This window comes from Pseudomonas sp. C9 (assembly GCF_002000165.1).
Lineage (GTDB): Bacteria > Pseudomonadota > Gammaproteobacteria > Pseudomonadales > Pseudomonadaceae > Aquipseudomonas.
The window spans coordinates 3,033,155-3,198,832 of record NZ_MPAK01000001.1; the positions used below are offsets into that span (position 1 = coordinate 3,033,155).

The following is a 165,678-nucleotide window of genomic DNA, read 5'->3' on the forward strand; positions in this document are numbered from 1 at the left end:
GCCAGTGGCGGTTCGGGGATTGAGCGTTTATGTGTGCTCTAACTCACCCGCTTGGCCAGTTGGGTATCCATGTATTCGTAAGCGATCTGAAGCGCCTGCCCGGTGTCGAAAGCGTCTCCCGACAACGCGCCGCGCAACCACAACCCGTCAATCAGGGCTGCGAGGCCACGGGCTGCAGTGCGCGCATCATCGAGCGGCAATACGCGGCGGAACTCGCAGCACAGGTTGGAATACAGACGGTGATCGTTGATCCGCTGCAACCTGTGCAAAGACGGCTGGTGCATGCTGGTAGCCCAGAAGGCCAACCAGGTTTTCATTGCCGGGCCATTGACCTGGCTGGCGTCGAAGTTGCCTTCGATGATCACCTGCAGATGCGCCCGTGGGCTGTCATCTGCCAGCGCCTGACGGCGCAAGGTGACGCTCTCGCTGAGGGCGGTCATCAGATACCGCATCGTGGCGGCAATCAGGCCATTCTTGTCCTGAAAATAGTGACTGATGATGCCATTCGAGACACCGGCCAAACGGGCGATCAGCGCAATGCTGGCGTCCCCCATGCCGACTTGATCGACGGCCTGCAACGTGGCTTCGATCAATTGCTGGCGGCGGATGGGTTGCATACCGACCTTGGGCATCTTGCACATCTCCTTAGGCCTTCCGGTGGACGTCAAACGGCTACCGGATTGAGGGCCAGTCTATTTTGTTTTGATTGAACGTTCAATCAACAAAGAATAAGATCTGCGACAAATCGTCGCTGCCTGCGTTTTTTCCTACGTGTAGCTGGCGAAAAAACGACATTCGAAAATGCTCGAAACCTACGCGCTCTGGCGCTCTTGGGGTTTCGGGCTTTTTTCGGGGTGTCTTTATATCACCCACTGGTCGGCTGCCAACTAACCGATTGGTCGGGTATCGCGTTGCCTTGTGTTCTTCTCTCGCACTTGCTGGAGCATCTGTGCCATGAGTTCTGCCTCTCTTATAAAGACCCCACCCGATAAGGTGACGGTCAACGGTTGGGTGTTCTACACCTCTACCGCGTTGATCCTGTTGTTGACCGCCATTCTGATCATCGCCCCGCAAGAGGCCGGCAGATTGCTCGGTATTGCTCAGGCCTGGTTGTCCCGCAGCTTCGGCTGGTACTACATGGTGGTGATCGCCGCTTACCTCGTGTTCGTGGTGGGCCTGGCGTTTTCGTCGTACGGCAAGCTCAAACTGGGCAGCAAGGACGACACCCCGGACTTCAGCTACGGTGCCTGGGCGGGGATGCTGTTCTCGTCGGGTATCGGCATCTCGCTGTTGTACTTCGGTGCGTCCGAGCCGCTGGACCACTACTTCAACCCGCCCGAAGGCGTGGCCGCCAGCAACATGGCCGCGCGTCAGGCTGTTCAACTGACGTTCCTGCACTGGGGCCTGCATGGCTGGGCGATCTACGCACTGGTCGGTCTGGCCGTTGCTTACTTTGCTTACCGTCACAACCAGCCGCTGGCGTTGCGTTCGGCGTTGTATCCGCTGGTGGGCGAGCGTTGGGTCAAAGGCGCGGCCGGTCATGCGGTGGACGGCTTTGGCATGTTCGTGACCCTGCTGGGGCTGGTGACGAACCTGGGGATTGGTTCGTTGCAAGTGTCGTCGGGCCTGGAAAACCTGTTCGGCATGGAGCACAGCAACACCAACCTGCTGATCGTGATCATCGTGATGAGCACCGTGGCGACCATCGCTGCCGTGTCGGGCGTGGAAAACGGCATCCGCCGTCTGTCTAACCTGAACATCGTGCTGTTCAGCGGCCTGCTGATTTTCGTGCTGCTGTTCGGCCCGACATTGCACCTGCTCAACGGTTTTGTGCAGAACGTCGGTGACTACCTGAACGGCGTAGTGCTGAAGACCTTCGACCTCTACGTGTACGAAGGCGACAGTGAAAAGTCCGACCGCTGGCTGGGTCTGTGGACCCTGTTCTACTGGGCGTGGTGGATTTCCTGGGCCCCATTCGTCGGCATGTTCATCGCACGTATTTCCCGTGGTCGCACCGTGCGCGAGCTGGTGGCCGGCGTGCTGCTGATTCCACTGGGTTTCACTCTGGCATGGCTGTCGATCTTCGGTAACTCGGCCCTGGACCTGGTGATGAACCATGGGGCGGTGGAGCTCGGGAAGACGGCGCTCGAACAGCCGTCCATGGCAATCTACCAGTTGCTTGAGCATTACCCGGCGTCGAAAGTGGTGATCGGCGTGTCGATCTTTGTCGGTTTCGTGCTGTTCCTGACCCCGGCGGATTCCGGCGCGGTGATGATGGCCAACCTTTCCTGCAAGGGCGGCAATGTCGACGAAGATGCGCCGCACTGGTTGCGGATCTTCTGGTCGGCGGTGATCACGCTGGTGACCATCGGCTTGCTGTTTGCCGGTAACTTCGAAGCCATGCAAACCATGGTGGTGCTGGCCGGTCTGCCATTCTCGGTGGTGCTGGTGTTCTTCATGTTCGGCTTGCACAAGGCCATGCGCCAGGACGTGCAGATCGAACAGGAGCAAGCGGAGCTGGCTGCACGCGGTCGTCGTGGTTTCACCGAGCGTTTGACTCAGTTGGACCTGCAACCTAGCCAGTCGATCGTTCAGCGCTTCATGGACAAGCACGTCAGCCCGGCATTGGAAGATGCGACGGCGCAACTGCGTACGCAAGGTCTGCAAGTGCAAACCATGCTCGGTAAATCCAAGCGTTGCATGGGCGTTCGGGTCGAGATGGAGGAGGGCAATCCGTTTGTCTACGAAATCAGCCTGGATGGCTATCTGGCTACGCCAACCGAGTCGGCCCAGTCCGATGAGACACGCCAGCGCTACTACCGCGCCGAGGTGTACCTGCACAACGGCAGCCAGGACTATGACTTGATGGGTTTCACTCAGGATCAGATCACCCGCGACGTGCTCGATCAGTTTGAAAGCCATCGGCAACTCCTTGGCCGGGTTTATAGCTAAGGTGTGAGTGATGCGGTGTTTCAGTCTGAAGCACCGCATGTCCTTCATCGCGGGCAAGCCCGCTCCCACAAGGTATGCACCGCCCATGTGGGAGCGGGCTTGCCCGCGATGGGGCCATCAGACCTGATACGGCATCACCCGATATCCCATAAACAAAAACGCCGCGATCCTCTCGCGGCGTTTTTGTGTCTGCTGACTTATCCCAGGTTCTTGCCGAGCAACGCGTGATACAGCTCGCTGTCACCCAGAATCCCGACCACTTTGTTGTTGTCATGCAGCACCAGCTTGTTGCCGGTCTGGTAGCGAATCTGCAGCGCATCGCGCATGCCGATGTTCGAGTCCACCAGCGTCGGCCGACGCCCCAAGCCTTCTACCGCTTGCCCTGGAATCCAGTTTTGCAGGTCAAGGTTCGCGCCGTTCTGGCGAGCGCCCTTGATGGTGTTGCCTTCAGCCAGGTCCAGCCACGAATCGCCACCCGGATCCAGGCACACCGAACCGTTGATGCGCTTGCAGTTGTCCAGCGTGCGCATCAGGCTGCGACCGCACAACACGTTGAGCGGATTGGTGTGAGCCACGAACGTGCGCACGTAATCGTCCGCCGGGTTCAACACGATCTCTTCGGGCTTGCTGTACTGGATGATCCGGCCGTCTTTCATGATTGCAATACGGCTGCCGAGCTTGAGCGCTTCATCGAGGTCGTGACTCACGAACACGATGGTCTTGTGCAACTTGCGTTGCAGTTCCAGCAGTTCGTCTTGCAGTCCCTGGCGGATCAGCGGGTCGAGTGCCGAGAACGGTTCGTCCATCAACAGAATGTCAGCGTCCATCGCCAAGGCGCGGGCCAGGCCAACACGTTGCTGCATACCGCCGGAGAGCTCGTCGGGTTTCTTGTTGCGCCACTGGGTCAGGCCCACCAGCTCCAGCTTGTCGTCTACCAGTTTGCGGCGTTCTTTCTCCGGGCGACCCTGCATTTCCAGACCGAAACTGATGTTCTCGCGCACTGTCAGCCAAGGCATCAGGGCGAATTTCTGGAACACCATCGCAATGCGCTTGGTGCGCATCATTTTCAGTTCTGCCGGGGTGCAGGAAGCAATGTCGATCTGCTTGCCTTCGTGCTCGACGAACAACTTGCCACGGCTGACGGTGTTGAGGCCGTTGATGCAACGCAGCAGGCTGGATTTGCCGGACCCGGACAGGCCCATCAGCACGCAGATTTCGCCTTTCTCGATGTCCAGGCTGGCTTTTTCAACGCCGACGATCTGCCCGGTTTTTTTCAGGATCTGGTCGCGGGTCATGCCTTGGTCGAGAAGCTTGAGCGCCTCGCGCGGGTCTTTGGAGAAGATTACGTCGACGTCTTCAAAGCGAATAATGCTCATGCGTCACCCCCTACTTTAGCGTCGGGTTGTTTGCAGATACGGTCGAGCATGATCGCCAGCAATACGATCGCCAGGCCCGCTTCAAAGCCCAGGGCGATATCGGCAGTGTTCAGTGCGTTGACCACGGGTTTGCCCAGGCCATCGGCGCCCACCAGTGCCGCAATCACCACCATCGACAGCGACAGCATGATGCACTGGGTGATACCGGCCGCGATGCTTGGCATGGCGTGGGGCAGTTCGATCCGTGAGAGCAATTGACGGCGCGAGCAGCCGAAGGCTTTGCCGGCGTCCATCAGTTCTTGCGGGACATCGCGGATGCCCAGGTAGGTCAGGCGGATCGGCGCGGCAATCGCAAACACCACCGTGGAGATCAGGCCTGGCACCACACCCAGCCCGAAGAGGGTCAGGGTAGGAATGAGGTAAACGAAGGTCGGTACGGTCTGCATCAGATCGAGTACCGGACGCATTAAAGTGTAGAACATTGGTTTGTGCGCGGCGACGATGCCCAGCGGCACGCCGATGACCACGCAGACCAGGGTGGCAAACAACACCTGGGCGAGGGTTTCCATGGTTTCCTGCCAGTACCCCAGGTTGAGGATCAGCAGGAAGGAGGCGATGACGAAAACCGTCAGCCCCCACTTGCGTTGAATGAAGTGGGCCAGTAGCGCGATGAGGCCGATCAATGCCAGCGGGTTGAACCAGGTCAGCGCAAACGTCACGCCGTGGATCATTGTTTCCAGTGTCAGGGCGATTGCGTCGAAGGTGCTGGCGCCGTGTTGCGTCAACCATTCGACGAAGCCTGCGATGTACTGGCCTAAAGGTATTTTCTGATCAATCAGCATGGTAGTGAACGTCCGCATGCAAGGAAATAAACAGCCCGGACGGCGTACGCCGCCCGGCATAAACGGTGCTCCCTAATTCAAGGCGTCAGTTTGGCTTTCACGGCCTCCAGGCCAGGTTTACCGTCAATGGTGGTCACGCCAGCGAGCCAGGTATCGAGCACCTGTGGATTCTTTTTAAGCCAGGCCTTTGCGGCCGCGTCAGGCTTCATCTTGTCGTCCAGGATGTTGCCCATCAGTTCACTTTCCATGTCGACGGTGAACTCCAGGTTTTTCAACAGCGTCCCCACGTTGCCGCATTCCTGGGCATAGCCCTTGCGGGTGTTGGTTGCCACGGTGGCGGCACCGAAGTCGGGGCCGAAGAAGTCGTCACCACCGGTCAGGTATTGAATCTTGAAGCGCTTGTTCATCGGGTGCGGTGCCCAGCCGAGGAAGACCACGGCGGTGTCGCGTTTCTGTGCGCGGTCGACCTGGGACAGCATGCCGGCTTCGCTGGACTCGACGACTTTGAAGCCGGCGGTCTTGAGGCCGAAGGCGTCCTTGTCGATCATGCTCTGGATCAGACGGTTACCGTCGTTGCCAGGCTCGATGCCGTAGATCTTGCCGTCGAGCTCTTTCTTGAATTTGGCGATGTCGGCGAAGTCATGCAGACCCTTGTCATACAGGGCTTGAGGTACGGCGAGGGTGTACTTGGCACCCTTGAGGTTGGTGCGCACAGTTTCCACGGTGCCGGCATCGCGGTAGGCCTTGATGTCGTTTTCCATGGTCGGCATCCAGTTACCGAGGAACACGTCCATGTTCTTGCCGTCGGCCAGGGACTTGTAGGTCACGGGCACGGAAATCATGGTGGTCTTGGTCTTGTAGCCGAGAGCGTTGAGCACGACGCTGGTGGTGGCGGTTGTCGCGGTAATGTCGGTCCAGCCGACATCGGAGAAGTTTACGGTGCTGCACTGAGCGGGTTCAGCAGCTTGAGCCAGTAACGGCAGACTCAGCATGGCGGCCAACAACAACGACGGGGAACCTTTCATGGATGGACTCCTTGGTGTTTTTTTTGGCAGTGTTCCGACTGGACCACCGCACTTATAGGTTGCGGTTGGATGGCGTTTTGGAGACAGCTCTACCCCGGCGCCTTGCAATCGAGTCGATACGATCATGTACCACTGAAAATCTGACGCCTACAGGGTGCGTCGTATCCAGTACAGGGATGGTCGCATCCAGTGTCGGTGACGTCGTTTACAGCTTTTTTCAGCCCTCTTTCCCCCTCTGATCCGCAAAAAAACGGCGAAAACGCGACGTAAAAGACACGCGGCGTTAGTGAGCATGAGTGCGTCGGTGTGAGACGTCGAACAACCTGGCAAAAGCTTGATGATGCGGCCATCTCGGCGGATTGCAGCTTGAGCGTAGCAGCTCCGCCACTGGGCGCTTTTGCGTCTGGAGTCGGCACATCCAGGAGTTCGGCAGTCATGGCTATCAGTGTTTTCGACCTGTTCAAAATCGGCATCGGCCCTTCCAGTTCGCACACCGTGGGGCCGATGCGGGCCGCCGCGCTGTTTGTTGAATCGCTGCGTGACAAGCATTTGCTGGAGCAAGTACGGCGTGTCGAAGTCCAGTTGTACGGTTCGCTGTCAGCTACCGGCATTGGTCACGGCAGCGACAACGCGGTGATCATGGGCCTGATGGGCGAGTGGCCGGACGCAATCGACCCGTCGCAAATCGGCATCCGTATCGAAACCCTGCGCGAAACCCACATGTTGCTACTCGATGGTCGCTTGTCGGTGCCCTTCATCTGGGCCAGGGACATGCGCCTGATCGACGAAAACCTGCCGTTCCACCCCAATGCCATGACCCTGATTGTCGAAGGCGATCACGGCGAGTTGCATCGCGACACCTACTATTCCGTCGGCGGTGGTTTTGTCGTGGATGAAGCCCAGGCATCCAGTGGCGTGGTCGATCTTGACCGCACCGTGTTGCCGTACGATTTCTCCAGCGCCGCCGAGCTGTTGGAACTGTGCAAAAAGCACGATCTGCGGGTGGCTGAACTGATGATGGCCAACGAGAAAGTGTGGCGCAGTGAAGAAGAAATCCGCGCCGGCCTGATGAAGCTGTGGCGCGCCATGCAAGATTGTGTCGACCAGGGCCTCAAGCACGAAGGCATCCTGCCTGGCGGCCTCAATGTGCGTCGTCGCGCTGCCAAGTTGCACCGCAGCTTGCAGGAGTTGGGTAAACCCAACGTGATCGGCTCGACCTTGAGCGCCATGGAGTGGGTCAACCTGTTCGCCCTGGCGGTCAACGAAGAAAACGCCGCCGGCGGCCGCATGGTCACGGCACCGACCAACGGTGCGGCGGGGATCATTCCGGCGGTATTGCATTACTTCATGAAATTCAGCGAGGCGGTGACCGACGCCAATGTCGTCGACTACTTCCTTGGTGCCGCAGCGGTCGGGATCTTGTGCAAAAAGAACGCTTCGATCTCCGGCGCCGAAGTCGGTTGCCAGGGCGAAGTCGGCTCGGCCTGCGCCATGGCGGCGGCCGGGTTGGCGGAGATTCTCGGCGCTACGCCGGAACAGCTGTGCAACGCTGCCGAGATCGGCCTGGAGCATAACCTCGGCCTGACCTGCGATCCGGTGGGCGGGTTGGTGCAAGTGCCGTGCATCGAGCGCAACGCGATTGCCGCGGTGAAAGCGATCAACGCGGCGCAGATGGCCCTGCGTGGTGATGGTCAGCACTTCATTTCGCTGGACCGGGTGATTCGCACCATGCGTGATACCGGCGCCGATATGCATGACAAATATAAAGAGACTTCGCGCGGTGGGTTGGCGGTGAGCGCGGTTGAGTGCTGAGACCGAGTCGCCTTCATCGCGGGCAAGCCCGGCTCCCACAGGTGAATGCGATCAACTGTGGGAGCGGGCTTGCCCGCGATGGCGTCAGACCAGTCAAAACTGCGCGCTAAGTGAACACCCGCACCCAAACACGCCACGTTTTAGAGCGTCGCTTATAGATAAGCGGCGTTGCCAAACCCAGGGATCCAAACCGGCCCTGACCGCCCGTCACCCGTGCTTGCGGTGACACTCTCTCGCAGCACATCGCAGCCCTGTTCCCACAAGTGCTACCGATTTGCTCACGCCCAACAGGGCCGAGCGTTTGCCGTCGATAATGGCACTTGTATCCGCCCTTCGCTGCGCAGCTTATATAGACATGCCGCGACGTCGTTTTCAGGAGTTATTGAACGCACATTCAAAAATAGGCATGGCAATTGCTCTGTCATTACAAAGCCCGTCTCCCACGCGAGAACGATGGCAATAAAAAGAGCCTCCGCCTGAGGCCATCACCCGCTTTGTGTGAGGAGATACCGCGATGACGACGTTCAACTCCGGGGCCCAACCCCAGAACCGTGCGCCTCAATCCATCGGCTTTTTGCTGCTGGACAATTTCACGCTGATTTCTCTGGCCTCTGCCGTAGAACCCCTGCGCATGGCCAACCAATTGTCCGGTCGCGAGCTGTATCGCTGGACCACAATCACCGTTGACGGCGGCCAGGTCTGGGCCAGTGACGGCTTGCAGATCACCCCCGACTGCTCCATGCACAAAGCGCCCGCCCTGGACACCATCATCGTTTGCGGCGGTATCGGTATCCAACGCACTGTCACCCGAGAGCACGTGTCATGGCTGCAAAGCCAGGCGCGTCAGTCGCGTCGTCTTGGCGCCGTCTGCACCGGCAGTTGGGCCCTGGCGTGCGCCGGCCTGCTGGACGGTTTTGATTGCAGCGTGCACTGGGAATGCCTGGCTTCGATGCAGGAAGCGTTCCCGCGTGTGGCCATGAGCACGCGCTTGTTCACCCTGGACCGTAACCGTTTCACCAGCTCCGGCGGCACCGCGCCACTGGACATGATGCTGCACCTGATCAGCCGCGATCACGGGCGTGAACTGTCCGCCGCGATCTCGGAAATGTTTGTCTATGAACGCATCCGCAACGAGCAGGATCACCAGCGCGTGCCGCTCAAGCACATGCTCGGGACCAACCAGCCGAAGTTGCAGGAAATCGTTGCACTGATGGAAGCCAACCTCGAAGAGCCGATCGACCTCGACGAACTGGCGGTGTATGTCGCCGTTTCGCGTCGTCAGCTGGAGCGGTTGTTCCAGAAATACCTGCACTGCTCGCCATCGCGCTACTACCTGAAACTGCGCCTGATCCGTGCCCGGCAGTTGCTCAAGCAAACGCCGATGTCGATCATCGAAGTGGCGTCGGTGTGTGGCTTTGTTTCCACGCCGCACTTCTCCAAGTGCTACCGCGAATACTTCGGCATTCCACCACGTGACGAGCGCGTCGGTTCCAACACCACGCAACAGGTGGCGATGATGCCGCTGCCGCAAGCTCTGGTGTTGTCGCCGTTGTCCGGCCCGTTGTCGGCGCTGAGTCAGGCGCGTAACGAGTCGACGTTTGCCAGTGTGAGGCTCTAAACCGAGGCGCCTTCATCGCGGGCAAGTCGAATCGTCGCACCGCCGGCTCCCACAGGTCATGTGTTGGATCGCCATTTCGTGAACGACACAAACTTTGTGGGAGCTGGGCTTGCCCGCGATGGCGTCCTGTCAGGTTCGATGGTTCTGCTGATACTCCGCCAAGGCTGGCAGCAGTTGCTTGTCGATCGCCTGGCGCACGGCCGGCAGGATGGTCGCGCTGCTGGTGTACATCTGCTTGACCATGGTGCGTAGCGTATTCGCCCGCTCATTGTTCAAACCTCGTACCGCACACTCGCAAGCCTGTTCGGCTGTAGAGCCGCTCGGGACTTGAAAACCCAATGACTTCAGCTGGCCCAACAGATCTTCCTGGTCAATCAAATCGGCGTGCATCATGACGCAATCCTTCTTCAGGGAACGGTGTCTTGGCTCGATTCTCGTAGGGGGATGAAGTGGCGGCAAGGGCGATTTGTCGCAATGGCCGCAATACCTATGAACAGGTCGTTTTCGGCTAACTTGCCCGACTCGGGAGTGGGCACACTGGACCCAGCTCGCTTCACGAAGGTTTGGTCACCCTCGCGCAACGGCTCCTCAACAGTACCCTCCTCAGCTCCGATCTTGTCACGGCTTGATCGGGGTTTTTTTTGCCTGTGAATCAGGGATTTGCGCGGTGTTTGTACTGGCACCATCGCGGGCAAGCCTTGCTCCTGCAAGGGCGGGCTTGAACCCATATCCTGTAGGAGCAAGGCTTGCCCGCGATGAACGATGACGCGGTCTAACGTTGCAACACCAGAATGCGCGACAGCAATTCATCCCGGTCGACATAACAACCCTGGAAATGCCGCGCCCCGGTGGCAGGGTCGAACGCGTTGCGGGCGTGGAGGGTGCGGCGATTGTCAAAACACCACAGCTCACCGGGATTGAGCCTTTGCATCAGCCTGAACCGGGGTTCGCGGGTCATCGCAATAAAGCGGCGATAAGCGCGATACAGCTTGGGCATTTGCTCCACCGACGCATCGAACGGCCCGCGCAAAAAGTTCGCCATGCGGATTTCCGATACGTGCCCGAGCGCATTCAGCGCGATGATCGGCGCCAGGCAGCGATAGTCGCTGTGACGGTCCTTGTTGCGAAATTCCACGGGGATTTCACACAGGCTCTGGAACGCTTCAGGATCCTCCTGGCGCAAGGCCTCGGCGATGGCGAAACCGTCGACGAAAATACTCTCGCCACCGTCGGCGTCATTGACCAGGCAATGCAGAAATTGCAGCCCCGGTTGCAGCTCCCGTGTCGGCAGATCGCTGTGCAATGGCAGGTTGAAAGCGGTGTAGGCGTTGCTGTCGGCATCGGCCTTGGATTGCACATTGAACAACACGCCGAAATTGCTTTCGCGGATGAACGATATGCGCTGGGCAATTGGCTTCAATGAGCCCGGCTCGGTGGGTACGCCACGAACTTGAGTCAAACCGATGTCGCGCACCGCCAGCAGCCATTGCAGCAGGGCGTCGTTGTCGTTCATCAACGCCTGATACTCGAACACCGGTAACTGCAAATCGTGGTGCCAAAGCCTGGCTTTGGGTTTGCCGGCCTGACGCTCGGCGCGGGACTCATCGTCATAGGCGTGGGCGCGCAACCAGCCAGGGTCGAAGCGGCTGACGTGGCCGTCCTGCCAATCGACGCACAGGCAACCTTGGGCGTCGATGTTCGCCCCGCTGGGCATCAGGTTTTCGGCGACATCAACGATCTCCAGCACTTGCTCACGGGTCACGGTGTAGACGCATTGCGGGCACGGGCAGTTGTCCCGCAACCATTGGTGATGAAAGGGGCTGACGCGTTCATCGGCCCACTTCACCAGTACACGATCCGCCACGGCCTGCACGCCAGCCAGCGCGCTGATCAACGGATAAGTACGGAAGTCGGCAAAAGCAGTGGCGGTGTTCAATGGCGATCTCCTTGTTATTTTTTTGGGGGTAATGCGATCACTCGGCCAATGTATTCGGGGGTGGGCAATTCGGCCTGCTCGGCGACGATGGCTTGCAGCTTGCTCAGCGACAGTTCGCTGAACGGTGCGGATCGCGGCCCGGCAAGGTCGACGTGAAGCAGCATCTGCTCGTTACCGGCCAGTTCCTTGTCATCGCCCACGAGATGAAGGCTGTGATAGAGGTGCAGGCGTTTGCTGTCGTGGCCAATGATTTGCGTATGCACCTCGACATCGGCGTCGAGCTTCACTTCGTGCAGGTACTTAAGGTGCAGTTCCAGGGTGAACAGCGAGTGACCGCTGGCGTCGCGGCTGTTGCTGTCGAGCCCCAGGCGGTCCATCAGTGCATCGGTGGCGTAGCTGAAAATCAGCAGGTAGAAGGCATCGCGCAGATGGCCGTTGTAATCGACCCAGTCGGGGATGATGCGGGTTTGGTAGGTGGTCAAGGCAGGCATTGTTTTGGTTCCAACATAAGTGGTGACTGGACTGCCGCCTTCGCGGGCAAGCCCGCTCCCACAGTGATTATTGGTGTGAAGCAGATCTGATTCACCCCGAGATTCCTGTGGGAGCGGGCTTGCCCGCGATGAGGCCGGAACTGCTGGCCTCTTCAGCGGGGGTTACTCGCTGAAGGCCATCCCATGCTTCTCTTTGGTGGTCTTCACCGCCTCAAGCACCGCCAGCAGGCAATCATCACGATAGCGCTCCAGCGCCGAAATGCTGTGTTTGCCCAACTGATCGCTAGTGCCATCGACCACGTCATCGATCAATTTGTCGGTCAGTTCCGGCGCAGGCAGGTACGTCCAAGGCAACTGCAACGCCGGGCCGAATTGCGCCATGAAGTGGCGCATCCCGGCATCGCCGCCGGCCAGGGTATACGTCAGGAAAGTGCCCATGAACGACCAGCGCAGACCCGCGCCAAAACGAATCGCGTCGTCGATCTCACCGGTGGTCGCCACGCCGTCGTTGACCAGGTGCAGCGCCTCGCGCCACAGCGCTTCGAGCAAACGGTCGGCGATGAACCCCGGCACTTCCTTGCGCACATGCAGTGGGCGCATTCCCAGGGATTCATAGACTTTCATCGCCGCTTGCACGGCTTCAGGCGCGGTGTTTTTGCCGCCGACCACTTCCACCAATGGCAGCAGGTAAACCGGGTTGAACGGGTGGCCGACCACGCAGCGTTCCGGGTGTGTTGCACTTTCGTAGAATTCGCTCGGCAACAGGCCCGAGGTGCTGGAGCCGATCAAGGCATTGGGCTTGGCCGCCGCGCTGATTTTGCTGTGCAGTTCCAGTTTCAATTCCAGGCGTTCCGGGGCGCTTTCCTGGATGAAATCCGCATCGCGCACGCACTCTTCAATCGTTGCGACAAAGCGCAGGCGATCCTGAGAAGCGCCGGGCGCCAACCCTTGTTTTTCCAGTGCGCCCCAGGCATTGGCGACGCGTTTGCGCAAGGCCGCTTCGGCGCCCGGTGCCGGGTCCCAGGCCACGACGTCAAGGCCGTGGGCGAGGGCGCGCGATACCCAGCCGCTGCCGATGACACCGCTGCCCAGGGCTGCGAAGGTTTTGATTTCGGTGATGAAGGTCATGGTGACTTCCTGAAAATATTGAGGACTCTGTGGGAGCGGGCTTGCCCGCGATGTCGGTGTTCCATTTTCAGAACATGAGGCGGATGTACCGGCCTCATCGCGGGCAAGCCCGCTCCCACAGGTGATGTATCTAGAGGTGGGTCAGCCGCGCTTGGTCAGGCCCATCTTCTTGCGGCCTTCCGCCGGGGTCAGCACGCGGGCGCCGAGGCGGCTGAGGATTTCGCCAGCGCGTTCGACCAGTTGGCCGTTGGTCGCCAGCACACCCTTGTCCAGCCAGATGTTGTCTTCCAGGCCGACCCGCACGTTGCCACCCAGCAGCACCGCTTGCGCCGCCATCGGCATCTGCATGCGACCGATACCGAAGCCGGCCCACACCGCATTGGCTGGCAGGTTGTCGACCATGGCTTTCATGGTGGTGGTGTCAGCCGGTGCGCCCCACGGGATGCCCAGGCACAGCTGGAACAGCGGGTCGTCGAGCAGGCCTTCCTTGATCAGTTGCTTGGCGAACCACAGGTGACCGGTGTCGAAAATTTCCAGCTCGGCTTTAACGCCCAGCTCTTGAATGCGTTTGGCGCCAGCGCGCAGTTGCGCCGGAGTAGAGACGTAAATGGTGTCGCCGTCGCCGAAATTCAGGGTGCCGCAATCGAGGGTACAAATTTCCGGCAGCAGCTCTTCAACATGCGCCAGGCGGGTCAGCGGGCCGACCAGGTCAGTGTTCGGGCCGAACTCCATCGGGTTCTCGCCAGCGCCGATTTCCAGGTCGCCGCCCATGCCGGCGGTGAGGTTGACGATGATGTCGACATCGGCCTCGCGGATGCGCTCCATCACCTCGCGGTACAGCGCCACGTCGCGGCTGAACTTGCCGGTCTCGGGGTTGCGCACATGGCAGTGAACCACGGTGGCGCCGGCCTTGGCGGCTTCCACGGCGGCTGCGGCGATTTGTTTCGGAGTGACCGGCACGTGTGGGCTTTTGCTGGTCGTGTCGCCAGCACCGGTGAGTGCGCAGGTGATGATGACGTCGTGGTTCATGAGACGGTTCCTTACAGGCAAGATTTCAGACGTGGTGGTCCCGCTCGCAGCCCGGTCGGGCTGCGAATCGGTGGTTTGGATCCAGGGTTTACTTGCTGGTCAGTTGCAGGTTTTCAGCCGCCGGTTTGCCATCGAAGGTAGTTACGCCTTCGAGCCAGCGTTGTTTGTCTTGCGGGTGATCTTTCAGCCATTGCTTGGCCGATTCAAAGGCGTCTTTGTGATCGAGCAGCGGCTGCATCATCCGGCTCTCGTCTTCGGCGGAGTAGGTGAGGTTGCTCAGCAGGCGCCCGATGTTCGGGCATTGTTCGGCGTACTTGGGCGCGGTGACGGTCCAGACCGTGGCCATGCCTTCGTTCGGGCCCAGGGCGTCGTCACTTCCAGTGAGGTAGGTCATCTTCACGTTGACGTTCATCGGGTGCGGCGCCCAGCCGAAGAACACCACGGCCTCGTTGCGGCGCACGGCGCGATCCACCGCCGCGAGCATGCCGGCTTCGCTGGACTCGACCAGCTGGAACTTGCCGAGGCCAAACTGGTTCTTGGCGATCATCGCCTTGATCTGGGTGTTGGCGCCCGAGCCAGGCTCGATGCCGTAGATCTTGCCGCCCAGTTCTTTTTCGAACTTGGCGATGTCGGCGAAGGTTTTCAGGCCCTTGTCGGCGAGGTAGGTCGGTACGGCGAGGGTTGCGCGGGCGTCTTTCAGGCTTGGAGCTTGCAGCACTTTGACCTGGTTGCCATCGACGAACGGGGTGATGGTCTGGGTCATCAGCGGGTTCCAGTAACCGAGGAACAGGTCCAGGCGCTGATCGCGGATCCCGGCGAAGATAATCTGCTGGGACGCGCTGGTTTGTTTGGTGTTGTAGCCGAGGCCATCGAGTAGCACCTGGGTCATGGCGCTGGTGGCAATGACATCAGTCCAGTTCACTACGCCCATGCGCACGTTCTGGCACGAGGCGGGTTCGGCGGCCATGACGCTGGCGCTCAGGAGTGCGGTACCGCTGAGTGCAAGAACACAGCTGCTGATCAGTCGTTTCATCTCAGGTTCCTCGGCAGTTCGTTATTGTGAGTTCCGGTGTCTGATGCGCCGGTGATGCCAAGTTACGCAGCAACACGCCCGTGAAAGCGCACTACGGCGACCAGCTCTTGCACTGCAGCGACCTGTCCTCTTGAATGCCGCCGGCAAGTGGCGTATCAACGTCAACACGCTGCCCGCCCTCTCGCTACATGCCAATCGAGTGCGCTCCATGTCCCAGGATTTCTACTTCTTGTTGATGCCGGGTTTCTCGGCGATTGGATTTATCTCGGCCGTCGAGCCGCTGCGGGTTGCCAATCGCTTCCGTGGCGAGCTGTACCGCTGGCACGTGCTGAGCGCTGACGGCGGTGCGGTTTTGGCCAGCAACGGCATGTCGGTCAACGCCGATGCGGCGTTGGAGCCGCTGAAGAAAGGTGCGACGCTCTTGGTGGTCGCCGGCTTCGAGCCGCTGAAATTCGCCACCCCGGCGCTGGAGCACTGGCTGCGACGCCTGGACATTGAAGGCGTGACCCTTGGCGCCATCGACACCGGCAGCTTCATTCTCGCCGAGGCCGGCCTGCTCGAAGGCCATCGCCTGACCCTACACTGGGAAGCCATCGACGCGTTCAAGGAATCTTATCCACAGCTCAGCGTGACTCAGGAACTGTTCGAGATCGACCGCCGGCGCATCACCTCGGCGGGCGGCACCGCCTCCATCGACCTGATGCTCGACCTCATCGCCCAGGCCCACGGCCCGGAACTGGCGATCCAGGTCAGCGAACAATTCGTGCTCGGCCGCATCCGCCCACGCAAAGACCACCAGCGCATGGAAGTCGCCACGCGCTATGGCATCCGAAACAAGAAGCTTGTTCACGTTATCGGCGAGATGGAGCAGCACAGCGAGCCGCCGCTGAGCACACTGGAACTGGCGGACTCGATCAAAGTGACGCGGCGTCAGCTCGAGCGCTTGTTTCGCCTGCACCTGAACGACACCCCGAGTAATTTTTACTTGCGGCTGCGGCTGGAGAAGGCTCGGCAGTTGCTGCGTCAGACCGACATGAGCGTGTTGGAAGTGAGTATCGCGTGCGGGTTTGAATCGCCGTCGTATTTCACCCGCAGCTATCGGGCGAAGTTTGCGCGGTGCCCACGGGAAGACCGGCGTACCGCCAAGGCATGATCGTTCCCACGCTCTGCGTGGGAACGCCGCCATGGACGCTCTGCGTCCGCTTCGAGATGTGACGCAGAGCGTCACGGGATGCATTACCACGCAGAGCGTGGGAACGATCGGTGGAGGGCGTTACTTCTTCATCAATGCCGAGCAGGCCGCTTTAAACGCTTCATGCTGATACTTGTTCAGCGTGGCCGGCAGTTCGAAGTCGAATTTCTTGTTCTGCGCATTAATCGTCTGTGGCGACAACAACGTCACCTCGCAATTCTCCAGCAGCTGGAAAACGCCCTCGATCTTGAACGTGGTCGGCCCACCGGCGAACTCACCTTTCTTGCTGCGCTTCTTGATCGCGATCCGGTCAATCGAATTCTCGCGCACGAACGAGGCGACCTGTGCCGCAAACACTTTGACGTTGGCGGCTTCGTCGTCATCCTCAAGGGCGATTTTCTTGGTATTGAGGGCAACATGGCTCAGGGTCGAACCGTCGAGGGAGGCCACGGCGATGATCGCTTCGCTGCCTTTGATTTCGATGCCGCAGATGTTCATTTGAATTCCTTGAGTGGCTGATGGCGTGCAGCTTACAGCTCAAGCTGATCGGCGTTGATACCGAAAGCTGCGGCGATTTTTTCGCGGGTAGCCTTGCGGGGTTTGGCGACAGTTTCCTGCTGCGCAAAGGCCGGTTGGGAGATACCCATGCGTTTGGCCACTTCATCCTGAGTAAGGTTCAGATGTTCACGCCATGCGCGAATCGGCGTCGCGCCATCGACGATACGGCTGACCACTTCATGGGGAATCAGATCGGGCTCAATCTTTTGCGCCACATATTGCGCGTAGGGAATGACCACGAAAGCAGGGTTTCCCTCTGCATCATTGATGATTTGAACGTCAGTAGGTGCGTTCATCACGTTTTTTGACCTCTTGAATACTGACCACTTTGATTGCGCCATCCCAGTCGAACATGACTCGATAGTTACCCACTCGAAGTCGATAGGCATAGTCATGACCGACCAGTGCTTTGACATTACCTGTATCAGGCATGCCGGTTAGCACCGTGACGGCATCACGAACCTGGATCTGGTGAGCGGAATGCAATTTCAGAAGCTGCTTAACGGCCTTTCGAGTCCAGTGAATGCTGTTCATGGGAGAATATAAGTCTTTTATAAGATTTGCGAATCTTTACTTATATTTTTCAGGGCGCCAATAAACGAACCATGTCGGCATGTTGCCTGCCTGATGCGTTCGTTTATCAAGCTAAAAGGGTGTTGTAGGTGTGGTGAGCACAGCCTGTAGGAAAGGGCGGTTTGTCAGAACAGTAAGCTGGCGTGAGTGTCAGCTTCCGATAGTCGATCGGCTTTACTCCTGCCCAATCGACTCCAGAAACTCCGACCGCTCGTCACTCATCCGCGCCACGCAATCATTTTGCGCAATGGTGAACGCCTTGCTACCGCTGGTTGCCGGAAACGCCTCAACCGCGCAATCCGCATCTCGGGTCTTCAGCCATTGTTGTTGAGCGGCCTTGAGCTTGGCGTTGATGTCGGACAGTTGTGCCGGGTTCTTGCCGTAGGCCGTTTGCATACGCTCGGTCAGGCCTTGGTAGTTTTCTTTGAGCAGGTCTTCGGCGGTGGTTCTGCTGAAGGCAGAGCATTCCAGGGTCTGGATGTCGTTTTCGACTTTGTCGCAGGGATTGTCGTCGGACTCTTCAGCGGCGTGTACGCCGGTTGCTATCAGTGCCAAAGCCAGGATGATCGATTTCATTGCGCCGCCGCCCCAATCCAGTAGTGCATTCAGTAATGCCGCGAATTCTGGCCCATGCGAAGGCCCTTGAACAGGTGGGCAATCGTGCCGTGCGGCGACCCTTTGTCGCGGATTGACGCTTTCGGCAAACCCTCTGTCGTTTTTGCACCCGGCTACCGAGGCACCGAGGCATATGCTGGCCCCAAAGCGCCGGCACACGATTCGGCGCGTGAATCGCTAATAGGGGACAGCCTGATGAGCCCAGCCGAATTGCACGCCGACAGCATCGTTATCGACGGGCTGATTATTGCCAAGTGGAACCGTGAACTGTTCGAAGACATGCGCAAGGGCGGTCTGACCGCGGCCAACTGCACCGTGTCGGTGTGGGAGGGCTTCCAGGCGACCGTCAACAACATCGCCGCCAGCCAGAAGCTGATTCGCGAGAACAGCGACCTGGTGATCCCGGTCCGCACCACTGCCGACATCCGTAAAGCCAAGGAGCAAGGCAAGACCGGCATCCTGTTCGGCTTCCAGAATGCTCACGCGTTTGAAGACCAGATCGGCTATGTCGAAGTGTTCAAGCAGCTCGGCGTCGGTATTGTGCAGATGTGCTACAACACCCAGAACCTGGTGGGCACCGGCTGCTACGAGCGCGATGGCGGCCTGTCGGGTTTCGGTCGTGAAATCGTCGCCGAGATGAACCGCGTCGGCGTCATGTGCGACCTGTCCCACGTCGGCTCCAAGACGTCGGAAGAAGTCATCCTCGAATCGAAAAAGCCAGTGTGCTACTCGCACTGCCTGCCGTCGGGCCTGAAAATCCACCCGCGCAACAAGTCCGATGAAGAACTGAAGTTCATCGCCGATCACGGCGGTTTCGTTGGCGTGACCATGTTCGCGCCGTTCCTGGCCAAGGGCATCGATTCGACCATCGACGATTACGCCGAAGCCATCGAATACACCATGAACATCGTTGGCGAAGACGCCATCGGCATCGGCACCGATTTCACCCAGGGCCATGGCCAGGAGTTCTTCGAATACCTGACCCATGACAAGGGCTACGCCCGCCGCCTGACCAGCTTCGGCAAGATCATCAACCCGCTGGGCATCCGCACCGTGGGCGAGTTCCCGAACCTGACCGAAACCCTGCTCAAGCGCGGCCACTCCGAGCGCGTGGTGCGCAAGATCATGGGCGAGAACTGGGTGAACGTCCTCAAGGACGTCTGGGGCGAATAACGCCACTTTTTAAACAACGATCTTTGTAGCAGCTGCCGAGGCACGAGGCTGCGTTGCGGTCCGAAGGACCGCCCTCGGGGGCCGCTTCGCAGCCCAACGCAGCCTCGCAGGCTCGACAGCTGCTACGGCTAGCTATCGCCTCAACACATTGAATTCTGGAGCTTTACCCATGGCTAAAATCGCCCCGCAATTGCCAATCGAAGTCGACAGCGAAACCGGTGTCTGGACCTCCGACGCCCTGCCAATGCTGTACGTACCGCGCCATTTCTTCGTCAACAACCACATGGGCATCGAGGAAGTGCTGGGCGCCGAAGCCTACGCCGAAATCCTCTACAAGGCCGGCTACAAGTCCGCCTGGCACTGGTGTGAAAAAGAAGCTGAATGCCACGGCCTGGAAGGCGTCGCGGTGTTCGAACACTACATGAAACGCCTGTCGCAACGCGGCTGGGGCCTGTTCAAGATCCAGGACATCGACCTCGACAAAGGCACCGCCAGCGTCAAGCTCGAACACTCGGCGTTCGTCTACGTCTACGGCAAGGTCGGGCGCAAGGTCGACTACATGTTCACCGGTTGGTTTGCCGGTGCCATGGATCAGATTCTGCAGGCCCGTGGCAGCAAGATTCGCACGGTTGCCGAGCAAGTCTACGGTGGCTCCGAAGAAGGCCACGACGACGGTTTGTTCACCGTCAAGCCGTTGTAAGTCGAGGAACCCGCCATGGCTTTCGAAGCAATGTTTCAGCCGATCCAGATCGGCAAACTGACCATCCGTAACCGCGTGCTCAGCACCGCGCATGCCGAGGTCTATGCCACCGACGGCGGCATGACCACCGACCGGTACGTCAAGTATTACGAAGAGAAAGCCAAGGGCGGGATCGGCCTGGCGATTTGCGGCGGTTCCTCCAGTGTGGCCATCGACAGCCCGCAAGGCTGGTGGAAGTCGGTCAACCTGGCCGACGACCGGATCATCCCGCACTTCCAGAACCTGGCCGATGCCATGCACAAGCATGGCGCCAAGATCATGATCCAGATTACTCACATGGGCCGCCGTTCCCGCTGGGATGGCGAGCATTGGCCAACCCTGCTGTCGCCGTCGGGCATCCGCGAGCCGGTGCACCGTGCGACCTGCAAAACCATCGAACCGGAAGAAATCTGGCGGGTGATCGGCAACTACGCCAGCGCCGCCGCGCGTGCCAAGGCCGGTGGCCTGGACGGCGTCGAGCTGTCCGCCGTGCATCAGCACATGATCGACCAGTTCTGGAGCCCGCGGGTCAACAAACGTACCGACGAATGGGGCGGCAGCTTCGAGAACCGCATGCGTTTCGGTCTGGAAGTGATCAAGGCTGTGCGGGCTGAAGTCGGCCCGGATTTCTGCGTCGGCATCCGTCTGTGCGGTGATGAATTCCACCCGGATGGCTTGTCCCACGAGGACATGAAGCAGATCGCCAAGTACTACGACGACACCGGCATGATCGACTTCATCGGCGTGGTGGGTTCGGGTTGCGACACCCACAACACCCTGGCCAACGTTATCCCCAACATGAGTTATCCACCGGAGCCATTCCTGCACCTGGCGGCCGGGATCAAGGAAGTGGTCAAGGCCCCGGTCCTGCACGCGCAGAACATCAAGGACCCGAACCAGGCGACCCGTATTCTGGAAGGCGGCTACGTTGACATGGTCGGCATGACCCGCGCCCACATTGCGGACCCGCACCTGATCGCCAAGATCAAGATGGGCCAGGTCGACCAGATCAAGCAATGCGTCGGCGCCAACTACTGCATCGACCGTCAGTATCAAGGCCTGGATGTGTTGTGCATCCAGAACGCCGCGACCTCCCGTGAATACATGGGCGTGCCGCACATCATCGAGAAATCGACCGGTGTGAAGCGCAAGGTTGTGGTGGTCGGCGCCGGCCCTGCCGGGATGGAAGCCGCGCGTGTGTCGGCCGAACGTGGCCACGACGTGACCCTGTTCGAGAAGAAAGAATTCATCGGCGGGCAGATCACCACCGCTTCGAAAGCCCCGCAACGGGACCAGATCGCCGGTATCACCCGCTGGTTCCAGCTTGAGTTAGCGAGGTTGAAAGTTGACCTGCGCCTGGGCGTGGCGGCCGATGCGGCAACCATTCTCGACCTGCGTCCGGATGTGGTGGTACTCGCCGTCGGCGGCCATCCATTCCTGGAGCAAAACGAGCACTGGGGCGCGGCTGAAGGTCTGGTGGTCAGCAGTTGGGACATCCTTGACGGCAAGGTTGCACCGGGCAAGAACGTGCTGGTCTACGACACCATTTGCGAGTTCACCGGGATGTCGACGGCCGACTTCCTCGCCGACAAGGGCAGCCAGGTCGAGATCGTCACCGACGATATCAAGCCGGGTGTGGCCATTGGCGGTACGTCGTTCCCGACTTACTACCGCAGCATGTACCCGAAAGAAGTGATCATGACCGGCGACATGATGCTGGAGAAGGTCTACCGCGAAGGCGACAAGCTGGTGGCGGTGCTGGAAAACGAATACACCGGCGCCAAAGAGGAGCGGGTGGTGGACCAGGTTGTTGTCGAAAACGGCGTGCGTCCGGACGAAGAAATCTACTACGCCCTGAAGGAAGGCTCGCGCAACAAAGGCCAGATGGACATCGAAGCCTTGTTCGCGATCAAGCCGCAACCTTCGCTGGGCCAGGCGGGCGACGGCTATTTGCTGTTCCGCATCGGCGACTGCGTGGCCCAGCGCAACACCCACGCGGCGATCTATGACGCGCTGCGGTTGTGCAAGGATTTCTAAGAGCTTGTGGATAACCCTGTAGGAGCAAGGCTTGCCCGCGATAGCGTCGGAGTTTCCGATGCATCTTTGGCGGTAGAAATACCGCCATCGCGAGCAAGCTCTGCTCCTACAGGGAATCGGGCAAGGCATCCAGGTAGTTTGGCCTGCAAGACCCTGCGGTCTTTGGGAGCTCCACCATGTTGAACACCCTTCTTCCAATCCTGTTGTTCGCAGCCCTGGGCCTTGCTGTCCTCGGCGCGTTGCGGCGGGTGGCCATGTGGCGTCGGGGCCGGGCTTCGAAAGTTGACCTGATCGGCGGCCTGTTCGCCATGCCCAAGCGCTACATGGTCGATTTGCACCATGTGGTCGCGCGGGACAAATACATCGCCAACACCCACGTCGCCACGGCCGGTGGTGCAGTGGCGTCCATTGTGCTGGCGATTCTGGTACATGGTTTTGGCCTGCATAACCGCATCCTTGGTTATGCGCTGTTACTGATGACGGCTGTGATGTTCGTCGGTGCGATCTTCGTCTACCTGCGTCGGCGCAACCCTCCGGCCCGTTTGTCCAAAGGCCCGTGGATGCGCCTGCCGAAAAGCCTGTTGGCGTTCTCGGCATCGTTCTTCCTGTTGACCCTGCCGGTCGCCGGCATCCTTCCGGAAAACTTCGGTGGTTGGCTGGTCGCTGCGATCCTTGGCGCCGGCGTGTTGTGGGGCGTTTCGGAACTGTTCTTCGGCATGACCTGGGGCGGGCCGATGAAGCACGCCTTCGCTGGTGCGCTGCACCTGGCCTGGCACCGTCGCGCCGAGCGTTTTAATGGCGGCCGTTCCACCGGTTTGAAACCGCTGGACCTGAACGACCCGACCGCGCCGCTGGGCGTGGAAAAACCCAAGGATTTCACCTGGAACCAACTGCTCGGCTTCGACGCCTGCGTGCAGTGCGGTAAATGCGAAGCCGCGTGCCCGGCTTACGCCGCCGGCCAGCCGCTGAACCCGAAAAAACTGATTCAGGACATGGTGGTCGGTCTGGCCGGTGGCACCGATGCCAAGTTCGCCGGTAGCCCGTATCCAGGCAAAGCCATCGGTGAACACGCAGGCAACCCGCATCAACCGATCGTCAACGGTCTGGTGGACGCTGAAACCCTGTGGTCATGCACCACGTGCCGCGCCTGCGTCGAGGAGTGCCCGATGATGATCGAGCACGTCGATGCCATCGTCGACATGCGCCGCCATCTGACCCTGGAAAAAGGCGCCACGCCAAACAAGGGCGCCGAAGTCCTGGAAAACCTGATCGCCACCGACAACCCGGGCGGCTTCGCGCCGGGCGGGCGGATGAACTGGGCGGCGGACCTGAACCTCACGCTGATGAGCGAGAAGAAATCCGTCGACGTGCTGTTCTGGGTCGGCGACGGTGCCTTCGACATGCGCAACCAGCGCACCTTGCGCGCCTTCGTCAAAGTGCTGAAAGCGGCCAAGGTCGACTTCGCGGTGCTGGGCCTCGAAGAGCGTGACAGCGGTGACGTAGCCCGACGCCTGGGCGACGAAGCGACCTTCCAGCTGTTGGCCAAACGTAACATCCAGACCCTGGCCAAATACAGCTTCAACCGCATCGTCACCTGCGACCCGCACAGCTTCCACGTGCTGAAAAACGAGTACGGCGCCTTCGACGGCAACTACCTCGTGCAGCACCACAGCACCTACATGGCAGAAATCATCGGCGCTGGCGCGTTGAATCTGGGTCAGCACAAAGGCAACAGCGTGACCTATCACGACCCGTGCTACCTCGGTCGCTACAACGGTGAATACGAGGCACCACGTGAAGTACTGCGCGCCCTCGGGATCGAAGTGAAAGAGATGCAACGTTCCGGTTTCCGCTCGCGCTGCTGCGGCGGTGGTGGCGGTGCACCGATCACTGACATTCCGGGCAAGCAACGTATTCCCGACATGCGCATGGAAGACATCCGCGAAACCGGCGCCGAACTGGTGGCCGTGGGTTGTCCACAATGCACTGCGATGCTCGAAGGCGTGGTCGAACCCCGGCCGCTGATCAAGGACATCGCCGAACTGGTGGCGGACGCGTTGCTCGAAGACGCGGCCCCGAGCAAGCCGACCAAACCGGCCCAACGTGAACCTGCGGAGGCCCACTGATGAGCGACATTATCCGCCGCGACCCACGCGCCGAATGGATCGCCCGTAACCGTTTGCACCCGCTGCACGCGGCCATGCAACCGGCGCAACACAGCTGGATGGGGCCGAACGGTGTCATCCGTAAGAATCCTCATGGCATCGGTTTTATCGGTCCCAACGGCATCAAACGCATTGACCGCAGCGGCGCTCAACAGGGCGGGGCGAGCAAACGCTCTGCCGCCGTTGAAGTGCAACTGCCGCTACATCAGGTACCAGCACCTGCGTTCTACATCAGCGTGGTGCCGGACATGGTCGGCGGCCGCTTGAGCAGCCACGACCGCGACTTGCTGGGGCTGGCGCATCAGTTGGCCGGCAAGGACGGCGCGGTACTGGCCGTGGTCTTCGGCGAACACAAAGAGACGACGTTTGCCACCGCGGGCGTCGATCGCTTGCTGGTGCTGGAAGGTGACGAATTCAGCGGTTATGCACCGGAACAACGGGTCCAGGGCTTGCGGGCTGTGGATAACCAGTTCAGCCCGCGTCATTGGCTGTTGCCGGACAGCCGCAGCGGCGGTGGTGAACTGGGTCGACGCTTTGCCGCCGCACTGGGCGAACGCCCGGCCACGCGGGTCTGGCAGGTCAAGGATCAGGAATGCATCGGCCGCGCCGGTGCTGGTTTGCAAGACCTTGCACGCCCGGTTGCGCGGTTGATTCTGGCGGCGGCCGAATGTGCCGAACCGGTCAGTGAAACCCGTCACGAAGCCTTGGCGGTGGAGTTATCCACAGCCGTGGCGCGCAGCCTCTCGCGCATCGAAGATCTGGGCGCGGTGGCGGTGGACCCTGCGGCGATTCCGATGGCCGAAGCCGAGTTCATCTTCTCTGGCGGCAATGGGGTCAAGGACTGGGGACTTTTCCACAGGACGGCCGAGGCGTTGGGCGCTACCGAAGGCGCTTCCCGTGTGGCGGTGGACGATGGCTTCATGGCCCGTGACCGTCAGGTTGGCGCATCCGGCACCTGGGTGACCGCGCGGGTTTACGTGGCTGTGGGGATTTCCGGGGCGATCCAGCACCTGCAAGGCATCGGTGCCTGCGACAAGGTGGTGGCAATCAACCTCGATCCTGGCTGCGACATGATCAAACGGGCCGACCTGTCGGTGATCGGCGAGAGCGCCGAGATTCTTCAAGCCTTGATTGACGCGGTAGCGGCTTACCGCAACGACGCCAAGCGCGATGCGGCTTAAGGGAAGGAAAGGGTTATGAGCACGAAAATCATCAGCCTGGTGTCCATCGGCGCCCACCCGACCTCCGGCCGGCCACGTCGCGCGGAGCAGGATGCGCGGGCGGTGGAGCTGGGCTTGCAACTGGCTGGGGATAACCTGCAAGTGCTGCATGCCGGCGATGTCGCTGAACCTGCACTGCGCGCCTACCTGGGCATGGGGCTGGAACAATTGCATGTGCTTGAGCAGCCTTCAGGTGCCGATGCACTGCCAGCGTTGACCGCCTATTTGCGCGATGCGGGGGCACAAGTCGTGCTGACCGGCAGTCAGGCCGAAACCGGTGAAGGCTCGGGCATGTTGCCGTTTTTGTTGGCGGAAAGCCTCGGCTGGCCATTGGTGGTCGGTTTGGCTCAAGTGGAGTCCATCGATGGCAGTTCTGCGTTGGTGCTTCAGGCTTTGCCCCGTGGCCAGCGCCGTCGATTGAAAGTGCGCCTGCCGTTTCTCGCCACGGTGGATAACGCTGCACCGAAACCTCGGCAGAGTGCCTACGGCCCGGCGCGGCGGGGCGTGTTGCACGCCGATGACGTGGAAGTCGTCGACGATGATTTGCTGGCGGTCGCCACCCTGCAACCGGCCAAGCCACGGCCCAAGCGCTTGAAGGTGATCAAGGCCAAGAGCGGTGCCGATCGCATGAAGGCGGCGACGGCCAAGGCCAGCGGTGGCGGTGGGCAAGTGCTCAAGGGTGTTACGGCGCAAGCGGGGGCTGAAGCCATTCTCAAATTGCTGATTGAAGAAGGTGTGGTCCGCTAGCGGTCCGTTGGGGGAAGTTAATGGCTGTTGAGTTTCGTTTGGCCCGGCGCGGCGATGCGCGGGAGATTGCGCGGTTGTTCCAGATTTCGTCGGAAGGGGCTTCGGATTACATCTGGAGCCAGATAGCAGAGCCCGGCCAGGACCTGCTGGACGTTGGTGCCATCCGCTATGCCCGCGACGATGTGGACTTTTCCTATCAGAATTGCCTGATCGCCGAAGCGAACGGGGAAGTCGTCGGCATGATGCACTGCTATGTGATGCGCCATGATCCGCTGGCGGCTCCGGTGACTGACCCGGTGTTGGCGCCCTACGCCACGATGGAAATCCCTGACACCCTGTACATCTCCAGCCTGGCGCTGCACGAGGGGTGGCGCAACCAGGGCCTGGGCAAGCAGTTCCTCGCTTACGCCTACGACCGGGCCAATCAGTTGGGGCTCAATGGCCTGAGCCTGATCGACTACGCTGCGAACACCGGCGCCCGCCGGTTTTACGAGCGACACGGCTTTCGTATCGTCGACACCTGTCAAATCACGCCCCACCCGATGATTCGGGTCACGGGTGAGGCTTACCTGATGTATCGGCCGTAAGGGCGACCACTCGCCGTACCGCTCGGTGAGCTACAGTTTTGCTGTGCGCTGTCTAAGGGTGCGGCACGGTCTACGGAGCTTTTAGACGTTCAGCGCTTAATCATGAAACCCGTTTTTGAGTGGGTTGACTATGAAGGCGTTGCAGCGTCGTGCGACCTGGTTGCTCTGTGCGGTGATGTGCGTGCCTGCGGGTTTGATGGCGGCGGCCAAGCCCGCGGCTGTCGAGCCACGTCATGCAGCCGATCTGGATTTTTATCAGTGGATGGCGTCGCCGCAAGGGCAAAAAGCGTCCCTGGCACAGATGCGGCAGCAGTGTGCCAAGGTTGTGGATGCCGAGAGCAATCTCAGTTGTTCAGTGTCCGTTTACGCCCGAATGTTCGAGGCCAAAGTCGCCAATCAACTGCCTGATTACTACCTGGCGATCAAGCACCGCCATGCCCGGGCCATCGCGAATGATCCCGAGCTCAACGTTCTTTTTTCCATGTTTGGCCCTCGATCCATCGCGGCCCTGCGCGCGGTCGGCGACTTTTCGGTGACCAGGAGCCGGCGACACGAGGTCGTGACGCTTTATCCACGCCCCAGCGAGGGTTACGTCACGGATGAAGTGCTGCCCTACATCGACGTCAAGGCGGCCAACGGCGTCTCGTCGCGTTTCATAGTGGACACCGGTGCGCCACAAACCCGGGTCAACAGCGAAACCGCGAAGCGCATGGGCATCACCTTGCTGACCGACTCCCAATACGGCTACAGCACCTTTTATGGCGAACATGACCTGTCAGCCAAGCTGGGTATTTTCGAGTCCTTGACGATCGGCGGGAGCGAATTCAGGAATGTCCTGGTGTTTGTCAGCGACCGGGATAACTTGCTGGGGCTGGATCTGATCGGCAAGTTGGGGCGCTTGAAGCTCAGCAGAAAGAACCTGGAGCTTAACGCTGCACCTCCCGCGCGATGCGATGCGCCGGTGACCTATGGGCGCATGGACATCAATCAACGACTGACCATTGCCGCACACCTGGATCGCCGGGCGACACTGGCGATTGTCGATACTGGCAATGTTGATTACCTGACGTCGGCCTGGCCCGGGGAGTCTCCTGTCAACGTCGCCGAAAACTCGCGCCATCAGACCTTCAGGGGCGAATTGGATTTGTCCGGCCACACCAGGGTCATCCAGTACAAATACTACCCAGGCTTCACCATTCCTCCGTCGTTGTTGAACGGGCAGTACGTGCCTTCGATTTTGCTCGGCTGGCGGGCATTCAATGACTACGAGATGGACCTTGACCCCGAATCCGGTCGCTCGTGTCTGAATAAAATCTGATTTACCCACAATCCCTGTTGGCGATTCTGTGGATAACGTGTTCGTCCCTCGCTACACCCCACACAAATCAAGCCCTGCAAGCCTCCGTACAAAAAACAACCAGGCTAAGTGCCGGTTTTTATGGGCTTTTTACGGTGGATAAAGTTATGCGTGCTCCAATACTTGCCCCCAATCTCTGTTGGCGCTTCTGTGGATAAGATGTTCGCTAACCTCTACAGGCCTTATAAACCGGTGCCTGCATACGATTGTTCAAAAAACGAACAATTCATCGATTCTGATCGGTAAACAGCCCGAAAACCGCGATTTATCAAGGTTTTCAGCGGTTTTCCACAGAACGACAGAAGTTGCCCCCAAAGTCTGTTGGCGCTTCTGTGGATAAGGTGTTTGCCATCCTCTGTAAGCCACGTAAAACGTGACCTACAAGCTTTAGATCAAAAAACAACCAGTTGCCGTTCAAAACCCTGCTTCTGGATAAGTCACGGATTTTCTTCAGTTTCTGTGGAGAAAGTTTTCTGTAAAACCACACTTGTCCCCAATAGCTGTGGGTGGAGGTGTGGATAACTTGTTTGCTGAAGGCTGGAAGGCACGCGGGGCATAGTGCTGAACGGAATAGATCATATTTCGTACAGTTCTGAATCGGGGGGATATCGGGGGAGGATGTGTTGTTGGGGAGGGTGCCATCGCGAGCCGGCTCACTCCTACATTCCCCTGTAGGAGTGAGCCGGCTCCGGGCGGCGTTCCGACGATGCTTTTAGCGCTGTCAGCCTTGTACAGGAACGCCTTTGAGGTACGGCGCAGGCTCTGCCCCCAGGTTGTTCAGCAGGCGTTCGCTGTACCAGTCCACAAAGTTCACCACGCCAAACTCATACGTCTTGGAGTAAGGCCCTGGCTGGTAAGCGGTGGAGTTGATGCCGCGCTGGTTCTCTTCGGCCAGGCGACGGTCCTGGTCGTTGGTGGCGTCCCAGACCTGGCGCATGCGCTCCACGTCATAGTCCACGCCTTCAACGGCATCCTTGTGCACGATCCACTTGGTGGTGACCATGGTTTCCTGAGCGCTGATCGGCCACACCGTGAAGACGATGATGTGGTCGCCCATGCAGTGGTTCCACGAGTGCGGCAGGTGCAAGATGCGCATCGAGCCCAGGTCCGGGTTCTTGATACGGCCCATGAGTTTGGCGCAGCCCTGTTTACCGTCCATGGTCATCGACACGGTGCCCTTGAGCAGTGGCATGCGCACGATGCGGTTACGCAGGCCGAAGCTGGCGTGGGCGTAAGGGATCTTCTCGGCTTCCCAGGCAGCGGCGGAGGCCGCGACGTGGTCCTTGAATGCCTGATCGGCACGTGGGTCGGTGACGTCGTCCCATTCCAACAGGGTTTTCAGCAATTCCGGGTGCGACGCGTTGCAGTGGTAGCACTCACGGTTGTTTTCCAGCACCAGTTTCCAGTTGGCCTTTTCCATCAAGGTGGTGGTAATCGCCACCTTGGTGTTCTCCATGTCGTACGGTTCCATGTAATGGTTCAGCGTCGACAGGAAGTCATCGATGGCTGGCGGGTTCTCCGACAGGCTGATGAAGATGTAGCCACCCGCAGTCTTCACGTTCACCGGCTTGAGGCCGTACTGCTTCATGTCGAAGTCGGCGCCCATCTCGGTGCCGGCGAACAGCAGGCGACCGTCGAGCTCGTAGGTCCACTGGTGGTAGTGGCAAACCAGTTTGGCGACCTTGCCTTTTTCGCTGGTGCACAGGCGTGAACCACGGTGGCGGCAGACGTTGTGAAACGCGTGCACAACGCCTTCGGCGCCGCGAATCACGATGATCGGGTTTTTGCCGATTTGCAGGGTCAGGTAGTTGCCCTTGGTCGGGATCTCGCAGGTCATGCCGGCGATCAACCACTCTTTCTGGAAGATTTCCTGCATGTCGATATCAAACAGCCGCTCGTCAGAGTAAAACGGCTGCGGCAGCGAGAAAGTGCGCTCGCGTTCTTGCAGCATCTGCGCGGTGGCCTTGCGTGCGGGTTCCAGTGGATCGCCCAGGCTCAGGGTAGTGGTGACGTCCATCGTTTAATCCTCAAGGCCATTCTGTGTGGCCGGCGAAAGTGGCTAATCAGGTTTGCTACGCAAGGTGTAATGGTTGTGTCTTGGTATGGGGCGAGTGTGGGGCCGGCGCTGGGCAGAACCTTATCCATGGGCGACATGGCCCAATCTGTTCCCGACGCGCAACCCCCGGTAGATGCAGGCTGGTCGCGATAAGTATGTGAATGTCGCAGATAGGTAAATGGGTGATCGGCGCGTTACGCAGAATCGCCAACATAAGGCCGAGCATCGGCGGTGGAGAACAGCATGTCCAACAGCTTCCTGAATCCGGTAACGACCCAGACCTGGGCCAATGGTCGACACATCGTCCGTTGCGTCAAAGTCATCCAGGAAACCTGGGATGTGCGCACTTTCTGCTTCATGGCCGATCAGCCGATCATGTTCTTCTTTAAACCGGGGCAGTTCGTCACCCTGGAGCTGGAAATCGAAGGCGTGCCGATCATGCGCTCCTACACCATTTCCAGCTCGCCATCGGTGCCTTACAGCTTTTCGGTGACGATCAAGCGTGTGCCGGGCGGCAAGGTCTCGAACTGGCTGCACGATACCCTGCATGAAGGTCAGGAGCTGGCAGTGCACGGGCCGGTCGGGCTGTTCAACGCCATGGACTTCACCGCGCCGAAGGTGCTCTACCTCAGCGGTGGCGTCGGCATCACGCCGGTCATGTCCATGGCGCGCTGGTTCTATGACACCAACGGCAACGTCGACATGGTGTTTATCCACAGCGCCCGCTCGCCCAAGGACATCATTTACCACCGTGAGCTGGAACACATGGCATCGCGGATCGACAACTTCAGCCTGCACCTGATCTGCGAGAAGCACGGCATGGGTGAGCCCTGGGCCGGTTATCGCGGTTACCTCAACCACCGAATGCTTGAGTTGATGGCGCCGGACTTCCTTGAGCGCGAAGTGTTCTGCTGCGGCCCGACGCCGTACATGAGTGCGGTCAAGCGCTTGCTGGAAGCCGCTGGCTTCGATATGTCGCGTTATCACGAAGAGTCCTTCGGCGCGACCCCGCCAGAGGCGCGCGCCGATGCAGTGGAACACGCCGAGCAGGCGGCCGACGCACCGGAACTCGACGTGGCGGATCTGTATCAGGTGGAATTCACCGCGTCCGGCAAAAGCATTCGCGTTGCGCCGGGGGAAACCGTTCACGCGGCGGCTGCCAAGTTGGGGCTGTTGATTCCGAAGGCCTGCGGCATGGGCATTTGCGGGACGTGCAAGGTGATGAAACTGGGTGGCGAGGTCGAAATGGACCACAACGGCGGGATCACCGAAGAAGACGAGGCCGAAGGGTTTATTTTGTCGTGCTGCAGCGTGCCGAAGGGCGACGTGCGTATCGAGTTCTGATTCGCACCCTAAATCCCTGTAGGAGCGAGCCTGCTCGCGATAGCGGTGGATTGGCCAACATTGAAGTTGCGCCAGGTTCCGTCATCGCGAGCAGGCTCGCTCCTACAGGTTTTCAGTCGACGAATAGGTCAGTCATCAACTTGTCGCTGCTGTCAGGCTCGAAGCGGTAGTGTTCAAATTCCGTCACGCCGCTTTCCCGCAATATCTCCTCATCAATCAACAACCGCCCGGTCAGGCTGCGATTTGCGCTGCTCAGGATTACATGGGCGGCATCGGCCATGATCGCCGGCGTGCGCGCATGCTTGAATGATTCCCGTGAGCCAAGTTGGAACTCGATGGCGGCGGTGGCGATCATCGTCTGTGGCCACAGCGAATTGACGCTGATGCCGTAGTTCTTGAACTCCTCGCTCATGCCCAGCGTCAGCATGCTCATGCCGTATTTGGTCACGGTGTAGGGGCTGTATTGGGCGAACCATTTGGTCGCCAAATTCAAGGGCGGTGACAGGTTGAGAATGTGCCCGCCGGTTTTTTTCAGATAGGGCAGGGCGGCCTGGCTGCACAGCAACACGGCGCGGGTGTTGATCTGGTGCATCAGGTCGAAGCGCTTGAGTTCGATGTGCTGGACCCCGGTCAACTTGATGGCGCCCGCATTGTTGATCAGCGCATCGATGCTGCCGAAATGTTCGTTGGCCTGGGCCAGTGCTGCGCGTACCGCGTCTTCCTCGCGCACGTCCACCTGCAAGGCCAGCGCCTTGCCCCCGGCCGCTTCGACTTCCTGCGCCACACTGAAAATCGTACCCGGCAATTTGGAGTGCGGCTCGGCGCTTTTGGCCGCAATTACAATATTGGCCCCGTCACGCGCCGCCCGCAGCGCGATCTCACGACCAATCCCGCGGCTGGCGCCGGTGATGAACAGGGTTTTGCCTTGTAGGGACATGCATACGCTCCTGATTATTGTTATGTGAGCGGATCAAAACGGCTCGCAGACAATGTAGACCAAGAGTTGCGCCACGATCACGGGCACTTTTGTATCGGGAGGGGGCGACAGCGCTTTTTATGTAGCAGCTGGCGCAGCCTGCGTTCGGCTGCGCAGCAGTCGTGAATTCAGACAGCATGGTGTGTCATGCACACCGCGCTATAGGGTTTTACGACTGCTGCGCAGCCGAACGCAGGCTTCGCCAGCTGCTACAGGAGTGTGTTGCGGCAGACTGGCGTGGTGATCAGCGGGACATGACTTCGCGAATGTCGGCGGCCAGTTCACGGACGCGTTCTTCTTCGGTGTCCCACGAGCACATGAAGCGTGCGCCGCCGTTGCCGATGAAGGTGTAGAAGCGCCAGCCCTTGGCGGTCAAGGCAGCAATTGCAGGTTCAGACAGTTGCAGGAACACGCCGTTGGCCTGTACCGGGAACATCAGTTCCACGCCAGGTATGTCGCTCACCAGTTCGGCCAGCAACTGCGCGCAGTGGTTGGCGTGGCGGGCGTATTTGAGCCAGGCGTCGTTTTCCAGGATCCCGACCCACGGTGCCGACAAAAAGCGCATTTTCGACGCCAGTTGCCCGGCCTGTTTGCAGCGGTAGTCGAAGTCTTCAGCCAGTTTTTCGTTGAAGAACAGAATCGCCTCACCGACCGCCATGCCGTTTTTGGTGCCGCCAAAGCACAGCACGTCAACGCCGGCCTTCCAGGTCAGGTCTGCCGGAGAGCAGCCAAGGAACGCGCAGGCGTTGGAGAAACGCGCACCGTCCATGTGCAGGTTCAGGCCCAGTTCCTTGCAGGTGGCGCTGATGGCGCGGATTTCGTCCGGGGTGTAGACGCTGCCCACTTCCGTCGCCTGGGTCAGGGTCACGACGCGCGGTTTCGGGTAGTGGATGTCCTGGCGCTTGAGGGCCACTTCGCGGATCGATTCCGGGGTCAGCTTGCCGTTTTCGGTGCGGGCGATGAGCAGCTTGGAACCGTTGGAGAAGAATTCCGGGGCGCCGCATTCGTCGGTTTCGACGTGGGCAGTTTCCGAGCAGATCACGCTGTGGTAACTCTGGCACAGCGACGACAGGGCCAACGAGTTGGCGGCGGTGCCGTTGAAGGCGAAGAATACTTCGCAGTCGGTTTCGAACAGTTTGCGGAAATCGTCGGACGCGCGAGCGGTCCATTCATCGTCGCCGTAAGCACGCTGGTGGCCGTGGTTGGCCTGTTCCATGGCTGCCCAGGCTTCAGGGCAGATACCGGAATAGTTGTCGCTGGCGAATTGTTGGCTCTTATCGGTCATGGCCCTGCTTTCCGTGGTCGAGGCGCTTATGGTGAAGCGTCTCGTGGTCAATGATGGTGCGCACTTTACCGAAGATCATCCGGGGAGCACACGCGATGTGTCTGACAGAAAAATACAAAGACGACGGGCAATTATGCACATGAGTCAACGGGATGGGGCACTGGATCTGCTCAAGTGGCTGGCGCTGCTGAGCATGGTGATCGATCACCTGCGATATGTCGGTTACTCCGTCGATTTGCTGTATGTCCCGGGACGGCTGGCGTTTCCGTGGTTTTGTCTGGCGATGGCCGTGAACCTGTCGCGAACCGACGTGGCGACGACGCAAGGTCAATGGCGATATTTCGGCTGGTTGCTGCTGTTCAGTGCGATCAGCGAAATTCCTTACCGAATGTTCATTCCTGATCCCGACACCTTGAACGTGTTGCCCACGCTGGCCCTGGGCCTGTTGGTGGCGCGTGGCTGGCAGCACCAGACGCTGCAATCGCGACTGTTGGCCGCTGCTGCATTGCTGGTGGCGATGCTGTTCTGGCAACGGTTGATGTTCGGCTTCTTCGGTGTGCTATTGCCGTTGGCGATGCTGCTGGTGATCCGGCGGCCCTGGTATTTTGCGCTGTTGCCGGGACTGGTCTGCCTGGCGGCCAACGAATGGCACACGCTGTATTACGCCGCCCGGCTGGGCAACAGCGCGGCCATCCCCGGTATTGTTGCTTGTCTGATTGCGCCATGGTTGGGGCTGGTCCTGTTGCGACACGCAAAAGGCGTAAAACCACCGCCCATGCGCCGCTGGGCGTATGCGCTATATCCCGTGCATTTTTTCCTGCTGCTACTTGTCCGTCAGATCGCTGCCTGACTCCTGTGGGAGCGGGCTTGCCCGCGATGGCGAAGTCAGGTCCAGCAATGATGCCGACTGACACACTGCTATCGCGGGCAAGCCCGCTCCCACAGGGGATTCTTTCAAGTTTGAAGATTGTGTCCGGTCAGGCATTTCGGCTTATGTCGTAAACGCACCTTTGCGTGGCGTCCGTAGGCATTTGACCTGTCTGCGCCGGTCATACCATCGGCATCAAAGGGCACTGCCGTCATGCCAGTGCCTTACCGAGACGAATGGCGCACAGATGCCGCTGGGAGAGACGCGATGTTCAGCAAGCAAGACCAGATCCAGGGTTACGACGATGCACTGCTGGCGGCGATGAATGCCGAGGAGCAACGTCAGGAAGATCACATCGAGCTGATCGCGTCGGAGAACTACACCAGCAAGCGCGTCATGGAAGCGCAAGGCAGCGGCCTGACCAACAAATACGCCGAAGGTTATCCGGGCAAGCGCTACTACGGTGGCTGCGAGCACGTGGACAAGGTTGAAGCCCTGGCCATCGAGCGCGCCAAGCAGTTGTTCGGCGCTGATTACGCCAACGTGCAGCCGCACTCCGGTTCCTCGGCCAACAGCGCCGTGTACCTGGCCTTGATTCAGGCTGGCGACACCATTCTGGGCATGAGCCTGGCCCATGGCGGTCACCTGACCCACGGCGCCAAAGTGTCGTCCTCGGGCAAGCTGTACAACGCCGTGCAGTACGGCATCGACACCAAAACCGGTCTGATTGACTACGACGAAGTCGAGCGTCTGGCCGTCGAGTGCAAGCCGAAGATGATCGTTGCCGGCTTCTCGGCCTACTCCAAGACCCTCGACTTCCCACGCTTCCGTCAGATCGCCGACAAGGTCGGTGCACTGCTGTTCGTCGACATGGCCCACGTCGCTGGTCTGGTCGCCGCCGGTCTGTACCCGAACCCGCTGCCGTACGCCGACGTGGTCACCACCACTACCCACAAGACCCTGCGCGGTCCACGTGGCGGCCTGATCCTGGCCAAGGCCAACGAAGAAATCGAGAAAAAGCTCAACGCCGCAGTATTCCCGGGTGCCCAGGGCGGCCCGCTGATGCACGTCATCGCCGGTAAAGCGGTGTGCTTCAAGGAAGCGCTGGAACCAGGCTTCAAGGTTTACCAGCAACAAGTGATCGACAACGCCCAGGCCATGGCCGGCGTGTTTATCAAACGCGGCTACGATGTAGTGTCCGGCGGCACCGATAACCACCTGTTCCTGGTCAGCCTGATCCGTCAGGGCCTCACCGGCAAAGAGGCGGACGCAGCACTCGGTCGCGCCCACATCACCGTCAACAAGAATGCTGTCCCGAACGATCCACAGTCGCCGTTCGTCACCTCCGGCCTGCGCATTGGCACCCCGGCGGTGACCACGCGCGGCTTCAAGGTGACCCAGTGCGTCACGCTGGCCGGCTGGATCTGCGACATCCTCGACAACCTCGGCGATGCCGATGTCGAGGCCAATGTTGCCCAGCAAGTGTCGGCACTGTGCGCGGACTTCCCGGTTTATCGCTGAGCGCGGTTTTGGAGTAAATGACTATGCAACGCTACTCGGGCTTCGGCCTCTTCAAACACTCCCTCAGCCATCACGAAAACTGGCAGAAAATGTGGCGCACGCCGACCCCTAAAAAGGTCTATGACGTGGTCATCGTCGGCGGTGGCGGGCATGGTCTGGCGACCGCCTACTACCTGGCCAAGGAACACGGCATCACCAACGTGGCCGTGGTCGAAAAGGGCTGGCTGGGTGGCGGTAACACCGCGCGCAACACCACCATCGTTCGCTCCAACTACCTGTGGGACGAGTCGGCGCACCTGTACGAACACGCAATGAAACTGTGGGAAGGCCTGTCCCAGGACCTGAACTACAACGTGATGTTCTCCCAGCGTGGCGTTTACAACCTGTGCCACACCCTGCAAGACATCCGTGATTCCGAGCGTCGCGTCAGCGCCAACCGCCTCAACGGCGTGGACGGTGAACTGCTCGATGCCAAACAAGTGGCCGACGAGATTCCGTACCTCGACTGCTCGAAAAACACCCGCTACCCGGTGATGGGCGCGACCGTCCAGCGTCGCGGCGGCGTGGCCCGTCACGATGCCGTGGCGTGGGGCTTTGCCCGTGCCGCCGACGCCTTGGGCGTGGACCTGATCCAGCAGACCGAAGTGATCGGTTTCCGCAAGGAAAACGGTGTGTGCATCGGCGTTGAAACCAACAAGGGTTTCATCGGCGCCAAGCGCGTCGGTGTGGTCACCGCCGGTAACTCCGGGCACATGGCCAAACTCGCCGGTTTCCGTCTGCCGATCGAATCCCACCCGCTGCAAGCGCTGGTGTCCGAGCCGATCAAGCCGATTATCGACAGCGTGATCATGTCCAACGCCGTGCACGGTTACATCAGCCAGTCCGACAAGGGCGACCTGGTGATCGGCGCCGGTATCGACGGCTACAACGGCTACGGCCAGCGCGGTTCGTACCCGGTGATCGAACACACGATCCAGGCCATCGTCGAGATGTTCCCGGTCTTGTCCCGCGTACGCATGAACCGTCAGTGGGGCGGCATCGTCGACACCACGCCGGATGCCTGCCCGATCATTTCGAAAACCCCGGTACCGAACATGTTCTTCAACTGCGGTTGGGGCACCGGCGGCTTCAAAGCGACACCTGGCTCGGGCAACGTGTTTGCCGCAAGCCTGGCCAAGGGTGAAATGCACCCATTGGCCGCACCTTTCTCCATCGACCGTTTCCACAACGGTGCGTTGATCGATGAACACGGCGCTGCTGCGGTTGCCCACTAACAAAGGCCCCATGAAAACTACTGCGCTCGGCAATACGGCGTTAAAAACAGGCTCGAAATGCTCACTTAGTAAACTAAGCTCCGCTTTCTCGCCTGTTTTTGCCTTGTCTTGCCTTCGCTCGCTACGTTTTCACGGCGCTTGATAGGAGAAATCCCCATGTTGCATATCTTCTGTCCTCACTGCGGCGAGTTGCGCTCCGAAGAGGAATTTCATGCATCCGGCCAGGCGCACATCCCGCGTCCACTGGACCCGACCACCTGCACCGACGAGGAGTGGGGCGACTACATGTTCTTCCGCGATAACCCTCGCGGTCTGCACCACGAACTGTGGGATCACGTTGCCGGTTGCCGTCAGTACTTCAACGTCACCCGCGACACCGTGACCTACGAGATTCTGGAAACCTACAAGATCGGCACCAAGCCGCAGTTCACCGACAAGACTGAAAGTCCGAAAGCGGCCGCGCAGGCTCTGGGAGCGAAGGTATGAGCCAGATCAATCGCCTGTCCAACGGTGGACGGATCGACCGCAACAAAGTCCTGAGCTTCACCTTCAACGGCCAGAGCTACAAAGGCTTTGAAGGCGACTCGCTGGCCGCAGCCCTGCTGGCCAACGGTGTGGATATCATCGGTCGCAGCTTCAAGTATTCCCGTCCGCGCGGCATCTTCGCTGCCGGCGCCGAAGAGCCGAACGCCGTGCTGCAAATCGGCGCGACCGAAGCTACGCAGATTCCGAACGTGCGCGCCACGCAACAGGCGCTGTACCAGGGCCTGGTCGCCACCAGCACCAACGGTTGGCCGAGCGTGAACAACGACATGATGGGGATTCTCGGCAAGGTCGGCGGCAAGCTGATGCCGCCGGGCTTCTACTACAAAACCTTCATGTACCCGCAATCGTTCTGGATGACTTACGAGAAGTACATTCGTAAGGCCGCCGGTCTTGGCCGCTCGCCGACCGAGAACGATCCGGACACCTACGATTACATGAACCAGCACTGCGACGTGCTGATCGTCGGCGGCGGCCCCGCTGGCCTGGCCGCTGCACTCGCTGCCGCGCGCAGCGGTGCCCGTGTGATCCTCGCTGATGAGCAGGAAGAGTTCGGCGGCAGCCTGCTCGATTCCCGCGAAAGCCTCGACGGCAAGCCTGCTGCCGAATGGATCGCCAGCGTCATCGCCGAGCTCAAGGACACCCCGGACGTGCTGCTGTTGCCGCGCGCCACGGTCAACGGTTACCACGACCATAACTTCCTGACCATTCACGAGCGCCTGACCGATCACCTCGGCGATCGCGCACCGATTGGCCAGGTCCGCCAGCGCATCCACCGGGTTCGCGCCAAGCGTGTCGTTCTCGCGACCGGCGCTCACGAACGTCCACTGGTTTACGGCAACAACGACGTGCCGGGCAACATGCTCGCCGGCGCTGTGTCGACCTACGTACGTCGCTACGGCGTGGCACCGGGCAAAAAACTGGTGCTGTCGACCAACAACGATCACGCCTACCGCGTTGCTCTGGATTGGCTCGACGCCAGCCTGCAAGTGGTGGCCATCGCCGACGCCCGCAGCAACCCGCGTGGCGCACTGGTGGAAGAAGCCCGCGCCAAAGGCATTCGCATCCTCACCGGCAGCGCCGTGATCGAAGCCCGTGGCAGCAAGCACGTGACCGCTGCTCGCGTGGCGGCGATTGATGTGAAAGCTCACGCCGTGACCAGCCCTGGCGAGTGGCTCGATTGCGACATCGTTGCCAGCTCCGGCGGTTACAGCCCGGTGGTTCACCTGGCTTCGCACCTGGGTGGCAAACCGATCTGGCGTGAAGACATTCTCGGTTTCGTACCGGGCGAAGCACCGCAAAAACGCGTGTGCGTCGGTGGCATCAACGGCGTCTACGGCCTTGGCGATTCCCTGGCCGACGGTTTTGAAGGGGGCGCTCGCGCCGCTGCCGAAGCCGGGTTCCAAATGGTCGAAGGCGTACTGCCCAAAGCCCTGAGCCGTCTGGAAGAGCCAACACTGGCGCTGTTCCAGGTGCCGCACGAAAAAACCACCGCACGGGCGCCGAAGCAATTCGTCGACCTGCAAAACGACGTCACCGCTGCCGCCATCGAACTGGCGACCCGCGAAGGTTTCGAGTCGGTTGAACACGTCAAGCGCTACACCGCACTGGGCTTCGGTACGGACCAGGGCAAGCTCGGCAACGTCAACGGCCTGGCCATCGCCGCCCGTTCGCTGAACGTGACCATCCCGCAGATGGGCACCACCATGTTCCGCCCGAACTACACGCCGGTGACTTTTGGCGCCGTGGCCGGTCGTCACTGTGGGCACATCTTCGAACCGGTCCGTCACACCGCGCTGCATCACTGGCACGTGAAAAACGGCGCTGAATTTGAAGATGTCGGTCAGTGGAAACGCCCTTGGTACTTCCCGAAAAACGGTGAAGACATTCACGCCGCCGTGAAACGCGAATGCAAAGCCGTGCGCGACAGCGTCGGCCTGCTGGACGCCTCGACCCTGGGCAAAATCGACATTCAGGGCCCGGATTGCCGTGAGTTCCTCAACCGCATCTACACCAACGCCTGGACCAAGCTCGATGTGGGCAAGGCGCGTTACGGCCTGATGTGCAAAGAGGACGGCATGGTCTTCGACGACGGCGTAACCGCTTGTCTCGCCGACAACCATTTCGTGATGACCACCACCACCGGCGGCGCTGCACGCGTGCTGCAATGGCTGGAAATCTACCACCAGACCGAATGGCCGGAGCTGAAGGTGTACTTCACTTCCGTGACGGATCACTGGGCAACCATGACCCTGTCCGGGCCGAACAGCCGCAAGCTGCTCAGCGACGTCACCGACATCGACCTGAGCAACGAAGCGTTCCCGTTCATGACCTGGAAAGAAGGTCTGGTCGGCGGTGTTCCTGCGCGGGTGTTCCGGATTTCGTTTACCGGTGAGCTGTCCTACGAAGTCAACGTACAAGCCGACTACGCCATGGGCGTGCTCGAGAAAATCGTCGAGGCCGGCAAGCAATACAACCTGACGCCGTACGGCACCGAGACCATGCACATCCTGCGGGCCGAGAAGGGCTTCATCATCGTCGGTCAGGACACTGACGGCTCGATGACCCCGGACGACTTGAACATGGGCTGGTGTGTCGGTCGCACCAAACCGTTCTCGTGGATTGGCCAGCGTGGCATGAACCGCGAAGACTGCGTGCGTGATCAACGCAAACAACTGGTGGGCCTGAAGCCGATCGATCCAGCCAAATGGCTGCCGGAAGGTGCGCAACTGGTGTTCAACACCAAGCAGGCGATCCCGATGACCATGGTCGGTCACGTCACCTCCAGCTACTTGCACAACTCCCTCGGCTATTCGTTTGCCATGGGCGTGGTGAAGGGCGGCTTGAAGCGCATCGGTGAGCGAGTGTTCGCACCGCTGGCCGATGGCAGCGTGATCGAGGCGGAAATCGTTTCTTCGGTGTTCTTCGATCCAAAGGGTGATCGCCAGAACGTGTAACACCACAGTCCCCTGTGGGAGCGGGCTTGCCCGCGATGAACGATAACGCGGTGCCACAGGCAGACCGAGTTGCTCCCATCGCGGGCAAGCCACGCTCCCACAGGAAATTGAATTCAGGAAAGGTGCTTTATGACCGCAGCCAATGTTTACCAACAACGCCCGACCACTGGGGCCAAGGCCGAGTCGTCGCTGCATCACGCAGGCCTGCAAAGCCTGGTGGGCAAGGGTCGTAAAAATGCCGGCGTGACCGTGCGTGAGAAAAAACTCCTCGGCCATCTGACTATTCGTGGTGATGGCCATGACGCCGCGTTTGCCGCTGGCGTACACAAGGCGCTGGGCATCGAACTGCCGGGCGCACTGAGCGTCATCATCAAAGGCGAAACCAGCCTGCAATGGATGGGGCCGGATGAGTGGCTGCTGATCGTCCCGACCGGTGAAGAATTCGCCGCCGAGAAAAAATTGCGTGAAGCGCTGGGTGACCTGCACATCGCAATCACCAACGTCAGCGGCGGCCAGCAGATTCTTGAACTGAGCGGCCCGAACGTACGTCAGGTGCTGATGAAATCCACCAGCTACGACGTGCACCCCAACAGCTTCCCGGTGGGCAAGGCTGTCGGCACCGTGTTCGCCAAGTCGCAACTGGTAATCCGTCATACCGCCGAAGACACCTGGGAACTGCTGATCCGTCGCAGTTTCTCGGATTACTGGTGGTTGTGGTTGCAGGATGCGGCGGCCGAATACGGGCTTAGTGTTCAGGCCTGAAGAACGCTGAACTCCCTGTAGCAGCTGCCGCAGGCTGCGTTCGGCGACGAAGTCGTCGCCATCATTCAGGCACCCTGGTTTCTATTCAGTATCCGGGGTTCAGGTTTTACGACGGCTGCGCCGCCGAACGCAGCCTTCGGCAGCTGCTACACAAGCGGCGTTGCTGCACTTTCGAACAGGAGTCACCGCACTATGAGCCGCGCCCCAGACACATGGATTCTGACCGCCGACTGCCCAAGCATGCTCGGCACCGTGGACGCGGTGACCCGCTTTCTGTTCGAGCAGGGCTGCTACGTCACCGAACACCATTCCTTTGATGACCGGCTCTCGGGCCGTTTTTTCATTCGTGTGGAGTTTCGCCAGCCCGACGGCTTCGATGAACAGTCGTTTCGCGCAGGTCTTGTCGAGCGCGGTGACGCCTTCGGCATGCTCTTCGAGCTGATACCGCCGCACCATCGACCGAAAGTGGTGATCATGGTCTCCAAGGCCGATCACTGCCTCAACGATTTGCTCTATCGCCAACGCATTGGCCAGTTGTCGATGGACGTGGTCGCCGTGGTCTCCAATCACCCGGACCTCAAGCCGCTGGCCGACTGGCACCAGATTCCGTACCACCACTTCCCGCTGGACCCGAACGACAAGCCGTCACAGGAGCGTCAGGTCTGGCAGGTGATCGAAGAGTCCGGCGCCGAACTGGTGATTCTCGCCCGCTACATGCAGGTGTTGTCCCCGGAGCTGTGCCGCAAGCTCGATGGCAAGGCGATCAACATTCATCACTCCCTGCTGCCCGGTTTCAAAGGCGCCAAGCCTTATCACCAGGCCTACAACAAGGGCGTGAAACTGGTCGGCGCGACGGCGCATTACATCAACAACGACCTGGACGAAGGGCCGATCATTGCCCAGGGCGTGGAGGCTGTTGATCACAGTCATTACCCGGAAGATCTGATCGCCAAGGGGCGGGATATCGAAGGGCTGACCCTGGCCCGGGCCGTGGGTTATCACATTGAGCGGCGGGTGTTTTTGAACGCCAATCGCACCGTCGTTCTTTAGATCGCCATCGCGGGCAAGCCCGCTCCCACAGGGTTTGGGTCGTTCACAAACCTTGGGCCCACCCAGATCCACTGTGGGAGCGGGCTTGCCCGCGATGAGGCCAAAACAGACAACGTAAGACAAACAGCAATAACCCGAGCAATCAACGCGCCGCCGACCCATGGCGACGCGACCGCTACATAAAAACAACAGCGAGGTGAAAGCATGTCTGGCAATCGTGGTGTGGTGTATCTCGGCAATGGCAAAGTCGAAATACAGAAAATCGACTATCCAAAAATGCAGGACCCGCGCGGCAGGAAGATTAATCACGCTGTCATCCTGCGTGTGGTGTCCACCAACATCTGTGGTTCCGACCAGCACATGGTGCGCGGCCGTACCACCGCTCAGACCGGTTTGGTGCTGGGCCACGAAATCACTGGCGAAGTCATCGAGAAGGGCAGCGACGTCGAGAACCTGCAAATCGGCGACCTGGTTTCCGTACCGTTCAACGTGGCTTGCGGGCGCTGCCGTTCCTGCAAGGAAATGCACACCGGTGTCTGCCTCAGCGTTAACCCGGCCCGTCCGGGCGGTGCTTATGGTTATGTCGACATGGGCGACTGGACCGGCGGCCAGGCCGAATACGCGATGGTGCCGTATGCCGACTTCAACCTGCTGAAACTCTCGGATCGCGATCGCGCGATGGAAAAAATCCGCGACCTGACTTGCCTCTCAGACATCCTGCCGACCGGTTACCACGGCGCCGTGACGGCCGGTGTCGGCCCAGGCAGCACCGTGTACATCGCCGGTGCCGGCCCGGTCGGCCTGGCCGCGGCGGCTTCTGCTCGCCTGCTGGGTGCTGCGGTGGTAATCATCGGTGACGTCAACACCGTTCGCCTGGCGCATGCCAAGGCTCAAGGTTTTGAAATCGCCGACCTGTCCCTGGACACCCCGCTGCACGAACAAATCGCTGCATTGCTGGGCGAACCGGAAGTGGATTGCGCCGTCGACGCCGTCGGCTTCGAAGCCCGCGGTCATGGCCATGACGGCGTGAAACACGAGGCTCCGGCCACCGTGCTCAACTCGTTGATGGGCGTCGTGCGTGTTGCTGGCAAGATCGGTATTCCGGGCCTGTACGTGACGGAAGATCCGGGCGCTGTCGATGCCGCCGCAAAAATGGGCAGCCTGAGCATCCGCTTCGGTCTGGGCTGGGCCAAATCCCACAGCTTCCACACTGGCCAGACGCCGGTGATGAAGTACAACCGCCAACTGATGCAGGCGATCATGTGGGACCGTATCCACATTGCCGATATCGTCGGTGTTGAAGTCATCAGCCTGGACGACGCGCCACGTGGTTATGGCGAGTTCGATGCGGGCGTGCCGAAGAAATTTGTGATCGATCCGCACAAACTGTTCAGCGCGGCGTAAGCCTCCACGCAAAACAAAACGGCGACCTTCGGGTCGCCGTTTTTTATGGCTGAGATGATCGTTCCCACGCTCTGCGTGGTAACGCCTCCTGTGACGCTCTGCGTCACGCTTTGGGACGCGGAGCGTCCCGGGCTGCATTCCCACGCGGAGCGTGGGAACGATCATTAAAGGGCCGCCAACGCTCCTTGATATAGAACGGGTCCCGTTGGTTGCCCCGTCGGCGAACCACCCTTCGGCTCAAGACTGACCGCCAACGCAATCGGTTTGCCAATCAGCGCCTTCTGCACGTCGCTCAGTTCAACCTTGCCTTTACCGCCCGCCGGAATTACCCCAAGGGAAATCGGCTTGCCATCCGCTGGAATCGCCCACAGCTCCAGACTTCGCCCCGGATCAACCGCTGCCAGCGTCAGCGGCTCAACGTTCAAATAATCCTCATGCGCTTCAACCTTCAGCGCAGGCTGCGCGTCGGCAGTCAGCAGCGTGGCGCTGTAACGCGCACTGTCGCGGTTATAAATCACACCCAACGTCACGGCGATCACCAGCGAGCAAACCGCCGCCGTCACTCGTAACCAGCTCCAGAACTGACGTTTTTCCGGCATGTGCAGCACTTGCGGCTCAATCCGCGCCGTAATTCCCTGCCATACCCGATCTGGCACCGGCTGCTCGGGCAGCGCTTCGGTCAAACTGGCCAGGCTTTCCTGCCACTGCGCTAATTCCGCACGAAGCGCCGCGTCTTCCAGCAACAGCTGTTCGAAACGCCGACGAGCGGCAGAGGGCATCAAGCCAATGGCGTAATCGGCGGCGAGGGCGCGGCGCAGGGTCGGGGTTTGATAGTTCATGATTCAAGGCACCTGCGCAGTCGCTCCATACCGCGGCGGATCCAGGATTTCACCGAGCCCAACGGCGCGGCCAGGTGTTCGGCGAGCTCAGAGCAGGACAACCCCTGAAAGTAAGCCACGGTGATCGATTGACGCTGCATGCCGTCGAGGCTTTCCAGGCAGCGGTTCAAGGCGTTGGCCTCACGGGCACTGCTGAGTTGTTCGTGGGCCGATGGGCTTTCATCCACCAGCGCCTGTTCTTCAAGGTCACTCAACGGCCGGTCGCGGTGTTTGCGCAACTGATCGATCGCCTGATGACGGGTGATGTTGATCATCCAGGTCAGCGGTGCCGACAGATGCGCCTCGTAGCGCGAGGCGTTGTTCCAGATGCGCACGAAGCTTTCCTGCAGCACTTCTTCAGCTAGATCCGGCCGCCCCATGAAACGCAGCGCTACGCCATGCAGCCGTGGGCCGACGCTGCGGTAAAGCGTCTCGAAAGCGCGGCGGTCACCCAGTGAACACTGGGCCAACAACTGCCTGAGCTGATCGGCGTCGGCGGTGGAAATAGCAGTTCTCCAGACAGTCGAGGGTGCGGTGGTGGGCTGCGTGCGGGGCCGGTTGCAGGCAGAGGTTAGTTCACTGCGTGCGGTTGTTCCATTCACGGCCGGACACCTCGAAAAGACCCGCCGACCCCGATGGACGGGGTCGGCGGTATGGCTCAGCTTTTCGGCATCAGCACTTTGTCGATGACCTGAATCACGCCGTTGGACTGGTATACGTCGTAGGTGGTGATGTCGGCGACGTCACCTTTTTCATCCTTGATGGTGATGTTGTGCGGGCCGTTCATCGTCGCCCAGAGCTTGCCGCCGGCAACGGTGGTGAGCTCGGTCTTGCCGCCGCCGGCCTTGATCTTCTCGGCGAGGGTCTTCATGTCGAGCGTGCCGGCGACCACGTGGTAGGTCAGGAGTTTGCTCAACGCGGCTTTGTTTTCAGGTTTGAGCAACGTATCGACTGTCCCTGCGGGCAGGGCCGTGAACGCCGAGTTGACCGGGGCGAACACGGTAAACGGACCTTTGCCTTTGAGGGTCTCCACTAAGCCTGCGGCTTTCACGGCGGCGACCAGGGTGGTGTGGTCGGCGGAGTTCACCGCGTTATCGATGATGTCCTTGCTCTGCATCATGCTTTGGCCGCCGACGATAACAGAGTGGCTCGTGTCTGCCGCTTGCACGGTGTTCAGGACGAGTCCGCCACCAAGGGCCAGGGTCAGCAGGCTGGCAATCAACGGCGTTTTGATCGATGTGTGTTTCATGGTGATGATCCTCGTGAAGGGAATCGGCCAGGATTGTCTGTCCGTGCTTGATATACGCGGGCGGGGCCAGACTGGATGCAGCGCCGGTGCATTCTTTTTCGACTGTTCGTCAGGGGATCGCCAAGGCTTGGAACAATCCCCCGGGATGCCAGTCCAAACCACAGTTTTTCGCCGCCCATTGCCGGGTGGTTTTCATGGCACATGAGGATGTCTGGATGAAGATTTCACGCGGTTTTGCACTGGCTTCGCTGATGTGTCTGGCGGCCAGTCCGGTCTTTGCTCAGTTCAGCCTGTTCGATGCGGCCAATGCCCTCTCCGGCACGCAGGCCGATGACGCCGCCGCGTCCGCGCCGACTGCGACGACCGCGCAGACGGCCGGTCTGCTGAGTGCCCTCAGCCAGTTAAACGTGACGCCAGAACAAGCCATTGGCGGTGCCGGGGCGATGCTCGGTCTGGCGAAGAATCAATTGAGTTCGATCGACTACTCGGAGTTGTCCAAAAGCGTGCCCGGAATCGACTTACTGTCCGGTGGCGGTGAACTGGGTGTCCTCAGCGGCTTGCTTGGCTCGTCCGGTCAAGCGGCAGGTCTGGGCAACGTCTTGGGCAACGTGAATAACACCAACGACCTGAACAGTGCCTTCAGCGCGTTGGGCATGGACACTGGCATGATCGGCCTGTTTGCCCCCGTGCTTCTGCAATTTTTTGGTCAGCAGGGCGTCGGCGGGTCGCTGCTGACAAACCTGGGCGGGATCTGGGGCGCAGGCACCGGTACCTGATTCAGCGGCGTTCGGCGCGCAAGGCGTCGATGCGCTGGTCCTTTTCGATCCAGAGCTGGTTGACCCAGTTCTGGATGGTTTCGCGAAACAGCGGATCGTTTTCGTAATCACCCTGCCACAACGCCGGGTCGAGTTCGCGGGTCTTGATGTCGATGATGACCCTCGGCACGCCACCGCTGATCAAATCCCAGAACCCCGGAATCGTCGGTTGCGGGTACACCACCGTCACATCCAGGATGGCGTCCAGCTGTTCACCCATCGCTGCCAGCACAAACGCCACCCCGCCGGCCTTGGGGCGCAGCAGGTGAGTGACGGGTGATGGCTGCTGGGCACTTTTTGCTGCGGTATAGCGAGTGCCTTCCAGGTAATTGACCACTGTCACCGGCTGACGCTTGTACAACTCGCATGCCGCTTTGGTGATCTCCAGATCCTTGCCGGCCAGTTCCGGATGCTTGGCCAGGAAGGCCTTGGTGTAGCGCTTCATGAACGGATAATCCAGCGCCCACCACGCCAACCCCAGGAACGGCACCCAGATCAGCTCTTTCTTGAGGAAGAATTTGAAGAACGGCGTGCGGCGATTCAGTGTCTGGATCAATGCCGGGATATCGACCCAGGATTGATGATTGCTGATCACCAGGTAAGAGGTGTCGATGCGCAGGTCATTGCCGCCCCGAATGTCCCATTGCGTGGGGATGCACAGGCGAAAGATCAGCTTGTCGATTTCGGCCCAGGTTTCGGCAATCCACATCACCACCCAGGAGGCGTAATCGCGAAAGCGTCCGGACAGGACCAGTTTGAGCAGGGCAAACACCATCATCGGTCCGATCAGGACCAAGGTGTTGAGCAACAGCAGCAGGGTAACGAAACAGCCGGTGAGCAGGCGGCGCATAAGTAACTCTTGGAATCCTTTGGGCGCGCCATGATAAGCAGCTTCGGGCGACAGGCCAAATCGGCGGTGACGAATGTTTCACGATTGGCCCGATATGCTTGAGCGAAATTGGATCTGCCAAGCTGTTGTGCTGATTGATCCGGCCCCATCGCGAGCAAGCTCGGCTCCCACAAGGTTTCGTTGCGTACCCCCAATCCACTGTAGGAGCCGAGCTTGCTCGCGATGCGATCTCAGGAACGAACGAATTGCTCGCTGACGGTCTAAAATGCCGCTGCCCACTCCTCAAGGAAGCCCATTACGTGAAATCCCTTCTTGCACTGCTTTCCCTTGTGGCCCTGCCAGTCCTGGCCGCCGAGCCGACCCTGTACGGGCGTTACGAATACATCGCGCTGCCGGAAATCGGTGGCGAGGTGCTCAAGGCCAAGATGGACACCGGTGCCCTGACCGCGTCGCTGTCGGCCCGGGACATCGAAACCTTTACCCGTGATGGGGAAGAATGGGTGCGTTTCCGCCTCGCCACCAAGGATGCCAGCAACAAGGTCTACGAACACAAGGTCGCGCGGATCAGCAAAATCAAGACGCGCTCCGAGGAAGAGGACGACACTGACGTGGTCGAGCCCTCCAAGCGCCCGGTGGTCGATCTGGAACTGTGCCTGGGTAACGTCAAGCGCACCGTGGAGGTCAACCTGACTGACCGCAGCAGCTTCAACTACCCTTTGTTGATCGGCGCCAAAGCCTTGCGTGAGTTCGGCGCGGCGGTGAACCCGGCACGCCGTTTTACCGCCGACAAACCCGACTGCTGATTTCAGTTGGTCCGATTGACGTGTCGTGAGCCTTGGGGCACCGTTCGCCCACTTCTTTGCCGGGCCAGGACGCCATGCCTCATATCTTGATTGTCGAAGACGAAGCGGCGATTGCCGACACCCTGATTTTCGCGTTGCAGGGTGAGGGCTTCACCACGACCTGGCTGAGCCTTGGCGCGGCAGCGCTGGACCATCAGCGCGCCACGCCGGCCGATTTGATCATTCTCGACATCGGTTTGCCGGACATCAGCGGCTTTGAGACCTGCAAGCAATTGCGCCGTTTCAGCGATGTGCCGGTGATTTTTCTCAGTGCCCGCGATGCCGAAATCGATCGTGTGGTAGGTCTGGAAATCGGTGCCGACGATTACGTGGTTAAACCGTTCAGCCCACGGGAAGTGGCCGCTCGGGTCCGGGCGATTCTAAAACGCATGGCCCCAAGAGCGGTGGCCGAGGTCCCATCGGCGCTGTTCCGCATCGACAGCGAACGGGTGCAAATCAATTACCGTGGCCAAGCGCTGAGCCTGACCCGCCACGAATTCCGCTTGCTGCAATGCCTGCTGGAACAACCCGAGCGGGTGTTCAGCCGCGAGCAATTGCTGGATGCACTGGGCATCGCCGCCGATGCCGGTTACGAGCGCAGTATCGACAGCCACATCAAGAGCGTGCGCGCCAAATTGCGTCTGGTGCGGGCGGACGCCGAGCCGATCCAGACCCATCGCGGCCTCGGCTACAGCTACAGCCCGGGGCACAGCTGATGCCGCTGGGAATCCGGATTTTCCTGGTCTACGTGCTGTTCATCGGCCTGACCGGTTATTTCGTGCTCAACACCGTGATGGAGGAAATCCGCCCCGGTGTGCGCCAGTCCACCGAAGAAACCCTGGTCGACACCGCCAACCTGATGGCCGAAATCCTGCGCGATGACTTCAAGGCCGGCACCCTCAACCAGAATCGCTGGCCGCAGCTGCTCAAGGCGTACGGCGAGCGGCAGCCGAAGGCGAGCATCTGGGGCTTGCCGAAAACTCAGGTCAACCATCGCATCTACGTCACCGATGCCAAGGGCATTGTGGTGCTGGACTCCAGCGGCATGGCGGTGGGGCAGGATTACTCACGCTGGAACGATGTCTACCTGACCCTGCGCGGCGAGTACGGCGCACGCTCCACGCGCAGTGATCCGAACGATGCAACCTCCTCGGTGATGCACGTCGGCGCGCCGATCCGCGACAACGGCCAGATCATCGGCGTAGTCACCGTGGCCAAGCCCAACAGTTCGTTGCAGCCTTATGTCGATCGTACCGAGCGACGATTGCTGGCCTATGGCGCCGGGCTGATCGGTCTCGGCCTGGTGTTTGGTGCGTTGTTGTCGTGGTGGTTGAGCGCAGCGTTGCGACGGTTGACGGCTTATGCACAAGCGGTGAGTGAAGGCCGACGGGTCGAGGTTCCACACTATCGCGGCGGTGAACTGGAGCAACTGGCGACAGCGGTGGAACAGATGCGCACGCAGCTCGAAGGCAAAGCCTATGTCGAGCGTTATGTGCACACCCTGACTCATGAGTTGAAGAGCCCGTTGGCGGCGATTCGCGGTGCGGCGGAATTGCTGCAAGGTGAAATGCCATTGGCCCAGCAGCAGCGGTTCGTCAGCAATATCGACAGTGAAAGTGTGCGGATGCAGCAGTTGATTGAACGGCTGTTGAACCTGGCTCAGGTCGAGCAGCGTCAGGGGCTGGAAGAGCGTGTAGAGGTGTCGCTGGCCGGGTTGGTGGATGAATTGTTGAAGGCCCAGGCGGCGCGGATCGAAGGCAAGCAGTTGCGGGTGGAGCAACGGATTCCGGCTGGTCTTGCTTTGACTGGCGAGCCGTTTTTGTTGCGCCAGGCATTGGCCAATTTGCTGGAGAACGCACTGGATTTCACCCCGGCCAAGGGGCTGCTGCGATTCAGTGCCGAGCCGGTTGGAGAGCAGATCGAGTTCAAACTGTTCAACCAGGCCGAGGCGATTCCCGACTATGCGTTGCCGAGGTTGAGTGAGCGGTTCTACTCATTGCCGCGCCCGGACAGCGGGCGCAAGAGCACCGGGCTCGGTCTCAATTTTGTCGAAGAAGTGGTCAAGTTGCATGGCGGGTCGTTGAGCATCGGCAATGTCGACGGTGGGGTTGAAGTGACGTTGCGCATGGCTTAGGGCCGACCCAGTCTCCACATAATCTCCACATTCCCCTCATAAATCCCCCACACAGCCATCCCAGACTCTCCCCATCCAAACAGGGAGAGTCCCATGAACCGAAGCCTGACCCTAAAACTGGGGGCGATTGCCCTTCTGATTCTGTTGTTACTGATCCCGCTCTTGATGATCAACGGCGTGATTCAGGACCGCCAGCAACTGCGCGACGGTGTGCTCGAAGACATCGCCCGCAGTTCCAGCACCAGCCAACAACTGAGCGGGCCGTTGATGGTGGTGCCCTATCGCAAAGTGGTGCGCACCTGGAAGCTCAACCAGAAAACCAACCAACGTTATCAGGAGGTCGGCCTGGAGCGCGGCCGCCTGTATTTCCTCCCGGAGCGTTTCGAGCTTGATGGCCAGATTCAGACTGAATTGCGCTTGCGGGGTATTTACGAGGCGCGCCTGTTCCATGCGGACAACCACATCAGCGGGCATTTTTCGATTCCGGCGCAATTGGGCATCAAGGAAGACTTTGCTGATTATCAGTTCGACCAGCCGTTTTTGGCGGTGGGCATCAGCGACATTCGCGGCATCGAAAACGCCTTGAAACTGGACCTGAACGGCCAGCCTCTGGACTTCGTACCGGGCAGCCAGGTGGGCTGGCTGGGGGAAGGTGTGCACGTGACGCTGCCGGCGCTGGACACAAAACAAGCCTCTGAACTGGCCTTCGGATTCGACCTGCGTTTGCAGGGCACCGGCCAGTTACAGGTCCTTCCGGTCGGGAAAACCAGCCAGGTGTCTTTGACTGCCAACTGGCCCCATCCAAGTTTTATCGGCAATTTTCTGCCGGCCCAGCGTGAGGTGAACGATCAAGGTTTCACCGCCAACTGGCAGACCTCGTTCTTCTCCACCAACTTGCAGGAAGCGCTGAACAGTTGCGTGTCGGGCGGTGGTTGCGAGGCGTACAACGGGCGCAGCTTCGGCGTGAGTTTCATCGACCCGGTGGATCAGTACCTCAAGAGTGATCGTGCGATCAAATATGCCTTGCTGTTCATCGTGCTGACGTTCGCCGGTTTCTTCCTGTTCGAAGTGTTGAAAAGCCTGGCGGTGCACCCGGTGCAATATGCATTGGTCGGCGTGGCATTGGCCTTCTTCTACCTGTTGCTGCTGTCGCTGTCCGAGCACATCGGTTTTGCGCTGGCGTATCTGTTGTCGTCCGCCTGTTGTGTGTTGTTGATCGGGTTCTATGTTTGCCATGTGCTGCGCAGCGTGCGCCATGGCTTGAGTTTTTCGGCGGGGTTGGCGGCGTTGTACGGCGTGCTCTATGTATTGTTGAGTGCCGAGGACTATGCGCTGCTGATGGGCTCGTTGTTGCTGTTCGGGTTGCTGGGCGTGTTCATGGTGCTGACCCGCAAGCTGGACTGGTACGGGATCGGTCAGAAGACGGCCAAGCCACTGGAGTTTGACTTGGGGGCGGTGCAATGAGCCGGTCGATCGGGTTACGGGAGGATCAGCGGGAAGGGGCGGTGTTGGCGACGCTGATTTTTGAGCTGTTTCCATTAGATCAGGTGTGGTGCCATCGTCGGAACGCCGCCCGGAGCCGGCTCACTCCTACAAGGGATCTTCAGGGAGCAAAGATCAAACTGTAGGAGCGACGGTGCGACGATTCGACCTGCTCGCGATGAGGCCGGACCAGTCAGCGAAGATCTAAACCTTGGGCATCGTCGCGATCATCGAAGGCCGCTGGCTCACTTCGAAATACCACGCCGCCAATTGCGGGTTCGCCTCGCGCCATTCCAGGTCCGGATGGCGCAAGTCGATGTAGCCCAGCGCACAGGCAACGCTGATCGCCGCGACGTCGAAATGGCAGGTCAGCTCGGCAATCGCGTCTTTTTCCAGCAGCGCCAATGCGCGACGAATCTTGTCGCGCTGGGCATCCAGCCACTCGTCCCAGTGTTTCTCCGGGGCGCGCAGGACCAGTTCATAACGCACCATCACCGAGGCGTCCATGATCCCGTCGGCCAGGGAGGCCAGGGTCAGGCGCCGCCAGCGGGCCGAACCTTCGCGCGGGATCAGCGGGTTGCCGACGTGTTGGTGATCGAGGTAATCGAGGATCACCCGGCTGTCATGGATGATGTTGCCGTCGGCCAGGCGCAGGGCCGGGATTTTGCCCAGCGGGTTGTCTTCGTTGAGCGTCAGGTCCGGGTTGACGGGCGTGAGCACGCAATCTTGCAGTGCCACGCGACCGGTCTGACCGGTTTCGTGCAGCAGCACCATGACTTTACGAACGAAGGGCGATAAAGCGTTGTGGTACAGGGTCATGCTGGGGGCGGACATGGCAACGTCTCGGTCTGGGTCAGTGTCGGCCAGCATAGCGCGTTGTTGCGTGAGCTCAAGATGGGAGCGGATTCGCTCCCATAAAAGCTCAGCGGCGTTGCAACAGGCCACGCAGCGCGAGAAAAGCGGGAACGCCCAGGCCGAGCCAGCTCAAGGCGTCCCACACGCCATCGCCCAGCAACGCGGCGAACAGCCCGGCCGCGCTGAGCAGGGCGATGACCGTCGGCGTGCCGAAGACTTTCCAGAAGTTTGATTGCCTGGGCTTCATGCGTTCACCTGCTCGCGTTCGAGAGCGGGTTTTACCGCTTTGCGCCGCACCACCCACAGGTAAACCCCGCTGCCGAGCACGATGATGGTCAGCACATCGAGGGTCGCCCAGAGGATCTTCATCGGCATGCCGCCGTAATCGCCGAAATGCAGGGGTTGTGACATGCCCATGGCGTCCATGTACCACGGCCGTTCCGCCACGGCGGTGACTTGCAGGGTGGTCGCGTCGATCAGCACCGGTGTCAGCAGGTGCGACGTCAGGTGCGTGCTGCCTTTCATGAACACCGCGTAATGGTGTTCGCTGGAAAACCGCGTGCCGGGGAAGGCGATGAAGTCTGGCGCCATGCCCGGTGCAACTTCCTCGGCAATGTCGAGCAGGCGAGTCGCCGGCGCGAGGTGCGTCAGCGGTGGAGCGTCGCGGTACGGGGCGACCATCGCGTTGAGGCTGTCGTTGCGCCAGGCGGCAATCAGCAGGTCGGCACAGGCGCTGATAACGCCCGTCACACCGACGACCAACGCCCAGGTCAGCGTGACCACACCGATCAAATTGTGCAGATCAAGCCAGCGCAGACGAGTGGATTTGTCCTGGCGCACGGTGGCGAACGTCAAGCGACGCATGAACGGCAAATAGAGCACCGTTCCGGAGATGATGGCGACCACAAACATCAGGCCCATGAACGCCAGCAGCAACTTGCCCGGCAGGCCGGCAAACATGTCCACGTGCAGGCGCAGCATCACCATCATGAAGCCGCCGTTGGCCGATGGCGTCTCCAGGGCTTCACCCGTGCGTGCGTCGAGCATGAAGGTGTGCGACGAGTTCGGCTCGGTGCCCGCGGTGGCTGCCATGATGGTCAGCACGGCGTTGGGTTCATCGTCCTCGAAACCGAAATACTGCAACACCTCGCCGGGGCGATGTTTTTCGGCGGCATGAACCAACTGCTGCAGATTCAGGTGCGGGGTGTCCGCCGGCATTTCTTTCAGCTCAGGGGCATCGCCCAGCAAGTGGTCGATCTCGTGGTGGAAGATCAACGGCAAGCCGGTCAGCGCGAGCATCAGCAGGAAGACTGTGCAGATCAGGCTGGTCCAGGTGTGGACAGCCGACCAGCGACGAATTGTTTTACTTTTCATTTCCAGACCTCCAGAAATACCAAAGCCGTCCTGAAGAGGACGGCCTGGCCGTGGGGCATGTCAGGTCAGACGATTACCACTTGTAAGTTGCACTGGCGACGACGCTGCGCTGGTCGCCGTAGTAGCAGTAGAAACTGTCGCACGTGGAGATGTAGTCCTTGTTGAACAGGTTGGTGGCGTTCAGTTGCAGGGACGCGCCTTTGAGGGTGTTGTCCAGGCGGCCGAGGTCGTAATGAACCGCGGCATCGAACACGGTGTAGGCGTCAGCCTTGCCCAGTTCGGTGTTGGCCTGGTCGCCGTAGGTGTTGCCGGTGTAGCGAACACCGCCACCCACGCCGAAACCGTCCAGCACGCCGTTGTGCCAGGTGTAATCAGTCCACAGCGACGCCTGTTGGTTAGGCATCAGTTGCAGGCGATTGCCCTTGAAGTCGCCATCTTGAACTTCAGATTTGGCCAGGGTGTACGCGGCAATCAACTTGAGGTTTTCGGTCACGTCGGAAACCGCTTCCAGCTCCAGGCCTTTGACTTTGACTTCACCGGTCTGGCTGGTGATCGGCGTACCGGCAACCGTGGTGGTGACCGAGACGTTTTTCTGGGTCAGGTCGTAGATCGCAGCGGTCAACAAGGTGTTGCTGCCCGGTGGTTGGTACTTGATGCCCAGTTCCCACTGTTTGCCTTCGGTGGGTTTGAACGATTCGGTGGACGAGGCCGCAGCACCAGTCGTTGGCTGGAAGGATTCGGCGTACGACAGGTAGGGCACGAAGCCCGAGTCGAACACATAGCTGATCGCTGCGTTGCCGCTGAAGTTCTTGTCGCGCTCGGTGTTGGTGGCGTCGCCCTTGTTGAAGAACTTGGTGCCGGTGTGGACCCAGTCCTCACGTCCGCCGAGGGTCAGGCGCCATTGGTCGAGGGCCATTTGATCCTGCACGTAGGCGCCGGTCTGGTAGGTCTTCTGATCGTAATCGTAGAACGCGGTGGAGCGGTCCGGACGCTGGATCGGCAGGCCATGGATCGGGTTGTTGACGTTGATCGGCGGCGCGCTGCCGAAGATCGAGAGGTAGTTGGTGTTGCTGCGCTGGTGATCGAGGCCCAGCAGTACGGTGTGACGCACGTCGCCGGTGGCGAAGTCGGCCTGGAAGTTGTTATCCACGGCGAACTGGCTGATGTCTTCGTCGACACTGGTGGTGGTGCGACCCACATTGCCAGCGTCATCAACCTGGGTGAACGGATACGAGCCAACGGTGACGGCCTGGAACGACAGATCCGTCTTGGTGTAACGCAGGTTCTGCCTGAATTGCCAGACGTCGTTCAAGCGATGCTCGAACGCATAACCCAGCGCGTAGTAGGTGCGGTCGTAATATTCCCAATCCGGATCGCCCAGGTTCTTGTGATGGGAAATGTCGCCGAACGGCATGTCGATTTTAGTGCCTTGCACCGGCAGGAACTGGCTGGTGATGCCGGTATCGTCGCGGGTGAACTGGGTCAGCAAGGTGAACCGGGTGTCGTCGTTGATGTTCCAGGTCAGGCTCGGCGCAATGTTGTAGCGCTTGTTCTCGACGTCGTCGATCTGCGTATCGCTGTCGCGCACCACACCACTGAGGCTGTAGAGAAACTCGCCTTCGTCATCGATCTTGCCGGTGCTGGCAAAGTTGATCTGGCGCTGGTTGTAGTTGCCGTATTGCAACTGGATTTCGTGGCTGTCTTCAGCGGTTGGACGGCGGCTGACCATGTCCAGCAGGCCACCCGGAGGGGTCTGGCCGTAAACCGAGGACGCCGGGCCGCGCAGCAGGGCCAGGCGATCGAGGTTCCAGGTTTCCTGTTTCGGGGTGGCGTACGTGCCTTTAGGCAGTGGCAGGCCATCGAGGAACTGGGTCGGTTCAAAACCACGAACGCGCAGCCAGTCGGCACGGGTGTCGCTGCCGTAGCTGCTGGCGGTGATGCCGGGCAGGTAGCGCACGGCGTCATCGAGATTCTGCACATTGCGATCGTCCATCTGCTCGCGGGTGACGACCGAAATCGAGCGCGGTGCTTCGAGCAGCGAGGTGTCGGTTTTGGTGCCGGCGGCGGTGCGAGTCGCCAGGTAGCCGTCTACCGGGCCCCAGGCGCTTTCGGTGTTTTGCGTGCCGATGACGGCAGTTTCCGGCAAAGCCAATGTGCCCTCGGGCGTGGCGACCAGGCTGTAGGTGCCGGCGCTGCTTTGTTCCAGTTGCAGGCCGGTGCCGCGCAAGGCTTCACGCAAGGCAGCGGGAGCGTCGAACTGGCCCTTCACCGGTGCCGAGGTCTTGCCTGCCGCCAGCGATGGGTTCAACGACAGCGCCAGACCGGCCTGACTGGCGATCTGATTCAGGGTGCTGGCCAATGGCGCGGCCGGCAGGTTGTAGGCGCGAACGCTGGAGGCCTGTTCAGCAGCGATCAGCTGGGAGCTGGCCAAAGGGCTGCAAAGGGCTATGGCGACGGCCAGCAAGCTGGGGCGCAACAGGGTGTCTAGCAAACGGGACATACAGCGGCTCCTGAATGGAAATATTTCTCAATTGCTTAGGTGCCGCACGAGAATCGAAAAGTGATAGGGCTGGATGAAAATAATTTTGATTCAGCAATTGATCGTTCCCATGCTCTGCGTGGGAATGCCTCAATGGACGCTCCGGATGTGACGCAGAGCATCACGGGCTGCGTTCCCACGCGGGAGCGTGGGAACGATCACGCAGGGGGACCTGGGCGTCAGGGTTTGGCGTCAACCTTCGCCACCGTCACCCACCAGGACGTGTGCTGTTCGATTTGCACCGGCAAGGTCGGGAGCAGGGCGCTCAGGGCTTTGTCGGTATCGTGCAGCGGGAAGCTGCCGGTGATCCGCAGGTCGGCAATTTCGGGTGCAACGCCTAAATGCCCGCGTCGATAACGACCGAGTTCGCGCACCAGATCTTCCAGGCGGGCGTTGTCGACCACCAGCATGCCGCGAGTCCAGGCATCGGCGCCGGGGTTGACGGCGACAATTGGCCCCAGGCCATCGCTGCGCATCAGCACTTGCTGACCTTCGCGCAGAATCTGTTCCTCGGGATTCGATTGCGGATGCGCCGCCACCGCGGACTTCAACACGCTCAGACGCGTGCCTTGTTCCTCGCGCTTGACCAGGAACAGCGTCCCGAGTGCCCGCATGCTGCCTTCGCGGGTTTCGACGATAAACGGCCGGGCATCGCCATGACCGGTCTCGACGAGGATTTCGCCTTCCTGAAGGATGATCCGCCGCTGCTTTTCATCGAAACGGATGTCCACGGCGCTGTGGGTGTTGAGGTTGATCAGTGTGCCGTCGGCCAGGCGCAGGGTGCGTTGCTCGCCGGTGGCGGTGCGCTGGTCGGCCAGCCAGTAGTCGAGGGGCAGATAGCGATCACCGGCAAACAGCGCCAACCCGATCACTGCGACAACGCTGGCCAAGCCGCTACCCAGTTTTCGAACGCGACGACGAATGCTTTCACGCGATTGCAGCAACGCCGCGCGGGCCGGGCCGTTGGCGACGCTGAAGCGCTGGTCGAGCATGCCCAGTTGGCGCCAGGCGCGGGCATGTTCTTCGTGGGCGGCGTGCCACTGGCTGAACGCTTCGCGCTCCACCGGGTTACCGGAGTCCAGCGATAATTGCCAGGCAATCGCTGCATCCAGCACCTGGGCCGAAACGGGTTTGGAACTGACCAGGCTCATACTGGCTCACCGTACAACGCGATGTAGCACTGACGAATCCCCTGGGCCAGGTATTGCCGGACACGCGGCACCGAGACGCCCAATCGCTCGGCGATTTCGGCATGACCGAGGCCGTCGAGGCGGTTATAGAGAAACGCTGCCCGGGCCTTGCTCGACAGCTGACCCAACAGGCGGTCGATGGCTTTAAGGTCTTCGAGAATCATCTGCTGCTCTTCGACCGACGGTTGTTCGCCTTCGGGGATCAGCATCAGTTCGGCCAGGTAGGCCTGCTCCAGGGCAGCGCGGCGGAAATAGTCGAACAACAGGCCTTTGGCAATCGCTACCAGAAACGCCCGCGGCTCGCGGGGCTCTTTGAGCTCATCGCGGCCCAGCAACCGCACAAAGGTGTCCTGGCTCAGGTCTTCGGCACGTTGCGGGCACGCCACGTTGCGTCGCAGCCACGCCAATAGCCAACCGCGATGGTCGCGATACAACGCACCAACGAGCTCACTTTGGGGGCTTTGAATTGAAGACACGCAGCATCACCGATTGGGAAGTGTTAACTAACGAGAATAGTTCGCGATTGTGGCAGAGGCGGGGAAGGTAAGCAATTGGCGCTGGTCGGGTGGGTGATGACCGTATCTATTCGGCACAGCCTTCTGTAGCAGCTGCCGAAGGCTGCGTCCGGTTGCGCAGCCGCCGCCATTCTGCCGGCAAGCTTGATCGGATGTACTGGGCATTGATGTGACGACCGCTGCGCAGTCGGACGCAGCCTTCGGCAGCTGCTACAGAGGCGTGTGATGGCCGTTAGAAGGAAGGCGCCTGCTGCCGCCGTTTCCACTGACTCAACCGCTGTTGCAGGTTCAACGGGCTATGGATTTGCTGCTGCCGTGCCCGACTGAACAGGATCAGCGCCAACTCAGCGGTAGCCAGCGCATCGGCACTGGCGTTATGCCGCTCGAAGACCTCCAGCTTGAACCAGTCGATCCACTCATCCAGCCCGGCGTCTCGAATGTGAGCTTGGGGGCAAAGCAGCGGGGCGATGTCGGCCACATCCAGAAACGGATGGGTCAGCTTGTAGCCCAAGTGGTCTTTGAGCGCGCGGCCTAGCATGTGCTGATCGAAGGGCGCATGAAACGCCAGCACCGGGCTGTCACCGACGAACTCCATGAATTCGAGCAAGGCCTGCGCCGGGTCACTGCCGGCGGCAATGGCGCTAGGCCCCAGCCCATGAATCAGCACGCTGGGCGCAAGCTTCAGGTTGGCGCATTGCAGCGTGCGTTCGAATTGCTGGCTGAAGTCGATGGCGCCGTCCTCGATCACCACGGCACCGATGGACAACACCCGGTCCTTGTTCAGGTTCAGCCCGGTGGTTTCCAGGTCGAGGACCACCCAGCGTTGCTCGCGCAAGCTGCATTCGCCCAACTCGGGCGCTGCCGGCAACTGTTTGAGACGTTGTTGCCATTCGCCCGTCAGGAGCGGAGTGGCCGGGCGCAACCATGAAAACAGGCTCATAGCTGATACCGCAGGATCAGGCTGCTTTGCAGGCGTTGCGCCTGGCGCAGGGACTCACGCAGGATTCGGCGGTCCAGATGATTGAGGCTGTCCGGGTCAACCCGGTTGGAGTAGGGCAAGTTCTCCCGCGTTTGCAGCTGATGTTGCTGCATGCGGGTTTGCTGAATGAAGTGATACGCCTCTTCATAGGCCGCACCGTCCAGTGGCTGGATGACTTCTTTGGCCACCAGCTGGCGAAAGCGCTCCAGGGTATTGTTGGTCTCGATCCCGTGAGCCAATGCCAACAACCGTGCGCCGTCGACGAAAGGCGTCAGGCCCTGCACCTTCAGGTCCAGCGTGGCTTTTTCACCGTTCTTGCGCGCCAGGACGAACTCACGGAAACGCCCCACCGGCGGACGATTGCGCAAGGCATTCTCGGCCATCATCCTCTGAAACAGTCGGTTATCGCCGACTTGATCGAGAATTGCGCGGCGTAATTGCTCGCACCCTTGCTCGTCGCCCCAGACCACGCGCAAGTCGAAATAGATGCTCGAACCCAGCAGGTTTTCCGGCGTCGCCTCGCGAATAAAAGCTGCAAAGCGCCGCGCCCATTCGGCTCGCGACAAACACAGCTCCGGGTTGCCCGCCATGATGTTGCCCTTGCACAGCGTGAAACCGCAGAGCGCCAGGCTCTGGTTGATCTGATGGGCAATGGGCAACAGCTTGCCGCGAATCTCTGCCGCGTGCGCAGCGTCCCGAGCCTCGAATAAAATGCCGTTGTCCTGATCGGTGTGCAGTGTCTGCTCGCGACGGCCTTCGCTGCCGAAGCACAACCAGCTGAACGGCACACCGGGGTCGCCTTTTTCGGCCAGGGTCAGTTCGATCACCCGGCACACGGTGTGATCGTTGAGCAACGTGATGATGTGGGTGATTTGCGTCGAAGAGGCGCCATGAGCCAGCATGCGTTCGACCAATTGACCGATCTCACCGCGCAGCAGCACCAGGTTTTCCACGCGCTGGGCACTGCGGATGGTCCGTGCCAGGTGCACCAGGTCCACCCGTTGCAGGGAAAACAGATCGCGTTCCGAAACCACGCCGCACAGGCGATGATCTTTCACCAGGCAGACGTGGGCAATGTGCCGCTCGGTCATGGCGATGGCCGCATCGAAAGCGCTGTGGTCCGGCGTCAGGAAAAACGGCGCCTGGGTCATATGCTGCTCGATGGCTTCATTGAAGTCGTTGGTGCCTTGGGCCACGACATGGCGCAGGTCGCGCAGGGTGAAAATCCCCAGGGGGGCTTTATGCTCGTCGACCACCACGATGCTGCCGACTTGTTGCTCGTGCATCAGCGTCACCGCTTCACGCAGCGGCGTCGCCGGGCCGCAGGTCACCGGGTGGCGCATGGCCAATTCGCCCAGGCGCGTATTCAGCGAGTACTGAGTGCCGAGCGTTTCCACGGCTTTTTGCTGGACCTGCTGGTTGACCTGATCCAGCAAACTGCTGACGCCACGCAGGGCGAAGTCGCGAAAAGTGCTGGAAAGCGCGAACAGTTTGATGAACGCCAGCTTGTTCAGCTGCAGGCAGAAGGTGTCTTCGGCGGCAAGGTGTTCGGTGCGGGTCGCACGCTCACCCAGCAGCGCGGCGAGGGGAAAGCACTCGCCGGTGGTGATTTCGAAGGTGGTTTCGGTGCCACCCTTGGCGGTATGCGGGCGCTCACCGACGACGCGGCCTTGTTTGACGATGTAGAAATGTTCAACCGGGCCATCGGCAGGCTTGATGATGCTGTCGCCGGGGGCATAAAAGCGCAGTTGGCATTGCTCAACCAGGTACGCCAGGTGAGCGTGTTCCATCTGATTGAAGGGCGGGAAACGCTGAAGGAATTGCAACGTGCCCTGGATGTTCTGCAACACCGCGGTTTTCCCTGCCTGTGTGAAGGCGTCCGCTTTACTCATAACCATTACCGCAGTCTTTTTTGAATTGTTGTTGTCGGATGACCCTGCCATGGTCGGCCCCTGCGCGCAGAGTGCCCATTGGACGTAAGTCTAGGTAAACCCTGCCGGCGAAGATTTTTCGGAAGTCCCCTACACAATTCGAGGAAGGACCTATCCTTTCCCCTATTGGAAAAATACCCGACGAAGTGCACATTGAAGGCCTGCTTAGCGATGTCTCACCACTGTGCTAGGGAATTGAAATGAACATCTAGAGAAAACCATGTCCGACCACGATATTTTGAGTGACGCTGAGCGCGAGGCGCTGAGTGCCGTCATGCTGGAACCTGATTTGCCGCCGCAGCGGGTGCTGATCGTCGATGACGACAAGGACGCGCGCGAGTTGCTCTCGGAAATTCTGGCGCTGGATGGCATTCGCTGCCTGACCGCGGCCAGTGGTGAAACGGCACTCAAGATGCTGGAGCAGAAACCATTGATCGGCCTGGTGATTACTGACCTGCGTATGGGCCAGGTTGATGGTTTGGAACTGATTCGCCAGGTGCGCGAGTCTGTACGGGCGGCGATGCCGTTCATCATTGTTTCTGGCGATGCCGATGTGAAGGATGCCATTGCGGCAATGCATTTGAGCGTGGTCGACTTCCTGCTCAAACCCATTGACTCCGCCAAGCTGCTGGAGTTGGTCAAGCATGAGTTGGGGATGGATGTGTAACCTTCGATCTCAAACAAAAAGGCCCTGATCTCTCGATCAGGGCCTTTTTTTGTCCGGTGCCGCTTACTTACAGGCCATTGGCTGCCTTGAACTCGCGACGCCGACGGTGCAGAACCGGCTCGGTGTAGCCGTTCGGCTGCTGGGTGCCTTCGACCACGAGTTCGACCGCCGCCTGGAAGGCGATGTTGCTGTCGAAGTTCGGTGCCAGTGGACGGTACAGCGCGTCATTGGCGTTCTGACGGTCAACCACTGGCGCCATGCGCTTGAGGCTTTCCATCACTTGCTCTTGGGTCACGATACCGTGGCGCAGCCAGTTGGCGATGTGCTGGCTGGAAATACGCAGCGTCGCACGGTCTTCCATCAGGCCGACGTCGTTGATATCCGGCACTTTCGAGCAACCGACACCCTGGTCGATCCAGCGCACTACATAACCGAGAATACCCTGGGAATTGTTGTCCAGTTCGTTCTTGATCTGTTCTGCAGTCCACTGTGGATTGACGGCCAGCGGGATGGTCAGGATGTCGTCCACCGAAGCGCGCGCACGTTTGGCCAGTTCAGCCTGACGGGCGAACACGTCGACCTTGTGGTAGTGCAACGCGTGCAGTGCCGCAGCGGTCGGCGATGGAACCCAGGCGGTGTTGGCGCCGGCCAGCGGGTGAGCGATTTTCTGTTCGAGCATCGCCGCCATCAGGTCGGGCATCGCCCACATGCCTTTGCCGATCTGCGCGCGACCTTGCAGGCCAGTACTCAAACCGATATCGACGTTCCAGTTTTCGTAGGCGCCGATCCACTTCTCGGCCTTCATGTCAGCCTTGCGAACCATCGGCCCGGCTTCCATGGAGGTGTGGATTTCATCGCCCGTGCGGTCGAGGAAACCGGTGTTGATGAACACTACACGCTCGCTCGCCGCCTTGATGCAGGCCTTGAGGTTGACCGTGGTGCGGCGTTCCTCGTCCATGATCCCGACTTTCAACGTGTTGCGCGCCAGACCGAGGACTTCTTCGATACGACCGAACAGCTCGTTGGTGAACGCGGCTTCTTCCGGGCCGTGCATTTTTGGCTTCACGATATAGACCGAGCCAGTCCGGCTGTTCTTGCGCGAGCTGTTGCCGTTGAGGCTGTGAATCGCCGCGAGGCTGGTCACCAGACCGTCGAGAATGCCTTCCGGCACTTCGTTGCCGTCTTTATCGACGATGGCGTCGATGGTCATCAAGTGACCCACGTTACGCACGAACAACAGCGAACGACCGTGCAGGCTCAGTTCCTTGCCATCGACACCGGTGTAGGTGCGGTCGGCGTTCATGGTGCGGTTAAAAGTCTGACCGCCCTTGGCGACTTCTTCCGACAGGTCGCCCTTCATCAGGCCGAGCCAGTTGCGGTAGATCACCACTTTGTCATCGGCATCGACGGCGGCGACGGAGTCTTCGCAGTCCATGATCGTGGTCAGCGCGGCTTCCATCAGGATGTCTTTGACGCCGGCTGCGTCGGTCTGGCCGACCGGGGTGCTGGCATCGACCTGGATTTCGAAGTGCAGACCGTTGTTTTTCAGCAGAATCGCGGTGGGCGCGGCAGCATCGCCGTGGAAACCGATCAGCTGGGCATCGTTACGCAGGCCGGTGTTGCTGCCACCTTTGAGGGCGATCAACAGTTTGCCCTCAACGATCTTGTAACCGGTGGAATCGACATGGGAACCGGCAGCCAATGGCGCGGCGTCGTCGAGGAAGGCGCGGGCGAAGGCAATGACCTTGTCGCCACGAACCTTGTTGTAGCCTTTGCCTTTTTCCGCGCCGTCAGCTTCGCTGATGGCGTCGGTGCCGTAGAGCGCGTCGTACAGCGAACCCCAGCGGGCGTTCGAGGCGTTGAGCGCGAAACGGGCATTCATGACCGGGACCACGAGCTGCGGGCCGGCCATGCGGGCGATTTCGTCATCGACGTTTTGCGTCGTTGCCTGGAAATCGGCCGCTTCTGGCAGCAGATAACCGATGTCTTGCAGGAAGGCTTTATAAGCCACGGCATCGTGCGCCTGACCGGCACGGGATTGGTGCCAGCCATCGATACGAGCCTGGAAATCATCGCGTTTGGCGAGTAGGGCTTTGTTCTTCGGCGCCAGGTCATGAATGACCTTGTCGGCACCGGCCCAGAACTTATCGGCGGTGAGGCCGGTACCGGGAATGGCTTCGTTGTTCACGAAGTCGAACAGGACTTTGGCGACCTGCAGGCCACCGACTTGAACGTGTTCAGTCATTGCTTGCCTCACTCTGCTCAGCTATTTCGCTTTTCAGCTCTTCAATTTAACAATGAAGCCTCTGGCCATTTAAACCACAAACCCTTGCGCCAGTACATGCCCTTGCGGACGGCTGGGTTCGGTCCAATCAACGGCTTTGAGGCCTTGCTGACGGGGCTTTCAGGGTTGCGAGTGTGCCTGTGGCAGACATCGATCCAACGTTATGTAGTGCGCGCTGCGGCATACTACATGATGAATTGCGCTTGTGAAAATTAGACTAATTACGTCGTTCTGCGACCCCATGACGCATTGCAGTCACGGTGTGGTGCTGGATGTTCTCAAAAAACCATAAGATTGTTCCAGTTAAATATAAAAAGTTGTACACGATTTGTGGTTTTCAGTTCATTCAGCGGTGCCTTCAATCGCGGGCAAGCCCGCTCCCACAGGGACTGCGCATGACGCTGTGGGAGCGGGCTTGCCCGCGATAAGGTCAGTCGATACACCATTGATTCTGGATCTGGCCAACCCTTGCCTATACTTGGTTTTCCATAACAAAAGTCATGACAAGAGGGCTGCGCCATGGACCACCTCGTACTCACAGTATTCGCTCCGGACAAGCCTGGGCAGGTCGAGCGCATCGCCCAGTGCATTGCCGAACACGGGGGCAACTGGCTGGAAAGCCGCATGTCGCGCATGGCAGGACAGTTCGCCGGGATTCTTCGAGTGGGCGTGCCGGCCGAGGCCTACGATGAACTGGTGGATGCCTTGCAAGCGTTGTCTGCCCAAGGCATTCGTGTACTGATTGCCGAAAGTGGCATCGAGCAGTCCTGCACCTGGAAACCCATTGCGATGGAATTGGTGGGCAATGATCGTCCGGGCATCGTTCGCGACATCACGCGTCTGTTGAGCGAGCAGGGGGTGAACCTGGAACGGCTAGTGACCGAAGTGAGGCCGGCACCGATGAGCAGCGAGCCGTTGTTTCACGCTGAAGCGATTCTCGCGGTGCCGCTGACATTGTCGCTGGACGTGTTGCAGTCGCGCCTGGAAACCCTGGCGGACGATTTGATGGTTGAACTGGTGCTGCGCAGTGAGCCCTGAGCGGGTTATCCGGGAAGGTTATCCAAGTTAAACGTGCACCCACCTGTGGATAACCTGTAGAGACAGCCCGCTAGCCCACGCCGGCCGGGCTTCTTCAGTATCTGATCAAAAAACCATCAGTTTCAACGAGTTGCACACAAACGGCGGGGATCACGCTGTGGATAACCTTGGGAAGGATCGATGCAGGCCACAAGGGCCGTGGCCTGCAGAGGTTTGTGTGTTTTTTGATCAGCTGCGGCGGCGCAAACTTATCCACGCATCGACGCTATAAACCGCAAGACCTGCCCAGATAAAGATGAACGCGACCAGCGTGCTGGATGACAAGTGTTCGCCAAACAGCAGAACGGCTTGCAACAGCACCAGTGTCGGCGCCAGGTATTGGAGAAATCCTAACGTCGTGTAAGGCAAATGCCGTGCGGCGGCGTTGAAACACACCAGCGGCACGAGCGTGACCGGGCCGGCGGCGACCAGCCACCAGGCTTCAGAGGTGGTCCAGAACTCGGGTTGGGCGCTGGCTGCCGTCGGGTTGAACAGCAACCACGCAACAGCAATCGGCACCAGCATCCAGGTTTCCACCACCAGACCGGGCAATGCCTTGACCGGCGCCTGCTTACGGATCAATCCGTAGAACCCGAACGTCAGCGCCAACACCAGCGACACCCAGGGCAGGCTGCCGACTTGCCACACCTGCTGCGCCACGCCAACCGCCGCCAAACCCACGGCCAGCCACTGCATGCGCCGTAGCCGTTCGCCGAGGATCAACATCCCCAGCAACACGTTCACCAGCGGGTTGATGTAGTAACCGAGGCTGGCCTCGAGCATCCGCCCGTTGTTCACCGACCACACGTAGGTCAGCCAGTTGGCCGCAATCAGCGTGCCACTGAGGGCGAGGATCGCCAGGCGTTTGGGGTTGTCTCGCAGTTCGCGCCACCAGCCGGGATGTTTCCAGACCATCAGCAATAAGGCACCGAACAGCGCGGACCACAGCACGCGATGGATGATGATTTCCACGGCGGGCACGTTGGCAATGGCTTTGAAGTAGAGCGGGAAAAGTCCCCAAATGATGTAGGCACTCAGGCCCAGAATGTACCCGCGACGCGGGTTGGCAGCTTGCATGCAGAATCCTTGCTTAGGCAGCTAACAAAGAGGGATTCTACGAATGTCCTGCCTGAATAGGTTGGGCAATTGTGAACACTCAACCCTGTGGGAGCGAGCTTGCTCGCGATGGCGGCGATTCAATCAGCACATCAGTGACTGATGGATTGCTATCGCGAGCAAGCTCGCACAGGGTTTCTAGGTGGGTCAGAAAAGTTTAAGGGGTTCTTCGTTCAGGGCTGCGAGTTGCTCGCGCAATGCCAGCACCTGGTCGCCCCAATACCGCTCGCTGCCAAACCACGGAAAGCTGTGCGGGAACGCCGGGTCGTCCCAGCGACGGGCGAGCCAGGCGCTGTAGTGCATCAGGCGCAGCGCGCGCAGCGGCTCGATCAACGCCAGTTCCCGAGGATCAAAGTCGTGAAACTCGTTGTAGCCGTCCATCAGTTCCGACAGCTGCCCGAGGCATTCCTGGCGGTCACCGGCCAGCATCATCCAGATGTCTTGCACCGCCGGGCCCATGCGGCAGTCATCGAGGTCGACGATGTGGAACATTTCGTCGCGGCACATCATGTTGCCGGGGTGGCAATCACCGTGCATGCGAATGTTCTGGTGCGGCGTGTTGCTGTAAGCATCTTCCACACGCTTGAGCAGGTCGCGGGCCACCGATTCGTAGGCCGGCAGCAAACTCTTGGGGATGAAATTGCCTTCGAGCAAGGTGGTCAGCGAGTCGTGGCCGAAGTTCTTCACACCCAGCGCTTCACGGTGATCGAACGGTTTGGTTGTGCCGACGGCGTGCAGGCGACCGAGCAACTGACCCAGGCGATAGAGTTGATCGAGATTGCCCGGCTCCGGCGCGCGGCCACCACGGCGCGGGAACAGGGTGAAACGAAAGCCGTTGTGCTCGTGCAGGCTGGCGCCGTTGTGAATCATCGGTGCGACCACCGGTACGTCGCATTCGGCGAGTTCGAAGGTGAACTGGTGCTCTTCGAGAATCGCTTCGTTGGTCCAGCGCTGCGGACGGTAGAACTTGGCGATCAGCGGTTCGCCATCTTCGATGCCGACCTGATAGACACGGTTCTCGTAACTGTTGAGCGCCAGAATGCGCGCGTCACTGAGAAAGCCAATACTTTCGACGGCATCGAGCACGAGGTCTGGGGTGAGGGTTGCAAACGGGTGGGCCATGCTGACTCCTGCGCGCAGCAGGCTGCCGCGTCCGGCCAAGCATGGTAGCGCAGACGGCGGGGCTTTAGTGGTTGGGGTTGAGATGTGTAGCGTCTGGACCGGCGCCTTCGCGGGCAAGCCCGCTCCCACATTGGCCTGTGGTGCTCACACTATTTGTGACACACCCTCGATCAAGTGTGGGAGCGGGCTTGCTCGCGAAGAGGGCGGATCAGGCGCCGACGATCCCGCCATCTTCCCGGGAAATGGCCATCACTGAAGACCGCGGTTTGCCATTGGACAAATGCTCCGGGAATGTCGAACCGCCATTTTCCCCCGGATGCTGAATGCCGACAAACAAGGTCTTTTGATCCGGTGAGAAGCTGATCCCGGTGACTTCGCAGCCAATCGGCCCGACCATGAAGCGGCGAATCTCCCCGGTCACCGGGTCGGCACACAGCATCTGGTTGTTGCCCATGCCGGCAAAGTCACCGGCATTGCTCGAATCGCCGTCGGTGAGAATCCACAAGCGTCCAGCTTTGTCGAACCCCAGGCCATCCGGGCTATTGAACATGTTCTGCGGCGTGATGTTCGACGATCCGCCCTTCGGCGTGCCGGCATGAACACCCGGATTGCCGGCGACCACAAACAGGTCCCAGGCAAAGCTATTGGCGGCATGATCGTCGCGGTCGGTGCGCCAGCGCAGGATCTGCCCGTACACGTTCTTCTCACGCGGGTTCGGTCCGCCCACCGGCTGACCGTCCTCTCCGCGTTTGGCGTTGTTGGTCAGGGTGCAATAGACCTGGCCATCCTTGGGGCTTACGACGATCCATTCCGGGCGGTCCATGCGCGTGGCTTTCACCACACTGGCGGCGAGGCGTGCGTGGATCAGCACCTCGGCCTGGCCGGCGAAGCCGCTGCTGGCGTCGATACCGTTTTTGCCGTGGGTCAGCTCGACCCATTCGCCCTGGCCCTTCGGGTGATCGGCATTGCCGTCGCCGGCGTCGAAGCGCGCGACGTACAGCGTGCCGTGATCCAGCAGGTCGCGGTTGGCCTTGGGGTTTTTGTGGTTGATCTTGTCGCGGCTGACGAACTTGTAGATGAACTCGCCGCGTTCGTCGTCGCCCATGTACACCACGGCGCGGCCGTCATGGGTTTCAGCCAGCGCGGCGTTCTCATGCTTGAAGCGGCCCAAGGCCGTGCGCTTGACCGGCGTCGATTGCGGATCGAACGGGTCAATCTCCACCACCCAGCCGTGACGATTGAGTTCGTTCGGGTTTTTCGCCAGGTCGAAACGCGCGTCGTGCGGGTGCCAGTTGATCTCTTTGCTGGTCGCCACCGCGCCGTAGCGTTTCTGCGCGGCGTCGAATTTTTGCTCGGCATTGCTGCTGCCGAAGCAGTCGGTGAAGTTTTCTTCACAGGTCAGGTACGTGCCCCACGGCGTCTTGCCGTTGGCGCAGTTCTGAAAGGTGCCAAGGACATTTTTGCCCTGTGGGTCGGCGCTGGTTTTCAGCAGTTCATGGCCAGCGGCCGGGCCACTCAGTGTGATCGGTGCGTTACCGTGAATGCGTCGGTTGTAGCGCGAGCCCTGGACGAATTGCCATTGGCCGTTCTTGCGCTGCACTTCGATCACCGACACGCCTTCGCAGGCCAGCGCCTTGCGCACTTCTTCGGCCGATTGTGGCATGCCGCCGTGCGCGTAGAGGTAGCGATAGTTGGTGTATTCGTTGTTGATTGCCATCAGCGCCCGGTCTTTCTCACCGGGAAACTCGAACAGGCTCATGCCGTCATTGTTGTCGCCGAACTGGAGTTCCTGCTGTTCGGCCGTGCCATTGCCACTGGGGTCGAAGGCCGGGCCGTTTTTGTGCAGGGGCTGGCCCCAACTGATCAGCACCGAGGATTTGTAACCCGCGGGAAGGGTGATGGCGTCGCTGGTGGCGGCGGGGATGCTGTCAAAGCCCAACAGTTTGCTGGTGCCTGCGCTGACGCTCGCGGCCAGCACGCTACGGCTCAGCAGGTTGCCACCGAGGAACATCGCCGCACCGCAGAGGGCTCCGGCGCTGATGAAACCACGACGGCTGAGGCCGACCATTTTTTCGAGGTCGGTGGATTGGCTTTCTTCTAATAGGCTCACATCAGGCTCCCTGCGGGTTTTTGCAGTCACCTTAATGAGCCTCCGTGACGTTTTTGTTTCAGAGCGGAGTGCCCAACAGGATATTGGACGGCGAACATTGCACCCGTACCGGTTTGTCGATGGCAAGCCCCAGGGTTCTCAAGTGCAGCGGTTCGGCCAGCGCGCACAGCGTATGGCCATTAGGCAGGCCGATGCGCACTTCGCTGGGGCCGTCTTCGGCGTCGAGAATTTCTTCGATAATGCCGTTCAAGCAGTTGTTGCCGGGTGTTTCCTGCTGGTCGATGCCCAGCAGGTCCAGCCAACCGGCCTTGATCAATGCGACCACCTCGGTGCCGATTTCCAACTCCAGGCGCAGGGTGCTGTCGTGGGTAATCTGCGCATCAATGTTCAAGCCTTCGGCCAATTCAAGACGGATCAGGTCATTGCGCCCCTGAGCTTCGATCTCCACAACCTTGCCATGCAGTTGATTACGCGCGCTGGTCCTGAGCATCAGGCGGCCGAGCAAGTCCAGATCGCTGGCGTCTTCGGCCGCCTCCAGCACTTGGGCCTGCAGGGCTTGCAGCTTTTGGTAAAGGCGCAACACACGCAGGCCTTCGCTGGAGAGTTTGGCGCCCCCGCCGCCTTTGCCACCGACACTGCGCTCCACCAGCGGCTTCTGCGCCAGGTTGTTCAGTTCGTCGATCGCATCCCATGCGGCCTTGTAGCTCAGGCCCGCACTTTTCGCGGCACGGGTGATCGAGCCTTGTTCGGCGATGTGTTGCAGCAACGCAATGCGCTGCGGACGACGGACAATGTGCTGGGACAACAAGGTTGGCAAGGACATGGCAAGGCGCTTTGGGCTGTGACGATTGGAAAGACGTTGGCCGCTTGGGGCGCGGGAGTCAAGTCAGGCCACGTCGCCAGGTTTGGGTGTTCGGGCCAGGCAGTAGACATCAACCCGTGCGGCGCCAGCCTCCATTAACAACCGGGCGAGGGCTTGCGCCGTCGCACCGGTGGTCAGCACGTCGTCCACCAAGGCCAGATGACGGCCCTTGATGTGCGCGCCGGGTGTCAGGGCGAAGGCATGGCGAAGGTTCTTTTTGCGGGCATCGGCATTCAAATCCTGCTGCGCGCTGGTGTCTTGAATCCGCAACAGCAGCGTTTCGTCGCAAGGGATGTCGAGGTTGGCGCCGAGCCAGCGGGCGAGCATCGCGGCTTGATTGAAGCCCCGTTGACGCAAGCGTTTAGTGGCCAGCGGCACGGGGACGAGCGCGTCAGGTCGATTCAGGTCTTCATCGAAGCGATGTTGCAGGAACTGCGCGAGAAGTTCGCCGAGCAGGCGGCCGAATGGCCACTTTGCCGAGTGCTTGAAGCGTGTGATCAACGTGTCCAGCGGAAAGCTGTAAGTCCAGGGTGTGGCCACTCGCTCGAAGGCGGGCGGGTGTTCCTGGCACTGGCGGCAAGTCAGCCCGGCGCCGGTCAAGGGCAGGGCACAGGTTTGGCAGTGATCGCCAAGCCAGGGCAGTTCCGTTTCGCAGGCCATACAGATCGGGATGTGTTCATCGGCCGGTTCAGCGCAGAGCAAACAGCGCTGGTTGTTTTTTAACCAGATGTAAACCGGCCCTTCGTAACGTGGTTGACAGCGCATGAGTCTTCCTTAAATATGCCGAACATCCGTGTCGCGTCTGTGGGTATTCCGTCCCCAGTCGCTTGCCAAGCATAAAACAAAGGAAACGCCCATGAGCGCCAGCACCACTGCAACCCTGCGTCATGACTGGTCTTTGGCCGAAGTCAAAGCACTCTTCGTTCAGCCATTCAATGACCTGTTGTTCCAGGCGCAGACGGTGCACCGCGCGCATTTCGACGCCAACCGCGTCCAGGTTTCCACGCTGCTGTCGATCAAGACCGGCGCCTGCCCTGAAGATTGCAAATATTGCCCGCAATCCGGTCACTACAACACCGGCCTGGAAAAAGAAAAGTTGATGGAAGTGCAGAAGGTCCTCGAAGAGGCCGCTCGCGCCAAGGCCATCGGGTCGACCCGTTTCTGCATGGGCGCGGCGTGGAAGCATCCGTCGGCCAAAGACATGCCTTACGTGCTGAAGATGGTCGAAGGTGTGAAAGCCCTGGGCCTGGAAACCTGCATGACCCTGGGTCGCCTGGATCAGGACCAGACCGAAGCGCTGGCCAAGGCCGGCCTCGACTACTACAACCACAACCTCGACACCTCGCCGGAGTTCTACGGCAGCATCATCACCACCCGCACCTACGGCGAGCGCCTGCAAACCCTGGCCTACGTGCGTGATTCGGGGATGAAGATTTGCTCGGGCGGCATCCTCGGCATGGGTGAGTCCCTTGATGACCGCGCCAACCTGCTGATCCAGCTGGCCAACCTGCCAGAGCATCCGGAATCGGTGCCGATCAACATGCTGGTGAAAGTCGCCGGGACGCCGCTGGAAAATGCGGAAGACGTCGACCCGTTCGATTTCATCCGCATGCTCGCCGTCGCCCGCATCCTGATGCCGCAATCCCACGTGCGTTTGTCCGCTGGCCGCGAAGCGATGAACGAGCAGATGCAGGCCCTGGCGTTCTTCGCTGGCGCCAACTCGATTTTCTACGGCGAAAAACTGCTGACCACTGCCAACCCGCAAGCCGACAAGGACATGCAACTGTTCTCGCGCCTGGGGATTCTGCCGGAAGCGCGCGAAGAACACGCCGACGAGGTGCATCAAGCCGCCATCGAGCAAGCGCTGGTTGAGCAGAAGAGCAGCGAGCAGTTTTACAACGCAGCTGTTTAAGTCCTTTGCCTTGTAGGAGCAAGGCTTGCCCGCGATGAAAACGCCTCGGTCGGCCTGAATGACTGCGGCGCTCTTATCGCGAGCAAGCTTTGCTCCTACAGGGGCTGTACCCCATTCCTACTCGCGAGGCCTGCATGTCTTTCGATCTCGCCGCACGCCTTGCTGCCCGTCGTGCCGAAAACCTCTACCGCCAGCGCCCGCTACTCGAAAGCCCTCAAGGCCCGGAAGTGGTGGTCGATGGTCAACCGTTGCTCGCGTTCTGTAACAACGACTACTTGGGCCTGGCCAATCACCCGCAAGTGATCGAAGCCTGGCGCGCCGGTGCGGCTCGTTGGGGCGTCGGTGGCGGGGCGTCGCACTTGGTGATCGGCCACAGCACGCCGCATCACGCGCTGGAGGAGGCCTTGGCTGACCTGACCGGCCGTCCGCGTGCGTTGTTGTTCACCACCGGTTACATGGCCAATCTCGGTGCAGTCACGGCCTTGGTCGGGGCGGGCGATACGGTGCTGGAGGATCGGCTCAATCACGCCTCGTTGCTGGATGCCGGTTTGCTGTCCGGCGCGCGCTTCAACCGCTATCTGCACAACGACGCTGTCAGTCTGGCCAAGCGGCTGGAGAAGGCCACCGGTAATACGCTGGTGGTCACCGACGGTGTATTCAGCATGGACGGCGACATCGCCAATCTGCCGGCGCTGGCGCTCGAAGCCAAGGCCAAAGGCGCCTGGCTGATGGTCGATGACGCGCACGGGTTCGGGCCGCTAGGCGCCAATGGCGGTGGGATCGTCGAGCATTTTGGCCTGAGTCAGGAAGAGGTACCGGTTCTGGTCGGCACGTTGGGCAAGGCATTCGGCACGGCCGGGGCCTTTGTTGCTGGCAGTGACGAGTTGATCGAAAGCCTGATCCAGTTCGCCCGACCCTACATTTACACCACCAGCCAGCCACCGGCGCTGGCCTGCGCGACGCTGAAAAGCCTCGAACTGCTGCGCACTGAACACTGGCGGCGTGAGCATCTGAAGGTGCTGATTCGTCAGTTCCGCCAGGGTGCCGAGCAGATTGGCCTGGAACTGATGGACAGTTTCACGCCGATCCAGCCGATCATGATCGGCGATGCCGGGCGTGCGGTACGGCTGTCGCAGATGTTGCGCGAGCGCGGTCTGATGGTGACCGCGATCCGTCCGCCGACCGTGCCGGCTGGCAGCGCCCGCTTGCGGGTGACCCTGACCGCCGCTCATAGCGAGGCACAGGTGCAGCGCTTGTTGAATGGACTGGCCGATTGTTTTGCACTTTTGAAATCGGAGCCAAGCCATGCGTGACCGACTGATTCTGCTGCCCGGATGGGGCCTCGGGATTTCGCCGCTGGAACCCTTGGCGGCAGCCTTGCGTGGGCTGGATGAGCATCTGCGGGTCGAGATCGAGCCGTTGCCGGAACTGGAATCGAGTGATCTTGACGAGTGGCTCGATGAGCTGGATTCGACCGTGCCGCAAGACGCCTGGCTCGCAGGCTGGTCCTTGGGTGGCATGCTCGCGGCGGAGCTGGCGGCGCGTCGAGGCGATCGCTGCTGCGGTTTACTGACGCTGGCGAGCAATCCTTCGTTTGTTGCCCATGAGCAATGGCCGAGCGCGATGCCCGCCGAGACGTTCGAGGCGTTTCTGGCCGGCTGCCAGGCAGATCCACGCCTGACGTTGAAACGGTTTACGTTGCTGTGTGCGCAAGGCGCGCAAGACCCTCGCGGTCTTTCCCGGTTACTGCTCGGTGGTGCGCCGCATTCCACTGCTTCGGTTTTGGCGGCCGGTCTGGAAGTCCTTGCACAACTGGATACTCGCCAGGCTTTGCAGGCATATCGCGGTCCACAATTTCATTTGTTCGCCGGCCTCGACGGCCTGGTTCCGGCCGAAGCCGCAGGGGATTTGCTGACGCTGCTGCCGGATGTCGAAATTGGTCTGATTGAACAGGCCAGTCATGCGTTTCTTCTGGAAGACCCCCACGGTGTGGCGGGGGCGATTCAGGCCTTTTTGCACGAGTCCGGTGATGACTGATTTATCCCTTCCCAATCTGCCCGGCGGTTTGCCTGACAAGCGCCAGGTGGCAGCGTCCTTTTCTCGCGCGGCAGCGAGCTATGACAGCGTGGCCGAATTGCAACGCGATGTTGGTAGCCAGTTGTTGAGTCGCTTGCCGGGTGATTTTGTCCCGGGTCGCTGGCTGGACCTGGGCTGCGGCACCGGTTATTTCAGTCGTGCGTTGAGCGAGCGTTTTCCGGCCGGTCAGGGTGTCGCCCTCGACATTGCCGAAGGCATGCTCAATCACGCGCGGCCATTGGGTGGGGCGACCCATTTCATCGCGGGCGATGCCGAGCGCTTGCCGCTCCAGGATTCGACCTGCGATTTGATCTTCTCCAGTCTTGCCGTGCAGTGGTGCGCTGATTTTGAGTCGGTGCTTCGCGAGGCGCACCGGGTGCTGAAACCAGGGGGTATTTTCGCGTTTGCTAGTCTTTGTGTAGGGACGTTGTTTGAACTGCGTGACAGCTGGCGTCAGGTCGATGGCATGGTCCACGTCAATCGCTTCCGCGAGTTGGGTGTTTATCAGCAGTTGTGTGCTGCCAGTGGCTTGAAGACTGTCAGCCTGCAAACGCGTCCTCATGTATTGCATTACCCGGATGTGCGCAGCCTGACCCATGAACTGAAGGCATTGGGTGCGCACAACTTGAACCCAGGGCGGCCGGGTGGTTTGACTGGCCGTGCGCGGATCCTCGGTTTGATCGAGGCGTATGAGCAATTTCGCCAGGCCGAAGGTTTGCCGGCGACTTACCAGGTGGTCTACGCCGTGTTGGAGAAACCTTTATGAGCGCAGCCTATTTCATCACCGGCACTGACACTGACGTTGGCAAGACCACCGTTGCTGCGGGTTTGTTGCATGCCGCGCGATCCGCGGGCCTGAGCACGGCAGCGGGCAAGCCGGTTGCCTCTGGCTGCGACGTGACGCCCAAGGGGTTGCGTAATGCCGATGCGTTGGCGTTGTTGGCCGAGTGTTCGTTGCCGTTGACGTATGCCCAGGTCAATCCACTCGCGTTCGAGCCGGCCATCGCTCCACACCTGGCCGCACGGGAGGCCGGCGTGGCATTGACCGTGCAGTCGCTGTTGACGCCCATGCGCGAGATTCTCGATATGCAGGCGGATTTCACCCTGATCGAAGGGGCGGGCGGCTGGCGCGTGCCGTTGGCGGATCAGGACAATCTGTCTGACCTGGCGATGGCGCTGGGTTTGCCGGTCATTCTGGTGGTCGGTGTGCGGCTGGGTTGCATCAACCATGCGCTGTTGACGGCCGAGGCGATTGCTCAGGATGGGTTGCAGCTGGCGGGTTGGGTGGCCAATATCATCGATCCGAAAACCTCACGGTTGGAGGAAAACCTCGCCACGCTCGCCGAGCGGATTCCCGCGCCCTGCCTGGGGCGAGTACCGAGGCTCAAGTCGATCACGGCTGAATCCGTGGCGGAACATTTGCAACTGGATCTGCTGGACTAGGTTTTACCTATGACAAGGCACTGTGCCATTAGTGTTTTTGTCGGGCCTTTTGCCATCAGGTCTGGTTCAATGGCCACCATTGATCCCTTGCAGGACGAGTTCTCCCATGGAAATCTCAGGTAACACCGCTTTTTATGCTGGTCTGAGCACTATTCAGACAGGGCAGAACCGCGTCGATCAAGCTTCCGGGCAGATCGCCAGCAACACCATTGAGCGTTCGGTTACCAGCCAGTCCTCCGAGGCTCAGGTTGATCGTCTGCGTTCGGTTGATCGCAGCCAGCAATCTGACCTGGCCAGCAACGTAATCGATCTGGCCCAAGGCAAATTTCAGGTTGAAGCGGGCGCCAAAGTCGCCAAGGCTTCGGACGAAATGCTCGGCACGTTGATCGATACATTCGCTTGATTCCCCGCTGAATCCGCTTCATCGACGCCGCGATTTTTCGCGGCGTTTTTCTGCGTAAGTCCTTCTCGCTCAACTAATCTTTTCTACACGCCGCGGTGTTTATTCAGCGCTCGTACGCTGCTGCGTGTCCGGCAGATCGGTGAGGTGATGACGAACGGCCAAAGATCGACGCTTGACAAGAATTAGGCGTAAACGTATGTTTCAAACAACTGTTTGACCGTCACAACAAATCAACACGGTCGTTCATTCCCGGTTACATCAGCAGAGGTTTATCGCTATGCCTGACTACAAGGCCCCCTTGCGTGATATTCGCTTCGTTCGTGACGAATTGCTCGGCTACGAAGCGCACTATCAGAGCCTTCCGGCTTGCGCAGACGCAACTCCGGACATGGTTGACGCCATTCTCGAAGAAGGCGCCAAGTTTTGTGAGCAGGTACTGGCGCCGCTGAACCGCGTGGGCGATACCGAAGGCTGCACCTGGAGCGAGTCCGGCGTTAAAACCCCGACTGGCTTCAAAGAAGCCTACAAACAATTCGTCGAAGGCGGCTGGCCTAGCCTGGCCCACGACGTAGAGCACGGTGGCCAAGGCCTGCCAGAGTCTCTGGGTCTGGCTGTGAGCGAAATGGTTGGCGAAGCCAACTGGTCGTGGGGCATGTACCCAGGCCTGTCGCACGGCGCGATGAACACCATTTCCGAACACGGCACGCCTGAGCAACAAGACGCGTACCTGACCAAACTGGTTTCCGGTGAGTGGACCGGCACTATGTGCCTGACCGAACCGCATTGCGGCACCGACCTGGGCATGTTGCGCACCAAGGCCGAACCTCAGGCCGACGGTTCCTACAAAGTCTCCGGCACCAAGATCTTCATCTCGGCCGGTGAACACGACATGGCCGACAACATCGTCCACATCGTACTGGCCCGCCTGCCGGATGCACCGGCTGGCACCAAAGGTATCTCGCTGTTCATCGTTCCAAAGTTCATGCCGAACGCAGACGGTTCGATCGGCGCACGCAACGCAGTGAGCTGTGGTTCCCTGGAACACAAGATGGGCATCCACGGTAACGCCACTTGCGTGATGAACTTCGACGCGGCCACCGGTTTCCTGATCGGCCCGGCGAACAAAGGCCTGAACTGCATGTTCACCTTCATGAACACCGCACGCCTGGGCACCGCGCTGCAAGGTCTGGCTCACGCCGAAATCGGCTTCCAGGGCGGCTTGAAATACGCTCGCGATCGTCTGCAAATGCGTTCGCTGACTGGCCCGAAAGCGCCGGACAAGGCTGCCGACCCGATCATCGTTCACCCAGATGTACGTCGCATGCTGTTGACCATGAAGGCATTCGCCGAAGGCAACCGCGCGATGGTTTACTTCACCGCCAAGCAAGTCGACATCGTCAAGTACGGCGTGGATGAAGAAGAGAAGAAGAAAGCCGACGCACTGCTGGCCTTCATGACCCCAATCGCCAAAGCGTTCATGACCGAAGTCGGTTTTGAATCCGCTAACCATGGCGTGCAAATCTACGGCGGCCACGGCTTCATCGCCGAGTGGGGCATGGAGCAGAACGTTCGCGACAGCCGCATTTCGATGCTGTACGAAGGCACCACCGGTATCCAGGCACTCGACCTGCTGGGCCGCAAAGTGTTGATGACGCAAGGCGAGGCCCTGAAAGGCTTCACCAAAATCGTCCACAAGTTCTGCCAGACCAACGAAGGCAACGAAGCGGTTCAAGAGTTCGTCGCACCACTGGCTGCACTGAACAAAGAATGGGGCGAGCTGACCATGAAGGTCGGTATGGCGGCCATGAAGGATCGCGAAGAAGTCGGCGCGGCCTCCGTGGACTACCTGATGTACTCCGGTTACGCCTGCCTGGCCTACTTCTGGGCTGACATGGCGCGTCTGGCTGCCGAGAAACTGGCTGCCGGTACTTCCGAAGAGGCGTTCTACACCGCCAAGCTGCAGACTGCGCGCTTCTACTTCCAGCGCATCCTGCCGCGTACCCGCACTCACGTTGTCACCATGCTGTCGGGCGCTAACAACCTGATGGACATGAAAGAAGAGAACTTCGATCTGGGCTACTAAGGCCTAAACGCAGTCCTTAAAAAAACCGCCGCTCCGAAAGGGGCGGCGGTTTTTTTTGCGTTGAGGTCAGGCCTTGATCACCATGGTGTCGGATCCAGGGGGCCGACGCCAGTCGGGGTGCTCACGCCTTCGCCGTTACGTATGAACGGCAGATGCCAGAAGTCGTTAGGCACCACAGGATCGCCAGGCTTGACGCCTTCCGGAAAGATGAACTCAAACACCGGCGCCACATACTGTCCGGCAATCAGTCCATTGGCGACGGTCAGCCTGCCCGCATTCTGGATGCAACTGTCCACGGCGGTCTGGGATAAGCTCTGCTGTGGAACGCAAAGTGACCGCGCAACGACGCGCAAGGTACGTGTTGGCTGGCTAAGTAGCCCTGCGGGCGATTTGGTCGCACGTAATCTGGCGCGTTGTGGCTGAGGACCCGTGTTCTGTGTGGTAATACCACCCGAGGCTCCCAGGCAACTGGCCGCAAGGCCCAGCGCAGGGTTGCATTCACCCGTCATCTCATAGGGTGTAACCCAGCGATTGGTTTGCACACCTGTCGATGGATTGACATCTATCAGATAGATGTCGACCGGGGTCTTGATATCGGTGGTCGAGGCTTCAAGGAAAATCCGGTCCTGCGTCTCCTGGGCTACTCCGCTGATGGCTGTTGCAGCCGGGTCGGCCGTACCGATGCCAAACTCCCCGATAGCCATGTAGCTGGGCTGCGAACCAGGCTGAGTGTAGATCCCGACATTCGCCTCGATCGTGTGTGCAGAGACGAAGTCCGGGGCTCCCGTTGTGGCTGACTTGAACAAAGTACCGGACCAGCTGATGAAGTCGCCGACTTCGAAGGGGGCCTGTTGAGTCGGATCGGGGTCCGTCGCCGTGCGTGTAGCATCGCTGAATCTCTTCATGACGTACTGGCTGCAATAGACCTGCCCCACCGCTGGCCCTGAGAGTTCCCCACTGGCCGGAGGCGCAACACCGGCCTGGCTGAAATTGCGGCAGTTGTTGGTCGTGGTCGGGGTGACCACTTTTGGCCGGTTTTTCTGTGGGCAGAGCGCATCGTCCCCGGAAATCGTGCGCGGCACGCACATCGGGTAGCCGGTGGCGGCATGGATGGTCGGGTTGGCATCATCGACGGAGAAGCGTGGGTCGGGGCTTTGGGCACGGCCAAAACGTCCGTTCGGGTCGTTGATCTGAATAATCGTGGGTTGCGTCGGGTTCCCGCTGTCAACTTCGAGGTTGCCGTTGGTGTAGTCGATCCGGCTGATGAAACCGTTACCCGCGTTGACTGATTGCTGGGAGACAAAGATCAGCCCGGCAATCTGCTTGTTGGAGACGTTATTGCCTACCACATGGATCTCGAACGAGGGATAGGCCGCCGCTGACTTTCCGAGCGCCAGGGTTCCACCCCTGACGAAGTCGGCCCAGGTCAAGGTGTTGGCCGGCATCTGCATAACGGTGTTGCAAGGGACAACAATCGTGACGCCGTTCAACTGGACAGTCCCTCCGAAGCGGCCCGGGTCGCTGGTACTGGGGCAATTCGAATTGGTGGTGTCTAGGGTCATGTTTTGGATAAAACCGGTAACGTCAAACCCATTAATCGCAGTCGGGTTTGTAAAAATAGGATCGGGCAGTGTGGGTGTCGTGAACGGCGAGGGCAAACCCGGGGGCTTGGCAGTCCCGCCACCACCGCCACCACCACCGCCACCGCCAGCCCCGTTTTTGGCAAATGCATCTCCGCCACCACCAATGGCCAGTGCGACAGCGACGGCACTGGCGAGCAGAACTTGGCGACTGAAGATGCCGTTGAATCGTTTGTGAGGCAGCGGCGGTATGGCGAGCGTTTTTTCGTACAAAGATAAGCTCATGGCTCACTCCAGTATCTTGCAAGACCCATTGCCGGCCAATCGAGATCGTAGATCTGCTAATGCGCTGAATCCTGCGCAAGAAAAACGCAAAGCCGTGAGTGTCGAATTTGGGCTCGATCCAGCGTGATAAGTGCCTGTGTACGGTCGACACTTGCCGTTCGGATGTTTTCACCTGCGTTGCGTCGGCCGGTTACGGACGCAAACGCGAGAGACATTTCCTTGAGCCTGAGGCGTACAAAGCAGTTGTCGTGCCTGTTTTGAAACAATTAGACACAAACAATCGCCGGCGCACTCGGAATGCGGGCTGCGCGGCCAAGGATGGTACTGCGCACAACACTACCGAATTAATACCCACCAACATAGGGGGGGATATATACCCAAGTTCGGGAGTGTGTGAGGTGAAGTTTAAGTGTTCGCTGCGTGAGTTAGGTCCTAAGTACTGAATGAGAAATGTTGTCTATATCTACTCCGGACGGAATGATATTGCAAGAAAAAACTATTGAAGTATTAGTCGTGAAGTTTTTGTTTTGATATTAAATAAAAGCCATAGCTCACGCAGTGTAACTTGTACACGCGCGGAGTTTATATTTTATGAATGTTTATCCCCCCTGATGACCTAGGTTGTAAGCGGGTCGTAAATGAATTTAGTTCCCGAGAAGTGTGGTGAGCAATTGCTATGCCAGGCTGGTAAGTAATAATCATTGAAAATATTTTCCTTTATATTCATTGGTTTGTGATTGTTTGTGTAAACCGGTGTAGGCATGTATTGGGGGAGTGTACCCAGTAATGGGGGAAGTTCACCATGTTTGAGGTATGTCTGTAGTCTTTGTTGGTGTGTGGTGTCAGGTGTGTTTGCAAGGCATTTCTATTTGTATTGATTTAGATAAAAATATTGATTTTTTTGCTACTGAAATTTTTTGTTACAGCTAGAGTTGGGTTAAGCGCACCCGTCGGTGCGACAGAGCAATGTCTTAATCAAACCTGAGCCAAGAGAGCACTTTGCCAGTTAAGCGTCGCCTGCCCGAGCCATTTCGAGTGGTGTAACTACTCGTGCAAGCAGCAAGATTTGTGGCGATGAGTTCATCTCGCAACAGGATAATCCCGGAGCTTGGCTACTCCGCACTGAATCGAGAATGTCATGATGTTTAAGTACTTGGACCTCTTTCGAATCACCCGTTTAGCCTGTGCGATGGCGGGGGCTCTTTTGACCATCGGTCTACCGGTCGCGAGTGCCTGGGCCGCTGACCCGGTAGCGGTCGATCCGCCCGTACTGGACGTGCCCACTCTGCAATCGCTGCGTGGACTGCTCCCGCCCGACCCGTCGGGAACCGAAGGCGGGCGCAAAGTCGACCTCATGACTGACTACGTGCTCAATCGCTCTGCGGCGGTTCTCTTGGGCAAAGCGCTGTTCTGGGACATGGAGATCGGCAGTGACGGTTCGACGGCTTGTGCCTCCTGCCACTTCCACGCGGGTGTTGATCACCGCACAACCAACCAGATCAACCCCGGCCAGGCGAATACTAACGCGAACGTTTCGTCGATCTTCAACAAGCCGTTCACCGCCTCGGACATTCCAGGCGACGTGCCGAGCTACACCACCAAATCAGGAGGCAAGGGCGGCCCGAATTACCTGCTGAAGAAAGACGACTTTCCGACCCATGTATTGGCTGATCCGATGGATCGCAATTCGGCGATTGTCTATTCGACTGACGATGTGATCGGGTCCCAGGGCGTATTCGACGCCAACTTCGTCAAACCCCATCAGGCACGTTTCGACAAGTGCATTCAGCAACCGGACGGCATCTTCCAGGTAGGTGGCATCAATGTCCGCCGCAGCACCGGGCGCAACGCACCCACGGTGATCAATGCCGCGTTCAACGTGCGTAACTTTTGGGATGGTCGCGCCAATAACGTCTTCAACGGCTTCTCTCCATTTGGCAATCGCGATCCTGACGCCGGGATTTTCGTGACCGGCGATCGCAGTGGCGTGGCGACCAAAGTCAGACTGGCGCTCAAGGATGCTTCCGCCGCTTCGCAAGCGGTAGGGCCTCCCGGCAGTCCGGTGGAAATGTCCTGCGGCGGTCGTACGTTCGCCGACATTGGCCGACGCATGCTCGACACCTTGATGCTCAAACAGCAGCGGATTTCCTCTACCGATTCGGTACTGGGGCCAGTGTCCAGCGCCCGCCGGCCGACCTACCGTGAGCTGATCAAGAACGCGTTCCAGCCGCGCCTGTGGAATGCCACGCAGCAGGTCTCGCTGGGTGGTGCGCCATACACCCAGATGGAGGCGAACTTCCCGCTGTTCTTCGGGCTGGCGATTCAGATGTATGAGTCCACGCTGATCTCGGACCAGGCGCCGTTGGATGCCTATTTGCAGGGCGATCATACGGCCATGAACGACCAGCAGGTCCAGGGCATGAATCTGTTCCTGGGCAAGGGCAAGTGCATCAGTTGCCATGGTGGCGCGGAGTTGACCAACGCCGGTAGCCGGTTGCTGTTCCATCCTCGGGAACGGATCGAGCGCATGGTGATGGCCGACAACCTGACCACGCTGTATGACAACGGCTTCTACAACACCGGGGTGCGTCCAACGTCGGAAGACCTGGCGCTCGGTGGCTCGGATGCCTGGGGCAATCCATTGTCCTTCACTCGCGAGTACAACACCGTACTCCAGGGCGGCCAGATCCCTGACCCGCTGGAGGTCGATGTGTGCACCTTCGAAGCGCTTTTGAGCCCGGCGATCCCTTGTGATGCGACGCTCAAGCCGAATGTCGGTTTTCGCGACGCGGTCGATGGCGCCTTCAAGACGCCGACCCTGCGTAACATTGCGTTGACCGGACCGTATTTCCACAACGGCAGTCGCGCGACGCTGCGTCAGGTCATGGAGTTCTACAACCGTGGCGGCGACCGGCGTGGTGAGGATGCCAGCAACACCAGTGGCTTCGACCACCCAGCGGTCAATCAGCACAACGGCTCAAACCTCGACCCGGACATGACTCGGCTGAACCTCACCCCGGATGAAGTGGATGCGCTGGTCAAATTCATGGAAGTCGGACTGACCGATCCTCGGGTCGCATGGGAACGGGCGCCGTTTGATCATCCGTCGCTGGTGCTGGCACAGGGCGAAAAGGGTGATGAAAACTCCGTCGGGCAAAAGCCGGCGAGTCCGAAGATCACTACCCGACAAGCGCAGGATGCCGAAATCCAGCTCAAACCGGTCGGTGCTGAAGGTCGCCCAAGTCTGGAGGGGCCGCTGCAACCGTTCAACAACGACCTGTAATCATATTTCCCTTTACGTCACTGGCGGCTGATGCTCGCCAGTGACGCTTTTTTGTAAATACCGCAGTATTTCACTCAGCAAATCGGGGTTTCTGCCGTTACAGTTGGTGGGCACAATGCCATCTATTTGTCGTGACGGTCGGAGCTTTACCCTTGCCGCGTTCTTCCGCTGTGCGTTTCAGCCATTTCCTACCGTCGATACTGCTCTTGCTTGCGGGGCTTGCGGCTGCCTATATCAAGGAATTGAACGTTTTTTTCACCTCGCTGTTCAACGTGCTACCGACTCTTGTGCTGTTGCTCGGCGGTGCGTACTGCGCGGTTTATCGACGTCAGCGTGAGCTGTTTCTGATGGTCACGGTGTACATCGCCTACTTTCTGCTCGACACCCAAACCGACTATTACCGCGACAACGGCAAAGTCCGTGATGACGCAGCAGTGGTTTTCCACCTGTGTTGCCTGTTGCTGCCGCTGATGTTTGGCGTATTCGCTGCCTGGCAGGAACGCACACACTTGTTTCAGGACATGGTGGCGCGCTTTGCTGTGTTGCTGGCCGTCGGCAGTGTGGCGTTGGGGCTGGAGCAAAGTTACCCACAAGCCTTGCTGACATGGCTGTCCGAAATCCGCTGGCCGGCGCTGCATGGCGCCTGGATGAGCCTGATCCAGCTGTCCTATCCGGTGTTCATCGCCTCGTTCTTGCTCCTGAGCTGGCAATACTGGCGTAACCCAAGACCTTTGCATGCGGCTCAACTGGTCGGTTTGCTCGGTTTGTTCTGGGCACTGCCGAAAACCTTCATTCTGCCGTTTACCCTCAACATCATGTGCAGCCAGGTGATGTTGATGATTGCGGCGGCGGTCGCCCACGAAGCCTATCAAATGGCCTTCCGTGATGAACTCACCGGCCTGCCGGGTCGTCGTGCCTTGAACGAGCGGATGCAGCGGCTGGGGCGTAATTACGTGCTGGCGATGAGCGACGTCGATCACTTCAAGAAATTCAACGATACCCATGGTCATGATGTGGGTGACCAGGTGCTGCGCCTGGTGGCCAGCAAACTGTCGAAAATTGGCGGAGGCGGTAGGGCGTATCGCTACGGCGGTGAGGAATTTGCGCTGGTGTTTGCAGGCAAGACGCTCGAAGAGTGCATGCCGCACCTGGAAGTCATTCGTGAATCCATCGCCACCTACAGTATTCAGCTGCGCAATCAGGACAACCGCCCTCAGGACGACCAACAGGGACGTCAGCGCCGCTCGGGCCCCGGCGCGTCCAGTGTGTCGGTCACCGTCAGCATCGGCGTCGCCGAACGCGTGGATCAGCGCACCCCCGAAAAGGTCCTCAAGTCCGCGGACGAAGCGCTCTACAGCGCCAAGGGCGCCGGGCGAAACTGTGTGGTGGCATTCGGTCAGACGCGTCGTGGCGCCGTGCGAATGGACGCCGCTGCGGGTTGAGTGATGATGGCGCATTCAGCGTCTGGACTGTGATTGTTCGGCGTGGTGGGCGGCAGTAGGTTTGAAGCATCTGCTGACGGAGAAACGACCATGCCTGAGTACAAAGCTCCCCTGCGCGACATGCGCTTTCTGATCGACCACGTCTTCGACTTTCACGCCAATTACGCCGCGCTGGGTGCCACTGAGGCCAGTCCGGACATGGTCAACGCGATCCTCGAAGAAGGTGCGAGATTCTGCGAGAACGTGCTTGCGCCATTGAATCGCAGCGGCGACGAAGAGGGCTGCCATTTCGACAATGGCGTGGTGACGACGCCTACAGGCTTCAAGCAAGCTTTCGCACAATACGTCGAGGGCGGCTGGCACGGTCTGGCGGCGGACCCCGCGTACGGCGGCCAGGGCTTGCCGAGTTCGCTGGGGCTGGTGATCAGCGAAATGGTCGGTTCCAGCAACACTTCCTGGGGCATGTACCCGGGCCTGACTCACGGCGCGATGTCGGCGATCCACGCCCACGGCACTGAAGAACAGAAAAACACCTACCTGAGCAAACTCACCGCGGGCCAATGGACCGGCACCATGTGCCTGACTGAAGCCCATTGCGGTACTGACCTGGGCATCATCAAGACTCGCGCCGTGCCTTCAGCCGATGGCAGCTACGCGATCTCCGGCAGCAAGATTTTCATCTCGGCCGGCGAGCACGACATGAGCGACAACATCATTCATCTGGTGCTGGCGAAACTGCCGGACGCGCCGGCCGGCACCCGCGGCATCTCGCTGTTTATCGTGCCTAAATTCCTGCCCGATACCGAGGGCGAGGCGGGCGAGCGCAATGGCGTTTCCTGCGGATCGATCGAACACAAAATGGGCATCAAGGCTTCGGCGACGTGCGTCCTGAACTTCGATGGCGCCAAAGGTTTCTTGATCGGGGAGCCGAACAAAGGCCTGAACTGCATGTTCACCATGATGAACCATGCGCGCCTCGGCACCGGGATGCAGGGATTGTGTCTGGGCGAAGCGAGCTTTCAAGGCGCGATCAAATACGCCAACGACCGCCTGCAAATGCGTTCGCTGACGGGCCCGAAAGCGCCAGAGAAAGCCGCTGACCCAATCATCGTCCATCCTGACGTGCGCCGGATGTTGCTCACCATGAAAGCCTTCAACGAAGGCAACCGCGCACTGACTTACTTCACCGCGCAGTTGCTGGACGTGGCGCATCTGAGCCCGGATGAAAGCGCCCGCCAGGACGCTGAAGACCTGCTGGCGTTCCTGACGCCGATCTGCAAAGCCTTCATGACCGATACCGGGCTGGAAGTGACCAACCACGGCATGCAGGTGTTTGGCGGGCACGGGTTCATTCGTGAATGGGGCATGGAGCAGTTGGTCCGCGACTGCCGGATCGCGCCGATCTACGAAGGCACCAACGGTATTCAGGCGCTGGATTTGCTCGGGCGCAAAGTGCTCGGCAGTCAGGGCAAGCTGCTGCGTGGCTTCACCAAAATCGTGCACACATTCTGCGCGGCGAACGCTGGGCATCCGCAGCTCGCCAGCTATGTGGCGCAGCTCAACGAGCTGAATCAGCAGTGGGGCGAACTGACCACCAAGGTCGGCATGGCAGCGATGAAGAATGCAGACGAAGTGGGCGCGGCATCAGTGGATTATTTGATGTACAGCGGTTACATCATCCTTGGCTATCTCTGGCTGCGCATGGCACTGGTGGCTCAGGCGCAACTCGATGCGGGTAGCGGTGATGCCGATTATTGTCAGGGCAAGCTGGCGACCAGCGAGTTTTACTTCAAGCGCTTGTTGCCGCGTACGGCGGCTCATCGCGCGGCGATAGAGGCTGGGAGTGATTGCCTGATGAAGCTGCCGGCAGCGCTGTTCGCACTTTAGTCTTTTAAATCCGCCACATTGGAGCCCGCATCATTGCGGGCTTTTTAATGACCCGATAGTCAGTGACTAAACATTACAAAAGGGTCATGGGCTGACCCTATGTGTCGCAAAAGTTGTTGGGTTACACTCGGACCCAACGAAAGCACCACTCCTACGAATCACCTGTTTAGATCTTGCGAGGTTTGCCATGGCTGACTACAAAGCGCCCCTGCGCGATATGCGCTTCGTTCTCAATGAAGTTTTCGAGGTCGCCAAACTCTGGGCCGAGCTGCCTGCGCTGGCCGAGACCGTCGATGCGGAAACCGTCGAAGCCATTCTCGAAGAAGCCGGCAAGGTCACCAGCAAAAGCATCGCGCCGCTGAGCCGTGCGGCTGACGAAGAAGGTTGCCATTGGGCGGACGGTGCGGTCACCACGCCGGCAGGTTTCCCGCAGGCTTATCAGACTTATGCTGAAGGCGGCTGGGTCGGTGTCGGCGGTGATCCAACTTACGGCGGCATGGGCATGCCCAAGGCTGTTTCGGCTCAGGTCGAAGAGATGGTCAATTCCGCCAGCCTGTCGTTCGGTCTGTACCCGATGCTGACGGCCGGTGCCTGCCTGTCGATCAACGCCCACGCCAGCGACGAGCTGAAAGCTGCGTACCTGCCAAACATGTACTCCGGTGTCTGGGCCGGTTCCATGTGCCTGACCGAGCCGCATGCCGGTACTGACCTGGGGATCATCCGCACCAAGGCCGAGCCTCAGGCCGACGGTTCCTACAAAGTCAGCGGCACCAAGATCTTCATCACCGGCGGTGAGCACGACCTGACCGAGAACATCATCCACCTGGTGCTGGCCAAGCTGCCGGACGCGCCGGCGGGGCCGAAAGGTATTTCGCTGTTCCTGGTGCCGAAGTTCATGGTCAATGCCGATGGCAGCCTGGGTGCGCGCAACCCGGCAAACTGCGGTTCGATCGAACACAAAATGGGCATCCAGGCGTCCGCGACCTGCGTGATGAACTTCGACGAAGCCGTGGGTTACCTGGTCGGCGAGCCGAACAAAGGCCTGGCGGCGATGTTCACCATGATGAACTACGAGCGTCTGGGCGTGGGTATCCAGGGCCTGGCCACCGGCGAGCGTTCTTATCAGAACGCCGTTGAATACGCTCGCGACCGCCTGCAAAGCCGTTCGCCGACCGGCGCGCAAAACAAAGACAAAGTGGCTGACCCGATCATCGTCCACCCGGACGTACGTCGCATGTTGCTGACCATGAAAGCCTCGAACGAAGGTGGCCGTGCGTTCTCGACTTACGTTGCCATGCAACTCGACACCGCCAAGTTCAGCGAAGACGCGACTACCCGCAAACGCGCTGAAGACTTGGTGGCGTTGCTGACGCCAGTGGCCAAGGCATTCCTGACCGACCTGGGTCTGGAAACCACCGTTCACGGCCAACAGGTTTTTGGCGGCCACGGTTACATCCGCGAGTGGGGCCAGGAGCAACTGGTGCGTGACGTTCGTATCACGCAGATCTACGAAGGCACCAACGGCATTCAGGCACTGGACCTGGTCGGACGCAAAATCGTCGGCACCGGCGGCGCGTTCTACAACCTGTTTGCTGACGAGATCCGCCACTTCACCGCAACAGCCAGCGCCGATCTGGCAGAGTTCACCAAGCCGCTGAACGATGCGGTAACGACCCTCGACGAGCTGACCGCGTGGTTGCTGGATCGCGCCAAAAACAACCCGAATGAAATCGGTGCGGCGTCGGTCGAGTACCTGCAAACCTTCGGTTATGTGGCATACGCCTACATGTGGGCACTGATGGCCAAGGCTGCGTTGGGCAAAGAAGCGCAGGACGACTTCTACGCGAGCAAGCTGGGTACGGCACGGTTCTATTTCGCACGTTTGTTGCCACGTATTCACTCGCTGAGCGCGTCGGTGAAAGCCGGTAGCGAGTCCCTGTTCCTGCTGGATGCTGCGCAGTTCTGACAAGGTAACGTCATGTAAGCAATCTCTTACATGACGTGCTGCTGTTTTCCCATAGGCGTAGATTGGATCCACAGTTAATCTACTTCACATGGACGTCGCGCAGGAAGCGCAAAGCAACAACACGGACACGTAGGATTCTGCCAGGACGGCGGAGTGAAATGGATGTCAGGGAAACAGTCTGCAAAGCCCCGCTTCGGCGGGGTTTTCTTTTGCCTGCAGAAAAGTGCTCAGCTCAGTCCGTCTAGGGCGGTCGAGCTGTTCAAGCGCTGCTCCGGACCGTTCATCACTTCTTCCAGCAGCGTGCGTAACAAGGCCAGTGAGGCCTGTTGCCGCTGTACATCGCGACACACCAATCCGACTTTCAGCGGCACGCGTGGTTCGGTCAGCGGTTTCCACAGCAGCTCGTTATTACCGAGTGCCTTTTGTGAACGTCCCGGCAGCACCGTCGCCAGTCGGGTGTGTGGCAGGCTGTCGAGAATTCCCGCCATGTTGTTCAGTTCGGCCTGCACTTGCGGGCGCCTTCCTAGGGCGGCCAGCTGCGTCTGCCAGATCTGTCGCACCTGGAACTCTTCTCCCAGTAGCAGCATCGGCAACTCGGCGGCCTGGCTCATGGAGACTTTCTTGAATTCGCGCAACGGGTGGTCAGCGGGGATGACAAGGGTCAGTTCATCTTCGTACAGCATCACCCCATGCAACCCTGGCTGCCTGGGTGGCAGGTAGCTGATGCCAATGTCCAGTGAACCATTAAGCAGGCGTCGCTCGATTTCCAGCCCGGTCAGTTCGTAGATCTGCACCACCAGATGCGGTTGGGCTTTGCGCACCCGTTCGAGCATTTGCGGCACCAGGCTGGTGTGGACCGTCTGCAACACGCCAATCGCCAGTGTGCGTAATGCCTGTCCCTTGAAATTGCCCAACGCTTCGCGCGCGCGCTGCATGCCGTCGAGCAAGGGCAAGGCGTGGTTGTACAACGTGTGGGCGGCCAGGGTTGGCAGCAGGCGTTTGCTGCTGCGTTCAAACAGGCTCACATCGAGGTTCTGTTCGAGGTGGCGGATTTGCTGGGATAACGCCGGCTGGGAGATTGAAAGCCGCTCGGCGGCCCGGCCGACATGGCCTTCTTCGTAGACCGCGACGAAATAACGCAGTTGCTTGAAATCCATAAGTAACGCTTATTGAAAATGCTGGAAAATCGAAATGGCTCAAGGCCGTGCCTGCGCCTAGTCTAACCGCATTCACAAGGCTTACAGGACCGCAAAGCACCATGAATTCTGTTTGCAGCGAGACTGTTTACATAGGTAAGGCAAAAAACCTCAAGCGAGGTTTTTTCGGATGAATTTGTTCAGTTTGCGGCGTAGTCCGCCCAGTCTTGATGATTTGGCGGTCGACACCTTCCAGCCCACCCACCACCACAACCCTTCCAGCGAGTACATGATGCCCAGCGTCGAGCGGCCGAAACAGATTTTCGTCCGTGGTCAGGGTTCCTGGTTATGGGACAGCGAGGATCGCGCTTACCTGGATTTCACTCAAGGTGGTGGGACCAATAGCCTGGGGCACAGTCCTTCGGTATTGGTTCAGGCGATTTCGCAACAGGCTCAATCACTGATCAACCCCGGTTTTGCGCTGCACAACCGCGGCCGGCTCAACCTTGTGGGGCGTTTGTGCACCGCGACTGGCAGCGATCAGGCGTACCTGCTCAACAGTGGCAGCGAAGCCTGTGACGCGGCAATCACCTTGGCGTGTAAATGGGGCCAGCGTTATCGCGGTGGTGCCTCGCGCATTATCGTTGCCAGCAACAGTTGCCATGGCCGTCATCTGGCAACGATGTCGGCGTCGGACGTGCACCACGTTCCCTTCAATGATCTGGCGGCCATGCACGCGGCGGTCGACGCCCGGACCGTGGCAATCATGCTTGAACCGATCCAGAACGATGCGGGCGTGATCCCGGCCACTGAGCATTACCTCAAGGGTGTGGAACGGCTGTGTCGCGAACTGGGCATTCTGTTGATCCTCGATGAAGTACAAACGGGCATCGGGCGTTGCGGCACTCTGCTCGCCGAACAGTCCTACGGCGTTCGGGCCGATGTCATCGTTCTCGGCAAAGGACTCGGTGGTGGTGTGCCACTGGCGGCGCTGCTGGCACGGGGCAAGGCGTGCTGTGTTGACGTCGGCGACCTGAGCGGCAGCCATCATGGCAATGCCCTGATGACCGCTGCCGGCCTGGCGGTGCTCGACAGTGTGCAGGACAAAGGTTTTCTCGAGCATGTCGCGCAGACCGGCCAGCATCTGCGCGAAGGACTGCGGCTTTTGTCCCATCGCTATGGCCACGGCGAATTGCGCGGGCAAGGGCTGTTCTGGGGGCTGACGTTGTCCGACGATTCGGCTGACGCTGTCGTCAAAGCCGCGTTGTACGAAGGTTTGCTGCTTGACGCCCCACAACCCGATTGTTTGCGCTTCACCCCGGCCCTCACCGTCAGCAACGCCAACATCGACGAAATGCTCCTGCGCCTGACCCGCGCCTTCTCCCGGGTGCGCACTGCACAGTTGCAGTGCCGAAAAGGGATTGCGGTCTGATCAGACGCGTCCCACACAAACTCCAGAACCGTCTCGCGGTAATAACGCATCGCCCCACGTTTGATCCTTTCGCGTGGGGCGTTTTTTTGTCTGCAAAACCTGGCGAAGTGTCGGCGCTCGGTAACCAGTGCACTGAACCCTGACGCACGACACAGGTCGATTAGGTGTATGGCTCGCGTGAGCCCATTCAAATCAGGAGCTACCCCATGGACTTTATTCGAATCATCATCGCCATTCTGTTGCCGCCCTTGGGAGTGTTTCTGCAGGTCGGATTTGGCGGGGCGTTCTGGTTGAACATTCTGCTGACCTTGTGCGGTTATATTCCGGGGATCGTGCACGCGGTGTACATCATCGCCAAGCGCTGAGCCAGGCCTCAAACGCCCTGATCGATTACCCTGCGATAAAACAACCACTCCTGTTCCAGGGCATGGGCCTGATTGCCAGCCTTGCGGAAACCGTGGCGTTCGTCGGCGTAGTAATGCGCTTCCACCAGGATGCCGTTGTCCTGTAGTGCCTCGACCATGTCCCGGGTCTGTTGCGGCACAACCACGGCGTCCAGTTCACCCTGAAAGAAAATCATCGGTACACGGATGTTGCTCGCATGCAGCAACGGCGTTCGTGCGGCGTAGCGTTTGGCATCCTGCACCGGATCACCGATCAGCCAGTCCAGATAATCACCTTCGAATTTATGAGTCGCCCGTCCCAATGCCACGGGATCGCTGACGCCGTACAGACTGGCGCCAGCGCGGAAAACGTTCTTGAACGCCAGGGCACACAGGGTGGTGTAACCGCCAGCGCTGCCACCGCGAATGAACGCGTTGTCGCCGTCGATCAACCCGCGTTCGGCGAGGTGGGCGACGACTGCGCAGGCGTCCTCGACGTCCACCTCGCCCCAACTCAAATGCAGCGCCTGGCGATATTCCCGGCCGTAACCGCTGCTGCCCCGATAGTTGAGGTCGGCCACGGCAAAGCCGCGTTGCGCCCAATACTGGATGCGCGGATCGAGCATCGGGTAGCACGCCGAGGTCGGGCCGCCGTGGATGAACACCACCAGCGGTGGTTTCGCCTCCCCGGTCGTGGCCGGGTAGAAGAACCCGTGCGCTTCGCCCGAACCGCTCGGGTAGCGCAGGGTTTGTGGCACGCTGATCTGCTCGACCGGCATGGGTGTGACACCACCGGCCAGTACCTTGACCCGCCGGGTGCTGCGGTCGATGGCGATCACCGCTGCCGAACTGATCGGTGAGGCGGCGATGCAGTAGATGAATTGCTCATCCAGTGCGAGATGGCGGAAGCGGCTGTAGTCACCGGTGAAATCTTCACGGGTGTCACCGCAAAGGCCCAGTCGGCCAAAACCGCCTTCGGTCCAGCTCGCCAAAAAAGTGTTGTCGCGCAGCGGGAGCCAAGTGCACCCCCCCAATTGCCACGGCGCTGGCCCATGATCGGCCGCGGCGCTCGGCAGCGGATTCAACCCGTCTGAAGACTCGACCCATGGCTGCCAATATCCGCCACGGTCGGTCAGACAAAACAGCCGGCCGCTGGTATCGAATCGCGGCTGTTGCAACGACTCCTGAGCGGCGTCGCCGGCCACGCAATGCGGCAGCGCAAAGCCACCATCGCTCTGACGTTCGGCCACCATCAGACGCGTTGCAGTCCAAGGCTGGTCCGGCCGACTCCACTCGATCCACGCCAACCGCTGAGCGTCGGGACTCAACGTCGGCGCAGCGTAGAAGTCCGCGCCTTCGGCCAGCAAGTGACGGGCGCCATCAGCCACATCGATCGCGACCAGACGATGTTGATCGTGGTGCTCTTCGACGGCCAGAACCTGTCCATTGGCGAATTGCAGGTCGCCATAGCGGCATTTACTCGCGGTCAACGCTTCAGGTATTTCGCCCTGCAGCGATTGCCGATACAGCTGTTGGTCCGCCTCGTTGACGAAAACGATGCCGTCATCGGTCAGACAAAACCCGCCGCCGCCATATTCGTACACTCTACTGCGCACACTAAAACCCGGCGGGGTCAGGCAATGCGCCTGGCCGTCACGCCAATGCCAGATCCGGCAAGCGGCTTCTTCGGGCCGGTATTCGTTCCAGAACAAACCGTGCTGGCCGACCTGCAGTTCGGCAAAGTCGATCGCGGCCGCGACGGCCCTGGAGGCGCTGAAAGGCTCAGCTTTTTGCGATGAGGCGGGAGTTTCGTTCATTGCGAAAGGCCAATTGTTCGATGGTCTGAGTCGCGTGCTCGGCTTCTTCGCGGGCCTTGAGAATCACGCCATGATGTTGAGACTTGCTGCACACTGGGTCGGCGTTGCTCGCGTCACCGGTGAGCATGAACGCCTGGCAACGGCAGCCGCCGAAGTCCTTTTCTTTTTCATCGCAGGAACGGCACGGCTCGGGCATCCAGTTGTAACCGCGAAAGCGGTTGAAGCCGAAGGAGTCGTACCAGATGTGTTGCATGCTGTGGTCGCGCACGTTGGGAAATTGCACCGGCAGCTGTCGGGCGCCGTGACAGGGCAGGGCGGTGCCGTCCGGGGTGACGGTCAGAAAGATGCTGCCCCAGCCATTCATGCAGGCTTTCGGGCGTTCTTCGTAATAGTCCGGCGTGACGAAAATCAGCTTGCACGGATGTCCTTCGGCTTCGAGTTTGGCGCGGTATTCGTTGGTGATGCGCTCGGCGCGGACCAGCTGTTCCCGGGTCGGCAACAACCCGACGCGATTGAGCTGCGCCCAACCGTAAAACTGGCAGGTGGCGAGTTCGACGAAGTCCGCCTCCAGGGCGATGCACAGCTCGATGATCCGGTCGATCTTGTCGATGTTGTGCCGATGGGTCACGAAATTCAGCACCATCGGGTAGCCGTGGGCTTTCACCGCGCGGGCCATTTCCAGCTTCTGCGCAAAGGCTTTTTTCGAGCCGGCCAGCAAGTTGTTCACTTGCTCATCACTGGCCTGGAAGCTGATCTGGATATGGTCCAGGCCGGCCTTCTTGAAATCGCTGATTTTCTGCTCGGTCAGGCCGATGCCGGAGGTGATCAGGTTGGTGTAGAAGCCCAACTTGCGTGCCTCGGCGATCAGCTCGGCGAGGTCCTGGCGCACCAGCGGTTCGCCACCGGAAAAGCCCAACTGCACCGCACCCATCTCCCGCGCTTCGCGAAAGACCTTGATCCACTGCTCGGTGCTCAGCTCCTTGCCTTGTTCGGCGAAGTCCAGCGGGTTGGAGCAGTAGGGGCATTGCAACGGGCAGCGGTAGGTCAGTTCGGCCAGCAGCCACAGCGGCAGGCCGATTTCGGGTGTGGGCGGTACTTGCACCGACGACTCAGGCAAGTTCGATCCAGTGCTGCGCACGGGCAACCTCCATGAATTGCTCGATGTCGTCACCGAGCTCCGGCACGCCGGGGAACTGCAGGTCGAGCTCGGCAATGATTGCCGCAACATCACGCTCGCCATCGATCAAACCGCCAATCAGCGCGGCGCTTTCATTGAGCTTGATCATGCCTTCCGGGTACAGCAGCACATGGCCTTTTTGCGCCGGTTCGTACTGGAAACGGTAGCCGGGACGCCAGGTCGGGGTCTTGCTGCGATCGAAACTCATAAGGTGATTCCTTTATGCCAGACCCGTTGTTCGGTCACGCTGTGATACGGCGGGCGGTTCAGTTCGTAGGCCATGCTCATGGCATCGAGCATGCTCCAAAGGATGTCCAGTTTGAACTGGAGAATTTCCAGCATGCGCTCCTGACCGGCCCGGGTGGTGTAGTGCTGCAAGGTGATCGCCAGACCGTGTTCCACATCGCGGCGGGCCTGGCCCAGGCGAGTGCGGAAATACTCGTACCCGGCCGGGTCGATCCATGGGTAATGCTGTGGCCAGCTGTCCAGGCGCGATTGATGGATCTGCGGCGCGAACAGTTCAGTCAGCGAGCTGCTGGCGGCTTCCTGCCAACTGGCCCGGCGGGCAAAGTTGACGTAGGCGTCGACGGCAAAACGTACGCCGGGCAGCACCAGTTCCTGGGAGCGCAGTTGATCCGGGTCGAGGCCGACAGCCTGGCCCAGGCGCAGCCAGGCTTCGATGCCACCGTCTTCGCCGGGGGCGCCATCGTGGTCGAGCAGGCGCTGAATCCACTCGCGACGGATCTCGCGATCCGGGCAGTTGGCGAGGATCGCGGCGTCTTTCAGGGGAATGTTCACCTGATAGTAAAAGCGGTTGGCAACCCAGCCCTGGATCTGCTCGCGAGTCGCCCGGCCTTCATACATCGCCACGTGATAGGGGTGATAGATGTGGTAATAGGCGCCTTTGGCGCGCAGGGCGGCCTCGAATTCGGCGGGGGGCATTGCGGTGTCAGTCATTGCGGTTCTCCGGGGAGCAGCCGTGAAAGCTTTGGTGTCAGGTCGGACGTCTTCGCGGGCAAGCCCGCTCCCACAGGGATTTTTGTACGCCACAGAACCCGTGTGGGAGCGGGCTTGCCCGCGATGGGGCCATTCGCTACAACACAATACTCATGCCGTCATAAGCCACTTCAACATCCCGCCGAACCAGCTCGGCACGCTCCGGCGAGTCTTCATCAAGAATCGGGTTGGTGTTGTTGATGTGAATAAGCACCTTGCGCTGCTTGGGCAGTTGCTTCAGCACCTCCAGCATGCCGCCGGGGCCGCTCTGCGCCAGGTGGCCCATTTCCCGTCCGGTGCGCGTGCCGACGCCGCGACGCTGCATTTCGTCGTCGTCCCACATCGTGCCGTCTACCAACAAGCAGTCGCTGCTGGCCATGATCTTCAGCAGCGGCGCGTCGACCTTGCCCAGCCCCGGCGCATAGAACAGCTTGCCGCCGGTGTTCAGGTCTTCGACGATCAGACCGATGTTGTCGCCGGGGTGCGGGTCGAAGCGGTGCGGCGAATACGGCGGCGCGGCGCTGCGTAGCGGCAACGGGGTGAATCGCAGGTTTGGGCAGGCCGCGATGGTGAAGCTGCGGTCCAGTTCGATCGGGTTCCAGTCCAGTCCGCCATTCCAGTGGGTCAGCATGGTGAACAGCGGGAATCCGCTGCTCAAATCTTCATGGACCATGTCAGTACACCAGACCTGATGCGGGCAACCTTCGCGCAGGCTGAGCAGGCCGGTGGTGTGGTCGATCTGGCTGTCCATCAGGATGATGGCGCTGATGCCGGTATCACGCAGGGCGCGGCCCGGTTGCAACGGGGCGAAGCTTTGAAGCTGGGCGCGGATGTCCGGTGACGCGTTGCACAACACCCAGTTCACGCCATCATCGGAAATTGCGATAGACGACTGGGTTCGCGCCTTGGCGTTCAGGCTGCCATTGCGAAAACCGGCGCAGTTCACGCAATTGCAATTCCACTGGGGAAAACCACCCCCCGCGGCGGAACCTAGAATCTGGACAAACATGGCCGCTCCATCATTCGAAAACTGAAAATAAAAACGCCTCGGCGAGCCGAGGCGTTGCACTGCGCTACAAAAAGATTAGCGGCTTGCGAAGTACATGGTGACTTCAAAGCCGATACGCAGGTCGGTGTAAGCAGGTTTGGACCAGGACATGGGAGCATTCCTTCAGGTGATGGGACAGTTCAGATCTATACATATAGTCCACCTCCAGTCGGAGATGTTCAGATAGTTAGGTAGCTATGTTACTTAAAATTTCAAAGTAATTGGCTGCCAATGTGTGAGAAAGCTAATTGCAGCCTTGGTAATGATCATTTTGTCGCTTGCCAAAGCGGGTTCGGGCAAGGCGCGCTGGCCAGGGCGCGCCAGCCACCCTGCGCCTGATTCAGCCGCTGTGCCGCAGCCAGCAATGAACGGTGGTCAATCGTCAAAATGGCCTGGGCCAGTTGCTTCAGATAATCCGACGAATGGCCGGCTAATTTACTCTGCCAGAGTAGTTCCGCTGCCTGGACGGTGGGCAGTGCGGCGCTATCAAACTGATCGGCCAAGGCCTGGCGCTGAGCGATGAAAGTGGCGTCGTCGAGGCTTTGAATCATCGAAGTGAAGCCGTTCAGAAACGCCTGGATATGTTCCAGCACGTCCACTGGCGCAACGCTGGGCGATTGCACGCCGAACAGGATCCCGGTTTGCCCATGAATCTGTCGCAGGGCGCTGAACACCGCATAGCCGAGTTGCAACTCCACCCGCAGGCGCTGGTAGAACGGTGTCTGAGCCAGATGCGCGAGCAAGCGCCAGGCGGCTTCGTCGGCGATGTCCTGAGTCGGTGTCGGACAGAAGAGCAGCAACGCGTGTTCGCTGGCGCCGGTATCGACGGTCGTCCACAGATGCCGGGCGCTGATCGAGGGCGGCGGTGTCAGTTGATTGTCCGCGGTGCCGGGAATACGGCTCAAGGCCAGGCCCATCGCGGCTTGTGTCTGGGTGGACAGGCCAACCGCCAGGCCGTCCCAGCGCGCGCTCGACCAGAGTTGCTGGAGGTCGTCTGAGTCGGCGGTGCGCTCAAGACACTCGTCGGGCAGCGCCTTCAGCAACTGCCGAATCGGTATCAGCGCAGCGCTTGCCGGTTGTTCTTGTGGGGCAACGACCTCAGGTTCGGTCAGCACTTTCAGCGCGTGTTCAAGGACAGTCGGCATCGGCTCCTGGAGTCCGGTCATTTTCAGCAGCCATTCATTGCCCGATGCAGTGAAGGAAAAGTCGACGCCGGCCTGACGCGCATCCTCGCGTAATGGCTGCAGGCGATTTTCCAGGCTCGATTGAAGGCTGGGCAGCGGTTTGAAATCGAGGCGCCAGCGCAGAAATATCGCCCCTTCATCGCTGTTGTCCGCCAAGGCCTGACTGAATTGCATCGGCGAGTTTTCACGACGACTGCGCGAACGGTCCTGGGCAAACGTGCGCAGGCCTCGGTGTTTGCTGGTCTGACCGCGAATCAACCCGGCATTGGCGGTGGGTGCTTCGTCGCGCAAAAACGGATTTGGCGTCGGCAATTGCCAGGCGCCGCTGAAGTTATCCACAGCGCCGATTTTTTTCAGGAGGTCTTTAAGCGCTGCAACCCCCTGCTCGGACAGCCCGGTTTCGAGCTGCTCGCTGTCCCGTTGGGCCAATGGCAAGGCAGCGCCGACTTGCTGCTGGCGTTGCAGCAAGGCGGCGTATTCTTCGCGCAAGCCGGCCCAGTCTTGATGGGCGGCAAAAAAGCCCAGCCAGTCGAGAAGCTTCTGCCGAATTACGCTCGCCGATTGCGCCGTAGCGAGTTCAATGTGCAGCAACGCTTGCCCCGCGAACTGATACAGCGGCGCGGCTTTCAGGCTGTCCGCCAGCCCCTGTTCTTGCAGCGTCGACATCAGACCGCCAGGTTTCGCGGCATTCAGCCAGTGACACAGAAAGGCCAGCGCTTCACGCGATGAGTCGGGCAATGCTTCGAACGCGAACAGAAGATCCAGGCGACGCTCGCCAGCCTGTTGATAAGTGTTCTGCGATGCGTTCATCAGCGCGCCGGGCGTTTGTTGTGCGACCTTGTCCCCGACGGGAATCTCGGCGCCAAAACGCTGAGCTATCTCGCGTAATTCATCGAGACTCTGCGGCCCGGCGAGGCTCAGTGTCAGTTGCCCGGTCTGATAAAACCGTTGATGAAAATCCTTCAAGGCCTGCTGAAACTCAGGGAGCTCCACCGGCAGGCTATCGCGATTTCCGGCATGGAAACCGCGCAAGGGATGGGTCGACGTCAACCCATCGAGCAGCGTCAATTGCCGTTGCGCCGCCGCGTCCTGTGACCAGGCGACAAACTCGGCTTGCAACACTTCGCGCTCGCGCAACTGATCCTCCGGATTCATACGTGGATGGGCGAGCATGTCTGACAGACGCTCCAGCCCGCCGAGAAATGCCTGAGGCGGCAGTTCGAAAAAGAAGTCGGTCGTGCGTTCGCTGGTTCGTGCGTTGACCTGCCCGCCGTGACGTTGCACATAGGCCATCAGCCCTTGGCCCGCAGGAAAGCGCTCAGTCCCCAGAAACAGCAAATGCTCCAGAAAATGCGCCAGGCCGGGCCAGGCCAGCGGCACATCGTGACTGCCCGCCGCAACCCGGAGTGCCGCCGCGCAGCGCTTCAAATTCGGGGCATGACGCAGCGTCACCCGCAAGCCGTTGGCCAGGGTTTCAGTGTGGGGGCGAGGGTGATTCAGCGCAGGCATGAGCACTTCCAGAACAGAGAAGCGCTAATGCTAGCGGATTACAGGGGCTCAGCGCTTGTTAAGGTCGCCGTAAAGCTCGGGACGGCGGTCCAGCAAGTAGCGATTGGCGGCGCGAGAGTCGGTCATCAACTGCCGATCCAGCTCGCCGACGATCAGCGCTTCATCGAGGCCAGCCTGGGCGATGCGGCTGCCATCCGGCGCGGCGATGCTGCTCTGGCCGCAGTAGTGGATGTCGCCTTCATGGCCGCAGTAATTGGCGTAGGCCACATAGCACTGGTTTTCGAAAGCACGGGCGCGGACGGTGACGTCGGCGACGAAGTCGAAGGGAATCATGTTTGCCGTCGGCACCAGGATCAGCTCGGCACCGGCCAGCGCCAGGCGTCGAGCGTTTTCCGGAAACTCCATGTCGTAGCAAATCAGGAAGCCCAGCTTCCAGCCATTGAGCTCAATCACTGGAAAGTCATCTTCGCCAGCACTGAACATCGAGTGATCGAGGTCGCCGAACAAGTGAGTCTTGCGGTAGTTGCACAACCGCTCGCCCTGGGCGTCGATCAACTGCACGGCGTTGTAGATCTGCCCGTCTTCGGTGCGCTCCGGGTAGCCATATAAAATGGCGATCCCGGCAGACTTGGCAATGCGCGCAATGTGTTGCGCCGATTCACCGTTGTGCACCTCCGCGAGGACGCTGACGGCGTCGACGCCGATGTTGTAGCCGGTCAGGAACATCTCCGGCACTACCAGCAAATCGGCGCCTTTCGCTTCCTGGGCCAATTGCTGCAGACGTTGCAGATTGCCGGCGACGTCCAGGGGCAGCGGTGGACATTGGTAAAGGGCTACGCGCATTTCGGATTCCTCTTACTCGGGCAGGGCGATCGGTCCGATCTCGTTGAACACATCACCTGGACCCGGGTTCTCGGCGTGAGTTTCACCGCCGAAGTGTTTCATGATGCCCCACACCGCGTTGAGTGAGGTCTGCACCGCGCCTTCAACCCAGGCCGGCGTCCACGAAACGTCGTCGCCAGCGATGAAAATCCCGCGTTGCTCGGCTGGCATCTCGTCTTGCATGAAATGCGCGTACATGCGCTGGTTATAGCGATAGTGGCCGGGCAGGGCGCCTTTGAAGGCCCCGAGGAAATGCGGGTCGGCTTCCCAGGATACGGTGATCGGATCGCCGATGATGCGCGCGGCGATGTCGACTTTCGGGTAGATCTTTTTCAACGCGTCCAGCGCCAGCTTCACGCGTTTTTCCACCGGCTGCGGCAACATTTTCAGTGCGTCGCTCATCCACGAGTACGACAGGCAAATCACCCCCGGCTTATCGTCGCCGTTATCGAACAGGTAGGTGCCACGGGTCAGGCGATCGGTGAGCGTCATGCTCATCAAGTCGCGGCCGGTTTCCGGGTCCTTGTCCTTCCAGAACGGGCGGTCGACCATCACGAACGTCTTCGACGATTGCATGTAGCGCGTGCGATCCAGCGCCATCCACATTTTTTGCGAGAACAGGCTTTCGTCGCATTCGATCTGGGTGGTCAGCAGCCAGCTCTGGCAAGTGGTCAGCACTGCGGCGTATTCGCGGGTATCACCCCAGTTGTCGGTGACGGCGAAACGGCCACCCGGTGCATGGGCAATCTTCTTCACGCCGGTACGCGGTGCTCCGTTGTGCAGGGAGCTGAGGCTGGTGCCTTCAGGCCAGTGCACGCAACGTTCCGGCACATGGCGCCAGATACCCTGTGGCACCTGTTCCACACCACCGACCACCAAGTGCTGATGATCGTCGCAGTTGGTCATCACCACGCGGAAGATTTCCAGCATCGAGTTGGGGAAATCCGAGTCCCAGCCGCCGGTGCCGAAACCGACCTGGCCGAACACTTCGCGGTGATGGAACGACAGCTTGGCGAACGCTTTGGAGGTGGCGACGAAGTCGTAGAAAGTGCGGTCGTCCCACAGCGGGACGAGGGTGTTCCACAGTTCCTTGAGGCGTGGCACGTCGCGGTCGCGGATCGCTTGCTGGATATCGGAGAACTGCGAGCCGGCTTCCAGGGCGTCGGCCCAGGCGTCAGCTACTTCCTGGAACAGTGCAGGAAGATCTGCCAGTTTTTGTGCGTAATGGGTTTTGCCTTCCAGATCGATCACGGTGCTGCCCGACGCGGGTGTCAGCGGGTTCGGGAAGGGTTTGGTCTCAAGACCGAGCTTGTCGACGTAGTGATAGAACGCGGTGGACGAGACCGGAAAACGCATGCCACCGAGCTCGGCGATGATGCCTTCAGCGCCATTGAACGCTTGGGAACGCAGGCGCCCGCCCATTTTCGAGGCTTCGTAGACGACGGGTTTGAGGCCCAGTTTCATCAATTCGTAAGCCGCCACCAAGCCGGCGATACCAGCACCGACAATCGCTACTTCGGCACCGTGGTTGTGCGCAGGAATGCTGCCCAGACCCGCCGGGTGTTCGATCCAGTCGTCGAAGGCGAAAGGAAAGTCCGGGCCGAAAATGGTGACTGGTTTTTTACCGTCTGCAGGATGGCGATTGTTCTTGTTCATGGCTGACCTTGCTGGCGACCCGACGCGGGATGCGCGTCTGAGTATAGGAAAAGATGGCAGCCATTCTAGTGAGCGTAGAACACGTTAATAAGACGCAATATGTCGTCGATTTGCCATTTTAATGGTCAATATGACGTGACGTTGAATCAAAGTGACAATTCGATCCCCTGTAGGCGCGAGCGTGCTCGCGATGGCGTCAGCTCAGGCACCTACGAAACCTGAATTGGAATGTCAAACCGGCTGCCCCCGATCAATCTTGCTGCTCAGAATGATCGAAGTCGTCGTCTTCTCCACCCCATCCACACTGCCGATCTGATCCAGCAACTGATCCAGCTGCTCTGGCGAGTCGGTACGCAACCACGCCACATAATCAAATTCGCCACTTACCGCACACAACTGCTGAACCTGAGCCATCGCACTGAGCCGGCGCAGCACTTCCTTGCCAGAGCGCGGTTGCACGGTAATCCCGACATACGCCTGCAATCCGCCATCGACCACGCGCTGACCGAGGCGCACGCCATAACCGGTGATGACTTTGGCCTTTTCCAGGCGCGCCAGTCGCGACGTGACGGTCGTGCGCGCGATGCCCAATTGCCGGGCCAGCATGGCCACGCTCTCGCGGGCGTTGATCTGCAAGGCTGCGATCAATTGGCGGTCGATTTCATCAAGCACGGGCGGGCGGATGTCAGGCAAGGGGTGGCTCCAGTGGCACGGTTCAATGGCTGAGCATGTTACAGACTCGTTCGGCGGGGCGCTTGTGGTCGATATTCGAACTGGGGCTATGTGATTGCTAGACATTGCCCAAGTGACGGCTGAATCACGGGCGTGAAAAAGCCGCGCATTAGCGCGGCTTTTCTGTTTGGCCGCTCAGCAGCCAGGAGTCGGCAGTTCGGAGCCGATGGTAATCGCGGTAACCTGCACAGCCTGGAAGCTTTGCTGCGCCTGCGCGTCGAAATCTCTCTCACAGTTAAAACGAGTATCGGTGACAAAATCTTCGCCCTTGACCTTGGTCATGCTGGCCTGCCACTGGTTAGAGGCTTTCAGCGCTTGATCGCTGACCAGCACAACTTCCAGCAACACCTGACGGAAGTCCACAGCTCGCGGGCCGTCCCATAGCGCAAAAACCGACGGATCGGCAGCGTTGCCGCACATGGTCAGGCAGTCCGCGTAGAAATTCAGGTCCCCAGCCGCTTGTTGAAAGTTTCCGAAGGTCAGGGGCTTGTTGGCGGCCGGTGCGAACGATTCACCGATGAAGGATTTCAAGTCGGCTTGGCAGGTCGGCGAAAGCTCCATGCGCAGTTCACTTATTGTGCCGCCACCGGCAGTCGCCGTAATTTGGCAACCTTGAACCTCATAAGAGTGATGATCGCCCGAACTCTCACGTGCGACGCCGGCAACCGATTCGAAGTGACGCAGATTAGTGCCCAACATTTTTCCATTAAAAACATCGGCAACGCTGGCTTTCGCTTGGGCAATCGCAGGGCTGCCTGCAACAATCAGTGCTGTGAACAGGCTGGTAAAAATGGCTTTCTTCATCCGCAAATTCCTTTTGTCTCGATTGAGTCGAACGTGCCCTTCGACGATGAGGCGCGAACATACACAACGTTGATAGTGATTGGCCAGTAGTGAGTGCCAGGTCGCGTATCGGCGAATGCGTCACGACACTCGTGACGATGAGCTGAAGGTCTCGAATACTCGGGGCATAATCCTGTTGAGTGCTGTTACTCGGATTCCGTCGCGGTCCGCGCAGGTCGCGGTGTCAGCACTTTCACCACATCATCAATCAACGCCTTGCTCATCGCCGTCAGATAATGCGCGGCCCAAGCGTGGTGGTCGGTGTCCTTTGTGTAGGCGGCATCCTCGGCAAATGCCTTGGCGAGGAACAGCAGATTGGAGGCCTGTGCCAATGCTTCGACGATGGGGACACCGGGCCTGACGTTGAATAACGCCTGATCCGAGCAGTATATGAACGGAGTGAAGCCAATGGTTTTTAGTTCTGATTGGTTGTTCATGGTCAACTTCCTTGATTTGAGGAGATGCCAATTTCGTTTCCAAGCGAATGGGTGGCAGCTGTGCGCAGGTTGGAAAACCGGGAATCAAGGAACCGGCACGCCCTAAGACGTCCCGCGCACAGCCGCCATAACTCAGGTTGCAGATAAGCTGCTGCAATCGTAATCAGGGGCGCTGTTACGTTTTGATTCGACGGGTTTCCAAGCCCGATCACTGCATTGGCAGTGACGTCCGGAGAGTATCCCGTCGAACAAAAGCGCAACAAGGCAGCAAAGTGCCCATCACAAGATAATCAGATGTTGCCTACAACCTTGGCGGGCGTCATCTGATAGCTGCGACATACAACTTAAAGAAAACCAGCTCGTCGCATACGAAAAAGCCGCGCATTAGCGCGGCTTTTTTGTTTGGTGGGCCCACACGGACTTGAACCGTGGACCAAAGGATTATGAGTCCTCTGCTCTAACCAACTGAGCTATAGGCCCTCAGTAGGTCGCGGATTATAGCGACGGTTTCTCGGCTGTGCTATCCGAAAAATCGGATACGGCTATACGAAGAAACGTCGCGGCAAATTCGTCGGGGGGCAGCGGCAGGCTGACGATGTAGCCCTGGATCTGTTCACAGCCTTCGGCAGTGAGGAATTCCTGTTGGGCCACGGTCTCGACGCCTTCGGCAATGACGGTAAATTGCATGCTGCGGCCCAGCGCGATGATCGCGCGAACGATCGCCGCATCGTGCGGATCGTCAGGCAGGCCGCGGACGAACGACTGATCGATCTTGAGAATATCCAGCGGCAAGCGCTTGAGGTAGCTCAGCGACGAATAGCCCGTACCGAAGTCATCGATGGCCAACTGAACACCCAGTTGTTTGAGTTGGTGCAGCACCGCCAGCGCTTCTTCGGCCTGGCTCATGATGAAGTTTTCGGTAATCTCCAGTTGCAGAAAACCCGGCGCGAGATGGCTGTCCTTGAGCAGTTGTTCGATCCGCCCCAACAGGTTCGGTTGGCGCAGTTGGGCGCCTGCGAGGTTGACCGAGAGCGGGCCGAGGCATTCATACACCTGATTCCACTCTTGCATCTGCCGGCAAGCCGTCTCGAGTACCCAGTCGCCGATTTGCAGAATCATGCCGTTTTCTTCGGCCAGGGGAATGAAGTGTTCCGGCGGCACGGTGCCGAAGGTCGGGTGATGCCAGCGAATCAGCGCTTCGGCGCCGACCAGTCGATGGTCGGCGAGGCTGATTTTCGGTTGGTAATGCAGGAACAGTTCGTTGCGCTCGATGGCGCGCCGCAGCTCATGTTCCAGCGCCACGCGTTCGCTGGCCTGTGCGGTGAGGTCGCGGGTGTAGCTTTCAACCCGGTTACGCCCCTTGGCCTTGGAGCGGTACATCGCCGCGTCGGCGTTTTTGACCAGCGTGGCGACGTCCCAGCCGTCGTTGGGGTACAGGCTGGTGCCAATACTGGCGCTGATGAAAAACTCATGCTCCCCGGCCTGGAAGGGCGCGGAGAAACAGTTGAGCAGCTTGGTCGCAATATTGTCGGCATCGCTGGATTGCTGAAGGCCCGGTAGCAGAATGATGAATTCGTCACCGCCAAGGCGCGCAACGGTATCGATATCGCGCAACTGCTCTTTGAGGCGCACGGCGATGCCTTTGAGCAGCAGGTCGCCGACGGGGTGGCCGAGGCTGTCGTTGATGTGCTTGAAGCGGTCCAGGTCGAGGAACAGCACTGCGCCCTGGCCGCCGTTTTCCTTCTGCGAGTTGAGTGCGGTTTGTAGTCGGCTTTCGAACAGCGTGCGGTTTGGCAGGCCGGTCAATGGGTCGTGATGCGCCTGGTAGTCGAGTTTGGCCTGGGCGTGTTTGAGGCTGGAAATATCGGCAAATACCGCCACAAAGTGGGTGATGAATTTTTCCCGGTTGCGCACAGCGCTGATGGTCAGCCAGCTCGGATAGAGTTCGCCGTTCTTGCGGCGGTTGGAAATCTCGCCTTGCCAATGACCTTCGGCTGTCAACTGATGCCACATCGCGGCATAGAATGCGCTGTCGTGGAGGCCCGAAGCGAGCAGGCGAGGGGTGTGGCCCAGTGCTTCGCTCTCGCTGTAGCCGGTAATCTCGGTAAAGGCACGGTTGACCGCGCTGATGTGCTGTTGGGTGTCGGTGATCAACACACCTTCGGCTGTGCTTTCGAATACGGTGGCGGCCTGTTGCAGCTTTTCCTGCATGAGGTGCCGCTCGGTAATATCCCGGGCAATGGTCAGCATGCAATCTTCATCGCCGATCGGCAGCGGACGGCTCGATACCTCGCAGAGGCGGATCTGCCCGTCGCTGCGGCGGATGTGGCAGCTGAAGTCGCGGACGAAGCCATCGCGGTGCAGCAGGTCGAGCATTTGCTTGCGTTCGTTGAGGTTGACCCATATCCCCAGGTCCAGGGCCGACCGGTCCACGGACATTGCGCTGTTGAAACCGGTAATGCGGCTGAATCCTTCATTGACCTCCAGCAGTAACCCGTCGCTCTGGCGCGACAGCAACAAACCGTCTGGGGAAGCATGAAAGGCCTTGGCGAATTTCTCTTCGGAGGTTTGCAGTTGTTGCTGGGTTTCTTTTAGCTGGCTGATGTCACGCACCACCACTACGAGGGCGGGAGTGGTATCGAGATCAAAGGGTTCGGCGGAAATCAGGCCGGTAAACACGTGGCCATTACTGCGACGAAAGGGCATTTCCAGGTTGCGGATACTGCCGGCCTGCAGACGTTGCAGCAGGCCGGGACCCACACCGGGTATGCCCCAGATGTTCAGGTCGGTGGCGGTCTGGCCTATGACCTCTTCGGCCTTGAGACCAATCTGTTCTTCGAACGCTTTGTTGACCTCTAGCAGACAACCGTCACTAAGCCGCGCGATCACCAGGATGTCCGGGCACTGCTGGAATACCGAGGCGAATTTTTGCTCGGAAAGGCTTAGCGCCTCTTCAGTGCGCTTGGCATCACTGATGTCGATCATCAACCCGCGCAACACCGGCTCATGGCCGTGCTCGATCAGGCTGACGATGTCGCGCACCCACAGGCAGCGGCCATCGGCGGTGATGACCCGGTAATCAACGCTGTGATCGCGCCCGGCCAGCACTTCGTGATCGCAGTAGGTTTGAGCCCGTGTCAGGTCCGCAGGGTGGATGATATTGCGCCAGAACCCCGGAATCAGCCAATGGGACAGGGGATATCCCAGCAGGTCTTCAGCGTGTGGCGACACGTAGCTGTAGGTGTAATCGCTGATCCGTGCTTCCCAGGCGATGGCCGACAGACTCTCGACCAGCCCGCGATAGTGGTACTCGCTGCTGCGCAGTTCCTGTTCGAGGTCGACCCGGCGTGCAATTTCAGAGCTCAGTCGACGGTTGATCCGAATGACCACGGCCAGCATGACCATCAGAAACAGCAGCCCCGGCAGGCCGTAAGCCAACAGATCCGACCAAAAGCTTCGGTGATCCAGGACATTGCCCACCCAGCGTTCCTGAATGGCGCTGATTTCACTCGGGCTCATGTCCGCCAGCACTTTATCCAGAATGCCGACCAGCACCTTGTTGTTGGGGGGCACGGCCATTGCCAGTTGATAGCGATACGGGGTTTCGCCGCTGACATATAACCCTTCGAGCTTGAGCTGACGAAGGCTCCAGACACTGGAAGCGAGGTCGCCCACCACGGCGTCTACTTCATCGGTGGCCAGCGCCTGCAAGGCCGAACTCACATTGGACATCGGCACCAGATTCAGGTCTGGGTGGTGGGTGCGCAGCAGTTCATGCGGCGCATAGTTTTCTACTACGGCAATCTTTAGCCCGTACAGGTCTTCGAGCTTGTGCGGTTGGGCACCGCCGACATGGGCCAGGATGACAATCGGAAAATCGAGGTAGGGGCGCGTAAACGACAGGTATGACTGGCGTTCCGGGGTCGACATGATGCCCGGTAACACATCTAGCTTGCCTTGCTTGGCCTGTTCCAGCACGACCGTCCAACTGACCGGCTCGATGGGCGTGAGCTTGATGGCCAGCCGTTGGCGGATCACGTTGATGTAGTCCGCCGCCAGGCCTTGATAGCGGCCCTGTTCGTCGCGGAACTCAAACGGTGGCCATGAAGCGTCCACACCCAGGCGTAAATCCGGGTGTGCGGCCAGCCAGCTACGTTCGTCGTCGGTCAGAGTCAGCGCGCCAGCCGTTGCGGTCCAGGTCATCAGCGACAGCAAAAAAAGCACGGTCGGCAGTCTGGGCATAACGGTCTCGTTATGGCTCGGGGGAATGTTTCGAGTGTAGACGGGCTAAGCGGTGGGGGGGATGTGCGGGGGATTTAATCTGCATAAAGCAAAACCCCCGGCCTGGGCCGGGGGTTCTGTTGTTACTCGTCGAGGAAGGAGCGCAAATGCTCGCTTCTCGTCGGGTGGCGCAGCTTGCGCAGTGCCTTGGCTTCGATCTGACGAATCCGTTCACGGGTCACGTCGAACTGCTTACCAACTTCCTCAAGGGTGTGGTCGGTATTCATGTCGATACCGAAGCGCATGCGTAGAACCTTGGCTTCACGTGCAGTGAGGCCGGACAGCACTTCGCGAGTCGCTTCTTTAAGGCTCTCAACAGTGGCGACATCGATTGGCGACTGCATGGTCGAGTCTTCGATGAAGTCACCCAGATGGGAGTCTTCGTCATCACCGATCGGGGTTTCCATGGAGATCGGCTCTTTAGCGATCTTCAATACCTTGCGGATCTTGTCCTCAGGCATTTCCATGCGTTCGCCCAGCTCTTCCGGAGTCGGTTCGCGACCCATTTCCTGCAACATCTGACGGGAAATACGGTTGAGCTTGTTGATCGTCTCGATCATGTGCACCGGAATACGGATGGTGCGGGCCTGGTCGGCGATCGAGCGAGTGATCGCCTGACGGATCCACCAGGTGGCATAAGTCGAGAATTTGTAGCCGCGGCGGTATTCGAACTTGTCTACCGCTTTCATCAAGCCGATGTTGCCTTCCTGGATCAGATCGAGGAATTGCAGGCCACGGTTGGTGTACTTCTTGGCGATGGAGATCACCAGACGCAAGTTCGCTTCGACCATCTCTTTCTTCGCGCGGCGGGCCTTGGCCTCACCGATCGACATGCGACGGTTGATGTCCTTGATCTCGGCGATCGTCAAACCGGTTTCGGTTTCCAGCGCGGTCAGCTTCTGCTGGCAACGAATGATGTCCGGTTGCAGGCGACCAATGGCTTCAGCGTATTTGCTCTTGCCTTTGGCCAGTGCATCGGTCCAGCTTTCGTCAACTTCATTGCCCGGGAACTGGCGCAGGAAGTCGGCACGCGGCATGCGGGCATCACGAACGCAAAGTTGCATGATCGCGCGCTCTTGCTGACGCAGACGATCCAGGGCACTGCGAACACGCTCGACCAGGCCTTCGAATTGCTTCGGAACCAGTTTGATCGGCATGAACAGCTCAGCCAGGGCCAACAGCTCGGCGATTGCCAGCTTATTGCCACGACCGTGCTTTTTCAGCGCCTTGCGGGTGATTTCCATCTGATCGGAGACAGCGCCAAAACGCTGTGCAGCGATGATCGGATCCGGGCCGCTTTCGGCTTCTTCTTCGTCATCCGTTGCTTCGGCGTCATCGTCGTCGGTGTCGTCGGCAGCGGGAGCGGCTTTCGGATCGATCGGCGGTGGCACTTCTGCAGCAGGCGGTGCGATGCCGTCGTCCGGGTCGATATAACCGCTCAGGACGTCGGACAGGCGGCCACCTTCGGTGGTGACGCGAGTGTATTCGGAGAGAATATGGTCAACCGTGCCAGGGAAGTGCGCAATTGCGCCCATCACTTCGCGGATGCCCTCTTCAATACGTTTGGCGATTTCGATTTCGCCTTCACGTGTGAGGAGCTCTACCGTACCCATTTCACGCATGTACATGCGCACTGGGTCGGTGGTGCGACCAATGTCGGTCTCGACCGCTGCCAACGCTGCTGCTGCCTCTTCGGCCGCGGCTTCGTCGGTATCGGCGTCGGCCAGCATAAGGGAATCCTTATCTGGCGCAACCTCGAATACGTTGATCCCCATGTCATTGATCATGCGGATGATGTCTTCCACCTGTTCCGGATCTGAAATATCCTCCGGCAGGTGGTCGTTGACCTCCGCGTAAGTCAGGTAACCCTGCTCACGACCAAGTGTGATCAACTCTTTGATACGAGACTGCTGTTGCGCTTTTCCGGACATAACACCCTATCCACTGAAGGTCTTGGCGGGCAAAAAACAAGCCGAGGATTATACCTGAGCTATGACCTCACGCGCCAGTTGAGGTCGGGTTTGATACAGCCATATTGCGTTTTAATAGGTCGCGCATCTGATTTGCTATCTGATTTGCTTCCTCCGCGGTCAATCCTGGCTGCCTTGCTTTCCTGATTAGTACTTCCAGGCTATCCGTGTGTTGAGCGGCTGATAGCCTAGTAATGGTGTCTAAAAACTGTTGTTCAAGGTTGTCACCTGCAATCAGCCATTCCTTTTCCGCCAATGCCTTGAGCAAACGCCCCTGCTCAGTCCCGTGCCAGCGGGCCATAAGCTGAATTGAGTTTAGCTTAGGATTTTTTTGCACCGCTTCGATCAGTGCGACCAGCAGCTGTGCGTAGGTATTGCTCTCATTGGCGAAATGGTCGGCGGTTTCTACCCGGCCGGCCAAGTCTGGATGATGAATGAGGGTTCGAAGTGCGATCAGCGTTGGGGCTTCCACGGCAATTGGAGTGCGCGGGGCGCTCGGTTGATCACGATCGCCACCGCGTTTGCCATTTTTGTCCCAGGGTTTCTTGTCCCACTTCTTGCCGCCAGCGCCGGGTTTTTTCGGCGTCCACTCCTGCTGCGGCACGTACATCTCTTGTGACTGCGGCTGATGGTAGTCGCTGTAATCGGGCATGGCGTCGTAATCGATGCCTGGATCGTATGCCGGTGGCGCTTCCTGCGGGGCGCTTTGCGCCAGTTGGCTGACGGCTTCACCGCTAAGCCCGGTGATTTCGCTCAGACGCTGGCGCATCAGGATGCGCAGGTTGGCACCCGGTACCTTGTCGATCAGCGGCGCGGCGAGGGTGGCCATGTGGGCCTTTCCTTCCAGCGAGCGCGGGTCCGACTCCTCGGTCAACTGCTGGAAGAAATAATCCGCCAGTGGCTGGGCGTGCTGGTTGATTCGCGCACGGAAGGCATCCGTACCTTCGGAGCGAACCAATGTATCCGGGTCTTCGCCTTCCGGCAGGAACAGAAAGCGTGCGCGCCGCCCGTCTTGCAGGCAGGGCAGTGTCGCTTCCAGTGCTCGCCAGGCGGCATTACGGCCAGCCTGATCGCCGTCGAAACAGAACAGCACGTTGGGCACGACGCGAAACAGACGCTTCAAGTGCTCTTCGCTGGTGGCAGTGCCCAGGGTCGCGACGGCATTGCGCAGGCCTTGCTGGGCGAGGGCGATGACGTCCATATAGCCTTCGACGACGATGATTTCGTCGAGGTTGCGGTTGTTTTTGCGTGCTTCATAAAGACCGTAGAGTTCCTGGCCTTTATGGAAGACCGGTGTTTCCGGTGAGTTCAGGTATTTCGGTTTGTCGTCGCCCAGTACCCTGCCGCCGAAAGCGATGATGCGCCCACGGCTGTCGCGAATCGGGAACATCACGCGATCGCGGAAGCGGTCATAGCGTTTGCCGGTTTCGGCGTTCTCGATCAGCAGTCCGGCGTCGACCATGGCTTTTTGTTGCAGGGTATCGCTGCTCAAGTGCTTGAACAGGTTGTCCCAGCCCGGCGGGGCAAAGCCGAGGCCGAAGTCGCGGGCAATCTCGCCGGTCAGTCCGCGGCCCTTCAAGTAATCCACCGCGGCTTTGCGTGACGGATGGCTTTTCAGCGCCTGACGGTAAAAGTCGGCGGCAGCGGTGAGCAGCGGATACAGCGGCGAATCGGTTGGTTGCCGCGGTTTGTGCGCCCGACCGCTTTCTTCACGGGGGATTTCCATGCCGGCGGCTTTGGCCAGTTCTTCGACGGCCTGGACGAAATCCAGGTTGTCGTGGTCCATGATGAAGCCGAGGGCGTTACCGCCAGCACCGCAGCCGAAGCAGTAATAGAACTGTTTGTCGGGGCTGACGCTGAAAGACGGGGTTTTCTCTTTGTGGAACGGGCAGCAAGCAGTGTGGTTCTTGCCGGCCTTTTTCAATTGCAGGCGCGAGCTGACCACATCGACGATGTCGGTGCGGTTCAGAAGGTCGTCAATGAAGCTCTGGGGAATTAGCCCGGCCATGGCGTTCTCGTCATCTGCGCTGAAATGGACCCATAACGAAGGGCGGCCGAACGCGGGTCGTTGTTTGAGGCGCGCAAAAAGTGCGGCTCGACCGGTGTCGTCTGCGTAATCGCTATCGGGGAGTGTATCTGCCGAAAATCCACTGACGTTAATACCAATCAGTAATCGACTGTTTGAAAGTGTTGCGCTGAATCCGCTGCGGCCTGTCGATGGCCTCGGATAGCTCAATAAGCGGGCACGCAAGCAGGTGCCTTGGGCTGATCGTCGTGAGAGGAATCAGTGGGTGTGCTCGTCAGTAGCCTTGGAAGGCTCGTCAGAAAAGACGTGCACCGCTGGCAAAAGAGCCAGGTCTGACGCTGTAAAGCAGGTTTGTCTTGGTCGCGTCTGCGGCTTCGACAGTGAAGCATCAAGCGTTTTACGCAAATGCCATTAGCCCGGCTGAGAGCCGGGCTTGGCAGAAGCTTGCTACGATCGTCTGTGTATTAGTACAGACGAACGGCGCGGCGCTGTTCGCGCTGAACTTTCTTCGCGTGACGCTTAACAGCGGCTGCTGCTTTGCGCTTACGCTCGGAAGTTGGCTTCTCGTAAAATTCGCGGCTACGAACTTCAGCCAGTACACCGGCTTTTTCGCAGGAGCGCTTGAAACGACGCAGAGCTACGTCGAAGGGTTCGTTCTCTTTTACTTTGACGGCTGGCATCCAGAGCTACCTTCATTCATTACCGGGGTCAACATCCTCGCGGCAAAAGAGCACTTGAAGACGTCGGTTTTTAAGGGTTGCGGATGTTAACTCCTCATCGCTCGGAATGCAAAGCCTCTGATCGAAAACCGCTGGTCGGGGCATCACGCGGCGACTATTATGCGCGCCTTCGAATTCAGCCTAAACAAGGCGCAAACCCATGCTAGTACTGGGATTAGAAACCTCCTGCGACGAAACCGGCGTCGCATTATATGACAGTGAACGCGGGCTGTTGGCCGACGCACTGTTCAGTCAGATCGACTTGCACCGCGCCTATGGTGGTGTGGTGCCGGAGCTGGCCTCGCGCGATCACGTGAAACGGATGCTGCCCTTGATTCGTCAGGTGTTGGCCGAAGCTGACTGTGTGCCGACCGAGATCGACGCGATCGCTTACACCGCGGGTCCTGGCCTGGTTGGGGCCTTGTTGGTGGGGGCTTCCTGCGCTCAGGCGCTGGCTTTTGCCTGGGGTATTCCGGCCTTGGGTGTGCACCACATGGAAGGCCACTTGCTGGCGCCTATGCTGGAGACGCAACCGCCCGAATTCCCGTTCGTCGCTTTGTTGGTGTCCGGTGGTCATACGCAGTTGGTTCAGGTCGACGGGATCGGTCAGTACACGCTTTTGGGCGAGACGCTGGATGATGCCGCCGGTGAGGCTTTTGACAAGACCGCGAAGATGATGGGGCTCAATTATCCGGGCGGCCCGGAAATCGCGCGCCTGGCCGAGCAAGGCGTTGCGGGGCGATTCACGTTTCCGCGTCCGATGTGCGACCGCCCGGGCCTGGCATTCAGTTTCAGTGGCTTGAAAACCTTCGCCCTGAACACCTGGCAGCAAAGCGTCAGCGCCGGGGACGACAGCGAGCAAGCCCGTTGCGACATCTCTCTGGCGTTCCAGCAGGCCGTGGTGGAGACTTTGACCATCAAGTGCAAGCGAGCCCTGAAGCAAGCGGGCATGAAGCGCCTGGTGATTGCCGGGGGCGTCAGCGCCAACAAGGCCCTGCGCACCTCGCTGGAGAAAATGCTCGGCGACATGAAGGGTGATGTGTTTTATGCCCGCCCGGAGTTCTGCACCGACAATGGCGCGATGATCGCGTTTGCCGGTTGCCAGCGCTTGCAGGCCGGCCAGCATGAATCTTTGGCGATCAGCGTGCAGGCGCGTTGGCCGATGGAGCAATTGTCGGCGCTTTGATGAGCCGCGCTCACGTCCGGTATTTAAAAATGCCGTTCGCGCCCGGCAAACAGGTCGCGTAGATTGCCGCGATGACGCCAGACAATCAGCCCGGTGAGCACGCTCATGGGCAGCAACGCCGCCGGTTCTTGCCAGGCAAGCAGCGGCAGCGTCAGGGGTGTGGCGATCAGGGCGGCGAGTGAGCTGGTGCGGGTCAGGTAGAATGTCAGCAGCCAGGCGCAGACCGCCAGCAACGCGGCGGGCGGGTATAGCCCCAGTAACATGCCGGCCGCGGTGGCGACACCTTTGCCACCGCGAAAGCGAAAGTACACTGGAAACAGATGGCCGATGACGGCGCAGATGCCGATCCAGGCTTGTTCTTGCAGCGAAAGACCGGCAAGAGCGGCGATCAGCACGGGCAGCAAGCCTTTGCAGAGGTCGCCGAGCAGGGTCAGGACGGCGAGTTTCTTGCCGGCCAGGCGCAACATGTTGGTGGCGCCGGCATTGCCTGAGCCACTCATTCGCGGATCGGGACTCCCGGTCAGGCGGCTGAGCAAAATGGCGAAGGACAGCGAGCCGAGCAGGTAGGCGAGGATCGCCAATAACCAAAACATGCTAACTATTCCGGGCGAGGACGCCCTGATTCTAACGGCGCATTGCGCCCTTGTCGTGCAGCGGAGAAAAGTGCTTGGACAGAGTGTTTATCGAGGGCCTGGAAGTCGACACCGTGATCGGTGCCTACGACTGGGAGCGAGGCATCCGACAGTGCCTGCGTCTTGATCTGAGCTTCGCCTGGGACAATCGCCCGGCCGCCGCCGGTGACGACCTGACCCTGGCGCTCGATTACGCCAGTGTGTCGTCGCGCATCCAGGCGTTTGCCGAGCAGGCGCAATACCAACTGGTCGAGACTTTTGCCGAGCGTCTGGTTGAAGTGCTGATGAACGAATTCAAGATCACCTGGATGCGCCTCAAGCTGACCAAGCCTGGCGCTGTCCCGGCGGCCACCGGTGGTGTGGGCGTGGAGATCGAGCGCGGATGTCGCTGACTCAGGTGTACCTCGGGCTCGGTAGCAATATCGAGCGTGAAACCCATTTGCAGGCAGGTCTGGATGCCCTTGCGGAGTTTCTGGTGGATATCCGCTGTTCGGCGGTGTTCGAAAGTCAGCCAGTGGGCATCAAGAGCGGGCCGTTCTTCAATTTCGTGGTGTCGGCTTACACCGATCTGCCGCTGATGGAGCTCGACCGTCGATTGAAATTCATCGAGGCGGACAACGGTCGCTACGCACCGGACCGCAAGGGATTGCCGCTGGATATCGACGTCCTGCTGTTCGGTGATCTGGTGGGTAATTTTGATGGTTTGATCCTGCCGCGAGCCGAAATTTTGAAGAACGCTTTCGTGCTGTGGCCGTTATCGCTGATTGCGCCTGATCGCGTGCATCCGGGTGTAGGAAAGAGCTTTGCGACCTTGTGGGGCGAGGCGCAGATTGATCAAGTGTTGGCGCCGGTTGCGTTTGAGTGGCGTGGCGAGCAGCTAACACCTTCGAATTTGCTGTGATTTGACTGACATCATCGCGGGCAAGCCCGCTCCCACAAGGGTTGCATCGTACCTGTGGGAGCGGGCTTGCCCGCGATAGCTTTCAGACAGACGCCGCTTCTTTGTAGGCCTTCAGCGCCTTCAGTCGTTCACGCTTGATCGCTTCACCCAACTCAGGCCCTTTGAAGCCCTTCTCCAGCAGCGGCTGGACCGCCACGCTTCTGGCTGCCGTCGCCGCACCGCGCAAATAATCCGCCTGTGGATAAGTTCTCTGTTCCAGACCTTTGCGTCCGCGTGCATCCATCTCGCACGCGTGGATAAATTCTTCGAACCGCTGAGGTCGTCGGTAGACGTCAAAACTCTGTAGCAAATCCAGCAGCGTCGAAGGCTTCAGCTCCAGGGCGCGATGACCATGGGTATGATATTCGCCCACCAGCAGTGCCAGTTCCTGGCAATCTCTCGGTGCCTTGAACCGTTCGTTGACCGCTTTGATCAGCTTCAAACCCCTGTGTTCATGGGCAATGTGCCGGGGCCAGTCTTCTTCGGGTGTCAGTCCTTTGCCCAGGTCATGCAGCAGGCAGGCCCAGCGCACGGTCAGCGGTTGTTTGTGATGCGCCGCTTGCTCGAGCACGCTCAGCGTATGCACCCCGGTGTCGATTTCCGGGTGATGAGCCTCGGGCTGGGGGACGCCAAACAACGCGTCAACTTCAGGCATCAGCACCTTGAGAGCGCCGCACCCGCGCAGCACTTCGATGAACACTTGCGGCTGATCTTCCATCAATGCGCGGGAAATTTCTTTCCAGCTGCGTTCGGCGGTCAGCGCTTCCAGTTCGCCCGATTCGCTGAGCTGGCGCATCAACTCCATGGTCTCGGGCGCGACGTTGAAACCTAGCGGCGCATAGCGTGCTGCAAAGCGGGCGACGCGCAGGACACGGAGCGGATCTTCGGCGAACGCGGGGGAAACGTGACGAAGAAGGCGGGCTTCCAGATCGCGCTGGCCATGGTAGGGGTCGGTCAGGTTTTGCTGATCGTCCTCGGCCATGGCGTTAATCGTCAGGTCGCGACGGATCAGGTCTTCTTCGAGGGTGACTTCGGGACTGGCGTGAAAGGTGAAACCGCCATATCCGCGTCCACTCTTGCGTTCGGTACGGGCAAGGGCATATTCCTCACCGCTTTTAGGGTGAAGAAATACCGGGAAATCCGCCCCGACCGGGCGAAATCCCTTGGCGAGCATCTCTTCAGTGGTGGCGCCCACCACGACCCAGTCGATATCGGTGACAGGTTTGCCGAGCAGGCGATCACGTACGGCACCGCCGACTTTATAAATCTGCATAAAAAACCTCCGTTAGCTCGACAGAATAACCGTTGCGTCGAACTTTCGGAGGCTCAAACCCGCTCAAAGATGAATGACGGCCAAGTCCAGCCGGCCGTAATCCCCTTCGCTATGCTCGTTTCTGGGTGGAACGTGATGGGTTTTCATCACCTGATCGCCTTGCAAGGTTTCCAGGTGGATATCAAAACCCCACAGGCGGTGCAGGTGCTTGAGCACTTCCTCGGTGGACTCGCCCAGCGGTTTGCGGTCGTGTTGCTGGTGACGCAGGGTCAGGGAGCGGTCGCCGCGCCGGTCAATGCTGTAAATCTGCACGTTGGGTTCGCGATTGCCCAGGTTGTACTGCGCCGCCAGGGTTTCACGGATGATGCGGTAGCCTTCTTCATCGTGAATCGCTGGTACGAGCAGGTCGTCCTTTTGATCGTCATCGAGAATGCTGAACAGTTTCAGGTCGCGGATCACTTTCGGTGACAGGTACTGAAGGATAAAACTCTCATCCTTGAAGCTGCTCATGGCGAACTTGATGGTTGACAGCCAGTCGGTGCCGGCAATTTCCGGGAACCAGTGGCGATCTTCATCGGTGGGTTCCTCGCACATCCGCCGGATGTCCCGGTACATGGCAAACCCGAGGGTGTAAGGGTTGATTCCGCTGTAGTAAGGGCTGTCAAAGCCGGGTTGAAACACAACGCTGGTGTGGGATGTCAGGAACTCCATCATGAAGCCGTCGGTGACCAGGCCTTCGTCGTACAGGTCGTTCATCAACGTGTAGTGCCAGAACGTGGCCCAGCCTTCGTTCATCACCTGGGTCTGGCGCTGAGGGTAAAAATACTGAGCGATCTTGCGCACGATCCGCACGATTTCCCGCTGCCAAGGCTCCAGTAGCGGTGCGTGTTTTTCGATGAAGTACAGGATATTTTCCTGAGGTTCGGCGGGGAAGCGTGCATTGTCCTTGTCGCTGTACTTGTCTGCGCCTTTTGGAATCGTGCGCCACAAATCATTGATCTGTTTCTGCAAATGCTCTTCCCGATCCTTTTGCCGGCGCCGTTCTTCTTCAGCGGAAATCGGGTAGGGGCGTTTGTAGCGGTCGACACCGTAGTTCATCAGTGCGTGGCAGGAGTCCAGCAAGTCCTCCACCGCGTCGATGCCGTGGCGCTCCTCGCACTGCATGATGTACTGCTTGGCAAACACCAGGTAATCAATGATCGAGCTGGCGTCGGTCCAGGTGCGGAAAAGGTAATTGCCTTTGAAAAAGCTGTTATGCCCATAGCAGGCATGTGCCACGACGAGCGCCTGCATGCAGATGGTGTTTTCTTCCATCAGGTAAGCGATGCAAGGGTCTGAGTTGATCACGATCTCGTAGGCCAGTCCCATCTGCCCGCGACTGTAGGACTTTTCCGTGCTGAGGAAGTGTTTGCCGTAGGACCAATGGTGATACCCCAGTGGCATACCGACAGAGGCGTAGGCGTCCATCATCTGCTCGGCGGTGATGACTTCGATCTGGTTGGGGTACGTATCGAGTGCATAGCGAGCTGCCAGGCGACTGATTTCGCGGTCGTAGGCCTGGATCAGCTCGAACGTCCATTCGGAGCCGGTGGAAATGGGTTGGCGCTTCTGCTCTTTGGCGGTCATGTCACTAACCTGCGCTGGAAGAGTTCACGGAAGACCGGGTAGATATCCCCGGCCGAGACCAGTTGCTGCTGGGCGAAAGTGTCAGAAAAGGCTTCGGCTATGCGCTCGTACTCGAACCACAGGGCCTGATGTTCGCGCGGGGTGATCTCAACGTAAGTGTAGTACTGCACGAACGGCATTATCTGGTTGATCAGAATGTCACGGCAGATCGGCGAATCGTCATTCCAGTTGTCGCCGTCCGAAGCCTGGGCGGCATAAATGTTCCACTCGTTGCTCGGATAACGCTCGGCCATGATCTCCTGCATCAGTTTCAAGGCACTGGACACGATGGTGCCGCCGGTTTCGCGCGAGTAGAAGAACTCTTCTTCATCCACTTCGCGGGCACTGGTGTGGTGGCGGATGAACACGACGTCGATCTTGTCGTAGTTACGCTTGAGAAACAGGTACAGCAGGATAAAGAAGCGCTTGGCGATGTCCTTGGTCGCCTGCGTCATGGAGCCGGAGACGTCCATCAGGCAGAACATCACCGCTTTGGAGCTGGGATTGGGCTGCTTGATGAGCAGGTTGTACTTGAGGTCGAACGTATCGAGGAACGGGATGCGATGAATGCGCGCACTGAGTTTTTCGATTTCTTCTTCGATTTTCTGGATATCGCCGAAGTTGTCCGGTTCTTCCAGCTTCAGGCGCAGAAGTTCTTCTTTGGCTTCACGCAGTTTCGCCCGGCTGCTGCCGGACAGGGCAATGCGCCGTGCGTGGGCCGAACGCAGGGTGCGGATGATGTTGATGCGCGACGGGTTGCCTTCGTTGCTGATGCCTGCACGCACCGTTTTGAACGTGTCGGTGCCGGTCAGGTTGCGTTTGACCAGATTCGGCAATTCGAGGTCTTCGAACATGAACTCGAGGAATTCTTCCTGGGTGATCTGGAAGACGAATTCGTCCATCCCTTCACCCGAGTTGCCAGCCTTGCCGGGGCCTCTGCCGCCGCCACCTCCGGGTGGGCGGGCGATGTGCTCGCCGCTGGTGAACTCCTTGTTGCCTGGATGTACGACGGTTTGTTTGCCGCCGCGACCGTGATGAAGCACCGGTTCGTCGATGTCCCGACCGGGAATGCTGATCTGTTCGCCGTGTTCCATGTCGGTAATGGACCGCCGGCTGACCGCCTCTTCGACAGCCTTTTTGATGTGGTCACGGTAACGCCGCAGAAACCGCTGACGGTTCACCGTGCTCTTGTTCTTGCCATTGAGACGTCGGTCGATCACATAGCTCATGACTGCTCCTTAGAAGCTGTCCTGAAAGGGGCGAGCGGTGGTGCAGCATCGAACCGAGGGCCAAGGGATATGCGACGCTCCCCCAAGCGCTGTGGATGCTGCTTGAACTCGCTACCGACTTTCGAACACCTTCCAGAGGCTTGTGTAACAGAAAATGCATGCACAGGCCTCTGGCTGACGACAACCGGTCTGACCGGCAGCGGGTTATTGTGATTTTCTGACCCGCAGGTACCACTCGGACAGCAGTCGGACCTGTTTGTCGGTGTAACCGCGCTCGACCATCCGTGTGACGAAGTCGTTGTGCTTCTGCTGGTCCTCTTTGCTGGCCTTGGCGTTGAAGCTGATGACCGGCAGGAGGTCCTCGGTGTTGGAGAACATTTTCTTCTCGATGACCACCCGCAGTTTTTCGTAGCTGAGCCAGGTCGGGTTCTTGCCGTTGTTGTTGGCCCGGGCGCGCAGCACGAAGTTGACGATTTCGTTGCGGAAATCCTTCGGATTGCTGATGCCGGCCGGTTTCTCGATTTTCTCCAACTCTTCGTTCAGGGCGACACGATTGAGGATTTCGCCGGTTTCCGGGTCGCGGTATTCCTGGTCCTGGATCCAGAAGTCGGCGTACAGCACGTAGCGATCGAAGATGTTCTGGCCGTACTCGCTGTACGATTCGAGGTAAGCGGTCTGGATTTCCTTGCCGATGAACTCGATGTAACGCGGTGCCAGGTACTCCTTGAGGAAGCGCAGGTAGCGCTCGCGGGTTTCAGCCTGGAACTGTTCCTGTTCGATCTGTTGTTCCAGCACGTACAGCAAATGCACCGGGTTGGCGGCGATTTCGTGCGGATCGAAGTTGAAGACCTTCGACAGGATCTTGAACGCGAAGCGGGTCGAAAGGCCGTTCATGCCTTCGTCGACACCGGCGTTGTCGCGGTATTCCTGGATCGACTTGGCCTTCGGATCGGTGTCCTTGAGGTTTTCACCGTCGTACACGCGCATCTTGGAGTAGATGTTCGAGTTTTCCGGCTCCTTGAGGCGCGAGAGCACGGTGAACTGGGCAAGCATCTTCAAGGTGTCGGGCGCGCAATGGGCCTTGGCCAGCGAACTATTGAACAGCAGCTTGTCGTAGATCTTCACTTCGTCGCTGACCCGCAGGCAGTACGGCACTTTGACGATGTAGATCCGGTCGATAAACGCTTCGTTGTTCTTGTTGTTGCGGAAGGTGTGCCATTCCGATTCGTTGGAGTGGGCCAGCAGGATCCCGGTAAACGGGATCGCGCCGAGGCCTTCGGTACTGTTGTAGTTACCTTCCTGGGTGGCGGTCAGCAATGGGTGCAGCACCTTGATCGGCGCCTTGAACATTTCGACGAATTCCATCAGCCCCTGGTTGGCGCGGCACAGGGCGCCCGAGTAGCTGTAAGCATCGGCGTCGTTCTGTGGGTATTCTTCCAGTTTGCGGATATCGACCTTGCCCACCAGGGCCGAGATGTCCTGGTTGTTCTCGTCACCCGGCTCGGTCTTGGCCACGGCGATCTGATTGAGGATCGACGGATAGAGTTTCACCACCCGGAACTGGCTGATGTCGCCGCCGAATTCGGCCAGGCGCTTGGTGGCCCATGGCGACATGATGGTGTTGAGGTAGCGCCGCGGGATGCCGAAGTCTTCTTCGAGGATCGCGCCATCTTCGGTGGCGTTGAACAGACCCAGTGGCGACTCGAATACCGGTGAGCCCTTGATTGCGTAGAAGGGCACTTTTTCGATCAGTTGTTTCAGCTTCTCGGCCAGGGATGACTTACCGCCACCGACGGGGCCAAGCAAGTAGAGGATCTGTTTCTTTTCTTCCAGGCCCTGAGCGGCATGACGGAAATACGACACGATCTGGTCGATGCATTCTTCCATCCCGTGGAAGTCTTCAAAGGCCGGATAGCGACGGATCACTTTGTTGGAAAAGATTCGCGACAGTCTCGAGTTGGTCGAGGTGTCGAGCAGCTCCGGTTCTCCGATGGCCAGCAGCAGACGCTCGGCGGCGGAAACGTAGGCGCTGCGGTCCTTTTTGCACAGCTCAAGATACTCTTGCAGTGAGAGTTCTTCCTGGCGTGTGGACTCGAAGCGTTGTTGGAAGTGGCTAAAGATACTCATGACGTCACCTCGCTCGATACGTGGAGCCGACGCCGGATCACTCAGTCGATGCTGGCAGCAGCCGAACAGGCGGTTGCTGTTTACCCCCCAGAACTCTTTCGGTGCTGACTACGCCGAAAGCTACTCCCGATGACCCGCGCGCCGGTGTACCGGCTCTCCCCTGTTTTGGATGGCCTGCGCTTAAGGATAGTTGGGAATTCGGGAGGTAAAGGCGAGATACGTAATAAGTTATGCCAGACCGTTCGTCTGCCATCGCGCGAGCCCGCGGGGGACGGGGGCTCGCACGTTACAAAAAAATTATTCCGAGGTGCCTTGCGCTGTTTCTGCAGGATAGGTTGTGCGCCACAGCTCAAAACCGCCATCCATGCTGTAGACGTCCGAGAATCCCTGGCTAATCAGGTAGGCCGCGGCGCCCTGGCTGGAATTGCCGTGGTAGCAGACCACGACGGTGGGGGCGTCCAGGTCTGCGCCCTGGATAAAGGCATGCAGGGAATGGTTGTCCAGATGCTTCGAACCGCTGATATGCAGCGCGGCGAAGGTAGCAGGGTCGCGAACATCGACCACCACCGCGCCTTGTTCACGCAGGGCCTGAGCCTGCTCTGGGGGGATACGTTTGAATTCGCTCATGGCGGGCTCCTGTGGCTCGTCGGTAACGCAGTCTGGCGCGGGGCGCTGGCTGGCGATTGTTCGGTAGTGATTGGGGCGATTGGTGGAGTGCTATGGCCCTGGTCGTCGCATTTGCATTGCAGGCGCTCGCCGGTGTCGACATTCATCAGCGTCATGGCGCCACCCCACACACAACCGGTATCGAGGGCAAAGATCCCCGGCTCGTCACACTGGCCTTCGAGTGCAGCCCAATGACCGAAAATGATCTTCAGGTCTTTGGTCTTGCGCTCTTTGTAAGTGAACCAGGGCTTATAGCCCGGTAGTGCAGTGTCGGCGCCTTCCTTGCTCTTGAGGTCGAGTTTGCCCTCGCGAGTGCAGAAACGCATGCGGGTGAAATAGTTGGTGATGACACGCAGGCGGGCTACACCCTTGAGGTCGTTGTCCCATTTCACCGGTTCGTTGCCGTACATGCCGTCGAGGTACGGCGCGATACGGTTGTCGTCGTGCAGCGCCTCTTCAACTTCGGCGGCGTATTTCAGGGCTTTGCGCAACGACCACTGGGGCGGGATGCCGGCATGAACCAGTGCGATGTCGCGCAGTTCGTCGTAGTGCATGAGCTTTTGCTGGCGCAGCCATTCCAGCAGTTCCGCGCGATCAGGCGCTTCGAGTATCTCGCGCAGGGTATCGTTTTTCTTCAGGCGTTCGATGTTGCGCCCGGCGGCCAGCAGGTGCAGGTCATGGTTGCCCAGTACGCACACCAGCGATTCACGAATGCCATAGAGAAAGCGCAAGGTTGCCAACGACTGCGGACCGCGGTTGACCAGGTCGCCCACCAGCCAGAGGCGATCCTTGGCCGGATCGAAAGCCACTCGCTCAAGCAGGCATTGCAGGGGCTCGAGGCAGCCTTGCAAGTCACCCACGGCGTACGTTGCCATTAGTGCAAGGCTCCGGGCACCGCCAGGCGGAATGGAGCGATGATGGCGTCGAAATGCTTACCGTCGTCGGCAATCATCTGATAGGTGCCTTGCATGGTGCCGACTTTGGTCGTCATGACCGTGCCGCTGCTGTAGGTGTGGTTTTCGCCGACCTGGATCAGCGGTTGCAAGCCTACGACACCCGCACCCTTGACCTCTTCGACATGCCCGTCACCATCGGTGATCACCCAATGCCGCGACAGCAGTTTGGCCGGTAACTCGCCGTTGTTGTGCACGGTAATGGTGTACGCAAAGGCAAAGCGGCTTTGCTCGGGTTGCGATTGTTCTGCCAGATAGCGGGTGACGACGCTGACGTCGACCTGATAACGAGGATCGGACATGCAAGAGGCCTTAAAAACGAAGCGGGACGCGGGGCTTAGCTGATGGAGTTCAGTCTAGGCCAAGTATCGGGTAGTAAACCAGACATCGCGTCTGGCGTCCTACCCGATAACGCTCGTCACCTGTCAGTCGGCGGCGGGTTTGTTCAGGACTTGTTCGCTGAGCTTGTCGGCCAGGCGCACGAAAGCGGCCAGGTCGAGCTGCTCGGGACGCAGGCTGCCATCGACGCCAGCCGCTTCGATCTCGGCATTGCTCAGGAGCAACTTGAGGGTGTTGCGCAGGGTCTTGCGGCGCTGGTTGAACGCTTCGCGAACGACACGTTCCAGCAGTTTGTGGTCTTTGGCCGGATGCGGCAGTACCGCGTGTGGCACCAGGCGCACAATGGCCGAATCAACTTTTGGCGGCGGATTGAATGCGCCCGGTCCGACGTTGAACAGATGCTCAACCCGGCAGTGGTACTGAACCATGATCGACAGGCGGCCCCAGTCACCGCCACCAGGACCCGCCGCCATGCGCTCGACCACTTCTTTTTGTAGCATGAAGTGCATGTCGCGGATCAGGCTGGCGTTGTGCAACAGGTGAAAAATCAGCGGTGTAGAGATGTTGTACGGCAGGTTGCCGACCACGCGCAGACTGCCCGGCGCGGCATTCAGGCTGTTGAAGTCGAACTTCAGGGCGTCGCCCTGGTGCAGGCTGAAGTTGCTCCTGCCGGCGAACTGCTGATTGAGGATCGGGACCAGGTCCTTGTCCAGTTCCACTACGTCCAGCTGGGCGCCGCTGTTGAGCAGGCCCTGAGTCAGCGCACCCTGGCCCGGGCCGATTTCCAATACGCGGTCTTCGGTTTTGGCATGGATGGAGCGCAGGATGCGGTCGATAACACCGGCATCGTGCAGGAAGTTCTGGCCAAAGCGTTTGCGCGCCTTGTGTTGGTAATGCTCGGTCATAAACGGGTCTCGGCCATCTGGTAGGCGGTTTCCAGGGCGACTTGCAGGCTGCCGGTGTCGATTCTGCCACTGCCGGCCAGATCCAGGGCGGTGCCGTGGTCGACTGACGTGCGGATGATCGGCAAGCCGAGGGTCACGTTGACTGCCGCGCCGAAGCCTTTGTATTTCAGCACAGGCAGCCCCTGGTCGTGGTACATCGCCAGCACCGCGTCGCAGTGCTCCAGATATTTGGGGGTAAACAGAGTGTCGGCGGGCAGGGGGCCGCGAAGGTCCATGCCTTCACCGCGCAGGCGCTCTAATGTAGGTTCGATGATGTCGATTTCTTCATGGCCCAGGTGTCCGCCTTCGCCGGCATGCGGGTTAAGCCCGCAGACCAGGATGCGTGGCTGGGCGATGCCGAATTTGTCTTGCAGGTCGGCATGCAGGATTCGTGTGACCCGCTCCAGACGCTCCGGTGTGATTGCATCGGCAATCTCGCGAAGGGGCAGGTGAGTGGTGACCAGTGCCACACGCAATCCGCGGGTGGCAAGCATCATCACCACTTGGGCGGTGTGGGTCAGGTCAGCGAGAAACTCCGTGTGCCCGGAAAAGGCAATGCCGGATTCGTTGATCACGCCCTTGTGCACGGGGGCGGTGATCATGCCGGCGAAATGCCCGTCCAGGCAGCCTTGGCCCGCACGGGTCAGGGTTTCCAGGACGAAAGCGGCATTGGCTTTGTCCAGTTGGCCGGCGGTGACCGGTGCATTGAGCGGTGTATCCCAGACATACAGGCTGTTGGCGGGTGCGGGTACATCCGGCCAACTGTCCGGGGTGACCGGCAATACATCGACAACCACACCCAGCTGCGCGGCCCGCTCAAGGAGCAGGTCGCGGCTGGTAATGGCAATCAGGGGGTGTGGCTGGGCTTGCGAGGCGAGCAGCAGGCACAGGTCAGGGCCTATGCCGGCCGGTTCGCCGGGTGTCAGCGCGAAACGCTTGGGTTTCACTGCGCTGCCTGGTCTGCACCAGGAAGTTTGATCTCTACGTACGCTTCGTCACGGATCTGACGCAGCCAGGTTTGCAGCTCTTCGTCGTATTTGCGGTTACGCAGTACGGTCATCGCCTGTTGCTCACGAGCCTGGGCAGTGCTGTCAGTGGCGCGACGGCCAAGGACTTCCAGAACGTGCCAGCCGTATTGGGTCTGGAATGGCTTGGACAACTGACCTTGCGGGGTCTTGGCCATCACTTCGCGGAATTCCGGTACCAGTGCGTTCGGGTCAACCCAGTTCAGGTCACCGCCGTTGAGGGCGGAACCCGGGTCTTCCGAATAGCTCTTGGCCAGTTCGCTGAAGTCTTCACCTGATTCAATACGAGCGTAGAGCGATTCAACCAAGGCCTTGGTTTTAGCTTCATCGCGGATCGGACTTGGTTTGACCAGGATGTGGCGCACGTGCACTTCGTCGCGTACCTGGGTCTGGCCGCCACGCTTTTCGAGGATCTTCAGGATGATGAAGCCGCCCGGTGTGCGCATCGGTTGTGTGACTTCGCCAACGGACATCGAGCTCAGCATGCGATCGAACGGAGGGGGCAATTGAGCGGCTTTACGCCAGCCCATGTCGCCGCCTTCCAGTGCGGTTTCGCTGGCGGATTTGGCGATTGCCAACTGACTGAAGTCAGCGCCTTGCTTGAGCTGCTGGTAAATCGAATCGGCCTGCTTGGCGGCATTCTGAATCGCATCGGAGTTGGCGCTTTCCGGTGTCGGGATCAGGATGTTGGCCAGGCGGAACTCTTCGGACAGTTGCATCTTGCCGAGGTCGGACGCGAGGAAGTTCTTCACTTCCTGTTCCGACACCTGGATGCGTTCGGCCACACGACGCTGACGCACACGGCTGATGACCATTTCACGGCGAATCTGTTCACGGGCGTCGTCGTAAGACAGGCCGTCATGAGTCAGGGCCGCGCGGAATTGATCCACCGACATGTTATTGCGCTGGGCAATGGTGCCAACCGCCTGGTTCAGTTCTTCATCGGTAATGCGGATACCCGAGCGTTCGCCGATCTGCAGTTGCAGGTTTTCGACGATCAGACGCTCAAGCACCTGCTGCTCCAGCACGCTGGCTGGTGGCACGGCAGTGCCGCGCTTGGCAATGGTTTGCTGAACTTCACGGACGCGTTGGTCCAGTTGGCTCTGCATGACCACGTCGTTGTCGACGATGGCCACCACTTTGTCGATGGACTGTACGGCAGCGTTGGCCGCAGTACCCAGGAACAGCGCGCCCAGCAAGAGCGGGCGCAGACAATCAGAAAGCTTGGTCTTCACGTTCACGATAACCTTGGATGCCTTTGTCGAGGAAACTCTCTACTTTGGAGCCAGTGAGGCCGCCGAGTCCCTTCAGAACAATTTGGAGGAAGACGCCGTGGTCGCCTTTTTCGTTTTGTGGAGCCTGCTGACTGAACTCGTCATAGGAAACCCAGTAACGGTTGATCAGGCGCAGTTTCCAGCAGCAGTTGTCGTACTCGAAACCACCGAAGGCTTCCAGGGTACGGTCACGGTTGTAGTCATACTGCCAGCGGCTGATGGCGTTCCATTGAGGAACGATCGGCCAGATAACCGAAAAGTCGTGCTGCTCGATCTTGTAGTAGTCCTTCACGTAGCCAGGCTGGCCAGGGGTGCCGTAGTCACCACCACCCACGGACCACTTACCGGTGTTCTGGTCATAACGGACCTGGTCATTGCGATAGCGATAGCCGGCGTTGATGACTTTGTTCGGGTTGTCCTCAGGCTGGTAGTGGAACATCGCGCTGCCCGAGCGAGGGCTGCGGCTGTCCGGGTCCCAGTTGTAGTCGGCCGTGGTGCGCCAATCGCGGTTCCAGCGGTATTCGTATTCCAGCGCGTAAGGCGAAACATTGGAATGCGCATCGTCGCGGGTTTTTGCATCGATACCCGGCAACTGGACTTCGCGGTCCTTGAAGTACAAGGCCTGGCCTACGCTGACGCGTTGACGTTCGAAACCGTCATCTTCGATCCAGCGGTTGGTGACGCCCAGCGACAGTTTGTTCTCGTCGCCGACACGGTCGGAACCGGAGAAGCGGTTGTCACGGAACAACGATGCATAGTTGAAGGTGTATTCGCCGGTGTCGAAAACAGGAATGTCTTCCTGGTCCACTTCTGGCACATAGAGGTAGTACAGACGCGGTTCAAGGGTCTGGCGATAGTTCTTGCCGAACCATTGGGTGTTGCGATCGAAGTACAGGCCGCTGTCGATGCTGGCAATCGGCACGCCACGGTTTTGATTGCTGTCGAAGGTACCGTTGAGTTGGTCCTGTTCCGGGGTCTGTGCAGCAATCTGCGATTTGCCGATGCTGTCGAGGTCCAGTTGGTACTGCGTGTACTGGTATTTGAGCTTGGGCGTCAGGAAACCATACGTCGAGCTCATTGGCAGGCTGATGGCGGGTGCCAGGTTCAGGCGGTCGCCAGTGGCACGTGCCAGGCCTTGAACGTTGGTGTCCAGGCGCGGCGACTCGTTCCCGTCTTCGTCGGTGAACGTGCCGTTTTTCAGGTCGCGATCAAATCGCACGACTTCTGTTTCGTAGTCGAAATCAAGCCCGCCTGGATGAGTAGGCAATGAACCATTAAAGGTGATCTGCGGCAAACGATCATACGGCGTGATGTTGGAAACGGTCGCCAGCTCATAGGCCTGGGCGTTGATGCGAGCGATGTAGCTGTCGCCACGGTAGGTGACCGAACCTTGTTGATTCACGTAGTCGGCGCTTTTTACACCGATCTGGTCAGTCTGCAGATCCTGGAAGTAATACGGATCGCTGATCTTGGTGTAATCGACCTGCGTGAGCACTCGCGAGTCGAGACCACCCTTGTGCTGCCAGTTATACATGTAGCGGTCTTTCTGGTAGTCGGTCTGCTTGCTGCGCTCGGTATCTTCGTCGTTGAGGTACGCAGCACCGAACTGACCTTCGCTGGACTTGGTGAGGTAACGGAATTCGCCCTCCATCAACAAGCCATGCTTTTCCATGTAGCGCGGGTACAACGTGGCATCGTAGTTGGGTGCCAGGTTGAAGTAATACGGTGTGACCAGCATGAAGCCGGTATCGCTGCCGGTACCGATGGTCGGCGGCAGGAAGCCCGACTGGCGACGGTCGTCGATCGGGAAGTAGATGTACGGCGTGTACAGGACTGGAATGTCCTTGACCCGCAATGTCACGTTGGTCGCGGTGCCGAAGCCGGTCGCCGGGTTCAGGGTGATGTTGTTACCCTTCAACTGCCAGGCGTTGCTGTTCGGTTCGCAGGTGGTGTACGTACCATCCTTGAGGCGGATGATCGCGTTTTCCGCACGTTTGGCGTACAGCGCGTTACCGCGGATGCGGGATTTGTGCATCACGTATTCGGCGTTGTCGACCTTGGCTTCACCGGTGTCGAGTTGCACATCGGCGTGGTCGCCGACGATCAGCGCGCCGTTGTCGCGAATACGCACGTCGCCATTGAGTTCGGCGCGGCTCTCGGCCTGATACAGGCTGGCCTCGTCGGACTCGACCTGCATGCTGCCCTGACGCAACACGACGTCTCCGGCCAGCGTGCCGACTTGATCTTCGGTGTTGTAGCGTGAGGCTTTGGCACCGATAAAGGTCGGCGCGTCACTTTTATTCGTCTTGTCATTCATGCCAGGACGAATCGGTTCGATATAGGAACCAGAGCAGTAAGGACCGGTTTCGGCCAATTGCGCGGCAGTGAGATTTTCGCGTGGCACCCAGTCGAGGTGGCTGTAATCTTCACTGCGCGACTTCATGCCGCGGCCTTTGGCCTCGGTAACGAGTGCAGGCTTGGCGCCGGTATCTTCGCTGGAGCCGTTCTCGGCTGCGGCTTCGCCAGTGGCGGAAACTGCGCTGCCCTCATGGATGGGACGCGGTGGCAATGCCGCCGTCGGCGATTTTGGCGCACAGTCCCAGGAGCCCGAAGCAGAGACTGAGCAGTCATACTGTTCCGCGGCGACCACGAATGAAGTGGCTAGGGGTTGCAGGGCCAGCAGACTGCCGGTAACCAACAACGGAAATTTTTTACGAAACGCGGGGGATTTCAATGCCATCTTATTAGTCCGGGCTTCCTGCGTGCCATCTGCCCGCGGTGTGGGCCGCACGCCTCTCGATGGTCTGAAAAAGATGCTGGATAATAAAGCATGACCCGCTTGACGGCTAGCGCCGTCGGAGACCCTTGCAATGCCTGACCAAGATGTACGTTTGCAACACCTGAAAGTTTGGCTCGATGAGCAGTTGGCGATTCTCTTTGCAGAACAAGGTTGGGGCGTCGTACCCCCGGCCACACTGACTGCGGCCAGTAGTGACGCGAGTTTTCGGCGCTATTTTCGCTGGGAAGGCGAGGGCAAAAGCTTCATCGTGATGGACGCTCCGCCGCCCCAGGAAAACTGCAAACCCTTCGTGGATATCGCTTTTTTGCTGGCGAAATCCGGAATAAATGTGCCGAAAATTTATGCCGAAGACCTTGAGCGCGGTTTTCTTTTACTCAATGACCTGGGCAACAAGACTTACCTGGACGTGATCGACAGCGAAAACGCCGACGATATGTTCAACGACGCCCTGCAAGCGTTGTTGGCTTTTCAGCAGTTGCCGATGGTGGCGCCGTTGCCGAGTTACGACGTCGCGCTGCTGCGTCGCGAGCTGGAGTTGTTCCCTGACTGGTACGTCAAACACGAACTGGGCATCGAGTTCGATGCTGCGCAGAAAGTGCTGTGGCAGCAGGTCAGCGATCTGCTGATCGACAGCGCTCTGGCACAGCCCAAAGTCCTGGTGCACCGCGACTACATGCCACGCAACCTGATGCTCAGCGAACCGAACCCGGGTGTGCTGGATTTCCAGGACGCGGTGTATGGTCCCGTGACCTACGACGTGACCTGCCTGTTCAAGGACGCCTTCCTCAGCTGGCCTGAAGAGCGTGTGCGCGGCTGGCTTGAAAATTACTGGCAGCAAGCCGCTGCGCTCGACATTCCGGTTCAACCGGACTTCGAGGATTTCCTGCGTGCCAGCGACCTGATGGGCGTGCAACGTCACTTGAAAGTCATCGGCATCTTCGCCCGCATTTGCCATCGTGACGGCAAGCCGCGCTACCTGGCCGACGTGCCGCGCTTCTTTGCTTATATAGAGGCGGTGATCGCCCGCCGTCCTGAACTGGCGGAGCTGGATGTACTGCTCGCCAGTCTGCGCGCCGGAGTCCATGCATGAAGGCAATGATTCTGGCCGCAGGCAAAGGCGAGCGCATGCGCCCGCTGACCCTGACCACTCCCAAGCCGCTGGTTCGCGCTGGCGGCGTGCCGCTGATCGAGTATCACCTGCGCGCCCTGGCGGCAGCCGGTTTTACCGAGATCGTGATCAACCATGCCTGGCTCGGTCAGCAGATCGAAGATTATCTGGGCGACGGTTCGCGCTACGGCGTCAGCATTGCGTACTCGCCCGAAGGTGAGCCGCTGGAAACCGGTGGCGGGATTTTCCGGGCACTGCCGTTGCTGGGTGACGATGCTTTTGTGGTGGTCAACGGTGACATCTGGACCGACTACGATTTCAGCGTGCTGCACCAGCCCATTGCCGGGCTGGCTCACCTGGTATTGGCAAACAACCCGGCCCATCACCCGGTCGGCGATTTCACGTTGGCCGACGGGCACGTGAGCGATGGCCAACCGGGCGCAGCAACCCTGACTTACAGCGGCATCGCAGTGCTGCATCCGCAGTTGTTCGAGGGGTGTTCGGACGGGGCTTTCAAGCTCGCACCACTGTTGCGCAAAGCCATGGCCGAGGGGCAAGTCAGCGGTGACCGGCTCAAAGGCCTGTGGGTGGATGTCGGCACGCACGAACGCCTGGCCGAAGTTGAAACACTGATAGAAGCGAGCCGCTGAGATGTTGTGGCCAGGGACTCTGATCGGAGCCGGAGCTGGTTTTGCCATAGCCAGCATTCCGGGGGCCATGCTCGGTGCCTTGTTGGGGCAGGCGCTGGATCGGCGCTTGCACCTGCAAAGCGTTGGGCATTTGCTGGAAAAGCTCGGCGGTCGTCCGATGCTGCGCAACGATGAACTGCTGTTCGTGTTGTTGGGTCGGTTGGCCAAGAGCGATGGTCGGGTGGTGGAGGGTCACATCCAGCAGGCTCGCCAAGAGATGCGCTCTTTGGACATGTCTGATTCGGCGCAGCGGCGTGCCATTGCCGCGTTCAATCGGGGCAAGTCGGGGAATGACCGGTTACGCGGCTATCTGCGGCGCCTGAGTGCTCAGCCTCATGCGGCAGAAGGTGTCTTGCGCGCCTGTTGGCGGATGGTCTGGGCCGATGGCCGGGCCGGTCACCGCGAGCGCGAGCTGATTGCCCAGTGGGGGAAGTGGCTGGGCTGGACGCCGCACCAGGTTCAGGCGCTGGCGACCGATTATGAGCCGCACAAACGGCCACAGGTCAGCAACGCCATTACCTACCAGGATGCGTTGCGGCTTTTGGGCGTGTCGACCACCGGTGAGCCAGCGCAGATCAAGCGCGCGTATCGGCGCCTGCTCAGTCGTCATCACCCGGACAAGATTGCGGGCAGCGGGGCGACGGCATTGCAGGTTCGCGAGGCAACGGACAAGACGCGTGATCTGCACACGGCTTACACGTTGATTCGTGAGCGGCGGGATTTTCGTTAGCAGGAAAGAGGTCTGTCACCGGTGATGCCGCGATCGCGGGCAAGCCACGCTACCACAATGAACCTGTGTTCGCAGGTTGAAATGTGGGAGTGAGCCTGCCCGCGAATCGGGCGATGCGGTCTGTCAGTCCGCCGCGTTCTGCGGATTCAACCAGCCGCGCACCCGGCGCACCAGTTGCTCTTGCTCCGCCTTGGCATCGCCGGGCAATGCCTTGAGCGAAACCTGGCTGAACGCCGATGCCTTCAAACGCTTGCTGGCCTGCAAACGCTCCAGCGCTGCGTTGCGATCCGCTGCTTTGTCCTTATAGAACAGATCAGCCGTCGGCAGCTTCAACGTCGGCGTCAATTCGGCCAGCTCAGGCTTCGCCGCAACCGGCGTCTGGGCGGCGACCATCACAAATTTTTCCACTTGCGAGGGCTGCTTCTCACTCAAGTAGCGCGCGGCCCAGTAAGCGCCCGTACCATGGCCCAGCACGACAATGCTGCGGGCGCTTTGTTGTTCGGCATAGGCAATGGCGGCGTCGATACGCGCGAAGATTCGTTCGGCGTCGGCCTTGGCTTGCTCCTCGCTGGTTTCGGCGATGGCCTTGTCCGCCACGTCTGCTTCACCGCCAGCAGCCTGCTCGATCGGGGCTGCGGTGGTGGAGTCTTTGCTGACGGCTTCCGGCGCTTTAGGTGCCGGCGCGACTTCGACGATGCGAGGTGCAATGGCGTCGCTTTGCAAGTCGGGCAAGGTGATACTCAGGCTGCTCCATTGGGCGTTGGGCAATTGACGGCGCAATGGGCCGATTGCTTGAGGCCAGTCAACTGTTTCGCCGGCGCCAGGGATGATAATCACTGCGCCCTTGGGCTCGGCGGTATTGGCCGGCTTCCACAAGGCGAGAAAATTGTCGGTGCCGGCTTGCAGTTGTTGCTGTTCCTGAGCAGGGATTTTTCGCTCAAGTGCTGTCGCTTCTTCCTGACTACGCTCAAGTAATGGCTGGCGTTCGACCGGTTTTTCTTCTGCGGGTTTTTCTTCAACGACAGGCGCCGGGTCGGCGGCCTCGACAGAAAAGGCACAAGGCAGGATCAGCGACAGGCACAATGCTGGCAGTGCCAGGCGGTAGACAGGGGGCATCGGATATTCCAGGCCAGAAGTGATTCCGGCAGCCTAATGGGTTAGTCAGTGTTTGTCAGTGTGTGAGACTTCGATGATGCGTTTTCGCTGCCTGTGGGTTATCGGCTGTTTATGGTTTCCCTTGATGGGGTGGGCGGGGTCTGCACCACCGACCCATGTCGCACGGCTATCACCTGTGCAACAGCAATGGCTGGCCACCCATGATGAATTGCGGGTCGGCGTGGTGTTGCAGGCGCCGTATGCTCAATATGATCGGCGCTTGCAACGGCTGTCCGGGGTTAACGTCGAGTTGATGAAGTGGCTGGCCCAGGCCCTCAATGTTGAGCTGCGCTGGCGCAATTTTCCTGATGTCGCACAACTGGAAGACGCCGCGCGCGAGGGGGAAGTCGACATCGCGGTAGGGTTGACTCAAACCCCGGCCGGTTTGCGGCTTTGGCAATTTACCGACCCGTACATGCGGGTGCCGCAACTGGTGGTCAGCGATCAGAAAGGCACCGGTGTCGTGGAGTTGGAGAAGCTCGACAGCCAGACCCGCGTAGCGGTGCGCATGCCCAGCGTGACCGCCGACTATCTGCGCAGCAATTACCCGCATCTGAATCTGCAAGGCGTACCGATCGAGCGCCAGGCGCTGCAATTGTTGCTGAGTCAGCAGGCCGGCTACGCGGTGGTCGATGAAGCACAGCTGGGGCGTTTGATTGCTGAACCCGAATTCGCCGGGCTGGTCGTGGTGGGCGATATCGGCTTGCCGCAATTGCTGCGAGTGGCCACTCGCCGGGATTGGCCTGAGCTGGCCGGCATCGTCGAAAGTGCGCTGCGGGCAATCCCGGCAAAAGACCTGGAGCAACTGCACAACCAATGGCTGCAGCCCAAGTATCCAAGGTTCTCCGAGTCCCCGGGTTTCTGGCAAAACCTCTGTCTGCTGCTCGCCGTGGTGATGCTGAGCAGCATGGCCGCGGTGATCTGGCAGCGGCGCCAACAACACAGTCTGGAGCAGCGCCTGTTGGCCGCGCGCGAAGACATTGCCCTGCGTGAGGCCAGCGAAGAAGCGCTGCGCCTGACGCAGTTTTCCATCGATCAGAGCACCGTCGGTATTCTCTGGGTCAATTGGGACAGCCATGTGCGTTACACCAACCGCGCCGCAGAAACCATGCTCGGCTACCCACCGGGCGGGATCATTGATCGGCCGCTGATCGACTTCGAGCCTGGTTTGCACATGGATCGCTGGCTGAACTTATGGAAGCGCGCACGGGCCAGCGAGGATGGACCGCAAAGTTTCGAAACCCAGTGCGTGCGGGCCGATGGCAGCATTTTACCGACGGATGTTTCGTTGAGCTTTATGCGCTTCCGTGATGGCGAATACCTGGTGGTCTACCTCAATGACGTCACCGAGCGTCGTCGGGCATTGGCCGCGTTGCAGGAAAGCGAGGCACGGTTGCAGGGGATCGCTGCCAACGTTCCCGGGCTGGTCTTTCGCCTGGAGCGCGCGCTGGTGACGGGGCAAATCGACTTTGCCTACATCAGTGAAGGCAGTGAAAGCCTGGTAGGGTACTCGCCGGCTACCCTGGCCCATCGCGACAAAGGCTTGCGCAGCCTGGTGCACCCGGACGACAAGGCGAGCTATCACCAGACTCAGGACCTTGCGCTCGATACTGACAGCGACTGGTCGTGGCAAGGACGGATCCTGACCCGTTCGGGTGAACAGCGTTGGGCCGAAATCAAAGCCATCACCCGTCGGCTCGAAGACGGCACCTATGTCTGGGACGGTATCGTCTGGGACATTAGCGAGAGCAAGCGTATTGAGCTGGAACTCGCCAGCTCCCGCGAGCAGTTGCGCGAGTTGTCCGCCCATCTGGAGAGCGTGCGCGAAGAGGAAAAGGCCCGTATCGCCAGGGAAGTCCACGACGAACTGGGTCAGATGCTGACCGTGCTCAAACTGGAAACGTCCATGTGCGAATTGGCATACGCCCAACTCGACCCGGGTCTGAACGAACGCTTGAACAGCATGAAGCGCTTGATCGCCCAGCTGTTCCAATTGGTGCGCGACGTGGCCACGGCGCTGCGACCACCGATCCTGGATGCCGGGATCGCGTCTGCCATCGAATGGCAGGCCCGGCGTTTCGAGGCGCGCACACAGATCCCTTGTTTGGTGCAGGTGCCGGACAATCTGCCACTGCTCAGCGATGCGAGGGCAATTGGTTTGTTCCGGATCCTTCAGGAGGCCCTGACCAATGTCATGCGTCATGCCCAGGCGCATACTGTCGAACTGTCATTGTCGCTGGACGGCAACGAGTTGTGTCTGACGGTCAGCGATGATGGCGTAGGATTTGTCGCCGCGACCGGCAGGCCGACCTCCTTCGGGATTGTCGGCATGCGTGAGCGGGTGTTGATCATGGGCGGGCAGTTGTCGCTTGAAAGTGAACCGGGTGAAGGCACCACCCTGAGTGTGCGCGTGCCGGTGGATGAAGTTTGAAGAATAGGTGTTGGTTGTATTGACGCCTTCGCGAGCCTGCTCGCGAATGATCTTGAATCTGGAGAAGACTGTGATCCGTGTACTGGTAGCTGAAGACCACACCATCGTTCGCGAAGGCATCAAGCAATTGATTGGCCTGGCCAAGGACTTGCTGGTGGTGGGGGAGGCGAGCAATGGCGAACAGTTGCTCGAGACCTTGCGGCATGTGCCCTGCGAGGTGGTATTGCTGGATATCTCCATGCCGGGCGTCAATGGCCTGGAAGCGATTCCGCGCATTCGTGCACTGAACAATCCGCCCGCCATCCTGGTGCTGTCGATGCACGACGAAGCACAAATGGCCGCCCGGGCGTTGAAGGTCGGCGCTGCGGGGTATGCGACCAAGGACAGCGATCCGGCCCTGCTGCTGACGGCGATCCGCAAAGTGGCGGCGGGCGGGCGCTATATCGATCCGGACCTCGCCGACCGCATGGTGTTCGAAGTCGGCCTGACCGATTCACGGCCATTGCATTCATTGCTTTCAGAGCGCGAGTTTTCGGTGTTCGAACGTCTTGCCCAAGGCGTTAACGTCAATGACATCGCCCAGCAATTGGCACTGAGCAACAAAACCATCAGCACCCACAAGGCGCGGCTGATGCAGAAGCTCAACATCACGTCCCTGGCGGAACTGGTGAAGTACGCGATGGAACACAAACTCCTCTAAACCCCGCCGCGAACCCTTTAGGAGCAAGGCTTGCCCGCGATGGCGTCCTTGAAATCGTCATCGCGAGCAAGCTTTGCTCCTGCAAGACAAACGCGGTGGCATATCCATTTACGACACCCCGCCAACCTGCTTTTGCCAGTCCTTGCGGCTTGTAGCCGACCGCTTGCCGCTGCGTTTGCCAAAACGCGCCATCCTTGTAGGGCAATCCCTACCCCGAGCCTTCCGTCCGGCTGAGGCGATTCTCTCCTGCACCCCGATTTGCGTGGTCGGCAGGGTCCACTAGGCTTAGTCCCACAGCAGTCATCAATAACAAAGGTGTGGGTATGAGCCAGGTCGATTCAAGCGCAGGGGCCAGCGATATTCTGGTCAGCTTTCGTGGAGTGCAAAAAAGCTACGACGGCGAGAACCTGATCGTCAAAGACCTCAACCTGGACATTCGCAAAGGCGAATTCCTCACCTTGCTCGGGCCGTCCGGCTCCGGCAAGACCACCAGCCTGATGATGCTCGCCGGTTTCGAAACCCCGACCGCGGGCGAAATCCTGTTGGCCGGGCGCGCCATCAATAACGTGCCGCCGCACAAGCGCGACATTGGCATGGTGTTCCAGAACTACGCATTGTTCCCGCACATGACGGTCGCCGAGAACCTCGCGTTCCCGTTGACCGTGCGCGGTCTGAACAAGAGCGATGTCAGCGACAAGGTCAAGCGCGTCCTGAGCATGGTGCAACTCGACGCCTTTGCTCAACGTTATCCGGCCCAACTGTCCGGCGGTCAGCAACAGCGTGTGGCGTTGGCCCGTGCGTTGGTGTTCGAGCCGCAACTGGTGCTGATGGACGAACCGCTCGGCGCACTCGATAAGCAACTGCGCGAACACATGCAGATGGAGATCAAGCACCTGCATCAACGCCTCGGTGTGACCGTGGTCTACGTGACTCACGACCAGGGCGAAGCCCTGACGATGTCTGACCGGGTTGCGGTGTTCCATCAAGGTGAAATTCAACAGATCGCACCGCCGCGTACGCTTTACGAAGAACCGAAAAACACCTTCGTCGCCAACTTCATCGGCGAGAACAACCGCCTCAACGGCCGCTTGCATAGCCAGACCGGCGACCGCTGCATCGTTGAACTGGGTCGCGGCGAGAAGGTTGAAGCGCTGGCGGTCAACGTCGGCAAGACCGGCGAACCCGTCACCCTGTCGATTCGCCCCGAGCGTATCAGCCTCAATGGTTCCAGCGAGTCATGCGTCAACCGCTTCTCAGGGAGGGTGGCGGAATTCATCTATCTGGGCGACCACGTCCGGGTTCGCCTGGAAGTCTGCGGCAAGACTGACTTCTTCGTGAAACAACCGATTGCCGAGCTCGATCCCGCGCTGGCTGTCGGCGACGTGGTACCGCTTGGCTGGCAGGTCGAACACGTTCGCGCGCTCGACCCACTTTTAGAGGCGAACTGATCGCCCCGGCTTCAACAACACCAACCCTGCACGTGGAGAGAACAATAAATGTTGAGATCCCTGAAATTCACCGCTCTGGCACTGGGCATGATGGGGGCGGCAAGCGCAATGGCTGCCGGCCCGGACCTGACCGTGGTGTCCTTTGGCGGGGCGAACAAGGCTGCGCAGGTCAAAGCCTTCTACGCACCGTGGGAAGCGGCAGGCAACGGCAAGATCGTGGCGGGCGAGTACAACGGTGAAATGGCCAAGGTCAAAGCCATGGTCGACACCAAGAGCGTGTCCTGGGACCTGGTCGAAGTTGAATCGCCAGAACTGTCCCGTGGTTGCGACGAAGACATGTTCGAGCAGCTGGATCCGAAGTTGTTCGGCAAAACCGAAGACTACGTCAAAGGCGCCATCCAGCCATGCGGCGTAGGCTTCTTCGTGTGGTCGACCGTGCTGGCCTACAACGCCGACAAACTGGCTTCCGCGCCAACCAGCTGGGTGGATTTCTGGGACACCAAGAAATTCCCGGGCAAACGTGGCCTGCGTAAAGGCGCCAAGTACACCCTGGAATTCGCTCTGATGGCCGACGGCGTTGCGCCGAAAGACGTCTACAAAGTGCTGGCCGGCAAAGATGGTCAGGACCGCGCGTTCAAGAAGCTCGATGAACTCAAGCCAAGCATCCAGTGGTGGGAAGCTGGCGCACAACCGCCGCAGTACCTCGCCTCCGGTGACGTGGTCATGAGCTCGGCCTACAACGGCCGGATCGCTGCCGTGCAGAAAGAAAGCAACCTGAAAGTCGTGTGGAATGGCGGCATCTACGACTTCGACGCATGGGCGATTCCAAAAGGTCTGGACAAGGCACGCGCTGAAGCGGCGAAGAAATTCATCGCTTTCTCGGTGATGCCACAGCAGCAGAAGACCTACTCGGAAAACATCGCTTACGGCCCGGCCAACACCCAAGCCGTTCCGTTGCTGTCCAAGGATGTCCTGAAAGACATGCCGACCACCCCGGAAAACATCGCCAACCAGGTGCAAATCGACGTCAGCTTCTGGGCTGACAACGGCGAGCAACTGGAGCAGCGCTTCAACTCCTGGGCTGCGAAGTAAGCACAACCCTGTGGTTTGAACACCGCAATCCTTGTGGGAGCGAGCTTGCTCGCGATAGCAGTGGGGCAGTCAACATCGATGTCGGATGGAATGCCCCCATCGCGAGCAAGCTCGCTCCCACAGGTTGTTTGTATGCCTCTGCAACGATAAAAAAGATTTCCGGAGTACGCCATGGCCACCGCCATTCCCCTGAACGCGGGCACTGACCCCACCTTGAAGCAGCGACTCAAGCACGCCGAGCGGGTCAACCGCTGGAAAGCCCAGGCCTTGATCGCGCCCCTGGTGCTGTTTCTGTTGCTGGTGTTCCTGGTGCCAATCGTGGCGCTGCTCTACAAAAGCGTGGGCAACCCGGAAGTGGTCGGCGGCATGCCGCGCACCGTGTCGGCCATCGCCAGCTGGGACGGCCGAGGCTTGCCCGCTGAACCAGTTTACAAAGCGGCCAGCGAAGACCTCGCCGAAGCCCGCAAGAATCAAACCCTGGGCGATTTGTCCAAGCGCCTGAACATGGAATTGGCCGGCTATCGCAGCCTGCTGACCAAAACGGCTCGCGCCTTGCCGTTCGCCACCGAACCGACCTCCTATAAAGAAGCGCTGGAAGGTCTCGACGAGCGTTGGGGTGATCCAGCCTACTGGCAGGCGGTACGCCGCAACGTCAGCAGCATTACGCCTTACTACTTGCTGGCGGCTGTCGATCATCGCATCGATGACCTCGGCGAAATTGCCCCGGCCACCCCTGACCAGGCGATCTACCTCGACATTTTCGCCCGGACCTTCTGGATGGGGCTGATCATCACGGCCATTTGCCTGGTATTGGCGTACCCACTGGCCTACCTGCTGGCGAACCTGCCTTCGCGTCAAAGCAACCTGTTGATGATTCTGGTGCTGCTGCCGTTCTGGACCTCGATCCTGGTGCGTGTTGCGGCATGGATCGTGTTGTTGCAATCGGGCGGCCTGATTAACAGCGGCCTGATGGCCATGGGCATCATCGATAAACCGCTGGAGCTGGTGTTCAACCGTGTCGGCGTCTACATCTCGATGGTGCACATTCTGCTGCCGTTCATGATTCTGCCGATCTACAGCGTGATGAAAGGCATCTCGCCCACCTACATGCGTGCCGCGATTTCCCTCGGCTGCCATCCGTTTGCAAGCTTCTGGCGGGTGTATTTCCCGCAGACCTATGCCGGTGTCGGCGCCGGTTGCCTGTTGGTGTTCATCCTCGCCATCGGCTACTACATCACCCCGGCATTGCTGGGCAGCCCGAACGATCAGATGGTCAGCTACTTCGTCGCCTTCTACACCAACACCAGCATCAACTGGGGCATGGCGACCGCACTCGGCGGCCTGCTGCTCCTGGCGACGGTGGTGCTTTATCTGATTTACAGCTGGCTGGTGGGCGCCAGCCGCCTGCGCCTGAGCTAAGGGGAGAACGAAATGCTGAGTCCTTATATGTCGCCCGTCGAGCGGGTGTGGTTCTACAGTTTGCGGATTCTCTGCGGCTTGATTCTGTTGTTCCTGATTCTGCCGGTGCTGGTGATCATTCCGCTGTCGTTCAACTCAGGCAGTTTCCTGGTGTACCCGCTGCAAGGCTTTTCGCTGCACTGGTATCAGGACTTCTTCGCCTCGGCCGAATGGATGCGCGCACTGAAGAACAGCATCATTGTTGCCCCGGCGGCGACGGTGCTGGCGATGGTCTTCGGCACACTCGCGGCGATTGGCCTGACCCGCGGCGATTTTCCTGGCAAGGCGCTGGTCATGGCACTGGTGATTTCGCCGATGGTGGTGCCGGTGGTGATCATTGGCGTGGCGAGTTACCTGTTCTTTGCCCCGCTCGGATTGGGCAACAGCTTCTTCTCGCTGATCGTGGTGCACGCGGTGTTGGGTGTGCCGTTTGTGATCATCACCGTGTCGGCGACGTTGCAGGGCTTCAACCATAACCTGGTGCGTGCCGCTGCAAGCCTCGGTGCATCGCCGCTGACCGCGTTTCGCCGGGTGACGTTGCCGCTGATTGCGCCGGGCGTGATCTCCGGTGCGCTGTTTGCCTTCGCAACCTCGTTCGATGAAGTGGTGGTGACGTTGTTCCTCGCCGGTCCCGAGCAAGCCACCCTGCCACGGCAGATGTTCAGCGGGATCCGCGAAAACCTCAGCCCGACCATCGCCGCCGCCGCGACGCTGTTGATCGCCTTCTCGGTGATCCTGCTGCTGACCCTGGAATGGCTGCGTGGGCGTAGCGAGAAACTGCGCACCGCCCAGGTCTAAAGCCCTGCACCATCCCCTGTGGGAGCGAGCTTGCTCGCGATAGCGCCCTGACATTCAACACTAAGGTTGACTGACACGCCGCCATCGCGAGCAAGCTCGCTCCCACAGTTGTTTTGGGGTGTTTTCGGGATCGTTGGTCATTCACGAGCTGAATAGCAGACAAACCCCAATCCCCAGCTACTATTGTGCCCAGCTCCCCTACCTATAAGAGGCTGCGCACGATGAGTCTTTCCTCTTTCAAAATCGCTCACAAACTGATCACCGGCGCAGGTGCCATCGAGCAGCTCGCCGCTGAACTGACGCGTCTTGATGTCGATAACCCGCTGATTGTCACTGATGCGGCGCTGGTCAAGTCCGGCACGGTCGAACTGGCGCTGGCACAGCTGGGGGACCGGACCTACGAGATATTTGATCGGGTGCTGCCAGACCCGGAAATCGCCATCGTCGAAGACTGCATGCGGGTGTATCGCGACGGCGGGCATGACGGCTTGATCGGTCTGGGCGGCGGCAGTGCCATCGACATTGCCAAGAGCGTGGCGGCGTATGCCGGTTACCACGGCGCGCTGGAAGATTTGTTCGGCATCGACCAGGTGCCGCGCAAAGGGCCGCCGCTGATCGCGATCCCGACCACCGCCGGCACCGGCTCTGAAGTCACCAACGTGGCGATCCTTTCCGACAAGGTCGCGCAGCTGAAAAAAGGTATCGTCAGCGACTATCTGTTACCGGACGTGGCGCTGGTCAGCCCGCAAATGACCCTGACTTGCCCGCGCGGTGTCACCGCTGCCAGCGGCGTCGATGCGCTGGTGCATGCCATTGAATCCTACCTGTCCGTCAACGCTTCGCCGATCACCGACGCCCTCGCCATCGGCGCCATCAAGCTGATCGCCAAGGCGCTGCCCAAGGCCTATGCCAATCCGTCCAACCTGCAAGCCCGCGAAGACATGGCCACCGCCAGCCTGATGGCGGGCATGGCGTTCGGCAATGCCGGGGTCGGCGCGGTGCATGCGTTGGCGTATCCGCTGGGCGGACGTTTTAACATCGCCCACGGCGTCAGCAACGCCTTGCTGCTGCCCTATGTCATGACCTGGAACAAGATGGCCTGCGTCGAACGCATGCAGGATATTGCCGAGGCCATGGGGGTGAAGACCGCTCATCTGAGTGCCAACGAAGCGGCAGATAAAGCCGTGGAGGCGATGACCGGGTTGTGCGCTGCGGTGGAAATTCCGCAAGGGCTGCGCAGCTTCGGCGTTCCCGAAGACGCCATCCCGGCGATGGCCGCAGAAGCGGCGGGGATCGAGCGCCTGATGCGCAACAATCCGCGCAAATTGAGCGCCGTCGATATCGAGAAAATCTATCGGGCGGCGTACTAGAGCTCCTCGTGACTTATTGATCGAAGGCAGCCCCAATCATCGCGGTCACAGTGCGCGCGCCAAAGTATGAGGTATACAATGCGCGCCATCGTGATTCTGCTCAAAAAAGGTGCGTCATGCAGCCCTTCGTCATTGCTCCGTCGATTCTCTCCGCCGACTTCGCCCGCCTGGGTGAAGAAGTGGACAACGTCCTGGCCGCCGGCGCCGACTTCGTGCACTTCGATGTCATGGACAACCACTACGTACCGAACCTGACCATTGGCCCGATGGTGTGCGCTGCGTTGCGCAAATACGGCGTGACCGCGCCGATCGACGCGCACCTGATGGTCAGCCCGGTGGACCGTATCGTCGGTGACTTCATCGAAGCCGGCGCGACTTACATCACCTTCCACCCGGAAGCCTCGCAGCACGTCGACCGCTCGCTGCAATTGATCCGCGAGGGCGGCTGCAAGTCGGGCCTGGTGTTCAACCCGGCGACCCCGCTCGACGTGCTCAAGTACGTGATGGACAAGGTCGACATGATCTTGCTGATGAGCGTCAACCCGGGCTTCGGCGGGCAGAAGTTCATTCCCGGCACCCTCGACAAACTGCGTGAAGCACGGGCGTTGATCGATGCCTCCGGGCGTGACATTCGCCTGGAAATCGACGGCGGCGTGAACGTGAACAACATTCGTGAAATCGCGGCGGCGGGGGCTGACACCTTCGTCGCCGGTTCGGCAATTTTCAACGCGCCGAACTATCAGGAAGTGATCGAGAAGATGCGCGCCGAGCTGGCGTTGGCTCGCCCATGAGTGGTTTTGAGCAGCTGTTCCCGGGGCGTCTGCCGCGGCTGGTGATGTTCGATCTGGATGGCACGCTGATCGATTCGGTCCCGGACCTCGCAGCGGCTGTGGATCACATGCTGCTCAAGCTGGGCCGCAAGCCTGCCGGCATCGAGTCGGTCCGTGAATGGGTCGGTAACGGCGCGCCGGTATTGGTGCGTCGTGCATTGGCGGGTGGCATCGAGCATGCGGCCGTCGATGACGTCGAGGCCGAACACGCGCTGGAAATTTTTATGCAGGCTTATGGCGCAAGCCATGAACTGACCGTGGTCTATCCCGGTGTGCGCGACACCTTGAAGTGGCTGCACAAGCAGGGTGTCGAGATGGCGCTGATCACCAACAAGCCGGAGCGTTTCGTCGCGCCGCTGCTGGATCAGATGAAAATCGGCCGCTACTTCAAATGGATCATCGGCGGCGATACCCTGCCGCAGAAGAAACCCGATCCGGCCGCGCTGTTTTTCGTAATGAAAATGGCCAACATTCCGGCTTCGCAATCCTTGTTCGTCGGCGATTCGCGCAGCGATGTGCAGGCGGCAAAAGCGGCGGGGGTCAAGTGTGTGGCGCTCAGTTATGGCTACAACCATGGCCGGCCGATTGCCGAGGAATCGCCAGCGCTGGTCATCGACGATCTGCGCAAGCTAATTCCCGGTTGCCTGGATCCGGCCGCTGAGATAACGTTGCTCGACGCTGTTCAACCCCCTGCTGGAAACGCCATCGTGGTGGTCACTCGCAAACTCTGGATGAAAGTCATCAAGGCCCTGGCCCGCTGGCGTTGGCGCGCCTGACTTGTTCCTGGCCGGCATACCGGCGCGTTTGCATACCTGACTGTTAGACCCTCAAGCCACGAGGCTACCCCATGATCCGCGAAGAATTCCTGCGTTTGGCCGCTGCCGGCTACAACCGCATCCCGCTTGCCTGCGAAACCCTGGCTGACTTCGACACGCCGCTGTCGATCTACCTGAAACTGGCCGACGAGCCGAACTCCTACCTGCTGGAATCGGTTCAGGGCGGGGAGAAGTGGGGCCGTTATTCGATTATCGGCCTGCCATGCCGCACCGTGCTGCGGGTGCATGACCATCATGTCAGTGTGACCGTCGACGGTGTCGAGACCGAAAGCCACGACGTTGAAGACCCGCTGGCGTTCGTCGAAACCTTCAAGGCCCGTTACAACGTGCCGACCATCGCTGGTCTGCCACGTTTCAACGGCGGTCTGGTGGGCTATTTCGGTTATGACTGCGTGCGGTATGTGGAGAAGCGTCTGGGCAAATGCCCGAACCCGGATCCACTGGGCGTGCCGGACATTCTGCTGATGGTCTCCGATGCGGTGGTGGTGTTCGACAACCTCGCCGGCAAGATGCACGCGATTGTGCTCGCCGATCCGTCGCAGGCCGGTGCGTTCGAGCAAGGCCAGGAGCGTCTGGAAGAGCTGCTGGAAAAACTCCGTCAGCCGATCACGCCGCGCCGTGGCCTGGATTTCAGCAAGCAACAGTCGGCTGATCCGGTGTTCCGTTCGAGCTTCACCCAGGACGATTACGAAAAAGCTGTCGACACCATCAAGGAATACATCCTGGCCGGTGACTGCATGCAGGTCGTACCGTCCCAGCGCATGTCGATTGACTTCAAGGCAGCACCTATCGATCTGTACCGGGCGTTGCGCTGCTTCAACCCGACGCCTTACATGTACTTCTTCAACTTCGGCGACTTCCATGTCGTTGGCAGTTCCCCGGAAGTGCTGGTGCGGGTCGAAGACAACCTGATCACCGTGCGCCCGATTGCCGGTACCCGTCCACGCGGGGCCAACGAAGAGGCCGATCTGGCGCTGGAAAAAGACCTGCTGTCGGACGACAAGGAGATCGCCGAGCACCTGATGCTGATCGACTTGGGTCGTAACGACACCGGTCGGGTTTCGGAAGTCGGTTCGGTGAAACTCACCGAGAAGATGGTCATTGAGCGTTATTCCAACGTGATGCACATCGTGTCCAACGTTACCGGGCAGTTGAAGGCCGGGCTGACGGCGATGGACGCGCTGCGGGCGATTCTGCCGGCCGGTACGTTGTCGGGTGCACCGAAGATTCGCGCGATGGAGATCATCGATGAGCTGGAACCGGTGAAGCGCGGTGTCTACGGCGGCGCGGTCGGTTACTTTGCCTGGAACGGCAACATGGACACGGCGATTGCGATCCGTACCGCCGTGATCAAGAACGGCGAACTGCACGTGCAGGCCGGTGGCGGCATCGTCGCCGACTCGGTCCCGGCGCTGGAATGGGAAGAAACCCTGAACAAACGCCGCGCAATGTTCCGTGCCGTAGCTTTGGCAGAACAGACCCCGGACGCCTGAGTTCACGCAATACCCCCTGTAGGAGCGAGCCTGCTCGCGATGACGGACTGACATTCACTATTGATGTCGACTGACACTCCGCTATCGCGAGCCGGCTCGCTCCCACATTGGATTTGCGGGCATAAAAAAACGCGGCGCCTGTGAGGGCGCCGCGTTTTTTATGACCTGCGATTTAGAAGTCCAGCGCAACACCCACGTTGATGCCTTGTTGAGTGAAGTCGTCATCCTTGCGAATGACGTAGCTGGCGCGCAGTGCCAGGTCCTTGGTGAGGTTGTGGCTCGCACCCAGGTTCACACGGTTCAGGTTGGTTTGCGGGGTGTAGCCTTCCAGCGTGAACTGATTGTTCGGCAGGCTGTTGAGGTGAATGGACACGTCCTGGGCGTCGTCGTTGTACTCACGCTCGTGAGCCACTTCGCCAAACACCTGGGTTTGTGGCGTGATCTGGTATTTGCCCTGCAAACCGATACCCAGGCGCCGGGAGATGCTTTCTTGATCGGCAAAGGTCAGCGCTGTGGCATCAGCGCCGTCTTCCGAGTAACCGTCGACCTTCACCTTGGCGAAATCAGCGCTGACAAAGGGCGACAGGTGCCAAGGACTGCTGGCTTGCTGCGCAATGTCATAACCGATGCGAGCGCTGAAGGCTTCGACGTAGCCACTGGTATCGCCTTTTTCACCGCGTTTATTGGCACCCAACTGGAATTTACGCTTGAGGCTGTCGTAATCCAGATGCCCGGCGGTCAACGCTGCGTCAGCCCATACGCGGTTTTCCTGGTACTGGGCGAATGCCGTGCCCATATACGTGTTGAGCTTGTAGTCGGAGTCGCTCGCACCGGCTTCGAGTTTCTGGTCATAGAAACCGGCGGCCACGCCGACGCGCCAGGCATCGTTGAGGCGGTAGCTGCCACCGATGTTCAGGTTGTAACCGTTACCGTCGGCGCTGACGACACTGTCCTGCCCGTCAAAGTCCTGATGCTGGCCACCGCCGGCAACAATGGCGCGCCATTGGCCGACGCCTTGCCAGTTTTCCCAATCGGCCAGCCATTGGTTGCGCAGTTCATCCTGATGCGCACGCAAGGTGCCTTGGGCCATTTGCGGCAATAGCGTCAGTTCCCACGGCGCCGCCAACAGCGAGTACGCGTAATCGGCAATCAGGCGCTGCCCGGTTTCGGTGGGGTGCACCGCGTCGTTGTAGATCAGCTTGGTCGGATCGGGTGTGGCGCTGTTGATGCCGTAACGGGCGTTTTCAGTGCAGCTGTTGCCGCTGAAGCAGGTGGCGCTCAGGTTCTGGTCGGTGGCCAGGCCAAATTGCGCCGGGTTGGCGAACGTCTCTTTGAGCAGTACCGGAATGTTGAGCGGGATGATTTCAGCATTGATGTTCTGCAGTCGGCTGACCAGTTCGGTGTTGAACTGGGCGCTGAGCTGAGACGTGAATGCTTGCAGCGGGGAACCGTTGAATGCAGGGGTGAAGCCGATGTCGGGCAGCAGCCAGACCATGACGTAGCGGGCGCCGGCGCCTTGCAGCGTCTGCACGCTGTCGGCCAGTCGGTCGGCGGCGGCACTGGCTTGGGGCAGGCTGGTAACGCGACCTTGCAGGAAGTCGTTACCGCCACCCGACAGGTAATACAGTGCGTTCGGGTCGGCACGGAAGTTGTTCGACGGCAAGTATCCGGCACGGACACGAGCCCCCGTGTCGGACGTGGTGGTGATCGAATCGAGAATCTGATCGGTGCGATAACCGCCGACGGCCCAGTTATTACCATCGGGCTGGCCGTTGCTGGCGCGGACCGCCGAGTTCGATGAAGCGGTCTGGTCCGCCGAGAACCCGAGTTTTCCACCCAGTATCTGCGTGGAGTTGAGTGAGCGGACTTCGCCGCTGCCATCCAGATAAACCGGCCCCGTCCGGTTGGTAAAGCGTTGTGTCGCCCCGGCAGGTCCGCCGGTGTCGGCAAAGGTCCCGGCGTCGTTGAGGCTGTCGCCGAAGACGACGAAACTGGTGTATGGATTCGGCGCGGCGTACGCCTGGGCGCAGGCCATTGCGAGCAAGCATCCTGCGAGCGGTACAAACAACGTCTGTTTGATCATGAGCAAGTCCGTTTATTTATTGTTTTAGGTGAACGAAACGACAGTACCAAAAACTTCCGGCCTTTTGCCATCCGTCGCGAAGCCTTTGATAGTTTCGCAAGCAGCAGCCCCGGCCATATTGCACGCTCTGCCCAGCTAAGTTACTGTGCCGAGACGTATGAATGAGACCTTCCCCGTGTTGATCATCAGTAAACTCCTGGATCAAGTCATCAAGGCACACGCCCGCTGGCGTTGGCGCGCCTGAATTCTTTTGCCGGCCCCGCCGGACCTGTACCGCTTTGCCTTCTACCCGTTTGAAATGCCGCTTTGCTGGCGCTACTCCAGCACCTGATAAAGCGCAACGCCCTGCGGGTCGATCATTCGAAGGCCATCTTTAAAGTCAGTGAATTCAAGAGGTTCAAAAACGCCATGTTGCTGATGATCGATAACTACGACTCCTTTACTTACAACGTTGTGCAGTACCTCGGTGAGCTTGGCTCCCAGGTCAAGGTTGTGCGCAACGATGAGCTGACCATCGCTGAAATCGAAGCCCTCAACCCCGAGCGCATCGTGGTGTCCCCCGGTCCTTGCACCCCGACTGAAGCCGGTATCTCGATCGAAGCGATCAAGCATTTCGCCGGCAAACTGCCTATCCTGGGCGTCTGCCTCGGCCACCAGTCCATCGGCCAGGCCTTTGGTGGTGATGTGGTCCGCGCCCGTCAAGTCATGCACGGTAAGACTAGCCCGGTATTCCACGAGGACAAGGGCGTATTCGCAGGGCTGAATCGCCCATTGACCGTGACCCGTTATCACTCGCTGATCGTCAAGCGCGAAACCCTGCCCGATTGCCTGGAGTTGACGGCATGGACGCAGCTTGAAGACGGTTCGGTCGACGAGATCATGGGGTTGCGCCACAAGACACTGAACATCGAAGGTGTGCAGTTCCACCCTGAGTCGATCCTCACCGAACAGGGCCACGAATTGTTCGCTAACTTCCTCAAACAAACCGGCGGCACGCGCTAAGGACTTTTCATGAATATCAAGACAGCCCTGGGCCGTATCGTCGATCATCTCGACCTCAGCACCGATGAGATGCGCGATGTGATGCGCGAAATCATGACCGGCCAATGCACCGACGCACAGATTGGCGCGTTCATGATGGCCATGCGCATGAAGAGCGAAAGCATCGACGAAATCGTCGGCGCCGTGTCGGTCATGCGCGAGCTGGCGGACAAGGTCGAACTCAAGACCCTCGACGGTGTGGTTGATGTGGTCGGTACCGGCGGTGACGGTGCGAATATCTTCAACGTGTCGACCGCTTCCTCCTTCGTTGTTGCAGCGGCGGGTTGCACCGTGGCCAAGCACGGTAACCGTGCGGTGTCGGGCAAAAGCGGCAGCGCCGATTTGCTTGAAGCGGCAGGCATCTACCTGAACCTGACCCCGGTTCAAGTCGCTCGCTGCATCGACAACGTCGGCATCGGTTTCATGTTCGCCCAGACTCACCACCGTGCCATGAAGTACGCCGCCGGTCCGCGCAAGGATCTTGGCCTGCGTACCTTGTTCAACATGCTCGGCCCGCTTACGAATCCGGCCGGTGTGAAGCATCAGGTGGTGGGCGTGTTCAACCAGGCGTTGTGCCGGCCATTGGCTGAAGTCCTGCAGCGACTGGGCAGCAAGCATGTGCTGGTGGTGCACTCGAAGGATGGCCTGGACGAATTCAGTCTGGCAGCGCCGACCTTTGTGGCCGAATTGAAGAACGACCAGATCACCGAGTATTGGGTCGAGCCGGAAGACCTCGGCATGAAGAGCCAGAGCCTGCATGGGCTGGCCGTCGATAGCCCGGATGCTTCGCTGGAGCTGATTCGCGATGCCTTGGGCAAACGCAAAACCGAAAGCGGTCAGAAAGCTGCCGAAATGATCATGCTCAATGCCGGTGCCGCGTTGTATGCCGCTGACCATGCAACCAGTTTGAAAGAAGGCGTTGCCCTGGCGCACGATGCGCTGCACACAGGCCTCGCTCGCGAGAAGCTGGAGGAGTTGGGTGCATTTACCGCGGTATTCAAAGTGGAGAATGAAGGATGAGTGTACCGACGGTTCTGGAAAACATTCTGGCGCGCAAGGTCCAGGAAGTCGCCGAGCGCAGCGCTCGTGTGAGCCTGGCCGAGCTGGAAAGTCTGGCCAAGGCGGCCGATGCACCCCGTGGTTTTGCCAAGGCGATGTTGGCGCAAGCCAAGCTCAAGCAGCCAGCGGTGATTGCCGAAATCAAGAAAGCCTCGCCGAGCAAGGGCGTGATCCGCGAGAACTTCGTTCCTGCCGACATCGCCAAAAGCTACGAGAAGGGCGGCGCGACGTGTTTGTCGGTGCTGACCGATATCGATTTTTTCCAAGGCGCCGATGCCTACCTGCAACAGGCCCGGGCCGCGTGCAAACTGCCGGTGATCCGCAAGGACTTCATGATCGATCCTTACCAGATCGTCGAAGCCCGGGCGCTGGGTGCCGACTGCGTGCTGTTGATCGTCTCCGCGCTGGATAACGTGAAGATGGCCGAGTTGGCGGCCGTGGCCAAAAGCGTCAATCTTGATGTGCTGGTGGAAGTTCACGATGGTGACGAGTTGGAGCGGGCCTTGAAAACCCTCGACACCCCACTGGTCGGCATCAACAACCGCAACCTGCACACCTTCGATGTCAGCCTGGAAACCACCCTCGACTTGTTGCCGCGTATCCCTCGTGATCGCTTGGTGATCACCGAGAGCGGCATTCTCAACCGTGCCGATGTCGAACTGATGGAAATCAGCGACGTCTACGCCTTCCTGGTCGGCGAAGCGTTCATGCGCGCCGAAAGCCCGGGGACCGAGCTGCAACGTCTGTTCTTCCCGGAGCGTGGTATCGCGGTGAGTGGTTCTACACTCGACTGATTACACGCAGACCGAGTCGACCCCATCGCGAGCAAGCTCGGCTCCTACAGGAGAACCCATGTAGGAGCCGAGCTTGTCTCCGGGCGGCGTTCCGACGATGGCGGCATAAGTACCACCTCAGCCTTCATGTCCAACGGAATACCTTATGACCTCAATCGTCTCTTTGACTGTCGAAGCCGGCCTGCAAGCCGAGCAGGATCTGTTGGCCTCGGTCTGCGCCGGCGACGCCGAGTTCGGCCTGCTGTTCTGGCAGCCGAGTGATCGGGCGCTGGTCATGCCACGCCGTTTGAATCGCTTGCCCGGTTTCGAGACTGCGTGTGGAGTGTCCGCAGCAGCCGGTTGGCCGGTCCTGCTGCGTGAAACCGGCGGTGAGCCGGTGCCGCAATCGGCGTCCACTATCAACATTGCCCTGGTCTACGCGCCACCCCGCAGTGAAGGTGACCAGAACCGGATTGAAACCGCTTATCGCCGACTCTGCGATCCGATCTGTCAGTTACTGGAAGAGTTGGGCGGCAAGTCGTCCCTTGGCGAAATCGACGGCGCGTTCTGCGATGGCCGTTTCAACGTCAACCTCGACGGTCGCAAAATGGTCGGCACCGCTCAACGCTGGCGCCAGAGCAAGGGCGGTACGCGTCCGGTCGGTCTGGTTCACGGTGCTTTGTTGCTGGAAAACGAGCGCGAATCGATGGTCGCGGCGGTCAACCGCTTCAATGAAGCCTGCGGTCTGGAGCAACGGGTTCGCGCCGAAAGCCATATCGCCTTGCATGAGAAGTTCGCCGCGCCCGATGCACTCGGGCGGCTCGACACGCTGTATCGCCAGTTGCTGGCAGAGATGTTCGAAGGTTAACGCGTGCCGAAGACCACCATGGTCTTGCCTTTGACGTCCACCAGGTTGCGCTCTTCCAGATCCTTGAGCACGCGGCCGACCATTTCTCGCGAACAGCCGACAATCCGCCCGATTTCCTGGCGGGTCACTTTGATCTGCATGCCATCCGGGTGAGTCATCGCGTCCGGCTGTTTGCACAGCTCCAGCAGGCAACGGGCGACGCGCCCAGTGACGTCGAAGAACGCCAGGTCACCGACCTTTTTCGTGGTGTTGCGCAGACGCTGTGCGATTTGTCCGCTAAGTACGTAAAGAATGTCGGGATCTTGCTGGGACAGCTCGCGGAATTTCGCGTAGCTGATTTCCGCGACTTCGCATTCAATCTTGGCGCGTACCCAGGCGCTGCGCTGCTGTTCCAGGCCAGCCTGTTCAAACAGGCCCAGCTCACCAAAAAAGTCCCCGGCGTTCAGGTAGGCGATGATCATTTCACGACCATCGTCATCCTCAATCAGGATCGTGACAGAGCCTTTGATGATGAAGAACAACGTTTCCGAGCGATCACCCGCACAAATGATGTTGCTCTTGGCCGCATAGCGCCGACGCTGACAATGCATCAACAGCTTGTCGAGGTTCTTGATTTTGGGTGTTGGGGCAATAGCAACCATGGTTGTATCCCGAAAAGACTTCACGGTGTGTTTTGGTTTTTTTATGAGTCGCTGACAATGGTCAATGCAAAGCTGGCCATGCGCCATTGAATTGGCGTCAGCTTAACAGACACTTCCTGCAACATTCGAACATTTACCTACGGCGTCGACACTTGCGTCCCAGGAAGGCGAAACGCTGTCAAACCAAGGCCCTGTGCTAAGCTGGCGACCCTTTTTTTAGACAGTGGAGTCTTGGCGATGAAGGCACGCATCCAATGGGCTGGCGAAGCCATGTTCCTCGGTGAATCCGGCAGCGGTCATGTCGTGGTCATGGACGGTCCGCCCGATGCCGGCGGTCGTAACCTGGGTGTCCGGCCGATGGAAATGCTCCTGCTGGGTGTCGGCGGTTGCAGCAATTTCGACGTGGTCAGCATCCTCAAGAAGTCCCGCCAGGCCGTCGAAAGCTGTGAAGCCTTCCTCGAAGCCGAGCGTGCCACCGAAGACCCGAAGGTCTTCACCAAGATTCACATGCACTTCGTGGTCAAGGGCCGTGGGCTGAAAGAAGCCCAGGTCAAACGCGCTATTGAACTGTCGGCTGAGAAGTATTGCTCGGCTTCGATCATGCTCGGCGCGGCAGGCGTGGCGATTACCCACGACTACGAGATCATCGAACTCGGTTGAGTCGACATTCAACTATCATAAAAGCGGTGCAGACTCTGGCGAACCCAAGCTGACGTCTGCATAATGCGCCACTTTTTTCAGGGTCGTGGCCTGTCAACCGACAGGCCGCAGTCCCGAACAGACAACCAAAATCGCCATCGCGAAGAGGTGTTAACCGTCCTACGCAGGTGCGTCGTTCGCATCTGACGGGCATGCTTGATCACGCGGCCGGGCCGCAATACATAGAGAGTTTTTAACGGTGAAAAGCAAACTCAAGCTCCACGGGTTCAATAACCTGACAAAGACCTTGAGCTTCAACATCTATGACATCTGCTACGCGGAAACCCCGCAAGACCAACAGGCCTACGTTGAGTACATCAATAAAGAGTACAACGCGAAACGCCTGACGCAGATCCTCACGGAAGTTGTCGATATCATTGGTGCCAACATCCTGAACATCGCCAGTCAGGACTACGAACCACAGGGTGCCAGCGTCACAATTCTGATCTCTGAAGAGCCGGTGACCCCGACCGACAGCCAGATCGAAGAGTCCCCGGGCCCACTGCCTGAAATTATCCTGGCCCACCTCGACAAGAGCCACATCACGGTGCACACCTACCCGGAAATCCATCCGGTCAGCGGTATTGCAACTTTCCGTGTGGACATCGACGTGTCGACTTGCGGGGTCATTTCACCGCTTAAAGCGCTCAACTTCCTGATTCACCAGTTCGATTCGGACATCGTGACCGTGGACTATCGTGTGCGCGGCTTTACCCGCGATGTTGAAGGCAAGAAGCACTTCATCGATCACGAGATCAACTCGATCCAGAACTACCTGTCCGACGACACTTACGACGCGTACCAGATGACCGACGTAAACGTGTACCAGGAAAACCTGTTCCACACCAAAATGCTGCTGAAGAATTTCGAACTGGATAACTACCTGTTCGGTGACGCCACCAACAACCTGTCTTCCGAGCAACGTGCTCAGGTGACTGACCGTGTGAAACACGAAATGCTAGAGATCTTCTACGCACGCAACATGGCGTAAGATTTACGGGCAAAAAAAGGCGACTCCCTCACGGCAGTCGCCTTTTTTATGTCTGTCGCAAAACCTTTGCAGGAGCATGGCTTGCCCGCGATAGCGTCCTCGAGATCGCCATCGCGGGCAAGCCATGCTCCTACGGTCAGATCCGATAAGTACTCTTGGTCATCACTTTGGCCAACAGGCTCATCCCGAACTTCACCGGTGCCGGGAAGCGGAAGCCGCCAGCATCCAGTGCGCTTTCCGCATGATGTTCTTCATCAATGCGCATCTGCTCGAGAATCGCCCGGGATTTTTCATCTCCTGCCGGCAATTGCTCAAGGTGTTCGTTCAAGTGTTTGCACACTTGATGTTCGGTGGCGGCAACGAACCCGAGGCTGACTTTGTCGCTGATCAACCCGGCAACTGCGCCAATCCCGAACGACATGCCGTAAAACAGCGGATTAAGAATGCTGGTATGGCTGCCCAATTGATGGATGCGTTGCTCGCACCAGACCAGATGGTCGATTTCTTCTTCGGCTGCATGTTCCATGGCCTCGCGCACATGCGGTAGCTTGGCGGTCAGGGCTTGACCTTGGTACAACGCCTGGGCACAGACTTCACCGGTATGGTTGATGCGCATCAGGCCGGCCACGTGCCGGGTGTCTTCATCGCTCATCTGCGCATCGGGCTGGACGATGGCTGGCGACGGACGGTAAGGCTGGCCACTGAAGGGCAGCAGGGTGCGCATGGCGGCATCGGCTTGCAGCAGAAGACGGTCAATCGGCGAATAGTGACGTTGGGTAGTCATGCTGACCTCCGGGAAAATCTCGGCGGCCAGTTTAACCCAATCGGCCGGGGGAAGGTTTGCGCTGGGTCATTGTGCTGCAGTTGTTGTGACAGTGCTGTGATGCCGTTGTGGGAGCGGCGGTGCGCCACGCCCACAGGATCAATTGCAATCAGCCCGGCGGCCAATGCATCTGGCGCTGACCCAGCACGTGCATATGAATGTGATAGACGGTTTGCCCACCTTCTTCATTGCAGTTCATGACAACGCGGAAGCCTTTTTCACAGCCCAATTCCAGGGCCAGGCGTTGGGCGGTGAACAGAATATGTCCAGCCAGTGCCTTGTCGTCCTCGGTGAGGTCGTTAAGGGTGCGCACCGGTTTTTTCGGGATCACCAGAAAATGCACCGGTGCCTGTGGGGCGATGTCGTGGAAGGCCAGTACCTGGTCGTCCTCGTAGATGATCCTGGCCGGGATTTCCCGGTTGATGATCTTGGTGAACAGAGTATCCACAGCTGTTTTCTCCGTTGTTTTGGCTGGCCCGAGTGTACTCATGGGGAATGCCCTCGCCCAGTGTTTTACCGTAGGACCCTTCAGCGGGGGCAGTAAGCCTTGTTGATCATGCCGACGATTGTCCTGTTCAACCAGCGAGAACCGAGCCGTGGCAGAAAGGCGCGCCAACGGTTTCCTCGGCCCGGGATAATGATCGCGCGATCTTTTTCCAGGGCCCGTACGGTGTACAGCGCCACTTCTTCAGGGCTCATCAGCATTTTGTTATCGATCAGTTTGCCGGTGTCCAGTTGCGCGGTACGGAAAAAACCGGTGCGCGTCGGGCCGGGGCAGAGCACCGAGACCTTGACCGCGCATTTTTTCAGCTCGACGCGCAGACCTTCGGAAAAATGCAGCACATACGCCTTGCTGGCGTAGTAAGTGCTCATCCAGGGGCCGGGGATAAATGCGGCGACCGAGGCCACATTGAGGATCTGCCCGCCACCCTGCAAGGCCATGCTGTTTCCGATGGCATGGCACAGGCGGGTGAGCGCCAGGATGTTCACTTCGATCAGGTCCTGCTCGGTCATCCAGTCTTGAGCCAGAAAGGGACCGCAGGTACCCATGCCCGCACAATTGACCAGCAAATCGATTTGTCGGTCACCTTCCTCCAGTTCCAGCAGAAACCCTGACAGCCGGAGCGGCTCGCCGAGGTCGCAGGCACGGAAAAGCACTTCCACGCCAAAACGTTGAGTCAGTTCAATCGCAATACTTTCCAGCTGATCACGCTGTCGGGCCACCAGAATCAGGCTGCGGCCACGCCGGGCCAGCGCTTCGGCCATCGCCAGGCCGATGCCGCTGGAAGCGCCGGTGATCAGAGCGTAACGGGTCATGCAGTTCTCCATCGCAACAGCTCCGCGCCGCGACGCAGGTGTCACGGGCGGGGAGCGCTGTTTATTCTTTCGCAGAGTCTACAGGGGCCGGGGCTTCTTCGGCTTCATCGTCTGCAGAATCTGGTGCAGGTTCAGCAGCTTCGGCTGGCTCGACGTCGATTTCTTCGGTGGTCACCGCGCCGCTGTCATAGCTGCTTTGAGTGGAGCTTTCATATTCTTCCTGAATCGCGCTGAAACCGCCGGCCAGTGCCCCAACGAAGACGATGGCGATAAACACGATCCACAACGAAGCCAGTGCTTTGACCGCTGTGCTGTTGGGCGGCGGCGGTGGGCCATAGCGATTGGCGATGTTGGTGCCGGGTGCGACCATGATCACGATCGGGAAGAAGCTACCCACGAACGGGACGAGGTTGAGTAACCAGAGCCAGCCCGACCAGCCAATGTCGTGCAGGCGCTGCACGCTGATCTGAATGCTGACCACGGCCACTGCGATAAACAGGATCAGCGCCACCAGGCCACCGACAATCAGGCCCGCCGTCGAGTCTGCACTAATAAGGGCGATGGCGAAAACGGCCAGCACCGAGCCTACCGCAAGCATGACCAGGGTCAGGACCATCGTCCACGCAAGATAACGCAAGCGGCCGATGCGGCCTTCGACGCTGAATGGCTTGAGCGTGGCGAACACGGGTTCGGTTTCGCCGACACTCGCGCGGGGCGGCGCGTACGGGGATTCCGGGTCCGTCGGGGCAGGTTGAATGCTGGCTGGAGCGTGATGCTGGACGTCGGCCAGGTTCAACTCGACCGCGGGCTCGGCTTCGACTCGGGCGTCGATACCGGTTTTCGTCAGCGCTTGAAGGTAGGTTTTTGCGTCGGCTTGCGACAAGCCTTGTTTAAGCGTCACCGTCTGGCCATTGAACAGTCTTTCGACGGCAGCGACCTCGCTTTTGTACAGCGCGGCGAGGTTGAGTTTTGCGGTGGTGAGGTCAACACCTGGCAGCAGAGCGCCGTTGAATGTGATCTTGAAACGGTTTTCGCTCATTGCGAGGCATCCTTGTCGCGAGTGTTTGAATTAGGAATCGAGTGTAAGGCCAGCCGGTAGGGGCTGGCCAAACTTTCATTTTAGCGTGGCCAGCGCTTGGGCAACGACGCGGCCAGTGCCAATGCCTTGCGGTATTCGTCGTCCAGCCGTGCGACCAGTTGGTCGACGCTCGGCAGGTCATCGATTTCCCCGACCCCCTGACCTGCAGACCACACGGTTTTCCAGGCCTTGGCTTCATCGCTGATGGGTTTCAGTTTGGAACCGAAGTTCACCTCCCCCTTGTTTTGCAGGGCGGCCATGTCGAAGCCCGCCGCTTCAAGGCTTTGACGCATGAAGCTCGCCGGTACACCCGAGACGGCTGGAGTATGGACGATGTCCGCCGCCCGGGACGTCAGTAGCATCTCTTTGTAGGCGTCAGGTGCATGACTTTCAGTGGTACCGATAAATCGCGTACCGAAGTAGGCCAAATCCGCCCCCAGCAATTGCGCGGCGAGAATCTCGTGGCCATGGTTCAGGCAGCCGGCCAGCAGCAGGGTCTTGTCGAAGAACTGGCGGATCTCGGCGATCAGCGAAAACGGGCTCCAGGTCCCGGCGTGTCCACCGGCACCCGCGGCCACGGCAATCAAGCCGTCCACGCCGGCTTCGGCGGCTTTTTCCGCATGACGGCGAGTCGTCACGTCGTGAAACACCAGGCCGCCGTAGCTGTGTACAGCGTCGACCACTTCTTTCACGGCGCCCAGGCTTGTGATCACGATCGGCACTTTGTGCTCGATGCAGATCTGCAGATCCGCTTGCAGGCGCGGGTTGCTGTTGTGGACGATCAGGTTGACCGCATAGGGTGCCGGGTTTTCCATTGCCGCCAACCCGGCTTCGATCTCTTCCAGCCAGGCCTTGAAGCCGCTGCTTTCGCGCTGGTTCAACGCGGGAAAGCTCCCCACCACGCCATTTCGGCAACAAGCGAGCACCAGTTGCGGGTTGGAAATCAGGAACATCGGCGCAGCCACCACAGGCAGGCGCAGACGTTGATCGAGCAGAGCGGGCAGCGACATTGGAAGTACCCCGGTGAATGATGTTTGTTGAGATTAGAACGGCCGAACCACGACCAGAATTACGATTGCCAGCAATATCAGAACCGGGACTTCATTGAACCAGCGATAAAAGACATGGCTGCGGGTGTTTTCGCCACGGGCAAAACGTTTCACCTGCGCGCCGCACATGTGGTGGTAACCGATCAGAAAAACCACCAACGCCAACTTGGCGTGCATCCAGCCACCCTGGCTGAAATAGGCGCTGGGGTTGAGGCTGATCAACCAGCCGCCGAAAATCAGCGTAGCGATCATCGACGGGCCCATGATGCCCCGGTACAGCTTGCGCTCCATGACGCTGAAGCGTTCCTTGCTGACGGTGTCTTCGCTCTGCGCGTGATAGACGAACAGGCGTGGCAGGTAAAACAGCCCTGCAAACCAGCAAACGATGCTGACGATGTGAAGCGCTTTGAGCCACAGATAAAGCATTTTTAGTTATTCCAGGATTCACGGTAGCCGGAATAGTAGAGGCTTGAGCGTCCGCACGTCACCTTGACGGTTGTCGCAGACGCGCGCGGCCCCTATTATCGACGGCTTTCCAGTGGGTTCGTTGAGGGCAGGTTTATGGTCAAGGTCGGTATCGTCGGCGGCACGGGTTACACCGGTGTCGAACTGCTGCGTCTGTTGGCACAGCATCCGCAAGCTGAAGTGGTTGTCATCACTTCCCGATCCGAGGCTGGCCTGGCCGTCGCCGACATGTACCCGAACCTGCGAGGTCACTACGACGGCCTGGCGTTCAGTGTTCCGGACATCAAGACCCTGGGTGCCTGTGATGTGGTGTTCTTTGCAACGCCTCACGGTGTAGCCCATGCCCTGGCGGGTGAGTTGCTGGCGGCCGGGACCAAGGTCATCGACCTGTCGGCGGATTTCCGCCTGCAAGATGCCGCAGAATGGGCCAAGTGGTACGGCCAGCCGCACGGTGCGCCAGAGTTGCTGGACGAAGCGGTCTACGGCCTGCCGGAAGTCAATCGCGAACAAATCAAGAAGGCTCACCTGATTGCAGTGCCGGGTTGCTACCCGACCGCTACGCAATTGGGTTTCCTGCCGTTGCTCGAAGCCGGTCTGGCGGATACCGCTCACCTGATTGCTGACTGCAAATCCGGCGTCAGCGGTGCCGGGCGTGGCGCCTCTGTAGGATCGCTGTACTCCGAGACGTCGGAAAGCATGAAAGCCTACTCAGTCAAAGGTCACCGTCACTTGCCGGAAATCCGCCAAGGGCTGCGTCGCGCGGCGGGCAAGGACGTCGGTCTGACGTTCGTTCCGCACCTGACGCCAATGATTCGCGGCATTCACTCGACGCTTTACGCGACCGTCGTGGATCGCTCGGTGGATCTGCAAGCGTTGTTTGAAAAGCGCTATGCCAACGAACCGTTCGTCGACGTAATGCCGGCCGGCAGCCATCCGGAAACCCGCAGCGTGCGCGGCGCCAACGTGTGCCGAATTGCGGTGCATCGTCCACAGGATGGTGATCTGGTGGTGGTATTGTCGGTGATCGACAACCTGGTCAAAGGTGCGTCGGGTCAGGCGGTGCAGAACATGAACATCCTGTTCGGTCTGGATGAGCGTCTGGGCCTGTCCCACGCCGGCATGTTGCCGTAACGCTTTATCCTGCACAGCCAAAAGGCCCGTCTGACGGGCCTTTTTGCATTCCGGGCGAGCAATGGGTTCGATTGATATACCGTAACAATAGTTGACCGCTTTTCTAGGAGAAGCGGATAATGCGCGTCATCACGCAATATGACGGCGTAACGCCGGGAGATAGTCAGCATGAGCGTCGAATCCTTCACCCCCACGGCTTTGCAATTCACCCACGGTGCCGCGCACAAAGTGAAGAGCCTGGTCGATGAAGAGGGGAATGATCGCTTGAAACTGCGCGTATTCGTTACGGGCGGCGGTTGTTCAGGTTTTCAGTACGGCTTTACCTTCGATGAAGAAGTGGCCGATGACGACACCATCGTCGAGCGCGAAGGCGTGAGTCTGGTCGTAGACCCGATGAGCTTCCAGTACCTGGCCGGTGCCGAGGTGGATTATCAGGAAGGTCTGGAAGGCTCGCGCTTCGTGATCAAGAACCCGAACGCCAGCACGACTTGTGGCTGTGGGTCTTCGTTCTCGATCTGATTGCACCTGCACACAATGCAAAACGCCGCAGAACCTTATGGGTTGTGCGGCGTTTTGCTTTCTGGCGTTTACGCCGGGTAAATGGCGCCCAGAACGCGCAGGCCTCGAGCGCCAGTGACGCTAGGGCGATTGGCGGCGATGCCTTCGAGGCAGCAATGGGCCAGCCAGGCGAAGGCCATGGCTTCGACCCAGTCCGGGTCCACGCCGTAAGCGGCGGTGCTGCTGACTTTGGCGTTGGGCAACAGGTTGGCCAAGCGCTTCATCAGCGTGGTGTTGTGCGCGCCGCCGCCGCAGACCAGCAGTTCTTGAGTGTCCGCCTGGGCGTGTTGCAGTGACTCGATGATCGTCAGCGCGGTCAGTTCGAGCAGGGTTGCTTGCACGTCTTCGGCGGCAAAAGTCGGTAGCTTCGAGAGGTGTTGTGTCAGCCATGGCAGGTTGAACACTTCGCGGCCGGTGCTTTTCGGGCCTTTGGTCACGAAGAAGGGATCACTGAGCAGCTCATTCAGCAGTGACGGTTCGACTTTGCCGTTGGCGGCCCATTGGCCATCCCTATCAAAGTTGTCGCCGCGCTGCTGGTGAATCCATGCATCCAGCAATACGTTACCCGGACCGCAGTCGAAACCCGCAACGGGTTTGTCGGGTTCGATCAGGCTGAGGTTGCTGAATCCACCAATATTCAATACGGCGCGATTGCCGGCGCGTTCTTCAAACAAGGCTTCGTGGAATGCCGGGACTAGCGGCGCGCCTTGTCCACCTGCGGCCACGTCGCGACTGCGGAAGTCGCTGACTACGGTAATGCCTGTCAACTCGGTCAGCAGGGCAGGGTTGCCGATTTGCACGGTGAAGCCGCGTGCCGGTTCGTGGCGAATGGTCTGGCCATGGCTGCCAATCGCACGAATGTCTTCGGGCTTAAGGTGTTGTTGATCAAGGAGGGTTTGTACACCCTGGGCAGCCAGTTTTACCCAGTTTTGTTGGGTGATGGCTGAACGGGCTATCTCGTCCGGGCCGCTGGCGCACAAGCCGAGCAGCTCGGTGCGCAGGGTTTCGGGCATCGGAATGTAGTGCGTGGCGATCAATCTGATCGCCGGGGCTTGCTCGATCAGCGCGATGTCCAGGCCATCAAGGCTGGTCCCGGACATCACACCTATATAGAGAGCCATGGCTTAACGCTTGCTCGAAGCCAGCAGAGTGGCTTTTTCCTGTTCCATGCGCGCCATCAGTGGCTGGCTTTGGGCGAGGAAGCGTGCGCGTTCCGCCTTGGCAATCGGATCGGCCATTGGCAGTTTCTGGCCCAGTGGATCGACGTGCACGCCATTGACCTGGAATTCGTAGTGCAAATGCGGGCCAGTGGAGAGGCCGGTGGTGCCGATATAGCCAATCACCTGGCCCTGTTTCACCGTGCCGCCAGTCTTCACACCTTTGGCGAAGCCTTGCATGTGGCCGTAGAGCGTGGTGTAGGTATTGCCATGTTGGAGGACCACGGTATTGCCGTAGCCGCCGCGGCGACCCGCCAGCAATACTTTGCCGTCGCCAGCCGCCTTGATTGGCGTGCCGCGTGGTGCTGCGTAATCGACGCCTTTGTGGGCGCGAATCTTGTTCAGGATCGGGTGCTTGCGCCCCATGGAGAATTTCGAGCTGATGCGGGCAAAGTCGACCGGGGTGCGGATGAACGCTTTGCGCATGCTGTTGCCGTCAGCGGTGTAGTAGCTGCTGTTGCCTTGTTTGTTGATGTAACGCACGGCGGTGTAAGTCTTGCCGCGGTTGGTGAAACGTGCGGAAAGGATCGGGCCATTGCCGACAGCCTTGCCGTTGACGACTTTCTGTTCGTAGATCACATCGAACTCGTCACCCTGGCGAATATCCTGGGCGAAGTCGACGTCGTATCCAAATACACTGGCCATATCCATCGTCAGGCTGTGGGACAAACCGGCGCGAGCGGCGGATTGCGACAGCGAACTGTTGATCACGCCATGAACATAGGCGGAACGCGTGGTGGGTTTTGCAGTGATGCGGTTGAACGCATAACCCTTGTCATGCCTGGTCAGGGTGATGCTTTCGAGGTCGCTGAGTTTGCTGTGCAGGCTGGTCAGTTGGCCTTCGGGGGTCAGTTCGAACTCGAGCTTCTGGCCGTGTTTGAGTTGGCTGAATTGCTTGGCTTGTTTGTCGCTGGCCAGGACATCGTGCACCGAGGTGGCTGGGAGGCCGACTTTCTCAAACAGGGTGGAGAGCGTATCGCCTTTGGAGACAATCACTTCCCTGTGGTTCGCAGACTTCTTTTCTTCGACTGCGGGCGCGGCCTGCGCGGTTTCCTGTGGTTCTTCAGCGCTGTTATCGATCTGCGCAAAAGGGGAGGTTACTGGCTCATTTGTGGCTTGAGCGGCGTCAGCAGCGTCTTGATCTTGTGACAGTTGTTCAGCAGGGCTTTCCAGTTCGAGACTCAGGGTGGTCTTTTTTGCTTCAACATCACTGGAAGGAAATACCAGAAGCGCCAGGCTCAGGAGAGCGGCGATGCCGCTTGCTGCGAGCAGGTGGGTCTTCGGGTAAAGCGGCGGCGCTTTAGACGATTCTTGGGTCATAAGTAATTTTGACTTTGAAAAAGATGAATTGGAAAAGATGAATGACATGATGAAGATGAAATAACTGTATAAAATATAACCAAATCATCTCTGAAGCAAGTCCGCGGACACTCTGCCAGCGGATTGGCGTCATTGCGCCGGCCAAACTTTGTATTTGACGCGTGATCTTGTATGGTTGGTCCCCTTTGAATTCGAGCCTTGCGGGTCTGTTATGAAGTCGGTTGAAGAGCAGCTAGCGCTGATTAAACGTGGTGCAGAAGAACTGTTGGTCGAGTCCGAGCTGATCGAAAAGCTCAAGCGTGGCCAGCCGCTACGTATTAAGGCAGGCTTCGATCCGACTGCACCGGATTTGCACCTGGGTCATACCGTGCTTATTAATAAGCTGCGCCAGTTCCAGGAGCTGGGGCATCAGGTGATCTTCCTTATAGGTGACTTCACCGGGATGATCGGTGATCCGAGCGGCAAGAGCGCGACGCGTCCGCCGCTCACCCGTGAGCAGGTTCTCGAGAATGCCGAGACCTACAAGACTCAGGTCTTCAAGATTCTTGATCCGGCGAAGACCGAAGTTGCGTTCAACTCCACCTGGATGGACCAGATGGGGCCGGCGGACTTCATTCGCCTGACGTCGCAGTACACCGTTGCCCGCATGCTCGAGCGCGACGATTTCGATAAGCGCTACACAACTAATCAGCCAATCGCCATTCACGAGTTCCTTTATCCGCTGGTTCAGGGTTATGACTCGGTCGCTTTGCGCGCGGATATTGAGCTGGGCGGCACTGATCAGAAGTTCAACCTGTTGATGGGGCGTGAGCTGCAGCGTGGTTATGGTCAGGATCCTCAGTGCATTCTGACGATGCCGTTGCTCGAAGGGCTGGATGGCGTGAAGAAGATGTCCAAGTCCTTGGGCAACTACGTCGGTATTCAGGAAGCGCCGGGTGTCATGTATAGCAAGCTGGTTTCGATTCCGGATGCGTTGATGTGGCGCTATTTCGAATTGCTCAGCTTCCGCTCCATGGATGAGATCAATGCATTCCGTGCTGATGTCGAGGCTGGCGCGAACCCGCGCGACATCAAGATCAAGCTGGCCGAAGAAATCGTTGCGCGGTTCCATGGTGAAGAGGCTGCGGCCAATGCTCACCGCGGGGCGGGCAATCGTATGAAAGAGGGCGAGCTTCCGGATGATCTGCCAGAGATCGAGCTGACTGCTGCCGAAGATATGCCGATTGCGGCTGTCCTTAATAAGGCCGGGCTGGTGAAGAACTCGGCAGTGGCGCGTGACCTGTTGGGTTCCGGCGGTGTGCGTATTGATGGTGAGGTGGTCGATCGCACCTTTATATACGTACTGGGCGCGACGCACGTTTGTCAGGCCGGCAAGAAGGCATTTGCGCGTATTACGCTCAAATCCGAATAAAGCCGAAATCAGTGCTTGACGGCAGATTCAGGATGTCTATAATTCGCCCCACTTCCGGCGCAGTCGAAACGGAAAACTCCTTGGTAAACAAAGAGTTACGCAGTTTTCGGCAGTGAGTGGCTTCAGTTCATCGAAGTCCGAAAGGAGTTGAAAAAGAGGTGTTGACAGCAGCGTGTAACGCTGTAGAATTCGCCTCCCGCTACCGAGTGATCGGAAGCGCAAGTGGTTGAAGTTGTTAAAGATTTCCAAGCGAAACTTT

At 59.5% G+C, this 165,678-nt stretch carries 142 protein-coding genes and 1 tRNA gene; 66 read left to right on the forward strand and 77 right to left on the reverse strand.

Going from position 1 to position 165,678, the window contains the following annotated elements:
• Nucleotides 1-38 precede the first annotated feature (38 nt).
• Nucleotides 39-632 (reverse strand): transcriptional regulator BetI, encoded by a 594-nt coding sequence (betI, locus tag BMS17_RS14175; RefSeq protein WP_046029836.1) that lies wholly within the window; start codon nucleotides 630-632, stop codon nucleotides 39-41.
• A 322-nt stretch (nucleotides 633-954) separates the two neighbouring features.
• Between betI and betT the strand changes: the two genes are divergently transcribed.
• The gene (gene betT / locus BMS17_RS14180) at nucleotides 955-2,952 is read left to right on the forward strand and encodes a choline BCCT transporter BetT (RefSeq protein WP_077431137.1); all 1,998 of its coding nucleotides are present in this window, start codon (nucleotides 955-957) and stop codon (nucleotides 2,950-2,952) included.
• A gap of 197 nt (nucleotides 2,953-3,149) precedes the next feature.
• Here betT and choV read toward each other — a convergent pair whose 3' ends face one another.
• The 3 genes from choV to BMS17_RS14195 form a co-directional block, all read right to left on the reverse strand.
• Nucleotides 3,150-4,328, reverse strand: coding sequence for a choline ABC transporter ATP-binding protein (gene choV / locus BMS17_RS14185; protein WP_046029840.1), 1,179 nt, complete (start codon nucleotides 4,326-4,328; stop codon nucleotides 3,150-3,152).
• On the reverse strand, nucleotides 4,325-5,170 hold the full coding sequence (gene choW, locus BMS17_RS14190; protein WP_046030058.1) for a choline ABC transporter permease subunit: 846 nt from the start codon (nucleotides 5,168-5,170) through the stop codon (nucleotides 4,325-4,327). The genes choV and choW overlap by 4 nt, the downstream gene beginning before the upstream one ends.
• Nucleotides 5,171-5,247: 77 nt before the next feature.
• Complete coding sequence (locus BMS17_RS14195) at nucleotides 5,248-6,195, reverse strand: choline ABC transporter substrate-binding protein (protein WP_046029842.1); 948 nt, start codon at nucleotides 6,193-6,195, stop codon at nucleotides 5,248-5,250.
• A gap of 435 nt (nucleotides 6,196-6,630) precedes the next feature.
• On the opposite strand from BMS17_RS14195, the gene BMS17_RS14200 reads away from it, so the two are divergent.
• Together BMS17_RS14200 and BMS17_RS14205 are read left to right on the forward strand one after the other, a co-directional pair.
• On the forward strand, nucleotides 6,631-8,007 hold the full coding sequence (locus BMS17_RS14200; RefSeq protein ID WP_046029843.1) for an L-serine ammonia-lyase: 1,377 nt from the start codon (nucleotides 6,631-6,633) through the stop codon (nucleotides 8,005-8,007).
• 514 nt (nucleotides 8,008-8,521) lie between these two features.
• A complete protein-coding gene (locus BMS17_RS14205) occupies nucleotides 8,522-9,625 on the forward strand; it encodes a GlxA family transcriptional regulator (RefSeq protein ID WP_046029844.1) in 1,104 nt (367 codons plus the stop codon).
• A 129-nt stretch (nucleotides 9,626-9,754) separates the two neighbouring features.
• Here the strand turns inward: BMS17_RS14205 and BMS17_RS14210 are convergent, their stop codons facing one another.
• The 6 genes from BMS17_RS14210 to choX all read right to left on the reverse strand — a co-directional run bounded on the left by BMS17_RS14210 (nucleotide 9,755) and on the right by choX (nucleotide 15,242).
• Nucleotides 9,755-10,018: a hypothetical protein gene (locus tag BMS17_RS14210; protein ID WP_046029845.1), complete on the reverse strand. Its 264-nt coding sequence runs from the start codon at nucleotides 10,016-10,018 to the stop codon at nucleotides 9,755-9,757.
• Between the two features lie 379 nt (nucleotides 10,019-10,397).
• Nucleotides 10,398-11,561 carry a gamma-butyrobetaine dioxygenase gene (locus BMS17_RS14220; RefSeq protein WP_077431138.1) on the reverse strand — a complete coding sequence of 388 codons (1,164 nt, stop codon included), beginning with the start codon at nucleotides 11,559-11,561 and terminating at the stop codon, nucleotides 10,398-10,400.
• Nucleotides 11,562-11,575: 14 nt separating this feature from the next.
• Nucleotides 11,576-12,052: a thioesterase family protein gene (locus BMS17_RS14225; RefSeq protein ID WP_077431139.1), complete on the reverse strand. Its 477-nt coding sequence runs from the start codon at nucleotides 12,050-12,052 to the stop codon at nucleotides 11,576-11,578.
• 162 nt (nucleotides 12,053-12,214) lie between these two features.
• Nucleotides 12,215-13,180: an L-carnitine dehydrogenase gene (locus tag BMS17_RS14230; protein WP_046029851.1), complete on the reverse strand. Its 966-nt coding sequence runs from the start codon at nucleotides 13,178-13,180 to the stop codon at nucleotides 12,215-12,217.
• Between the two features lie 141 nt (nucleotides 13,181-13,321).
• Nucleotides 13,322-14,209 (reverse strand): 3-keto-5-aminohexanoate cleavage protein, encoded by an 888-nt coding sequence (locus BMS17_RS14235; protein ID WP_046029853.1) that lies wholly within the window; start codon nucleotides 14,207-14,209, stop codon nucleotides 13,322-13,324.
• 88 nt (nucleotides 14,210-14,297) lie between these two features.
• Complete coding sequence (gene choX / locus BMS17_RS14240; RefSeq protein WP_046029855.1) at nucleotides 14,298-15,242, reverse strand: choline ABC transporter substrate-binding protein; 945 nt, start codon at nucleotides 15,240-15,242, stop codon at nucleotides 14,298-14,300.
• A 208-nt stretch (nucleotides 15,243-15,450) separates the two neighbouring features.
• Between choX and BMS17_RS14245 the strand changes: the two genes are divergently transcribed.
• On the forward strand, nucleotides 15,451-16,395 hold the full coding sequence (locus tag BMS17_RS14245) for a GlxA family transcriptional regulator (RefSeq protein WP_077431140.1): 945 nt from the start codon (nucleotides 15,451-15,453) through the stop codon (nucleotides 16,393-16,395).
• Between the two features lie 120 nt (nucleotides 16,396-16,515).
• Here the strand turns inward: BMS17_RS14245 and BMS17_RS14250 are convergent, their stop codons facing one another.
• The 4 genes from BMS17_RS14250 to BMS17_RS14265 form a co-directional block, all read right to left on the reverse strand.
• The gene (locus BMS17_RS14250) at nucleotides 16,516-16,932 is read right to left on the reverse strand and encodes a DUF3010 family protein (RefSeq protein WP_046029859.1); all 417 of its coding nucleotides are present in this window, start codon (nucleotides 16,930-16,932) and stop codon (nucleotides 16,516-16,518) included.
• Between the two features lie 32 nt (nucleotides 16,933-16,964).
• Nucleotides 16,965-17,288 carry a helix-turn-helix domain-containing protein gene (locus tag BMS17_RS14255; protein ID WP_046029860.1) on the reverse strand — a complete coding sequence of 108 codons (324 nt, stop codon included), beginning with the start codon at nucleotides 17,286-17,288 and terminating at the stop codon, nucleotides 16,965-16,967.
• Nucleotides 17,272-17,526, reverse strand: coding sequence for a type II toxin-antitoxin system RelE/ParE family toxin (locus BMS17_RS14260; protein WP_046029861.1), 255 nt, complete (start codon nucleotides 17,524-17,526; stop codon nucleotides 17,272-17,274). Before BMS17_RS14260 ends, BMS17_RS14255 begins: the two co-directional genes overlap by 17 nt.
• Before the next feature lie 213 nt (nucleotides 17,527-17,739).
• Nucleotides 17,740-18,141 carry a lysozyme inhibitor LprI family protein gene (locus tag BMS17_RS14265; RefSeq protein WP_046029862.1) on the reverse strand — a complete coding sequence of 134 codons (402 nt, stop codon included), beginning with the start codon at nucleotides 18,139-18,141 and terminating at the stop codon, nucleotides 17,740-17,742.
• 234 nt (nucleotides 18,142-18,375) lie between these two features.
• Between BMS17_RS14265 and BMS17_RS14270 the strand changes: the two genes are divergently transcribed.
• The 8 genes from BMS17_RS14270 (at nucleotide 18,376) to BMS17_RS14305 (ending at nucleotide 28,166) form a co-directional block, all read left to right on the forward strand.
• A complete protein-coding gene (locus BMS17_RS14270; protein WP_046029863.1) occupies nucleotides 18,376-19,353 on the forward strand; it encodes a dipeptidase in 978 nt (325 codons plus the stop codon).
• A 169-nt stretch (nucleotides 19,354-19,522) separates the two neighbouring features.
• Complete coding sequence (locus BMS17_RS14275) at nucleotides 19,523-20,053, forward strand: DUF5943 domain-containing protein (protein WP_007947752.1); 531 nt, start codon at nucleotides 19,523-19,525, stop codon at nucleotides 20,051-20,053.
• A 15-nt stretch (nucleotides 20,054-20,068) separates the two neighbouring features.
• Nucleotides 20,069-22,129, forward strand: coding sequence for a dimethylglycine demethylation protein DgcA (dgcA, locus tag BMS17_RS14280; protein WP_046029864.1), 2,061 nt, complete (start codon nucleotides 20,069-20,071; stop codon nucleotides 22,127-22,129).
• A gap of 176 nt (nucleotides 22,130-22,305) precedes the next feature.
• Nucleotides 22,306-24,255 (forward strand): dimethylglycine demethylation protein DgcB, encoded by a 1,950-nt coding sequence (dgcB, locus tag BMS17_RS14285; RefSeq protein WP_077431141.1) that lies wholly within the window; start codon nucleotides 22,306-22,308, stop codon nucleotides 24,253-24,255.
• Nucleotides 24,255-25,475: an electron transfer flavoprotein subunit alpha/FixB family protein gene (locus BMS17_RS14290; RefSeq protein ID WP_077431142.1), complete on the forward strand. Its 1,221-nt coding sequence runs from the start codon at nucleotides 24,255-24,257 to the stop codon at nucleotides 25,473-25,475. Before dgcB ends, BMS17_RS14290 begins: the two co-directional genes overlap by 1 nt.
• 15 nt (nucleotides 25,476-25,490) lie before the next feature.
• Nucleotides 25,491-26,261, forward strand: a complete 771-nt coding sequence (locus BMS17_RS14295; protein WP_077431143.1) for an electron transfer flavoprotein subunit beta — start codon at nucleotides 25,491-25,493, stop codon at nucleotides 26,259-26,261.
• 20 nt (nucleotides 26,262-26,281) lie between these two features.
• Nucleotides 26,282-26,848 (forward strand): GNAT family N-acetyltransferase, encoded by a 567-nt coding sequence (locus tag BMS17_RS14300; RefSeq protein WP_046029871.1) that lies wholly within the window; start codon nucleotides 26,282-26,284, stop codon nucleotides 26,846-26,848.
• A gap of 130 nt (nucleotides 26,849-26,978) precedes the next feature.
• Nucleotides 26,979-28,166 (forward strand): retropepsin-like aspartic protease, encoded by a 1,188-nt coding sequence (locus BMS17_RS14305; protein WP_077431144.1) that lies wholly within the window; start codon nucleotides 26,979-26,981, stop codon nucleotides 28,164-28,166.
• A gap of 760 nt (nucleotides 28,167-28,926) precedes the next feature.
• Here the strand turns inward: BMS17_RS14305 and gbcA are convergent.
• Nucleotides 28,927-30,222 (reverse strand): glycine-betaine demethylase subunit GbcA, encoded by a 1,296-nt coding sequence (gene gbcA, locus BMS17_RS14310; RefSeq protein ID WP_046029875.1) that lies wholly within the window; start codon nucleotides 30,220-30,222, stop codon nucleotides 28,927-28,929.
• A gap of 282 nt (nucleotides 30,223-30,504) precedes the next feature.
• Here gbcA and gbcB point away from each other — a divergent pair, with 282 nt between their 5' ends.
• The gene (gene gbcB / locus BMS17_RS14320; RefSeq protein WP_046029877.1) at nucleotides 30,505-31,605 is read left to right on the forward strand and encodes a glycine-betaine demethylase subunit GbcB; all 1,101 of its coding nucleotides are present in this window, start codon (nucleotides 30,505-30,507) and stop codon (nucleotides 31,603-31,605) included.
• 112 nt (nucleotides 31,606-31,717) lie between these two features.
• Here the strand turns inward: gbcB and BMS17_RS14325 are convergent, their stop codons facing one another.
• Nucleotides 31,718-32,542 (reverse strand): NAD(P)-dependent oxidoreductase, encoded by an 825-nt coding sequence (locus tag BMS17_RS14325; protein WP_046029879.1) that lies wholly within the window; start codon nucleotides 32,540-32,542, stop codon nucleotides 31,718-31,720.
• 283 nt (nucleotides 32,543-32,825) lie between these two features.
• Nucleotides 32,826-33,866, reverse strand: coding sequence for a low specificity L-threonine aldolase (locus tag BMS17_RS14330; protein ID WP_046029882.1), 1,041 nt, complete (start codon nucleotides 33,864-33,866; stop codon nucleotides 32,826-32,828).
• Between the two features lie 133 nt (nucleotides 33,867-33,999).
• On the opposite strand from BMS17_RS14330, the gene BMS17_RS14335 reads away from it, so the two are divergent.
• The 8 genes from BMS17_RS14335 (at nucleotide 34,000) to fdhA (ending at nucleotide 44,245) form a co-directional block, all read left to right on the forward strand.
• Nucleotides 34,000-34,716: a TraX family protein gene (locus BMS17_RS14335; RefSeq protein WP_077431145.1), complete on the forward strand. Its 717-nt coding sequence runs from the start codon at nucleotides 34,000-34,002 to the stop codon at nucleotides 34,714-34,716.
• 285 nt (nucleotides 34,717-35,001) lie between these two features.
• Nucleotides 35,002-36,255, forward strand: a complete 1,254-nt coding sequence (gene glyA, locus BMS17_RS14340) for a serine hydroxymethyltransferase (protein WP_046029886.1) — start codon at nucleotides 35,002-35,004, stop codon at nucleotides 36,253-36,255.
• Nucleotides 36,256-36,278: 23 nt separating this feature from the next.
• On the forward strand, nucleotides 36,279-37,529 hold the full coding sequence (locus BMS17_RS14345; RefSeq protein ID WP_007947735.1) for a sarcosine oxidase subunit beta: 1,251 nt from the start codon (nucleotides 36,279-36,281) through the stop codon (nucleotides 37,527-37,529).
• Nucleotides 37,530-37,685: 156 nt separating this feature from the next.
• Nucleotides 37,686-38,015 carry a sarcosine oxidase subunit delta gene (locus BMS17_RS14350; RefSeq protein ID WP_007947734.1) on the forward strand — a complete coding sequence of 110 codons (330 nt, stop codon included), beginning with the start codon at nucleotides 37,686-37,688 and terminating at the stop codon, nucleotides 38,013-38,015.
• Nucleotides 38,012-41,029, forward strand: coding sequence for a sarcosine oxidase subunit alpha (locus BMS17_RS14355; RefSeq protein WP_046029887.1), 3,018 nt, complete (start codon nucleotides 38,012-38,014; stop codon nucleotides 41,027-41,029). The genes BMS17_RS14350 and BMS17_RS14355 overlap by 4 nt, the downstream gene beginning before the upstream one ends.
• 129 nt (nucleotides 41,030-41,158) lie before the next feature.
• Entirely contained in the window at nucleotides 41,159-41,791 is a 633-nt protein-coding gene (locus BMS17_RS14360) for a sarcosine oxidase subunit gamma (protein ID WP_046029889.1), read from the forward strand.
• A gap of 192 nt (nucleotides 41,792-41,983) precedes the next feature.
• Nucleotides 41,984-42,841: a formyltetrahydrofolate deformylase gene (purU, locus tag BMS17_RS14365; RefSeq protein WP_077431146.1), complete on the forward strand. Its 858-nt coding sequence runs from the start codon at nucleotides 41,984-41,986 to the stop codon at nucleotides 42,839-42,841.
• 204 nt (nucleotides 42,842-43,045) lie between these two features.
• A complete protein-coding gene (gene fdhA, locus BMS17_RS14370; protein ID WP_077431147.1) occupies nucleotides 43,046-44,245 on the forward strand; it encodes a formaldehyde dehydrogenase, glutathione-independent in 1,200 nt (399 codons plus the stop codon).
• A 164-nt stretch (nucleotides 44,246-44,409) separates the two neighbouring features.
• On the opposite strand, the gene BMS17_RS14375 is transcribed toward fdhA, so the two are convergent.
• Genes BMS17_RS14375 through BMS17_RS14385 form a run of 3 tightly spaced genes read right to left on the reverse strand, consistent with a single transcriptional unit; the run spans nucleotide 44,410 to nucleotide 46,372 of the window.
• The gene (locus BMS17_RS14375) at nucleotides 44,410-45,084 is read right to left on the reverse strand and encodes an anti-sigma factor domain-containing protein (RefSeq protein WP_046029892.1); all 675 of its coding nucleotides are present in this window, start codon (nucleotides 45,082-45,084) and stop codon (nucleotides 44,410-44,412) included.
• A complete protein-coding gene (locus tag BMS17_RS14380) occupies nucleotides 45,081-45,725 on the reverse strand; it encodes an RNA polymerase sigma factor (RefSeq protein WP_077431148.1) in 645 nt (214 codons plus the stop codon). Before BMS17_RS14380 ends, BMS17_RS14375 begins: the two co-directional genes overlap by 4 nt.
• 56 nt (nucleotides 45,726-45,781) lie before the next feature.
• Nucleotides 45,782-46,372 (reverse strand): fasciclin domain-containing protein, encoded by a 591-nt coding sequence (locus BMS17_RS14385; RefSeq protein ID WP_077431149.1) that lies wholly within the window; start codon nucleotides 46,370-46,372, stop codon nucleotides 45,782-45,784.
• A 215-nt stretch (nucleotides 46,373-46,587) separates the two neighbouring features.
• Between BMS17_RS14385 and BMS17_RS14390 the strand changes: the two genes are divergently transcribed.
• Entirely contained in the window at nucleotides 46,588-47,148 is a 561-nt protein-coding gene (locus BMS17_RS14390; RefSeq protein ID WP_077431150.1) for a DUF2780 domain-containing protein, read from the forward strand.
• 1 nt (nucleotide 47,149) lies between these two features.
• Here BMS17_RS14390 and BMS17_RS14395 read toward each other — a convergent pair whose 3' ends face one another.
• On the reverse strand, nucleotides 47,150-48,037 hold the full coding sequence (locus BMS17_RS14395) for an acyltransferase (protein ID WP_077431151.1): 888 nt from the start codon (nucleotides 48,035-48,037) through the stop codon (nucleotides 47,150-47,152).
• Between the two features lie 299 nt (nucleotides 48,038-48,336).
• Here BMS17_RS14395 and BMS17_RS14400 point away from each other — a divergent pair, with 299 nt between their 5' ends.
• The 4 genes from BMS17_RS14400 (at nucleotide 48,337) to creD (ending at nucleotide 52,477) form a co-directional block, all read left to right on the forward strand.
• Complete coding sequence (locus BMS17_RS14400; protein WP_046029899.1) at nucleotides 48,337-48,840, forward strand: ATP-dependent zinc protease; 504 nt, start codon at nucleotides 48,337-48,339, stop codon at nucleotides 48,838-48,840.
• Nucleotides 48,841-48,914: 74 nt separating this feature from the next.
• Nucleotides 48,915-49,595 (forward strand): two-component system response regulator CreB, encoded by a 681-nt coding sequence (creB, locus tag BMS17_RS14405; protein WP_046029900.1) that lies wholly within the window; start codon nucleotides 48,915-48,917, stop codon nucleotides 49,593-49,595.
• Nucleotides 49,595-51,013 carry a two-component system sensor histidine kinase CreC gene (creC, locus tag BMS17_RS14410; RefSeq protein ID WP_077431152.1) on the forward strand — a complete coding sequence of 473 codons (1,419 nt, stop codon included), beginning with the start codon at nucleotides 49,595-49,597 and terminating at the stop codon, nucleotides 51,011-51,013. The genes creB and creC overlap by 1 nt, the downstream gene beginning before the upstream one ends.
• Nucleotides 51,014-51,106: 93 nt before the next feature.
• Nucleotides 51,107-52,477: a cell envelope integrity protein CreD gene (gene creD / locus BMS17_RS14415; RefSeq protein ID WP_077431153.1), complete on the forward strand. Its 1,371-nt coding sequence runs from the start codon at nucleotides 51,107-51,109 to the stop codon at nucleotides 52,475-52,477.
• Between the two features lie 222 nt (nucleotides 52,478-52,699).
• Here the strand turns inward: creD and BMS17_RS14420 are convergent, their stop codons facing one another.
• The 8 genes from BMS17_RS14420 to BMS17_RS14455 all read right to left on the reverse strand — a co-directional run bounded on the left by BMS17_RS14420 (nucleotide 52,700) and on the right by BMS17_RS14455 (nucleotide 61,845).
• Nucleotides 52,700-53,329, reverse strand: coding sequence for a glutathione S-transferase family protein (locus BMS17_RS14420; RefSeq protein ID WP_046030061.1), 630 nt, complete (start codon nucleotides 53,327-53,329; stop codon nucleotides 52,700-52,702).
• Between the two features lie 88 nt (nucleotides 53,330-53,417).
• Nucleotides 53,418-53,597 carry a hypothetical protein gene (locus BMS17_RS14425; protein ID WP_046029906.1) on the reverse strand — a complete coding sequence of 60 codons (180 nt, stop codon included), beginning with the start codon at nucleotides 53,595-53,597 and terminating at the stop codon, nucleotides 53,418-53,420.
• On the reverse strand, nucleotides 53,594-54,724 hold the full coding sequence (locus tag BMS17_RS14430) for a PepSY domain-containing protein (RefSeq protein WP_046029907.1): 1,131 nt from the start codon (nucleotides 54,722-54,724) through the stop codon (nucleotides 53,594-53,596). Before BMS17_RS14430 ends, BMS17_RS14425 begins: the two co-directional genes overlap by 4 nt.
• A 73-nt stretch (nucleotides 54,725-54,797) precedes the next feature.
• Nucleotides 54,798-57,224, reverse strand: coding sequence for a TonB-dependent siderophore receptor (locus BMS17_RS14435; protein ID WP_046029909.1), 2,427 nt, complete (start codon nucleotides 57,222-57,224; stop codon nucleotides 54,798-54,800).
• 218 nt (nucleotides 57,225-57,442) lie between these two features.
• Nucleotides 57,443-58,414 carry a FecR domain-containing protein gene (locus BMS17_RS14440; RefSeq protein ID WP_077431154.1) on the reverse strand — a complete coding sequence of 324 codons (972 nt, stop codon included), beginning with the start codon at nucleotides 58,412-58,414 and terminating at the stop codon, nucleotides 57,443-57,445.
• Nucleotides 58,411-58,929, reverse strand: coding sequence for an RNA polymerase sigma factor (locus BMS17_RS14445; RefSeq protein WP_046029913.1), 519 nt, complete (start codon nucleotides 58,927-58,929; stop codon nucleotides 58,411-58,413). Before BMS17_RS14445 ends, BMS17_RS14440 begins: the two co-directional genes overlap by 4 nt.
• 271 nt (nucleotides 58,930-59,200) lie before the next feature.
• A complete protein-coding gene (locus BMS17_RS14450; protein WP_046029915.1) occupies nucleotides 59,201-59,908 on the reverse strand; it encodes a PolC-type DNA polymerase III in 708 nt (235 codons plus the stop codon).
• Nucleotides 59,905-61,845 carry a putative nucleotidyltransferase substrate binding domain-containing protein gene (locus BMS17_RS14455; protein WP_046029916.1) on the reverse strand — a complete coding sequence of 647 codons (1,941 nt, stop codon included), beginning with the start codon at nucleotides 61,843-61,845 and terminating at the stop codon, nucleotides 59,905-59,907. The genes BMS17_RS14450 and BMS17_RS14455 overlap by 4 nt, the downstream gene beginning before the upstream one ends.
• A gap of 253 nt (nucleotides 61,846-62,098) precedes the next feature.
• On the opposite strand from BMS17_RS14455, the gene BMS17_RS14460 reads away from it, so the two are divergent.
• Nucleotides 62,099-62,545, forward strand: coding sequence for a response regulator (locus BMS17_RS14460; RefSeq protein ID WP_046029917.1), 447 nt, complete (start codon nucleotides 62,099-62,101; stop codon nucleotides 62,543-62,545).
• Between the two features lie 67 nt (nucleotides 62,546-62,612).
• On the opposite strand, the gene BMS17_RS14465 is transcribed toward BMS17_RS14460, so the two are convergent.
• Nucleotides 62,613-64,790, reverse strand: a complete 2,178-nt coding sequence (locus BMS17_RS14465) for a malate synthase G (protein WP_077431155.1) — start codon at nucleotides 64,788-64,790, stop codon at nucleotides 62,613-62,615.
• Nucleotides 64,791-65,348: 558 nt separating this feature from the next.
• On the opposite strand from BMS17_RS14465, the gene BMS17_RS14470 reads away from it, so the two are divergent.
• Nucleotides 65,349-65,867, forward strand: coding sequence for a glycine cleavage system protein R (locus BMS17_RS14470; protein WP_046029919.1), 519 nt, complete (start codon nucleotides 65,349-65,351; stop codon nucleotides 65,865-65,867).
• A 228-nt stretch (nucleotides 65,868-66,095) separates the two neighbouring features.
• On the opposite strand, the gene rarD is transcribed toward BMS17_RS14470, so the two are convergent.
• From rarD to BMS17_RS14495, 5 genes are all read right to left on the reverse strand, one after another.
• Nucleotides 66,096-66,983, reverse strand: coding sequence for an EamA family transporter RarD (gene rarD, locus BMS17_RS14475; RefSeq protein ID WP_046029920.1), 888 nt, complete (start codon nucleotides 66,981-66,983; stop codon nucleotides 66,096-66,098).
• 186 nt (nucleotides 66,984-67,169) lie between these two features.
• Nucleotides 67,170-68,144, reverse strand: a complete 975-nt coding sequence (locus tag BMS17_RS14480; RefSeq protein ID WP_046029921.1) for a serine/threonine protein kinase — start codon at nucleotides 68,142-68,144, stop codon at nucleotides 67,170-67,172.
• A 208-nt stretch (nucleotides 68,145-68,352) separates the two neighbouring features.
• Nucleotides 68,353-70,254 (reverse strand): PhoX family phosphatase, encoded by a 1,902-nt coding sequence (locus tag BMS17_RS14485; RefSeq protein WP_077431156.1) that lies wholly within the window; start codon nucleotides 70,252-70,254, stop codon nucleotides 68,353-68,355.
• Between the two features lie 58 nt (nucleotides 70,255-70,312).
• Nucleotides 70,313-71,077, reverse strand: coding sequence for a TOBE domain-containing protein (locus BMS17_RS14490; protein WP_046029923.1), 765 nt, complete (start codon nucleotides 71,075-71,077; stop codon nucleotides 70,313-70,315).
• A 63-nt stretch (nucleotides 71,078-71,140) separates the two neighbouring features.
• On the reverse strand, nucleotides 71,141-71,881 hold the full coding sequence (locus BMS17_RS14495) for a ComF family protein (RefSeq protein ID WP_077431157.1): 741 nt from the start codon (nucleotides 71,879-71,881) through the stop codon (nucleotides 71,141-71,143).
• Between the two features lie 91 nt (nucleotides 71,882-71,972).
• On the opposite strand from BMS17_RS14495, the gene bioB reads away from it, so the two are divergent.
• The 7 genes from bioB to BMS17_RS14530 all read left to right on the forward strand — a co-directional run bounded on the left by bioB (nucleotide 71,973) and on the right by BMS17_RS14530 (nucleotide 79,033).
• Nucleotides 71,973-73,028 (forward strand): biotin synthase BioB, encoded by a 1,056-nt coding sequence (gene bioB, locus BMS17_RS14500; RefSeq protein ID WP_046029927.1) that lies wholly within the window; start codon nucleotides 71,973-71,975, stop codon nucleotides 73,026-73,028.
• A gap of 134 nt (nucleotides 73,029-73,162) precedes the next feature.
• Nucleotides 73,163-74,341 carry an 8-amino-7-oxononanoate synthase gene (bioF, locus tag BMS17_RS14505; protein ID WP_077431158.1) on the forward strand — a complete coding sequence of 393 codons (1,179 nt, stop codon included), beginning with the start codon at nucleotides 73,163-73,165 and terminating at the stop codon, nucleotides 74,339-74,341.
• Nucleotides 74,334-75,065: an alpha/beta fold hydrolase gene (locus tag BMS17_RS14510; protein WP_046029930.1), complete on the forward strand. Its 732-nt coding sequence runs from the start codon at nucleotides 74,334-74,336 to the stop codon at nucleotides 75,063-75,065. The genes bioF and BMS17_RS14510 overlap by 8 nt, the downstream gene beginning before the upstream one ends.
• Nucleotides 75,058-75,870, forward strand: coding sequence for a malonyl-ACP O-methyltransferase BioC (gene bioC, locus BMS17_RS14515; protein WP_077431159.1), 813 nt, complete (start codon nucleotides 75,058-75,060; stop codon nucleotides 75,868-75,870). The genes BMS17_RS14510 and bioC overlap by 8 nt, the downstream gene beginning before the upstream one ends.
• A complete protein-coding gene (bioD, locus tag BMS17_RS14520) occupies nucleotides 75,867-76,547 on the forward strand; it encodes a dethiobiotin synthase (RefSeq protein ID WP_046029933.1) in 681 nt (226 codons plus the stop codon). The genes bioC and bioD overlap by 4 nt, the downstream gene beginning before the upstream one ends.
• A gap of 106 nt (nucleotides 76,548-76,653) precedes the next feature.
• Nucleotides 76,654-76,950: a hypothetical protein gene (locus BMS17_RS14525; RefSeq protein WP_046029934.1), complete on the forward strand. Its 297-nt coding sequence runs from the start codon at nucleotides 76,654-76,656 to the stop codon at nucleotides 76,948-76,950.
• A 277-nt stretch (nucleotides 76,951-77,227) separates the two neighbouring features.
• Nucleotides 77,228-79,033 (forward strand): phenylacyl-CoA dehydrogenase, encoded by a 1,806-nt coding sequence (locus BMS17_RS14530; protein WP_046029935.1) that lies wholly within the window; start codon nucleotides 77,228-77,230, stop codon nucleotides 79,031-79,033.
• A 77-nt stretch (nucleotides 79,034-79,110) separates the two neighbouring features.
• Here the strand turns inward: BMS17_RS14530 and BMS17_RS14535 are convergent, their stop codons facing one another.
• Nucleotides 79,111-80,898 (reverse strand): hypothetical protein, encoded by a 1,788-nt coding sequence (locus BMS17_RS14535; protein ID WP_046029936.1) that lies wholly within the window; start codon nucleotides 80,896-80,898, stop codon nucleotides 79,111-79,113.
• 1,189 nt (nucleotides 80,899-82,087) lie between these two features.
• On the opposite strand from BMS17_RS14535, the gene BMS17_RS14540 reads away from it, so the two are divergent.
• From BMS17_RS14540 to BMS17_RS14555, 4 genes are all read left to right on the forward strand, one after another.
• On the forward strand, nucleotides 82,088-84,181 hold the full coding sequence (locus tag BMS17_RS14540) for a cytochrome-c peroxidase (RefSeq protein WP_077432185.1): 2,094 nt from the start codon (nucleotides 82,088-82,090) through the stop codon (nucleotides 84,179-84,181).
• 152 nt (nucleotides 84,182-84,333) lie between these two features.
• Nucleotides 84,334-85,623 (forward strand): GGDEF domain-containing protein, encoded by a 1,290-nt coding sequence (locus BMS17_RS14545; RefSeq protein WP_046029938.1) that lies wholly within the window; start codon nucleotides 84,334-84,336, stop codon nucleotides 85,621-85,623.
• 90 nt (nucleotides 85,624-85,713) lie between these two features.
• Nucleotides 85,714-87,510 (forward strand): acyl-CoA dehydrogenase C-terminal domain-containing protein, encoded by a 1,797-nt coding sequence (locus BMS17_RS14550; RefSeq protein WP_077431160.1) that lies wholly within the window; start codon nucleotides 85,714-85,716, stop codon nucleotides 87,508-87,510.
• Nucleotides 87,511-87,697: 187 nt separating this feature from the next.
• Entirely contained in the window at nucleotides 87,698-89,476 is a 1,779-nt protein-coding gene (locus tag BMS17_RS14555; RefSeq protein WP_046029941.1) for an acyl-CoA dehydrogenase C-terminal domain-containing protein, read from the forward strand.
• 227 nt (nucleotides 89,477-89,703) lie between these two features.
• On the opposite strand, the gene BMS17_RS14560 is transcribed toward BMS17_RS14555, so the two are convergent.
• Nucleotides 89,704-90,633 carry a LysR family transcriptional regulator gene (locus BMS17_RS14560; RefSeq protein ID WP_046029942.1) on the reverse strand — a complete coding sequence of 310 codons (930 nt, stop codon included), beginning with the start codon at nucleotides 90,631-90,633 and terminating at the stop codon, nucleotides 89,704-89,706.
• A gap of 169 nt (nucleotides 90,634-90,802) precedes the next feature.
• Here BMS17_RS14560 and BMS17_RS14565 point away from each other — a divergent pair, with 169 nt between their 5' ends.
• Together BMS17_RS14565 and BMS17_RS14570 are read left to right on the forward strand one after the other, a co-directional pair.
• Nucleotides 90,803-92,044 (forward strand): aspartate aminotransferase family protein, encoded by a 1,242-nt coding sequence (locus tag BMS17_RS14565; RefSeq protein ID WP_046029943.1) that lies wholly within the window; start codon nucleotides 90,803-90,805, stop codon nucleotides 92,042-92,044.
• 206 nt (nucleotides 92,045-92,250) lie between these two features.
• A complete protein-coding gene (locus BMS17_RS14570; RefSeq protein ID WP_003228885.1) occupies nucleotides 92,251-92,409 on the forward strand; it encodes a YqaE/Pmp3 family membrane protein in 159 nt (52 codons plus the stop codon).
• Nucleotides 92,410-92,417: 8 nt separating this feature from the next.
• Here the strand turns inward: BMS17_RS14570 and BMS17_RS14575 are convergent, their stop codons facing one another.
• The 17 genes from BMS17_RS14575 to rpsU form a co-directional block, all read right to left on the reverse strand.
• Nucleotides 92,418-94,244: a S9 family peptidase gene (locus BMS17_RS14575; protein ID WP_046029944.1), complete on the reverse strand. Its 1,827-nt coding sequence runs from the start codon at nucleotides 94,242-94,244 to the stop codon at nucleotides 92,418-92,420.
• Nucleotides 94,210-95,346, reverse strand: coding sequence for a pyrroloquinoline quinone biosynthesis protein PqqE (gene pqqE, locus BMS17_RS14580; RefSeq protein WP_371916728.1), 1,137 nt, complete (start codon nucleotides 95,344-95,346; stop codon nucleotides 94,210-94,212). Before pqqE ends, BMS17_RS14575 begins: the two co-directional genes overlap by 35 nt.
• Before the next feature lie 7 nt (nucleotides 95,347-95,353).
• Nucleotides 95,354-95,629 carry a pyrroloquinoline quinone biosynthesis peptide chaperone PqqD gene (gene pqqD, locus BMS17_RS14585; protein ID WP_077431161.1) on the reverse strand — a complete coding sequence of 92 codons (276 nt, stop codon included), beginning with the start codon at nucleotides 95,627-95,629 and terminating at the stop codon, nucleotides 95,354-95,356.
• Nucleotides 95,626-96,378 carry a pyrroloquinoline-quinone synthase PqqC gene (gene pqqC, locus BMS17_RS14590; protein WP_046029949.1) on the reverse strand — a complete coding sequence of 251 codons (753 nt, stop codon included), beginning with the start codon at nucleotides 96,376-96,378 and terminating at the stop codon, nucleotides 95,626-95,628. Before pqqC ends, pqqD begins: the two co-directional genes overlap by 4 nt.
• A 136-nt stretch (nucleotides 96,379-96,514) precedes the next feature.
• Complete coding sequence (pqqB, locus tag BMS17_RS14595; RefSeq protein WP_046029950.1) at nucleotides 96,515-97,426, reverse strand: pyrroloquinoline quinone biosynthesis protein PqqB; 912 nt, start codon at nucleotides 97,424-97,426, stop codon at nucleotides 96,515-96,517.
• Between the two features lie 75 nt (nucleotides 97,427-97,501).
• Nucleotides 97,502-97,576, reverse strand: a complete 75-nt coding sequence (gene pqqA / locus BMS17_RS14600) for a pyrroloquinoline quinone precursor peptide PqqA (RefSeq protein ID WP_009045898.1) — start codon at nucleotides 97,574-97,576, stop codon at nucleotides 97,502-97,504.
• Between the two features lie 155 nt (nucleotides 97,577-97,731).
• Complete coding sequence (pqqF, locus tag BMS17_RS14605; RefSeq protein WP_077431162.1) at nucleotides 97,732-100,158, reverse strand: pyrroloquinoline quinone biosynthesis protein PqqF; 2,427 nt, start codon at nucleotides 100,156-100,158, stop codon at nucleotides 97,732-97,734.
• Between the two features lie 48 nt (nucleotides 100,159-100,206).
• The gene (locus tag BMS17_RS14610; RefSeq protein ID WP_046029952.1) at nucleotides 100,207-101,001 is read right to left on the reverse strand and encodes a carbon-nitrogen hydrolase family protein; all 795 of its coding nucleotides are present in this window, start codon (nucleotides 100,999-101,001) and stop codon (nucleotides 100,207-100,209) included.
• Between the two features lie 12 nt (nucleotides 101,002-101,013).
• Nucleotides 101,014-102,696, reverse strand: a complete 1,683-nt coding sequence (locus BMS17_RS14615) for an NAD(P)/FAD-dependent oxidoreductase (protein WP_046029954.1) — start codon at nucleotides 102,694-102,696, stop codon at nucleotides 101,014-101,016.
• 231 nt (nucleotides 102,697-102,927) lie between these two features.
• Nucleotides 102,928-103,389, reverse strand: coding sequence for an Lrp/AsnC family transcriptional regulator (locus tag BMS17_RS14620; RefSeq protein WP_046029956.1), 462 nt, complete (start codon nucleotides 103,387-103,389; stop codon nucleotides 102,928-102,930).
• A gap of 174 nt (nucleotides 103,390-103,563) precedes the next feature.
• Nucleotides 103,564-104,232, reverse strand: a complete 669-nt coding sequence (locus BMS17_RS14625) for a hypothetical protein (protein WP_046029957.1) — start codon at nucleotides 104,230-104,232, stop codon at nucleotides 103,564-103,566.
• 185 nt (nucleotides 104,233-104,417) lie between these two features.
• Entirely contained in the window at nucleotides 104,418-104,708 is a 291-nt protein-coding gene (locus BMS17_RS14630; RefSeq protein WP_077431163.1) for a DUF3077 domain-containing protein, read from the reverse strand.
• Nucleotides 104,709-105,111: 403 nt separating this feature from the next.
• Nucleotides 105,112-105,188 (reverse strand) — tRNA-Ile (locus tag BMS17_RS14635).
• A 15-nt stretch (nucleotides 105,189-105,203) separates the two neighbouring features.
• Nucleotides 105,204-108,950 carry a bifunctional diguanylate cyclase/phosphodiesterase gene (locus tag BMS17_RS14640; RefSeq protein ID WP_046029961.1) on the reverse strand — a complete coding sequence of 1,249 codons (3,747 nt, stop codon included), beginning with the start codon at nucleotides 108,948-108,950 and terminating at the stop codon, nucleotides 105,204-105,206.
• A gap of 122 nt (nucleotides 108,951-109,072) precedes the next feature.
• On the reverse strand, nucleotides 109,073-110,920 hold the full coding sequence (gene rpoD / locus BMS17_RS14645; protein WP_046029963.1) for an RNA polymerase sigma factor RpoD: 1,848 nt from the start codon (nucleotides 110,918-110,920) through the stop codon (nucleotides 109,073-109,075).
• A 67-nt stretch (nucleotides 110,921-110,987) separates the two neighbouring features.
• Entirely contained in the window at nucleotides 110,988-112,967 is a 1,980-nt protein-coding gene (gene dnaG, locus BMS17_RS14650; protein WP_046029966.1) for a DNA primase, read from the reverse strand.
• Between the two features lie 482 nt (nucleotides 112,968-113,449).
• Nucleotides 113,450-113,665, reverse strand: a complete 216-nt coding sequence (gene rpsU / locus BMS17_RS14655) for a 30S ribosomal protein S21 (protein ID WP_002551877.1) — start codon at nucleotides 113,663-113,665, stop codon at nucleotides 113,450-113,452.
• 199 nt (nucleotides 113,666-113,864) lie between these two features.
• On the opposite strand from rpsU, the gene tsaD reads away from it, so the two are divergent.
• Complete coding sequence (tsaD, locus tag BMS17_RS14660; protein ID WP_027926719.1) at nucleotides 113,865-114,890, forward strand: tRNA (adenosine(37)-N6)-threonylcarbamoyltransferase complex transferase subunit TsaD; 1,026 nt, start codon at nucleotides 113,865-113,867, stop codon at nucleotides 114,888-114,890.
• A gap of 23 nt (nucleotides 114,891-114,913) precedes the next feature.
• Here tsaD and plsY read toward each other — a convergent pair whose 3' ends face one another.
• Nucleotides 114,914-115,483 (reverse strand): glycerol-3-phosphate 1-O-acyltransferase PlsY, encoded by a 570-nt coding sequence (gene plsY / locus BMS17_RS14665; protein ID WP_046029970.1) that lies wholly within the window; start codon nucleotides 115,481-115,483, stop codon nucleotides 114,914-114,916.
• A gap of 74 nt (nucleotides 115,484-115,557) precedes the next feature.
• On the opposite strand from plsY, the gene folB reads away from it, so the two are divergent.
• Together folB and folK are read left to right on the forward strand one after the other, a co-directional pair.
• Complete coding sequence (gene folB, locus BMS17_RS14670; RefSeq protein ID WP_077431164.1) at nucleotides 115,558-115,914, forward strand: dihydroneopterin aldolase; 357 nt, start codon at nucleotides 115,558-115,560, stop codon at nucleotides 115,912-115,914.
• Entirely contained in the window at nucleotides 115,905-116,423 is a 519-nt protein-coding gene (gene folK / locus BMS17_RS14675; protein ID WP_077431165.1) for a 2-amino-4-hydroxy-6-hydroxymethyldihydropteridine diphosphokinase, read from the forward strand. Before folB ends, folK begins: the two co-directional genes overlap by 10 nt.
• A gap of 82 nt (nucleotides 116,424-116,505) precedes the next feature.
• Here the strand turns inward: folK and BMS17_RS14680 are convergent, their stop codons facing one another.
• The 11 genes from BMS17_RS14680 to BMS17_RS14730 all read right to left on the reverse strand — a co-directional run bounded on the left by BMS17_RS14680 (nucleotide 116,506) and on the right by BMS17_RS14730 (nucleotide 130,697).
• Complete coding sequence (locus tag BMS17_RS14680) at nucleotides 116,506-117,735, reverse strand: multifunctional CCA addition/repair protein (RefSeq protein WP_046029978.1); 1,230 nt, start codon at nucleotides 117,733-117,735, stop codon at nucleotides 116,506-116,508.
• A gap of 63 nt (nucleotides 117,736-117,798) precedes the next feature.
• Nucleotides 117,799-119,361 carry a SpoVR family protein gene (locus tag BMS17_RS14685; protein ID WP_046029980.1) on the reverse strand — a complete coding sequence of 521 codons (1,563 nt, stop codon included), beginning with the start codon at nucleotides 119,359-119,361 and terminating at the stop codon, nucleotides 117,799-117,801.
• Nucleotides 119,358-120,629 (reverse strand): YeaH/YhbH family protein, encoded by a 1,272-nt coding sequence (locus BMS17_RS14690; protein ID WP_046029982.1) that lies wholly within the window; start codon nucleotides 120,627-120,629, stop codon nucleotides 119,358-119,360. The genes BMS17_RS14685 and BMS17_RS14690 overlap by 4 nt, the downstream gene beginning before the upstream one ends.
• Before the next feature lie 204 nt (nucleotides 120,630-120,833).
• The gene (locus tag BMS17_RS14695) at nucleotides 120,834-122,756 is read right to left on the reverse strand and encodes a PrkA family serine protein kinase (RefSeq protein WP_046029985.1); all 1,923 of its coding nucleotides are present in this window, start codon (nucleotides 122,754-122,756) and stop codon (nucleotides 120,834-120,836) included.
• Nucleotides 122,757-123,053: 297 nt separating this feature from the next.
• A complete protein-coding gene (glpE, locus tag BMS17_RS14700) occupies nucleotides 123,054-123,383 on the reverse strand; it encodes a thiosulfate sulfurtransferase GlpE (protein WP_008061556.1) in 330 nt (109 codons plus the stop codon).
• On the reverse strand, nucleotides 123,380-124,297 hold the full coding sequence (locus tag BMS17_RS14705; protein ID WP_046029989.1) for a symmetrical bis(5'-nucleosyl)-tetraphosphatase: 918 nt from the start codon (nucleotides 124,295-124,297) through the stop codon (nucleotides 123,380-123,382). The genes glpE and BMS17_RS14705 overlap by 4 nt, the downstream gene beginning before the upstream one ends.
• Nucleotides 124,297-124,677 carry a Co2+/Mg2+ efflux protein ApaG gene (gene apaG / locus BMS17_RS14710; RefSeq protein WP_046029991.1) on the reverse strand — a complete coding sequence of 127 codons (381 nt, stop codon included), beginning with the start codon at nucleotides 124,675-124,677 and terminating at the stop codon, nucleotides 124,297-124,299. Before apaG ends, BMS17_RS14705 begins: the two co-directional genes overlap by 1 nt.
• Nucleotides 124,678-124,800: 123 nt before the next feature.
• Complete coding sequence (rsmA, locus tag BMS17_RS14715; RefSeq protein WP_046029992.1) at nucleotides 124,801-125,619, reverse strand: 16S rRNA (adenine(1518)-N(6)/adenine(1519)-N(6))-dimethyltransferase RsmA; 819 nt, start codon at nucleotides 125,617-125,619, stop codon at nucleotides 124,801-124,803.
• Nucleotides 125,616-126,605: a 4-hydroxythreonine-4-phosphate dehydrogenase PdxA gene (gene pdxA, locus BMS17_RS14720; protein WP_046029996.1), complete on the reverse strand. Its 990-nt coding sequence runs from the start codon at nucleotides 126,603-126,605 to the stop codon at nucleotides 125,616-125,618. Before pdxA ends, rsmA begins: the two co-directional genes overlap by 4 nt.
• Nucleotides 126,602-127,918 carry a peptidylprolyl isomerase SurA gene (gene surA / locus BMS17_RS14725; RefSeq protein WP_046030065.1) on the reverse strand — a complete coding sequence of 439 codons (1,317 nt, stop codon included), beginning with the start codon at nucleotides 127,916-127,918 and terminating at the stop codon, nucleotides 126,602-126,604. Before surA ends, pdxA begins: the two co-directional genes overlap by 4 nt.
• Nucleotides 127,899-130,697: an LPS-assembly protein LptD gene (locus tag BMS17_RS14730; RefSeq protein WP_077431166.1), complete on the reverse strand. Its 2,799-nt coding sequence runs from the start codon at nucleotides 130,695-130,697 to the stop codon at nucleotides 127,899-127,901. The genes surA and BMS17_RS14730 overlap by 20 nt, the downstream gene beginning before the upstream one ends.
• A gap of 130 nt (nucleotides 130,698-130,827) precedes the next feature.
• Here BMS17_RS14730 and BMS17_RS14735 point away from each other — a divergent pair, with 130 nt between their 5' ends.
• The 3 genes from BMS17_RS14735 to BMS17_RS14745 are packed head-to-tail and all read left to right on the forward strand — an operon-like array spanning nucleotide 130,828 to nucleotide 133,284.
• Nucleotides 130,828-131,847, forward strand: a complete 1,020-nt coding sequence (locus BMS17_RS14735) for an aminoglycoside phosphotransferase family protein (protein WP_077431167.1) — start codon at nucleotides 130,828-130,830, stop codon at nucleotides 131,845-131,847.
• The gene (murU, locus tag BMS17_RS14740; RefSeq protein ID WP_046030004.1) at nucleotides 131,844-132,515 is read left to right on the forward strand and encodes an N-acetylmuramate alpha-1-phosphate uridylyltransferase MurU; all 672 of its coding nucleotides are present in this window, start codon (nucleotides 131,844-131,846) and stop codon (nucleotides 132,513-132,515) included. Before BMS17_RS14735 ends, murU begins: the two co-directional genes overlap by 4 nt.
• A 1-nt stretch (nucleotide 132,516) precedes the next feature.
• The gene (locus BMS17_RS14745; protein WP_077431168.1) at nucleotides 132,517-133,284 is read left to right on the forward strand and encodes a TerB family tellurite resistance protein; all 768 of its coding nucleotides are present in this window, start codon (nucleotides 132,517-132,519) and stop codon (nucleotides 133,282-133,284) included.
• 123 nt (nucleotides 133,285-133,407) lie between these two features.
• Here the strand turns inward: BMS17_RS14745 and BMS17_RS14750 are convergent, their stop codons facing one another.
• On the reverse strand, nucleotides 133,408-134,400 hold the full coding sequence (locus BMS17_RS14750) for an alpha/beta hydrolase family protein (RefSeq protein WP_046030010.1): 993 nt from the start codon (nucleotides 134,398-134,400) through the stop codon (nucleotides 133,408-133,410).
• Nucleotides 134,401-134,473: 73 nt separating this feature from the next.
• Between BMS17_RS14750 and BMS17_RS14755 the strand changes: the two genes are divergently transcribed.
• The 10 genes from BMS17_RS14755 (at nucleotide 134,474) to trpE (ending at nucleotide 146,895) form a co-directional block, all read left to right on the forward strand.
• Nucleotides 134,474-136,870 (forward strand): PAS domain S-box protein, encoded by a 2,397-nt coding sequence (locus tag BMS17_RS14755; RefSeq protein WP_077431169.1) that lies wholly within the window; start codon nucleotides 134,474-134,476, stop codon nucleotides 136,868-136,870.
• 46 nt (nucleotides 136,871-136,916) lie between these two features.
• Entirely contained in the window at nucleotides 136,917-137,570 is a 654-nt protein-coding gene (locus tag BMS17_RS14760; protein ID WP_175648964.1) for a response regulator transcription factor, read from the forward strand.
• Between the two features lie 323 nt (nucleotides 137,571-137,893).
• Nucleotides 137,894-139,018, forward strand: coding sequence for an ABC transporter ATP-binding protein (locus BMS17_RS14765; protein WP_046030013.1), 1,125 nt, complete (start codon nucleotides 137,894-137,896; stop codon nucleotides 139,016-139,018).
• A 48-nt stretch (nucleotides 139,019-139,066) separates the two neighbouring features.
• Nucleotides 139,067-140,110, forward strand: a complete 1,044-nt coding sequence (locus BMS17_RS14770; RefSeq protein ID WP_046030014.1) for an ABC transporter substrate-binding protein — start codon at nucleotides 139,067-139,069, stop codon at nucleotides 140,108-140,110.
• 171 nt (nucleotides 140,111-140,281) lie between these two features.
• Complete coding sequence (locus BMS17_RS14775; RefSeq protein WP_046030015.1) at nucleotides 140,282-141,529, forward strand: ABC transporter permease; 1,248 nt, start codon at nucleotides 140,282-140,284, stop codon at nucleotides 141,527-141,529.
• A gap of 12 nt (nucleotides 141,530-141,541) precedes the next feature.
• The gene (locus tag BMS17_RS14780; protein WP_027926741.1) at nucleotides 141,542-142,366 is read left to right on the forward strand and encodes an ABC transporter permease; all 825 of its coding nucleotides are present in this window, start codon (nucleotides 141,542-141,544) and stop codon (nucleotides 142,364-142,366) included.
• 221 nt (nucleotides 142,367-142,587) lie between these two features.
• Nucleotides 142,588-143,736: an iron-containing alcohol dehydrogenase gene (locus tag BMS17_RS14785; RefSeq protein WP_046030018.1), complete on the forward strand. Its 1,149-nt coding sequence runs from the start codon at nucleotides 142,588-142,590 to the stop codon at nucleotides 143,734-143,736.
• A 116-nt stretch (nucleotides 143,737-143,852) separates the two neighbouring features.
• On the forward strand, nucleotides 143,853-144,527 hold the full coding sequence (rpe, locus tag BMS17_RS14790) for a ribulose-phosphate 3-epimerase (protein WP_046030019.1): 675 nt from the start codon (nucleotides 143,853-143,855) through the stop codon (nucleotides 144,525-144,527).
• A complete protein-coding gene (locus tag BMS17_RS14795) occupies nucleotides 144,524-145,342 on the forward strand; it encodes a phosphoglycolate phosphatase (RefSeq protein ID WP_046030020.1) in 819 nt (272 codons plus the stop codon). Before rpe ends, BMS17_RS14795 begins: the two co-directional genes overlap by 4 nt.
• Before the next feature lie 71 nt (nucleotides 145,343-145,413).
• Entirely contained in the window at nucleotides 145,414-146,895 is a 1,482-nt protein-coding gene (gene trpE, locus BMS17_RS14800) for an anthranilate synthase component I (RefSeq protein WP_046030021.1), read from the forward strand.
• A 172-nt stretch (nucleotides 146,896-147,067) separates the two neighbouring features.
• Here the strand turns inward: trpE and estP are convergent, their stop codons facing one another.
• Nucleotides 147,068-148,978 carry an esterase EstP gene (estP, locus tag BMS17_RS14805; protein WP_077431170.1) on the reverse strand — a complete coding sequence of 637 codons (1,911 nt, stop codon included), beginning with the start codon at nucleotides 148,976-148,978 and terminating at the stop codon, nucleotides 147,068-147,070.
• A gap of 408 nt (nucleotides 148,979-149,386) precedes the next feature.
• On the opposite strand from estP, the gene BMS17_RS14810 reads away from it, so the two are divergent.
• The 4 genes from BMS17_RS14810 to BMS17_RS14825 all read left to right on the forward strand — a co-directional run bounded on the left by BMS17_RS14810 (nucleotide 149,387) and on the right by BMS17_RS14825 (nucleotide 152,719).
• A complete protein-coding gene (locus BMS17_RS14810) occupies nucleotides 149,387-149,980 on the forward strand; it encodes an aminodeoxychorismate/anthranilate synthase component II (protein WP_007980194.1) in 594 nt (197 codons plus the stop codon).
• 9 nt (nucleotides 149,981-149,989) lie between these two features.
• Nucleotides 149,990-151,039, forward strand: a complete 1,050-nt coding sequence (gene trpD, locus BMS17_RS14815; RefSeq protein ID WP_046030023.1) for an anthranilate phosphoribosyltransferase — start codon at nucleotides 149,990-149,992, stop codon at nucleotides 151,037-151,039.
• The gene (trpC, locus tag BMS17_RS14820) at nucleotides 151,036-151,872 is read left to right on the forward strand and encodes an indole-3-glycerol phosphate synthase TrpC (protein ID WP_077431171.1); all 837 of its coding nucleotides are present in this window, start codon (nucleotides 151,036-151,038) and stop codon (nucleotides 151,870-151,872) included. The genes trpD and trpC overlap by 4 nt, the downstream gene beginning before the upstream one ends.
• A 145-nt stretch (nucleotides 151,873-152,017) precedes the next feature.
• A complete protein-coding gene (locus tag BMS17_RS14825) occupies nucleotides 152,018-152,719 on the forward strand; it encodes a lipoate--protein ligase family protein (RefSeq protein WP_077431172.1) in 702 nt (233 codons plus the stop codon).
• Here the strand turns inward: BMS17_RS14825 and crp are convergent.
• Complete coding sequence (gene crp, locus BMS17_RS14830) at nucleotides 152,716-153,360, reverse strand: cAMP-activated global transcriptional regulator CRP (protein WP_046030029.1); 645 nt, start codon at nucleotides 153,358-153,360, stop codon at nucleotides 152,716-152,718. The two genes, BMS17_RS14825 and crp, sit on opposite strands and share 4 nt — an antisense overlap.
• Nucleotides 153,361-153,597: 237 nt before the next feature.
• Here crp and BMS17_RS14835 point away from each other — a divergent pair, with 237 nt between their 5' ends.
• Together BMS17_RS14835 and speD are read left to right on the forward strand one after the other, a co-directional pair.
• Nucleotides 153,598-154,020 carry an OsmC family protein gene (locus tag BMS17_RS14835; protein ID WP_007941657.1) on the forward strand — a complete coding sequence of 141 codons (423 nt, stop codon included), beginning with the start codon at nucleotides 153,598-153,600 and terminating at the stop codon, nucleotides 154,018-154,020.
• A 238-nt stretch (nucleotides 154,021-154,258) separates the two neighbouring features.
• On the forward strand, nucleotides 154,259-155,050 hold the full coding sequence (speD, locus tag BMS17_RS14840) for an adenosylmethionine decarboxylase (protein ID WP_046030033.1): 792 nt from the start codon (nucleotides 154,259-154,261) through the stop codon (nucleotides 155,048-155,050).
• 136 nt (nucleotides 155,051-155,186) lie between these two features.
• On the opposite strand, the gene coq7 is transcribed toward speD, so the two are convergent.
• From coq7 to hemJ, 6 genes are all read right to left on the reverse strand, one after another.
• On the reverse strand, nucleotides 155,187-155,834 hold the full coding sequence (gene coq7 / locus BMS17_RS14845; protein ID WP_046030035.1) for a 2-polyprenyl-3-methyl-6-methoxy-1,4-benzoquinone monooxygenase: 648 nt from the start codon (nucleotides 155,832-155,834) through the stop codon (nucleotides 155,187-155,189).
• A 148-nt stretch (nucleotides 155,835-155,982) separates the two neighbouring features.
• Nucleotides 155,983-156,321 carry a histidine triad nucleotide-binding protein gene (locus tag BMS17_RS14850; RefSeq protein WP_046030041.1) on the reverse strand — a complete coding sequence of 113 codons (339 nt, stop codon included), beginning with the start codon at nucleotides 156,319-156,321 and terminating at the stop codon, nucleotides 155,983-155,985.
• Between the two features lie 80 nt (nucleotides 156,322-156,401).
• A complete protein-coding gene (locus BMS17_RS14855) occupies nucleotides 156,402-157,190 on the reverse strand; it encodes an SDR family oxidoreductase (protein ID WP_046030042.1) in 789 nt (262 codons plus the stop codon).
• A 61-nt stretch (nucleotides 157,191-157,251) separates the two neighbouring features.
• A complete protein-coding gene (locus BMS17_RS14860; RefSeq protein WP_077431173.1) occupies nucleotides 157,252-158,229 on the reverse strand; it encodes a DUF805 domain-containing protein in 978 nt (325 codons plus the stop codon).
• An 80-nt stretch (nucleotides 158,230-158,309) separates the two neighbouring features.
• Entirely contained in the window at nucleotides 158,310-159,278 is a 969-nt protein-coding gene (locus BMS17_RS14865) for a nitronate monooxygenase family protein (RefSeq protein WP_077431174.1), read from the reverse strand.
• Between the two features lie 33 nt (nucleotides 159,279-159,311).
• Nucleotides 159,312-159,743 (reverse strand): protoporphyrinogen oxidase HemJ, encoded by a 432-nt coding sequence (gene hemJ, locus BMS17_RS14870; RefSeq protein WP_077431175.1) that lies wholly within the window; start codon nucleotides 159,741-159,743, stop codon nucleotides 159,312-159,314.
• A gap of 135 nt (nucleotides 159,744-159,878) precedes the next feature.
• Between hemJ and argC the strand changes: the two genes are divergently transcribed.
• Complete coding sequence (argC, locus tag BMS17_RS14875; RefSeq protein WP_046030048.1) at nucleotides 159,879-160,913, forward strand: N-acetyl-gamma-glutamyl-phosphate reductase; 1,035 nt, start codon at nucleotides 159,879-159,881, stop codon at nucleotides 160,911-160,913.
• A 168-nt stretch (nucleotides 160,914-161,081) separates the two neighbouring features.
• Nucleotides 161,082-161,432, forward strand: coding sequence for an iron-sulfur cluster insertion protein ErpA (gene erpA / locus BMS17_RS14880; RefSeq protein ID WP_007947969.1), 351 nt, complete (start codon nucleotides 161,082-161,084; stop codon nucleotides 161,430-161,432).
• Nucleotides 161,433-161,500: 68 nt separating this feature from the next.
• On the opposite strand, the gene BMS17_RS14885 is transcribed toward erpA, so the two are convergent.
• Together BMS17_RS14885 and BMS17_RS14890 are read right to left on the reverse strand one after the other, a co-directional pair.
• Nucleotides 161,501-162,592: an anhydro-N-acetylmuramic acid kinase gene (locus BMS17_RS14885; RefSeq protein ID WP_077431176.1), complete on the reverse strand. Its 1,092-nt coding sequence runs from the start codon at nucleotides 162,590-162,592 to the stop codon at nucleotides 161,501-161,503.
• 3 nt (nucleotides 162,593-162,595) lie between these two features.
• Complete coding sequence (locus BMS17_RS14890; protein ID WP_046030053.1) at nucleotides 162,596-164,008, reverse strand: peptidoglycan DD-metalloendopeptidase family protein; 1,413 nt, start codon at nucleotides 164,006-164,008, stop codon at nucleotides 162,596-162,598.
• A gap of 211 nt (nucleotides 164,009-164,219) precedes the next feature.
• Here BMS17_RS14890 and tyrS point away from each other — a divergent pair, with 211 nt between their 5' ends.
• Nucleotides 164,220-165,419: a tyrosine--tRNA ligase gene (tyrS, locus tag BMS17_RS14895; RefSeq protein WP_046030055.1), complete on the forward strand. Its 1,200-nt coding sequence runs from the start codon at nucleotides 164,220-164,222 to the stop codon at nucleotides 165,417-165,419.
• The last annotated feature ends 259 nt before the right edge of the window (nucleotides 165,420-165,678 follow it).

Coding starts and splice junctions, on each gene's coding strand:
- glpE (WP_008061556.1), bottom strand. CDS start 123,383: ATGAGCGAATTCAAACGTATCCCCCCAGAGCAGGCTCAGGCCCTGCGT.
- BMS17_RS14560 (WP_046029942.1), bottom strand. CDS start 90,633: ATGGATTTCAAGCAACTGCGTTATTTCGTCGCGGTCTACGAAGAAGGC.
- choW (WP_046030058.1), bottom strand. CDS start 5,170: ATGCTGATTGATCAGAAAATACCTTTAGGCCAGTACATCGCAGGCTTC.
- BMS17_RS14735 (WP_077431167.1), top strand. CDS start 130,828: ATGCCTGACCAAGATGTACGTTTGCAACACCTGAAAGTTTGGCTCGAT.
- gbcA (WP_046029875.1), bottom strand. CDS start 30,222: ATGGACGTCACCACTACCCTGAGCCTGGGCGATCCACTGGAACCCGCA.
- BMS17_RS14395 (WP_077431151.1), bottom strand. CDS start 48,037: ATGCGCCGCCTGCTCACCGGCTGTTTCGTTACCCTGCTGCTGTTGCTC.
- BMS17_RS14205 (WP_046029844.1), top strand. CDS start 8,522: ATGACGACGTTCAACTCCGGGGCCCAACCCCAGAACCGTGCGCCTCAA.
- BMS17_RS14810 (WP_007980194.1), top strand. CDS start 149,387: ATGTTGCTGATGATCGATAACTACGACTCCTTTACTTACAACGTTGTG.
- BMS17_RS14450 (WP_046029915.1), bottom strand. CDS start 59,908: ATGAGCCTGTTTTCATGGTTGCGCCCGGCCACTCCGCTCCTGACGGGC.
- BMS17_RS14555 (WP_046029941.1), top strand. CDS start 87,698: ATGGCTGACTACAAAGCGCCCCTGCGCGATATGCGCTTCGTTCTCAAT.
- plsY (WP_046029970.1), bottom strand. CDS start 115,483: ATGTTTTGGTTATTGGCGATCCTCGCCTACCTGCTCGGCTCGCTGTCC.
- dnaG (WP_046029966.1), bottom strand. CDS start 112,967: ATGGCCGGGCTAATTCCCCAGAGCTTCATTGACGACCTTCTGAACCGC.
- apaG (WP_046029991.1), bottom strand. CDS start 124,677: ATGTCCGATCCTCGTTATCAGGTCGACGTCAGCGTCGTCACCCGCTAT.
- BMS17_RS14630 (WP_077431163.1), bottom strand. CDS start 104,708: ATGAACAACCAATCAGAACTAAAAACCATTGGCTTCACTCCGTTCATA.
- BMS17_RS14685 (WP_046029980.1), bottom strand. CDS start 119,361: ATGACCGCCAAAGAGCAGAAGCGCCAACCCATTTCCACCGGCTCCGAA.
- estP (WP_077431170.1), bottom strand. CDS start 148,978: ATGATCAAACAGACGTTGTTTGTACCGCTCGCAGGATGCTTGCTCGCA.
- BMS17_RS14335 (WP_077431145.1), top strand. CDS start 34,000: ATGCACATGAGTCAACGGGATGGGGCACTGGATCTGCTCAAGTGGCTG.
- BMS17_RS14200 (WP_046029843.1), top strand. CDS start 6,631: ATGGCTATCAGTGTTTTCGACCTGTTCAAAATCGGCATCGGCCCTTCC.
- BMS17_RS14375 (WP_046029892.1), bottom strand. CDS start 45,084: ATGAACTATCAAACCCCGACCCTGCGCCGCGCCCTCGCCGCCGATTAC.
- BMS17_RS14330 (WP_046029882.1), bottom strand. CDS start 33,866: ATGACCGATAAGAGCCAACAATTCGCCAGCGACAACTATTCCGGTATC.
- pqqF (WP_077431162.1), bottom strand. CDS start 100,158: ATGCCTGCGCTGAATCACCCTCGCCCCCACACTGAAACCCTGGCCAAC.
- BMS17_RS14510 (WP_046029930.1), top strand. CDS start 74,334: ATGCGTGACCGACTGATTCTGCTGCCCGGATGGGGCCTCGGGATTTCG.
- BMS17_RS14795 (WP_046030020.1), top strand. CDS start 144,524: ATGAGTGGTTTTGAGCAGCTGTTCCCGGGGCGTCTGCCGCGGCTGGTG.
- BMS17_RS14775 (WP_046030015.1), top strand. CDS start 140,282: ATGGCCACCGCCATTCCCCTGAACGCGGGCACTGACCCCACCTTGAAG.
- murU (WP_046030004.1), top strand. CDS start 131,844: ATGAAGGCAATGATTCTGGCCGCAGGCAAAGGCGAGCGCATGCGCCCG.
- BMS17_RS14695 (WP_046029985.1), bottom strand. CDS start 122,756: ATGAGTATCTTTAGCCACTTCCAACAACGCTTCGAGTCCACACGCCAG.
- choX (WP_046029855.1), bottom strand. CDS start 15,242: ATGAAACGACTGATCAGCAGCTGTGTTCTTGCACTCAGCGGTACCGCA.
- BMS17_RS14225 (WP_077431139.1), bottom strand. CDS start 12,052: ATGCCTGCCTTGACCACCTACCAAACCCGCATCATCCCCGACTGGGTC.
- BMS17_RS14245 (WP_077431140.1), top strand. CDS start 15,451: ATGTCCCAGGATTTCTACTTCTTGTTGATGCCGGGTTTCTCGGCGATT.
- BMS17_RS14615 (WP_046029954.1), bottom strand. CDS start 102,696: ATGAACAAGAACAATCGCCATCCTGCAGACGGTAAAAAACCAGTCACC.
- BMS17_RS14435 (WP_046029909.1), bottom strand. CDS start 57,224: ATGTCCCGTTTGCTAGACACCCTGTTGCGCCCCAGCTTGCTGGCCGTC.
- BMS17_RS14355 (WP_046029887.1), top strand. CDS start 38,012: ATGAGCCAGATCAATCGCCTGTCCAACGGTGGACGGATCGACCGCAAC.
- rpe (WP_046030019.1), top strand. CDS start 143,853: ATGCAGCCCTTCGTCATTGCTCCGTCGATTCTCTCCGCCGACTTCGCC.
- BMS17_RS14540 (WP_077432185.1), top strand. CDS start 82,088: ATGGCGGGGGCTCTTTTGACCATCGGTCTACCGGTCGCGAGTGCCTGG.
- tyrS (WP_046030055.1), top strand. CDS start 164,220: ATGAAGTCGGTTGAAGAGCAGCTAGCGCTGATTAAACGTGGTGCAGAA.
- creD (WP_077431153.1), top strand. CDS start 51,107: ATGAACCGAAGCCTGACCCTAAAACTGGGGGCGATTGCCCTTCTGATT.
- creC (WP_077431152.1), top strand. CDS start 49,595: ATGCCGCTGGGAATCCGGATTTTCCTGGTCTACGTGCTGTTCATCGGC.
- BMS17_RS14755 (WP_077431169.1), top strand. CDS start 134,474: ATGATGCGTTTTCGCTGCCTGTGGGTTATCGGCTGTTTATGGTTTCCC.
- bioB (WP_046029927.1), top strand. CDS start 71,973: ATGAGCGCCAGCACCACTGCAACCCTGCGTCATGACTGGTCTTTGGCC.
- BMS17_RS14825 (WP_077431172.1), top strand. CDS start 152,018: ATGACCTCAATCGTCTCTTTGACTGTCGAAGCCGGCCTGCAAGCCGAG.
- BMS17_RS14440 (WP_077431154.1), bottom strand. CDS start 58,414: ATGAGCCTGGTCAGTTCCAAACCCGTTTCGGCCCAGGTGCTGGATGCA.
- BMS17_RS14535 (WP_046029936.1), bottom strand. CDS start 80,898: ATGAGCTTATCTTTGTACGAAAAAACGCTCGCCATACCGCCGCTGCCT.
- coq7 (WP_046030035.1), bottom strand. CDS start 155,834: ATGACTACCCAACGTCACTATTCGCCGATTGACCGTCTTCTGCTGCAA.
- BMS17_RS14195 (WP_046029842.1), bottom strand. CDS start 6,195: ATGAAAGGTTCCCCGTCGTTGTTGTTGGCCGCCATGCTGAGTCTGCCG.
- hemJ (WP_077431175.1), bottom strand. CDS start 159,743: ATGCTTTATCTGTGGCTCAAAGCGCTTCACATCGTCAGCATCGTTTGC.
- trpE (WP_046030021.1), top strand. CDS start 145,414: ATGATCCGCGAAGAATTCCTGCGTTTGGCCGCTGCCGGCTACAACCGC.
- BMS17_RS14550 (WP_077431160.1), top strand. CDS start 85,714: ATGCCTGAGTACAAAGCTCCCCTGCGCGACATGCGCTTTCTGATCGAC.
- BMS17_RS14705 (WP_046029989.1), bottom strand. CDS start 124,297: ATGGCAACGTACGCCGTGGGTGACTTGCAAGGCTGCCTCGAGCCCCTG.
- BMS17_RS14385 (WP_077431149.1), bottom strand. CDS start 46,372: ATGAAACACACATCGATCAAAACGCCGTTGATTGCCAGCCTGCTGACC.
- BMS17_RS14690 (WP_046029982.1), bottom strand. CDS start 120,629: ATGAGCTATGTGATCGACCGACGTCTCAATGGCAAGAACAAGAGCACG.
- pqqC (WP_046029949.1), bottom strand. CDS start 96,378: ATGACTGACACCGCAATGCCCCCCGCCGAATTCGAGGCCGCCCTGCGC.
- BMS17_RS14860 (WP_077431173.1), bottom strand. CDS start 158,229: ATGAGCGAAAACCGTTTCAAGATCACATTCAACGGCGCTCTGCTGCCA.
- rsmA (WP_046029992.1), bottom strand. CDS start 125,619: ATGACCGAGCATTACCAACACAAGGCGCGCAAACGCTTTGGCCAGAAC.
- BMS17_RS14460 (WP_046029917.1), top strand. CDS start 62,099: ATGTCCGACCACGATATTTTGAGTGACGCTGAGCGCGAGGCGCTGAGT.
- BMS17_RS14210 (WP_046029845.1), bottom strand. CDS start 10,018: ATGATGCACGCCGATTTGATTGACCAGGAAGATCTGTTGGGCCAGCTG.
- creB (WP_046029900.1), top strand. CDS start 48,915: ATGCCTCATATCTTGATTGTCGAAGACGAAGCGGCGATTGCCGACACC.
- BMS17_RS14250 (WP_046029859.1), bottom strand. CDS start 16,932: ATGAACATCTGCGGCATCGAAATCAAAGGCAGCGAAGCGATCATCGCC.
- betI (WP_046029836.1), bottom strand. CDS start 632: ATGCCCAAGGTCGGTATGCAACCCATCCGCCGCCAGCAATTGATCGAA.
- purU (WP_077431146.1), top strand. CDS start 41,984: ATGAGCCGCGCCCCAGACACATGGATTCTGACCGCCGACTGCCCAAGC.
- BMS17_RS14745 (WP_077431168.1), top strand. CDS start 132,517: ATGTTGTGGCCAGGGACTCTGATCGGAGCCGGAGCTGGTTTTGCCATA.
- BMS17_RS14575 (WP_046029944.1), bottom strand. CDS start 94,244: ATGAACGAAACTCCCGCCTCATCGCAAAAAGCTGAGCCTTTCAGCGCC.
- BMS17_RS14680 (WP_046029978.1), bottom strand. CDS start 117,735: ATGCAGATTTATAAAGTCGGCGGTGCCGTACGTGATCGCCTGCTCGGC.
- BMS17_RS14750 (WP_046030010.1), bottom strand. CDS start 134,400: ATGCCCCCTGTCTACCGCCTGGCACTGCCAGCATTGTGCCTGTCGCTG.
- choV (WP_046029840.1), bottom strand. CDS start 4,328: ATGAGCATTATTCGCTTTGAAGACGTCGACGTAATCTTCTCCAAAGAC.
- BMS17_RS14835 (WP_007941657.1), top strand. CDS start 153,598: ATGAAGGCACGCATCCAATGGGCTGGCGAAGCCATGTTCCTCGGTGAA.
- BMS17_RS14360 (WP_046029889.1), top strand. CDS start 41,159: ATGACCGCAGCCAATGTTTACCAACAACGCCCGACCACTGGGGCCAAG.
- rpoD (WP_046029963.1), bottom strand. CDS start 110,920: ATGTCCGGAAAAGCGCAACAGCAGTCTCGTATCAAAGAGTTGATCACA.
- BMS17_RS14260 (WP_046029861.1), bottom strand. CDS start 17,526: ATGAACAGCATTCACTGGACTCGAAAGGCCGTTAAGCAGCTTCTGAAA.
- dgcA (WP_046029864.1), top strand. CDS start 20,069: ATGGCTTTCGAAGCAATGTTTCAGCCGATCCAGATCGGCAAACTGACC.
- BMS17_RS14730 (WP_077431166.1), bottom strand. CDS start 130,697: ATGGCATTGAAATCCCCCGCGTTTCGTAAAAAATTTCCGTTGTTGGTT.
- BMS17_RS14290 (WP_077431142.1), top strand. CDS start 24,255: ATGAGCGACATTATCCGCCGCGACCCACGCGCCGAATGGATCGCCCGT.
- BMS17_RS14350 (WP_007947734.1), top strand. CDS start 37,686: ATGTTGCATATCTTCTGTCCTCACTGCGGCGAGTTGCGCTCCGAAGAG.
- crp (WP_046030029.1), bottom strand. CDS start 153,360: ATGGTTGCTATTGCCCCAACACCCAAAATCAAGAACCTCGACAAGCTG.
- BMS17_RS14390 (WP_077431150.1), top strand. CDS start 46,588: ATGAAGATTTCACGCGGTTTTGCACTGGCTTCGCTGATGTGTCTGGCG.
- BMS17_RS14770 (WP_046030014.1), top strand. CDS start 139,067: ATGTTGAGATCCCTGAAATTCACCGCTCTGGCACTGGGCATGATGGGG.
- BMS17_RS14305 (WP_077431144.1), top strand. CDS start 26,979: ATGAAGGCGTTGCAGCGTCGTGCGACCTGGTTGCTCTGTGCGGTGATG.
- tsaD (WP_027926719.1), top strand. CDS start 113,865: ATGCTAGTACTGGGATTAGAAACCTCCTGCGACGAAACCGGCGTCGCA.
- erpA (WP_007947969.1), top strand. CDS start 161,082: ATGAGCGTCGAATCCTTCACCCCCACGGCTTTGCAATTCACCCACGGT.
- BMS17_RS14890 (WP_046030053.1), bottom strand. CDS start 164,008: ATGACCCAAGAATCGTCTAAAGCGCCGCCGCTTTACCCGAAGACCCAC.
- BMS17_RS14565 (WP_046029943.1), top strand. CDS start 90,803: ATGAATTTGTTCAGTTTGCGGCGTAGTCCGCCCAGTCTTGATGATTTG.
- BMS17_RS14760 (WP_175648964.1), top strand. CDS start 136,917: ATGATCTTGAATCTGGAGAAGACTGTGATCCGTGTACTGGTAGCTGAA.
- bioC (WP_077431159.1), top strand. CDS start 75,058: ATGACTGATTTATCCCTTCCCAATCTGCCCGGCGGTTTGCCTGACAAG.
- BMS17_RS14255 (WP_046029860.1), bottom strand. CDS start 17,288: ATGAACGCACCTACTGACGTTCAAATCATCAATGATGCAGAGGGAAAC.
- BMS17_RS14785 (WP_046030018.1), top strand. CDS start 142,588: ATGAGTCTTTCCTCTTTCAAAATCGCTCACAAACTGATCACCGGCGCA.
- BMS17_RS14525 (WP_046029934.1), top strand. CDS start 76,654: ATGGAAATCTCAGGTAACACCGCTTTTTATGCTGGTCTGAGCACTATT.
- BMS17_RS14270 (WP_046029863.1), top strand. CDS start 18,376: ATGAGCCCAGCCGAATTGCACGCCGACAGCATCGTTATCGACGGGCTG.
- BMS17_RS14420 (WP_046030061.1), bottom strand. CDS start 53,329: ATGTCCGCCCCCAGCATGACCCTGTACCACAACGCTTTATCGCCCTTC.
- BMS17_RS14570 (WP_003228885.1), top strand. CDS start 92,251: ATGGACTTTATTCGAATCATCATCGCCATTCTGTTGCCGCCCTTGGGA.
- bioD (WP_046029933.1), top strand. CDS start 75,867: ATGAGCGCAGCCTATTTCATCACCGGCACTGACACTGACGTTGGCAAG.
- rpsU (WP_002551877.1), bottom strand. CDS start 113,665: ATGCCAGCCGTCAAAGTAAAAGAGAACGAACCCTTCGACGTAGCTCTG.
- BMS17_RS14300 (WP_046029871.1), top strand. CDS start 26,282: ATGGCTGTTGAGTTTCGTTTGGCCCGGCGCGGCGATGCGCGGGAGATT.
- rarD (WP_046029920.1), bottom strand. CDS start 66,983: ATGCAAGCTGCCAACCCGCGTCGCGGGTACATTCTGGGCCTGAGTGCC.
- BMS17_RS14235 (WP_046029853.1), bottom strand. CDS start 14,209: ATGAACCACGACGTCATCATCACCTGCGCACTCACCGGTGCTGGCGAC.
- BMS17_RS14495 (WP_077431157.1), bottom strand. CDS start 71,881: ATGCGCTGTCAACCACGTTACGAAGGGCCGGTTTACATCTGGTTAAAA.
- BMS17_RS14265 (WP_046029862.1), bottom strand. CDS start 18,141: ATGAAATCGATCATCCTGGCTTTGGCACTGATAGCAACCGGCGTACAC.
- BMS17_RS14490 (WP_046029923.1), bottom strand. CDS start 71,077: ATGTCCTTGCCAACCTTGTTGTCCCAGCACATTGTCCGTCGTCCGCAG.
- gbcB (WP_046029877.1), top strand. CDS start 30,505: ATGTCCAACAGCTTCCTGAATCCGGTAACGACCCAGACCTGGGCCAAT.
- pqqD (WP_077431161.1), bottom strand. CDS start 95,629: ATGAGTTTCGATCGCAGCAAGACCCCGACCTGGCGTCCCGGCTACCGT.
- BMS17_RS14780 (WP_027926741.1), top strand. CDS start 141,542: ATGCTGAGTCCTTATATGTCGCCCGTCGAGCGGGTGTGGTTCTACAGT.
- BMS17_RS14295 (WP_077431143.1), top strand. CDS start 25,491: ATGAGCACGAAAATCATCAGCCTGGTGTCCATCGGCGCCCACCCGACC.
- BMS17_RS14480 (WP_046029921.1), bottom strand. CDS start 68,144: ATGGCCCACCCGTTTGCAACCCTCACCCCAGACCTCGTGCTCGATGCC.
- BMS17_RS14455 (WP_046029916.1), bottom strand. CDS start 61,845: ATGGTTATGAGTAAAGCGGACGCCTTCACACAGGCAGGGAAAACCGCG.
- dgcB (WP_077431141.1), top strand. CDS start 22,306: ATGTTGAACACCCTTCTTCCAATCCTGTTGTTCGCAGCCCTGGGCCTT.
- trpC (WP_077431171.1), top strand. CDS start 151,036: ATGAGTGTACCGACGGTTCTGGAAAACATTCTGGCGCGCAAGGTCCAG.
- bioF (WP_077431158.1), top strand. CDS start 73,163: ATGTCTTTCGATCTCGCCGCACGCCTTGCTGCCCGTCGTGCCGAAAAC.
- BMS17_RS14885 (WP_077431176.1), bottom strand. CDS start 162,592: ATGGCTCTCTATATAGGTGTGATGTCCGGGACCAGCCTTGATGGCCTG.
- BMS17_RS14275 (WP_007947752.1), top strand. CDS start 19,523: ATGGCTAAAATCGCCCCGCAATTGCCAATCGAAGTCGACAGCGAAACC.
- fdhA (WP_077431147.1), top strand. CDS start 43,046: ATGTCTGGCAATCGTGGTGTGGTGTATCTCGGCAATGGCAAAGTCGAA.
- BMS17_RS14765 (WP_046030013.1), top strand. CDS start 137,894: ATGAGCCAGGTCGATTCAAGCGCAGGGGCCAGCGATATTCTGGTCAGC.
- BMS17_RS14425 (WP_046029906.1), bottom strand. CDS start 53,597: ATGAAGCCCAGGCAATCAAACTTCTGGAAAGTCTTCGGCACGCCGACG.
- BMS17_RS14470 (WP_046029919.1), top strand. CDS start 65,349: ATGGACCACCTCGTACTCACAGTATTCGCTCCGGACAAGCCTGGGCAG.
- BMS17_RS14855 (WP_046030042.1), bottom strand. CDS start 157,190: ATGACCCGTTACGCTCTGATCACCGGCGCTTCCAGCGGCATCGGCCTG.
- BMS17_RS14465 (WP_077431155.1), bottom strand. CDS start 64,790: ATGACTGAACACGTTCAAGTCGGTGGCCTGCAGGTCGCCAAAGTCCTG.
- BMS17_RS14230 (WP_046029851.1), bottom strand. CDS start 13,180: ATGACCTTCATCACCGAAATCAAAACCTTCGCAGCCCTGGGCAGCGGT.
- folK (WP_077431165.1), top strand. CDS start 115,905: ATGTCGCTGACTCAGGTGTACCTCGGGCTCGGTAGCAATATCGAGCGT.
- BMS17_RS14865 (WP_077431174.1), bottom strand. CDS start 159,278: ATGTCGCTGCCCGCTCTGCTCGATCAACGTCTGCGCCTGCCTGTGGTG.
- BMS17_RS14325 (WP_046029879.1), bottom strand. CDS start 32,542: ATGTCCCTACAAGGCAAAACCCTGTTCATCACCGGCGCCAGCCGCGGG.
- BMS17_RS14625 (WP_046029957.1), bottom strand. CDS start 104,232: ATGAAGAAAGCCATTTTTACCAGCCTGTTCACAGCACTGATTGTTGCA.
- BMS17_RS14430 (WP_046029907.1), bottom strand. CDS start 54,724: ATGAAAAGTAAAACAATTCGTCGCTGGTCGGCTGTCCACACCTGGACC.
- BMS17_RS14345 (WP_007947735.1), top strand. CDS start 36,279: ATGCAACGCTACTCGGGCTTCGGCCTCTTCAAACACTCCCTCAGCCAT.
- trpD (WP_046030023.1), top strand. CDS start 149,990: ATGAATATCAAGACAGCCCTGGGCCGTATCGTCGATCATCTCGACCTC.
- glyA (WP_046029886.1), top strand. CDS start 35,002: ATGTTCAGCAAGCAAGACCAGATCCAGGGTTACGACGATGCACTGCTG.
- pqqB (WP_046029950.1), bottom strand. CDS start 97,426: ATGTTTGTCCAGATTCTAGGTTCCGCCGCGGGGGGTGGTTTTCCCCAG.
- BMS17_RS14610 (WP_046029952.1), bottom strand. CDS start 101,001: ATGCGCGTAGCCCTTTACCAATGTCCACCGCTGCCCCTGGACGTCGCC.
- argC (WP_046030048.1), top strand. CDS start 159,879: ATGGTCAAGGTCGGTATCGTCGGCGGCACGGGTTACACCGGTGTCGAA.
- betT (WP_077431137.1), top strand. CDS start 955: ATGAGTTCTGCCTCTCTTATAAAGACCCCACCCGATAAGGTGACGGTC.
- BMS17_RS14530 (WP_046029935.1), top strand. CDS start 77,228: ATGCCTGACTACAAGGCCCCCTTGCGTGATATTCGCTTCGTTCGTGAC.
- BMS17_RS14640 (WP_046029961.1), bottom strand. CDS start 108,950: ATGCCCAGACTGCCGACCGTGCTTTTTTTGCTGTCGCTGATGACCTGG.